This window comes from Flavobacterium sp. SH_e (genome assembly GCF_025717045.1).
In the GTDB taxonomy this organism is placed as follows: Bacteria; Bacteroidota; Bacteroidia; order Flavobacteriales; family Flavobacteriaceae; genus Flavobacterium.
In genome coordinates, this window is the sequence record NZ_JAOVZN010000001.1 from 1 (window position 1) to 230,686 (window position 230,686).

The window sequence follows — 230,686 nt, forward strand, 5'->3', positions numbered from 1 at the left end:
GACTGCGGAAACACTTCTGACACTTTCACTCAGGTGATCACTATTCAGGATACTGCTGCCCCAAGCTGGACAACCGCTGCGGGTTCATTGAACGTGACTTTGGAATGCAGCGATGCTTCAGGGCTTGCAAATGCTCAGGCAATGTTCCCATCTGCTTCTGACCTATGCGATGCCGATGTTTCAAATATTATAAAAGTAAGCGGACAGTTTACGGCTTCTGAAGGATGCTCAAATGCTGGAACCTACACCAACACATGGACTGTAAAAGACGACTGCGGAAACACTTCTGACACTTTCACTCAGGTGATCACTATTCAGGATACTGCTGCGCCAAGCTGGACAACTGCTGCGGGTTCATTGAACGTGACTTTGGAATGCAGCGATGCTTCAGGGCTTGCAAATGCTCAGGCAATGTTCCCATCTGCTTCTGACCTATGCGATGCCGATGTTTCAAATATCGTAAAAGCAAGCGGACAGTTTACCGCTTCTGAAGGATGCGCAAATGCTGGAACCTACACCAACACTTGGACTGTAAAAGACGACTGCGGAAACACTTCCGACACTTTCACTCAAATAATCACTATTCAGGATACTGCTGCCCCAACTTGGACTACTGCTGCGGGTTCATTGAACGTGACTTTAGAATGCAGCGATGCTTCAGGACTTGCAAATGCTCAGGCTTTATTCCCATCTGCTTCTGACTTGTGCGATGCCGATGTTTCAAATATTATAAAAGTAAGCGGACAGTTTACGGCTTCTGAAGGATGCGCAAATGCTGGAACCTACACCAACACATGGACTGTGAAAGATGACTGCGGAAACACTTCTGACACTTTCACTCAGGTGATCACTATTCAGGATACTGCTGCGCCAAGCTTTACTGGTGATCTACCTTTAGATATTGAGGTATCGTGTGATGCAGTTCCTCAACCAGCAGAAATGAATGCTTCTGATAATTGCAATGGAGATTTGCCAATCGTATTCTCAGAAGTAAAATCTAATGAACAAGAAGGATGCGATTCTAACTATACATTGACTCGTACATGGAGAACCAGTGATTGTGGAGGAAACACAGCTACCCATACTCAAGTTATTACAGTAAGAGATAAAACTGCTCCAACAGGAACTGCTCCTGCTGATGTAACTAATTTGGCAAGTATTGATTTGATTCCTACCGGAACTCCAGCAGATATTACAGACGCTGCTGATAATTGCAGTCCGACAGTAAATATTTCTATTACAGACACAAATAATGGAGGAAGTGGCTGCGATGGAACACCATATATCTTAACAAGAACTTACACTTTAACAGATTGTGCTGGAAATAAAACTGAATTAGTACAAACTTTTACAGTTGAAAATAAAGTTTCTGTAAGCGGAATTGCTACAAATGTAAGCTGTTTTGGAGGTACAGATGGTGCAATCATTGTAACCAATAGTCCAGGGTCAACTGTGGTAATTACAAATGAAAGAAATGAGATTGTAGGCAACACCAATTTACCTGCAGGAACTTATACACTTACTGCTACTGCACAATTAAATGGCGAAAATCAAATTTGTTCGGCTACAGCTACAGTTGTAATCTCACAGCCTACTTACACTATAAAAATTTCTGGACAAATTATTAATGTAGATACAAATACTCCAATTGCAAATGTACCTGTTACTTTAATTCCTCAAGGAACAACTACAGGACCAATACAAATGCGTATTACTGGTGCAGACGGAATGTACAATTTCGTTGGAATGCCAGCCGGAAGTTATTTGGTACAGGTTCAAGATGCTAATTTAAATAGTGCATATCAATTGTATCCTGTCGATTCTAGCTTGTTCTTTACTACTCTTGAAGATTGTGTTTTCCAAACTCATAACTTCGAATATGGAGCATCAAAACTTCCTGTTCTTGGTGATTATGTTTGGTATGATACAAATAGTAATGGAATCCAAGATGAATGGTACGATGCAAACAATGATGGTGCTGTTACCAAAAATATTCCAGACGCTAATGGAGCTGTTGATTACAGCCAATGGGAATGGATAGATCTTAACGGAGATGGAAGCTACACTGGACCTCAAAACAATGGAGAATTAAATGCAGGAGGTTTCGGAAATGCACTTAACGCCAATGTTATTATTGACGGACCAAATGGATATCACGAAGAAGTTATCGTTGGTATCGAAGGATTCTGGAGAGATCGTCCAAATACAGCAAATCCGTATGGGCAATATGCTATTAAGTTAGTAAGAGATGCTAATTTCGATAATGTGGCTGCAAACTTAGGTTTTACTGGTTTAGTAAAAGTACTTCCTTCAGTATCTGCTAAAAACATTGCTGGTAAAACAAGCAAAACACAATTGCATACAGTTTGTAAAACAACAACAGAAAGCGGTTATATTGTTAATGTAACGCCAGAGGATTTAGTTCACTTAAATGCTGACTTCGGTGTAAGCTGTAAAGAGTACAGAGACATTGTTGCTAATGATGACAACGGAGGTCCTATTGTAGGAGTAAATCATACAACAACTAATGTATTAAATGTATTAACAAACGACACCTTAGAAGGAAATCCTGTAACTGCATCAGATGTTATTATAACAACAGTAACACCAAATGAATTTTTACAATTAAATCCTGATGGATCTGTAGATGTATTACCAAATGCACCAGTAGGTACATTAACAATGGTATATCAAATTTGCGAAGCAGATCAAACAGATAATTGTGATACGGCAACCGTTACAATTACAATTGAGGCTCCTGTTATGACTGTTACAGCAACAGCAATATGTGTAAATGATGTTCCATACATTGATTATGTAGTAACACCAACAAACTTCACTCCTGTAGATGGTGTGACCATTGCTTGGGCAGACAACGATAATAATGTAATAACAACAATGACTGATCTTCCATTAAGTGGTCGTGTATTGTGGCCTGGAGCTATTGTTGATGAAAATGGAAAAGGAATTGACTGGCCAGGTTGGATTTTTGAAAACAATAAATGGATTGAAGGTGCTGATGGATTCGAGAAATTACGTCCGACAGCTAATTTGACAATATCTTTAAATCCAAGCCAGACTATCACAGTTAATTATCCACCTGCAGATCCATATTGTACTGCCAGACCAACATTCGCAATTGTTGCAAATGATGACAGCGCTGGTCCTATAAATGGAGTTCCTGGAGCCACTAACATCATAAATGTTTTAACTAATGATACATTAAACGGATCTACAGTAAACATAAATGACGTTACATTAACTATCGTAACACCTGATCCTACTGGCACATTGGTGATAAACCCTGACGGATCAATAAATATTCCGCCAAACACACCAGCTGGCACATATACATTGACTTACCAAATTTGTGAAAATGCTGATTTTGGAAACTGTGATACTGCTATCGTTACAGTAATTGTAACTGCACCAGCTACACCAGCAACGATAGTCGCAAACGATGACAGCTTCAGTAATATTGGATGTAATTCATTCGGATTAGTTGGTAATGTATTAACAAATGATCTAGTACGAACAAATCCTGCGACGTTAGAGCTAGTAAACTTCACACTTCTTGTTGAAGGCAATAATTCTAAAACAGATCCTAACATCACGATTGATGGTTCTGGAAATGTAAACGTTTCAAGCTCGACACCTGCTGGCACTTATACTTACAGTTACAGAATCTGCGATAAGCTAAACGCTGAAAACTGTGATACTGCAACAATTACAATTACTGTAGTTCCAAACGGTGTCACTGAAATTACAAGCACAGCATGTACTGATGATTCAACTCTGATCAATTTAACCAGTTTACTTCCAGAAGGAAGTCCAAATACAGGAACTTGGATTGATAAAAGTAATACTAATGCTCTTCAAGGAAATGTTCTTAATCCGTTTGGTCTAGCACTTGGAAATTATGCTTTTGAATATTTAATAGCCGATGAAAATTGTCCAAGAACAATTGCACTGAACATGGAAGTAAATGATGATTGTAGAGTTTTACCATGTGGAAAAGTATTAGTACATAATTCATTCTCTCCAAATGGCGACCAAATAAATGATGTATTCAAAATTGACAATATTGATGATTTAACTTGTTACCCAGGTAATACTGTTGAAATATATAATCGTTGGGGAATATTAGTTTTTGAAACTACAAACTATAATAATACAACGAATGCTTTCGACGGAATTTCAAGAGGAAGAACAACTGTTAAACAATCTGATGGACTACCAACAGGAACTTATTTTTACATCATAAACTATAAGTCTCTAGATGGAAACAACAATCTTCAAGATAACAAATTAGATGGATATCTATATCTATCCAAATAACAGAAACCATAACCCATTGTAAAGTAGTATTTTACAGTGGGTTATTCAAAAATTGTTAAGAATTTTAGTTAACTTTGAATAAATCAACACATTGATTTTCAATGTCTTAAAAATCAATAGTAATTATTAAAATAATAAAAATCTACTATGAGAACAAAATTATTTTTCTTCGTCATTCTGTTGGTTACATATTCAGCACGTGCGCAGCAAGATGCACAGTTCACACAATATATGTACAACACAATAAACATAAATCCTGCTTATGCTGGTTCTCGTGGTGTTTTAAGCGTTTTTGCTTTACATCGTGATCAATGGATAGGATTAGATGGTGCTCCTAAAACTAATGCTATTTCTATTAATACACCAATAAACAATAGCAATGTTGGACTTGGAGTATCTTTAGTTAATGATAAAATTGGTCCTACAACAGAAAATCAATTTTCTGTAGACCTTTCCTATACAATTCCAACTTCAGAAACATGGAAACTTTCTTTTGGAATAAAAGGTACTGCAGATATATTCAATCTGGATGTAACTAAATTAAATCCTGAAACTGCTGGAGATCCACAATTTCAAAACTTAGATAATGACTTTTCACCTAATGTTGGCGCTGGAGTTTACTGGCATTCTGATAAAGCCTATATCGGCTTATCAGTTCCTAACTTCATCCAAACCAATCGTTATGATGATAATGATGTTGCCATTTACAAAGACAAAATCAATTATTATTTAATGGGAGGTTATGTTTTCCAATTTTCGCAAGAACTAAAATTTAAACCAGCTGTTTTAACTAAAATGGTTGAAGGAGCTCCACTTCAAGTAGACGTTTCTGCAAACTTTTTATTCTTTGAAAAATTAACCTTGGGTGTTGCTTACCGATGGGATGCTGCAATAAGTGCAATGGCAGGATTTCAGATTACTGACGGACTATATATTGGTTATGGATATGACAATGAAACAACCAATTTGAAAAACTACAATTCTGGCTCGCACGAAATCTTTCTGCGCTATGAATTCTTCACAAACAATGGTAAAATGACAACTCCTCGTTTCTTCTAAAAAAAAGTATTATGAAAAACTATACACTTCTTTTCCTTTCAATAATAAGTGCTTTTTCATTTAGCAGTTATGCACAACAGTCAAAAGTAAATTCTGGAGATAAGAAATATAACAATTACGCTTATGTTGATGCCATAAAAACCTACGAAAAAGTTGCTAATAAAGGTTACAAATCTGAAGATATGTTCAAAAAGCTGGGAAACTCTTACTACTTCAATTCTGATTTTGCAGGAGCGGCAAAATGGTATGGTGAATTATTTGCAATGAACACGACAACCGTTGAACCAGAATATTATTTTCGATATGCACAATCATTAAAATCGATTGGCGAAACCAGCAAAGCCAATAAGTTTTTGGATGATTTTTATGCTAAATCAAAAAATGATAATAGAGGTAAGCTTTATAAAAATGATGTAAATTACATGAATCAGATTAAAGCAAATTCTGGAAGATATAAAATAGAAGATGCTGGCGTAAATAGCAAATATTCGGATTACGGATCATTTGTATATAACAATAAACTTTATTTTGCGTCTGCGAGGGATACAGGAAATTTTTCACAGCGCAAACACAAATGGACTGGAGAATATTTTACAAATATATACAATGCTGATCTTGATCCAGAAACAGGAAGCACCACAAAAGTGAACAAGTTTAAATCTGCTATTAATACAAAATTCCATGAAGCATCTCCTGTTTTTACGAAAGATGGAAAAACGGTTTACTTTACGAGAAACAATTTCATAAATGGTAAAAAAGGAAAAGATGATAATAAAATTACTTTAATCAAAATCTACAAAGCAGAATTAGGCAGCGATAATAAATGGACTAACATTGCAGAACTACCTTTCAACAGTGATAATTATAGTACAGCACATCCTTCATTAAGTCCAGACGAAAAAACATTATATTTTGCTTCAGATATGCCAGGATCTTTCGGACAATCTGATTTATACAAAGTAAGTATTAATTCGAATGGCGGATATGGAACACCTGAAAATCTAGGAAATACGATCAATACTGAAGGAAAAGAAACCTTTCCTTATGTAACCAGCGAAAATGAAATCTATTTTTCATCAGATGGACATCCAGGACTAGGAGGTTTAGATGTTTTTGTTGCTGGTATTGATAACGATGGTAAGTTTTCCGATATTCAAAATGTTGGAGCAGATGTAAATTCACCAAAAGATGATTTTGCTTACATCATCGATCCTGTTTCCAGAAGAGGATATTTTACCTCTAACAAAGATGGAGGTCAAGGTTCTGATGATATTTATAAATTCTTAGAAACAAGAAAACTAAGATGCATTCAAGAACTGGAAGGAATTATAACTGATGCAGAAACCGGAATAACTTTACCTGGTACAAAAGTGACTTTATACGACAGTGAAATGTCGCTTAAAAACTCAGTAATTGCAGATGCATCAGGAAAATACAGCTTCTCTGTTGAATGCGGAAAAAGCTATTATGTAAGAGCCGAAAAACCAGAATATACAACCAAAGAAGTAAGTATTACAATTCCAAAATCTAGCGGTAAGACCGATTTGCCAATTGCATTAGAAAAAGCAACCTGTAAAGTCACTGTTGGCGATGATTTAGGTGTTTGTTTCGGAATTAAAATGATTTATTTTGATTTGGATAAATCTAACATAAGACCTGAAGCTGCTTTAGATTTAGAAAAAATATTAGTGGTTTTAAACGACAATCCAACTATGAAACTAGATATTCGTTCGCATACAGATAGTAGAGCTTCACATCAATACAATGAAGCATTGTCTAACAGAAGAGCAAAATCAACTATTCAATGGCTTATTAAAAATGGTATTTCTGCCAACCGTTTAACTGGAAAAGGTTATGGCGAAACCCAATTAGTCAATAAATGTTCTGATGGAGTTCAATGTACAGAAGAAGAACATCAAGCAAATAGACGAAGCGAATTCATAATCACTGCACTGTAATTGATTTACTAACATAACCAACCTAGAAAAAGCTGTCCAACTCGGATGGCTTTTTTTCTAATTAAAAAGCCGTTGCAATTCTATGAATTGCAACGGCTTCTAAAAAACCAACCTGTTCAATATACGTTTAAATTTTAGCAAAAATATTAGTGTAATATTTTTTGCCTGTAGCAGCATCTGTAGTAACAGATATTCCGAAGTGCGTAAAATCGCCCTCGATATTTTCTTTGTGGCCTGGACTATCAAGCCAGGCTCTCAAAGCCGCTTCAGGAGTTTTATAGTTGTAGGCAACGTTCTCACCAACTTTTTTAGCTCCTAAAACATTAGTAATATTTTGAGATCTTTCGACAAAATCATTATGATTCACAACATTATTCGCAATCATATACTCATTATGTTCTTCACATTTATAAGATATATGATTGATTCTCTCCAAAGCATTTAAACCAACACTAGCTCGGTGTTCGTTTATAAGCTTCATCGTTTGGAGTTCCGTATCGTTGTACGTATAATTAGAAACGATAATTTTTGTAGTAGTATCCGCGTTTCCTTCAGCTGTATCGGCAGAACATGAGTTCATTGCGATGAGAATCGCAATGAACAACATGATGCGCTTAATCTTTTTCATAATCATCAGCATTTTAGCGAGTTTAAAGTAAATGTTGGGGCAAATCCTTTAAATTTATTGTTGAATAAATATCGTCTGTTTTTTCTATACCAAACATATTCAATTCATCGCTAAACTACAAAAATAATCGATGAAATACACTTAATTTTTATTGATAACTGTAAAAATCTTACAAAACTAAGAAGAAAGTCGCTCAATCTTCCAAGAAAAGTCAGATTGGCCTGTATAACGTATCCTGTCATGAAGCCTATTTGCTCTTCCTTGCCAGAATTCAACTTGTAACGGTGTGACAATATATCCTCCCCAGTTTTCAGGTCTCGGAATAGATTTTCCTTCATAATCCGTTTCGAGTTTTTTTAGGTTTTCTTCTAAAAAATCTCTTGATGGAATCACCTCGCTTTGATTAGAAACGATAGCGCCAAGCTTGCTTCCATCTGGACGTGAATCAAAATAATTATCTGAAATGATTTCAGAAGTTTTCTGGGCAATTCCTTTAATAATTACCTGACGTTCCATTTCCTGCCAAAAAAATGACAAACAAACATGCGGATTCACTTCTATTGCTTTTCCTTTTTCTGAATTATAATTGGTATAAAATATAAATCCCTCTTCCGAGAATTTCTTTAAGAGAACAACACGAGATTTCGGAAATCCGTCCAAACCAATCGTAGAAACAGTCATTGCGTTTACTTCACCGCTTCCGCCAAAATCTTCCACTTCATGAAACCATCGGTTAAAAAGATTAATTGGGTCTTCAGGAATAGTATTTTCTAGCAATTCACTTTTCTCGTATGATCTTCTATAATTACTTAAATCACTCATCTTTTTTTGTTTTAAGTTTATTTTGTTTCAGATTTAAAGTTTTAATTATAAAAAAACTTAGAACCTCAGCATCTCAGAACCTTTTAAATTATAATTCAAAACTTACGCCATCATCTCCTAAAAGCACATTTGGAAACACAGTTTCTGCCTCTTTCTTAAATGGCTCTATTCCATCATAACGTGTTGAATAATGTCCCAAGATTAATTGTTTCACATTCGCTTTTAAAGCAATATTTGCAGCTTCTTTTGCAGTCGAATGCAATGTTTTTTCAGCCAATCTCGCTTCCGACTCTAAAAAGGTAGATTCATGGTATAAAACATCCACATTCTGAATAATTGGAATTACTTCTTCGTTGTAAACCGTATCAGAACAGAATGCATAACTTTTTGTTGGCGGAGGATCAAAAGTAAGTTTTTGGTTTTCAACAACAGTTCCGTCGTCAAGCGTAATATCACTTCCGTTTTTTATTTTTTGGTAATAAGCCACATGAATGTTATAACGTTGGACTGCTTCAACATCAAGTTTTCTTTCGTCTGGTTTTTCCTGAAACAGAAAACCATTTGTATAAACACGATGCTTTAACGGAATCGTTTTTACAATCACCTTTTTATCTTCAAAAACAACTTCGCTTTCTTTTGATTCTAATTCGTGAAAAAACAAAGAATAAGTTGTCCAAGATTCAGTCAATTTCAATTGAAGTAAAATCAATTCCTTAATTCCTTTTGGGCCATAAACATGCAAATCGGTTGTCCTTCCTAAAAGAGAAAAAGTAGAAATCGTTCCAATTAATCCGTACAAATGATCACCATGAAGATGGGAAATAAAAATGTGATTGATTTTTGAGAATTTAATCTTATTCTTTCGAAGCTGAACTTGAGTACCTTCTCCGCAATCAATCAAAAACAGTCGATTTTTAATTTCTAGAACCTGCGAAGTCGGATTAGTAAGTGTTCTCGGAGTTGCGGCGTAACAGCCAAGTATAGTTAATTTCAATTTATTGTTTATTCGTTTATTTGGTAAATCGTTTAATCGTCTAAAATTACATCAAATCTATTAAACGGTTAAACGAATAAACAATTAAATCAATTTTAGAATCCTAAATCTCTTTCGATTTCTTCCATTTCGATAATATCATGTGCTTCCAAAAGTGAAGGAACGACTGCTAATTTATCTGAAATAGCATTAAAATCAAGGTCTGTTGCAACAATTACAAACGATTTTTTTGCTTTTTTCTGAAGCTTAGAAAGCGGTAAAAAAGCTTTTAAATCTTTTTCTGTAATCGTAGTATCTGCTGATAAATCGATTATGACATTTTGTTTTTCAAAGGTTTTAAACTGTTGCGTTACTTTTTCCAAGAAAGCGTTTACATCTCCTTGAGTATCTTTAATAGTAACGGTATGTCCTTTTTGATCTACTTTCATTTTATAATTTTATGGGGCTTATATTTGTTTATGCTAATTTACTAAGTTTTTTTTGTTGTTTCAAGTTTCAGGTTTCAGGTTCTTTACTTAAAGTTTGATTTTAACGCAAAGCACGCTAAGTTTTTTTATCAGTTACTTCTAGAACCTGCAAAGTTCGCAAAGCTAAATCTACACAAAGCTTTGCGAACTTTACATATTTATTAAGTTTCGCTTGTTATAAAACTTAGCGTGCTTTGCGGTAAAAAAATATCATGTCCAACAATAACTTGAAACATTAAACTTGAAACAAAACTATTGAATTTTAGAAGCCAATAAATAAATAACCGCCATTCTAATCGCAACCCCATTCTCCACCTGATTCAAAATAACCGAATGATCAGAATCGGCCACTTCAGAAGTAATTTCTACTCCTCTATTAATTGGTCCTGGGTGCATGATTACGATTTCTTTTCCAAGAGAATCTAATAATGGTTTATCAACTCCGTATTGCTGTGCGTACTCACGTGTCGATGGGAAGAAATTCACATCCATACGTTCGTTTTGTACACGAAGCATATTCGCAACGTCGCACCATTCTAAAGCTTTTCGCAAATTTGGTTCAACCGTAACTCCAAGCGATTCAATATATCTCGGAATCAACGTTTTTGGTCCGCAAACTTTTACTTCTGCGCCTTGCATCTGCAAAGCATATATATTTGAAAGCGCTACACGCGAGTGCAGAATATCGCCTACAATAACTACTTTTTTTCCAGCAACATCACCCAATTTTTCTCTGATAGAATAACTGTCCAATAAAGCTTGAGTTGGATGCTCATGTGCTCCGTCTCCTGCGTTTACGATGCTTGCTTTGACATTTTTAGATAAAAAATAAGCCGCTCCGGGATTAGAGTGGCGCATTACAACCATATCTACTTTCATCGAAAGGATATTGTTTACAGTATCAATCAAGGTTTCTCCTTTTTTAACCGATGACTGAGCTGCAGAAAAACTGATCACATCAGCAGATAAACGTTTCTGCGCTAATTCGAAAGAGAGTTTGGTTCTGGTACTGTTTTCGAAGAAAATATTGGCAATGGTAATATCTCGTAATGAAGGAACTTTTTTAATTGGTCTATTAATGACTTCTTTAAAATGATCTGCCGTTTCAAAAATCAGGTTAATATCATTCTCGTTGATATATTTGATTCCTAATAAATGATCTACGCTTAATTCTTTCATTGTGTGTGTTTATATGTTTAATCGTTGAATTGTTTAATCGTTTTTTTAATGTTTAACCGTTTATTTGTTTAATTGTTTAATCGTCTGCTTTGCGATTTAACGGTTCAACTAATTTTAAAATTTGTTAAATTATTTAATCGAAATAAATCGATTAAACAATTAACCGATTACACGATTAACCAAATTTAATTCGTCACTAGGTGAACAACATCTTCACCATCATTTTCTTTCCAGCTTACAATTACTTTTTCACCATTAATAGCATCTACCTGACGGCCTCTATAATCGGGTTGAATTGGTAAATGACGGCTGAAACGTCTGTCTATTAAAACTAACAATTCAATTTCTGAAGGTCTTCCAAAAGATTGAATGGCTGTTAGCGCCGAACGAATGCTTCTTCCAGTAAACAAAACGTCATCAATAAAAATGACTTTTTTGTCTTCGACTATAAAATTGATTTGGGTTTTATTGGCTTCAAGCGGTTTATCAGTACGACGGAAATCATCTCTAAAAAAAGTGATGTCCAGATATCCTAAAGAGATTTCAGGAACCTTGTATTCGTTTTCTAATATTTGTTTTAAACGTTCAGCTAAAAAAACACCTCTCGGCTGAATTCCAACTAAAATAGTTTCAGAGAAATCAAGATGTTTTTCGATTAACTGACAAGCCAAACGATGGAGTATGATAGTAACTTCTTTCGAATTAAGTAATACTTTTTGACTCATAAGTGATTGTAATGTTTGGTTGCGCAAATATACGGAATCTGATTTTATTTGTTGGGGTGTTGGGGTTGGAAATATTTTTTGAATAATTTAGAAATCAATCTAGACATTTTTTTATTTCTAAACAAAATCTTACTTTTCTTGTTTTGTTCTTTAATTTAAAGACATATTTTAGCAAAAGAAAATAACTGGAGAAATCTAAAATATAATTTAAAAGATTAATCCATCATTTTAAATTTTACATGAATAACGAAATACAATTAGAAATAGATCGTCATAACAAAATTTGCAACTCTTTCTCTGATAGCATCATTTTTTCAATTTTCAACTACCAAAGAGGTCCTCTTGATTTCAAAGATAATTTCTTTCTAAGAGTAAGTGATGAATTTATTGAAACATTATCAGCTATTGAAATTTTAATGAAAAATGGATATAGAAATCAATGTAGAAGAGAATGCCGTTTTATTATTGAGCTAGCAATAAAAGCAGCATATATCAACCAACAAAATAGCAACTTAGATTTTGAAATTCAAATCAAAAACTTTCAAGATTTACTAAAAGATCCTGGAATTACAATAATAAAAAAACTAAAATATCCCTTCTTTCAAAATGATCAAAATCTAATTGATGAATTTTCTTTAGAAGTCAGACGTATGTACGGAAATCTTTGTAAATATGTTCACACCTCACCTGATCAGTTAAAAGAAAAAATACAAATTGCACAAGACCGAACGGAATTAGGAAAATTAACTCTTGAAGAATATAAAATACTAAATGACGAACTTGGAAAAACCTTTTCATACATAACGGTTTTATTATTTAATTCTATGCCTCAATATGTTGTGGGAGATTATTTAGAACCGAGAAAAGATGATTATTATTTTAATAAATCTAAATTCGTTATGAAAATAGATGAAGAGTTTGATTACAAACACGAAAGAAAAGCCAATCTTGAAAAACTCAAAGAAAAAAGAAAAAAAGAGATTGAATTTTAAATAAAAATATTAAGAAAGAAAAAAAATGGAAACTACTAGAGCAAAGGTTATAGAAACAGCAGTAGGATTTGAAGAATCAATATCTCAATTACTTTCTTTATTATTAGAAATTGAGAAAGATAAATCTATATCATTTGGAAATAAAAACATGGCTTTAAGTTTTACTTCTAAAATAAATTTATTAGTAGATTTAAAATTCATTCCTAAGGAAATTTCTTCAGATTTTCAAATATTTGCAGAAATAAGAAACAAATTCGCCCATGTAGCTTATGTTGACAGCTTTATAAAATGTTTTGAATTAATACCAGATAAGAAAAATAACTTTTTAAAAAAAATGTCAGACGACATTTCACAGTTAGATAAAAACGATGAAGCCATTTATGAATCTTGTTTTGATCTCCTATGCTGGCAACTAAGCATCTGGCTAAGAGTTACTTTAAAAATGATATCAAACAAACAATCACAAGACTTAAAAAGAGTTGGTGCCATAGAAATGATAAGAAGCTTTTTACAATCTGACAAAGCAAAAAGAGAAAAAGAATTAGAAAGTTTTACGAAAACAATTCAGCCAATAATTGATCAAATTATACCTGATGAAGATTTTATGAATGAATACAATAAATTAGTAGAAGAAAATAAACAATCAAATGTCAAACCAGAAATTAATCAAAATCAAAAAACTAATTAAAGAATTAGACAAAGGTGAAAAGTCTGGATTTCTAAAAAATTTTGACCGCAATACCTTCATTAAAATTTTAAACGAAAAACATTCTAAATCCAAATCCTAAAACATTTCCAAAAAATTCTATAACACATTTTGCCTATTCCTGAAGTAATTTTAAGTATCAATTTAAAACATCAGAATCATGCAAAATAAAATACTAAGATTGTTAATGGTATTTGTTATACTGTTTTCATTTTCAAGCTGTGAAGTTATTGGAGACATTTTTAAAGCCGGAATGGGATTCGGAATTTTTATCGTAATCTTTATCATTGCGATTATTATCTGGATTTTCGCTAAAATGTTCGGTAGCAAATAGTAGCAAAATAAACAAATAAAAGATCCCAAATTCCAATTTAAAACTTGGAGTTTGGGATTTTTTTATCATTTAAAACAAAGTCCAATCTTTGTCGAGCTACTTGCGAAGATTTCTCCCTTCGGTCGAAATGACAAACTATGCTTGAAAGATATAGAATAGAAAATCCCAAACTCCAATTTTAATTTGGAATTTGGGATTTTAATATATTGGAATTTAAAGATTAAAGATTGTACATCTTTTTTCTTTGTTCTTGAATTTTTTCATCATCAAGATATTCGTCAAATGTCATGTAACGGTCGATAACTCCGTTTGGCGTCAACTCTACGATTCTGTTACCAACTGTTTGCGCGAACTCGTGGTCATGCGTTGTGAAAATTACAGAACCTTTAAAGTTTTTCAATGAGTTGTTGAAAGCTGTAATAGACTCCAAATCTAAGTGGTTTGTTGGCTCATCTAGCATTAAAACGTTAGCACGCTCCATCATCATTCTAGACAACATACAACGTACTTTTTCTCCTCCAGATAAAACTCTAGAAGTTTTAAGAGCTTCTTCTCCAGAGAAAATCATTTTACCAAGGAAACCTCTAATGAATACCTCATCACGCTCTTCTTCTGTTTTTGCGTACTGACGTAACCAGTCAACCAAAGTCAAATCGTTTTCAAAATATTTATGGTTTTCAGCTGGCAAATACGCTTGATTGGTTGTAATTCCCCAATCAAAAGTTCCTGCGTCTGCTTTTTGTTCTCCGTTTAAGATTTCGTAGAAAGCAGTTGTAGCACGTGAATCTTTAGAGAAAAGAACGATTTTATCGCCTTTCGCCATATTCAAGTTAATATCTTTAAATAAAACTTCTCCGTCTACAGAAGCTGCTAAGTTTTCTACATTTAAAATCTGATCTCCCGCTTCACGATCCTGATCGAAAATAATCGCTGGGTAACGACGACTAGAAGGTTTAATTTCAGAAATATTTAATTTCGAAATCATTTTTTTACGAGAAGTTGCTTGTTTCGATTTCGCCACGTTTGCACTAAAACGACGAATAAATTCTTCCAACTCTTGTTTCTTCTCTTCTGCTTTTTTGTTTTGCTGTGCACGCTGTTTTGCCGCTAATTGGCTAGACTCGTACCAGAACGTATAGTTTCCTGAGTAGTGATTGATTTTTCCGAAATCAATATCAGAAATATGCGTACAAACCGCATCCAAAAAGTGACGGTCGTGAGATACAACGATTACAGTGTTTTCGTAGTTTGCCAAGAAGTTTTCTAACCAAGCGATTGTCTCGAAATCCAAATCGTTGGTAGGCTCATCCATAATCAGCAAGTCAGGATTTCCAAAAAGTGCCTGCGCCAAAAGCACACGTACTTTCATTTTTCCTTCCATATCTGCCATTAAAGTATAATGATCTGCTTCTGTGATTCCTAAGTTAGATAACATCGCAGCTGCATCAGAATCGGCGTTCCATCCGTTCATTTCTTCAAACTGAACTTGTAATTCCCCTATTCTGTCTGCATTAGCATCATTATAATCTAAATAAAGTTCATCCATTTCTTTTTTAACAGCGTACAGAACTTTATTTCCCATTAAAACGGTTTCCAAAACAGTATGTTCGTCGAACATGTTGTGGTTCTGGTTTAAAACCGACATACGTTTTCCCGGCTCTAAATGAATGTGTCCAGAAGTTGGGTCGATATCGCCCGAAATAACTTTTAAGAAAGTAGATTTTCCTGCACCATTTGCTCCAATAACGCCGTAAATATTTCCGTGAGTAAACGTAGTATTTACTTCGTCGAATAAAATTCTTTTACCAAACTGAACTGATAAATTATTGACTGTTAACATGAATGTCTTTTTAATTAATTTGGTGCAAAAGTACGGAAAAAGGTTCAGAGTTGCAAAGGCGCAAAGGTTCAAAGTTATTTATGCTGATGATGGGTTCTCGCAGAGTCGCAAAAGCGCAGAGAAGGAACTTTACATAGAAAATAAAACCATATAAGTGATATAAGTTCATTTAAAACTAAACTTATAATTTCTGCTATAAGAAAAAAAACTTATAATCTCTTACATGAGCTTATATGGTTAAAAAAACTACATTTTACTTTCTTTCGCCAAAGCCACTTCAAGACTCTCAAAATTAGGAAGCACTTTTGCAATCATTCCTTCTTTGTTTAAAATAAAATGTGTTGGAAATGAATTCAACTGCAAAGCATTATTCATATATTCTTTCATATCTGGAATTACAGAATATGAAAGTGGTTTTCTGGCTAAGAATGTTTTTAATTGTTCTGCTGAATCTTCGGCTAAACTCATAAAAACGATATCTTTTCTGTCTTTATATTCTTCAACTAGTTTGTTGACTTGAGGAAATTCTCTGATGCACGGCGTGCAGTGAATGTACCAGCATTTTATCACGATAATTTTCCCTTTCATGGATTCGTTGGTTACCAAATTTCCGTCTAAATCTTTAAATGAAAATTGCGGAAATGCTGTTCCTTCCATTTTATAATTTTTATAAGCATCAAATCCAATTTGATTGATTGTCGCTTTTATGCTTGTATCTGTTTTTGGCAGTATTTTGAAGAGTTTATAAACGTAAATATCAGCTTCAGATTTTAATCGAATTGGTATGAAATTTCCGTTTGCTAATTGATCCAAAAAAGATTCTTTTGAGATTTCTTTTGAAGAAAAATCCAAAGCTGTAAAATCTCTGGAAAGCATAATGTTTTTACTTTGATAAGCAGACCAGTCTGTATATGATTTCTGAATTTGAACAGGATCTACTTCTGCTTTTCCGAATTTGTTTTGACTGAAAGAAGTAACAAAAATTAAAAATACGATTAAAATAGTGAATGATTTCTTCATGAAGTTTTATGCAATAATTCTGGGGTCAAAAGTACAATTTTTAACCGCAAAGAACGCAAAGGGTTTTCGCAAAGAACACAAAGTTTAAATTTTGTATTTGTCATCTCGACGAAGGAGAGATCACACAAAAAAGTCCGCAAAGAAAATTTCCAATCTTTGTCCATTCGCTAGTGTGATCTCTCCTTCGTCGAGATGACAAAATTGTGTTTACTTTAATACAAAAAAAACCCGACAATAAAATTGTCGGGTTCATAATGCGCTACCTGAGGCAAAAACCAAATAACAAATTACCTCAGTTCACAGCATTTGTTCGAAATAAAAATAGATTAAAACATAAATAACCAAACTCAATTTTAACCATCCCAATTTTCTATTTCTAAGTTTTCAATCATTTTATATTAGTTCAAAAAGTTCATTACTTTCAATGACTTTTTGTGACCTGATTTATCTGTTACTATTACAACAAAAATCTGTTTACTAGCAAAACTTGGGCTATTAAGCAATACTTCTTTATTGTTTTGAATATTTCTATGGCTTGTAACATTCTGTCCTATTGTATTGAATACATCAACCTGAGCAATCTCTTCTGTTTCGTTAGATACTGATAAAGTATTGTTTCTAAAATAAGCCACAGTTGTATTGCTTTCAGCCGTTATATCTCCTACAGCCAATGTTTTTGCTGTGCCTTGCGATGCAAAATAAGCCGCGTACGCTTTAGACAATTCAGACGAATTACCGCAAGAAGAGGCATCCCAGTTTACAGACCAAGTCATTAAACCTCTTAAAGAAGGATATGGTCCGCCTGGCTGCATAGTGTATGTTCTTCCAGAGAAATTGGTTCCGTTTCTTAAATAATCCATAGCATTAATTCCTTCTGTCGGAGTTAAATAACCACTACCTGCCGCACTCGGACAAGCTGGTAATGCAATAAGAACTTTTGAAGCTGGCAAACCATCAAAATGCATTCCTGTTGAAGCAATGTTATATCCTTTTATGATCATATCAGTCAAGGCAGTAACCATGTTTGCTTTCTTAGCTGTACCATAATACTGGCCGTCTAATCCGTTTTCTCCTCCTGTGTTATACAATTGCACTGCTAACAAATCCAATTCGTTACGCAAGTTTTGAATGATTGGCAAGAACGAACCGAAAGTATCTGTGTAAGTAGTATATCCACCTTGTACATATTGTGTTTCTGGAGCTGCAGTTAACAAGAATCCAGGGCCATAGTATGCTTTTAATTCTTTAAATGCATCAACTACGTTTTTCAATCTCGGATAAGCAGAAATACCCGCATAAGAAATATCTCTTAAACCTCCAGCGCTAAAATTCATAGATCCACCTTCAAAATCAATATCAACTCCATCAAATTGGTATTCGTCAATAATAGCTTTCAAACCATTAACGAAAATATTTTTCTGAGTTACGTTTTCTAAAACAACATGACCATTTTGACCTCCAATAGAAACAATAACTGGAACACCACTATCTCTTAAAGTTTTGATATCATTTTTCAATAATTGCTTATCAAAAACGCCATTGGTCAAATATCTAGCGTCATTTGTAGTTAGTATTGGCGTATAACCATCGCGATTAACGGTTTCTACGAAAGAATAATCCACTACATTAAATTTACTTCCTTTTATTTGAGAAAAATATAAGAATGGCGCAGAAGTATTTTCCCACGAATGCGCATACCCTAAAATAATTTTAGATGGAAGCGGTATGAATCTATTACCACTTATTGTAGCAATTTTAATAGTATTGTTTAAAGTAGTCACAGCAGCTTTATTATCCGTTGCTTTGATTACAATTGGATAATCCTGATAAGCAGTTGGCGTAAAATTATACGTATAAGTATTATTTGTACCTGCCGTCATATTAAATGTTCCGCCATTTATGGTAATAGTAACACCTGAAACCGTTCCGTCGCTATCAACCGCTGTAACTGAAATTGGCACAGCTTGAAAAGAACTTTGATATACAGTAGTATTCGATGGTGAATTCCAAGTAATTGTTGGTAATGAATTTGGACAGTTTGCACCTGAACAAGTTAATGTAAAACTATATGTTTTTGAATCTGTTGTTCCGTTTGATGCAGTAGCCGTAACCGTTAATGTATGACTTTGCGAAAACTGATTTGCCGCTGGTATCCAACTCGCTGTATAAGTTCCAGAAGAATTGGTCGCACTTATGGTTTGTCCGTCTAAACTAAATACGACAGATGATATTGTAGTGGCATCTGTAGCACTTAATCCAACACTTGCAACAAAATTAATTGCTGATCCTAAATTTATAGCAATCGCTGTAGCCGTTGGTGCTGTAATCGTAACCACTGGCTTAGTAGCAACCACCGCTTGTCTATTAAAATCATAAACCGTTGGAGTTGTTGGAACTGCGAAGTTGGCTAAGTTATTTGGATAATAAGTCACTTCACCATTTTCCCATGAATTTAATTTTAAACTTAAAATTTGGTTATAACCCGCTACAACTGAATTATCAAAAGTGTAATTTCCTGATGCGTCTGTTGTTGCTAAAACACTTTTCCAGTTATGTGTATTATCTGTCCAAGGTAAAACGATTTCTACTTTTGCACCAGAAACTGGAGTTGTTCCGTTTTTAACTGTTCCACTGATTAAGTTTGTAGCTGCTGCCAATGCTGCTTTAGCCGTTGAACTTGTATTAAAATTATAAACAGTTGGAGTTGTAGGAATTGCGAAGTTTGCTAAATTATTTGGATAATAAGCTACTTCCCCATTTTGCCATGAGTTTAGTTTTAAACTTAAAGCTTGTGTATAACCGTCTATAACTGAATTATCAAAACTGTATTTTCCTTGTGCATCTGTTGTTGCCAAAACACTTTTCCAGTTGTGATTATTATCTGTCCAAGGTAAAACCAATTCTACTTTTGCACCTGCTACTGGAGTTGTTCCGTTTTTAACTGTTCCGCTGATTTTACTTGTAGTTGTTGCGACATCTTGAGTAAAATTCAACGTTTTATTAGCATTCAAATTAGAATAAACTGTTGAAGCTGGAGTAAATGTTTGTCCTGTTAAAGCTGCAATAACAGTATAATTTCCGCCAGAAGCTAAAGTTAGCGAATAAGCTCCGCTAGAATTAGTTGTTGCAGAAACATTTCCTGCTGTAGAAGATGCTGTAACTGTTACACCAGAAACTGGAGTTGTTCCGTTAAGAACTGTTCCGCTTACAGTATAATTTGCAACTGCCGCGCCCTGCGTGAAATTCAACGTTTTATTGGCATCAATTGCATTGTAAACAGTTGAAGCTGGTGTATAAGAAAATCCAGATTTTGCAGCTGAAACTGTAAAGTTTAATCCCGCTGTTAAACCTGCAACGCTGTAAACTCCGCTTGCATTTGAAACCGCTGTTAATGTTGTGCTTCCAGAAACTGCCGAAATTGTTACACCAGAAACTCCTGTTGTTCCGTCAAGAACTGTTCCGCTTACAGTGTACGTTGGCTGAGTTCCATTGATTACAATTGCTGTCTGATTAGTTGTAACATTTGTTAACGATACTGGAACAAATGTATAACTCGCTTTTACTGCTGTAAGAGAATAGTTTTGTCCTGAAGTTAAATTATTGAAAGCAAAGTTTCCTGTAGCAGAAACTACTGTTTGAATTACGGCATTGCTTGCATTTCGCAATTCAACCGTAACATTGGTAACCAAAGCTGATCCGTTTTTTACAGAACCTGAAATACTAACTGTTCCCGGAACAACGCTTCCAAAAGAAGTATCAACTTGGTTTAATAATGAATTCGGAATTGAGCCTCTTGTATCTTGAGATAATTCCCAAATCATACCTCCAGCCAAGTTTCTAGATTTTATATATTGAACTTTTAAATCCATTGACTGTTTATCTTCATAAGAAATAAATTCTTTTGAAGTAGCATTATATAAATAAGGAACTTTTGTTGTGTTATCCCAATATCTCACCCAGCCTGCTGAAGCTGCACTTGCAGTAACCTGCATAGTATTTGGATCTAAATAAGCGTGTGAATTGGTAACTGGATTTCCAACTAAATCACAGATTTCGATACTTCCAGATTTTTCACAAGCTCCAGAACCATCCCATGTTCCTGTTGGGTTTTGCGGATTTGTACATCCAGGAACAACATATCTTGGTGCTGAAACAAATAATCCGTTTGTTGAATTTGCAGCAACGTTATCGAATTTTTTTCCGTAAAAAGGCAATCCCATAATTAATTTATTCGCAGGAAAACCAATCACATTCAAATATTGATTTGTTAATTCGTCTAATGATTCTGATTGCGTTGCGCCATACAACGGGTCATTAGGGTTTCCGCTTGCATATAAAGGTGCGTTGTAACAAGTTTTATCGTACCAGTTACCGCCAAAATCGTATCCGAAATAAGTGATATAGTCACAATAAGTCGAAATATCTTCTGTCATTCCGTATTGTGCTCTGTTGTTTGGCCCTAAATACTGTTTAGAAACATTTCTAACATTGTTTCCAGCAGCAATTGTAACCAGTTTATTTGGCATTGCCTGACGCATCGCTTTCAATAAAAGCACTAAATTTTTATTATCGTCAGGACTATATTTTTGTGGAGGAACAGGCGAACCATTTACTATTTCAGTACCGTCAGTTCCGCCCGAAAGAGGATATTCCCAATCGATGTCGAAACCGTCTATAAATGGATATGTAGTAATAAAGTTTGCCATATCTGCTGCTAAAGCCGCTCTTGCTACAGGACTTGCAGCAATTGGAGAAAGATCTTGTCCTTTTGTCCAACCTCCAACAGAAATTAAAATTTTTAAATGAGGATACTTTTCTTTTAATTTCATTAAATCATAAAAGTTTCCTTTTACTGGCGCATCCCAGGGAATGCCTCCTTCCATATGCTCAAAATCAGCATAGGTGTCCAAACATTTTAACTTTGTATTCTCTGGATGGGCAGGATCATAAGTTGTCCCATAAAAAGAATAATTCAAATGCGTTATTTTACTTCCATCAATTTTCGGAACATTGAAATCCCGAGCATAAATAGACCATTGCGCATAATACCCTACTACTTTTTTTCCGTGGGCCGGTTGTGCCAACGCAAGTAAGGGAAACAGTAACAAAAAGAGCAATCTGTAATAATGTTTCATAATTAATAAATATTAGTTAATAGAAAATAAGTAATTGGGCCACAGAAGTATAAAAACTTCTGGGTTTCGCTCAACTGCAGATTGGAAGCCCGCCGTCGATTGGAAATAAACTCAAATTAAATTCTATAGATAAATATTACTATTACCGATTCATACATAATCATTAGCCAATAGTAGTGATTGATATTTATTTATAATTTTAAAAAAAAATTAATGTCAAATACAAATGATAAATTTGGGACTACTCATCAATCTATACTCTTTTTTGTCATGTTTTATTCTATTCTCTTTATTTGGTTTTTTAAAGGTTAATACTCCGTTATTGGTTATTTTTTATCGTTATTTATTATTTATTATACTTGATATAGTACTATTTAAAAAGAGATCTCAACATTATAATTACCCCTGCCATAGAATCATGGCAGAAGTAATTAACTCTCTAAAAAAACATTAGCAGTCTTAAAAACGTACTAAATACTAATTCAAACCAAACCTTAAAGTAATTTTTTTAAACTCTCATAAACAGATAGTTCAACATCTGCATGATCTTTTGTATTACATTGATCTATCAATTTTTTTAGATCTTCTGATTTTAAAGTCGATTTATTATCTAAAACCAATAATAATTCTTGAGAAGCATCATTTAGTTTTTTAGATAATGGTAATATTGGCTGTACTAATGGTGCATTTGCACTTAGTGCAGTTAAATCTTTATGAACAGTAATCCACTTATTGAAAAATGAAGCTACTCTGGATTTATTATCTGCTGATTTATTAGCTAAATATTGAGTTACTGCAGCATCAAATGCTAAAGCGTCTTTCGCATCTGGCCCGCAAGCATCTGCAAACAATGTAAATGGAGAATACATTTGGTACTCTGTTCCTCCTTTGTTACGAGTATATCCTTTTAATGGTTCGCTTACTTTAGAAAATTCTTCTAGCGATTGAATACTTTGATTGTTTGCTATATTTCTTAAAATCACATCTTTGTTGCGAATGTGCGTAATACCTAATTCTTCTAATCTAAAAGAAACAGTCTCTAAACGTTTACGCATATTTTCAACATCAACTATATCTTCTGCTGACCATAGTCTTTCAGCAATTGCAGCTGTTCTTGGCCAAATTCTTGAATCTATTGTTGCAGGTGTAACTAATTCTGTCCACATTGTCGCTTCGCCACCCAAAATTCTTGCTTTTTCATCGCTTGTCAAGTTCGCTCCTTTTGGCATCGGATCATTTAGGTAATGACTTGCAATTGGATACATCAAATCAATATAGTAGCCGTTTGATAAAACTGTTTTGTATCCTTTTTTAACTGCATCTACTAAAGATTGTCCTGCCGCCATTCCTTCATTTGGACCTCTCCAAGAATGCACAATGGCTTCTTTAGACAAATCTTTGGTCAAAATTTCTTCCCAACCCATTAATTGTTTTCCATGTTTCTTTAACATTGGTGCCAATTGCATCGTGAAATAAGTTTGCAATTCATGATTGGTCCTTAAATTATGTTTCTTTTTGAATTCTTGAATTTTTGGATTTGCATCCCAATCTTTTCCTTCGTTTTCATCCCCTCCAATATGGAAATAGGCACCAGGAAATAATGGGCAAACCTCATCAAAAACTTCACTTAATAATTGGTATGTTTTAGGATTTGAAGGATCTAATGTTGGAGTAAAAATTCCAGCATTTCTTTCAACTCCATAGGTAGCGATTGCTGTACCTTGAATATTTTTTTCGGATGTTCCACCATTCAGTGTAATTACTTTACTTCCAATTTCTGGATAAGCTGTTAAAATTGCAGATCCGTGACCAGGAACATCTATTTCAGGAACAATTAAAATACCGCGCTCATCAGCATATTTTACGATATTTTTAATTTCCTCTTGTGTGTAATACATTCCATCCGAAGCCAATTCTGTAAACTTTGGATGTTTTTTCATTTCGATTCTCCAGCCTTGATCATCAACCAAATGCCAGTGAAAAACATTCATTTTCATTGCTGCCAATGCATCAATATTTCTTTTGATTACGTCAATTGGCTGAAAATGTCTGGAAGCATCAACCATTAAACCTCTCCAAGTGAATCTTGGAAAATCTGAAATTTTTGAAGTTGGAAAATAAAAAGAAGTTGAGTTGTTTTGAAGCATTTGCAGTAATGTCTCCAAACCATGTAAAGCACCTAAATCACTTGATGCATTTAAAGTGATTTTGCCTGAAGTAATATCTAAATGATAACTTTCATCTTCATACAAACCAATTTTACCACTTTTAGTACAATTGATTTGTAATTCTGCATTTGGAACTTCATTTAATTTGGTTATAAAACCTTGCTCAAAAAATATACCTGTTCTACCATCTAAACGGCGCAAAAAACGAGTTACTCCACCAAATATTCTTGGATTGGGATTACCTGTAATGTTTACTTTAAAATTTTTAGTTAAATTAAAATTACCTTCATTAATAACAACATTCTGAGGCCAAGGCATAAGATTCAATTGCTCTTTTTGGACTTGAGCACCTGCCGATATACCTGCAAATAATAGTACAAATAAATATTTCATTTTTCTTTTTTTTGGTTGGATAGTTTTTAATAAGTATCCCAATTTATATAAAAAAAGACAAAATTCAGAATGACTTCTGCATTACCTCACTTTTATCAGTAATCAACTGAATTTTGTCATTTGATTCATTCAAAAACAAATCATAAACACTTAGTAATCAAAACGTTTAAAGGCTTCAATTGCTTCATATTCTGCCAAACCTAATTCATCATATAAGATGGCTGTATTCTTGTTTCGATCCTCTGCTCTAACCCAAAATTCTCGAGAATCATTACCTTGAAACATTACTCTATCTTTTTGAGATTGGTGATGTAAAATGGCATGACGTTTTAATAAAACCTCTGAAGGACTCAACGGAACTGCCATATCAATTTCATGAATATCCCATTCGTGCCAAGCTCCTCTATAAAGCCATAACCAACAGTCCTTCATGTAAGGTTCTGGTTTAAGTTCTTTTAGTGCTGCAAAAATGGCATTCAAGCAAACTTCATGTGTTCCATGTGGATCTGCAAGATCTCCAGCAGCAAAAACTTGATGTGGTTTTATTTTTGCAATAATATTTTTTACAATAGCAATATCTTCTGGTCCTAACGGATTCTTTTTAACTTGTCCTGTTTCATAAAAAGGAAGATCTAAAAAGTGTGTGTTTTCATCTTTCAAACCAATATATCTAGTTGCTCCGTAAGATTCTCTTCTTCTAATCAATCCTTTTAATTTTCGAACTTCCAAAGAATCAATTTGGTTTTCTGATTTATTGTTTAAAAATTCGATAACCGATTTGAAATTGATATCAGCTTTTTCATTTCCAACAAAATCACTTGCCACTTCTGCAAATTTTAATGCTTCATCATCTGAAACAGCGATATTTCCCGAAGTCTGGTACACCACATGAACATCGTGTCCTTGTTTGATTAATTTTGAAAATGTTCCTCCCATAGAAATAACATCGTCATCTGGATGTGGACTAAAAAGAATTACTCTCTTTTTTGCCGGATTTGCCCTTTCTGGACGATGAGAATCATCTGTGTTTGGTTTTCCTCCTGGCCATCCAGTAATAGTATGCTGTAAAATATTAAACATATTGATGTTCATATCGTAAGCAGAACCTTCTTGAGCCAAAAGATCTGACATTCCGTTGTTGTTGTAATCACGGTCTGTCAATTTTAAAATTGATTGTTTTGTTTTTTGGCAGAGCCAAACAATCGCCTTACTTTTCATTTCAGGCGTCCAAAGACATTCTCCAACTAACCAAGGAGTTTTAAAACGAGTTAATTCGGTAGCAGCTGACTGATCTAAAACGAAAGTTGCATTTGGATGATTTTGTAAAAATGTAGCTGGTATTTCTGAACTGATATCACCTTGAATAGTTCTTTTAATGATATCTGCTTTATTTTGTCCCCAAGCCATCAAAACAATACGTTTTGATCTCATAATAGTTGAAACTCCCATTGTTATGGCGCGTTTCGGCACATTATCAATACCATTAAAAGCAGATGAAGCATCGACTCTTGTAATGTGATCTAATGTAATAATTCGAGTTCCAGAATTGATGTGAGAACCTGGTTCGTTAAAACCAACGTGTCCTGTACGGCCAATTCCTAATAATTGAAAATCAAGTCCTCCTGCATTTTTAATATTCATTTCATAATCGATACAGTATTGATTTATTTCATCAATTGCTATTGTACCGTCTGGAATATTAATATTTTCAGGTTTGATATCAATATGATTAAAAAGATGTTCATGCATGAAATAATGATAGCTCTGATTGTTCTCTTTAGTCATCGGATAATATTCATCCAAATTAAAAGTGATTACATTGCTAAAACTTAGTCCTTCTTCTCTGTACATTCTCACTAGTTCCTCATAAACTTTTATCGGAGAAGAACCTGTTGCCAAACCTAAAACACAAGCTTTATTTTTTTCCTGCTTAGATCTAATTAGCTGCGCAATTTCCTGTGCTACAATTACAGAGGCTTCAATAGAACTTTTGAAGATCTCATTATGAATTTTTTCAAATCGAGTTTCTTCAAATTTTCCCGCGCTTTTGTAACTGATATCAGGTTTTATTTCTAAAGCACTTTTCATTTCTTTTCTTTTTTTGTAGTAATTACCATTTTGATTTTAAGAATGGTATAGACCACTTTCGCAATCTATACCATACTACTAACCAAACTTAATATCGTTGTTTTTTCTCTTAGAAGTTTGCTTTATTAACATCCCACCAAAGTCTAGTGCCTCCGTTATCTAACCCTCCTAATGCTGCAACTCCAGACTCAACCCCACTAGGGTTATTTGCAACTTCAGATTGTGCAAATGGTAATCTTCTTACTCCAAATTCTGTAGTAATTAGGCCTCCACTTCTATTGTTTGCAATTCTGAATAATTTTGGATAACCTGTTCTTCTATACTCAGACCAAGCCTCTTGTCCATCAGGGTATGTAGCAATCCATTTCTGAGTAATAATTTTTTCAAGGTTCTCTTCATTAGTAGTTCCCCATGCAACTGTAACTTTAGAAACTGCAGGAGTATTATTTGCTGGAAATAACGGATCTACATAATCAAGAGGTTTTTTAGTATTGTCTGCCGCGTAAGCAGATGCTCCATTAACACCATTTTCTTCAAAAGATGCCGCAATACCTGCTTCATACAATTCTTTACCAGTTCCACCCATGTTCCAACCTCTTAAAGCACCTTCTGCTCTTAAGAAATAAACCTCCGCAGTAGTCATCCAAGTAACTTCACCAGTTTTAGTTCTAGGTCCTGTTTGTGAAAATTTCGCATAAGTAGTACCTGTAGGATAGGTAACTCCATTTCTAATAGACGCGTACTGACCAGGTGTAATTTCTGCCGTATTCCAATATTTAGCAATACGAGGATCTTCATAACCGCCTAAGATAGACTGCATATCTGCTCCCATAAATAAACCAACCCATGAATGGCTCATTACATCAATAACGTCAAGGTTTACGGTTGGTTTTACTTTCATGACGTCTGCATTCGTTTTGAAAACACCAATTGAATGCGAAACTGCTTTTTCTGCTTCCGTTTTAGCTAAAGCAGGATCTACTTTTACAACACGCATAGCCATTCTCAAACGAAGTGAATTTGCAAATTTAACCCACTGATCATATTTCCCATCATACACCGATTGATCTGTTCCTATGAAAGCTGATGCTTCATTTGCTTCTACTCTCTTAGTCAACTCAGCTACTGCAAAGTCCAAATCTTTAAACATTTGCGTATAAATATCTTTTTGAGAATCATAAAGAACTGCTCCTAAATCACCAAATTTAGAATAAACTGCAGGACCATACATGTCTGTGATTCTCTGCATCTGCGCCACTTTAATAATTAGAGACCATGCATAAAATTGATCAAATTTACCTTCGGTTCTTTGCTTTACTTTGTACATATTAGACACAATATCTAAGTAAGCTACATCCCATGCATAACCATTCCATCCTGGATTTAAAGCATAATCGTAATTATTCTGAGTTCCAAAAGGAACAGGAGTAATCATGTAACCTGACCAACCATCTGCTTGTAAACTTTGCTGAATTTGATATTGCCAAGTAACATCAGAAATAAAAATTCTACTAAAAGAAGGTTTAAATAAACTTTTAATATTGTTATAGTCTTGTTCGATTTGACCTGTCGTAGCCCCTTCTGGGTTTGTATTTATCTCCTCAAATTTATCTGTACAACTAAACGCTGCAAGTAAAGAGAAGCATAATGCTGTTCTTTTTAATTTATTTATTGTCATGATTGTAAGATTAGAAAGTTACGTTTAAATTAAGACCAATACTTCTTGTAGATGGTAAACCAAATACATCAACTCCTTGTAAACCTTCTCCTGTACTTAATGCTACGTTTGGATCAAATGGAGCATCTTTGTAGATAAAGAATAAGTTTCTTGCAATTAATGAGATAGTTGCAGATTGTACGAATGGTAATTTATCTTTCTTGAAAGTGTATCCTATAGATACCTCTCTAACACTAACGTTGGTAGCATCGTAAACATATTCACCACTAACCCCATTTCTACCTCCAACTTGGTTGTAGTAATCTTTAGCATCCATAGTAGTTATTGGTGCTCCTGTTACTTCATTCACTGCGTTAATTTTAACTCCACCTGCATTTCTAGCATCTCCAGAAGCTTTAGAAACTCCATTTTGATCATTAATAGCTTGAGTTAAACTTAGAACTTCTCCTCCAAAACGTCCATCTAATAATACATTAGCTGTAAATGCTCCGAGTTTAAATGTGTTAGACCATCCTAACATAAAGTCAGGATTTGAATTACCAACTTCTTCCCAATCTGTTCTTTGAATAACACCATCATTAATTAATATTCTTCCTTGTGCATCTTTCTTTAAATTAACACCTTCAATAACTCCAAAAGGTCTTCCTTCAATTAATGCATATCTGTAAGTATTTGATCCTGGATCTGTAAGTGTAATTCTTCCTCCTTCTCCTTGATCAGCAGGAATATCATTTACAGTGTTCTTATTTTGAGAGTAATTTAAGCTTGTATTCCAAGTAAATTTATCTCCTCTAATAACATCAGCAAATACAACAGCTTCAAACCCTTTGTTAGTAATACTACCAGCATTGATCACATAATTGATATAACCATTTTGATTTGTTGATGGAGCAGGAACTGTCATTAATTGATTTTTTGTCTCTGAATTGTAATAAGAAAATTCAAATCCGAATCTATTATTAGAGAATCTCCACTCCGTACCTAATTCAACCTCAGATTTTAATTCTGGTTTCAAAGTAGTTCCTGGAATTGGTCCATTTGCTCCCACAATATTTCCTGCCACAATAGTGACAGTAGGATTTGTAATGAATGCAGAGATATCGTTACCAACTTGTGCATAAGTAGCTCTAACTTTTCCAAAGCTAATAGCCTCTGGCATAGTAAACATATCACTAAGAATACCAGTAAGACCAACAGAAGGATAAAAATAACTTGGTGTATCTGTATTACTTAAAGTAGAAGACCAATCATTTCTTGCAGCAACATCTAAGAATAAATAATCTTTATAGCCAAAAGTTGTAGCAGCAAATACAGATTGTACTTCTCTTTGATATGCTGTCTGTACATTAGCGTTGTTATTAACAAAATTTCCTAAAGTAAAAATATTCGCAAAAACCAATCCTCCTCCAATTCCAGAATCAAGAGTTACACCGGCAGTTTTACCGTTATTAATACTCGCACCAATTGTTCCATTAAATGAAAAATCGTCTGAAATTTTTGTATTGATAAGACCTAATATATCAGCATAATTTTGCGTAACTATAGAAGTTGTATTAAGAAATCTACCATTTGTATGTACTAATGAAGTTGCTGAAGTAGCAAACATTTCTTTTTGGAAATTACTCTCGCTTCTATTATAGCTATATCTTCCAGTTAAATGAAACCAATCTGTTAATTTATAATCTAAAGCAATTGAACCATTGAAGAAATTATTAGCATCTACAGATTTTTGTCTGTTTATCTGCCAATATGGATTTTCATTACTTTCATTTACAGTAGCAAAACCAGGATAATTTTGTACCATCATGTTTCTTGTTGGATCATAAACCTCATAATTTTTTAAATCATTCAAGCTAAAAGCTCTTGGATGACTATAAACCCCAGCAATTGGGTTAAAATACAAACCGTTTACTGGTCTATTATCAATTTCTTGAACAACATAATTTCCAGTTACAGCTACGCTAAGTCTATCATCAAAAAATTTACCTGTCTGACGAACTCCAAAATTGTTTTTCTTTAAATGATTTCCAGGAATAATTCCAGAAGCATCTGTATTAGCGTAAGTTAAACTTGTAGAATTACCATCAGTAGCTTTAGAGAAAGACATTGATGTAATTTGAGTTACCCCTGTAGTAAAGAAATCTTTAACACCACCTTGAACTTTTTGTTTAGCTCCCCAAGATCTTGAATCTCCAGGATCTGATGTATAATCTGATTGAAATTCTGGCAAATATGCAGCAGAATCAAAATTTGTTACAGAGTTCACATTAAAAGTTTCCGAACCTGCTTTTGCTTTTTTAGAAGAAAGTAAAACTACACCATTTGCTCCTTGAGAACCATATAAAACAGAAGCTGCAGCACCTTTAAGAACTGTCATTCCATCATAATCATCAGGATTGATTAATGAAGTGATGTCTCCTCCATCACGGTTACCCCCAGCTAAATCCCCAAATGTTCCATTTGGCTGCGCAGCTCCAGAGCTAACTAATGGAATACCATCGATAACGTACAAAGGCTGATTATTTACGAAAGATGAATTTCCACGAATTACAACTTTTGTAGATCCACCAAGTCCAGATGAACTTTTTGTTACAGCTACACCAGCAATCTTACCAGCAACAGTATTAATTAAGTTAGCATCTTTAACACGAGTCAACTCTTCCCCTTTAAGTTCCTGAGCTGCATAAGTCAAAGATTTTCTTGTTTTCTTAACACCTAAAGAAGTTACAACTACCTCATTTAATGCGTTAGATACTGCCTGAACCATTTTCACATTAATTGTTGCCACATCTCCTACAACGATAGTCTGAGTTTCTAGCCCTACATATGTGAAAACTAAACTTTGACCTTTTTGAACTTCAATTGTATACAATCCGTCAAAATCGGTAGTTGTTCCCTTTTGACCTCCTTGTACAGCAACAGAAGCTCCTGGTAATGGCATACCCTCAGAATCTGTAATCACACCCTTGACACTTTTTACTTGTGCAAGCGAAACTTGCGCAGTAAAAACAATCATAAAGATTAAGAAAATTTTTTTCATGTTTATTTTATTTTGTTAGTTATGAGGTAAAATTATTCTTAAGGCATTGTTAAAAAAAATAAATTAAACCAACGACAACAAAATTTAAACGAACGACATAAATCATTCAATAATACGTTTTACGAAAACGTTCTACACGAAAAATAAAGCACCAATATCCTTTTTTTGCGAAATTTTATTCAAAAAAATTGTCACTTTGCAGTTAATTGTTTAAAGTTGCACTTTATTTACATATTGTTAAGAAAAACTAAAATTGCTAAATATCTTAAAACCAATTGAAAGAAATTAAGAAAGTTAAATTTGATATTAAACTGCGAAACCATATATGGTTTTGGGGAGTATATTTTACTTTGAATTTTTTAAGATGGGGAGCTTATTTCAATGATTATCCTTATGCATTCAAATCCAATTTAATCGAATTTTCACTTGTTATACCTTTAGTATATCTTAATTTATTCGTTTTAGTTCCAAAGTATGTATTAAAGCAAAAATATATTACCTATACATTTTTATTACTTCTGAGTTTATTTGCAATTTATTTAGCGAAGACTGCTCTCACCTATTATATTATTTCCGAAAATATCTGGCCAGAAGCCAATAGAGAATATCATCCGTTTGAAATCAATCATATTGTTGCAGTTTGTATTGGAGAGTTGTATGTTTTGGCAATGGCTTCTTCAGTTTATCTTACTTTAACTTGGTTGAGAGAACGCGAAAGAAATAGGTCTTTACGAGAAAATCAGTTTAAGATTAAATTGAAATACCTTGAAAATCAAATTCAGCCACATTTCTTTTTCAATACCTTAAACAATTTATATGCGCTGTCGTTAGAGTCTTCAAAGAAAGTTCCAGATGTAATAATTAAACTTTCCAACTTAATGGAATATGTCTTATATGATGTAAAAGGAACCAAGTTTGTTCCATTAATTAAAGAAATTGATTATATTCAAAATTATATTGAAATAGAAAAACTTCGTTTTGAAAATGTCGAAGTGACAATAAATCTAGAATCAAATATTGAAGATGTAGTTGTTCCTCCACTAATTTTTATTTCATTGGTAGAAAATGCCTTTAAACATGGGGGAGTAAATAATAAAAATTTAAAAATAAAAATCAATTGTAAAGTTATCGACAACAAAATACTCGATTTTGAAATCTTAAATAATTTTGTAATTTCACAAAATGATAGTTCAAAAAAAGGTATTGGTTTAACAAATACCAAAAAAAGGCTAAAGCTCATTTATAAAAGCAATTTTAGTCTTAAACAAAAAACCAAATTAAATTTCTACATAATTAGATTACAAATACCTACTCAGAATGAAGATTAAATGCGTGTTAATTGATGATGAGCCTTTAGCTATTAAAGTCCTGCAAAATTATTTTACCAATTTTACAGATTTTGAAGTTATAGCAACATTCAATAACTCTTTAGAGGCGCTAGATTTTATCAATAGTACCGCTGTTGATGCTGTCTTTTTAGATATCAACATGCCAATGATGACAGGTTTTGAACTTATAAGTCTAATTGAAAGCAAAACCAAAGTAATTATCACAACCGCTTTTAGAGAATTTGCTGCCGAAAGTTATGATCTCGATGTATTAGATTATTTGGTAAAACCAATTCCGCTTCCAAGATTTATAAAATGCATCAATAAAATTACAACTGAGTACAATCTCAAAAACAATATTAAAGTAGAAACCACAAAAGGAGATTCTCATATTTTTATTAAAGTCGATAAAAAAATGATGAAAATTAATATTGAAGAAATTCTATTTGTTGAAGGAATGAAGGAATATATAAAAGTCGTTACTCCTGATAAAACCTATATTACGCATAAATCTCTTACATCATTATCTGAAGAATTACCTGCAGATCGCTTCCTTAGAATTCATAAATCTTATGTAATTGCACTAAATAAGGTGAAATCTATTGAAGGAAACCGTGTGCAAATACAATCTTATAACATTCCAATAGGCCGAAACTACAGCAAAGAGGTCAAAAATAAGATACTCGAATAAAATATAATTGCGAATTACATTTTCTAAGTAGGTTAAAATTAACACTTTGTTGAAAAAACACTGTCGTTGGTTTAAATTTAACATTATTTATGCCTTTTTATTTTTTTTTGATAATCCTAACAAATATATTTACGGTCTTCAAAAAACAAATAATAAAAAATTAACCTCATTATTATGACTTCAGAAAATGTACAAACCAAATGGGGACAATTTATCTCTTTGATAATTGTTTTCTTCTTTTGGGGTTTCGTTGGATCTGCCAATGATATCCTGATTCCAGTATTCAAAAAAGTATTTACGTTATCGCAAGTACAATCACAATTAGTAGCATGGGCTTTCTATGCAGCTTACTTTGTGGGATCAATTATATTCTTCATCGTTTCATTAAAAGTAGACGTTTTACAAAAATACGGCTACAAAAGAACATTGTCTGCAGGATTAATTTTATCTGCTGTAGGTTCATTTTTATTCGTACCAGCTGCTACAATTCAAAGTTTCCCTTTCTTCTTAACAGCTTTATTTACAGTAGGACTAGGATTCTCGATTCAGCAAATTGTAGCAAATCCATTAGCAATTAAAATGGGAAGTCCAGAAACTGGAGCGCACCGTTTAACTCTTGCTGGAGGAATCAACTCTTTCGGAACAACAATCGGTGCGATTTTATTAGGTATCGCTTTGTTTGGAATGGGAGACAATAAAAAAACAGCTCTTTCTTTAGAAGATATTAAATTACCTTTTATTATTTTAGGATTGGCTTTTATTGCGGTTGCTGTATTTATGAATTTCTCAAAAATCGAAGATCCAGTAAAAGAGGAAGAAGCAGTAATTAAAGACAAACACAGTAGTTTTAACATTCTTGACTATCCACAATTATATTTGGGTATGTTAGGGATTTTTATTTATGTAGGTACTGAGGTAACTATCATTAGTAATTTACCAGCTTTATTACACACATCTGAGTTCGGAAATGTACTAGAAGACGCTGTTGCACCATTTATTGCATTGTACTGGGGAAGTTTAATGATCGGTCGTTGGAATGGTGGAGCAAACGTATTCAACACTTCAAACCTAGTAAATACTGCACTTAAATTTATCGTTCCAGCTGTAGCTTTTGGAGTAATTATTGGAGCAAATATCTTTGCTGCACACGATGTTTCTTCATTCTATATCTACCCAATCTGGATTTTATTATTTATCGCTGTAAGTTTTGTTGGTGGTAAAAACGCTGGAAAAACATTAATGCTTTTCGGAATTTCAGGATTAACAATGATGGTATTAGGATTAGCTTGGCCAAACCCAGAAATTGCTAAATTCTTCTTTATCTCAGGAGGTTTATTCTTGTCTATCATGTGGCCATCAATCTTCGATTTAGCAATTGCTGGTTTAGGAAAAAACACAGGAAAAGCATCTTCTTTCTTAATCATGATGATTCTTGGAGGTGGAGTTATTCCATTAGTTCAAGGAAGTATCTGTGATTTAGACGCAACAAATCCAAACGGAATTTTTGGTATCACTTACACTCACTTCTCTTACATTGTACCACTTATTGGTTTTGCATATTTGGGATTCTACGGCTTCTACTGCCCTAAAATCTTGAAAAAACAAGGAATCAGCCACGTACAAAGCGAAGGTGGCGGACACTAAAAATTAGAAAAATCCAATATAAAAATCCAAATTCCAATTACTCCAATAGGAATTTGGATTTTTTATTTCCAAAAAAGCAAAGACCTTTAAACCTTGCTACTCTCAACCTTTTATTTAGCATTAATTATATTGCTCAAATTCTTCTTAAAGACAGCTTTATTTTGTGCCGTTAAAGAGTAAACAACATCTTTATCAGCATGAATAATTACTTTATCAATATCTGCGTTTAAAAGCGCTTGAGGATCTTTAATCTTAAGTGTGCAAGCGCCATCAAAAAAGCCATCATCTTCAATAGTTTTTCTAGCTTCTATAACAGTTCCATCACTTAAAACTGCAGAAATAGTCATTTCACTATTTAATGTTTTCGAATAAAAACCGTCCATAACCAACAAAAGTCGATACGAGTTTTTTAATTCAGGGCCTTTAAACTCATGTCTGGTAATATTATAGCGAAGACCTTTGGCAAGAGTTTGAAATTTAACCGAACAATCTAATTCAAAAGTAGCAACATCACCCGCTTCATTTACTGAAGTAATAACTTTAGCAGCTTGGGCGTTTACAGAAAAACTCGCTACAAAAAAAGACAATATAAGCACTATAACTTTCATATCTAATGGTTTAAGATTCAATATAAAAGTAAAAAAAATCGTCTCTTCTCGTTAGAAAAAAGACGATTTTTATTTTGTAAGTATCTAAAGATTACTTGTTTCCTTTCTCGAAGTCAGCAACAAACTGAGCTAAACCGATATCTGTTAATGGGTGTTTCAACAATCCGTAAATTGCAGAAAGCGGTCCAGTCATAACATCAGCACCAATTTTAGCACAGTTAACAATGTGCATTGTGTGACGTACAGAAGCTGCTAAAATTTGAGTTTCGTAACCGTAGTTATCGTAAACCTCTCTAATTTCTTGAATCAAGTTTAATCCGTCAGTAGAAACATCATCTAAACGTCCAACGAATGGAGAAACGTAAGTAGCTCCAGCTTTAGCAGCCAATAAAGCTTGTCCTACAGAGAAAACAAGAGTTACGTTAGTTTTAATTCCTTTATCAGAAAAGTATTTTGCTGCCATAACTCCTTCTTTAGTCATAGGAAGTTTTACAACAATCTGCTCATGCAATTCAGCTAACTCCTCGCCTTCCTTAACCATACCTTCAAAGTCAAGAGCGTTAACTTCAGCACTTACGTCACCATCTACTAGGTTGCAAATGTCAACATAATGCTTAAGGATATTGTTTTTTCCGGTAATACCTTCTTTTGCCATTAATGACGGATTAGTCGTTACTCCATCCAAAACTCCTAAAGCTTGTGCTTCTTTAATTTGAGCTAAATTAGCTGTGTCTATAAAAAATTTCATAATTTGTTTAATTAAAAATGGTTTGTTCGTAATTATATCTTTGAAAAAATTTTCTTCAAATAAATTCTTTTAAAGAAATCTAGCTGCAAAATTACAAAATCAATATCAATAAAGATTTTAAAATTAAAACCATTTTAAAATTATATGTTAAAAATAAGTGTATTTTTTACATTTTTAACAAACCTTACACTATTAGAAAGTTTTTTCTTATATGTTTTTATAAAACTAAGAATCAAAAAATACAATTTGATTAAACTAAGATGATCTAAAGAAACTTAATTCTAAGATTATTTTGAATTATTTCTATTTAATTCCTTTAATTCATCTCTAATTTCTTCAAGAACTTTCAAAGTATCTTCTTTATAAGCTTCAGAATTATTGATTTTATCACTTACCGAACCCAAAATTCTTCGAATTACAAACCAAATAACAACTAAAAATAAAACTCCTAAAATAGTCGGTAAAAATTCATTAAACTTATCCATAATATTAAAGTTTATAGTGATTCATTAACATTTTCTCGTAAACTTTATCTGGAAGCGCTCGTTTCAAAACAATTGAAAACTTTTGCATAAAAGCTCCCACTTTATAATGCACATTTGGTTTTTTTGTTTGAATGATTTTATAAACCGCTTCTGCCATTTCATTTGGATTACTTCCTGCATCCACGTGATCATTCATTGTTGCTAGAACTTCGCCATAAACCTTTTCATAAGCCGAATCTTTAATCACTGGTGCGTGATAACGTCCTGCAGCAATATTGGTTGCGAAATCTCCAGGCGCCACATTCGTAATTTCGATTCCAAAAGCCTTTACCTCCATTCTTAAAGCTTCTGTAATCAATTCCAAAGCGCCTTTTGATGCAGAATAAACACTTCTATAAGGAAGTCCCATATAACCTGCAATCGAAGTAATATTGATAATAAGTCCCGAATTTTGCTTACGCATTTGCGGTAGTGAAGCTTTCATAACTTCAATTGGTCCAAAAAAGTTAGTCTCAAAATTATTTCTAATTTCTTCTGTTGGAATTTCTTCTAAAGGTCCTGTAATTCCAACTCCAGCGTTATTAATTACAATATCTAATCTTCCAGAAGTTTCGATAATTTTGTTTACCGCTGTTTTAATAGAATCAGAATTTCGAACATCTAAAGCAACCAAAGGAAAAACTGAATTTAAAACTTTCTCAGGATTTCTGCTTGTTCCGTACACAACGAAACCCTTTTGATGTAAAAATTCACCAATAGATTTTCCAATTCCTGATGATCCTCCGGTAATTAAAACGACTTTGCTCATTTTTTAAGTTATAAGTTTTTAATGGTCTAACCAGTATTTAAATTCAAGTTTAGATTCTAACTCTTTTATCAATATTGAATCTTTAATTTCCTTAGAAAAATCCACAATAATCTTATTCGGATTAATGGTGGAATAATCTACTAGATAATATTTATTTAAAGCAGATTTGCTGTTTTCTGGACATCCACCTGGGCTATTTCTATACAATTTACCATCAACACAATATTTCACAAATGCCTCAGTAGATTTTGGAAATTGTTTACAGAACGTATATTTACAAATTGTTTGCCCTCGATTTTCTTTAATTTCTTTTTTATAATTAAAACCTCTAATAAAAAGATATCCAAAGCCAACAACTAGAATAATTAAAACTATTTTTGAAAGTTTCTCGCTCATATTAAGTTTACAGATGTCCAAAAATAAAAAAATCTTCCAGAAGGAAGATTACAAATTAATTAATTCTAAAAAATAAAAAATGGCAAGCGACCTACATCGCACCGCTCAACCACGTACCCTTGCTATGTTCCCATCCTGGGGGAGTCTGCAGGAGCTGGTCGTGTAGGACTTGCCGGTGCAAATATACAACCTTTTTATATTTTTGCAAGACCTTTGTTGCTATAAAAATATCGTCGTATATTGCCTTATTCAAATTTTAAACTATGAAAAAATATAACTTCCTAGCTGTCATTTTATTAGGAATCACATTAATCGGATGTGGAGATACAAAAAAAGGTGAAAATTCTTTATTTACTATCGATGAATCAGCTTTTCCGGCTCATTTTACGCAAAAAGAAGCGCTTACAATTGGAATTTTAAACCCAAATTCGAAAGAAATCGACAGCGTTGCCTACTTCATAAACGATAAAAAAGTTGGAAGCAAAAAGGGTACTGAAGAATTTAGATTTGAATTAATAGATCAAAAATTAGGTTATCAATACCTAAAAGCTACGGTTTATTTTGGTGGAGATTCTTCTGATGCAACTAAAAGAATTGAGGTTGTTTCTGACATCGAACCTAAATTATTAAACTATAAAATTGTAAACACTTTTGCACATGATACGACAGCTTTTACAGAAGGATTAGAATTTCATGACGGAAGGCTTTTTGAAAGTACAGGACAAAAAGGTGATTCTTACTTTAGAGAAGTAGATTATAAAACAGGAAAAGTGATCAAACAAGTTGATCTTCCAAAAGAATATTTTGGTGAAGGAATCACTTTTTTTGGTGGCAAAATATACCAATTAACGTGGCAGGAAAAAACGGGCTATATTTATGATGCCAACACATTCAAATTAGAAAAAACATTTAAATACGATAAAGACATTGAAGGCTGGGGAATGACACACGATGACAAATACATCTATCATTCTGATGGGACAGAGAAAATTTGGAAAATGGATCCTGCAACTCAAAAATTAATTGATTACATCAATGTATATTCTGGAACTTCAAAAATCAAAGCTATTAATGAATTAGAATTAATTGACGGCAAATTCTACGCTAATGTTTGGCAGAAAGATGCTATTGCGGTTGTAAATCCAGAATCTGGAGCGGTTGAAAAAATCTTAAATCTTTCAGGTTTACGTAAATCTTTAAAAGCTAAAAATGCTGAAGTTTTAAACGGTATTGCTTACAATCCAGCTACAAAAACTATTTTCGTTACAGGTAAATACTGGGATAAAATATTTGAAATTACAGTTTCGGAATAATTCAAATACAAAAACAATTTTACGAATTTCACAAATTTTCACTTATTCATAAGGGAAAATTTGTGAAATTTGTGTTTTATAACAAATTCATTTAATGATCACTTTAATCACAAACATACAAGAACTGCTACAAGTTCGTGAAACTTCAATTACTAAAGTTTCGGGTTCTGAAATGGCGAAACTTCCAACAATTAAAAATGCTTTTTTAGTATTAAAAGACAATTTGATTGAAGATTTCGGATCAATGGAAAATCTTCCTGAAATCAAAGCAGATAAAACAATTGATGCCACTAGAAAAGTTGTTCTTCCGTCTTGGTGTGACAGCCACACACATATTGTTTATGCAGGAAATCGTGAACAAGAATTTGTAGACCGAATCAACGGACTTTCTTATGAAGAAATCGCTAATCGTGGTGGTGGAATTTTAAATTCGGCTAAAAAACTAAACGAAACTTCTGAAGAAGAGATTTACGAACAATCTAAAATCCGTTTAGAAGAAGTAATGCATTTGGGAACTGGAGCAGTTGAAATTAAATCTGGTTACGGATTAACGATTGAAGGCGAGCTGAAAATGCTTCGCGTCATTAAAAAACTAGCAGAAAATTATCCAATTTCAATCAAAGCTACTTTTTTGGGCGCTCATGCTTTTCCAACTCATTATAAAGAAAATAAAGCTGGTTATATTGACGAAATCATTACTAAAATGATTCCTGAAATTGCTAAAAACAGACTAGCAGATTATGTAGATGTTTTCTGCGAAAGCGGTTATTTTTCTGTAGAAGAAACAGAAAAAATCATGCAGGCAGGAATTGAATTCGGCTTAAAGCCAAAAATTCACGTTAATCAATTTAATTCTATTGGCGGAATTCAGGCTGGAGTTAAGTTTAATGCGCTTTCTGTAGATCATCTTGAAGTTATGAATCCAGAAGACATTGAAGCTTTAAAAGAAACAGAAACAATGCCTGTCGCTTTACCTTCTTGTTCTTATTTTTTAAGCATTCCGTACACGCCAGCTCGAGAAATGATAAAAGCTGGATTACCTTTAGCATTGGCAACAGATTTCAACCCTGGCTCTACTCCATCTGGAAATATGAATTTTGTCGTTGCAACGGCTTGCATCAAAATGAAAATGACTCCAGAAGAAGCAATAAATGCTGCTACAATAAATGGAGCATACGCAATGGGACTTTCAGAAACACATGGAAGTATTACAAAAGGCAAAAAAGCCAATTTAATTTTAACCAAACCTATTTCTTCATATTATCAAATTCCTTACGCTTTTGGAAGCAATTTAATCGAATCTGTTTTTGTTGAGGGAAAAATTTTAGAATAATGGCAACGATTTAAACATAACCCATGGTTTCAATAACGGGAAACATATTGTTTAGCCCGTTTCTTTATAAAAGCAACAATAAAACCATTCAGATTAGTCCATAAAAAAGGTCTGTGAAATCACAGACCTTTAATATCTTAAGTGGTATTTTTCCTTCGGCTGATTATCTTAAGCTGAAACTAGTTTTAGAAACCAATTCGTCGTTATCAAAGATATTGATGAAGTAAGTTCCTTTTGCGAAATCTTTTCCAGGAAGATCTTCACTTACATTAACGCTTTTGTTTTCGTATTTTACTGTAGTTTTAAAGCTGTAAGTTAATGAATTATCTCCAAAGCTTTCTGTTTTCTTTTCGCCTAAAACATTGTTTTTAGCATCAATTACCTGTACATAATAAGTTTTATCACCAGATTTTGCAATTTGGTTTTCAGCAATTGTAAAACTAACTTTTAAGATGTCTGCACGACTTGCTTTATCTGTTTCAACTTGTTTTCCTGAGCTTTTCAATTTGTAAGCTGAAGTTTTAGTATTTAAAACTGATAATTTAGAACCTCTTTCTACAGTTTTAGCTAACTCTTCGTTTTGACCAACTAATACTTCATTGTATTTTTTTGATTCTCCTAAAACCACAATAGTACTATCTCTTTGAGTTGTTAAAACACCATTTTGTTTTTTCAACTCGTCATTTTCAGCAACTAAAGTTTTCATTTTGCTTTGCATTGCCTGAACTTGAGATCTGTATTTAGAAACATCTCCTTTAGACTTGTTCAAATCATCCATTAAAGCAACTACTTTGTCTCTCTCTTGGATTAATTCGTCTGACATCGAAGTGTTTTCAGCGATTGCAGCGTCATAAGTCGCTTTTAACTCCTGCAAATCTTTCATCACAGATTCTTTCTCTGTCAAAGTTGTCGTAAGTTCTGTTTTAACTACCTCTGTATCAGAAGATAATTTAAAAATATACACTAAGCTACCAATAAGTAGGACTGCTAAAACCGCGATTACCGCCTTTAGACTTGAATTGTTGTTCTTTGGGTTTTCCATATTTTAAAAAATTTTCTTTAATAACAAATTTAAGAATTAATATAAGGTAATAACGTAAGTTTCTACAATTATATTATTTTTGGAAAATAAATTTTTTTCATGGAAAAATTAATCCCTTTCACTATAAATGATTTAGCAAAAATCACAAATCACAGAAGTGGTGAAATAAAGTTTGGAGAAAAAATGATTGTCATTCCTCCAGGGGCTGATAAAATCGATTTTCTTAAAGAAAGTGAAGCTAAATATGTGCTTTTAGGAATTCCTGAAGATATTGGCGTCCGCGCTAATTACGGAAGACCTGGAGCGGCTTCTGCATGGCAATGTGCGATCAAAAGTATTGCAAACATTCAGCATAACCGCTTTTGTAAAGGAAGCAATATTATTATTCTAGGACATATTGATGTTGCTGATGAAATGCGTGAGGTAGAAAACCTAGATTTTAACGACGTTGACGATCGATCAAAATTAAGCCAACTTGTCGAAAAAATAGATAAAGAAGTATCTCACATTATTTTTACAATTATTAAAGCTGGAAAAACACCAATTATTATTGGTGGAGGACATAATAATGCTTACGGAAATATTAAAGGTGCCGCTTTAGCGAAAGGAAAACCTGTAAATGCTATCAATTTTGATGCACATTCTGATTTTAGAATTTTAGAAGGCCGCCATAGCGGAAACGGATTTTCGTATGCATACGAGGAAGGTTTCCTGAAAAAATACTTCATTTTTGGTCTTCACGAAAATTATACTTCAAAAAGCGTTTTAGATATTATCAAAAAACTAGAAGACCGCGTTCGCTACAATACTTACGATAGCGTTAATATCAGAAAGGAAAAAGATTTTAATCGCGAAATGATTACTGCTTTAGATTTTATTAAGAATGATGCTTTTGGAATTGAAATTGACTTAGATGCCATTCCAAACATTGCAAGCAGCGCTATGACAATAAGCGGTTTTTCTGTAGAAGAATTGAGGCAATTTGTTTCTTTTTTCGCAGAACACAAAAACGCGGCTTATTTGCATATTTGCGAAGGAGCTCCAGATTTAGACAATTCTCCAAACAACAATTTAATTGGAAAATTAATTGGTTATTTAGTAACCGATTTTATTAAAGCAAACATAGAACAAACTCGAATTTAGAGCTTCTAACAGAATAAGTTCTAAAGCTTGTTTGCCAAATAAAAGCAAATTCAAACAAACGATTGAACGAATAAACATATCTTTGCACAGCATTTTAGTAATTAAAACTAAAATACTTAATACCAAAGATATGTTATTCGAAGATCTATCCCTTTCAAAAAGTATACAAAGAGCCGTATTTGAAGAAGGCTATTTAAATCCGACTCCGATTCAGGAAAAATCAATTCCTGTTGTTTTAGAAGGCCGTGATTTAATTGGCTGCGCGCAGACAGGAACAGGAAAAACGGCTGCATTTGCCATTCCAATTATACATCAATTACACCGCATTGTAGGTTCATCAAAAAAAGCAAAAGTAATTCGTGCACTTGTAGTAACGCCTACTCGCGAACTTGCAGTACAAATTGGCCAGAGCTTTGATACTTACGCAAAATATACCAATTTAACACAACTGACTATTTTTGGAGGTGTTTCCCAAAATCCGCAAGTTGACGCTTTAAAAAATGGCGTTGATATTTTAGTTGCGACTCCTGGACGTTTGCTTGACCTTCATAAACAAGGTTTTCTTGATTTGAATCATCTGCATACTTTAGTTCTTGACGAAGCCGATCAAATGCTGGATATGGGTTTTATAAACGATGTAAAAAAAATCGTAAAACTGACTCCTAAAAACAGACAAACTTTACTTTTTTCTGCAACAATGCCAATTGCAATCCGCGAACTTGCAGAAATGTTTCTTCAAGATCCAGAAAAAGTAGAAGTTTCTCCCGTCTCATCTACTGCCGAAAATGTAGAACAACGTGTATATTTTGTTGATAAAACCGAAAAAAGAAACTTATTATACACTTTAATTAAAGAACAAAATTTATCAAACGTACTTGTTTTTTCGAGAACAAAACATGGTGCTGATAATGTCGTAAAAGCACTTCGAAAGAAAGATATTCCTGCTGAAGCGATTCACGGAGACAAATCGCAAAACGCCAGACAGCGTGTTTTGGATGCTTTTAAAAATAAAGAAGTTGGAGTTTTGGTTGCAACTGATATTGCAGCGCGAGGAATTGATATTGAACAATTGCCTTATGTAATCAATTTTGATTTGCCGAATATTCCTGAAACTTACGTCCACCGTATTGGCCGTACAGGTCGCGCTGGAAATGGCGGTATTGCAATTTCTTTCTGCGGAAAAGATGAAGAACCATACTGGAAAGATATTAAGAAATTAATAAAAGTAGATGTAAAAATCATTTCAGATCATCCGTATCCATGGCATTCTGGAAGCCCAGAAGCTGGAGAAAAACCGAAAAATTCAAACAGAAGCGGTGGAGCTCATAAATCGAGAAAATCAACAAACGCTAAGAAAAACAAAAAACGCTGGTACTAAACAGCGTTTTTTTCGTTTATTAAAAAATTAATTATTTTAAATAATTTAACCGGTTCAAAAGGCTTAATAATAATATCATTCATACCTGATGAAATAGCTTCGTCTGTAATTTCATCTTTATCAAAAGCCGTTAAAGCTACAATTGGAGTTTCAATTCCGAGAAGGCGAATTCTTTTTGTTGTTTCAAATCCGTTTATTAATGGCATATTGATATCCATTAAAATCAAATCAAATTCTTCGTTTTCAAGGATTTTTAATGCCTCATATCCATCATCAACCACTTTACAAGTGTAATTATTCTTTTCAATAATTTTCTTTGTTACAAGCTGATTAATAAGATTATCTTCAACCACTAAAATTTTATAAATCTCACTTGAAGTTAAATCAACTTCAATTTCATCGATAATACTTTTTGTTTTGGCTAAATCATGCTCAAAAGCTATTGTAAACGAAAAAGAAGTTCCTTTTCCAAGATCACTGTCTAAGGTAATTGTACTTCCAAAAAGGCCAAGCAATCTTTTTACGATACTAAGACCTAAACCAGTTCCTTGATAATCTTCATCTTTTCTTCCAACCTGAACAAATTTTTCGAAAATTTTACTTTGATCTACAACTGCAATTCCAACGCCATTGTCTTTTATTAAGAAATCTAGATAATAAAGTTTCCCTTCTACTTTGCTCAAATTCACGATAATTTCAACTTGTCCGTCTTTGGTAAATTTCAATGCATTACTTACCAAGTTCATTAAAATTTGAGCCAGACGAAGCTTATCTCCAATCAAATATTCAGGAATTTCAGGATCAATATCGATCGAAATTCTGTTGTTATTTTTCTGAGAAAGAAATGAAAGCGAGTTTTTGATGACGGTAATTTCGTCTGAAATATTAAAAGTTAAATTTTCAAGTACTATTTTATTTTCCTCGATTTTATTAATTTGAAGAATATCATTTACAAGAGATAATAAATATCTCGCAGAGAATTTTAAAGAACTTAAATGCTGGCTTCTAGAAATTTCCTTATGTTCTTCTAAAAGCATATTGGTAATTCCAACAACTCCATAAAGCGGTGTGCGTAATTCGTGGCTTATCGTTGAAATAAACTGAGTTTTAAGAAGAGAAGCTTCTTCTGCTATTTCTTTTGCTTCAAGAAGCTCCAAATTGTGTTTTTTCTTGTATCGAATGTTCTTTACTAAAGTGATAATTAAAATCAAAAGGATTAAAGAAATCAAAACAAACAGAATTACAATAATTTTAGATTTTCTAAGACTTTGAGATTGTTCTACTTTTTCGCCTTCTACTTTATCAATTTGTCGTTTGTATTCGTCTAATTCAAGACTCACTCCTGCCAAAGATGCTTTTTTAAGTTTTCTAACATTATAAAGCTCCTCTAATAGATTGTAATGATTAACAAGAGCATCATAAGCTTCTCTATGCTTATTAATTTTATTCAAAAATTTTGAATACTCTAAATAGGCATTAGACAAATCTGTCTTTTCCTGGCATCTTTTCCCTGATTCTATAGCACTTAAAAAGTAAGCATTTGCTGCTTTATCATCATTTTGAGAACTTGCATAAATACCATTAAGCATATCCACAATAACCTCTGTAGATCCGTCGCTGTATTTTTTCTTAGTACTATTTACATATTTCAGAAAAAGGTAACCCTGTTTATAATTTTTAATATCGAAGTATGCCCAAGCAATATTTACATTGGTAAAATAAACCTCTTTCAAATCATTGATTTTTAAACTATAAGCAACTGATTTCTTATAATACCTAATCCCAATATCAAATTGTTTCTTTTCAAAACAATACATATTCCCTAAATTATTGTAGAGATTGCATTTTAAAGAATCATTATTGGTTTTATCTGCATAATACAATGCTTTCTTATAGAAGAAAATGGCTTTATCAATATCTGACAACTCATTGAAATTAGCCGCGATTATATTGTATGATCTTGAAATTAAGCAGTAATCTTTTATTGCTGTTGCTGCATTTAATGCATTTCTCGAAATTACAAGTGATTTTTCGAAATTTGCTTCTCTAAAGTTTAAAAGTGCTTTTTTAACAAGCTTATCAATTTTTGGATCCTCATTACATTTAGATGACGATATTGCTGAACTGTCATAGCAATTCAGACCAAAAAATAGAAGTAAAAAAATCCGTATTTGGGGCATTAATCGGCTAGTTTTATCAAATATACACTTTAAAATAAAAAAAAGCTGTATTTCATAAAAAAACACAGCTTGTCAATTGTTATTTAGGCGTCTAAGATAAAAAATTAAACCATCTTAGCAACTAAATCTATTCTTTATTTTCCTCCCATTGTCCGACAACAGAAGTAGCTAGAGCATTTCCTAAAACATTGGTTGCACTTCTAAACATGTCACAAAAGTGATCAATTGGTAAGATCAAAGCAATACCTTCAATTGGAATATCGAACATACCACATGTTGCGGCTACCACAACCAAACTTGCTCTTGGCACACCAGCAATACCTTTACTAGTTAACATTAAAACCAAAAGCATTGCCATTTGAGTCCCTAAATCCAAATGTACATTGTAAAACTGAGCAATAAAAATACTTGCAAAAGTCATGTACATCATACTTCCGTCAAGGTTAAACGAATAACCAAGAGGCAACATAAATGAAACGATTTTATCTTTTACTCCAAAACCTTCCAATTCTTCTGTTAATTTAGGAAATACAGCTTCACTACTTGTTGTTCCAAAAGCAATTGCTAAAGGTCCAGTAATGCGTCTTAATAATTCTGTCATTCTTCCCTTAAGGAAAATATACCCTATTGCGATCAAAATTATCCACAACGTACTGATTCCAATTAAAAATGAACCGAAAAATTTAAAGTACGTAATAACCAATTCTTCAGCATCACGTATAGCAAAAACACCTGCAATTGCACCAAATACTCCAATTGGAGCAAATTTCATTACATAGTTTACCATTTTCAAAACGATATGCGAAAGTTTATCGAAAGCACCTATGATTGGTTTTACAGTTGGTCCTAAAGAAGCTGCTGCTAATCCGAAGAAAATAGAAAAAACTACAATCTGTAGAATTTCATTAGTAGCCATTGCTTCAACAATACTTTTTGGCACAATATGCTCAACGAAATTGTCAAAAGAAAGATTTTGTGTTTTACCTGTAACTTCAGAAGCTGCCGCCATATCAACGTGATCTAATTTTAGACCAACACCTGGCTGTAAAATATTTACGTAAAATAATCCGATTAAAAGAGAAATGAATGAAGCCGTAAAAAACCACCCAATAGCTTTTCCTCCAATTCTTCCAACAGTTTTAATATCTCCTAATTTTGCAATTCCCACAACTAAAGTGGTAAAAACTAGAGGAGAAATAATCATTTGCACCAAACGAATAAAAATGGTTGCTAACATTTTTATTTTGCCACTAAATAACTGAGCCGCTTCAGGTGAAATGGTATTATGCAATATAATTCCTAAAATGGCTCCAAGAACCATTGCAATTATAATTTGCCCTGTTAATCCCGAAAGAAATGATTGTTTTTTAGTTTCTGTAACTTCTTGCATTAATTTTTGTTTTAATTATTAAAATATAAGACCCTCACTGTCTTACCTTTTATTAATATGTTTTGTTGATTAAGTAAAAATCAGCCAAAACAATTGCTGCCATCGCTTCTACGATTGGCACTGCGCGAGGCACTACACATGGATCATGACGTCCTTTTCCTGTCATTGGTGTAATGTTACCTTTATTATCTAATGAATCCTGAGTCTGCATAATTGTTGCCACAGGTTTAAAAGCTACTCTGAAATAAATATCCATTCCGTTGCTGATTCCTCCTTGAATTCCACCAGAAAGATTAGTTTTTGTAGTTCCGTCAGGATTGTATAAATCATTATGTTCACTTCCTTTCATTTCAGAACCTGAAAAACCACTTCCGTATTCAAAACCTTTTACAGCATTAATAGAAAGCATTGCTTTTCCTAACTCTGCATGAAGTTTATCGAAAACTGGTTCTCCCAAACCAACTGGAACATTTTGAATTACACAAGTTACAACACCTCCAACGGTATCACCTTGTTTACGAATATCACGAATATATTCTTCCATAATCGCCGCCGACTTTTCATCTGGACAACGAACAGGATTACTTTCTATCTTAGAAAAATCCAATTCTTGATAAGGCGTATCTAAATGAATTGGACCAACAGAAGAAACATAAGCATTGATTTTAATTTCTGGCAACATTTGCTTTGCAATTGCACCCGCTACTACTCTACTTGCAGTTTCTCTTGCAGAACTTCTTCCTCCGCCGCGGTAATCACGCAAACCGTATTTTTGATCGTAAACATAATCAGCATGGCTTGGTCTGTAATTATCTTTTATATGAGAATAATCGTCTGATTTCTGATTGGTATTTGGAATAATAAAACCAATTGGAGTTCCAGTAGTTTTTCCTTCGAAAATTCCAGACAAAAACTGAACACTGTCTGGTTCTTTTCTTTGTGTAACAATTGCTGACTGACCAGGCTTTCTACGAGCCATATCTACTTCAATTGCTTCAAAATCTAGTTGTATTCCTGGAGGACACCCATCAATAATTCCGCCTAAAGCTTCACCGTGAGATTCTCCAAATGTTGTTACTTTATATAGTGTGCCGAAGCTATTTCCTGCCATTGTATTTTGTTTTGAGCAAATGTAAGTTTTATGAATTAAATTAAAAAATTTAAAACTGGTATTATTAACGAAACATTAAATGGAATAAAAATTACAATTTGGTAAAATTATCCTCTTTTTGATAACCTTTTAATAAAATCAAACCTCTCAAATTTTCTTTCATTTGTAAAACTTCAAATCAAGAAAAATTGAAAAAAAGAAATGTCGAATTGGTCATTCTTTCTGATGTCCATTTGGGAACCTACGGAAGTCACGCAAAAGAATTAAACAACTATCTTTCAAGCATTAAACCTAAAACTTTAGTCTTAAATGGCGATATAATTGATGCTTGGCAATTTCGTAAATCTTACTTCCCAAAAGCACATTTGCGAGTTATTCAACGCATAATCGGAATGGCTTCTAAAGGAACAAAAGTCTATTATATTACTGGAAATCATGACGAAATACTTAGGAAATTCAGTGATATGAATATGGGAAATTTTGCTCTGGTTGATAAATTAGTTTTAGAATTAGACGATAAAAAAGCCTGGATTTTTCACGGAGATGTTTTTGACGCATCTGTTCAGCATTCAAAATGGATTGCAAAACTGGGCGGTTTAGGTTACGATTACTTAATTTTAATGAACCGATTTGCAAATTGGTGTTTGGCAAAATTGGGTCGAGAACCTTATTCTTTTTCTAAAAAAATCAAAGCAAGCGTAAAAAAAGCAGTAAAATTCATTTCTGATTTCGAAACTACAGCAACCGATTTGGCAATTGAAAAAAACTACGACTATGTAATCTGCGGGCATATCCATGAACCAAAAATCGTGACCAAAGAAAACAAACATGGTTCAACATTATATCTTAATTCTGGAGATTGGGTAGAAAATTTAACTGCATTGGAATACCATAAAAAACGTTGGAAGTTATTTTCTTACAAAGCCAGTAATTTTTCTGAAGAAGAAAATCTTTTTGAAATGGAGGATACTCTTAGTAATCAGCTCATTTCATCCATAATTCTGAAATAAAACAGCATTTAAAGGGCTTGTAATGACATATTTTTCTAAAAAATGTGAATTATATAACAATTTCTAATAATGTTATACGTTCTTAATTTAAGAACGATTATACATTTGAATAAAATTAATTTTAACCATTTTTATGAAAAAAATAATATTATCTGCCATTATGCTTATTGGTTTAGCATTTACGGCTCAATCACAGGAAATCTCGAAACATGCTTTAGGATTACGTCTTGGAGACAATAACGGATTTGGAGGAGAAGTATCTTACCAATTAGGATTAAATCAAAAAAACAGACTTGAATTCGATTTAGGATGGAGAAACAGCAGAGATGTCGATGCTGTAAAAGGAGTTGCTCTTTACCAATGGGTTTGGAACATCGATGGAGGTTTTAACTGGTACGCCGGTGTCGGTGGAGGTTTAGCCGCTTGGGATTACGATTACTACAATAACGGTTACAGATATAATGATAGCGGAACTTATGTGTTTGCTGCTGGAGATATCGGTATCGAATATAGATTTAAAGAAGTGCCAATTACATTATCTTTGGATGCAAGACCTGAAATTGGTTCAGGATATTATGATGATGATAATTTTGGTTTTGACGTTGGTTTAGGCGTTAAATTCAGATTCTAATAAAAATAAAAAATAATTGTAAGAAGAAACCTGTCGTTGAAAAGCGACAGGTTTTTTTTATGTCTTAATTTTTGAAAATTAAATTTTATCAGACTGAGCGAAGTCGAAATCCTAATTTATAACAATTGGTTTCTTGGAATGAATTTTCACTACAGTATAAGGATATGAAATAACCTGCATAGTCATGGCGTCTTTTGCAGGACTGTTTTCTTTTACTGTGATAATAATATTTTTATCCGTTTCTTCTACTTTTTCAACATCAATAGAATAACCGCTTGTGTTTTTTTCGCCCATATTCAAAATCACATAATTATATTCCTGAACATCTGGATCTTTCATCTTATGAGCTAAAAGCGGATCGTTTTCAAGCATTTTTATTTCGTTTGGCTCCGTTAAAATCTCAAAAAACTTAATATTTCCGCCTCCATCAGATTGTTTCGTTAGAACTTCATACAATGCGTTTGAATTTTCAACTTTCTTCACTCCACACGAAACCATAACAAAAACTGCTAAAACAGAAATTACTTTTTTCATTTATCGTTTTTTAAAAATTAGTGTTTTTCATACTTATAATCATCAACTGCTTTTTGATATAAAGCTTCATATTTAGGAAGGATATTTTTAATATCAAACTTTCTAGCCACTTCCAAAGCATTTGCTTTAAACTGACTTAAAACAACATCATCTCTTAAAATTTTAAGCGCATTTTCAGCCATTTCCTCTACATTTCCAACGTTACTCAAATAACCTGAGAAACCATCAAAATTAACTTCAGGCAAACCGCCAGAATTACTCGAAATTACTGGAACACCGCATGCCATTGCTTCCAAAGCTGCTAAACCAAAACTTTCTGTTTCAGAAGGCAACAAAAACAAATCGGTCATGCATAAGATTTTATCAATCTCATGGCTGTTTCCAAAGAAAATGACTTTGTCTAAAATTCCCAATTCCTGACACATAATTTCAGCTTTTTCTTTTTCAGGTCCATCTCCTACCATCATCAGTTTAGCTGGGATTTCTTTCTGAACATTATAAAAAATCTTAATAATATCTGGAATACGTTTTACTTTTCTAAAGTTACTAATATGAGTAATAATACGTTCATTTTCGTTTGCCATTACATAACGATGGCAAGGTGCATTGGGATCTTTTTTGACTTTATCTAATTCAATAAAATTTGGGATTACTTTAATTTTATTCTTGATTTTGAATAACTTTAAAGTATCATCTTTTAAACTCTGAGAAACTGAAGTTACATAATCCGACTTATTGATACTGAAAGTTACAGCAGGTTTATAAAACGGATGATTTCCTACAAGCGTAATATCTGTACCGTGAAGCGTTGTAATCATTGGAAGATTAATTCCTTCATTCTTCAGCATTTGTTTTGCCATATATCCCGCATAAGCGTGCGGAATAGCATAATGAACGTGCAGAAGCTCAATTTTGTACAGTTTAACCATATCGACCAATTTACTCGATAAAGCTAATTCGTAAGGCTGATAATGAAACAATGGATATTCCGGAACATTTACTTCATGGTAATGAACATTCGGGTTTAAAAGTGCCAATCTAACTGGCTGACTATATGTGATAAAATGTATTTCGTGTCCTCTTCTGGCTAATTCGAGACCTAACTCTGTGGCTACTACACCACTACCTCCAAAAGTAGGATAACAAACAATTGCTATTTTCATGGATTAAATTTAATTCTACGAAAATACTCAAAAATCACGTTTAAATAAGCTTTTAAATTGTTAGATTTTTGACAAAATTACATTAATTCCAGTTAATAAATATTTATAGAAGCAAGACAAACGAAACCCTACATGTCTTAAAAAAACTGTCGGATTTAATTTAGAAAAGTATTAAAACCACAAAAGGCATAAAATCTAAATTTCATGCCTTTTAAATAATTTATAAATCTTTTTAGAAAAATCTGCTGTGCCAACTGTCAGCAGCGGGAACTTCCCATGATTCGTTGAATTCTTCGATATTGTTTACCAAATTATTGAAAACAATAGTATTCTCAGAAACTGATTTATCTTTTACCATTTTCTTGAAATCAATTAATGGTTTGTGTGCGATATGTTCTCCAAGTTTAAAAGTAACGTTCATTTTGTCTAATAAATCGACATTGTACTTTTTCTCTAAACTTTGTATAAATTCTACCGAACTATCAATAGAACATCCTGTAGCAGCCTGAACATCTTGATTTACGGCTAATATTATAAAACGATTGTATTTAAGCAAAAATGAAGCTTCAAGACTTGTTCCATGCGCCGCCCATTGCTCTACAAAAGCTTTTAAATCTGTTTCGATTTCAGAAAACTCTTCCTCAGAAAATTTTCTGTTCGATTGGTAAATCCAGACTCTAGATTCACCTGGTAAATTTTCAAAAGGTATATACATTTTTTCTCTTTTTGTTTTTTTGTTTCAGGTTTAAAGTTTCAAGTTAATAATCTTTGAAACTTTGCATTTTTGTCTCTTTGAACCTCAAATTATAAATCTTGCGCATTCGCTATTAATTCAGCGATATCCAAAACTTTAACCTGTCCTTCTTTTTCTTGATGTTTAATTCCATCTGTTAACATCGTATTACAGAACGGACAACCAGCTGCAATAATATCTGGTTTTACTTCTAGTGCATCTTCTGTACGTAAAACGTTTACTTCTTTGTTTCCAGGTTCAGCATCTTTAAACATTTGCGCTCCACCAGCTCCACAACATAAACCATTTGCTTTAGAGCGTTTCATTTCAACTAATTCAACGTCTAATTTCTGAATTAAATCTCTTGGTGCTTCGTAAACTTTATTTGCTCTTCCTAAATAACAAGGATCATGGAAAGTAATTTTTTTACCTTTAAATTGTCCGCCTTCAACAGTTAATCTTCCATCATCAATTAATGATTTCAAAAATTCTGTATGATGAATAACTTCGTAATTACCTCCTAATTCAGGATATTCATTTTTTAAAGTATTAAAACAGTGCGGACAAGCTGTAACAATTTTTTTTGCTTCATAAGCGTTCAAAACCTCGATATTCATCATGGCTTGCATTTGAAACAAAAATTCATTTCCAGCTCTTTTTGCAGGATCTCCAGTACAACTCTCTTCTGTACCTAAAACTGCAAAAGAAACATTAGTACGATTTAAGATTCGTACAAATGCTTTAGTAATTTTTTTTGCTCTATCATCAAAACTTCCTGCGCAACCTACCCAAAACAAAACTTCTGGTTGTTTTCCTTCGGCAAGCATTTCTGCCATTGTTGGCACCACTAAACTTTCTGACATCTCTCTCCTTGTTTAAAGTTTAAAGTTCAAAGTTTCAAATTTTATTCTGAAATCTGAATTTTTAATATTTTTTTGAATTAAAATTAATTCTCGTTTTTCCAATTTAAACGGTCTTGTTGGCTATATTGCCAAGGCGCACCATTGTTTTCAATATTAGTCATCATCGCGTTTAATGACATTGGAGCAGCGCTTTGTTCCATAACCAAATAACGACGCATATCCATAATAATAGATAACGGACTAATATTTACTGGACATTCCTCAACACAAGCATTACAAGAAGTACAAGCCCATAATTCTTCAGGAGTAATATAATCGTTTAAAAGTGTTTTGTTGTCTGGAACAAAAACACCTTTATTAGCATCGATATTTTTACCAACCTCTGTTAAACGATCTCTTGTGTCCATCATAATTTTACGTGGAGACAATTTTTTACCTGTTTGATTCGCAGGACAAGAAGACGTACAACGTCCACATTCTGTACACGTATAAGCATTTAACAACTGAACCCAGTTTAAATCCTGAACATCACTTGCACCAAACTTAGAAGGATGCGCATTTTCATCAGCTGGAGCTGCCGCAAATGGATCTGCATTTGGATCCATCATTAATTTTACTTCTTTTGTTACAGAAGCCAAATTATCAAATTGCCCTTCTGGTTTTAAATTCGCAAAATAAGTATTTGGGAAAGCCAAAAGAATATGCAAATGTTTTGAGAAGTATAAATAGTTCATAAAAACTAAAATACCTGCGATATGCAACCACCAAAAAACTTCAAACAATAATCCAACAGCTTCATTAGATGTACCATTAAAAATTGGTGCTATAAATTGGCTTATTGGATAGCTTCCTGCCTTATGAAAATGAGAATATCCTCCTGGCACATTTTGCAAATGCAAATCGGATGCGTTCATTAATAAGAACAGAATCATCAAAACTGTTTCAAAATACAGAATGTAATTGGCATCATTTCTTGGAAATCCGTTTAAATCAGAATTAATAAAACGTTTCAAACGAATTACATTTCTTCTGATCCAAAAAGTAACAACAGCTATAATAACAAGTATTGCTAATATTTCGAATGAAGCAATTAAAACATCATAAACTACACCTAAATAAGGAGCAAAAACTCTATGAGTCCCAAAAAGTCCATCGATAATGATTTCAAGCAATTCAATATTGATAATTATAAAACCAACATATACAAAGATATGCAGTATTCCAGCAACAGGGCGTCTCACCATTTTTGATTGCCCCAAAGCAATCAATGCCATGTTTTTCCAACGAGCTTTAGGATTATCTTTTCGATCTACGTCAACTCCTAAATTAATATTTCGGATGATTTTTTTTACGCTCGCTGTAAAAAAACCGAAACCTACTACAAGAAGTATTGCGAATAAAATATTATCTAAATAACTCATTTATAATTATTTTTTATCAGTTGAGTTTGTTTCTTCAGTTGGTGCTACGTATGGTTTATTTTTCTTTCCAAAAAGAGAAACGTTTACGTAACGAGTTGGGTAAAGGCGAAGATCTTGCAACAACAATTCTAGCTCTTTTGAAGTTTTAGCCAAGTTATTATATAACGCATCATCATTTAACAATTTGCCAGCCGTACCTTTTCCTGAGTTTAAATTGCCCATTAAAACATCTACTTTTGCTAAAGTCTGGTTCAAGTTACGAACTGTTTTACCTAAATCAGCTTTATTTAAAGAATCAGATATTTTATTGAAATTGCTTGACATTTTATTGAAGTTTGCAACCGCTCCATTAATCTGTCCTTTATTAGTATCCAAAATACTGTTAAGGCTTCCAGAAGCTTTATGAAACTGTGCCATTGTCTGGCTTAGTTCTGCAATTGTTTTCTTTAAATTTTCTTGAGTGTTCTTATCTAAAGTATTATTTAATCCTGTAACCAAAACATCAATATTCACCAGCATTTTATCAAGCTTTTGCTGAATTGGTTCAATTTTTCCTCCTAATGATTCTGTCAATCCTAGCTCAACAGTAGAAGCCAATTTTTGTCCGTCTTCTGCTAATTCTTTATCTGCAAAATTTGGAACAATTTTAATTTGTTTTCCACCAATTAAACTTGGAGAATAAATTGCTGCTGTACTTGTTTTCGAAATTGGAAAATCTGTTTTAAGTTGAAGTTCGACTAATAATTTACCAGTTACTTCATCAATTGTTATCTTATTTACTTTACCAATCGCAAGTCCATTAAGAGTTACTGGCGCTGATGGTGATAAATCCTCAACATTATCATATTCAGCATATAATATTGTATAATTAGTAAAAAGGTCTCTTCCCTTTAAAAAACTATATCCCCAGATAAATAATAAAATAGATGCGATGACTAAAATAGCCGTTTTAATTTCTCTTGTTAGTTTCAAAATTCTAAGTGTTTGTTACAAAATTAATATAAATATTCGAACTTGCGCTTATTATTTAATTGCGTCCTGAATATTGATTTTTTCTCCATCTTTAGTTGCTACTAAAAATGCTGCTCCATATCCTTTGCTTTTAGCCTCTTGCAAAAATTTCTGGGCTGTTTCGTAACTTGAAGTTTCTTCGTAGAAATATTTATAAATGTTATTTTCATAAATCATAGTCACATTTTTAAGTCCTTTGAAATTTTTAGGCTCTAAAGGTGTTTTCTTAATACTTGCGATAAGCTGCACTTTAAAGAATGTTCCTTTTGGAGCACTTTTTGCCACTGCAACTGGAGTGGTTGTTTTTGGCTTTGCGGGAGTAGTATCTCTTACGGGCCGACTCTCAGTAGCTTCTGCTCCTGACCCAAAATATTCGCGTTTATAACTTAAGATTGCTTCTGCAATTGCTCTAGCAATATCATCCTGACCTTCTTCTGAATTTAAAATATTTCCTTCTGTTGGATTTGATACAAATCCAGTTTCAACCAAAACTCTTGGCATATATGCTTTGTGAAGCACCATAAACGGAGCTTGTTTTACACCGCCATGTCGAAGTTTTTTTCCTAATTTCTCAAAATTTTCTTCGATTTTGGTTGCAAGCGTAATACTATTATCCAAATATTCTTCCTGCATCAAAGTCATACCAATCATAGATTCTGGAGAATTTGGATCATATCCTTCATATTTACGTTTATAATCTTTCTCTAATGTAATTACCGAGTTCTCTTTTTTCGCTGCTTCAAGATTCGAAGCAACTTTACTTAAACCCATTACATAAGTTTCGGTTCCATCGGCAGCTGTATTTTTATTGGCATTACAGTGTATAGAAACAAAAATATTTGAATTGGCTCTGTTAGCAATATTAGCTCTTTCTACCAAATCTATAAAAACATCTGTTTTACGAGTGTAAATTACATTAACATTAGGATTAAGTTCCAAAATCTTCCCCACTTTCAAAACAATAGCTAAAGCAATATTCTTTTCAATTCTTCCACTATAAACCGCTCCAAAGTCATGATCTCCATGTCCAGCATCAAGAGTTACCTTAAATACATTTGACTGACTATGAGCATAAAAGGACGATATTATTAGAAATAAAGTAAAGATTACCTTAATTTTGTTAATTCTATTCATAAATCTAAAAGTTAATTTTAATAAAATGCAGCTGTTATAATTTTCAGAATTGATTATTTTTGCCAAAAAATTATATGTAAGTTTGACATGTCAAAAAACAAGCCATAATTTTACAAAAATAGCATTTAAACCTTTGCATACAAACTTATTTAATATCGTTTTAATATCATTTTTCCTAACTATAGGATGTGGTAATTTATATTCGCAAGAAATAAAAAACAAAAAAAAGCCTTTACCTGCTGTAAAACAAACAGATAAAGAAAATCCTGCAATTACAGATACTATTAAACTTGACACTGTTAGACCTAAAAAGACTTTTTTGGATGGAAAAGTAAGATACAGGGCTAAAGATTATGCTAAGATTGACCAAAAGAACAAACTGATCACTTTATATAATGAAGCTGAGTTATACTATAAAGATGTTGAATTAAAATCTGGTATAATTGTACTTAATTATGAAAAAGATGAAGTTTATGCTGGAAGAATCAAAGATTCTGCTGGTGTTTTAACGCAGTATCCAAACTTTAAACAAGGAGCAAGCGAAGTACAGCCAGATTCTATCCGATTTAATTTCAAAACTAAAAAAGCTTTAATTTATAATTCAAGAACAGAACAGGGTGAATTTAAAATTAAAGCCGCAGTTACTAAAAAAGAAAATGATTCTGTTTACTTTTTGAGAGGAGCTCGTTTCACTACTTCGACAGATGTAGATCATCCTGAATATTATTTCCAAACTAGTAAGGTGAAATTTATTCCTGGAAAAAAAGTAATTACTGGTTTAACTAATATGGTAATTGCTGATGTTCCAACTCCTCTGGCATTACCTTTCGCTTATTTCCCAATGAGTCAGGAGAAAAGCGTTTCTGGTATTATTATTCCAAGTTATAATGATTCTAACACAAGAGGTTTTTCATTACAAAATGGAGGTTACTATTTTGCTTTAAGCGATAATTACGATTTAACTGTACTTGGAGATTATTACACCAACGGAAGTTACGCGATGCGCTTCGAATCGTCGTATGCCACAAGATATAAGTATCGAGGAAATGTGAATATTCGTTTTGAAAACTTAATTAGCAGCGAACGTGGTTATCCTGATTACTCAAAGCAAGGAATTTACAATATTCAGTGGTCACATTCAAAAGATTCAAAATCAAACCCAAATTCAACCTTTTCTGCATCGGTTAACATGGGTAGCAGTAAATACTTCAAACAATCTATAAACCAAGCAAACATTGGTTCGAACTTAAATAACACATTAAGCTCTTCTATTTCATACAATAGAACTTTTAACACTATTCCAGGTTCTCGTATTTCGTTATCTGCGACACACAGTCAGAATACACAGACAGAAGACATTATTATGACCCTTCCTTCTTTACAAGGTAGTATTGACCGTGTATATCCATTTGTTGGAAAAGATGGTGTAAAAAAGGGATTAATCAAGAACATTAATTTACAATATAGTGTAAGCGGTAAAAACTATTTCAAAACAAAAGATTCTTTGTTTTTCAAACCTCAAATGTTTGATGACGCTCAGTTAGGAATGCAACATACCATTCCGCTTAGTACAAACTTTAAGTTATTTAAATATTTTAGTGCAGGAGCTTCCACAACTTACCAAGAAACATGGGTCAACAAAACAATTCAAAAAGTTTATGATCCAACTGAAGCAAAAGCAGTCAATGAAACTGTAAACGGATTCGATTCTTATAGAACATACAATTTCAGCACCAATTTAGGTACAACTATTTACGGAACTTTTAATTTTGGTGACGACAAAAAAATCCAGTCTATTAGACACGTTATGCGTCCAAGTGTAACTTATGCTTATACACCAAGTTTTGAGCGCTATTACGACACGTATTCAGTCGACGCAACAGGAAAGATCGTTTCTGAATATACAAGGTTTGAAAACGGTTTATATGGAGCGCCTGGAAAAGACAATTCAAACATTGTTGGTTTTGCATTAAGCAACACTTTTGAAGCTAAAGTTAGAGATCGTGACAGCACAAAAACAGAGCCTAAAAAGATAATGCTGTTAAACAATTTAAACTTCAGCACAAGCTACAACTTCAATGCTGACGGAAAATCGACATTTGGATGGCAACCCGTATTAGTTAGTGGTGGAACACAGTTTTTTGACAACAAAATGAATATGAATTTTGGTGCTACATTAGATCCGTATGCGATTGATAATGGTGGTAACAAAATTGATAAATTCAACATTGACAACGGTGGAAGTTTATTTAGAATGACCAGTGCTAACGTAACAGTAAACTATTCCTTCTCCAATAAAGGAACCAGCGAAAAAGACAAAAACACTCAAAGCCAGCGGAACGGTGGACGAAGCGATGATTTATTTGGTACAAATACCGATTTAAATGATAGTCGCAACAGCCAGTTTGCAAATGAACCGGAAAAAGAAGACGCTATTACAGAATTCTTCAATTCGAAAGTTCCGTGGGATATGACGCTTGCGTACTCTTTAACATACTCAAACGTAAAAAGAGAAAACACTATTTCTGGAAACTCTATTATGATTTCTGTAAATACAGATCTTACTCCTAAATGGAAAGCGGGAGTTTCTACTGGATACGATTTTGTTCAAAAAGGAGTTACTTTTACGCAATTCCGTTTTGAAAGAGACTTATTAAGCTGGAGAATGGCATTTAACTGGCAGCCTCTTGGAACGAACTCTAACTGGAATTTCTTCATCGGAATTAAATCTGGTATGCTTAGCGATATCAAATGGAACAAACGAAGCGTTTCAAATAGATAAACCATTTTCGAATCAAAATAAATTCATTATGAAAAAAATCATCTTTACCGAGAAAGCTCCAGCTCCAATCGGACCGTATAATCAAGCCGTATTATCTGGAAATACACTTTATGCTTCTGGACAAATTGCAATCAATCCTGAGTCAGGAGAATTGGTTACAGACAACATTCATGATGAAACGAATCAAGTTATGAAAAACATTGCTGCGATTCTTGAAGCAGCAGATATGACTTTTGAAAACGTAGTAAAGTCAACTATTTTCATCATGGACATGAACAACTTTGGTGCAATAAACACTGTTTACGGTTCTTATTTTAACGAAAAAACCGCTCCAGCTCGTGAAACGGTTCAAGTGGCTTGTTTGCCAAAAAATGTTAATGTAGAAATATCTATAATTGCAGTGCAATAGCATTTAATAATAATTGTGCCGTTGCTTCATTCGTGGCCAGCGGCACATTATGCACATCACAAACACGAATCAGCATATTAATATCGGCTTCATGCGGATGACTTGATAGAGGATCTTTAAAAAAGAAAACCATCTGCGTAATTCCTTCCGCTACTCTACCTGCAATTTGTGCATCGCCTCCAAGAGGTCCAGAAAGCATTCTTTGAGTTTTAAACCCTGCAGCTTCAGCTTTTCCTCCAGTAGTTCCAGTACCAATTAGCCTTATTTTTTCATTGTGCAAAATAGCTTCATTTTTGATTAAAAAATCAATTAAATCAGCTTTTTTCCCATCATGAGCAATAATGGCAATTTCCATAAAACCAGAACTATTGATTAGCGACATGGTATGCAATTAATCCATCAATAGGTCTCCTTAAAACATTCCCTAATTGAAGCTCATATTTATTGAATGTCTCTTGTAATTCATCTTTCAAATAAAATGCAATAGAACCAACAAAATGCACAGGAACTTCTTTACAGTTGTCGAATTGTTTAATGTAATTCTTAACGAAAGATTTCATTCCTTTAAAGATAATTTTTCTGCAGAACTCAGTGTCTTTGTGCTTAATTAAGAACTTTGCATAAGTAGCTAAATAAGCATTTGGATTTGGTTCTTTATATAATTTATTTTTAATAAAATCTGGATCAACGTCGTACTCTTTTTCAAGTTCAACTGCTAATTCTTTTGGCATTTTATTAAAATAGTATTTTCTAATTAATTCTTTTCCAAAAACATTTCCACTACAATCATCCATAACAATGTATCCTAATGATTGTACTTTTTGATGCAATACTTTTCCATCAAAATAACTGCAGTTAGAACCTGTTCCTAAGATAGAAACGATAGCCTCTTGTCCTTTTGGAGTTGTAGCATAAACAGCTGCATAAGTATCTTCTTGAACGTCTACAATTGCATTAGTAAAGTATCCTTGGAAAATTTGTGATAATGCCGTTTTCATTCTGTCAGTACCACATCCAGCACCGTAAAAGAATAAATGTGTAGCATTTTTTTTGTTTTGTAAGATATCAAAACGGTCATTTAATCTTTCGATAATTTCTGGTCCGTCAAGAATTTCAGGATTCAATCCTAAAGTTTGTGTTGTGAATAATACTTTTCCATTATCATCAATTGCAATCCAATCGGCTTTCGTAGATCCACTGTCAACTATTAATTTCATTGTTGTTTCGTTTTTGGGATTAGGTTTCTCTATTTTTAATTTAAAAGTGTGTTTTTTACATTAATTATAGAGCTAACAAAATAAGAAAATCCCGTTATTTTAAAGTAACGGGATTTTGCAAAAATATATATTATTATTTTAAACCTGCAATATGTACAGATAAATCAATTAATTTGCTTGAGTATCCGTACTCATTGTCATACCAAGAAACTAATTTGAAGAAAGTTGAATTTAAACCGATTCCCGCAGTAGCGTCAACGATAGAAGTTCTTTTATCTGAGATAAAATCTTGAGAAACAACTGCATCTTCAGTATATCCTAAGATACCTTTTAATTCGTTTTCTGAAGCTTTTTTCAAAACAGCCATAATTTCCTCATAAGAAGTTTCTTTAGCTAGTTTTACAGTTAAATCTACTGTAGAAACGTCAGCAGTAGGAACACGGAAAGCCATACCTGTTAATTTTCCATTCAAAGAAGGGATAACTTTTCCAACCGCTTTAGCAGCACCTGTTGAAGAAGGAATGATGTTGATTGCAGCAGCACGTCCACCTCTCCAGTCTTTTCTAGAAGGTCCGTCAGCAGTCATTTGAGTTGAAGTAGTTGCGTGAACTGTAGTCATTAAACCTTCAACAATTCCGAAGTTATCGTTGATTACTTTAGCTAAAGGAGCTAAACAGTTTGTAGTACAAGAAGCGTTAGAAACAACTAAATCAGAAGCTTTTGCAGTTTCGTGGTTAACTCCCATTACAAACATTGGAGCATCAGCAGAAGGAGCAGAAATAATTACTTTCTTAGCACCACCTTTTAAGTGCTCACTTGCTGTTTCAATAGTTGTGAAGATACCAGTACATTCTGCAACAACATCTACATCAACTTCGTTCCATTTTAAATCAGCTGGATTTCTTTCAGCAGTGATACGGATATTTCTTCCGTTTACATAAAGTTTTCCTTCTTTAACTTCTACAGTTCCGTTGAAACGACCGTGAACTGAATCATATTTTAATAAATAAGCTAAGTGGTCTACATCTAATAAGTCATTGATTGCAACAACTTCTACATTATCTCTATTGAAAGATTCTCTGAAAACGATTCTTCCAATACGTCCAAATCCGTTTATTCCTAATTTTACTTTTGACATTTTACTAAATTTTTTGCTTTTGTTTTTATTACACTAATTCAAAGTCTAATTTCCTCACAATAAACTTCTCTTCTTTTTTTAAACTTTTTATATTGATTATGTCGACATAATGTCTGACACTCTTAATAACTCTCTATCAATTTCTGATTTACCTTTTATTGCTTGTTCAAGCGGAGTTAAAATCACTTTATCTTCACGAAGACCTACCATATAGTTTGATTTTCCTTCTAATAAAGATTCTACAGCTTTTACTCCTAAACGGCTTGCCAAAACACGGTCAAAGCAAGATGGAGAACCTCCACGCTGCATGTGCCCTAATACAGAAACACGCACATCGTATTCAGGTAAATTAGCTTCAACATAATCTTTTAATTCGAATACGTTTTTACCAATTTTATCTCCTTCAGCAATTACAACAATACTTGATGATTTTCCTGAAGCTTTACTTTTTTGAAGTGAATCTAATAAACGATCTAAACCTAGATCTTCTTCAGGAATAAGAATTTCTTCTGCTCCTGCACCAATACCAGCGTTAAGAGCAATGTGACCAGCATCTCTACCCATAACCTCTACAAAGAAAAGACGATTATGCGAACTCGCTGTATCTCTAATTTTATCTATACAGTCAACAACAGTATTTAAAGCAGTATCATACCCTAAAGTAAAACTTGTACCATAAATATCATTATCAATTGTACCTGGAATTCCCATTACAGGGAAATCAAATTCTGAATTAAAAATTAATCCTCCAGTAAAACTTCCATCACCTCCAATAACAACCAAAGCATCAACACCAGCCTTCACAAGGTTCTCGTGTGCCTTTTTTCTACCTTCAGGGGTTCTAAACTCAACTGAACGAGCTGATTTTAAGATCGTTCCACCTTTGTTTACAATATTATTTACGCTACGAGGCCCCATTTCTTTGAAGTCTCCTTCAATCATTCCTTGATACCCTCTATAAATTCCGATGCATTCTATATTGTGATATGCGCAAGTTCGAACTACCGATCGTATTGCCGCATTCATTCCAGGTGAATCTCCTCCTGAGGTAAGAACACCTACTTTTTTTATTGTTTTTGGCATTATTTAAGTATTAAAGTGTAAAATTAGCAAACATTCAGCACTTTTCAGGTTATGATTATTATAAATTAATAAAATATGTTAAATTCAAACGTTTTCGTTAATAAGTTTTTTCTAGGAAAAAATTTCATTAAAAATAATAAAACGCTATTTTTTTAATTAAATCGTCAAAATTAACAATACCCTGATGAAGTGTTATAAAAATCGGATTTCTCGCTCGCATGGAAAATTTTTATTAGAGCGCCTAAATTTAGCACAAAAAAAACCATTATGAGAATAATGGTTTTATAAATGTCTTTTTTTAACAAAGTGTTAATAATCGCTGTCTGGAATTAATCCCTGATTATTGGTTGGCTCTTGATGTTGCTGTTTTTTCTTCTTTTCTTCTTCTTTTTTCTTTTCTTCTTCTTTTTTCTTTTTCTCTTCTTCCTCTTTTGCTTTCTTTTTATTTTTCTCCGAATCTTTTTTGCTCGTGAAATTCACATAATCAGGATTTAGATAAGAATCTTGCAATTCATCAGACGATGAACCTTTTACTGCTTTTTCGATCTTATGATCTTTAAAGAGCTTATTTACTAATTCGCTAAAAGTATCAAAATCTACTTCATACGAAATACCAACTCCTTGAGTGTATCCAATTCCTTGTCCTACATAATTAATATCGTTTTCTTTATTAAACAAGCGAAGGTTCATTGTGCCATCTTCATTTACCCTATATAAGATTTCTATATCTCCTACAATTGCAGATTCGTTTACTCCACCAACAGGAACTCCCAATTTACCATTGATTGTTATTCTTTCATTTACCTGCGAGGATATATTTGCTACAAACTGACCATCGACCTCCTGCCCTGTTCTTCTATCTGCAGCAATGTAATTTAAGTCAATATTTACTTTATCATTATCCGATTTGATAATTCCACCCAACAAACTTGAAGCAGTTTCTGTTAGTGTACCAGAAAAATCTCCTTGGCTAAAACCGTCCGTACTCATGAAAGAACCAGTCGATAATAAATATAGCGCTTGTGTCTGACGAATATCTTTATCGTCTAATTTATATTGTATCTCAGATTTTAAAACATTACTTACCGAAGGGAACTGAATATCAAAATTTGGCTCTGGACTTGCTAAATCTCCTCTCAACCCGATAACAACTTCTACAGGAACTTTTTTATTGAACGAAGAAGTATTATCTAAAAGAACTGCTGGATTGGCTTGGGTTTTATAAACTGCTTCTAAATTTAACTGAGCACGCATTGGGTTTCCTTCCCAAATAATAGAACCTCCCTTTTTAACAGCAAACTTTTTATCGATAAGTCCACCGTATTTAAAATTATAAGTTCCTTCGTATGCCTGGAAATCTCCCCACATATTAAATTTACCTAAAGTATTGATTTTAAATAAAAGCGATCCATATCCTTTCCCTTTCATACCGTGACCTGAATTTCGATCCAGAATAACTTCTACTTCAGCATCTGGCGTAATATCAAAATCGAATTCCAGCTCAAGTCCATTATAATCCCTTGTTTTTTCAACAATACCATTAGCAAGATTGAACTTTTCTTTTGGTGTTACAAAATGAATCCAGCTACTTTCTCCAACGCTTTGTACATTATTAATAGGAATCTTTACTTCGGTGCCTTTTTCAGACTTAGCATCTACCTTAATAAACAAACTTTCAACAGGACCTTTTATACTTGCAGAACCATTTATAAATGCGGTACCGAAATAAGCTGCATCCTCACTGTCTTTTGTATCAAGTGCAACTAATCTTTTAGATGTGATATTTAAATCCAATTTCCAATCACCAAAATTATTATGCTCAATTGTACCATTCAGCAAACCTTTTGTTCCGTATTTAGTATCTGTTAACTGATTATTCCTAAATAAGAACTTTTCGTTAGTTAAATCAATTACCGTTCGATCACTTAATTCATAATCTGTGTTTAGATACGGAATTGTCATTCCTGCTTTTTCTACATATAAACGTCCGTTGATTTCTGGCTTTTTCAAATTCCCGACAACAGCAGCGTTTCCAGAAACAGAACCACGAACATTAGACAAAACATCTCCGCCAATAGTTCCTAAAGTTGCAAGATTGAATCCTTCCAATTTCAGATTCATATCCATAATTGTTTCTTTATTCTCTACCGCAAAAGTTCCGTTTGCTCTAAATGATTCCGTAAAACCATTTTGAATCGATGAATTAACAGTAAATTTCCTAAAAGATTCGTCACCAGAAATATCAAAATTAAGCGTACCAAGTTCCGTCTTGTTCATCACAAGATGATCAATCTTTATGGATGCCGTGGGCTGATAAACGTTTTTATTCTGCTTATAATTGACATTTCCATTCAAGTTACCATTAAATACAAACTTGGAATTGACGGGAGTTATTTTATTAATATCAACATCTTCAAAAGTCAGTTCGAGATCTTTATAATCTGTTCCTTTTATAACTCCATTTAAATCCATTTTCTGATTTTCGTGTGATAAAACGATATTATCAAACGTGAAATTCTTAAAATATTGATCAATTAAGATTTGGTTATCATCATCACTTTTTTCATTTAAGTACCAGATGTAATCTTTAAACTTCATTTCGGATTTTTTGATTCCTACAATGTTATTTTTATTCTTATCTATGGTATGGTACAAATCCAGATTGAAATAATCTTCTCCTTGATTCCCTCCCTTAAACTCAGAACGGACAAACAGCGTATCATTTGCTGTAACATTAATTAAATTAAAATCACGAATCTTATAATAAGGTGTTTTAATACTATCTAATTCAACATACGCATTATAAAGCGGGTTTTTATTATCAATATTAATTCGAATGTTATCAAATGTATTTTTGTCTGCTGTAATCTGTTTTGATCTGAAACGAAATTTAAATTCCTGTAAATCCGAATCAATTTTTCCTCTTACAACGGTCGATGAATCAATGTTTATTTCAGGATAAAGCATTTCAACCACTTTATCATAAACTCGGAAATTGAAACGCAAGAACTGTCCCTTTCTAACTTTGTAAGGTTTATAATTGGTATACAAACTACCAACAGAATTCATTACCAATTTATCTAATTGATCAAATCTAAATTTCCCAACAATTTTTCCATCCACAACATCATTCGAACTAATTGTAATCGTTCTCAAACGATCGGCATCAAAACTCGAATTTAAAGTTACTTGATCAAAAACATAAGTCGATTTCGGGTTTTGATATTCTGCATCTTTTATAAAGATATTTCCTTGAAGGTTTTCAATAGAATTTCCAGTTAACTGAACAACAACATCTCCTTTAAAATTAGAAATAGAATCACTTACGAATTTAAGTTTTCGCAAATCTGAATTTTCAACATTTATATGAAAATCGTAACGATTCTCTCTTTTGCTTAAATCCAGCAATCCATCAAAACTTAAATTTAAGTTTGGATCATTAATAGCAATTTGTCCTTTATAATAAGGAAGCTTAAAATTTCCGTTTACTACTATATTATTATAGGTGTATTTATTGTAATCCAATTTTGCAATATCTCCTTTAATAACCGTATTCAAATATTTTTCAGTAAAACCAACTCCATCAACATCAAGATTTAAAGTAGTTTTACCAATATCTTTTCTGTTTAAAGCTGCACCTACATCAAAATTGGTTAAAATAATATTTCCAGAATAAGAAGCTTTATCTATAAAATCCATATTATTCATATGAAGATCAACTTGTCCATTTCCAAGATCAGTTGCCATCTTAAAGTCGGTTTCTAAGTCTGTTGTCGAAACTTTTGCTTTTCCAACAATATTAAACTTCCCGATTCTCTTCATTTCTTTTGGAAGTTTTTTACCCAAAACTTCTGGAAGTAAAATCACTAAATCATCATAACTAGAAAGCAATTTATCGAATTTTCCATCCATAGAAAACTTCTGAGTTTTGCTTCCCAAAAGATTTCTAAAATTGATAGTTCCGTTAATTTTTGATCCGTGATTATCGCTTAATCTTAATTTTGTAAGCAACATATTATTAAGCGGACCGTCTAATTTTGTCTTTAATTTAAAATGCTGATTTTTTCCTAAACCATCATAAAAATGACGAATATCGTTTGTTGCAATAGAAGACGAATCTATTACAACATTAAATCTAACTTTATCTGTAAAATCAAGAAAATCTTCAGGCTTATAATTCAAAATTGCTACACCATAAATAGAAGATCTTTTAGTTTTAATAGCCAGATTTTCAACTTTAATCTGTTTTTTGGTATAACTGAATTTCCCTGCAAAATTTGAAACATACAAACCACGATGATCCATAAATGAAAATCTGTGAATGGTAGTATTCACGTCTGGCCCATACAATTTAAACTCACTTATATAAGCGTTTAATTTTGTAAAATCTAAAAACTTAGGCGTCGTTTTATTTTCATCAATGACAGAAAATCTTCCTTTTTCTATATAAGCATTCTTGGCCGTCAGCAAAAAGTGTTTAGTTGACTTTTTCTTAGGAGTATTTTCAACTTCAAAAGCCTTAATAAATTTATTGATATTATTTTCATTTTCACCTTTATAGGTTTTTAGATTGAAAATCAAACCCGTAAGACGCAAATCTCCAAAAATCAAATCTCCGTCCAACAATCTGCTGAAACTGGCAATATCAGTTGTGATAATATCCGAATAAATCATCGTTTTTTTGTGATGATCTAAAATCGTCACGTTCTTCAATTTTACTCCACCAAAAATATTGATTGCCGTTTTTTCAACGTTAATATTAACCTTATAATCTTCATTCAAAGAATTAGTAAGATAATTGGCAATCTGTGTCTGAACGACAGGAAGAGATAGTATGATAGCCAATGCTAACAAAAGTAAAATCAACCCAATTAGGGTTCGTGATATTATTTTCTTTACTTTTTTGATAGCTTCTTTAATTTTAGTTTTTCTTTTAATTTATTTTGAACAGACAAAGAGCGACTGTTTTTGATAAAAATTCTTTAATTTTGGGGCACTGCTTAAATCAAAGAAATTTAATAATTTGATTTGTCAAATATAATTCAAAATTTGTGCCTTTATATGCAAAATCCAGAGGTTTTTATTCTAGCCATCGAAAGTTCATGCGATGATACTGCTGCCGCGGTTTTACATAACGACAAAGTATTGTCAAATGTTGTAGCCAATCAATTAATTCATAATCAATACGGAGGTGTTGTTCCTGAATTGGCTTCCCGAGCGCATCAGCAGAATATTGTACCCGTGATAGATGCTGCACTTCGTAAAGCAAATGTACAAAAAGAACAATTAAGCGCAATCGCATTTACGCAAGGTCCAGGCTTAATGGGCTCTTTATTGGTAGGAACTTCTTTTAGCAAATCATTATCATTAGCCTTAAATGTTCCATTAATTGCTGTGAATCATATGCATGCGCATATTTTAGCTCATTTTATTGATGAAGAAGGCTACGATAAACCAGAATTTCCTTTTTTAGCTTTAACGATAAGTGGCGGGCATACTCAAATTGTTAAAGTGAATAGCTTTTTTGATATGGAAATTATCGGAGAAACTACTGATGACGCTGTGGGTGAAGCATTTGATAAAAGTGCAAAAATTCTTGGACTTCCTTATCCCGGAGGACCTTTGATTGATAAATACGCAAAAGAGGGAAATCCGAAAGCATTTCCTTTTACCAAACCTAAAGTTCCAGGATTAGATTTTAGTTTCTCTGGATTGAAAACTGCTATTTTATATTTCATCCAAAAAAACAAACAGGCAAATCCTAATTTTATTGAAGAAAATCTGAATGATATTTGTGCTTCTATTCAGCATACGATTATCGAAATTCTGATGGATAAAATTAAACTGGCGGTAAAAGAAACCGGAATTACACAAATCGCAATTGGCGGCGGAGTTTCTGCAAATTCAGGAATCAGAAATACACTGAAAGAAACAGAAAGCAAATACGGCTGGAAAACTTTCATTCCGAAATTTGAATATACAACAGACAATGCTGCAATGATTGGAATTGTAGGTTATCAAAAATACTTATCTAATCGTTTTGAAACTTCTGCTGTGGTTTCTAAAGCAAGAATCGAATTTTAAATCATGCAGTTATTTTTTAATCCGAATATAGACGAAACAACTCAAAGTTTTTCTTTTGATAAAGAAGAAAGCCGTCACATTATAAAAGTTCTTCGAAAGAAAGATTCAGATATTCTGCAAGTTACCAATGGTTTTGGATTATTGTTTGAAACTCAGATAACTCTTGCTTCAGATAATAAATGTACCGTTGAAGTGCTTTCTATAAAAAATGCCGAAAAACCAAAATTTCATTTGCATTTGGCTGTTGCCCCAACCAAAATGAATGATCGTTTTGAATGGTTTCTAGAAAAAGCTACCGAAATTGGTATTCAGGAAATTACACCTATTTTCTGCGATCGTTCTGAACGAAAAGTAATTAATCGAGATCGTTTCGAAAAAATTATTCTTTCGGCAATGAAACAATGCAATGAGACTTTTTTGCCAAAATTAAATGAAGCTATTTCGTTTAAAGAATTCATTAAACAACAAAAAAAGGGTTTACAATTAATTGCACATTGCGAAGAAACCGATAAAAAATCGCTAAAAGAGGTTTTAAAACCAAATGAGGATACTATAATCTTAATTGGACCCGAAGGTGATTTTTCTGAAAAAGAAATCGCTTTGGCATTAGAAAACAATTACAAACCTGTAACTTTAGGAAACACACGTTTAAGAACAGAAACAGCCGCAGTTGTGGCTTGTCATAGTGTTGTTTTTTTTAATGAATAAATTAGTCATTAAGTTTGTCATCCTGAGGAACCAAGGATCTCACGCGTAACTCAACAACAATTGGCGACAAACTATGCGGAATTTCTGGTGTGATTTCTCCTTCGTCGAAATGACAAAAAATGTGAAAACAAGATATTTAAAACTTACATGAAAAAAATATTCTATCTATTATTACTAATTTCAATCTCTTCTTTTTCACAAGAAATTGCTTTGCTTAAATACAGCGGAGGTGGTGACTGGTACGCAAATCCAACTTCTTTACCGAATTTGATTAATTTTTGCAATGCTAATATTTATACCCGAATTAAAAACAAGCCTTCAACCGTCGAACCAAGTAATCCCGATTTGTTTTCGTATCCTTTCGTACACATGACAGGTCACGGAAATGTTGTTTTCAGTGATGCAGACGTAACAAATTTGAGAAATTATTTAACTGCTGGCGGTTTTCTTCACATTGATGACAACTACGGAATGGATCAATTTATTAGAAAAGAAATTAAAAAGATATTTCCGAATAATAATTTAGTTGAACTTCCTGCAAATCATCCAATTTTTCAGAAACCATTTCCTTTTCCAAACGGATTACCTAAAATTCACGAACACGACGGAACTCGTCCTCAAGCTTTTGGAATTTTCATAGACAATAAACTGGTTCTGCTTTATACTTACGAATGCGATTTAGGCGACGGCTGGGAAGATCCCGAAGTTCACAATGATCCTGCTAACGTACGAGACAAAGCCTTAAAAATGGGCGCAAACATTATCAATTATATTTTTACTAATTAGTGACTAGTAATTCATCATTCAAAAGCAACAACGTCACCTCTCAAAACTATTCACTTATTACTATTCACTAATCACTTTCCACTTTTCACTAACAAAAAATGCAACTGACACACGAAGAAAATCAATTTGAAAGAAAAACATTTCCCATTACTTTAGTTTGCGATCATATTTACTTTCAGCAGAATATTGGTTCTTTATTTAGAATTTCTGAAGCTTTCGGAGTCGAAAACATTATCTTTTTTGGAAAAGATATTCCGCTTACACCTCGTAAAATAAATAAAACTTCACGAAGCACGCATCTTCATGTAGCCCATTCTGTTATTGAAGATTTTAATGAACTTCAATCTTTTCTATTGAATAATGATTTTGAAATTATCTCTCTAGAAATTGCTTCTAATAGCAAACCTTTAAAAGAAGTTACTATTCCGAAAAATAAAAAAATAGCACTTTTAATTGGAAGCGAAATCAACGGAATATCTGAAGAACTTCTAAAACTTTCTCACCAAATCGTACACATTAATATGTTTGGAAAAAACAGCAGTATGAATGTTGTTCAGGCTGCGAGTATTGCGCTTTATGAGATTACTTCGTTATAAAAAATCTTTTTTTTTTAATTTTTAACTGTAAATATTTTACTCCAAAAATACGTTACTGTAATTTTGTTGTTTAATTTTTAATCATTTTAAAATGAAGTTGATTGATAATAAATTTTACGGTCTAAGAAAAAGCATTGTTTTTTATTTTTATCAGGATCCCAAGAAAGATATTATCAAAGAACTAATAAATGATTTTGTAGATTTTGTTAATCCTAGTTATTCCTCTTATAGATATTTAACTCACGATTTAAAAAATATTAATGGTAAGTGGCACGAACTTTTTAACAGCATAATAGATAAACATGATTTTGATAACGTTTGTACGTTATCTTTTACCGATTCTAACAAAAATCAATTACAAAAAAATTCTGTAAATTTTTTAATTCGAAATATTAAGAAAGAATTCCCAAATAAAACTCCTAATATAATTTACTTTGAGTTTGAAGAAAACATCTCATGGGAAGAAATTTATCATTTTATAAGCCATTCTTTCTATTCACTAACTTATTACTATGTAAGTGCTGGATACTCTTTGGCAGTAAATGATTATTTATATCCTAAAAGTACATCTTTAAGTGTAAAAGAATTACAACGTTCTAAAATTCTGAATAGTTTACATTCAACTTGGCGAAACAGTTCTTTTTTAGTTAATCTAAAAAATGGGATAGACGGTCCTAACATTATTCAAGCGCTCTGCAAAGAGTTATATCATAAACTCGGATTTAATACAATAAATGATGCTAACAAACAAAATATCCTGAATTATCATGTTGGGGAAGATTACATCATAATAAATCTTCCTGAAACATTTGATTTACAAGAAGCCTATGATGATAAACAAATTTATAATATTGAGTTTAACGGAGAATTAATTGAAAAATATAAAAATCTAAATAAATTTTTAGAACCGATTTTAGTCCAATTTTCTAAACCTCAAATGTTTTGGAAAGAAGAGGAATGGTTGCTTTGGCAGAGTAGATTTTAAATATATCTAAATCGAAAAGTCATTCTAAAAATTCTCTTCTAAAGATTTATTTCGATTTTCCCACCAATTTAATTGTCTGAATTTATCGTTAAACTACAGATAATCACGACAAAATACATTAAAAAAACAAAAACGAAAGAAAAAACTTATTAATATTTTTCATGTATTTTTTGTAGGAATCAGTGTTTGTAAGGGTTTGTAAAATTTCTGACAAAATAATCTTTGTAATATTTTTCTACAATAATTTTTTGTTATAAAATTGCTGCAATGTTTAACTAATCAACATTTTTATAACAAAAACCCAGATTATTATGAAAAAAGTTATTATTACCGCATTTACAGCATTAGTGCTATTTGCTTGTCAAAACGAACAATCTGAATCTGCTAATGCAGATGCAACTGTTGCTTCTCGTAGAGGATGTGCAACACAAGAAGTTCTTGAGGCGCAATTAAAAGCTGATCCATCATTGGCAATTAAAATGAATGAAATTGAAGCATTTACGGCAAAGCACGCTGGTTCAAATTTTACAGGACGTTTGGTTAATGGCAAAATCGAAATTCCTGTAGTAGTGAATGTTTTATACAGAACAACAGCGCAAAACATTTCGGATGCACAAATTCAATCACAAATCGATGTTTTAAACAAAGATTTTAATGCTTTAAACTCTGACTACAATAATGTACCAGCGTTATTCTCAGGAGTTAAAGCAAACATCGGAATTACATTTGTTTTAGATCAGATTATTAGAAAATCTACAACTAAAACTTCTTGGGGAACAAATGACGCGATGAAAAAAACTGCTCAAGGCGGAATCGCTCCTACTTCTCCAACAACTAAATTAAACATTTGGTCTTGCAACATTGGAGGCGGAATTTTAGGTTATGCACAATTTCCTGGAGGTGCTTCTGCAACTGATGGAGTGGTTATCGACTCACGTTATTTCGGATTGTCTGGAACTGCAAATGCTCCATTCAACTTAGGAAGAACGGCTACTCACGAAGTTGGACACTGGATGAATTTACGTCACATTTGGGGAGATGCAACTTGCGGAAGCGATCTTGTTGCTGATACTCCTACTCACAACACAGCAAACTACGGAGTTCCTGCTTACCCTCACTACAGTACTTGTTCAGGTACACCAGTAGAGATGACAATGAACTACATGGATTATGTTGATGATGCTGCAATGTATATGTTCTCAACAGGACAAAAAAGCAGAATATCAGCTATTTTTACAACTGGAGGAGCAAGAGCTTCTTTTGCACAATAGTTGAATCGAAAATGATAGACAAAGCGAGGTGTTTACATCTCGCTTTTTTTGTTTAAGCCTAAATTTTAAAATGCTTTTTCCTATATTTATGGTCTAAAACTCAATCAATGGTAACATCAAAAACTATCGCAAACGGAATTTTACGAGCGTTGGCTGTGATCTTAATTATCGGAGCAATTTTATACTTTTTATATGAAATTCAGACTGTTATTGTCTATTTATGCATCTCATTGATTTTATGTTTAATTGCAAATCCTTTAGTATTATTTCTAAAAAACAAACTTAAGTTTAGCAATTCTCTTGCCGCAACTACAACCATAATCTTTTTTATTTTCTTGATTGTTGGTTTTATTTTATTGTTTGTTCCATTAATCATTTCTCAGGCCAATAATTTATCTCTTTTAGATACGGCACATCTCCAGACACAATTCATTGAAGCAGAACAAAGTATCGAGCAATATTTTAATATTCAGCATGTTGATTTAAATAAAGTGATAAAAGATTCTAAAATTACTTCTGTACTAGATTTTGGATATTTTACTGGTTTTATTAATTCGATATTCAATTTTATGGCCGATATGGGAATGGGATTGGTTTCTGTTTTCTTCATCACCTTTTTCTTTATAAAGGATCAAGAAATATTTAAAAGTCAAGCTCGCAGAATTCTACCAGATACAAACGAAGACAAAATCTTGAATTCAATTACCAAAATAAATCATCTTTTAACACGCTATTTTATCGGATTGCTTCTTCAGCTTACAGTTGTTTTTATTTTGTATTTGATTGTTTTAATGATTTTCGGAAATAAAAATGCCTTTGTTATTGCATTCTTGTGTGCTATTTTGAATGTTATTCCGTACATCGGACCAATTATCGGAACCATTTTAGCTGCACTGTTAACAATGATTAGTTTAATTGGACAAGATTTTCAATCTGAAATTCTTCCAACTACAATTTATGTTGTAATCGGGTTTTTATTGGTTCAGGCAATTGATAATAATATTAGCCAGCCAATAATTTCTTCAAAAAGTGTAAATTCGCATCCGCTGGAAATTTTTCTTATTACTATAATTAGCGGAATTACTTTTGGAATTGTCGGAATGATTATCGCTGTCCCTTTATTCACGATGATAAAAGTTATTTTAAAAGAATTTTTTCCTGATAACAAAATTGTCTCTACATTAACCGAAAGAATTTAGCTTTGAATACTTCTATTTTGCATCATGATATACAGAAATTTATAATTCAAAATACTGGTGCAGATATAACAAAATTAGCGCTTCAAAAAAATCCGTTTCCAGAAACAGACTGGATTCTCATTTTAAATCAAATTGAAGCCCGAACTAAAGCTAAAGAAAAACTCCCGACTTGGTTTACGGCGGAAAATATTATTTACCCAAATAAAATATCGGTTGAACAAACTTCTTCAGAAAAAACAGCGACATATAAAGCTTCTTTAATTTCTGGTAAAACTTTAATTGATTTAACAGGCGGTTTTGGTGTTGATGATTATTATTTTTCGAAGAAATTCAAATCGATAACACATTGCGAAATAAATGAAGAATTATCGGCAATTGTAGCACACAATTTCAAACAATTAAAAGTTGAAAATTGTACTTTTTATGCTGGAGATTCTATTCATTTATTAGAAGAAACAAATCATAAATTTGATTGGATTTATATTGATCCATCAAGAAGAAATGACAGTAAAGGAAAAGTTTTCATGCTGAAAGACTGTTTGCCAAATGTTCCTGAACTGCTTGATTTTTATTTCGAAAAATCAGATTCTATTTTAATTAAAACGGCTCCGCTTTTAGATATTTCAGCGGGATTATCAGAATTAAAAAATGTCAAAAACATTCATATCATAGCGCTTGAAAACGAAGTAAAAGAATTGCTTTTCGAAATTCATAAAAATTATTCGGGCGAAATAACATTAAAAACAGCCAACATTCTAAAAGAAAAAACAGAAATTTTTGAGTTTGTTTTGGGTAACGAAACATCTTTTTCGTCTTACGGATTACCGCTGAAATATCTTTACGAACCAAATTCTGCCATTATGAAATCAGGTGGTTTTGACGAAGTAAGTATCGCTTTTCAAATTGATAAATTACATAAGCATTCGCATTTATATACTTCAGAAGATTTAATTGACTTTCCTGGAAGAAAATTTGAGATTCAAAAAATCATTCCATATAACAAAAACGACATGAAAAATGAGCTTGCAAATAAGCAGGCTAATATTACAACTCGCAATTTTCCAGAGACTGTAGAAAACATTAGAAAAAAATGGAAAATAAAAAATGGCGGAAATTTGTACTGTTTTTTTACAACTGATGTAAAAGATAACAAAATAGTTTTAATTTGCACCAAAATAATCTAACACAATGAAGCAACTATTTATTTTAACCATTTTTCTATTAACATTTACCGCTTTTGCACAAAAACCTTGTGAATACAGTGCAAACGTAACCGATTCTATTGGTACTTACAAAGTTACAAATGAGTACTTAATGAGTGAAAAATATTTTGGAGGAAACTTTAATTATATCTTCTTTTCACTGGCTCAAACTGACGGATTGCCTACTTTAAATATGCAAGCAATCCAGAAAAGTAAAGATTTCATCAAAGCCAATTGTTTTGATAAAAATTCAAAGATTTTTTTACAATTAGAAAATGGAAAAATTGTAACCTTAATGCACATCAATCAAGAAACTTGCGGAACATTAATTCGTGACGAAAAAGGTTTTGACAATCGCGTTAATACAGGGATTTTCATGTTCATGAAAGACAATTATGAAGAACTGAAAAAGTCCCCTATTTCGCTTATGCGTGTAAAATATCTAACTAACACAGAAGATTATATCGTAAAAAGCGAACTTACTTCTGAGTTAACAGGAAAGGTAACGCATCCAAATACTTATTTCATGGAAAATATCAGATGTGTTGAGTAATTAATCACATTTCCATTTCTGATTGGAAACTTTATCTTTTAAACCAGCTTTTAAATTATAATGCCACCATTCAGAATCAAATGAATTAAAGCCATTTTTAATCATTGTTTTTTTCAGATAAGCCCTTTTTGAAAGAATCTCTTTTGAAAGCTGTTTAAAATTATGACTGGCCATACTTCCAAAAAAATCAAAAGAAGTTCCCATATCGACTTCTTTACCTGTTATATCCACTAAAGAAATATCAACGGCTCCTCCTCTATTATGGATGGAGCCTTTTTTTGGATCTGCAACATATTCCGGATTCGACACAATCTCCCACATTTTTTTCTGAATATCCAATGGTCTGTAACAATCGAAAATTTTGATTCTATAACCTTTCTTCAAAAAATCATTATTTGCAGCAATTAAGGCTTTTACGGTCTTTAAACGAAGCATGCACTCAGCACAATCATATACTTTTGCTTTTAAGAAATTATCTTCGGTTGCATATTTCATATCATATACAAAATCGTTACTATAATCTCTAAGCTTAACAAATGTAGTATCTGAAGTTTCAGCTTCTGCGGTACTTATATAAGCTTCATTTTGAGCCTGCAAAGAGGTAAAACAAAAAATAAAAACGATTAAAATTTTTGAAAAGTGATCCATTGCCTGATAATTTTAAAAATTGAAGTTAAACAAAAAAACTGAAAACTGCTTCTTTAACTATTTTCTTTAGAGCTCAAATTTACTTTATTGAGTTTACAATTACGTCTTAATTTACTTTCAAAACAGATATTATTTTAATATCTTTATGAATATTAGATCATTACGACTTTGTAAATTAAATTATTAATTCTAAAAAATCAGTTATTATGAATTACAGAGCCAAAAACATTTCTCTAGTTATTTTGGGCAGTTTAATCTTCTTTTCATGCAAAAAAGAAATCATAAAAAGTGTGCCTACCACCGACTCTACTTCCATAAAAACAGAAGCTTTAAAAACAGATAGCACTGTCTTAAATCCAACAGATTCTTTATACAATTTGGTCGATAAAAGTGTTATTGGAACTCAGTTTTTATCTAAAAGCAGTTTAGCGCCAAGATTAAAAAAATTATTGGGAACAGATTACGATCAAATGGTGAAAGATTGGAATACAGAAACTCCTTTTGAAAAACAAGAAAATGTTCTACATGCTTGGGGCTGTAAACAACATGATTGCAGTTCTTATTCCTATGATCTTTTTATTGACGTTAAAAACAATAAAATTAATGTTTACAAGTTTGCCGAATCAAAACTGACGGTTTTTAAAGAAGATAATTTTGATATTGAAATCAAAGATAATTTCCTAAAAGACTTGAACATTAAAAAGCAAAATGCTGAAATAAAAGAATAAAATATGGTCACAAAAAAAGCGGTTTTAAAAACCGCTTTTTTATTCTATAAAAATAACTTTCAATAGCTATATCTCGCCTGTAATTAAAATATTTTCTTTTACTCCTTTGTTTTTCAGCATTCTAAAATGAGAACGAACAGCATGATAAAACGGATATGAAGTATATGGCAAATTATATTCTTCTGCATAACGTCTTATTATTGGCGTAATATAAGGATAATAGGTGTGTCCAACAGCAGGAAAAAGATGATGCGCTACATGATGCGTAAATCCTCCGTATAAGAAATTAGCAAGTTTACTTTCTGTACTAAAATCCTTAGTTACAATCATTTGATGCATTACCCAAGTATCCGAAAGATTTCCTTCTTCGTCAGTATTGGGGAAATGAGCATCTTCGTCAACGTGAGTCGAAACCAACGCCACAACTCCAATTGCACTGCCGCATAAATGCATAGACAGCCAAGCAAAAAGAACAATATGCCACGGCTGATTTAAAAGCATCATAGGTATAAAAAGCAGATAAATAAGATTAATAATCTTCGCTACAAAAAGTCTAAAAACTTCTTGTCTCGGAATCTTGTCGACAACTTTCTTTACATAATTATCCTTTGTACCAAAAAAGTCTTTAAAATCTCTAATATAAAGCCAGTTAAGACTATAAAGAGGATAAATAAACCACATATAAATGTGCTGGTACTTGTGGTAATTAAACAGCGGACTATTTGGAAATATTCGAATAATATCGCTCTGTTTGATGTCTACATCCCAATCTGGCACGTTTGGGTAAGCATGATGCAAACTTATATGACGTCGCATCCAGAGCCAATGATTACTTCCAAAGAGTTCTAAAACATATAAAAACCATTCATTGTGCTTTGGCTTTTTAAATAAGGCTCCATGTGCAGCATCATGAAAAGCATTTATAAACAAAACGATCATAGTAATTCCAGACAAAATATAAAAGAGAAAAAGTAAGGGGGTCTGGTTACCAAAAATTAAGATACAGGCGTAGAATAAAAAGAAAATTGCCAGAAGCCCTAAAGACTTCACAACATTTAATACATACAACGACGAGTTTTTTAAGACCGTTTCTTCTACTTCTAAACGCATCTTTTTAAAAAAATCATCGGCTCCAGGTTTAACATAAACCGGTCGTTTTAATTTTTCCATATGGTTATTGCTAGAAATTGTTTAACCAAATTTAGCAAAAAAAAACTTAAATAATTAGCTTACATATAATTAAAAAATAAACATCTTAAACAAAAAACCACTCTAATTAAGAGTGGTTTAATAAATACGGTTACAAGTTATAATTGTTAGATATTTTTTGGAAAATTTTTAATCTATTCCTCAAATTTTTTCTCTGCTAGCCGTAGCCGAATATTATGAATTCGATCTTCAATTTCTTCCAAATCATTCAAAATATTCTCTTTTTCGTACACCGCACTAGCTTCATTAACCATATTTTGCTCAATTTCTGGAGCAAAAAGATAATTCAAATCTACATCCGGAAAATTTTTACTCAAACTAATAATAAATTCAGAACCTATATTAGCCGTACCGTGTAAATATCTTCCAATCATTGCAGGGCTAAATCCTAAAATTGCCCCAACCTCCTTTTGCTTTAATCCTTTAGCCTTAAAGAATTTGCTCAACTTCTCGTTATACATCATTAATAAATTTTAATACAAAATATAGCGACAATATATTTTTAACATTAAAAAGAATGGTAAATATAATATTATTCCTACATTTACATAAAATATGAACACATTAAATTATAATTAGCAAATATATGTCAAAATTAATCAATAATAGCAATTTTAAAGAAGATAATTCTCACAATAAAAAAGCTTATGAGTTTATTGATAAGCATTTACCTTCAACCTATGTTGATCTTACTATTAACTGTATAATTAAAAAAGGCCAGCCTGCTCCAAGCAAAGCATTAATAAGAAATGTTAGAAATAAAACCATTTTTAGAAATGATATTTTGCTTGCATTAGTTGAAGTTGCATATGAAAACAAAAAAGCTATTGAAAAGATTAAACTTCTTATTTCTTAAACGTAAATCTTACCAAAATTCTTCAGCCAAAAACTTAATTTTATGACAAACCGGAATATCAATAAAAACGCAGAACCACAATTAGATTCAATTAACAATCAATTCGAAATTACATCTTCAAGCCAAAACGATTTACAAAACACACCTCATTTATACGGAATGACTCTTGAACAATATAAAGAAGGCGTTGAAATTCATTCCATATGTTTTGGTCAGCTTGAAAAAATAATCAATAGCTGAAAGTTTTGTATTCTTTTTTTATAAAAATCACATCAAATACACATCATTAATTTTTCAGTTTTAGCATAAACTCCTATAAAAACTAGTTTCATTATAATTCTTATAATTCTAGAATTTTAGGTCAAAAACATTTAGCTAAAGTAAATTTTCAGTTTTTTGTAATTTGCTTTCTATTAGCTAAAAAAACTAAACCATGCTAAAATTCAGAAAACAATTAAAATATGCCTTAATAGTTTTATTTCTTTCTGTTACGGCTTATAGCTCCCCAATTATTTATGTGAACCAAGTTGGTTTTGACCCGAAAAGTCCAAAGATTGCTATTATTGGATATGAAGGCAAACTTCCTAGTACAACTTTCGCTATTGTGGATTCCGAATCTGGCAAAACTGTTTTTACTTCTAAAATAGGAAACGCGGAAAGTGTTGAGGACTGGAAATTGGGAAAATTATATTATAAAGCAGACTTTTCCTCATTTCAAAAACCAGGAAATTATAAAATCAGTGTAAAAATTGAAGATCAAAATTATACTTCTGCACGCTTTTCGATTGAAGAAAATATATTAGCCAAAAGAACTATTTCTTCAATTGTTCATTATTATAATAAGCAAAGGGCAAATACCACTGAAGAACTTCAAGCTGACAAAAATATGCTATTGTTTGGAAGCTCTAAAAAAGTAGACGTGCATGGAGGATGGTGTGATGCGTCTGGAGATGTAAGCAAATATTTTTCGCATTTAGCTTACGCCAATTTCGTCTCTCCGCAACAAACACCTTTAGTAACTTGGTCACTAATAAATACCTCTGAAACGATCCCGAAACAGCTAACACAATGGAAAATAAAAGATTCTTTAGATAACGAAGCCATTTGGGGAGCCGATTATATGATGCGCTGTCTTTCTGATGAAGACTATTTTTATATGATTGTTTTCAGTTATTTCGATAAAAATCCAGCCGCAAGAAGAATTGTTGGACTTCATGCCAATAGCGTTACCACAGATGAATATCAAAGTGCTTTTCGCGAAGGCGCTGGAATGGCAATAGCTTCGCTTGCAAGAATTTCTCAGTGGAATAAGAACGGAGATTTTACTTCAAAACAATATTTAGACGGTGCAAAACGAGCTTATGCCCATCTTTTAATCAATAATACAAAATATGACGATGACGGAAAAGAAAACATCATTGATGATTATTGCGCTTTAATGGCATCGACAGAATTATGGATTGTGACCAATGATAATTTCTATAAAGAAGAAGCCAGAAAATGGGCTCATAAACTTGAAAACCGAATGACGGATAAAGGTTGGTTTAGAAGCAACGGTGGAAATCGTCCGTTTTGGCATGCTGCAGATGCTGGTTTGCCTATTGTAGCATTAACAAGATATCTAAAGAAAGAAACGGATAGTAAAGAAATAGCTTTGGCTAAAAATGTGATCGAAAAGGCTTTGGAGTATAATTTGGCTGTTACAAATAATGTCCCTAATCCGTTTGGTTATGCAAGGCAAAGTTTTTTATTTAAAGATAAAATTCAGGATGGCTTTTTTATTCCACACGAAAATGAAACTGGCTGGTGGTGGCAAGGCGAAAACGCTAGATTAGCTTCTTTGGCAACAGCAGCAATTGAAGGCGGAAAAAGTATTTCGCTTCAAAAAAATAGCAAAATAAAAAAATCAATTGATTTGTACGCTTCCCAGCAATTATCTTGGATTTTAGGATGCAATCCGTATTCGATGTGCTTTTTATATCAATTTGGAGAATATAATGTTCCATACATGCATTCTAATTATGGACACGGTTCTGAAAAAGGCGGAATTTCTAACGGAATTACAGGTAAAGATGAAAATGGAGATGGTTCTGGAATTGACTTTAAAATAGAAGACAAAGGAAACGAATGGCGCTGGACAGAACAATGGATTCCGCATTCAGCATGGTTTCTACAAGCTATAACGGCAATGGTTAAACCATAATTTTGGTACTTCAAACAAATCGCTTTCATGAAAAATTCAATAGTATATATTTTATTTATTTTAAGCTGTTTTATTCAGCCAAATTGTCTAGCTCAAAAACAAAAAAAATCACGTTTTAAAGCGTTGGTTTTGTATGAAAATGGCGGGCATCATCTTGATTTTACAAAAGCAGCAAAACCTTGGCTGAACAAATTGGCAATCGATAGCAGTTTTACAATTGATTATATCGAAAATACCAAAACTATTAACGAAGCATTTTTAAAACAATATCAAGTTTTTATTCAATTAGATTATCCTCCTTACACTTGGAGTGAAGAATCCATGAAGGCGTTTCAGAAATATATGGACAATGGAAAAGGCGGATGGGTAGGTTTACATCATGCAACTTTGTTAGGAGAATTTGACGGATATCCAATGTGGAAATGGTTCTCAGATTTTATGGGCGGAATTCAGTTTGTCAATTATATTCCAGATTTTGCAAGTGCGAAAGTAAATATGGAAGATAAATCTCATCCCGTAACCAAAGGAATTTCAACCGGTTTCTTGATCAAAAAAGAAGAATGGTATATTTATGATAAAAGCCCGAGGCCAAATGTTCATGTTCTGGCTTCAGTTGATGAATCTACATACGAACCAGATTCAAAAATAAAAATGGGAGATCATCCTGTAGTTTGGACAAATGATCATTTCAAATCAAGAAATGTGTACATTTTTATGGGACATGCTCCAGAATTATTTGAAAATGAAGCTTACACTACTCTACTCCGAAATTCTATTTTTTGGGCAGCTGGAAGAAACTAAAGATGTTTCTTTATCTAAAGCATAATAAAAGAGCCGCTCAAATGAGCGGCTCTTTTATTATTTTTTCCAGTTACTTACAAACAAGTCATATAATCTATTTGCATCAATATCAATTTCTGACGCTGAGTACATAATATTCAATTTAGAATTTTGTTCATCATAAGCCATTTTCCAAAGAAACTTAGAAACACGACCGTCATATTTATCTAAATTGTCAATTGTAACAGCAACCAAAGTATCTCCACCAACTTTTTGCAATTGCACATTGGTAACATCTTGCCACTCTATTCTTCCAAAAGCTTTAGCTACTGGGGTTGTTCTTCCGGAAAAACCATTTGCATCAATATGGATTAATGGAGATTTATCTTTTATACTTGCAAAAACTTTAAATTTTAAAACAAGCATCATTACAAGAATAGCGCCTGAAATAATAGATAGTTTTATTTTAAACACTCCATCAAAAGTTCCTATTCCGTATAAAACTGCAATTGCTAATAAAATACTAATTGCAATAGCGTATAAAAGTAAGTTTCTGGTTTTCTTTGTGTTTCGGTATAAATTTATTTCTTCATTCATGGGGCGTAGTAAAATTTTTATTTGTTATTAGAATTAAAAACGAAGAAGCAATTTACTACAAAATATTTAAGAACCCTAGAAACGCCCATAAACATTGGCCTTGTTTAAAGTAATCTCAAAATATTATAAAAGAATTAAATTTTTAAGCTGTTATAAATCAATTTTTTAACGGCTGGGAATTGTATAACTTCTACCTGAAATTAAATACTTCTATAGGCCATCCTCATTTGTACCTTTATTTAAAATTAAATATTTATAATAAAAATATAAGGTTATGGCAGAAATTAAAATTGAGAAAAAAAAGCCAATCTGGCCGTGGATTGTAGCAGTCCTATTGATCTCAGCACTTGTATACTATGTTTTTTTGAGAGATGATCAAGTGCAAAACGAAAACAGAATGGAAATCGAAAACAATTCAAGTGCAGACAGCACAGCAAATTACTGAGAAATTATGGAAAATAAAGATAGAAACTTATACAGACTAGACGAACTTTCTGATTATAAAGTTGCTTCCAACTATTCTGATGTAAGAGGTTGGAAAATTGTAGATGCAGACAACCGTACAATAGGAAAAATTGATAACCTCTGGGTTAACAAAGACATGCAACGTGTTGTTTATCTTGATGTTAATCTAGACAAAGGATTAATTGACGATAGTCGTAATGAAGTGCACGATGCAATATTGAATGACAACGGAAAAGAGTTTGTTTACAAGGATGGAGACAGCCACATTATCATTCCAATTGGTTCTGTAAGCATAAATAAAGACACTAAAATTGTCATGGCCAACAGCATAGGGTATGATACCTTTAGAAAAACAAGCAGATACAACTGGCAAAATAATTTTGATAGGGAATACGAAAGAAGAGTATTGAATTCTTATTACCCTACTGAAGAATCTCGTCTTGCGTCTGAAAGCAATGATGATACTTTTTACCAAAGAAGAGAATTTGATAATTATTAATTTAAAAAGAACTTCATCAATAAATAAAGATCAAATGTTTTAAGAATGTTTGATCTTTTTTTGTTTAAGCAATTTTTTAAGAAAGATACACAAAATAAAAAAGCCACTCGATTTGAGTGGCTTTTTGTGACCCCAGAAGGATTGCAACTATAGGCTACAAACCCGCATCAATTCTATGTTTTCATTATTTCAAAAACCGTTTGCCACGGTTTTGCCACGCTTTTTTCATCGATTTTAAAAACTGCAAAATTGTAGAAAACAAAAAGACCCACTCGGTATGAGTGGGTCTTCTGTGAACGCAGAAGGATTCGAACCTTCGACCGCCTGCTTAGAAGGCAGGTGCTCTATCCAGCTGAGCTATGCGTCCATTATTTCAATTGTAGTCGGGGTGGCAGGATTCGAACCTGCGGCCTCCTGCTCCCAAAGCAGGCGCGATAACCGGGCTACGCTACACCCCGAGGCAAAATTTAAGCGGAGAGACAGGGACTCGAACCCTGGCGACGGTTACCCGTCGACAGATTAGCAATCTGCTCCATTACCGCTCTGGCACCTCTCCTTGCTAGTGGAATTGCTTCCGTTTTGCGAGTGCAAATGTATAACAACATTCCTTTTCTCACAAGCTTTTTTTTGAGTTTTTTTAGTTTTTTTTTATCTTTTTTCAAAAACACTTCACAATCAAACAAATAGAATTAACAAAAATTTCACCTTAAATTTAAAATTAGCCCTATTCAATACAAAATTTGAATTTATTCAAATAAACAGTAAATTTGCTTACTAACTATTATTAAACAGAAAATGAACAAAAGAGTTGTTATCGTTTCTGCCGTTAGAACACCTATCGGAAGTTTCATGGGCGGGTTATCTACTGTACCTGCACCAAAATTAGGCGCTACTGCCATAAAAGGAGCGCTTTCAAAAATTAACCTTGACCCAAAATTAGTCGATGAAGTTTTCATGGGGAATGTAATTCAAGCGGGTGTTGGACAAGCGCCAGCTCGCCAGGCTGCATTATTTGCTGGATTATCAGAAGAAGTTGCTGCTACAACAGTAAACAAAGTATGCGCCTCTGGAATGAAAGCCGTAATGTTTGCTGCTCAAGCAATCGCATGTGGTGACGCTGAAATCGTAGTAGCGGGCGGAATGGAAAGTATGAGCTTGATTCCTCACTATGTACAAATGCGTGCTGGAAACAAATTTGGTCCTGCAACTATGCTTGACGGAATGCAGAAAGATGGTTTGACAGATGCTTACGACAACAACGCAATGGGAGTTTGCGCTGATTTGTGTGCTTCTGAATATAAAATCACTCGTGAAGAACAAGACGCTTTCGCAATTCAGTCTTATGAAAGAAGTGCAAAAGCTTGGGACGCTGGAAAATTCGACAATGAAGTTGTTCCTGTTGAAGTTCCTCAAAGACGTGGTGAGCCAATTATCTTTTCAAAAGATGAAGAATATACTAATGTGAAATTAGATAAAATTCCATCTTTAGCACCCGTTTTTACAAAAGACGGAACTGTAACTGCTGCAAATGCTTCAACAATCAACGACGGAGCAGCAGCTTTAGTTTTAATGTCTGAAGAAAAAGCAAACGAATTAGGAATTAAACCTCTTGCTTACGTAAAAGGATATGCAGATGCTGCGCAAGAACCAAAATGGTTTACCACAAGTCCAGCAAAAGCACTTCCAAAAGCTTTAAATAAAGCTAGAATTTCAATCTCAGATGTAGATTATTTCGAATTCAACGAAGCATTTTCTGTGGTCGGATTAGCCAATTCAAAAATATTAAACCTTGATAACAATAAAGTTAACATAAATGGTGGAGCTGTTTCACTTGGACATCCGCTGGGTTGTTCAGGAGCTAGAATTATTGTAACTTTACTAAATGTCTTAGAACAAAACAATGCTAAAACTGGAGCTGCTGCAATTTGCAATGGCGGTGGTGGTGCATCTGCAATTGTTATCGAGAGAGCTTAAAAACAATATCATAAAAAATCAGGAGTTTATAAATTGTAACTCCTGATTTTCAACTTATAATTTGCCTTAAATGTTCGGAATTTGCAATCTTGCCATAGTACCCGTTCGATCTGAACCAAGTGACAGAAGTGAAATTGTTACACAACTTTTGTTTGGAGAGCATATCGAAATTTTAGAACGCCATAATCAATGGGCTAAAATCAGAATTCAATTTGATGATTACGAAGGCTGGGTAGATTCTAAACAATATCAGGTTATCACCGAACAGCAATTTAATCAATTAAGCAAAGAAGCAATTATCTTAAATGCCGATTTAATTGATTATATCACTGCTCCAGATAATTTGTTACTTCCCATTCCGCTTGGTGCTTCATTATCCTTTTTAAATAACAACGAAATCAATATTTCCAACTTTGATTTTGAAGGAACTAAAACCAGTGGCATAAAACCCAAAAGTGCTTTAATAAAAACTGCTTTTATGTATTTGAATGCACCGTATTTATGGGGCGGAAAAACACCTTTTGGAATTGATTGTTCAGGTTTTACTCAAATGGTATACAAATTAAACGGTTATAAAATTCATCGTGATGCTTCGCAGCAAGCGCTTGAAGGAGATCCATTAAGTTTTATTGAAGAAAGTGAAGCGGGCGATTTAGCTTTCTTTGATAATGACGAAGGAAACATTACGCACGTTGGTATTATAATGGAAAACAATTACATTATTCACGCAAGTGGAAAAGTTCGTATTGATCGTTTAGACCACACTGGAATTTATAATCCTGAATTAAAAAAACATACACATAAACTTCGTGTAATCAAGAAGATTATCTAGTTTCTCTTTTCCTTTAAACCCCATAAAAAAGCAAATGACTAAACTCGAATTATCCAAAACAGGCTTTCAGATTAATAATGTAAACATCGAATTCCCAATTGATATAACAGTTTTAAAACAAGCTTTAGGAGACTGCAGATACATCAAAAAACAATACAATCATGTTTACACTTGGGACAAACTTGGTATTATGGCCTTTTCTAAAGAAGGAAATAAAGCTGAAAGTTTGGCTATTGAATTTGAAGTTAGAGAATATGATTATTGCGCAAAAAGCATCTTTACCGGAGAATTTATTTTTGATGGAGAAGAATTATTTCAATACTACGAAAGCAATAAAAGTCAACTTGTAAAACTTTTTAAAGGTGACAGAAGCGGTGCTTTTATTTTAAATGGAACAAGTGTTTGGTTTGATAAAGAAAATGGTAAAATCACAAGTTTAAGCATTTCATCTTCTGAAGAAAAAGAAAAGAAAATCACAGCGCCTCTTGATCCTGAATACAAATCGTTTGAGCCTTTATGGCAGGAATGGATTTTAGAAATCAATAAAATCGTTTCAACAAACAATGATTACTACAATCTTGCAGATGGAATTTCCGAAGGCGATATTCAAGAACATCTTGAACTTGAAGACGATATTACAATTCCGCCAGCATTAATTAACTTTTACAAAGTTCAAAATGTAGATTACGACCCTGTAACAGCTGTTTTTCAATTTGGAGTTAACAATTGGAGCTATGATTTAATTCCGTTTGAAGATATCGCAGAAGAATGGAATTCGATACAAGATTTACAATTTGACGAAGAAGATCTGCCAGAACAAGAAATTGATTTCGAAAAAATCCAAACCAATAACTACGCTAACCCAAAATGGATTCCGTTTGCGACAGGACGAAACGGTGATTATTTACTTTATGACACTGATCCTGCTTCAAAAGGAAAATTTGGACAGATTATCGAGCTTCAAAATGAATCTTGGGACAGAAACATTGTTGCCGATTCATTAGAAGAACTAATCAAAAATGAAATAAAAAATTTAAAAGCTGGTAAAACTGATCATTTTGATTTTATAATTGGAAAAGAAAATTAAAGTACGCTGATAAAACAGATTCTCTTTGCAAAAACGGGGATTTACAGGGATTTTTTTTCTCTCGCAGATTTAATAAGCCAAAGAAAAACCTTTTTAATCCTCTTAATCTGTGGCTAAAAATAAATTAGCAGAAATTTGTGAAATTTGTAGCCCAAAAAAACTCACGCACTTAATCGAATCGTTTTTCTAAACTCAGAAGGACTATATCCTTTCTGTTTTCTGAAAAACTTATTAAAGTGGCTTTCATCCGTAAAACCAAATTCATACGCAATTTCATTAATACGCTTATCACTAAACTGCAAACGGTGCTCAATCAATTTCGTTTTATAATTACTGATATACTGTTGCATCGTTTCGCTCGCATGTTTCTTAAAATAACGTCCTAAATACGTATTCGAAATTCCGAAATAATCACTAATTGATTCTGCTTTAATTTTTTCAGGATAGTAAATATTATTCTGAATGTATTGCAGAATATCCATTGCTTTAGCTTCAGTATTTATAGTTACTTGTTCAGGAAGATATTTTGCAATATTTCTCGCCACGATAATAATCAAGGTATTCACCAATTGCTGAATCAATTCCTGATTGTAAACATCTTTATCCTGATGTTCACGGCAGATTGCTTCAATCATTACTTTGACCAAACATTTATCGGGATCATTTTTAAGAATACAGCCTGGCTGATGATTCGCATTTTGAAGAATATATTCTAATCGCTGAATATTCTCATTCTGCAAACTCGAATTTTTCAAATAAATATCATTAAATCTCAAAAAGAAAAATTTCGTTTTGGTTTCAATAGTAAAATTGTGACAATCCTCAGGCGTCAATAAAAACAAATGCCCTGGATCATATTCAAAAATATTCTTATTAATACACTGTCTTCCTGTTCCTTCCAGAATGTAAACCAGTTCGAAAAAATTATGACGATCTCCAACATCTGGATATTCATTAAGCGTTTCAAAAGAGACTGTAAAAGGTTCGTATAAGTTTTCTTTTTTCATAATTCCATTTATTTGGAGATGCAAATATACCTAAAAAAGACAAATATATACCAAATAAGAATCATAAAAACAGTATAATTTTGCCTCATCAATTTTAAACATAAAAAATCACAATCATGGAATATAGAAAACTAGGCAACTCAGAACTTGAATTATCAGCTATTACATACGGTGCATTTGCCATTGGTGGAACCATGTGGGGCGGTACAGAAAAGAAAGATTCAATCGAATCTGTTCAAGCTTCTATTGACCACGGAGTTACCACAATTGACACTGCTCCTTTTTACGGATTTGGTCTAAGCGAAGAAATGATCGGAGAAGCAATAAAACCTTACGATCGTTCTAAAGTTCAGCTACTTACAAAATTTGGTTTGGTTTGGGACGGAAGCAATAACGGAAAAGGCGATTTCTTTTTCGACGCTGATGACAACGGTAAAAAAGTTCCGATTTACAAATATTCATCAAAAGCAAACATAATTAAAGAAGTCGAAGAAAGCTTAAAACGTCTTCAGACTGATTATATCGATTTACTGCAAATTCACTGGCCAGATTCAACAACTCCAATTTCCGAAACAATGGAAGCTGCTGAAAGCTTAATTCAACAAGGAAAAATCAGAGCTTTTGGAGTAAGCAATTATAATGTAGCACAAATTCAAGAAGCACAGAAAACAATTCAAGTGGCTTCAAATCAAGTGGCATACAGCATGCTGAATCGCAAAATTGAGGAAGAACTAATTCCTTTCACAGTTGCAGAAAACATCGGAATCATCGCTTACAGCCCAATGGAAAGAGGTTTATTGACTGGGAAATATTTCACTGACAGCAAACTAAAAGAAAACGACCATAGAAATGGTTATTTCAGCCAATTTGATCTTCAAAAAGTAAAAACTTTAGTTGAAGAATTAACTTCTTTAGCACTCGCAAAAGAAGCAAGTTTATCACAATTAGTTTTACGCTGGACCTCTTTACAAAAAGGAATTTCAATTGTATTAGCTGGAGCTAGAAATGCAGAACAAGCCATTTCAAACGCCAAAACAATGGATTTCGATTTATCAGCTTCAGAATTGGAATTTATCAATCAGGCAATTGCTAAAATTAAATAATTCACTTTTTTAAACACATAGAAACAATATTCTTTAGTTGTGATCAAAGGCGTTTCACTCATGTAAATGCACATAGTCAACGCAATCTTGTCATTTCGACTGAAAGGAGAAATCACACTAGAAACTCTGCAAACTAAGTCGCCAATCTTTGGCGAGTAACGTGTGTGATTTATCGTTCCTCGAAATGACAAGCTTTGAGAGCTATGTATCAAAAAAATCTCAAACAATTAAATAATTAAAATGAAAAAGATATTTATAATTAACGGCGGACAAAAATTCGCACATTCAGGAGGACAATTCAATAAAACCGTTCAGGATTGGACAGTTGAATATCTTTCTAAAAACAATGATTACGAAATAAAAACAACCCACATTGAAGACGAAATAGATCTTCAAAAAGAAGTAGAAAAATTTGTTTGGGCAGATTTAATTATCTATCATACACCAGTTTGGTGGTTTCAAATTCCGAATCTTTTCAAAAAATATATCGATGACGTTTTCACGCAAGGACACAACAACGGAATCTATAAAAGTGATGGAAGAAGTCGTGTAAATCCAGACATAAACTACGGAACTGGCGGACTTCTACACGGACGTAAATACATGCTTACTACAAGCTGGAACGCACCTGCAACAGCATTCACAATTCCGGGCGAATTCTTCGAAGAAACTTCTGTTGATGATGGCGTAATGTTTGGTTTTCACAAAATGAACAAATTCACAGGAATGGAACGCCTAGACGGATTTCATTTCCATGATGTAGAAAAAGGTGCTACACCAGAAAATATCATTATCTTTAAAGAGAATTACACGAAACATTTAGAGCAAACTTTTAAAAACTTATAATTATGATTTCTATTACAGCAATTTTAAAAAGTAAACCAGAACATTTAATTGAAGTTCAAAGCCTGCTAACACATCTAGTAACCGAGACTAGAAAAGAAGCTGCTTGTATTCGTTACGATTTACACACTTCAGAAAATGTTTTTATTCTTTGGGAAGAATGGAAAGATCAACCTGGTTTAGATTTACATAACAACCAATCTTACTTAAAAGATTTTATCAAAAAAACCGAGACTCTAGTTTCAAGTCCAATTCAAGTTTACAAAACTGCTCAGATTTTATAAGTTGTTTGCCACGAATTACACAAATCTTAGCGAATTCTTTTTTATTTAGAATATAAAATTAGTGCAATTCGTGTAATTTGTGGCGAAAAAATAATCCTACATATTATTCAGAAACATAAACCTTTATGAGTCATTATCATCTTGCCGAAATTAATATTGCCAAAATGAAAGGCGTCGATATCAACGACCCAATAATGAAAGAATTTGTAGATAATTTAGATGCTGTAAACACTTTAGCCGAAGAAAGCGAAGGTTTTGTTTGGAGATTAAAAGACGAAACTGACAGTTACAATGCCAAAAGTCTGAATCCGTACAATGATGAGCAAATTATAATTAATGTATCGGTTTGGGAAAGCATTGAAACTTTAGAGCATTATATGTACAAAACTTTTCACAGCGAATTTTTAAGACGCCGAAAAGAATGGTTTCAAAAATTCGGAAAAGCGCATACAGCCATGTGGTGGATTCCAAAAGGAGAAATTCCAACTATGGAAGAAGCCGTAGAAAAGTTAGATTATCTACAGAGAAACGGCCCTTCAGAATTAGTTTTCGATCTTAGAAACAAATATCAAGCACCAAATAAAAACAAAACAACAGCGAAATAAAGAATTTTATTTCGCTGTTGTTTTGTTTACAAATAATCTTTGACAGATTAAGATCTTTTCGTCGCAATATCAAATATTCGACAATAATTTCCACCGCCGATTTTAGCAATCTCTTCTTCTTTAAAACCTGCCTTCAGTAAAGATTCAACAACGGTATAATAAAATCCCTGCTTCTCAATTCCCCAAGACTGATTAGTTCCTTGAGGCCCTTGCTTTTTGTTATCATTTTGCCCTTTTTGATCGTTTTGCTTTTTAGGTTCTTCCTTTTTATCTTCTGGCTTTTTATTATCTCCTTGTCCCCATCCTTTATCATTTGGAGAACGATAAGCTGGAGTCAATTTAGTATCAGTTCCAATGCAAACATGATCGACGCCAACTACGTCAACCATAGCTTTAATATTATCTGCAAATTCAGCTGGTGAATCAGCAAGATGTGTCCAAACCCCAATTACACTACCATGATCTGCTACAATTTTAGCCTGCTCTTTGCTTATAAGTCTTGGCATCATCATCTTTGCCATTCCTTCATTTGCACCAAGACGGGTATTTAAACCTGTGTGCGAAACTAAAACAGGTTTTTTAGCAATTTTTAAAGCTCCGTTTACCGTATTATCATCGCAATGCGATAAATCGACTAAAATACCTAGTCTTTCACATTCCTTAATTGTTTCAACGCCAAAAGAAGTAAGTCCGCCCCATTGAGGCGTTTTTGTAAAAATATCACCTAACGGAACAGAAGCATCATTGTCATGAAGCAATCCTAGATGTCTTAAACCTCTATCATAAGCAATCTGCAAACGCTCAATTTTGCCTTCTAGAAAATGTCCTCCCTCTACAGATTGAATTACTATAGGCTTTTTATTCTTATGAGCCCATTCTAAATCAGTATAATCAAGAGCACGTTTCATATCATTTGCAATCAATATTTCGTCCATAGCGGTTAATCCGTTTAGAAATCTTTCGTAAGCATCTCCAGGATTAATTAATTTCTGATAATCAACGGCAAAAGTCATGCAAATTGCAGATAAACCAGATTTCTTTATTTCACCAAACAAATCAACTTTTGGACCCGGCAGTTCTGATTTTATCAAAGGAACATCAATGTGATTGTGTGTATCGATTCCGAATGTTCTTGCAACAATAGCAGCAATCCTTGGATCTTGCTCAATTGCAGCCCAAGACAAAAGCGGATTTAACATTAAAGCTGCTCCCGCTCCACCCATTGTAAACAGAAAACCTCTGCGATTCCATTGTTGATTATTGCTCATTTTAAATATTTAAGTTGTGAAATAAAAATAAAACTTGATTACACAAAAAAACACTTTTTTTCAATTCGCCAATCAATTATTATACAGACAGAAACATAGAACCGACCAAAAACAAAAATCAAACGATTAAACTTTTATTTAATTCCTCCAAAAGCTCCAAAGCACATATTTTTATGTAAAATTTCAACTTTTGAAAAGCCTACTTTTTTCATCAAATCCAATTGATAATTCATAGATCTTGGCGAATCTTCTTTTTCGATATAATCTAAAACTTTCTGGCGGTACTCTGTCCCTCCGATTCCTTCCAAATATTCTCCGTAACGTTGCCAAGTATATTTATTCAACAATTCTGTATCTTGCGTGATTAAATCTGAAATCATCAAACATCCGCCTGGTTTCAATAATTTAAATAATTTAGCGAAAGTCGTTTCCCAATCGTTATCATCTCTCAAATGATGCAAAACCGCACCCGCCAAAATAATATCAAAACTATTTTCTTCTAAATCTACTTCACGAATATCGCCTTGTTTTATCTTAACATTTCCTTTCGTTTCTGCCGAAACTCTTTCAAAAGCACGATCTAACATTGGCAAACTCAAATCTACCAAAGTGCAATTTAAATTTGGCACTTTAGATAACATCATTAAAGTATAATTTCCGGCTCCACAACCAACATCTAAAATGTTTTTAGCATTCGGAACAATTCGTTTTGAAGCTTCGGTTATTAATTCTAAAGAAATAGTAGCGTCAATTGTTGCCACTTGTCCTGTTTCTAAGTTTGAAAATCGTTCCACATCATTGTCAAATCGTTCTTTGATTTCTGCAATAGTTGATTTTTTCATGGTTTTTGTTTTTTAATCTCTCGCAGATGAAGCAGATTGAGCTAATCTTTTTTGCTATTATATGATTGGGATATTATTATGATTAAGATGATCTATCTAAAATTAATAATCTGCTTTATCTGCTAAATCTGCGAGAGACTTATTTTGTTTTAAAAAGTTATAAGTTTTTTGTTATTGGTTATTCGTTACAACTCTCACTTTTAACGTTTCACTTCTAACATTTAACTTAAAATCAAAACTATTCCTTTCGTAAATACTTTAAAAATACTATTTTTATCAATTAATAATACTTTTAAAGTATCATGGAATTACGTCACTTAAAATATTTTTTGGCTGTAGCCGAAGAACTGAACTTTACCAAAGCTTCAGAGAAACTCTTTATTTCACAACCGCCATTAAGTCGGCAAATAGCTGAATTGGAAGAAGAACTTCAAGCAAAACTTTTCATCAGAAACAATAAAAAAGTAGAATTGACCGAAGCCGGAAAATACTTTAAAGAAGAAGTAATAACAGTTTTTCAGAATCTGGAACGTATTTCTGTGAAAACCAAAAAGATTGCAGAGAACGTTTCGGGTGAATTCAGAATCGCGTATATCAGTTCAATATATTCTGCTGTAATTTCAGATTTGATAAAACATCTGAAAGCACAATTTCCATACGTAAATTTCAAATTATTTGAGGTTTCTACCACCAAGCAAATCGATGCTTTAGAACAAGGAAAAATCGAAATGGGAATTATCAGATCACCCATTCATTCTCCTAAAATAAAATCACATTTATGGTTTAAAGATGGATTTTCATTGGTTTACAACAAAAAAACAGTTCAGATAAAATCAGAAAATGAAATCACAAATTTGAAAGACGAAACATTTGTGTTTTTCAATAAAGATTACGCACCGCATTATCATGAAGTTTTACTAGAACTTTGCGCTTTTTATGGCTTTACGCCGAAGATTATTCATGAAGCGAATAACATCAACTCGATTGTGCAATTAGTCAAAAACGGATTGGGAATTTCGATTGTTCCTTCGAATATTGCAAAAAACAATCAGGATTCAGAGATTGGTTTTATTGAATTGAAAAAAGTGAATCTTTTCACAAATGTCTCCATAATAATTTCAAAAGATGATCTTTCTGAAATTACGCAATCTGCTGTTGAGTTTTTGTTGAAGAAAATTGGTTCACGCTGAAAATAATTTTAAGTTTATTCATGCATTTTGTCATTTCGACTGAAAGGAGAAATCACACTCGGGATTCGACAAAGATTGGCGACATTCTGTGTGGAGTTTCCAGTGTGATTTCTCCTTTCAGTCGAAATGACAAAAATTAGAAAAATCCTTTTTAATCATTATAATCTGTGGCAAAAAAACTTTGCGTCTTAGCGCCTTCGTGGCCATAATAAAAATTCGTTACAATTTAGTACAGAAATCCATATTATAAAAAGAGAACTTTTAAATATCTTAGCAAATTCAAATTCTACAATAAAATTTCAATATAAAATGGCCGAGCAATCTTCAATTCAGTGTCCAAACTGCGGAACTCCTATCGACGTAAATGATGTTTTAAAACATCAATTGGAAGACAGCATCCGTAAAGAATTTCAACAAAAGGCTACTATTCAAAATAAAGAATTAGAGCTTAAAAATGAACAATTGGATAAAGCCAAAGCCGAATTTGAAGCGAAGAAAAAACAGGAAAATGAACTTTTTGCTGAACGTTTAGAACGCGAGAAAAAAACAGCCGAAAAAGAAATTTCAGAAAAACTAAAAGCAAAACTTGAAGAGGAAAACAAAGATCGTTTGTTATTGATGGAAAAAGAACTCTCTGAAAAATCTGAAAAAATCAGAGAATTAAATAAAATGGAAGGTGAAATCGCCAAATTACAGCGCGAAAAACTGGAAATGAAAGATGCCATTCAAGCAGAAGCCGAAAAGCAGTTAAACGCGCAATTGGCTTTGGAACGAGAAAAAATCAGAAAACAGGAAGACGATAAAAACGAGCTGAAATTCAAAGAACTTCAGAAACAGCTGGAAGAACAAAAAAAGCTGACGGAAGAAATGAAACGTAAGCAAGAACAAGGTTCGATGCAATTGCAAGGCGAAGTAATGGAATTAGCGATTGAAGAATGGCTGGCCAATAACTTCCCTCTTGACAGTATTGACGAAGTTAAAAAAGGTGCCAATGGCGCTGATTGTCTTCAAGTTGTAAATACAAGAGAACATCAAAACTGCGGTTCGATTTATTACGAAAGTAAAAGAACTAAAGCATTTCAACCTTCTTGGATTGAGAAATTCAAAAACGATATTCGTACCAAAAGAGCGAATATTGGAGTTTTGGTTACCGAAGTAATGCCAAATGGAATGGACCGTATGGGAATGCGCGATGGAATCTGGATTTGTACTTATGAAGAATTTAAAGGTTTAAGCGCTGTGTTGCGTCAATCTCTAATTCAAATTAATCAAGCGGTTCAGGCTCAGGAAAACAAAGGCGATAAAATGTCTATGTTATATGATTTCCTAACAAGCAATGAGTTCCGTTTACAGATTGAAGGAATTGTAGAAGGTTTCACGCAAATGCAAAGCGATCTTGATTCTGAAAAAAGAGCGATGCAGAGAATCTGGAAACAGCGCGAAAAACAAATCGAAAAAGTAGTTCATAATACTTTAGGAATGTACGGTTCAATTCGTGGAATTGCTGGAAATGCGGTTCAAAGTGTTAAAGCCCTAGAATTAGATTTTATTGAAGAAGAACCAGAGGATGAAGAACCTAAGGAATTGTTTGAATAAAACTAAAAAAACTCTCGCAGATTTTACAGATTAGGTAGAAAAAAATCCATCTAATCTGTAGAATATTTGGCCGTAAAAAATATCAGCTCAATCTGCAAAATTTGCGGGAAAACAATAATAATCAATCCACTTTCTTAAAAACAGCCAATTTATTCGAAGGATTCGACAAAGTCAATTGATTATTTCCAATAGAATATGTTGTTGTGCTTTGCAAAGCTTTCAAAAATTCTCCTTCTTTATTTCCTTGTGGGCAAGCCATTAATGTTGAAATTACCTTTGTGAAACGTAAAACATCTTTTTCAAAAAAGATTTGTCCCGTTATCGAATTACAGCCACCAAAACCAGAGAATCTATTTTCTGTTGAATTAATTTCGAGTCTCGGAAATTCCTTTTGAAAATCGGTTGCAAAAACTTTATATCCATTTAATTCTTCTAAAACCCAAATATCATGAAGTCGATAATCGGTAAGATATTTTCCGCATCCGCTTAATTTCTTCGCTTCTAATTCTGAATTATTTCTAATTTCGACTTTTACACTATAAGGAGAAATCGCACCAGACATAGAATCTTGACAATCCAATTGCTGAATGGTAATTGTTGCCGAAGTATTTTCATTAGTTACTTGATACATTTTCACATTGGCATCCATTGCTCTAATTGCATCAACAGCTGGAAAAGTGATTTTTTCCTTTCCAGGAATTAATGATGTAAAAACGATTTCTTCATTTCCTATTTTGATTCCCCAAAACGGTTCGTTTCCTGTTGCTTTAAAATAATATTTTAAATCTTCCTCTGTAGAACTAGTCGAAATATTTCCATCAGCTGTTTTATTTGCCACTGTCTTACAGCTTATCATTAAAATTGATAACAATAATATTGAAAGTATTTTTTTCATGAGATTTTGGTTTAAGAAAGCGCTTCTTTTTCAAAACACCTATAAAATTCTTACGAATTTACGACATTTTTTTGAAACGCTTATTTAGAATGCTTTCAAATTTAAAAAAACTAAATAGGCAAAAAATCATTCAAAATCCGCACTACGTAAAAGATTAAGACAAAATACGTAGTCATCAAAACCTACTTACTACTTAAAAAATAATTTATTTACGTATTTTTATAAGTATAAATACTTATATTTGCGTAGTAATACTTAATTAAAGAAATCATGATTAGAGTAATAGTAGTTGGAAACGGCATGGTTGGTTATAAATTTTGCGAAAAGTTTGTTGCAAAATCAGGACAAGAAAAGTATCAAATCACAGTATTTGGAGAAGAACCAAGACGCGCCTACGATCGCGTTCACTTAAGCGAGTACTTTGGAGGAAAAACAGCTGATGACCTATCATTGTCAACAACTGATTGGTACGCAGAAAACAATATTATTCTAAACACATCTGAACTGATTACAGATATCAATCGTGATTCAAAAACAATTCATACGCATTTAGGCAAAACACATACTTACGACTACTTAGTTTTAGCAACAGGTTCATCTGCTTTTGTTCCTCCAATAGAAGGTGTCGAAAAAGAAGGTGTTTTTGTTTACAGAACAATAGAAGATCTTGACGCGATTATGGCTTACGCCAGAAAAATAAAACAAAAAGGCGCGACAGAAGCAGCAGTTTTAGGCGGAGGATTATTAGGTCTTGAAGCTGCAAAAGCCGTTAGAGATTTAGGATTGAATCCGCATGTGGTGGAATTTGCTCCGCGTTTGATGCCGAGACAATTAGATCAAGGCGCAAGTGATATGCTTCAATCTAAAATTGAAGAACTAAATATAGGAATTCATCTCAACAAAGCAACACAATATATTGACGGAAAAGAAAGCATAACGGGAATGATGTTTGCCAACGAGGAATTACTAAAAGTCGATATGCTGGTTATTTCTGCCGGAATTAAACCGCGAGACGAACTGGCAAGAGTTTCGGGACTTGAAGTTGGCGTAAGAGGCGGAATTGTGGTAAACAATCAAATGCGAACATCAGATCCTTCTATTTATGCGATTGGTGAAGCAGCACTTTATAACCAAAACATTTACGGATTGGTTGCGCCAGGCTACGAAATGGCCGATGTTGCCGCTGAGCAAATCTTAAATGGTGATAAAACCATGAGAGAAACCATCGATATGTCAACACAATTGAAATTAATTGGTGTTGAAGTTGCGAGTTTTGGTGATCCTTTTATTGAAAACGAAAATGTGACTGCCATTATTTATGAGAATAAATTAAGTGGTGTTTACAAAAGAATCAACGTTACCAAAGATTCTAAAACGCTTTTAGGCGGAATTTTAGTCGGAGATTCCAGCGATTACAATTCTCTTTTCCAGATTTATATCAACGAAATGGCATTGCCTAAAAATCCTGAAGATTTGATATTAGGTTCTCGCGATGGTTCTGAAGGTTCTTCTTTAGGAAGCGTAATGGATTTGCCAGATACAGCTGTAATCTGTTCTTGCGAAAATGTGACAAAAGGTTCTATTTGCTGTAAAATTTTAGATGAAAGCTGTCCTTCACTTTCAGATGTTGTCAAAGCAACTAAAGCAACTTCAGGTTGTGGAGGCTGTAAACCAATGGTTTCTGATTTGGTTAAAGCAACTCAAAAATCTTTAGGAAAAGAAGTAAAAGAAGTTATTTGCGAGCATTTCAGCTACACACGTCAGGAATTATTCGATTTGGTAAAAATCAATAAATATGAGAATTTCTATGATGTTTTAGATCATCATGGAAAAGGCGACGGATGCGAAATTTGCAAACCAGTTGTCGCTTCTATTTTCTCAAGTATTTATAATGACACCGCAAACAAACACGTAACTGCTCAAGATACAAACGATAGATTTTTAGCGAATATTCAAAGAAACGGAACTTATTCTGTCGTTCCAAGGGTTGCTGGAGGAGAAATTACTGCCGAGAAATTAATTGTAATTGGCGAAGTGGCAAAACAATTCGATTTATATACTAAAATCACTGGAGCACAAAGAGTCGATTTATTCGGAGCACATTTGAGCGATTTGCCTAAAATCTGGAAAATCTTAATCGACAATGGTTTTGAAAGCGGTCACGCTTACGGAAAATCACTTCGCGCCGTAAAAAGCTGTGTTGGAAATGCTTGGTGCCGTTACGGAATGGACGACAGTGCAGGATTTGCAATCGAACTTGAAAACAGATACAAAGGAATCCGTTCTCCTCATAAACTAAAAGGCGGTGTTTCGGCCTGCATTCGTGAATGTGCTGAAGCCCGTGGAAAAGATTTCGGATTAATTGCTGTTGAAGGTGGATGGAATTTATACATCGCAGGAAATGGTGGTGCAAATCCGAAACATGCGGTTTTATTAGCGGAGAAAATCGACAAAGAAACCGTTATCAAATACATGGACAGATTCCTAATGTATTACATCCGAACAGCTGGCCCACTGATTAGAACTTCAACTTGGTTAGAAAAACTAGATGGTGGTTTGGAATACTTAAAACAAGTAATTATCGAAGACAGCTTAGGAATCTGTGAAACGCTTGAAGCTGAAATGCAAACTCTTGTAAACACTTTTGAATGCGAATGGAAACAAGTGTTAGAAAAACCAAGATTATTGAAACGCTTCAATCATTTTGTAAACTCAGACGAGAAAGACGAAAATGCGGTTTTTGTTCCGTTAAGAGATCAAAAAGCGCCGAAAGCTTGGTCGTAAATAAATTTATTTAAACACATAGAGACATAGAATTACTAAACCTTAAAAGGCGTTTCACTTGCATAAATACACATAGCTATGTGTTAGAAACTAGTTTCTTTTAATTTTCTATTTCTCAAACAAAAAACAAAAAAATCTATATTTCTATGTGTTTCAAAAAATAATAAGCTCCAAAAAAAAGAAAAAAATCATTAAACGTTTGCTGTCCTTCTTACCCTCTTTTTTACTGCGCCATCAAAACTCTCTTGATTGTAAAAAGAGGGCTAAGAAACAGGAAATCAAAACTTAATCAAAATGGAAGAAATCTTAAATCAATACGAAACGGTTCACGCAAGCGATGCTACAATTTGGTTCAAAGCAGGTAAAGTTGAAGATTTCCCAACCAACCGAGGCGGATGCATTAAATACAAAAACAAACAAATTGCGATTTTCAATTTTACTCGCCGTAATGAATGGTACGCTTGCCAAAATGCCTGTCCGCACAAAATGGAAATGGTACTTTCAAGAGGAATGACAGGATCTGCCGACGATATTCCGAAAATCGCATGCCCGATGCATAAAAAGACTTTTTCGCTTATAGACGGTTCAAACTTAAATGGAGACGATTATAAAATTGCAACGTATCCGATTAAAGTAGTTGAAAACGAAGTTTTTGTTGGATTTGTAGATTAATTCAACTCAATCTTGTCATTTCGAGGAACGAGAAATCACACTCGGGAGTCGACAAAGATTGGCGATTTTCTATACGGAGCTTCGAGTGTGATTTCTCGTTCCTCGAAATGACAAAACTGACGTCATATTTTTCACACTGCAACAAAATCCAAAAAAACCTTTAATCTGTGGCAAAAAACAAAACAATAATTCGTGGACATTCGTGAATTCGTGGCGAAAAAAAAAACTTAATTCCGTATCTTTGAAATTCTATTATCAAACCAAAAAATGACTACACCTTTTCAAAAAGCAAGCGAATGGATTGATGCTGAAAACGCACAAGATCCAAATATCGAGTTAGACCAAAACAAAGAGTATCCAAAAGAATTATTGTATTCTGACAGGATGTATAAAAAACTAATGCAGTTTGAACCGAATGCATCAGAAGAAATTCAGATTGCTTCAAAGGCACAACATATTTGCCGATGGAAAGTCGCTCGTGAATCTTATCCAATGGATCGTGTAGGTTATTTGAAATGGAGAGAAGAATTGAAAAAATTCCATGCAAAAACTACCGCTGAAATTCTGGTAAAAGCAGGTTATGATCAAACTTTTATTGATCGTGTTTCGTTTTTAATCGAAAAAAAACTACTTAAAAAAGATACTGAAACTCAATTACTAGAAGATGTAATTTGTTTGGTGTTTTTAGATTATTACTTAGAACCTTTCGTTCATAAACATGACGAAGAAAAGCTGAAAAACATCATTAAAAAAACCTGGGATAAAATGTCGGACAAAGGTCATCAGGAAGCTTTAAAAATTAATTATTCTGAAGAAAACTTAAACCTAATAAAAGCTTCTTTAGGATTATAATTTCATATGAAAAAAAGCAATCAGGAAGCAGCAGAAAAAATCACTTTCAAAAATTTACGACGACTGTATTTTTTTGCGCTTCTTACTATTGCCTTAACCATAATCGTTAGTCAGTTTTTAGTACAATATAATCTGAATCAACAATTAAGCGATTCTAAAATCATTAACTTTTCTGGTAAACAAAGAATGTTGAGCCAGAAAATTGTCAAAGAAGTGCTGATTTTACATTACGTTTCTGATTCGGCTACAGCCAAAAAAACTTCACATCTAAATGAGGTTTTAGCACTTTGGAAGAAAAACCAAGAAGCTTTAGAAAGTGGAAATGACAGCCTAGCTTTTCCAAAAGAAAAATCAGAAACACTTTCTAAATTATATCTTGAAATCAATCCGATTTTCAATAAAATTGCACAAACTACAGATGCCTTTTTGTTGAATTTACAACAGAAAAAACAACCGACTGAAAACCAAAAACTAGTTCAGATTATTCTTGAAAACGAAGGTATTTTCCTTTCGAAAATGAATCAAATTGTAACACAGTACGATCTTGAAGCGCATGAAAAAGTAACTGAACAACGCAAAATTGAATATTGGATTTTTGGTTTTACGCTTCTGGTTCTGCTTTTGGAATTCTTCTTCATTTTCAAACCAACAAACAAAAAAATCGAAAAGTTAATTGCCCAGCTTTTATCTTCTGAAAAGAAAGCATTGAAACTGGCATACGACACCGAAATCATCAGTGAAATAAAAGAAAACTCCGTAAAAGAATTGAAATCGCTTAATTATGCGATGGAAAACACTTTGCTTTATTGCCGAATTTCACCTGATGGTTCCATCATCCACATCGGAGAAAAATTCGCCAAACTTCTCAATTACACTAAATTTTCATCTAACAAAAAATTCTCTGAAGTACTTACTGAAGATGAAAAAGAACAGGTAAATTTTGATCGCTTGATTTTCGAAAAACAACGCAGCGGCTGGCAAGGCGAAATCAAAATTATAAATAAAGACGAAAAAGAAATCTGGCTCGATTTGTCAATGGTTCCCGTGATGATCAAAAAAGATGAACTTGAACTTTTAATTGTTTGTTTCAACATCACCGAACGCAAAAAAGCGCAACGTGAAGTCGAACGTTTGAATCTTGAAAACACAACAGAAAAAATCAATCAGCAAAAGATTATTTCGAGTAAAATCGTTGAAAATCAAGAAAACGAGCAAAACCGAATTGCCAAAGAAATTCACGACGGAATTGGTCAAATGCTAACAGGCTTAAAGTTCAGTCTGGAAAGCATTAATCTTGACGACAGAGAAAAATCAGAGCAAAAAATTGAGTATTTAAAGAAACTTTCTTTGGATATTATAAAAGGTGTCCGCACGGCAACATTCAACTTAATGCCACCAGAATTAAGCGATCACGGAATCGTTTCGTCATTGTCAAAACTCACGCAGGAACTTTCAAAATTAACTGGTAAAGAAATCCTGTTTTACAACAAAACCGATTTTGACCAGCGTTTAGATTCCTTAATCGAAATCAACATTTATCGTCTTACGCAAGAAGCAATCAACAACGCCATTAAATATGCTGAATCGTCACATATTATTGTACAGCTTTCGCACAGCGAAACACTTCTAAGCATTATCGTTGACGATAACGGAAAAGGTTTCGACGTGAATTCAGTCGACAAAAAGCGCAACAGCGAATCCGGAATGGGACTTTTATTCATGAAAGAAAGAATCCAATACATCAACGGTCGCGTTTTCATGAACTCCATACCAGGCGAAGGAACGAGAATTACTTTTAACATTCCTATTCTTAAATGAGATAATGTGTCAATTTGATAATTAGATAATTTTTCCATTGCAAAATAAAATTTTCTAATTGCCACATTAACTAATTATCTAATTAATTTGGGCGAGCCACCATCCCGATAAGAGGGCAAATATACTTTGTCTTTATTCGCCCTCTTATCGGGATGCTGTCGGGCTATCCGCGCTACTTCGGTAGCCTGCTCCTATCCCTCTCGCGGGCAATCGTTTTCAAAAGATAATTTATTTTCTTAACTTTTGTCATCTCGACGAAGGAGAGATCACACGAGAAACTCCACAATCTAAATCGCCAATCTTTGTCGAATCCCGCGTGAGATTTCTCGTTCCTCGAAATGACAAACTTGATGTAAAACTTTCTCAGAGTTTACAATTTTGTCCTTAAAATTCTAAATTCCCAACATTAGAAATTTTAATGTTAGAATTTAAAATCTAAAAAATTACGTATATTAGCATCTTCTTTATAGATGAATATACGTAAAAATTCAGAATCAAAATTAAGTAAACTATGAGCAATATCATTCGTGTAGTATTGGCAGATGACCATGTTTTTGTTAGAGACGGAATCAAATCATTACTAGAAAACGAAGCAAACATCGAGGTTGTAGGAGAAGCAATTGATGGTGCAGATGCGCTTGAAGTTGTTGCGTCAACAAAACCAGACTTACTTATAGTAGATATTCGTATGCCTAACTTAACTGGTATCGAGGTAGTAGAAAAACTTAGAAGCGAGAATAACAACGTGAAAATTATTATGCTTTCGATGCACGAATCGGAAGAATATGTATTGAAATCTATAAAAGCTGGAGCCGATGGTTATTTACTAAAAGGTTCAAGCAAAGAAGAATTCTTAAAAGCATTACATAGTGTCTCTTCTGGAGGAAAATATTTCAGCGGTGATATTTCTTCTATTTTAATTAGTCAATTAACAAATTCTTCAGCATCATTAGAACCTAAACAAACTTTAGGCGAAGAAATGATGATTACCAAAAGAGAAAAAGAAATACTTACTCTTCTTTTATCTGGCAAAGGAAACAAAGAAATCGCTGAAGCTTTAGATATTAGCAAAAGAACTGCCGAAGTGCACCGTTTCAACTTAATGAAAAAGCTGAAAGTAAAAAACCTTATGGAACTTTCTAATAAAGCGGCCGAGTATTCTTTAATCTAAAAAAATACGTATAAATACGTAATTATTTTTCAAAAACTGCGTTTTAGCAGGTTTTAACTAAGTTATAGTACTTACTTTTACATAAAAATAATAAGTACTATGAAAAATACAAACTCACTATCGCAATCTCACAAAATTTTATTTTTGAACACATTGGCATTTACAGTGTGTTTTGCCTGCTGGACATTAAACGGGGTTTTAGTAACCTTTTTAGTTGATAATGGAATTTTCCATTGGGACGTTATTCAAGTAGGATGGCTTTTAGGTATTCCAATCTTAACTGGATCAATCATGCGTCTGCCAATCGGAATCTTGACGGATAAATTTGGCGGAAAATATGTTTTTTCCCTTTTATTATTACTCTGTTCAATTCCACTATTCCTCCTTCCTTATGCTGACAGTTTCGCTATGTTTGCTTTATTAAGCTTTTTATTTGGAATGGTTGGAACTAGCTTTGCCGTCGGAATTGGCTACACCTCAATCTGGTACCCAAAAGAATGGCAAGGTCGCGCTTTAGGAATCTTCGGAATGGGAAATGCCGGCGCAGCTATCACTACCTTTTTAGCTCCTTCATTATTAAACCATTTTTCAATTGACGATCCACAAAACGGATGGAAAGTTCTTCCTGTTATTTATGCTATTTCATTAGTAGTGATTGGCGTTGCCTTTTTAATTTTCGCTCAAAACAAAAAATTAGAAAGCAATAGTAAAACCATTTCACAAATGCTTACTCCTTTAAAATCAGAAAGAGTTTGGCGTTTTGGAGCATATTACTTCTTAGTTTTTGGATGTTTTGTAGCTTATTCTCAATGGTTATTGCCAAACTTCATGAACGTGTACCAAACAAGTTTAGTTATGGGTGGTTTATTTGCCACGATGTTCAGTTTACCTTCTGGTGTCATTAGAGCTTTCGGAGGATATTTATCTGATAAATTCGGAGCGAGAAAAGTAATGTATTGGGTTTTAAGTTCTTCAGTAATTTTAAGTGCTTTATTATCCATTCCAAAAATGGAAATCACGACTTCTGGCCCAGGAATCTTAGCTGCTAAAAAAGGTGTCGTAAACGAAATCAATGACAAAACCGTGAAAATTGGAGATAAAGAATATCCTATTACACAAAAAACTGCCAATACAAATGAAAACGCTATTTTTCCAACTTCTACAAGCTGGCAAGATGTTGTTGTTGCCCACAATCAAAGCGTTGCTAAAAAAGAATTGATTGCTAAAGGTGTTACGGTTATTAAATTTGATGCCAATATGTGGGTGTTTCTGGTTTTAGTAATTCTAATCGGAATTTCTTGGGGAATCGGAAAAGCTGCCGTTTACAAACATATTCCTGAATACTTCCCAAATGAAGTTGGAGTTGTCGGCGGAATGGTCGGAATGATTGGCGGTCTAGGCGGATTCTTTGGTCCAATTATCTTTGGATATTTATTAACTGCAACGGGAATCTGGTCAAGTTCATGGATTTTCATTTTAATCTTTTCAACTGTTTGCTTAGTTTGGATGCATTACACTATTACACAACTATCTAAGAAAAAAGAAGTTAAAGTAAGTAAAGCAAAATTAGAGCCTGCATATTAGACTTAGATTAAAAAAAAATTAGAAATATGACCGTGATCATATTATACGACGGCATTTTCTTATAAATTTACCTCCGATAAAAACACAAGAATTTTATGAAAAAACTTAAACTAATTTTAATACTTATCGTAGGATTAAGCTTCGAAATCCAAGCACAGGAATTAGATGTTAATCTACAAATTAGACCACGTTTTGAATATCGTAACGGTTACAAAACCCTTCTTCCAGAAGGACAAAAAGGAACTTCACAAATTTCACAGCGTTCTCGTCTAAATATTAATTTCAAACAGGAAGATTTAATCGTAAAATTGACTTTTCAAAATACCAGAACTTGGGGAGATGTTCCAAGCACAGCTGCTGCAGATAAAAATGGAGTTGCTGTTTTTGAGGCTTGGGCACAATATAATTTCACTGAAAAATGGAGCGCAAGAATGGGACGTCAAGTACTTTCTTATGATAATCAGCGTATTTTAGGAGAGCAAGATTGGGGGCAGCAAGCACAAAGTCATGATGCGTTAACGGTTTCTTTTCATGACGAAACTCAAAAATTAGATTTTGGAGGCGCTTACAATTCAACTGCCGAAAATGTAATCCAGACTCCTTACACGGTTGCAAATTATAAAGCTTTACAATATGCTTGGTATCACAATCAATTCAACGAAAATTTAGGCGCAAGCTTTTTATTACTAAATACAGGTTATGAATACGCTAACGCAGACGCGAAATTATTAGTTGATTACAAACAGACTTTTGGACCATATTTAACTTATAAAACAAGCAAAATAGACAGTAATTTTTGGGTTTACGGACAAACAGGAAAAAGCACAGACTTAAAAGTAAGTGCTTGGAATGCCGCAGCAAATTTCGGATATCAAATAACAGAAGCTTTTAAAGCTGGTTTAGGTTATGAATTTTTATCAGGAAAAGCTTCAGATGATGGAAGTACAGTAATCAAATCGTTCAACCCCATTTTTGGAACCAACCACGGATTCAACGGTTACATGGATTACTTTTATGTTGGAAATCACTTAAACAATGTTGGTTTACAAGATGCTTTCTTAAAATTGAATTACAATGTAAACAAATGGCAATTTGCTTTGATTCCGCACGTATTCTTATCTGCTGCTGATGTAGTGAATGTTCCTCTTAACGAAAAAATGGATTCTTATTTAGGAACTGAGGTCGATGCAACTTTTGGATACAATTTCAAAAAAGACATTACAGTTACAGGAGGTTACTCTCAAATGTTTGGTTCTAGTACTTTAGAATTTATTAAAAACGGAGACGCAAATCATACCAACAATTGGGCTTGGTTAATGATTTCTGTGAATCCTAGAATTTTTAGCTGGAAAAAATAATTTTTATTTAAAATTAACTTATAATTTTTACCCTTTTCTTATTTTGGAAAAGGGTATTTTTTTTGTTCTATAAAAATGTATTATATGAATTAATTATCTATATTTGAATCGATTAAGAACCCCAAATTCTATCCTAATGAAACCATTTCTAAAATTATCTATGTTAACCTTTTTGGTTACCCAAACTGGTATTGCCCAAAAATTTAATGATGCCTTGATTTCAAAAGGCTCAGAAATAAATTTTGCTAAAACGCAAAAAAGAGGCATTAAGAAAAACAACATTGTTTACTATGTTGAAAATGATTTACAAACCATTTCTGCCTACAAAAGGAAGAAATTGAAATGGCAAACCAATGTCATTTCTGTTTGTGGAAAACCTAAAAATGGAAATCCTGAAATAAGATATATTGGATATAATACAGACAAACTTCTTATTGTAATGGGAAAACATCATTTTGCAGAAATTGATGTTGATAGTGGCTTAACAAGACTTGTTGGTTAATCTCATAAAACAATATTTAAAATATATTATAACTTACCCTTTTTCAGTTTTGGAAAAGGGTATTTTTTTGAGTTTTATTTGGGTATATTTGGATTAAATTTTAAATCTAATTACATTTAAAATGAAACTAATCGCTTGGAATTGCAATATGGCGTTCAGAAAAAAAGCTCAATATATTCAAGCTTTCAATCCTGATATTGCTGTAATTTCTGAGTGTGAAAATCCTGAAAAATTACAATTTACAGACGGAACAAAACTACCTACGGATATTCTTTGGTATGGCACAAATCCACATAAAGGAATTGGTGTTTTTTCGTTTGGAAATTATAAATTTCAGTTATTAGAATGTCATAACCCAGCTTTCAAAAATATCCTTCCAATTGCCGTTACAGGCGGAAAAATTGACTTTACTTTGTTTGCCATTTGGGCAAATAATCCAGCGGATAAAGATGGCGCTTATGTAACTCAGATTTGGAAAGCGATTCATTTTTATGAAGATTTGATCAAAGAAACCAAAACCATTTTAATTGGAGATTTTAACAGCAATACGATTTGGGATAAACCGCGTCGAGAAGGAAATCATACAACGGTTGTAAATAAATTAGCCAAAAAGAATATTTTCAGTACTTATCATAAATACTTCAATCAGATTCAAGGCAAAGAAGAACATGCGACTTGGTATTTGTATCGTCATGAAAACAAACCTTATCATCTTGATTATTGTTTTGCTTCAAATGATTTTATAGAAGTTTTAGAAAACGTCGAAGTCGGAAGTTATAAAGATTGGACTTTGTACAGCGATCACAAACCTTTAATCATTAAATTCAATATATAAACCATGAACAACTGGACTCAACGTTGGGACGATCGTTACAAAAGCGAAGAATTTGCATACGGCGAAAAACCCAACAATTACCTTAAAGAACAAATTGAAAAACTAGAACCTGGCAAAATTCTTTTTCCTGCTGAGGGCGAAGGACGAAATGCCATTTTCGCAGCAAAATTAGACTGGGAAGTTTCCGCTTTTGATATTAGTGAAGAAGGCAGAAATAAAGCTTTAAAACTTGCAGAAGCAAGTGATGTTTCAATTGATTATCAAGTTGGTGAATTAGAAACTTTAGATTTTCAGGAACAACGCTTTGATGCGATTGCTTTGATTTATGCACATTTTCCAGCTACGATAAAATTTGAAATTCACAAACAGTTGAATCAACTTTTACGAAAAGATGGTATTATAATTTTTGAAGCTTTCAGTAAAAAGCATTTGGAATATGTAACCAAAAATGAAAAAGTTGGCGGACCAAAAGACATCGAATCTTTATTTTCAATAGAAGAAATCAAAACCGATTTTCCTAACTTCGAAATCATCGAATTAGAAGAAAAAGAAATCGAACTAAACGAAGGTTTATTTCATAACGGAACTGGTTCGGTAATTAGATTTGTGGGAAGAAAAAAATAAAACACGGCGTGGAGACGCACTGAAGTGCGTCTCCACAAAAAAATCTTAAAAAAATATTCCCTTGGAAGATAATTCGTAAATTTGAAAAAATATTCAATGTCATGGATTTACAAACTAGAAAAATAGAATTTGTACAAGAATTTTTAAAAATTCAAAGCGAAGAATTAATTTCTCAGCTGGAAAATTTATTAAAAAACAAAAGCAATGTAGATGATAATGATTATTTCAATCCAATGTCTATTGAAGAATTTAATAGTAGAATAGACCAATCTGAAGATGATTTTAAAAATGGAAGATATAAAACAACTTCTCAGCTTTTAGAAAAATACAAATAATGAAATTAAAAATTGTCTGGTCGCAGTTCGCAGAAAATGAAATTGCTAAAATCTACGACTATTATCTTCAAAAGGCAGGAATCAGGGTCGCTAAAAAAATCATCCAAGAAATAATTTCTGAACCAAATAAACTCATTTCCAACAATCTTTCAACTCAAATCGAAGAACTTTTGCTTGACAGGGAAAGAGAGTATCATTACTTAGTTTGTAAAAATTACAAAATTATTTATAGTATAAATAAGGAAAATAAGCAAATTCAAATTGCTGATGTTTTTGATACAAGACAAAACCCTGTAAAACTGAAACGCACAAAATAGACCCTGCAATAAGTCATTAACGCACTGTTCAAAAGATCAAAATTTTTCCAAACACAACAAAACCTTAACATCTTAGAATCTTAGCAACTTAGAACCTCAAACTAAAAATACTTATGCTCCATAATTTCAGCTCGCAAGGTTGAAACTTCCAAAATCCCAACACGCTTTCCTTCCGTTTTAATTAATGATTCTTTTTTAAGACTTGACAAAATTCGAATTGCTTGTTCTTCTGTAGTTCCTGCAAAATCTGCGATTTCCTTTCGCGAAAGATCAATATCAATCAAACCATTCGTTTGTCCGAATTTGCGATGAATATAAAGCAACAAATCAATAACACGCTCGCGAACATTCATGTGCGCAATCTTACGGATGTTATTTTCACTTTTGTTTAATTCTTCGGCATAAAACAACATTAAAGCATACGTAAATTCAGGAACGTGCTGTAAAATTTCCTGCATGGTTTCGTTGCTAAAATTACACAAAACAGTATCTTCCAATGCATAAGCTCCAATTAAATAACGTTTGCTAGTTCCAAACCCACGGAAACCGATAATATCTCCGTTTGTGGTTAAACGAACGATTTGTTCTCGACCGTTAATTCCCGTTTTTACCGTTTTGGCTTTTCCTTTACAAATAAAATAAAGTCCTTGCAAAGGCGCACCTTCCGTAATAAACTGATCCGATTTTTTACAGATTATATTCTGTTTTTTAGAAATATAATCCGCCATCTGCTCTAAATGCAAGTGTTTCTTGATAAAACAATTCTCATTCGTACAGTAATAACATACAGCTTGCTCTTCTTTCATGAGTTCTAATTTTTAGCAGATTAAAAACTAATTTGTTGTTCCTCATTTATTTTCATCAAAAATAAAAAAATAAATTCAAAAATTAAGTATTAATACGTAAAAAGTACTTATTTTTGCATAAGTACTTATCTAAAGTCAGAACATTCAATAAAAGTAGTATCTCTAAATAGAACTCCAATGCAAACTACGAAGATCAAAACTACCTGTTCCTACTGCGGCGTTGGCTGTGGCATAATCGTGACCAACGATGCTAAAAATGGTGTAATGGTCGAAGGCGATAAAGATCATCCTGTAAACAAAGGAATGTTGTGTTCTAAAGGAATGAACCTACATTACGTAGTAAATGATACTTCAGACAGAATTTTGTATCCAGAAATGCGCGGAAGCAAAAATTATCCATTAGAACGCGTTAGCTGGGATAAGGCTCTTGACCGAGCCGCTGCTGTTTTTTCTTCTATCATAAAAAAACATGGACCAGATAGCGTTGGATTTTATATTTCTGGACAATGTTTAACAGAAGAATATTACTTAGTCAATAAATTGGTAAAAGGGTTTCTGAAAACCAACAATATAGATACCAATTCCAGACTTTGCATGAGTTCGGCGGTTGTGGGTTATAAAAAGACTTTCGGAGAAGATTCTGTTCCAATTGCTTATGACGATATTGAACTAGCGGACACGTTTTTAATTACAGGAGCAAATCCTGCTTGGTGCCACCCTATTCTTTTCAGAAGATTGGAAAAACACAAAGAGAAAAATCCGAAAACAAAAATAATCTGTATCGATCCAAGACGAACAGATACGGCAGCTTTCGCCGATTTACATTTGCAGATTATTCCAGGATCAGATATTATTTTATATCATGCCATTGCAAGACGTATTATCGAGAAAGGCTACGTCGATCATGATTTCGTTAAAAATCACGCGGAAAATTTCAAACAATATAAAGACTTAGTTTTAGGAACTTCTCTTGAAAAAGCTTCTAAACTTTGCGGAATTTCGGTAAACGACATAAAACTTGCTGCCGATATTATCGGGAAAGCAAAAGGATTTATTTCGCTTTGGGCGATGGGATTAAATCAAAGTGCTGTTGGCGTTGATAAAAATACCGCATTATTGAATTTATCTTTATTAACAGGACAAGTTGGAAAACCAGGTTCCGGTCCATTTTCATTAACAGGTCAGCCGAATGCGATGGGCGGACGAGAAGTTGGTGGAATGGCAACGCTTTTGGCAGCACATAAAGACATTGCAAATCCAACACATCGAAAAGAAGTTGCTGATTTTTGGGGCGTTGACGAAATTTCAGACAAACCAGGTTTAACGGCAACAGAAATGTTTGAAGCTTTAGAATCTGGAAAAATGAAAGCGGTTTGGATTATTTGTACGAATCCATTGGTGAGTTTGCCCGATTCTAGAAGAGCCGAAAAAGCGCTTCAAAATGCCAAATTTGTAGTCGTTCAGGACATTTCGCATAATGCTGATACAGCTAAATTTGCCGATTTATTATTGCCTGCCGCTGGTTGGCTTGAAAAAGAAGGAACTATGACCAATTCTGAGCGTCGTATTTCTTATTTGCCAAAAGGAATAAATGCACCTGGCGAAGCACTTCCAGATATTGAAATCTTAATTCGTTTTGCTAAAAAAATGAATTTCAACGGATTCAATTTCAACAGCGCCGAAGAAATCTACAAAGAACATTGTGCACTTACCAAAAACACCAATATTGATATTTCGTTCTTAAATTATAATCGTTTAAAAAACGAAGGGACTTTTCAGTGGCCGGTTCCTGATTATAATCACCCTGGAACTCCGAGATTATTTACGGATAAAAAATTCTATACGCCTTCTGGAAAAGCGATTTTTAATTTACCAGTTTCGATCGAAAATACATCGGTTCAGCCAAATGATGAATTTCCATTTATTTTGACAACCGGAAGAATTCGCGATCAATGGCATACGATGACCAAAACAGGAAAAGTTTCAAGATTATTGACTCATATTCCGAGTCCAGTTTTAGAAATAAATCCAATTGATGCCTTTAAAAATGATATTAAAAATGGAGATATTGTCGTCGTTTCAAGCAAAAACGGAGAAGTTCGTGTAAAAGCTAAAGTCACTGATTCTATCAAGGAAAAAGTGGTTTTCCTTCCAATGCATTGGGGAAAACAACTTGAAAATGATTTAAACAGAACGAATAATTTAACGAATACTGTTGTAGATCCAATTTCAAAAGAACCCGATTTTAAGTTCACAACCGTTTCGATTAAAAAATATGTAAAACCATTTCAGAAAATTGCAATCGTTGGCGCTGGAGCTGCTTCATTCCGATTCATTCAAAATTATCGTGAATTCAATTCAACTGATGAAATTATTGTTTTTTCTAATGAAGTAAATCCGTTTTACAATCGTGTTTTACTTCCCGAATATATGACGGGAGAATTTACTTGGGAACAGCTTTTAAAAGTTAAAGACGGTGAAGCTTTCAATAAGTTGAAAATCACAATGAAAGCTGGAGTGGCAATTGAAAAATTAGATCCAAAACAAAAAACAATTATTGACAGTCAAGGCGAAATTCACACTTTCGATTCGTTGATTATGGCAACTGGAAGCCGTCCTTTCGTTCCTGAAAATGCACAGCTTCATCTTTCTGGACGTTTCACCGTTAGAAGAAAAGAAGATGCCGATCGTTTGAAAAAACATTTGGATAGCACTAATCTTCCGCCAGAAGAACAACACGTTGTCATTATCGGTGGTGGTTTATTAGGGTTAGAATTGGCCGCGGCTTTAAAGCATAAAAAAGTAAAAACTACTATTATTCAGCGTGCTTCGCGTTTAATGGAGCGCCAGTTAGACCGAATTTCAAGCAAATTATTGGCCGAAGAAGTACAGCTTCGTGATATTCAAATTTATTTTGATAATGAAGTCAGCACTGTTTTCGAAACCGATAATCCGAATGAAATTGAGATTGCTTTAAAAAGCGGCAAAATCATAACGGCAAATGCCATTGTATATACAATTGGAACTATTCCGAATATTGAAATTGCTCGCGAGAGCGGTTTAGCCTGCGGACGAGGTGTAAAAGTAAATCAGTATTTACAGACTTCAAATCCTGATATTTTTGCGATAGGAGAAATAGCAGAATTCGATAATAAGTTGTTCGGAATTACTTCTGCCGCTGAAGAACAAGCTGATATTCTGGCTAATTTCCTTGCAGGAGATATTAGCAGTTATTACAAAGGCTCGATTTTAATGAATATTTTAAAATTAGAAGATATTAACCTTTGCAGTATTGGCGATCTTACAATTCCAGAGAATGATGATTCATACGAAGAAATTGTTTTCACCGATTTGAAAAAACGCTATTACAAAAAGTGCATCGTCAAAGATGATCTTTTGGTTGGTGCAATTTTAATGGGAGATAAAAACGAGTTTGCCGAATTCAAAACGATGATCGAAAGCAAAATCGAATTATCCGATAAACGAAATACGCTTTTGAGAGGAAGTTCAAACGCAAAACCTGTGTTAGGAAAATTAGTTTGCTCGTGCAGTCAAGTTGGAGCTGGAAACATCGAAGAAACCATTAAAAGTGGCGTAAATGACTTTACGGAATTATGCAAAAATACAGGAGCTGGTTTAGGTTGCGGAAGCTGTAAAACGGAGGTTAAAGAGATTCTTGCGAAATATAAAGTTTAGTTTCTTTTGTTTCAGTTTTCACGTTTCAAGTTATTGGAACCTAAAACCTGAAACTTGAAACAACGCAATGTCACCCTGAGCAGAGTCGAAGGGCACTCCAATTGGAATCGGGCTTAGACTCTGCTCAGCCTGACAAACTTGAAACCTGAAACAAAGAAAACCTGAAACAACAACAAAAATGGAACTAACAAGATTAATAGTAAAAGGAGGCGTTATTTCGCCAGGAGAATTACGAGAAGTAGTAAATATTGCTTTGGACGAAGGTTTAGATTCCATTTCGTTTGGTTCAAGGCAGGATATTATTTTCCCGAAAGGATTTAAATCTTTGGACAAAACTACTTTGGGAAAACATCATTTTGTTTATCCTGATCAAAAAAGCGGTAACAATATTGTTTCTTCTTATGTTTCGACTGATATTTTTAGAAACACAAATTGGCTTACAGGAAACCGTTTTTTATATATTTTGGAAGAATTTAAAGAACAGCCAAAACTTAAAGTCAATATAACCGATCCGAAACAGCAATTGGTTCCTTTGTTTACAGGACATTTGAATTTCATTGCTTCAGAACATGAAGATTATTGGTATTTATATATTCGTCTTCCAAAATGGGAAAAAATAGAAGTTTATCCTGTTTTGATTTACAGTTGGGATTTGGCTAAAATTTATTATGAAATCGAAAAAATTGTAGAGGAAGATTCAGTTGATATTGAAACACTTTTCGCTTTGGTAAGTGAAGCTTTAGACACTAATAATCGAACAATCGACAAACCATTAAATATTCCATTTTATCCATTTCCTTATTATGAAGGAATGAACCGAATGGGAATTGATCAATATTGGCTGGGTTTATATTGGAGAAATAATTTATACGATTTGGATTTCCTAAAAGAAATGTGCGATTTGTGTTTTGAATGCAAAATCGGAAAAATCTGTATTACGCCTTGGAAATCTTTCATTATAAAAGGAATTCCGAAAGACCGAAAACTGGAATGGGAAAAATTCCTAGGAAAACGTGGCATAAACGTTCGCCATTCGCTATTAGAACTAAACTGGCATTTACCCGTTGCAATGGAATGGGCTTTAAATCTTAAAACTTTTCTAGTTAGAACATTAGATCAATTCGATATCAGTACTTACGGATTGAATTTTGGAATTTCAGAATACAATCGCGACGGACATTATTTTACTTCGATTGTAATCGAAAAAAATGAACTTCCTATAGCTTTAGAATCCATCAAAATCAGAGATACTTATAATGTATTATTTGCAAAGAATTTTGACCCAAATACGCGCGAATATATCGTGCATTCACAAGATATTGATAAACTTGAACTTCCGACAATTTTAATTGAGTTAAGCCGAAAATATTTCGATGAACTCGGAAATTCGACTTCAGAGACAACTGAAAATCCTCAGAAAAAAGAAAAACCACAATTAGACATTTATCAATGTCAGGAATGTTTAACGCTTTACAATTCGGAATACGGAGATGAAACCCAAGGAGTTCCAAAAGGTATTTTATTTGAAAATCTACCTGAAAATTATTGCTGTTCTCTTTGTGAAGCACCAAAAAGCAATTTCAAAATATTGGAAGCAGTTGAAAATTAATGAGTTCTAAAAAAAGTGGCCTATTTTGTATTCAAAAATTGTGTATATTTAACTTAACTAAGAATTTACATTAAAGCACTATACTTCAAAAGCTTTAATCTGCTTAGTTAGAATCTATTTTACTCAATAAAAAATACAGTTATGATAAAAAGAACACCACCACCTTCTGCTGAAAAAACCACAGATGTTCCAGCAGAAACAACTGTAGAAAGTACTACAGAAAAACAACCTGAAACAAAGACAACAATTAGAAGAACTACTACGAGAACTGCTACAAAATCACCCGCTACAAAAACAGCAGCGACAAGAACAGCGACCACAAAAGCGCCTGCTGCCACTGTCAAACCTGCAGCAAAAACCCCAGTAAGAGCTGCTTCTAAAACAGCACCAAGAGCTACGGTGAAAAAACCTGCAGCAACATCTGCAAAAACAGAACCTATCGTTTCTGAGATTGTAGAAATTAAAACCAATGAAGCTGCAGAAACCAAACCTGTTGTAACTGTTGAAAAAATTGGTAAAGACAAAAACGATATAAAATCAAAGCTAAAAGCTAAACTTAAAGCAAAAAAAGAAAAAGAAAAGAAAAGAGAAAAAGCTATTAAAGCTGTTATCAAAAAATTAGAAAAAGCTAAAAAAGCAAAATTAAAAGCAGCTGAAAAGAAAAAAGAAAAGGCTAAAAAAGCGAAAGAAAAAGCTAAAGCTAAAAAAATTGCTGATAAAAAAGCGAAAGCTCAGAAAAAGGCAAAGGCTAAAAAGAAAAAATAGTTTTGAGAAGGGTTTGACTTTGAAAAAGTTGAACCTTTTTATATTTCCATTAGCAATGTAAATAAAGTTTGTCATTCTGAGGAGCGAAGAATCACACTAGAAACTCCGCACAGTAATTTGTCAATCTTTGTCGATTTGCGAGTGTGATTCTTCGTTCCTCAGAATGACAAAACTCTGTAGCTAAGACTTCAACTTCGCTCAGCCTGACAATTTACAATTAACCATTCACAATTAATATTACCCCCCAATCGCAATCATACTACGATTATCAAAATGTTTTTTCGGATCGTCCATTTCATCCATCGTAACCATTCCTGCTCTCACTTTCTTTTTACTCAGGATCGATTCTGAAATTAAATCAGTAATTGATTCACCGTTTCTAAAAACAGTTAATAAGTCAGTTTCTGAATTGGAGAAAAGGCAGTTTTTTATTTTTCCGTCAGCCGTCAAGCGAATGCGGTTGCAGCTGTCACAAAACGGATTTGTAATCGAACTTATAATTCCGAAATCGCCTTGAAAACCTTTAATTTTATAGTTTCTAGAAGTAAAGTTTTTTTCGTCTTCTAATTTCAGAATTTCTTCTGACGAAAATCGAGTTCCAACTAAAGCTAAAATTTCTTGTTGCGAAACCATTTTGCTTCTGTCCCACTCATTTCCTGCAAACGGCATAAATTCAATAAAACGGACAGAAATTGGCAGAAACTGTGTTAGTTTTACAAAATCAACTATTTCATTGTCATTGAAACCTTTCATTAAAACGACATTTACTTTTACTTGAAAATCATTATTCAAAAGCAAATGCAAATTATCGATTACTTTCTCAAACTGATTTCTAAGCGTTATCGTATGAAATTTAGATGCAACTAAGGTATCTAAACTCAAATTGATTTTTTTGACATTAAATTGCTTTAAAACCTCAATATGGCGATCAATTAAAATTCCGTTTGTTGTTATGGAAAGTGAGACATTTAAATCCGCTAATTTTGAAACTATTTCAGGAAAATCTTTTCTAAGTAAAGGTTCTCCGCCTGTAAGCCTTATTTTATCAACACCATTTTTTACGAAAGTCTGAGCAATTGCAAAAATCTCTTCGGCAGTCATTAAACTAGCTTTTGGAGAGAGCGTAATTCCGTCGGCTGGCATGCAATACGTACAACGCAGATTGCATTTTTCCAGCAACGAAATGCGCAGATAATTGTGTTTGCGCCCAAAACCATCCGTCAAAATAGTGTTAGAGGCTGTCATGATTTTTTCCTTTTAAAATATGAAAAACGTGCAGCAAATGCGGAAAAACAGCATCCATCGATTCTCTTACTCCATTTGTTGAACCTGGCAAAGCCAAAACCAGACTTTTGCCTAAAGTTCCTGCAACGCTCCTAGAAAGCATGGCATACGGCATTCTTTGCTGACCATAACTGCGAATTGCTTCTTCGATTCCAGGAATTCTGCTTTCTAATAATGGCTCTAAAGCTTCTGGCGTAACATCTCTTGGAGATAATCCAGTTCCTCCTGTAAAAATTACCAGCTGATTTTCTTTGGCGAAAGCCTTAGTTTTTTCCTGAATAATATCCAATTCGTCTGGAATGATTTCATAATGTGAAGTTTCAACTCCATACGAATCCAGTTTTTCTACAATCGTTTTACCAGAGCGATCTTCTTTATCGCCCGCAAAAATCGAATCGGAACAAACGAAAACTGCCGCTTTAATTACATTTGGGAATTTATTTTTGAAAGACGATTTTCCGCCTTCTTTATTGATTAATTTGATAGTCGAAATTTCGATTTCTTTATCAATCGGTTTCAACATATCATACATTGTCAGCGCTACGATTGATGCGCCGTGCATGGCTTCAACCTCAACTCCCGTTTTGTAAACGGTTTTTACTTTGAAAATAATATGAATATCTAAACCTTCTATATTGTATTCTACAGAAGTAAATTCAATTGGAAGCGGATGACAATCAGGAATGGATAAATGTGTGTTTTTTACCGCAAACAGTCCAGCCGTTTTTGCCATTTCAAACACGTTTCCTTTTGGCACTAAATTATTGACAACAGCATCAATTGTTTCTTGCTTGCTGACTTTTACAATTGCGGTTGCTGTTGCGACTCTTAAAGTGCTTATTTTATGCGTAATATCTACCATTATAATTTCTTAGGTATTTTGTTTCCAAGTGAATGTATCGTTTTCAAACATTTCTTTTCCAAAAATGGGAACATCAGTTTTAATCCAATTTACGATGGCTTCTGTGGCTTCATAAACTTGTTTACGTCGTGTTGCCGAAACAAACACAAACAAACAAATTTCGCCCGCTTTTACAACGCCTAAACTGTGGTAAATGTGCATGCAGGTTAAATCGAATTTGGCGAAAGCTTTTTCTCGAATTGCGTACAAAGCTTCATTTGCCATGTCTTTATATGCCGAATAATCGATTGCTACGACGGTATTGTCATGAATAACATCGGCACGGACTTGTCCTAGAAAAATATTGTGTGCGCCAATTGTATGCTTTGATTGGTGTTTGGCGATAGATTCTGCTATAAATTCAGGAGCAATTGGCCCTTCTACAAATACATTTTTACTCATTTTTATGTTTTTTAATAAGGACTTTAAAAGCCATTCATCAAACTTTTCAATTCCTTCGTTCTGCTAATGGTAAGCTGCATTCTACAATCTGCGTACATTTTGTTTGCTATAACACCACCGTAACCTTCTGGATAGCTTTTAAATTTACAATTTGAATCTCTAAACTTTATCCAGTCTTTTTGAGAAACGACTAAAGCTGCCTGATCTTTTGTTTCTAATTTCTTTTTCAGCTGATTATAAACTTTATTCAATTCTTTATCAGCTTTATCATAAGCTTCATAAAGCTCTGTTTCACCAGTAGCATCAACATGAGTTTGTGAAAACCCAAATTGAGAAAAACAAAAGAACAAAAACAATCCGAAAATGACTTTTTTCATAGTAGCCGTTATTAATTAGTTTTACTGGATTTTTTCATGCAATGATTGTTTCATTGCTAAAGCACCACCAGAAATACTTTTTATATTTTTAAATTGATGTTCTTGAAGCAATTCAGCTGCAATTTTACTTCTTATTCCAGATTGGCAAAAAACGTAAATAGTTTGTTTTGCATTCAGTTTTTTAATTTCATTTTCTAAATTCATCAACGGAATTTGAATGCTGTTTTTCAATTTGATTTTTGGCGCTTCATCTTCATTTCGAACATCTAAAAAAAGAACCTCATCGTTTTCTATTTCATCCAAAAGCAATTCAAATTTTATTTCTTCAATTTGATTTTCAGTAGAATTGTATTTTCGTTCAAAATCTTCTTTAGTCATTTCTAAAGTCGAAGCTTTTTCGAAATCATATTTCTGCTGTTCATTCTTCAAAATATTGTAAACCAATATTTTTCCGCTTAAAACTTCTCCGATTCCGAGAATCATTTTTATGACTTCATTCGCTTGCAACATTCCAATAATTCCAACCGAAATTCCAATTACGCCTGCATCTTCACAATTTAAAGTATTCGAATTTTCGTCAGGATACAAACATCTGTAAGTTGGTCCATTTTGATAGTTGAAAACCGAAACTTGTCCTTGGAATCTAAAAATAGATCCGTAAACCATTGGCTTATTGGTTGTCAAACAAGCATCGTTTATTAAATATTTAATCGAAATATTATCTGTTGCGTCAACAATAATATCATATTTTTCGAATAACGAAATAGCATTTTTACCTGATAATTTTTCAGAAAAAGCATGAACTTCAATTTCAGGATTCAACTCTGAAATCATTACTTTTGCTTCTTCACCTTTCGATTTTCCAACAGCTAAAGTTTTGTAAATTACCTGCCTATGAAGATTCGAAATTTCAATAAGATCATCATCTACAATTCCGATTTCGCCAACTCCCACCGCAGCCAAATAAGGCAGAATTGCTGCGCCTAAACCTCCCGCTCCAATTACCAAAACTTTTGATTTGGATAATTTTTGCTGGCCTTCCGATCCTATTTCAGGAAGAATGGTTTGTCGGTTATATCGGTTTGATGCACTCATAAATTAATTTTTATCCTCCAGCAAACGGCGGCAATAAAGCAACAATATCGCTAGTTTGCAAAGTATAATCTGTTGATTTTGAAACTATTTTTTGATTTACTGCAACGCTGAAAGTCAGTGATTCAAACTCATATTTTTCGTTTAAATCCTGCAACAGTTTTTGCAATGACAGTTCTTCCGAAAAAGACAATTTTTCGAATTCACATTTTGTTTTTTCAGCAACAGCTCCAAAATATTTAACCTCGATCATTTTTATAAATTTAAATTTTGGAAAATGAATTCATCATCAAAATGCTCTTGAAAATATTCTGTCAGTTTTGATGTGTTTTTCACCACTTCACCAATCACGATAATCGCTGGTGATGAAATATTTTTTTCGGATACCAATTTAGTAATTGTACTTATAGTTCCTATCACTTTTTGTTCTGAATTTTTCGTACCGTTTTGAATAATTGCAATTGGGAGATCATCTGTTCTATTTTGTTGATAAATAGCAATGATTTCTTCTAACTTATGCATTCCCATCAAAATTACCACCGTAGCAGCCGATTGTGAAGCCAAATGAACATCTTTAGACAATTTATGATCTGAAGTCGTTCCTGTAATTACCCAAAAACTTTCTGCGATTTTACGTTGCGTCAAACTAATTCCTGCCGAAGCTGGAACGCCTAAAGCAGATGAAATTCCTGGAACAACAGCCGTTTCCAATCCAAATTTTACAGCATAATCAATCTCTTCGCTTCCTCTTCCAAAAACAAAAGAATCGCCACCTTTTAAACGAACCACATGGCCGTAACGATTTGCCATTGAAACAATCAATTCGTTAATCTGATCTTGTGTATAAGCGTGACAGCCCAAACGTTTCCCAACAAAAACAATTTCTGCATTTGATGCATAATCTAGCAATTCTTCGTTTACCAAAGCATCGTACAAAACCACATCGGCACTTTCTAAAGCTTTAATTGCTTTTAGCGTAATCAATTCAACGTCGCCTGGACCTGCGCCTACAATCGTCAATTTTGGTGTTTTTAAATTTCGCATAGCCTTTTATGTTAAATTGATATTCAGGTCGTTTAATTCATCGGCTGAATTAATATTAGTCAAGTGATAATTTTCGCTTTCTTCTATATTGATAATCTGATGCGGAAGTTTGGCCAGCAAATCCATCATTTTTAACTCATTCGAATCAATTGCTTCTTTAATAACAGGAACAATATTTTTGGAATAAATCCCAATCAACGGATGTGTTTTACTTTCTGATGCAAAAACTGTAATTCCTGCTTCTTGAGTATGTTTTGAAATTAATTCCTGCAATAATTCGGTTGAAATTAACGGAATATCACAGCTTAAAATCAGATTGAATTCAGTTTCAGAATGCGATAATGCCGTGTAAATTCCGCCCAATGGGCCTTTATCTACAATTAAATCGGGAATTTTTTCATATTCCAAATAGTCGTATTCTTTTGATGCTGTAATCAGTTTAATTCGATCTGTTATTGGTAAAATTGCCTGAATGATGTGCTCAATAAATGGCCTATCTTGAAACAAAACCAATCCTTTTTCTGACTGCATTCTGGTGCTTTTTCCTCCGCAAAGAATAAATACTGTTAGTGTTTCCATGATATTTTTGTTTCAAGTTTTCTTTGTTTCAGGTTGCGATGAGTTTTTTACCGCAAAGTGCGCTAAGTTTTTTGCTCATTGCTACCTTTAAAATTAAGTTCGCAAAGCTCAATCTGCACAAAGCTTTGCGTGCTTTACTATTTCTACAACCGCTTTTATAAAAGTTTGCGTGCTTTGCGTAAATCTTTGCGTGCTTTGCGGTTAAATTCACTTTATTTTCAAGGAAAAATCAATTTAACGCTTGCCATTAAAATTACTATTCCTAATACCATTTTTAATGTTCTGTTCGAAAAAGAACCGCTTCCGTAAAATCCTCCTAGTATCCCGCCAATAACTGCAATTGGAACTAAGTAAAAGCTTTCCATTGGGATTGTTTTTCCTCCCAAAAAGAATCCTAACATTCCAGCGAAAGAATTCACAAAAATGAATAAACTCGAAATTGCTGCTGATTCTTTCACCGAAGCCCATCCTAAAAACAATAGAATCGGACTTAAAATAATTCCGCCGCCAATTCCTAACATTCCAGATAATAATCCGATGGCAAAACCAATTGTTAGTGCAAACGGAAGATTAATTTTTACTTCTTCTTTTTCTTTAAAATTAAATACTCCAAACAGCCTCAACGCTGCAAAGACTAATACAATTCCTAAAACAATTTTATAAATCGCATTATCCAAAGTGATAAAACCTCCAATAAACGCTGCCGGAATTGATGCAATTGCAAACGGATAAAAGAGCTTTGGCTTGAAATAATTATTCTTATAATAAAACAAAAATGAAATGCTCGAAACGAACAAATTCAATAGCAAAGCCGATGGTTTCATAATCGAAACCGGAAAAGCAAAAATGCTCATCAAAGCTAAATATCCCGAAGCTCCGCCGTGCCCAACGCTTGAATATAAAAATGCAATTACAATTAAGGCAAAACTGAATAATAATATATTTTCGGAACTTAGAAGACTCATTTTTTGTTTAATTGGTTAACTTTTTAATCGTTTTTTATTTGCTGTGTGTTTTTATTTATACAGCGCTTTTTGCTTTTTTCCGTAAAATCTACTTTCTAAAAAACTCTAATCAATGGGCAGAATCGTTACTGACTCTCCTTTTTTTATATTTTCGACATCCTGTGGTACGATCACTAATCCATTTGCTATAGCAAAAGAATTCAGCATTGAAGAGGCTTGTCCGTCTAAAATCTCAACACTGGTTTCATTATATAACGCTTTTAAGAAAAGTGTTTTTCCAGTTGTATTAGTTATTTGATTGTCTAATTTTCGGACAATCTTTGGCAGATGCGTAGTAGAAAATCCCATTCTATTTTTGACTGCAGGATATACGTAAATATAAAAATTAGTCAATGACGAAGCTGGATTTCCAGGAAGCGCAAATACCAATGTATCTTTTTTAGCACCAAAAAACATTGGTTTTCCAGGTTTCTGATTGATCTTGTAAAAAAGTTCTTGCATTCCATTTTTCAATAATGCTTCTTTTACAAAATCATAATCTCCAACTGAAATTCCGCCAGAAATCAATACAATATCATTCTTTTTAAGTATTGACTGCAATGCTTTTTTAGTCGCTTTTAAATTATCTTTAACCGTATGAACTTTACTTTTACTAATTCCGATAGTCTGCAATGCAGCTTGAAGCATTACTGAATTACTTTCGTAAATCTTTCCTTTAGAAAGTTTTTTACCGGGTTTTACCAATTCATTTCCTGTCACTAAAATGGCAACTTTCGGTTTTTTGTAAACTGTTATTTCAGTAATTCCTAAACACGTTAAAAAACCAATAGCAGCAGGCGTAATCAAAGTATTGGCATCAAAAACAACATCTTCTTCGTTAATTTGTTCCCCTTTAGCTCTCACATTAGCAAAAGGTTCAGGCTTTGTAGCGATTAAAATCGAATTTCCATTTACCATTACATGTTCCTGCATAACTACAGTATCTGCACTATTAGGAACATACGCTCCCGTAAAAATTCGTATTGCTTCATTTTCTTTTAGTTTTATATTGGCATAATCTCCAGCTTGCGAAATTCCTACCACATCAAACTGATGTCTTTCTGAATGAATAAATGCATAACCATCCATTGCTGATTGTCTAAAAGGAGGCATTGAAATTGGCGAATAGATCGTTTCTGCTAAAACATATCCCAAAGCTTTATTTACAGAAATTTTCTGAGTTGATAAACTTGAGCTATTTGCTGCAACAATTTCTAAGGCTTCTTTTACTTCTATCATTTTGTTTTTGTTATAAAACTAAGTAAAAATACTTAATACAAATATAAGTATTTATCATTAGGTTGGTTAAAAAAATTCTATTTTCTTTTTACTATTTATAAAATTACTCTAATTTATTCAAAATCAACTTTAAATTCTTGTTTAGATTTTGCAAAATAAATTACTCAAGACCACTTTTTGACGTTTTTTTAGCTCTTTAAATAGTTTAAAGGCTTTTTATAATCTATTTTTTAATTAAAATTTAAGTATAAAATACTACAATTCTAATTAGCAAATAAAATTTATTTTAACATTTGTTCGAATTAAAAATACTTTGCGAAGTCTTTTAAAATAAGGAACTAGCAAAATAAATCTTTCTCAAAACACAGATTTAAATGTAGAATTTTCAAAAAAAAGTCAACAAATTTTTGGTTTTTATTATATAAAATTTAACTTTGTCTATAGGATTAGTAGAGTTTAAGATAATATTTCAAACCATAAAAAACTATTATTGTGAAAACAACAGAAAGCATATCACATTACATTCTTCCTAAAAAGTACACTTATAACACTTTTTGTTATATGTGTTTCTGTTGTTAATACCTACTTATTTTGTTTGCCTCTAGAATTCATATTGAAGCAAATCTTTTAAAAAAACACCATCAAAAATATTTACTGAATTTAACCAAAAATCTCTCCAATGCATTTATTTGTATGGGTCAGATTCTTGAAACAATACCTATTATTCAATAAATTAAATAACTAACAATTAAAAAAAACTAAAATGAAAACAATGCAAACCTGTTGCTGTAAATAAAAAAAGCCATTTCTGCGGCAACAGAAATGGCGAGGCTTAAAGAACATTTATCACTAAATCAAGAACACTTTTAGAGTGCTGTATAAACAGTGCTCAGGGCGTCTTGTTAATTACTTAAAACCAATACAAAGAAATGAAAAAAAAGTTAAACATATATATACTGCTGTTTCTACTCTTCATAACGGCAGGAATACAAGCCCAGAATACTACACCGCTTATTCAATCAAAATTAGATGGAACTGTCGTAGATGACATTACAAATCAACCCATTATAGGTGCGTCGGTTACAATTAAAGGAACAACTCACGGTGTTGTTACAGATGCAGAAGGAAAATTTTATTTTCAAACAGGACAGAAATTTCCTTACACTTTGATCGTAAGCTACATCGGATATAAAAAACTGGAAGTAGTTGTAGAGAAAAATCCAGTAATTATTAATCTTAAGGAAGAACGCCAAGAACTAGACGAATTGGTAGTTGTGGGTTATGGAACTCAAAAGAGAAAAGATATTACAGGATCTGTAGCTTCGGTTCCAAAAGCCAATTTATCTCAAGTAACTTCTTCTGCCGATAACTTATTAAGAGGCGCAGTTGCGGGAGTTGTAGTTACGCAAAGTTCAGGACGTCCTGGCGCTTCTTCAAGTGTTCGTATTCGTGGAGGAAACTCTATTACCGCAGGTAATGAACCACTTTATGTTGTTGACGGAATTTTAATTTATAATGACAATGCAAATAGCTCTGCAGGAGTTACTTATGCAGGAGCAAGCGTAAACGTTTTATCAACAATAAATCCAGCTGATATTGAATCTATTGAAGTTCTTAAAGATGCTTCTGCGACGGCAATTTATGGCTCGCGTGGTGCTAATGGGGTTGTTATTATTACAACTAAAAAAGGAACAAAAGGACAAGATAATATTTCGTACCAAGGTTATTTCGGATTTCAGAATATCTCAAAGAAATTGAAGTTAATGAATGCAAGCGAATGGGCAAGTTTACGAAACGACGTTCAGGCAAGTATTGGTCAAGCTCCTTCTTTTTCTGCTGAACAAATCGAAGCTTTAAAAACTTCTGGAAATTACGATTGGCAGTCGGCCGCATTTGTAACTGCGGCTCCTATTCAAAATCATAATTTATCTTTTTCTGGTGGTGACGAAAGATCTAGATATGCTGTTTCTGCAGGATATTTTGATCAAGACGGTATCGTTTTAGGATCTGATTTTAAACGTATTTCTCTTCGTGCAAACTATGAAAGAAATTATTCTCAGAAATTCAAATTTGGTGTGAATGCAAATTACACTTATTCTCTTGCTAATGGCGTAGGAACTTCTGGAAGCGGTAGAACTCCAAACCCTTTAGTAGCTGCTGTATTAACTGCACCGGTGGTTCCAATTAAAAATGAAGATGGAAGTTATAATGTGACTAATAATCCATACGCAACTTCTGTAAATGGTTATGTTCCAAACCCGATTAACGATTTGGAAAACACAACAAACCAAACTAATCTAAATAGAATTCTAACCAGTTTATTTGGTGAATATAAATTCAACAAAGAATTAACTGCAAAAGTTGCTGTAAGCGGTGATGTTTTAAATACAAAACAAAATTATTATGCTCCGTCAAACACAACTACAGGTGCTGGAACAAAAGGATTGGCTTCTGTTGGAGAAAGATTAGTAAGTTCTGTTTTAAATGAAAACACACTTACTTATAACACTAATTTCGGTGAAAATAATAAATTCTCAGCCTTAGGAGGTTATACACTTCAATATACAAAAGGTGAAGTTGTAAATGCTGGAGCTCAAACTTTTGTAAATGATGCCAATACTTACAATGCACTTCAAGATGGTGTTGCAGTAAAACCATACAGTGAAGCATACGAAAGTGTTTTAAAATCTTGGCTGGCGAGAGTTAATTATTCTTATAAAGGAAAATACAACTTTACAGTTTCTGGACGCGCAGATGGTTCTTCTAGATTTGGCGCTGAATCACTTTGGGGCTACTTCCCTTCTGCTGGTTTTTCTTGGAATATTACTGACGAAGAATTTGCAAACAACATTAAAGGAGTAACCGAAGCTAAACTTAGAATTACAGCAGGAACAACAGGAAATCAAGAAATTGGAAATTACCTTTCTCTTGCTTCAATGGGGTCTGTTAATTATTCTTTTGGCGGAACTTTATACACAGGAATAGCTCCTACTCGATTAGCAAATCCTGATTTGAGATGGGAAAAAACGAATCAATATAATGTTGGATTGGATTTATCCTTATTAGATCGAAAAATCAACTTTGTTTTTGATGTGTATTACAAAAAAACAAAAGATCTTTTAATTAGTGTTCCAGTTCCGTTGAGTTCTGGTTATGCGACAGTGCTTCAAAATATTGGAGGAGTTGAAAATAAAGGTTTTGAAGTTGGTTTAACAACCGAAAATGTAAAAACAGAAAACTTCGCTTGGAACTCAAACGTCGTATTTTCTTTAAACAGAAATAAAGTTACAGAGATTGGAAACGGTGTTGATCAGTTTTTCCCTGTAGTGCCAAATGGTTCTTTATTACAACAGCAGCCAGTTACTGTAAAAGTGGGTCTGCCATTAGGAACTTTCTGGGGATATAAAACCAACGGAATTTTTCAAACCCAAGAAGAAGTTAATACTCAGCCAAAAATCAACAGTTTAGCGAATACAAAAGTTGGAGACAGAAAATATGTTGACACAAACGGAGATGGAGTTATTACAGCACTTGACAAAGGAAATTTAGGTACCTCTCAACCAAAATTTGTTGGAAGTTTCAGTAATACGATTTCATACAATGATTTTGATTTGAATTTCTCTTTCCAAGGAGCATACGGCGGAAAAATCTTCAATGCTTTAAATCAGCAGTTAGAAATTTCTACACTTGGAACTAATGCTGCGTCAACTTTAAATGACCGTTGGACAACAACAAACCCAAGTAATGAAATTCCAAGAGCTTCTAGTTCACCGTTAGGCATTGTTTCTGAGCGCTATGTTGAAGATGCATCTTTCTTAAGATTGAAATTAATCACTTTAGGATATACTTTACCTAAAAGCATTTCAAAAAAATTGGGAACGAAAAGCGTAAAAGTTTACATCTCTGCAGAAAACTTAATTACATGGACGAAATACACTGGCTACGATCCAGAGGTAAGTTCATACGAACAAAACAACTTATATCCGGGAATTGATTTTGGTTCTTATCCAAACTCAAAAACATTCATCTCGGGCTTGAACGTAACATTCTAAGTAAAAAAACATCAAAATGAAAAAAATCATTATAACATTCCTTTTAAGTGCCGGTCTATTTGTATCGTGCACGGAGCTTGAGGTAACGCCAAACTCTTTTGTAACCGAAGACAATTATTTTAATACCCAAGATGATGCTGTTGCAAGTGTAACTGCAGTTTACGCTTCGTTAAGCCTTGATCCAGGTGAGCAAAGTTTGTTTGGAAGAAATCTTTATTTCCTGACCGATATGGGTTCAGATTACGCAGCTGCAGGAGTTTCTGCAACGAACCCTCAAGTTAGAGCAATGAGCAGTTTAACGCACGATGCTACTAATGACCGCGTCCAAGTGGCATGGAGACAAATTTATAACGGAATCAATAGAGCCAATGTTTCTATTGACAATATTCCGAAAGTTTCTGGTTCTGAGGTAATCAAAACACGATTGATCAACGAAGCAAAATTCATCAGAGCCCTGCTTTATTTTCAAGCGGTTCGTCTTTGGGGTGGAGTTCCAATTGTTTTGCACGAAGCAACTTCTATCAATTTAGGAGATTTAAAAACAAATCGCTCTACAGTTGACGAAGTTTACGCTCAAATCGTTAAAGATTTAACTGATGCTGAAGCTTTACCCAAAACGTATACCGCAGCAGATGCTGGTCGCGCAACTTCTGGCGCTGCAAAAGCAATTTTAGCTAAAGTTTATTTGACTAGAAAAGACTGGCCAAATGCTATTTCAAAAGCAAGAGAAGTTATTGACGGTGGTTACGGATATGCTTTGTTTGAAGATTTTCAAGATATTTTCACTAAAACAAAAAAGAACGGAAAAGAGCATATTTTCTCTGTTCAATTTGAACCAAATCAGGCAGGAAATGGTTCTAGCGGAAGTACTTTTCAGGCCACTTCTTTTACAGGATTTACAGCAACTGAACCAGCAGATATTATCTCAGATGTTACATTGTTTTATGACATCTATGCACCTGGCGATAAAAGAAGAGATGTGAGTTATGCGAAACAATTGCTTAATCCGTCAACGGGAACGCTTTATACTTTTCCTAAGCCAATTTTCAAAAAATATCTGGATTTAACCAATCTGGCAACTCCTTCAAATGTCGCTATCAACTTTCCGGTTATTCGTTACGCAGACATCCTTTTGTCTCTAGCGGAAGCGATAAATGAACAAGGCGGACCAACTGCTGAATCTTACGAATTGATTAATCAAGTTAGAAGAAGAGCCTTCGGAAAAGCGATTACAACGCCTGATGCAGAAGTAGATTTAGTTGGATTAGATCAAACTTCTTTTAGAGCTGCAATTCAAGAAGAACGTAAAAAAGAATTTGTTCAAGAAGGACAACGCTGGTACGATTTGGTAAGATGGGGAACATTGGTTACTGAAGTGAAAAAAGTAACGGCTAAAAACTCAGTTTCGGAAAGAAATAATCTTTATCCAATTCCGCAAAGCGAAAGAAATATCAACCCAGATGGTTTACCTCAAAATCCTGGGTATTAATTAGAACCACAAACCAAAAAACTATTAAAAGATGAAAAAAATTAAAAATACCACAATAATCAAGAGCTCTGGAAAAGGGCTTTTGATTACGGCATTGCTGGTTGCTCAATTTGGCTTTGCACAAGAACAACAAGAGTTTAAAGGAACAATTGGTAAGACTTTGGCTGATTCTAAAGAATATTGGCCAGAACCTGTAACGGCTCCAAAAGGTGCTCCAAATATTGTTTGGATTTTATTGGATGATGTTGGATTTGGAGCTTCAAGTACTTTTGGAGGCTTAATCAATACGCCAACTTTTGATAATCTGGCAAACAACGGACTTCGTTATACCAACTTTCACACCACGGCGATTTGTGCTCCTACCCGCGCTGCTTTATTAACTGGAAGAAATTCTGGAAGAGTTCATGTTAGCGGATTTTCGCATACAGTTTTATCAGCTGGTTTCCCAGGTTGGGACGGAAGAATTCCTTCTGATAAAGGAACAATTGCAGAAATTTTACGTGAAAACGGCTACAACACTTTTGCAGTTGGAAAATATGGTGTTACACCAGATGAAGATGCTACAGATGCTGGTCCGTTTGACAGATGGCCAACTGGAAAAGGTTTCGATCATTTCTACGGATTCTTAGGTTCGCAAACAGATCAATACAATCCTGATTTAGTGGAAGATCAAGTTCATATTAAACCAGACGGACGTCACTTAAATGAATTGATTACAGACAAAGCAATCAGTTATATTCAGAAACAACAAAAAGCAGCGCCTGGAAAACCATTCTTCTTGTACTATGCGCCAGGAGCTGTTCACGCACCTCATCAAGTGGCTGAAAAATGGGTTGAACCATACAAAGGAAAATTTGACGAAGGCTGGGATGTTTACCGTGAAAAAGTATTGGCTAACCAAAAGAAATTAGGAATCTTTCCTCAAAATGTTGGACTGCCAGATCGTAACGCTTTAATCACAGAATGGAAAAAATTAACTCCAGACCAAAAGAAAGTCTATGCAAGATTCATGGAAGTTTACGCTGGGTTCCTAACTTATACAGATTATGAAATTGGAAGAGTTGTGGATTACTTAAAACAAAGCGGACAGCTTGATAATACTTTAATCTTTGTTGCTATTGGTGACAACGGAGCTAGTAAAGAAGGAACTTTACAAGGAACAATCAATCAAAGTTTGTTTTCTCAAGGAAAATCGGATGAAGAAAATCTTCAAAGCAACTTAAATAACATTGGTGAAATCGGAACTGCAAAAGGTTTAAACACGAATTATCCTTTAGGATGGGCGCAGGCAACAAATGCTCCTTTTAAAAACTGGAAACAAGATGCACATTCAGAAGGTGGAACTCGTAATCCGTTGATTGTTTTTTATCCAAACGGAATTAAAGACAAAGGCGGAATTAGAAATCAATACAGCCATGTAACAGATCTTTTGCCAACGACTTTAGATATTGCTGGAATTAAAGCGCCAGAATACATCAAAAATATCAAACAAGATATTATTCAGGGTTCAACTTTCAAAGCTTCTTTAGACAATCCAAAAGCAGAATCATTGCACAAAGTACAGTATTACTACATTTTTGGAAACAGAGCAATCTATAAAGACGGATGGAAAGCTTCGGCTGCACATTTACCAGATTCATTTGCTGTAAAACAGTCTTTAGGAAAAAGCGAAAAACCAGCGGCAAGTAACTTCGATACCGATGTTTGGGAATTATATAACCTAAATGAAGATTTCAACGAACGCAATAATTTGGCTAAAAAATATCCTGAAAAACTAGCTGAACTTCAAAAATTATTTGACGAACAAGCAAAAGAAAACAATGTTTATCCGTTGATTGACTGGCAAGATGTTTACAATAGAAGAATTCATAACACTGCAGCTGATAAAGGAAAAACACTGCAAGATTTAGTAAAACAAGTAACTAAACCCGCAGATACAGAAACTACAAAATAATGATTACGCAACCTGCAAGGTTTTTAAAAACTTTGCAGGTTTTAAATCGTATCAAAAAGTGAAGTGGAAAGATATTTTATAACAAAAAACTAAAAATTACAGCAATTTAATTCTACTAAATCCATAGAATTAAAAGATATTTTATTTAGTTTTACATTAACTATTAAAAATCAGAGAGATGAAACGAGTAGATTATGAAATTATAGGGAAAAAGATTGTCGTTGGGATAATCTTGTTTTTAGTTCCGCTGGCAATTTTAGCTGGAGGATTAACCATTATTAATCAATTTTTAAAATAAGAAATCATGGCAATAGTTCAAAAAGAAAAATTAGTAAGAGACTTAACAATAAGCTTCTTTATTTATTCATTGCCGGTACTGGCAATTTACCTTTACTTTAAATTAAGCGGTGGAGCTGTAAGTGAATCTCATCTTACATTGCCTTCATTTTTAGAATTTGCAAAACCAGCTTTTGAAAACATCCGCACTTGGGGATTAACAGTTTTCATGCTTGTTTTGGGAGTTATAGAATTTGCAGCAGGTCTTTATGATGATGAATGGACAGGTGAAGAACGTAAAATTGACATTGTTTGTTTCTTAGCACCAAAATTACTTTTACCGCCAATCATTGCATTTTTCAGTTTAAATGCTTTGCCTTATTTATTACCAAATTCGGCAAACGTTTTATCGTGGGTTCCGTTTTGGGGAGGTTTTTTCCTGATCGCAATTGCTGATGATTTAACGCAATATTGGTACCACAGATTACACCATCAAGTTCCGTTTTTATGGCGTTTTCATAGAACGCACCACTCCGCTCCTTACATGGGAATGGCGATGGCATCTAGACAAAACTTTATTTATACGGTTTTCTTTTCTCAAATTTATTTGACAGCAACTTTAACTTATTTAGGTCTAGGATTACCTGCTTTATTTGTTTTAGTAATTAAAAGTATTATCACTCTAGGTGCTCATTCAAGTATTCCTTGGGACAAACCGTTTTACAAATACAAAGTGTTGCACCCAATTGCATGGGTTTTAGAAAGGTTGATTTCTACTCCAGCAACGCATCACGCGCACCACGCAGACACAAGCGGAGACGGTGTTGGACATTTTAAAGGAAACTTCGGAAATATGTTTTTTATCTGGGATGTTATTTTTGGTACAGGATTAATTACTCGAAAATACCCAAAATCATTTGGTACAAAATCATACAAACAAGAAGAATGGTACGCGCAGTTTCTTTGGCCAATTTTTAAATCTAAAAAAGAAGGAAGTTCTCTTGCCGAAGGCGTATTAGCATTTCCTTTAAAAGCCAAACCTGTAGAAAACACAATACAAACGGAAGAACCAACTCCAGTTCTGGAGCAGGTTTAATTTTAAATCAAAAATAGAAATTAAGCCAACTTACATTTAATCTAACTTAAATTGAATGTAAGCTGGCTTTTTAAATAAAATTATATGAAAAATAAAATACTTAAAAAGACTTTTACAGCTGTATTTCTGCTTTTTACGATTGTAAATTTTTCACAGGGAAATAGTGCAAATGTATTACTGGATGCTTTTTATTCTAAAATTAAAGACCAAAAAAATCCGCAGATAATTGATGCCAGAGGTGCAGATGAATTTGCGTTAAACCATATTGAAGGCGCTCTAAATTTTAACCTGAAATCTGAAGATTACGAAAAACACGTTGCTGCTTTAAATCCTTCAAAACCTGTATTTATTTACTCCATTGCAGCTTACCGAAGCGGGCTTTTATCAACCGATTTAGCCAAAAGAGGATTCTCTGAAGTATATATTCTAGAAGGCGGAATTGCAAGCTGGATTGGCGGTGGAAAACCTTTTTACAGCAATTTAAAAAGTAAATTATCATTGCCTGAATACAAAAAAATATTGGCTAATAATAATTATGTATTAGTAGATATTGGTTCAAAATACTGCGCTACTTGCAAAACAGTAAAACCTATTTTAGAATCGATCAGATCTCAATATGGAGAAAAATTAAAAATCATTGAAATAGAATTAGAAGAAAGTCCGCAGGTAATTGCCGATCTAAAAACAGTAAAAGTCTTCCCTACCCTAATTCTTTATGAAAATGGTAAAATCGTTTTCAAAAAAGATGGATTAGGAGATCTCAAAAATGATGTTGATTTGGCCTTGGCTTCTAAGTGATTAATTATAAATAACGAAAAATCCACTCGATTTGTCATTTCGACGAAGGAAAAATCACACTCGTAATTCGACATGCAAAATCACCAATCTTTGTAGAGTTTCTCATGTGATTTTTCCTTCGTCGAAATGACAAAACTTACCAAAATTTCAATATAAATTAAACTAATCCATAATGGCAACCTATAAAAAAATAACCAAAATTGTTACCCCCATTTTAATTGCGTTTTTCATTCTCGCAGCCTTTTTATTCTGGCCTATTAATACCTATGGAACCTTAATCAAAGAAGATCCTAAATTAGCCGAAGGAAAAAAAGAATTTTTAGCTTCAAAACCTAAAGATTCTATTTCTGGAAAAAAGACCAATATCATTATACTTCTGGCAGATGATTTAGGAAAATATGATATTTCGCTCTACGGCGGAAAATCGACTCCAACTCCACAAATCGATTCGTTAGCGGCTTCAGGCGCAACTTTTACAGACGGCTACGCTTCGGCATCAATTTGTTCACCATCAAGAGCGGGATTAATTACAGGAAGATATCAGGAGCGCTTTGGACATGAATATCAGCCAGGCGATCGCTATCCTAAAAACAATCTAGAATATTATGCTTTTAATTATTTAATTGAAACAGATAATTGGAAATTGAACGACAAAATCGATTATCCAAATGATGCTTCTATAGCAACGCAAGGACTTCCAAAATCGGAAATCACTTTTGCAGATTTGGCAAAAAGACAAGGTTACAGCACAGGAATAATCGGAAAATGGCATTTGGGTCACAACAAAGGTTTTTTCCCTTTAGATCGCGGTTTCGATTACCATTACGGATTTTATCAGGCTTTCTCGCTGTATACTCCAGAAGATGATAATCCAGATATTATTAATCACCATCACAAAGATTTTACCGATAAAACCATTTGGGGAAAAGGTCGAGTTGGAATTGGACAAATTCGTCGAGATACCACAATTATTGATGAAAAAGCTTATTTAACCGAAAAATTTGCTGAAGAAGCAGAGGCATTTATTGATAAAAATAAGAACAAGCCTTTTTTACTTTATATCCCGTTTAATGCGCCTCACACGCCATTTCAGGTTCGCAAAAAATATTACGATCGTTTCCCAAATGTTAAAGACGAAAACAAACGCGTTTATTTTGCTATGATTAGTGCTTTGGATGATGCTATTGGAAGAATTCGCGAAAAAGTTAAAAAAGAAGGATTAGAAGATAATACTTTAATCATTTTTGCAAGTGACAATGGCGGTGCCGATTATACTTTTGCGACAACAAATGCTCCTCTTAAAGGCGGGAAATTTTCTCATTTCGAAGGCGGAATCAATGTTCCTTTTGCACTTTCGTGGAAAGGAAAAATTAAACCTCATACTGTTTACAAAACTCCTGTGAGTACTTTGGATATTTTTACAACAATTGCGGCGGCGATTGGTTCTGATTTGCCAAAAGATAGAATTTATGATGGTGTTGATTTGGTTAAAACATTAAATGAAAATAAAGTTGCTCATAACGATTTGTATTGGCGTTCTGGCGATGCAAAAGCGGTTCGAAGTGGTGACTGGAAATTAATCATTAGCGGAAAAACGCATGAAAAATGGCTTTATAATCTTGCCAAAGACAGATCTGAAACTACAGATCTGGCGTCTAAAAATCCTGAAAAAGTAAAAGAATTAGAAACTGCTTTACAAACTTGGGAAAAAGGCTTAATCAAACCGCTTTGGCCTAATTTAACGTATTATGAATTCGACTTTGGAAAACAAAAGTACTTTGTTGATTTGTAATTATAAAAAACAGATTATAATCCGATTTAACAAATTTAGATATCCTAACAGGTTTTAAAAACCTGTTAGGTATTTATTCATAAAGTATTCCCTAGCATAACAAAAAGTTCTCTTGATCTAAAATCAATTACATACTGGTTGTGATTTTAGCAACCTAAAACCATACCCAAAAGGTTTTAAAAACCTGTTAGGATAAGAACATTAATTAAACAAAAATGCCAACTCAACTCAAACAATTTAATATTCACGAAGATTGGACCGTCGTAATTCTCGGTTTTTTAATCATCGGAATTTCGCTTTTTATATTTCTTCCTGAAGTGCCCGTTTTCAATTGGTCAAACACTTCTGATTTATTAAAAAATATATTTGCTTTCACTAATCTAAAAATCCTTTTCATCCAATTTTTATATCTGATTGCTATCGGAACTTTTGGTATTTTTCTAATTGGAAAATCAATCAAATATTTTCTGTTTACTTTTCCAATTGTTTATCTATTAACATTAATTGCTCTCATTCTGGCTGGAAATTCGGCAATAAAATCCATCAATTTAGAAGCCGTAATTTTTAGTTTGATAATTGGTTTAGGAATTGGAAACTTTTTCAAACTTCCCGACTGGTTTCGATCGGCGCTTTCTACAGAAGTTTTTGTCAAAATCGGATTGGTTTTATTGGGAACCAATGTTATTTTCTCTGACATTTTAAAAGCAGGTTCATTGGGTTTAATTCAGGCTTTAATCGTAGTTTTATCAGTTTGGTATTTTGCCTTCTGGCTTTGCAAGAAATTAAAAGTCGACGATGAATTAACTATGATGATTTCAAGTGCCGTTTCTATCTGTGGCGTTTCGGCTGCGATTGCAACTTCTGGTGCGATTAAAGGCGACTCAAAAAAATTATCTTATGTAATTTCGATCGTTTTGGTGACCGCCATTCCAATGATGATTTTCATGCCCATCATTGCTAAATATTTCAATTTTCCAGAAGAAGTTACAGGAGCTTGGCTTGGAGGAAGCATTGATACTTCTGGCGCTGTGGTTGCTTCTGGAACTTTGGTTGGAGAAACGGCATTAAAAATTAGTACGATTGTAAAATTTTCACAAAATGTATTATTAGGAATTGCTGCTTTTGCCATTTCTGTTTATTGGACATACACGCACAACAAATCTGAAGAAGCTTTAGAATCAAAAACAACACTTAGCGTCATTTGGGAACGTTTTCCAAAATTTGTAATAGGTTTTATAGCAGCTTCGATTGTTTTTTCTTTTTTCATTGCGCCAGAAACTCGCGACTCAGTAAAAGAAAGTTTTAAAAATCTGCAGGGGCTTTGGTTTGCATTAGCTTTTACAAGTATTGGTTTAGAAACCAATTTTAAAGATCTGCTTCAAAACAACAGTAAAAAACCTTTGATCGCTTTTTTAATTGCACAATTATTCAATATCATCATTACCCTTATTATCGCTTTTTTACTTTTCAGTAAATAATTCAAAGTGATTCGAATTAAAAACAAAAATATAATACCATGAATACCAAAATTAAAAACATTCTACTTGCCTTTCTTTTATTTGGAACGGCGAATATTTATGAATCGAATGCACAGACTAATTCATCAAAACCAAATATCATTTTGATTATGGTAGACGATATGGGATATTCCGATTTAGGAAATTACGGCTCCGAAATTAGTACTCCAAATCTAGATCGATTGGCAAAAGAAGGAACGCGCCTTCGCGAATTTTATAATAATTCTATCTGTGCGCCAACAAGAGCCTCTTTATTAACTGGACAATATCAACATAAAGCTGGTGTTGGCTTTTTTGATGTCAATCTCGGATTACCAGCTTATCAAGGTTATTTAAACAAAGAATCTCTGACTTTAGGTGAAGTTTTTCGTTCAGGCGGATACAGCACACTTTTATCAGGAAAATGGCATGTTGGTTCTGAAGATCAGTCGCAGTGGCCTAATCAAAGAGGTTTTGATAAATTTTATGGCATTTTAAAAGGTGCTTCTAATTATTTCGACACCAAACCTTTGCCTTTCGGAAAAACACCTTATCCTGTAAAATTAATTCGCAATAACGAAGAACTGCATCCAAAAGATGATTCTTATTATTTTACAGATGAAATTGGCAATAATGCTGTTACTTTCTTAGATGAACAAAATAAAGAAAACAAACCTTTCTTTTTGTATTTAGCTTTTACAGCTCCACATTGGCCATTACAAGCAAAACCTGTTGATATTGCAAAATATAGAGGCAAATTTGATGAAGGCTGGGATGTTTTAAGAGAAAAACGAATTGAGAAATTAAAAGCTAGTGGTATCTTGCCAGCAAATCAAACTGTTTCGGCAAGAGATCCCGAAGTCCCAGAATGGAGTAAATTGACTTACGATGAGAAACAATTCTGGAAAGCAAAAATGGAAGTTTATGCTGCAATGGTAGATAATATGGATCAGAATGTAGGCAAAGTATTGAATAAGCTAAAAGAACTGAAAAAAGACAAAAACACACTAATTATTTTTATTTCTGATAATGGCGCTCAAGGCGGATTTAACACTTACAATCCGTTAGGGAGAGGTTTAGTTCGAAATGACGGACCTGTGGGTTCTTCTGGCTCTTTTGATTATCAGGAACAAAACTGGGCATATTTATCAAATACTCCTTTGCAGCAATACAAAAACAATATGCACGAAGGCGGTTTCAGCTCGCCGTTTATTGCTTGGTTTCCATCCAAAATTAAAGCGGGAAGAATCGATAAAGGAACTGGACATATTATTGACCTTGCCCCTACTTTTTACGAATTGGCCGGAATTGAATATCCTAAAAATTTGAATGGTGTAAATTCTAATCCGCTTCCTGGTAAAAGTTTGTTGCCTGTTTTATTCGACAATGCTTCAGAAGTAAACCGTGGCACACCTTTATTTTGGGAAAGAGCTGGAAACAGAGCTGTTCGTGAAGGAAAATGGAAACTGGTTTCTATTTATCCATCTTATGAATGGGAACTTTACAATCTTGAAACAGACCGAGGGGAAACTATAAATGTGGCAGCTCAAAATCCTGGAATTGTAAATGAGCTTTCGGCGAAATATTTTGACTGGGCAGATAAAACAGGAGTTGTAGAATACAGTAAATTCAAATTAAAACCTGAAACTATGCCTGGCGGAGCAGCTTTAAAAAAGTAATATAAATTTCCTAAAATTCGAATTTTTAAAGACTGAAAAACAAGTGTCACGCTTATAATCACACTTGTTTTTCGGTCTTTTTCAATTTAAACAAAAAGCTAGTAATCAAACAATTAAAACACATCAAACAAAAAATATCGTTTCTGTTTTAAATAAAAATATCATTTCGTTTGGTTTTTAATATAATAAATATAACTTTGTCTATAGAATTAGTAGAATTTAAATAATTAAAGAACTACATTTTGAAAACAGCAGAAAAAATATCGTCTTACATTTTTCCTAAAAACTATACATATAACACACTTTGTTGTATGTGTTTCTGTTGTTAATTCTTCCAAAAACCTTCGTGTAGCCGATTTTCCATTTCATAAAATCGGATTGCAAAACGAATTTCTTTCATTCAAACATTTTCTTACTGAACATTATAGATTGCTTTGAGGCATTTCTGCGTCAAAATGATATCTCTTGTCAGAAAGATTTTAAGTTGATCTCCATAAGATTTAATTACCAACCAACAACATTCTGACATGAATTTATTTTACCAGAAAATAGCAAAGCAGCATCAAGAATTGGCGATTCTTCCTGAGAAAAAATTAATACATGAGTTTATAGATAATCTGTTTGCCATATTGTTTTCAAATACATCAAAATCATTTGAATTTGAAGAAACAATAAAGTTTAAATTCAATGAACTCGAAAAACAGTTTGATGGATTGGTTTCGAATTTCTCATCCAAAAAAGATCAAAAACAGCAGACAAAAATATTTTTTAACGCAATTCCGCATTTACATCATACAGCATTAAGTGACGCACAAACCATTTTTGCCAAAGATCCTGCTGCAAAATCAATAGAAGAAGTATTGTATTCTTATCCAGGATTTTTTGCTATTTCGATGTACCGATTTTCAAATCAGCTATGGAAACAAAACTTAAGAATATTAGCAAGAACACTTTCAGAATACGCTCATATTAAAACAAGCATTGATATTCATCCTGGAGCTCAAATAGGAAATGACTTTGCAATTGACCACGGAACAGGAGTTGTAATTGGAGAAACTACAATTATTGGCAATAATGTACAAATTTATCATGGTGTTACACTCGGCGCATTAACCGTGAAAAAAGAAGATGCATTTACCAAAAGGCATCCTTCAATTGAGGACAACGTAATAATTTATGCCAATAGCACCATTCTTGGCGGTCAGACAATAGTTGGAAAAGATTCCATTATTGGCGGAAACGTCTGGCTGACGTACAGCATTCCTCCTAATTCTGTTGTTTATAATAAAAACGAAATTAAAATTAAACCTTTATCAAAAAAGCTAAAAGAAATACCTAAAAACACCGCAATTCTAACTCTTAATTATGGAACAACAGAAAGATATTTATCTGTAAACGAGTCATTTGATTAAAATTTATGAATAACTTTAAGGTATCAAAAAAATAAATTATTAAAATCAATTTAAAAACCAAAAAAATGGCAGAAACAAAACCACAACAGACCGCATTAGGCGATGTTGCCGCAAGACAACTCGCAATAGCAACTCGTACCGTTCCTCAAATTGGAACTGTAACCCCAAGATGGCTAACACATCTATTGCATTGGACACCGGTAGAATCGGGTGTTTTTCGTTTAAATAAAGTAAAAAACGCCAACCATATCGAAGTAGATTGTTCTGCTCGTGACGAAAGAGTTTTACCTAACACTTTTGTCGATTATATTGATAATCCAAGAGAATATAATCTTGCTGCCGTACAAACTATTGTTGATGTTCATACTCGTGTTTCTGACTTATATAGCAAACCTTACAATCAAATTTCGGAACAGTTGCGATTGGCTATCGAAACGATTAAAGAACGTCAGGAAAGCGAATTAATTAACAACAAAGATTATGGTTTATTAAGCAATGTTGTGCCTTCACAAATTATAAAAACACGAACAGGTGCTCCAACTCCAGACGATTTAGATGAATTATTGACTAAAGTTTGGAAAGAACCTGGATTCTTTTTACTGCATCCTTTAGCAATTGCTGCTTTTGGACGCGAGTGTACACGTCGCGGCGTTCCTCCTCCTACTACCTCTTTATTTGGATCTCAATTTTTAACTTGGAGAGGAATTCCACTTATTCCTTCAGATAAACTGCCAATTAAAAACGGAAAATCAAAAATCATCTTGCTACGTACAGGCGAAAGCCGTCAAGGTGTAATTGGATTAATTCAGCCGGGATTACAAGGCGAACAATCACCAGGATTATCTGTTCGTTTTATGGGAATTAACGAAAAAGCAATTGCCTCTTATTTAGTTTCACTTTATTGCTCGTTGGCTATTTTAGTTGATGATGCTATAGCAGTTTTAGAAGACGTTGAAATAGGAAAGTATCATGAGTATAAATACTAACATAAACGGTTTACCAAACATTGACGATTTGCAAAATTTAGCAAATGAACTGTTCAGTGCCTTACCCAACGAATTTCCAAAAGAAATTTCGCTGAGTCCAGACAAAAGCGAACATCCTCGTGCAACTAAAATTGCAGAAACGCTGCTGAATGCCGGAAATGGAGAACCTTTATCTTCATTTTCCGAGCAAAGTCCGTTACAGGTATTATCAGTTCCGCAATCTTCTTTTAGTGGTTTTGGAGCATCTCCAACTGTTGCTAATTATGGAAATACAGCTTCATCTTCAGCTTTGTATCCAAATGCTGGTGCAGGATTTTCTCCACAAAATGAAAAGCTTTCATACGAAGTTCCAAAAGAAGAGACACTCAACATTGATGATCCGCATACAGGTTTTCATGATATTAATTTAAACAAGAACAGCGTACCACAGCTTAATGAAGAATCTTTCTTTTCACAATTCTTTTTAAACAATAATTATCTTCCTTTTCAAGGTGGAAATTCTTCTTTTGAAGCAGAACTCAAAGCTGCATTAGAAAGTGTTGATACTCATTTTAAAAAACGAATTGACTTTCCGTCAAGCGGAAGTGATCTTCAAAACTCTTATTATTTTTTAGAACAGAATCCGTTTGCTTTTGATCAAAAAAATAGTAGTCCAATTGTTGGAAACTCTTTTAATCCTAAAGGAATTTACGGCACTTCAGGACCACATTTTAATGCGGATTTAGTGAAAAGAGATTTTCCGATTTTAAGAGAAACTGTAAACGGAAAACCTTTAGTTTGGTTTGATAATGCTGCAACAACTCAAAAGCCTCAATCGGTAATTGACAGAATTGCTTATTTCTACGAACATGAAAATTCGAACATTCACCGTGCCGCACATGAATTGGCTGCAAGAGCATCAGATGCTTACGAAGCGGCCCGCGAAAAAGTAAAAGCATTTTTGAATGCCAAATCGGTAAACGAAATTGTTTTTGTTCGAGGAGCTACTGAAGGAATCAATCTCGTTGCACAAAGCTGGGGAGAAAATAATTTAGTTGCTGGCGATGAAATCATTGTGAGTAATCTCGAGCATCATGCGAATATTGTGCCTTGGAAACGTCTGGCAGATCGAAAAGGTTTAAAACTTCGTGTTATTCCTGTTGATGACGACGGTCAAATTTTGTTAGATGAATATGCAAAACTGCTAAATCCAAAAACACGTTTGGTTGCTTTTACACAAGTTTCAAATGCTCTTGGAACAATTACACCTGCTAAAAAAATAGTAGAACTAGCACACTCAGCCGGAGCCAAAGTTTTGATTGATGGCGCACAATCTGTTTCGCATATGAAAGTAGATGTTCAGCATTTAAATCCAGACTGGCTTGTTTTTTCTGGGCATAAACTTTTTGGACCTACAGGAATTGGCGCTTTATACGGTAAAGAAGATTTACTGAATGAAATGGAGCCTTATCAATCTGGCGGAAATATGATTCAGGATGTGACTTTTGAAGAAATAAAATACCACAAAGCTCCGAATCGCTTCGAAGCTGGAACGGGAAACATTGCAGACGCTATCGGACTTGGAGCAGCAATTGATTATGTAACCAAACTAGGAATCGAAGCTATTGGACAATATGAGCATTATCTATTAGAATATGCTACAAGTCTTTTAAAGGAAATTCCGGGCGTTCGTTTGATTGGGACTGCAAAAGATAAAGCCAGCGTTTTATCGTTTACCTTACAAGGTTATACTAACGATCAAGTTGGGCAAGCTTTAAATAAAGAAGGCATTGCAGTACGAACAGGCCATCATTGCGCGCAACCCATTTTACGAAGAATGGGAGTTGAAACAACAGTTCGTCCCTCTTTAGCTTTTTACAACACTACGCAAGACGTTGATACTTTTATCAAAACATTGTGGGAATTGAAAAAAGTTAGATTCTAAAATAAAATGAGTCAATGCTTAGAAAAACATTGACTCAAAGAAATAGTTACTTTTTTTGATATTTTAAGTAATTATAACCAGAAGGCGGTTGTGTTTATACAATCGCCTTTTTATATGATTAAAGTTACGCAGAAATAATTAATTTTTAAACTCATTCAGCGATTTCTCGATAATCTCAAGACATTCCTGAATTTGCTCTTCTGTCATTACTAAAGGCGGTGCCAATCTGATTTTATTTCCGTGAGTTGGTTTTGCCAATAATCCGTTGTCTCTAAATTTCAAGCAGATTTCCCAAGCTAAATCAGACTCTTCATCTGTATTGATTACAATTGCGTTCAATAAACCTTTTCCGCGAACTAAAGTAATTAGAGAATTTTTAGCCGCAATTTCATTTAATCCTTTTCTTAAAATTACTCCCAGACGTTCTGCGTTTTCAGCCAGTTTTTCGTCTTTAATAACCTCAAGAGCTGCAATCGCAACAGCTGCCGCAACAGGATTTCCGCCAAAAGTAGATCCGTGTTGTCCTGGTTTAATTACGTTCATGATCTCATCATTACATAAAACCGCAGAAACTGGATAAACGCCACCCGAAATTGCTTTTCCTAAAATCAGAACATCTGGCTGTACATTTTCGTGATGAACGGCTAATAATTTTCCTGTACGTGCAATTCCTGTTTGAACCTCATCGGCAATAAAAAGTACATTATGCTTTTCACAAAGTGCTTTAGCTTTCGCTAAATAACCTTCAGACGGAACATATACTCCCGCTTCACCTTGAATTGGTTCAACCAAAAATCCAGCGATATTTTTCGATGAATTTAAAGCATTTTCTAAAGCCTCTAAATTGTCGTATTCAATTTTGATAAAACCATCTGTAAAAGGTCCGAAGTTTTTGCGCGCCGTTTCATCATTTGAAAATGAGATAATTGTAGTGGTTCTTCCATGAAAATTATTTTCGCAAACAATAATCTGTGCCTGATTTTCTGGAATTCCTTTTACTTCATAAGCCCATTTTCTAGAAATTTTTAAAGCAGTTTCTACAGCTTCAGCACCAGTATTCATTGGAAGAACTTTATCAAAACCAAAATATTTAGTTACGTATTCTTCGTAGTTTCCTAATTTATCATTGTAAAAAGCGCGAGAAGTCAAAGTCAGTTTTTGAGCCTGTTCTACCATTGCATTTACAATTTTCGGGTGACAGTGCCCTTGATTTACTGCAGAATAAGCAGATAAAAAATCGTAATATTTCTTTCCATCAACATCCCAAACATATACTCCTTCTCCTCGTTCTAAAACAACAGGAAGCGGATGATAATTATGAGCTCCATATTTATTCTCTTTTTCAATCAAAACTTCTGATTTTGACGAAAGTGTTTTTTCTGTACTTATCATAATATGCTTTTTATTTCCACAAAAATATTAAAATTAAACAAATAACAATTTAAAAAATAAAGTTTTGACTTAAAAATAACAAAATAAAAGTCAAAATTTATATTTTAAATCTTTAAAAAAGGTATTTTTATTTTTTTGAGAATTTTAAATTCATGTCTGTTTTTTAAAAAAAAGAAGTACTTTTATGAATCGCAAAAAACTGAATTTTAAACGATTTTTACTGAATGGAATTATTAGACGAATTTGATATTAGCATCCTTAAAGAATTAGAAAAAGATGGAAGAATGGCTTTTTCTGCAATTGCCACTAATCTGAAAATATCAAATACGATGGTGCATCAGCGTATTAACAGAATGATTGAACAAGGTGTAATTGGCGGAATAAAACCTATTATTCAAGAAAAGAATATTGGTTATGATTGGGCTTCTTTTACCGGAATTACATTAAACAAAGATTCTGATTCTGACCGTATTATTGAAGCGCTTAAAGAAATTCCTGAAATTACAGAATGTTATTATGTAACGGGTTCTTTTACGCTTTACATCAAAATAATAGCTAAAAACCACGAACATATGCGCCGTATTCTTTATGAAAAAATTGATGGAATACCAGGAATTGCAAAGACCGATTCGATTGTAGAATTAGGCTGCGCTTTTAAAAGAAACATATCTTTATAAAAAATATATTTTACGTATAAATATTCGTTACAAACCTCACAACAATTTACTTGTGAGGTTTTTTTGTAACATAATATTTCTGATATTTGTTAAAAATTGAAGAAATCATGAAAAACTCCATAATCATTTTATTCAGTGCAATCTTATTTTCTAACCTTATGAGCGCGCAATTAAAACCTGTAAAATACACTGAAGGAAGCCAGCAACTAAATGGCTTATTTATAAAATCTGCTAAAAAAAGCAGCAACAATCCTGGAATCTTACTTTTACCTGCATGGCTAGGAATTGACAATGCATCAAAAGGAATTGCAGAAGAATTATCTAAACTTGGCTATAACGTGTTTATTGCTGATATCTATGGCGAAGGAAATTATCCGAAAAATACTGGAGAAGCTGGAAAACAAGCCGGTTTTTATAAAACAAATTATGAAGCTTACCAAAAACGCATTGACGCTGCTTTGAAAGAATTAGTAAAGGCAGGAGGTAATGCGGATAACATTGTCGCTATCGGATATTGTTTTGGAGGAACTGGAGTTTTGGAAGCGGCACGCGGACATTTGAATGTAAAAGGTGTAGCTTCATTTCATGGTGGTTTAGGAAAAGATGCCAGCAGAAAAACAGAAACGATCAATACAAAAGTTCTAATCTGTCATGGTGCTGATGATCCGTTTGTGCCAAAAGATGAAATTGCATCATTTCAACAAGAAATGCGTGATTCTAAAGCCGATTGGCAAATGATTTATTATGCAAATTCTGTTCACTCTTTTACAAATCCTGAAGCAGGAAACGATAATTCTAAAGGTGCTGCATATAATCCTGTTGCTGCAAAAAGATCTTTTGACCATTTACAGCTTTTCTTAAATGAAGTTCTGAAGAAATAATACCACATAACTCAACCCTACCAAAAACAAATTAATTAAACCAGCTCAATGTCACATAATAAAATTAGAGAGGATAAAACTTGTTTAAACTGCAGACATGTTGTAGAACAAAAATTCTGTCCAAATTGCGGACAGGAAAACAGCGACAGCCGAAAGACTTTTCATCATTTATTTATTCATTTCTTTGAAGATTTAACACATTATGAAAATGCGTTTTGGAAAACAATAAAAAATCTGCTGTTCAAACCTTCAACGCTTACAAAAGAATATCTTTCAGGAAAACGTTTGTCTTATCTTGCGCCAGTTCGTTTATATATTTTCATCAGTTTTATTACTTTTTTATTGATTGCAATGTTTCCAAACAATATAAACGAACAAATTGATAAAAGTGAAGAAGCGCTGAACAAAGAAATTTCTAAAGCTACAGATAGCATAAGTAAAAAGGAAGACAAAAGATACTTTCATTTTAAAACGATAAAAGAACTTGATTCGATTCAAAAATATGGAAAAGAAAGTGAGAAGTTAAATGCTTCTTCTTATTGGATTTCTGAAAAAGCAATACACGTAACGGAAAAATACACCAAAAAAGAGATTTACGAAAAATTCGTTGAATCGTTTTTTCACAATCTCCCTAAAATTCTCTTTATAATCATGCCGTTTTTTGCTTTTTTCTTATGGATTTTTCATAATAAAAAAAGATGGTATTATTTTGATCACGGAATTTTCACACTCCACTATTTCTCTTTCCTCTTACTGATTTTCCTCATTATGTTTATCATTGAAAGGGTTATAGGGCTTTTTGGAGAAGATAGCCCACTATCTTTTATATCATCAATTACAACGTTTGTTGGAACAATTTGGATGTGTTATTATTTTTATCCTGCACACCACCGTTTCTATGGCGAGTCAAGAATAGTTTCTTTTATAAAAAGTTTTTTACTGTTTATAATTAACTCTCTTTTTATTCTATTTTTACTGACCTTTTACGTTCTTTACACATTTATTAATTTACACTAACTATAGGAATGAAAAAATTACTCCTTTTATTATTAGTTGTCTCTGCGTATTCTTGTAAAACTGCGCAATCAACTGCATCCAAAGACAATTCTGATCCGTCAAAATATGTTAAAGCTATCAGCGAAAAAGATCTTAAGAAAATGCTTTACACTGTTGCTTCTGACGAAATGGAAGGCCGCGAAACAGGTTCAGCAGGACAAAAAAAAGCAGGTCTTTACATGATTGAGCAATACAAAAAAAACGGAATTTCTTTTCCAAAAGGAGCTTCAGACTTCTACCAGCCAGTTCCAGCTGCATTTATGAATGCAAGACGCAATCAAAACCTTCCAGATTCTGAAAACATCTGGGCTTATATTGAAGGTTCAGAAAAACCAAATGAAATATTAGTAATTTCTGCTCATTACGATCACGTTGGAATTAAAGATGGTGAAGTTTACAACGGTGCTGATGATGATGGTTCTGGAACTGTAGCAGTTATAGAAATGGCTAAAGCTTTTGCTAAAGCTAAAAAAGAGGGACACGGACCAAAACGTTCTATTTTGTTTCTTCACGTAACTGGTGAAGAGCATGGCTTACACGGATCACGATATTATTCTGAAAATCCATTATTCCCAATTGCGAATACAATTGCTGATATCAACATCGACATGATCGGACGTCGCGATGTTGAGCATTCAAACACAAACAACTACGTTTATGTAATTGGTGCTGACAGATTATCTTCTGATTTACACAACGCGGTTGTAGCTCAAAACGAAAAATACATCAAAATGGATTTAGATTTTAAATTTAATGATCCAAAAGATCCAAACCATTTCTACGAGCGTTCTGACCACTATAACTTCGCAAAAAACGGTATTCCAGCTGTTTTCTTCTTCAACGGTGTTCATGAAGATTACCACGGAAAAGGCGACGAACCTCAAAAAATTGAATATGACGCTTTAACTAAAAGAACAAAATTGGCTTTTGTTGTAGCATGGGATTTAGCAAATAGAGAGAATAGACCGGTAGTTGATAAAAAATAATTCTTTTTAAGATGCTAAGGTTCTGAGATGCTAAGACACTAAGGTTCTAAGGTTTTAAGGTTTCTTTTAAAACGGCATAAAAAAAGGATGAGTAAAACTCATCCTTTTTTGTTATATCTTGATTTACTAATTTACTCAAAGCTAAAAACCTTAGAATCTTAGCATCTCAGAACCTTAGCAACTTTTATTAGTCATTCATCGAAATCAAAAACTCCTCATTATTCTTCGTTTTCTTGAAACGATCGTTTACGAAATCCATTGATTCTACTGGGTTCATATCTGATAGATATTTACGCATGATCCACATTCTTTGTAATGTTTTTTCATCTAATAACAAGTCATCACGACGTGTACTAGATGAAGTAAGATCGATTGCTGGGAAAATACGTTTATTAGCTATCTTACGATCTAATTGTAATTCCATATTACCTGTTCCTTTAAATTCTTCGAAGATAACTTCGTCCATTTTAGAACCAGTTTCTGTTAATGCCGTTGCGATAATACTTAAAGAACCACCATTTTCTACATTTCTAGCCGCTCCGAAGAAACGTTTTGGCTTTTGTAATGCATTTGCATCAACACCTCCACTTAATACTTTTCCAGATGCTGGCTGAACTGTGTTATAAGCTCTTGCTAAACGCGTAATAGAGTCTAATAAAATCACAACATCATGACCGCATTCTACTAAACGTTTTGCTTTTTCCAGTACAATATTAGCGATTTTTACGTGTTCTTGCGGTTCTCTATCAAAAGTAGAAGCGATAACTTCACCACGAACACTTCTTTGCATATCTGTAACCTCCTCAGGACGTTCGTCAATAAGAAGAACAATCAAATAAACTTCTGGATGGTTAGCAGCAATTGCATTTGCAATATCTTTAAGAAGCATTGTTTTACCAGTTTTAGGCTGTGCAACGATCATACCACGCTGACCTTTACCTATTGGTGAAAACAAATCTATAATTCTTGTTGAAATAGAACTGCCTTTTTCGGCTAGTTTGAATTTTTCTGAAGGAAAAACTGGTGTCAAGTGTTCGAAAGAAACTCTGTCGCGAACAACTTGCGGATCATGTCCATTGATTTTTAATACTCGAACCAAAGGAAAAAACTTCTCTCCTTCTTTTGGAGGACGAACCACTCCTTTTACAGTATCTCCGGTTTTTAAACCAAATAATCTAATTTGTGAAGTTGATAAATAAATATCATCTGGAGAAGCTAAATAATTATAATCTGATGAACGTAAAAATCCATAACCATCTGGCATCATTTCTAAAACACCTTCACTTTCAATAATTCCGTCAAATTCAAAATCTGAATCTCTAAAGTTATTGTTATTCTTTTTATTCTTGTGATTAGGGTTTTGGTTGTTGTGATTTCCGTTTCCATTGCCATTCCCGTTTTGATTTTGGTTCTGATTCGGGTTTTGGTTTTGATTTTTATTCTGATTCGGATTGATCTTTTTTGCAGGAGCAGATTGTGGAGTTTTTTCAGCTGTTTCGGCTGTTACTTCAGAAACAATTGATTCTGACGGAGTTGACTCTATAGCTTCTTCAGCAGTAATTTCTTTTACAGCTTCTTTTTCCTTTTTAAGAGCTACTTTCTTCTCGTATGCCGATTTATTAAATTTTACAACTTTAGGCTCTTTTTTTGCTGCTGGTCCATTGTTTTCCTGTGCTTCTACAGTCGCCACTTCTGCAATTGGCTGTGCTGTTTCAGCAGTATCGTTTTTCTGAACAGTTTCCTCTACTTTATCAAATTCTAAAACGGGTGTATTTTTGGTATTTGCTGCTTTTGTTTTTGCCGGTGCAATTCTAGCGCGTTTCGGTTTTTCATCTTTAACTTCAGAAACTGCTTCTGTTTGAGGAGCTTCAGCAGGCGCAAGAGTACTTTCTTGATGTGCTAAAATCTGACTAATTAAAGTCTCTTTTTTGACACCATTAATCTTTATTGTTTTAGCTAACTTAGCTATTTCTTGAAGCTCAGCAAGCTTCATTTCTTTTAATGCAGAAATATCAAACATGAATGTTCTATGAATTTAATTATTTTAAGGAATACTGTAAAAAGAATAGGTAGATAATTAATTTGAATTGACCGCAGTATGAAGTGCTTACGGTATTATGATGCAATAATACGAATAAAATTTTATCATACAATAGTATTTTAAAAAAAGAAAATATATTTTTGTAAAACATTTTTAGACCATGATACAAAGAATTCAGACTGTATATTTATTTCTAGCTTTTGCTGCAACTGGCATTTTAATGCTTTTTGTTCCGCTTTGGACAACTAGTGCAGGAAAGCCGTTCTTTTTTATGCAGGATCAGCTTTATACTGTTTTATTAGGCTTAACAACTATGCTTAGTATTATCAGTATAATTTCATTTAAAAAAAGACAAAATCAGTTTGTGTTAAACAGACTGAACATAATATTAAATTTAATTTTATTAGGATTATTTGTATATCGCTCACTAAATTTATCTGGAGGGACTGAGGTCTCTGAGAAAGGTATTGGGATGTTCATGCCAATTGTTGCTATCGTGTTATTAGTTTTAGCTAATAAGGCCATCAAAAAGGACGAAGATCTTGTAAAATCTGTTGATCGTTTGAGGTAAACCTATAAACTTAGTTTATTTGTGCGAAGAAGAACCCGAATTTTGATTCGGGTTTTTTTTTGCCCTATTATAGCATAAATCAGACCTAAAGAGCCTAATAAAATTTGATTTGCGTGATAAATTTGTATTTTTCAAATTCAAATAATCATGATACCAAAAATAAGGATTCATCTTGCAGATGATCATCAGGTTTTAATTGATGGCCTCTCCAACTTATTAAAAACAGTTCCAAATTTTGAAGTCGTAGGCTGCTCACTTGATGGCACCAATGTATATAACGATGTTTTAATGGATAATGCTGATGTTTTAATTCTTGACATTAGTATGCCTAAAAAAGATGGAATTGAGACTTTAAAAGAATTCAATACAAATCAATCTTCTTGCAAAGTCATTATTTTATCTAGTTACGATGATTTGAAGATTATTAAAGAAGTTATGAAATTGGGCGCAAAAGGCTACTTGACAAAAAACTGCGCAGGAGAAAATATTATCGAAGCTGTTGAAGCCGTTCATCAAGGACAGGAGTATTTTAGTGATGCGGTGCGAGAAAAAATATTTAACACCTTTAAAGACAATCCGAAATTAAACCAAAATGCTGTTATAGAAAATCCGATTTTAAGCCCGCGCGAAATTGAAATCATAACTTTAATTGCTTTAGAATACAGCGGAAAAGAAATCAGTGAAAAACTTTTTATTAGTTCGCATACTGTTGAAACCCATCGTAAAAACATTATGAAAAAACTAAATATTAAAAGTACTATTGGTTTGGTAAAATACTCCCTTAAAAACAATTTGATTAATTCCTAAAAATTGCTTTTATGTTTGGTTTTAAATTCTTCACCTCTCTGCTGTTACTTTTTGCCATTGAAGGAACTGTCATTACTAACTCAAAAAACAACATAAATGCTAAAGCGCTTCAAACACAAATTGATAGTAAAACGGCACTTAATCAAGTAAGTAAATCAGATCAGTTACGAAATAAAAAAATCGTCAGTTTATCTATTATACTTGTCGTAATCATTTTTCTTTTATTTTACTTTTTGTACCAAAACAATAAACTAAAACAGAAAATAAAACGAAAAGATACCAAGCAGAAAATTCTTCTCAATATTATTAATTCCAGTATAGATTCTCAAGAAGTCGAACGTAAAAAAATTGCCTCTTTCCTGCACGACAATATCAATTCACTGCTGTCATCTGCTGGATTACATCTAAATACTTTTACAGCACAGCATGACATCAAATCCAACGAGATCCAGAAGGCAAAAAGCATTTTATCAGAAGTTCACGAGCTCTTACGAGATATGTCTCACGATCTTGTTCCGTCACTTTTGGTTCGTTTTGGATTGATTTATGCCTTAGAAGATTTATGCGAGAAAAACTCTAATTCTGCGATTGAATTTGAATTTTCAAGTTCGATTCCAGCAAATAGAAGATATGTTGAAAAATTTGAAATGAAAATCTATTTCATTGTCAGTGAATTATTCAGCAATATCATAAAACACAGTAATTCTAAAAAAGCAAAACTCGCTGTCTCTGAAAAAAACAACCAACTGATTTTGCAAATTCAAGATGACGGAATTGGCTTTAAAACCAGAAAACTAAAAGACGTAGAAGGTTTTGGTTTAAATCGAATTCGAGCCCAAATAAAAAAATACAAAGGATCTTTATCTATTGTTTCAAAAGAAAATGAGGGAACTAAAATAAAAATTCAGATTCCTTTGCCACATTAATTACTTCGCTCCTATTTCGACGATTTCCAAATCTTTGATTTTGTCATTATCAATTACAAATCGAAGCATAGTTCTTACTTTATGAAAACCACTTTTTCCTGCCGCGCCGGGATTCATGTGCAGTAAATTATTCTTTTTATCAAACATGACTTTCAAAATGTGAGAATGTCCACAAATAAATAATTTTGGCGGATTCAGAGCCAATTCTTCTCTAACATTTTGATTGTACTTTCCAGGATAACCTCCAATATGCGTAATCCAAACCGATACATTTTCACATGAAAAACGGTTGTTTAACGGAAATTCTAATCTTGCTTTTGCATCATCGATATTTCCGTAAACCGCTCTTAAAGGCTTTAGTTTTTTAATGGTATCGGTAACCGTCAAATCTCCAATATCTCCCGCATGCCAAACTTCATCTGCCTGAGCAACGTATTTTAAAATTGTATCATCAATATGGCTGTGAGTATCTGAGAGAAGGAGAATTTTAGTCAATTTTTTTGAGGTTCAAAGGTTCATAGCAGCAAAGGTACAAAGGTTTTTTTAAAAGACGCTAAGATTCTGAGTTGCTAAGATTCTGAGTTTTTCTAGCTAAATGATATATTTCCTCAAACAAAAAAATCCGATCTACTTTCGCAAATCGGATTTCTATTATAGTATAAAATGATTATTGTTTTTTAGGATTTTTAGTTTCTTTTAAATCTTTGGTATCCATCATTTCCATTAATTTCAATCCTAACAAACCACTGATTGAACCGTCAGAACCGCCGTTTCCTGAAATTAATACATCTGGAATTACTTTGATATTTCCTTTACCAATTTCTTCTGTTACTTTATAACGGGTAAAGTTATCTCCGCCCATCGCACTAACTTGTAATTGATAAGCTTCAGCGGTCGATTTACCAATTGCCATAATTTTCTCTGCTTCAGCCAAACCTGTTTTTGAGATTTTTTCAGCTTCTGCGCTCGCATTCAGTCTTGTTGCTTCAGCCTGTGCTCCTGCTCTAGCTTTTGTCGCTTCTGCTTCAGCATTTGCACGCATTTTTGTTGCTTCTGCTTCGGCATTTACATTCAATTTCAAACTTGTCGCATCTCCTTCAGCTTTCTTTACTGTTGCATCTGCGGTTCTTTGTGCGATTTCAACACTTTGAGAAGCGCGAACAATTTCTTTCTGCATATCTGCAATTGCGGTCTCTTTTTCCATCCCCTGACGCTGTTCTTGAGCCATTCTTTGCGTTTGATACGTTTTTTGCTCTTCTTCCGCCAATTTTCTGTCTGTCAAGGTTTTCATTAGCGAATCTGGTGGCACAATATCTCCAATCAAAGTATCAACTGCATTTACGTTATACTCATCAAGAACTAATTTAATATGATTTTTAGCCGATTCTTGACGTTCTTTCCTTGTTGTTAAGAACGAAATCACATCGCTGTCCTGAGCTGAGTTTCTGAAATAGTTACCAATTGTCGGCTCTAAAACTTGAGAAACCAAATTATTCATGCTTCCAAAACGAGCAATTACTTTTGGCGCTTCGGCAGCTGGAACGTGAATGATTTGCGCCACATCTAAATTAAATGGGAAACCGTCTTTTGAACGCACTGTTATTGTAGATAAATTTTTATCCAAATCATGCGATTCGCTTCTTGCATTAGCCCAGTTTAAAACCAAATTTGTCGTCGGAACAGGTTCTAACTTAGTTGTATATTTATTTAAAGCATATTTTCCAGGTCCAAAAGGCTCCATCCAAACACCTCGCTGTCCTTTTGAAACAATATTTCCGTGTTTGAAAGTATCACCTGTAACATCCTGACCATCTTCTCCAATATACGAAATCACAACTCCAACATAACCAATTGGCACATCTGTCATTGGATTTTGTTCGATTAAGATTCCCCACGTATTAATATAATAAGAACCTGCCAGCATAACTTGTGGCTGTAAACCACGATTTCCGCCGTGCTCTAAAAACTTATCGAAGTCCTGAAAATTATTATGATCATCAACAAATTTTCCTGCTATCTGACCTTGCGGAATCGGTTCTCCATCAAGCGCAGTTACGATGCCAATCATATTTTCATAAATCTTGATTTGATCTGCAATAACAATTTCAAACAAGAACGTATTAATACGATATGATCCCGTCGTAATAAATGCAGTCTGACGACCTTTTTGCCCACCATTGTTTAAGAAAGAGGTAGCATCTTGAAAATTGTCACATTCTACTTTTCTTGCTAAGATTCGTCCAGTTGGAATTTCTTTTCCGTCTTTACTTAAAACCAACCCAATTTTACCTTCAGGAATAATTGTAAATCCAGTCATATCGATTGAATATTGCCAAATCCACATTCCCCAATATAAACCTGGAGCAAGCGTTTGTGCTTGAAAACCAGCTTCGCCTTTTGTCGCTATAATACGCCCATCAGGCAATGACCTGTCTGTGCCAAACAGAACGAATTTTTTGGTAACTAAACCAATTTTATCCTCAGGAACCATGACCATTCCGAAGAAAACGCGTAAAATAAATTTGTAAAAAAGAATGGCAAATACAATTAAAATTATCCACCAATAAGAAGTAATTTCATTCATAGTTTTTGTTTTTAGTGATACAAACATAGGAGAAATATGAAATGTTAAAATGAAAAATTTAAAAAATTAACATTTTGAATTTTCTGACTAAAAATGTTAAAAATTTATTTTAATTAAATCGTTGGAATTGTCAATTTCTGACACGATTTTTAGTTGAACAAACTATGATTTGCATTTTGGGTTTTAAAGGGTTTTAACAAAGTTTCTGAGATTCTGAGATACAAAAGGACTAAGTTTTTGTTTTTAGATTTTATTGAAATAGACATTTATTGATTTTAAAATATACCTATATATTATGTACAATTTTTCCGTTCTGGCGTTAGACGCATTGCAGTGCGTCTCTACAGATATACAGAACAAAAAAAACTTTGCAACTCTGAACCTTTGTAACTTTGCTCCTAAAAAGAAAAAACTTAGAACCTTAGCATCTCAGAACCTTAGCATCTTCAAAAAAACCTTTGTACCTTTGCCCCTCAGAACCTCTGTCCCTTAAAATGAGATATTTTATTCAATTCGCTTATAACGGAACACATTATCATGGCTGGCAAATACAGCCAAATGCTTCTTCAGTTCAAGAAACTTTAAATAAAGCTTTTTCGGTTTTATTAAATGAAACCATTAGCATTATGGGTGCTGGGCGAACAGATACTGGTGTTCATGCAAGCGAAATGTACGGTCATTTTGACACAGAAAAGAGCTTAGATATTCCAGTTTTAGTTCATAAACTGAATTCTTATTTACCAAAAGACATCGCGATTTTTGAGATCATTTTAGTTCATGATGATGCGCATTGTAGATTTGATGCAACAAAACGAACTTACGAATATCATATCAATACAGTAAAAAATCCGTTTTTACAGGAATTGAGCTGGTATGTTACGCAAAAATTGGATGTGAATTTAATGAATGAAGCCGCGCAATTATTATTGAAACATACCGATTTTCAATGTTTTTCAAAAGTTAATACCGACGTAAACACATTTGATTGCACGATTTTTGAAGCATATTGGAAACAAGAAAACGGAAAACTGATTTTTACCATTTCGGCAAATCGTTTTTTAAGGAATATGGTTCGCGCAATTGTAGGTACTTTGATAAATATTGGTTTAAAGAAAATTTCTTTAATTGATTTTGAAAACATCATTGCCAGCAAAAGCAGAGAAAAAGCAGGATTTTCGGTTCCTGCACATGGTTTATATTTAACCAAAATAGATTACGATTATTTATAGCTATAAGCGATAAGCTGTAGGCTTTAAGCCTATTGCCTAGAGCCTAAAGCTTAAAGCTTGAAAAAACAAATGAAAGCAAAAGCATTCGATACAGGATTATTCAAAAGAATATTAAAATATACGCGTCCTTATAAATGGCGTTATTATGGCGTAATCATATTTGCCATTTCGCTATCTATTTTCGCAGCACTTCGCCCTTACTTACTTAAAGAAACGGTCGATGGCTACATCAAAACTCATGATAAAATGGGATTGCTGATGTACATCATCTTAATGGGAGTAGTTTTATTGATGGAGGTTTTTTCTCAATTTTACTTTGTTTATTGGGCAAACTGGCTCGGACAAGATATTGTAAAAGATATTAGAACCAAACTTTTTCAGCACATTTTGAGTTTCAGAATGAAGTATTTTGATTTGGTTCCTGTTGGTCAATTGGTTACGAGAGCCGTTTCAGATATTGAATCGATTGCTCGTATTTTCAGTCAAGGTTTATTTATGATTATAAGCGATTTGATGAAAATGGTTGTGGTCTTAATTTTTATGTTTTACATGAACTGGAAACTGACTTGGATTGTCGTGATTGCAATGCCGATTCTGGTTTACATTACAAGAATTTTTCAGCGTAAAATGCAGGTTGCTTTTGAAGAAGTAAGAACTCAAATTGCCAATATGAACTCGTTTGTTCAGGAACGTGTGACGGGTATGAAAATCGTACAGCTTTTTAACCGTGAAAAAATCGAAGCAGAAAACTTTAAAGAAATCAATAATAAACACAGAGTTGCTTGGATTAAGACGATTTTGTACAACTCGATCTTTTTCCCGATTGCAGATATTATTTCATCCATAACTTTAGGTTTGGTTGTTGTTTATGGTGGTTTCAGAATTTTAAACGGAGATCATTTTACAACTTTTGGAGATTTATTTTCATATACCATGTTTATTGGAATGCTTTTTAATCCATTGCGTCAAATTGCGGATAAATTTAACGAGATGCAATTAGGAATGATCGCAGCCAATCGTGTTTTTGATATTATTGATACACAAGATCATATTCAAGATACCGGAACAATTAAAGCGCCAGTTTTTGATGGAAGAATTGATTTTAAAGACGTCCGTTTCAGCTACATTCCAGAGGAAGAAGTTATAAAAGGAATTGATTTATCGGTTTCAGCTGGACAAACTATTGCAATTGTAGGTTCGACAGGTGCTGGAAAATCTACCATTATTAATTTATTGAATCGTTTTTACGAAATCAACAGCGGAACAATCTGTATTGATGGAGAAAATATCGAAAACTATACTTTGGCTTCTTTAAGAAAACAAATTGCCGTTGTTTTGCAAGATGTGTTTTTGTTTGCCGATACGATTTATAATAATATCACTTTGCATAATCCAGAAATTACTCGAGATAAAGTAATTGATGCTGCGAAGAAAATTGGTGTTCATGATTTTATTATGAATCTGCCAGATAATTATGATTTTGATGTAAAAGAGCGAGGTGTCATGCTTTCTTCGGGACAGCGTCAGCTTATTGCTTTTTTACGTTCTTATGTGAGTAATCCAAGTATTTTGATTTTGGACGAAGCTACTTCTTCGATCGATACATATTCTGAAGAAATGATTCAGCGTGCGACCGAAACGATTACAAAAGGAAGAACTTCGATTATTATTGCACATAGATTAGCAACAATTGTAAATGCAGATAAGATTGTGGTGATGGATAAAGGATTGATTGTTGAACAGGGAACGCATCAGGAATTACTGCTTAAAACTGATGGTTACTATAAAAATTTATATGACTCACAATTCGCCGTAGCGAACTAAGTCATAATGGTACTTCTTGAAATTTAGATTAAAAAAAATAAAATCTCAACGCGCTTTCGTAATTTACGTTATCGTCTCTATTCTTATTACGGTTTCTTCTGTATATATATTAAGTAATTTAATTACTGATCTTACAGAAAAAGCAAATGAAGATCTAGCACAACGTAATTTTATTAAAAAGCACGAATTCTTGTCGCAAGAATTTTTGAAACTTCTCGAACAGGAAAACAGAATTAAACATGTTTTAAAAATTAGTAAGCCAGAGAATCTAGCTTCTAACTTACAAGTCTTGTCTTCAGTTCAAGGCATCAATTTATTAGTCGATAACAATTGGTTTCAGATTAATGATGGTGAAATTCAGTTTGGAATTGACTCTATTTCGCATGTCATGAAAAAAGAAGCGAAAGATTTTATTCTTAAAAATAAAAATAAAGACCATATCAAAACGGTTATTTCGCTGGGAAAAGAACAGATTTGGAGAATTTATTTCAAAATCGCTTCAAAAAATTTAACCGTGCGTTATGGTTACGACATCAATTTAAAGAAACTTCACGATTATATATCTACCGCCGACAAAACAACTGGTAATTATGCTTTTGTTTTTGATCAATCTGGAAGATGTGTTTATCATCCAGAATCTGATCTTATTGGAAAAAACGTTTATGAATTTTCTTCTACTCAACCTTTTGATACTATATTCAGCAAAAAGAAGGATTATGTAAAAACAGTTACAATGTCTGAATATTTGAAAATGGATGTTATTCGTTTTACAAAAAAAATAGACATACAAAATCTGTCGTGGTATATATGTGTAGATTTTCCAAAAATATTTGTTGATGAAAATGCGACGTTAATCAAAAAATATTCAACTTGGATTTATTCGATTACAACTGTAATGTTGTTGTTGATTTTCTATTTATTCTCTTATGCAAACAGACGTGCCTATCGAGAAAAAGGAATTGCGATTAAAGAAAAAAACCGACTTTTAGTTGAGAATGAAAAAATTGTAAAAGAAAAAGCACTTATTCAGCTTCAGCATTTAAAAGAGCAGATAAATCCGCACTTTTTATTTAATTCGTTGAACTCGCTTTATATGTTAGTTGGAAGCGATGTGAAAACGGCGCAGAAATTCACACTAAACTTATCTCGTATTTATCGTTATTTAATTGATCCGCCAGAAAAGAACATAGTTCCTTTAAAGGATGAACTTTTATTTATCGAAAAATATATCTTTTTACAGCAGACTCGTTTTAAAGAAGAATTATTCTTTTCTATAGAAATCGAAAACCAAACTGCTTTAAACAAACACATCCCCTATCTAGCCTTTCAGATTGCGGTAGAAAATGCTATTAAGCATAATGCAGCCACTCAAGAAAGTCCTTTAACTACAAAAATCCTAATTAGAGAAGATCAGGTCATCATTAGCAACAATCTTCAAAAGAAATTGACTGCTGAACCAAGTACTAAATTTGGGTTAAATTACCTGAAAAGTATTTACAATTATTATTTAAAAACCGATTTTAAAACATCAGAAAAAGACGGCGTTTTTATCTGTATTCTTCCATTAATATCCATTCACTCCTAAAAAAAAGCCACTCACTCCTTTTTGTTTTTTTGCTGACCTAAATTCGAATAGTTTCGGCCAAAAATTAACCTAAACTTAACATCTGATGAAGGAAAAGGCATTCCTGCATAATTTGATAACATTTTGCATATTCCTATTATTATTAGCACCTCTTAGTGTTCATTCTCAAAAGAAAAAGAAAGACAAAAAAGAGACTACTGAAATTAAAAAAGATTCTACCGATTCTAAAAAAGGTAAAAAATATGATGACCTTGTAAAAAAAGGTTCTGTAAAAAAAGGACTGTTCAATGTAATTCAAGTTAAAACTGATGTTTATTTCGAAATTCAAGACAGTTTATTTAAAAGAGAATTTCTGGTTGTAAACAAATTATCTCAAGTTCCTTTTCAGGTAAACGAATATGGTTTAAACAAAGGAATAAATTATGAAAACAAGGTTATTAGTTTTTATAAAGACACAATCGCAAAGAAAGTCTGGGTAAAATCATACGTTCCTCAGGTTTCTTCACCAAAAGAAGATGCGATTACCGAATCTGTTCAAAATAATTTTGCCGAATCTATTATTGAAGTTTTTGATATTGAAACTAAAAACAACGATTCGACAGCAGTTGTAATTAAAGTAAATAAGATTTTTGACGGAAAACAAAAAAGCTTCAACGATGTTTTGAGTAACACTGGTATAGGCGGTTCTGTTAAATCTGAGCTTTCTTATATTGAAGGCTTAAAATCTTTCCCAAAAAATATTGTTGTCAAATCTCAACTGACAACTTCTGTAAGCGAAGGCGGTCCAGCGTTGTCTGTGACTCTTGGCGTAACAAGTAATATTATTTTATTGGATAAAACTCCAATGAAACCTCGTTTTTCTGACAAACGAATTGGCTTTTTTACTGAAAAACATTGGTATTTTGCCGATGCACAGCAGGCAATGCTTGAAAAAGAATTGATTACTCGCTGGCGTTTAGAACCAAAGAAAGAAGATGAAGAACGATATTTGAAAGGTGAATTAGTAGAGCCGAAAAAACCAATCGTTTATTACATTGATCCCTCTACTCCAAAACAGTGGAGAAAGTATATTATTGATGGCGTACACGATTGGCAGGCAGCTTTTGAAAAGGCAGGTTTTAAAAATGCCATTATTGCAAAAGAACCTACTGAACAAGATTTAGATTTTGATATTGATGACGTTCGTTATTCTGTAATTACGTATGCAGCCTCTGCAAAATCGAATGCTATGGGACCATCTGTGGTTGACCCAAGAAGTGGTGAAATTATTGAAGCCGATATTATCTGGTGGCATAATGTAATGACTTCGCTTCAAAGCTGGATGCGTATTCAGACTGGACCAATCGATCCTAAAGCTAGAGGAAACAAATTTAGTGACGAACATATGGGACAAGCAATTCGCTTTGTTTCTTCTCATGAAGTGGGCCATACTTTTGGTTTGAAACATAATATGGGTTCTTCTTTTGCTTATGATGTGGAGTCTTTACGTTCTAAAGAATTCACAGCAAAAATGGGCGGAACTGCTCCGTCAATTATGGATTATGCAAGATATAATTATGTAGCACAGCCAGAAGATAATGTAACTGTAATTACTCCAAAAATTGGAGAATATGACAAATATGCTATCGAATGGGGTTACAGATGGTACGGTCCAAATGACAATGAAACTTTAAAGCTAAATACTTTAATCACACAGCATCAGAATGATCCAATTTATTTCTATGGAGAGCAACAAGCTACTATTATAGATCCTCGTTCACAATCAGAAGACTTAGGAAATGATGCAGTTAAAGCAAGTGAATACGGTTTAAAAAACCTAAAACGTGTTGTTGATAATATCATAAACTGGACTTACGATAAAGATCAGTCTTATTACGAAACTGGAAAATTATACATCGGAACTATTGGCCAATGGCAAATGTATAACCGTCATGTAATGAATAATATTGGTGGTGTTTATTTGAATGAAACGGTTCACGGAGACAACAAGCAAAGTTACATTCCAGTTCCCGCTGCAATGCAGAAAAGAGCTGCTGATTATTTAGCTAAAAATGTACTTACGATTCCGCAATGGCTGTTTTTCAATGACATTTTAGACAAAACAAATCCGTTGAAAGATTCGCCTGTTGGCCCTTACGAATATACTCCATATACACTTTCAAGAGAATTACAATGCGGTATTCTGTATGATTTATTAAGTGATGAGCGTTTACTTCGAATGACTGAAAACGAATTATACCAGCGAAATAAAACCAAAGATCCTGTTTTTACCGTAAATGACTTGTTTAAAAAAATACATCAAAGTGTTTTTGCAGGAACGATTGCTAATAAATCATTATCAATCTTGGAGCGTATGGCGCAAAAGAACTATGTAGATGTTTTGATCGTTTCGACCAATAAAATATTTGAAAAAACAGATCCAAAAAAAATACTAGATATTCAGCAAACTTTAAATATGCCTCATTTGTGCACTTATTTAGACGATGCTCACATGGTAAAAAACATTAATCAATCTTCTTTAAAAAGAGTTACAGAAGTGACTTCAGATAAAAAAGGAGAGTTATATAAAATTCTTCAATTATTAAAAACAAAAAAGAGTACAGGAGATCAATCTACCCAAAACCATTACCGCGATTTGATACAACGAATCGATAAAGCCCTAAATAATACAACCTTTTAATACACAACCCAAAACATGAAGAAAATTTTACATGCCTTACTGCTGTTCCTGGCCATCGCAGGATACTCGCAGGAATCCCGAACTATTACGGGTATCATTCAAGATGAAGCAGACTTGGCGCCAATTCCTGGTGCGTCAATCTTCGTTGAGAATAATTCTATTTCAAACAAAACTGCTATGGCAGGTATTATTCATAGTGAAGCTATTGGAACTACATCAGATTTCGATGGTAAATTCACTTTGAAAATCGGAAAAAACGTTACTTCTTTGAGAGTTACTTTCATGGGATACAAATCGTACACTCTTGAATTAGATGCTCAAAAAAATTATACTGTTAACTTAACATCTGAAACAGCAAAACTTCAAGAGGTTGTTGTAACGGGTTACCAAAAAATTGAGAAAAGAAAACTTACTGCAGCCGTTTCTAAAATAGATATGTCCGCTATTCAGCAAACTGGGGTTTCTAGTATTGACCAATTATTGGTAGGACAAATTGCAGGGGTTGCTGTTTCTACTCCATCTGGAGCACCTGGAGCACCAGCTAAAATTAGAATTAGAGGTACAGCTTCTTTAAGTGGAACTCAAGATCCTTTATGGGTATTAGATGGTTTACCATTAGAAGGAAATGACGTTCCTAAAAACTACGACAAAGACAATATCGACCAATTGAACAACTTTTCTATTGCAGGTTTAAATCCAGATGATATTAAAGATATTACAATCTTAAAAGATGCTGCTGCAACTGCTATTTACGGTGCTCGTGCTGCAAATGGTGTAATTGTGGTAACTACTAAAAAAGGTAAAGCTGGTAAAATGGTGATTAATTTCAACACCAATACTTTTATCACTCAAAGACCAGATTTCGACAAATTAAACTTAATGAATGCAAGTCAAAAAGTTGATTTCGAACTTGACCTTGCAAGCCGCGCTGATTTAACATACAGAGACAATGTTGGAGAAATTTCTCGTATCCTAAACGGATCAAATGAGTTGGCAGCTTATAGAGCGGGAGGATTTTCTGCGTTAAGCCCTGCTACACAACAATCAATTAATGATTTAAGAAAAAACAATACAAACTGGGGTAATTTAATTTACCAAACTGCAATCAACACGCAACACGGTTTAAGTTTATCTGGCGGTGGAGAAAAATCTGACTACTATTTCTCTTTAGGATATTATGATGAAAAAGGAACTACTATTGGAACTGGTTTCAAACGTTACAATTTAACTTTGAAAAACAATTTCGAAATTACAGATAAATTCAAAGTTGGAGTTGGAATCTTTGGTTCTGAAAACAAAACTACTTCTTACTTATCAGATACAGATGCTTATACAAGCCCAAGTAACTATTCAAGAAACGTAAATCCATATTTGACTCCTTATAATGCAGACGGAAGTTACAAATATGATCAAGATATTGTGGGTTACTCAGAACGTTATGTTCCATTTAATATTTTAGAAGAAAGAGCAAACACGTCTTACGATTTAAAAACAAGAGCCGTAAAAGCTTTATTAGATGCTGAATATAAAATCACTAGAGATTTAAAAGTAACCTCTCAATTAGGTTTACAATTGGACAATACTTCTAGCGAAAAATTTGCTGATAAAGACACTTATTATACTAGAAAAGAAAAAGAAAGATCTCGTTACTTTACAAACGGAGCTTATAATTATTTCTTACCTGAAGGCGGTATTATCCAAAACGCAAACACTGACTTTTTCCAATACAATCTAAAAACAATGGTGAATTACTCTAAAACTTTTGGAGAAAAACACGAAGTTGAAGCGATGGTTGGTAATGAGTTAAGAAGAAATTATACAACTACTGTTGCTACAAAAGGTTTTGGATTTGATAAAAACACTTTGACTACTAAGCCAATTATGTTCCCAAATAGCTCTTTTGCTAATGATGCGATATACAGAACATATCAGAAATCTGAAAACGAAAATGCTTTTGCTTCATTTTTTGCTACAGCTTCTTATACTTACAATAGAAAATACAGTGTATTTGGAAGTGTGAGATATGATGGTTCAGATTTATTTGGTGTAGATCCAAAATACAAATACTTGCCACTTTGGTCAACTTCTGCTTCATGGGCAGTTTCTGAAGAAGATTTCTTAAAAGACAACTTAACACTTTCTAACTTAAGATTACGTGCTTCTTACGGTTTACAAGGTAATATTGATAAAAACACTTCTCCTTTTGTAATGGGAAGATACAGCAATACAACCATTTTACCTGGACAGACAGAACAAACTATTTCTGTTGAAACTCCACCAAACGACAAATTACGTTGGGAAAAAACTACCAATACTAACTTAGGTATGGATCTTGGCTTATTCAACAACCGTATCAGCATTGTTACTGATTTATACGGAAGAAAAAGTACTGACTTAATTGGTTTGAGAGCAGTTCCATTCGAAAATGGTTTTGAGTACAGCAACATGAACTGGGCACAAGTAAGCAATAAAGGTTATGAAATTACTTTGTCTACAAGAAACATTGACCGTCCAAACTTCAAATGGAATACAAGCATTAACTTTTCTCATAACAAAAGTAATGTAGATAGAATTGAAGTGCGTGATACTGATTTACTTCCAAGCAGAGAAGGTCGTCCTGTAAATGCAGTTTTTGGATTAAAAACAAACGGTATAGATGAAAATGGTTATCCTTTATTTGTTAATAAAAACGGTGAAACAGTAAATGCTCAGACTTTCTTCAAATTGTACGATCCTTATGCTGATTTCTTCCCTGGAGAACTTACAGAATCTTCTTTAACGCCAGCAGAGTATAGAGATTTATTTGTTTACTTAGGTGATAGAGATCCTAAATTCACTGGAGGTATTACTAATACAATTCAAGTACATAATTTTGATTTTACAGTTGCTGCCGCATTCAATTTGAAACAAACTGTTGTAAAAACACCTCCATACAGCGGAACTGAAGTAGACAGAGGACAGAATTACTCTACTGATATTTTGAATGCATGGTCACCAACCAATACTTCTTCTAATTTACCAGGAATTACAGGTAAAGATTCTGGAACAGGAGATTCTTGGATGGCTTATCAATGGTTCTCATCAGCTACTCCATTAAACTGGAACAATTACTTAGATACATGGGTTAGCGAAATGAGTTATATGAGATTGAGCAGTATGCGTTTAGGCTATACATTCCCTAAAGCATTTACAGATCACATCAACATTCAAAGCATCAGACTTAATGTTGAAGCAAGAAACTTATTTGTAATCAGTTCTGACTTTAAAGGATATTTTGATCCTGAAACTTACGGAAACATTTATGCACAGCCAGTTCCTAAATCATTCACTATTGGATGTAATGTAACTTTCTAATACAATTAAAGATGAAAAAAATCTCAAAATATATATTACTTTTTACTGCAGCAATTGCAGTAACAAGCTGCGATGATTATCTGGACATAACACCTGTTGGGCGTGTTATACCAGAAACACAAGAACAATTTCGTGCGGTATTAACAACTGGATATTCAAAATATCCAGAACACAAAACATTGACAACACTTCGTACAGATGAACTGAAATTGGATGACTTTAGTGAAGATCTCAATATTTACAAAGATATTTTTATATGGAAAGATGCCAATCCTGACCGTATTACAAGAGATTTCCAATATCAGGATTTATACAATGTAATTTTCTATACAAATGTAGTAATCAATGAAGCATCAAAAAAAGTAGCAGCTTCTGAAGAAAGAAATCAATTAATTGGAGAAGCTTACGCTTTAAGAGCAATGGCTTATTTTGATTTGGTTAACCTTTTCGGAAAACCATACAACGCTTCAACAGCTGCTTCAGACAAAGGAGTTCCATTGGCATTAGAAATTGACTTAGAGCAGGTTTACGTTCCTCAAAGTGTTGAAGTAATTTACAATCAAATTATTTCTGATACTCAGGAAGCTGAAAAACTAATCAATTTAGATTCACAGACAAAAGGTTTAAATTATCGTTTCTCAAAAGTTGCATTGTACACTTTAGAAAGCCGTGTTTACTTACACCAACAGCAATGGCAGAAATCTTTAGATGCTGCAAATAAAGCATTGGCAATCAACAACAATTTGGTTGATTTAAAAGCTACTTCTGTATTTGCAACAAAATACGATTCAAAAGAATCTATTTTAGCTTTAGAAGATGGATACATTAACAGAATGAAGGCAGCTTCATATGCTTCGCCTGAGTTAATTGCTGCTTACAATACAACAACAGATTTACGTTTTCCTCTTTACTTCCTAGCAAGCGGAAGCCGTTTCAGAATTCAAAAAGGTGGTAACGATGACCAAAAATGTACGTTTAGAACTTCTGAATTGTATTTGACAAAAGCAGAAACACAAGTTAAGTCAAATAATATCGCTGATGCAAAAACTACTGTTTTAGCTTTCGTTAAAAACAGATATACGCAAGCAGGATATATAGAGCTTGAGATTGCAGTTAATGCTATGAACGCAACAGATCTAACAAACTTCATTTTGGCAGAAAGACAACGTGAATTTGCAGTTGAAGGACACCGTTGGTTCGATTTAAGAAGAACAACTCAAAAACAAATCGTACACACTATCAATGGTACCGATTATACTTTGATACAAAATGATCCGCGTTATACAATCATTTACCCTGCAAATGCGAGATTGAACAATCCCAATCTATAATTTTTACCTAAATTGTTTTTTTTTAAAAGGTCCAGTTTTTTTTAAGCTGGGCCTTTTTTTATATAAATCCCAATAACAAAATGCTCACTTTATTGCGAATAATAATTACTGAATTATCTTTGCCGCATAATTGAATACCAAAATGTTTATAAAATGAGAATTGCTATTGTCGAAGACGAACACTTAGCTTCTAGCTATCTAAAATCTATTTTAGAACAGCAAGATATTTTAAAGATTGCAGAAATCAGCGTTTTAAAATCTGTAAAAGAAGCGGTTGTTTTTTTTAGCGAAAACAAAGTTGACTTAGCATTTATGGATATTCATTTAGGTGACGGGAAAAGTCTCGACATTTTCGAAAAAACCATTATCGCCTGCCCTGTTATTTTCATCACGGCTTATGATTCTTACGCCATTTCTGTTTTCAAACATTTTACGATCGATTATCTTTTAAAACCATTTGAAGAAGAAGAATTATTAGAAGCGCTTCAGAAATTCAGAAATATAAAAGAAAGTTTTAATAACGATTCTACGCTTCAATCTTTAGTCGCAATAGAAAATCCAGAATCAAATAAAATACAACGTCATTTCTTGGTAAATCACGGCTATAAATTGATTTCTATTAACGAAAGTGAAATCACTTATTTTTCGGCCACAGGAAAGCATCTTTTTATCCATGTAAAATCTGGAAATAGCTATTTATACAATAACACCTTAACAGAAATTATAAACAGTTTAGATGCTTTTAATTTCTTTAAAATAAATCGAAAATATATCGTTCATCGAAATACGATTAAAGAAGTTGTAAAACATTCCAATCAGAAAGTAGAATTAATTTTAACGGTTCCTGCAGCCGAATCTGACGCTATTTTTATCAGTAAAAAAGAAATAAATAATTTCAAAAATTGGCTTGACCAATAAATTAATAATTATTTAGCTATAAATTCATGCAGTTTTCAAAAATTAAAAAACTGCATTTTTGATAAATTGTGATTTAAAATCCGACTAAAAACTGTCAAAAACACGTTAAAACGTTAAAATAGCGTTATAGAAATCATAAAATTGCCCGTTCACTATCAATAAGATAGCAGAAATTTTTGGTTTATTATTTATCTTTGAGAGTATAGAAATCAAATGTAAAAGAAAATGCCACAAAATAGATTTTATCCAAATGAACAGTTTAAAGAAATAGAAATAAATGCCTCATTACAATTACGATACGCCATTTCAAACAGAGGTCGACTAATAAGTTTTACAGACGAAATTGAAAACGGACGCATCTTAAAAGGCGGATTAAGCGATGGTTACCCAACTTTCCGTTTTAAGGTTAAAAAAGACGATAAAATCGTAAACAAATATCTCTTCTTATATAAATTAGTTGCCCAATATTTTATTCCAAAAGATTCCGAAGATCAAACTTATGTTCTGCATTTAGATTACAACAGAGCTAACGATGATGTGAGTAATTTGCGCTGGGCAACCAAACAAGAAATGATGGCGCACAGCCGAAAAAGTCCTCGCGTTATTCAAGCAAAAAAGAATCTGATCGAACACAATCTTAAAGCCGACGGACGAAAATTGACCACTACAAAAGTGATGTTAATCAAAAAAATCCTTGCAAGACCTGAACAAAAAACACGTCTTAAAATGATTGCAAAACAATTCGGCGTAAGCGAAATGCAAATTAGAAGAATTGCCAGCGGAGAAAACTGGGGACATGTGAAAATTTAATGGTGGTTGTAAAATGTTAAAGGTAAAATGTGAGATGTATGATATTGAAATCAACATTTCACATTTTACTTTTTTACAACTAACCTTTTTTTAAAATAAATCCTTAAATTCGCAATCACAAATAACAAAAGAATAAATCGAAAGATGAGTTTCGGAATTTTAAAATTCATTTTTCGATAGTTAATACTAAAAACAAAAAAAATGAAATACGACGTTATTGTTTTAGGAAGTGGTCCTGGAGGATATGTAACAGCAATTAGAGCTTCACAATTAGGCTTTAAAACTGCTGTAGTAGAAAAAGAAAATCTTGGTGGAGTTTGCCTTAACTGGGGATGTATCCCAACAAAAGCGCTTCTAAAATCTGCTCAAGTTTTTGATTACCTTAAACATGCTTCTGACTACGGATTGAAAGTTTCTGAATTCGATAAAGATTTCCCAGCAGTTATTCAACGCAGCCGTGGTGTTGCTGAAGGAATGAGCAAAGGGGTTCAATTCTTAATGAAAAAAAACAAAATTGACGTTATTGAAGGTTTTGGAAAACTAAAACCTGGAAAAAAACTTGACGTTACTGATAAAGACAATAAAGTTACAGAATATAGCGCTGACCACATTATCATCGCAACTGGTGCTCGTTCTCGTGAGTTACCAAACTTACCTCAAGATGGTGTAAAAGTAATTGGATACCGTCAGGCAATGACTTTGCCAACACAGCCAAAATCTATGATTATTGTTGGTTCTGGAGCAATTGGAGTTGAGTTCGCTCACTTCTACAACTCAATGGGAACTGATGTTACTATCGTAGAATTTATGCCAAACGTAGTTCCTGTAGAAGACGAAGATATCTCAAAACAATTTGAGCGTTCTTTGAAAAAATCAGGAATTAAAGTAATGACTAACTCTTCTGTTGAGCGTATCGACACAACAGGTGCAGGAGTTAAAGCTTTCGTTAAAACTGCTAAAGGAGAAGAAGTTCTTGAAGCTGACATCGTACTTTCTGCGGTTGGAATTAAAACAAACATTGAAAATATCGGATTAGAAGAAGTTGGAATCGCTGTTGACAGAGATAAAATCTTAGTAAACGCTTACAACGAAACTAATATTCCAGGATATTACGCAATTGGAGACGTTACTCCAGGCCAAGCTTTAGCGCACGTAGCTTCTGCTGAAGGAATTAACTGCGTTGAAAAAATTAAAGGTCTTCACGTAGACCCAATCGATTACGGAAACGTTCCTGGTTGTACTTATGCAACTCCAGAAATCGCTTCTGTAGGTTTAACTGAAAAACAAGCAAAAGAAAAAGGTTACGAATTAAAAATTGGTAAATTCCCATTCTCAGCTTCTGGAAAAGCAAAAGCTGCTGGAAATGCTGACGGATTCGTAAAAGTAATTTTCGATGCTAAATACGGAGAATGGTTAGGATGCCACATGATTGGTGCTGGTGTTACAGATATGATTGCTGAAGCAGTTGTAGCTCGTAAACTAGAAACTACAGGTCACGAAATCCTTAAATCTATCCACCCTCACCCAACAATGAGCGAGGCTGTTATGGAAGCTGTTGCTGATGCTTACGGCGAAGTAATTCACTTGTAAAAATACACCGTTTTACGGTTATATATAATTCTCAATTTATAAAATCCGATTTGTGAAAACAGATCGGATTTTTTTATTAAATAAATATTGATTTTTCATAACAAATTGAGCATTAATTTTTAATAATAAAGACTTACTTTTGCCGTGCCCAAAACTATAAGCCATGAAAAAATCATTGTTCCTATTAACAATTGTTCTTCTAATATCTAGTTCTCTTTCTGCGCAAACAAAACCAGAAACAAAAACTATTTTTGCACCTTCTTACGATTATGTAAATGATTTTGAAAAAATCATGACTCCAAGTCAGGTAAAAACTTTAAGCGATTTTTTAAAAACTAGTGAAGCTAAAACAAAAAGTAAAATTCTTATTGTAACTACTTCTTCAATAAGTCCACATACAGATCTAACCGATTATTCTTTAGAACTGGACAAATACTTATTGACTAAATTAAAAATCGACACTTCAATTCTTATTGTAATAAGCAAGCAATTAAGACAAATTCAAGTTCAAGGCGTTGATAAAATACGTGTCAAAATGAGCGATCAGGAAATGAAAGATATCATTTCAACTTATGTAGTTCCAGAACTTAAAAAAGGCGATTATTACAAAGGTCTACTTGTAGGCTCACAGCAATTAGTAAAAAAAATAGAATAAAACGACAACATCCGATTTGTACAAACAGGTCGGATGTTTTGGTATTCAAAATAAATTCTTTGCGATAAAAACAATAATCTTGACTTCTTAACCAGTAGTAAAATGATCAATTACAATAACAAAATATTCAAACCTGTAAGCAACAGCGAAAACGGAGAAACTTCTAATGAAACCGCTTTTCTTTATAAACAAGAAGGAAATATTCTAAGTGCAGAATATTCAGGCGGAAAAATCATAAAAGGTCATTTAATAGGCATAGTAGACAACGAAGGAAATATCGAAATGAGATACCATCAAGTAAATGAAAAAGGTGAATTAATGACTGGAATCTGTCATTCTAAACCTGAAATTTTAGAAAATGGAAAAATCAGACTTCATGAAATCTGGCAATGGACATCAGGCGACCAATCAAAAGGAAAATCTGTAATTGAAGAACAATAAAAATAATCCTAAGATCTTTTATAACTTTATCAAAAATCAGTAACTCATTAAAAATCAATTATTATGAAATCAGAAATTCAGAATTATAATAATTCACAGACAGCTGAAGATAAAGAAATCTGCGATCTTCTTTATAATATAATAGATCAAAACTTAACTGAAGCCGAAAACAAAATCTGGCATGCGCATCCTGTTTGGTTTCTAGACGGAAATCCGATCGTAGGTTACAGTAAATTAAAAGATTCTGTCAGATTGCTTTTCTGGAGCGGACAATCTTTTGAAGAAAAACTACAAAACGAAGGTTCGTTTAAAGCAGCCGAAATTCGTTATACAAACATTGATCAAATTAACGAAGAAGACTTGAAACGCTGGCTTGAAAAAAGTATTGAAATTCAATGGGATTATAAAAATATTGTCAAAAGAAAAGGAGTTCTGCTTCGACTAAAATAACCAATTAACCAAAAAACAAATACAACCCAAAAATGAAATTTTTTCCCTTAATCGCCTTTATTTTTTTAACCGCTACAACCTTTTCACAAACAAAAATGAGACCAGTAAACGAACTCATCGATCAAACAGATTCTGGATGGAAATTAGTAAAAGAATGGACAAATACTGCTAAAAACAAAGTAGAAATTCTTCCTGCAGATCCTCAAAAAGCCAAAGACGCTTTGTATCACACCCAAGTTACAACCAGCTCGCCAATGGGTGCTATTGTATATAAAACTGGCGGAATTTTAATCGACAATGGCTGGATTAGAATCCTAGGTTCTGGAAGTGCCAAACTTAACCGAAGTCTTCCTGATTGGAACAAAGGAAAATCTTTTAAAGAATTTGGAGAAGCTCCTTCTTTCTTTTTAATTGCCGACGATGCTTTGGGCGGTTTTTATATTTTGAATGGTGGCGCTCTGGGAACCGATCTTGGAAAAGTATATTATTTTGCACCAGATAATTTAGAATACGAACAGCTGGATATTACCTATTCTGAGTTTTTAGAATTTTGTTTTAATAACGATTTAGATAAATATTATTCTGGCAGCCGTTGGGAAAGCTGGAAAAAAGATCTTGCTGCATTACATGGAGATCAGGTTTTCAATTTTTATCCGTTTCTATGGACCGAAGAAGGAAGCGATATCAACAAAGTTCAAAGAAAAATGATTTCTGTTGAAGAACAATACAGCCTTAATTTAGATTTAAGAAAACAGCTTGGGCATTAATTCCAAACACATAATGGTTTAATTTATATGGCGTGTTCTTTCGGGTCAGGCTGTCCGCTAAATTCCCGATTTAGAAAAACTAAGACTAAAAAGCTTTTTTTTCTAATTGGGAGATGCCGCTCCTAATCCTTAACGCACCTGTTTCATAAGAACAGTTTTGTTGTAATATAATTTGTATTTTAGTAAGATCAAAACTACAACCAAAACACTCTAAATCATGCTAAAACAAATTTTTATCCTTTTCATTTTTTGTCTCGGAATTCAATTGCATTCACAAGAAATTGGCTTTACAACTCCAGATTACAAAGCCATCGAAAAAGAAATCAACGACAAAAATTCAAAGTTTTTCTATCCAAAATTAATGGAAAGGCTCATGAAAAATGATACCCTTTTATCACATGACGAATACCGTCATTTGTATTTAGGCTACGTTTTTCAACCTAAATACAATGCATTTTGGATTTCGCCCGACGAAGAGAAACTTCGTAAATATTACGATAAAGAAAAACTCGAAACTTCAGATTATGATGAAATCATTAAATTGTCTAATCATTCCTTAATCGATTTTCCGTTTGACTTAAAACAGCTTAATTTCCTTGCTTACATTTATCATTTAAAAGGTGACGAAACAGCAGCAAAAATTACTTCTTTCAAATTCCATAGTATTATGAATGTTATTCTTTCTTCTGGAGACGGAAAGAAATGTGAAACTGGTTTTCATGTCTTAATGGTAGATCATGAATATATTTTACTCAGTCTTTTCGAAATCGATTCTAAAGAACAATCTCTTGTAGGAAACTGTGATTATCTAAGTTTTGAAAAAGGCGCTTATAATGTAGATGGCATTTATTTTAATATTGAAAAAATGCTAGAAAACGAAAGGAAAGCTCTCAAATAATCTAATTTTCAAACATAAAACAGCAACTCCAACAAATTTAATGTTGGAGTTTTTTTTTTGATAAAAACTATTTATTTATTGTTTATCAATAAATTTTTATTATTTTAGCAGCATAACTTTTAATCTTAATTACAATGGAAATTAAAATTGGAACACCGCAGATCCTAAAAATTTTGAATATTTTATCAAGGATTATTTTTATTGGCTTATGCGTAGAAGCTGGTATGTATCTTTTCAACGGAATTTATACAATGACTATAAATTCATACAATGCACGTTTTCTTGATTTACTTGATTTGTACAATTATAGTCCCACTTATTACATTCAAGAAATTTGTTTTATCAGTATTGTAGCAATACTAAAAGCAATTATGTTTTATTTTATTGTAAAAATGCTGCATTACAAAAAATTAGACATTGCTCAGCCTTTCACTGCCGAAATGGGACGTTTTATTTCTAATCTTTCTTACTTGGCTTTCGGAATCGGATTGTTTTCTTTTTGGGCTTTCAAATTCAATAATTGGCTAGCTTCAAATGGCGTAAAACTCCCGACTTTAGAATCTCTAAATCTTGAAGGTCACAGCATCTGGATTTTTATGGCAATTATAATGTTTGTAATTGGACAGATTTTTAAAAGAGGAATCGAAATTCAATCTGAAATTGACTTAACTATTTAAACGAAACATTATGCCTATTATAGTAAACTTAGACGTCATGATGGCAAAAAGAAAAATGTCATTAAATGAACTTTCAGAAAAAGTAGATTTAACTTTATCAAATCTTTCCATTCTAAAAACCGGAAAAGCAAAAGCCATTCGTTTCAGCACGCTCGAAGCAATTTGCAAAGTTTTGGATTGCCAGCCTGGTGATATTTTAGAATTTTCGGAAGAATAATTTCATTTCGATTTAATTTGTATTTTCGTACAGAACTGATTTAAACTTTGAAACGATTAGAAATCTAAAAAGTCTAAAAATGAATATTTTAATTGTTTACTCGCATCCCAGTAAAAAGTCATACACTTTTCAAGTTTTGGAAAGATTAAAATCTGTTTTGGCTAATGAAAATTGGAATATCGAAATCTCAGATTTGTATGCTTCCAATTTCGAAAGTGATATGTCTGAAGCAGAATATGAACGTGAAGGTTTTGCAAAAACTCAACTTCCGATTCTGCAAGATGTTTTGAGCGAACAAGAAAAAATAGAAAAAGCAGACTGCATTATTTTCCTTTATCCCGTTTGGTGGAGCGATTGTCCTGCAAAATTAAAAGGCTGGTTCGATCGTGTTTATTCTGTTGGATATGCTTACGGGCAAAATGAAAATTCAAGAAAAATGAAAACCATTCCACTAGGACTTGTAATTTGTACAGCTGGCCATCCGAATGATTTTCTTAACGAAATTGAAATTGCCCAAAGCATGGAAAAAATAATGCTCGAAGACCGACTTGGAAAACGTTTCATTCAAAAGGAAATGATTATTCTAGGCGGAACTTTGGAACTCGAAAACGTAATGGCAAAACATTTTCAACTGATTAATCAAATTCCTGAAAAAATTAAAGCAATAAAATAATCCCTAAATATAAACTAACTTCAAATGATACAAGACGATACAACAGAAAAATCAGTTTTTGAAGAAATTCCAACCGAGAAAATTTATTCTAAAAAAGCAATAAGCACCGCAACTTTTTTTGGAGGTCCGCTGGTTGCTGGATATTGCATCGCAGAAAATTTCAAAGCATTTAACGAATCTGAAAAAGCTAGAAATACTTGGCTTATTACTGGAGCTTTTACGATCGTTATTATCGCTATTGCTTTCAATCTTCCTGAAAACTTCCCAACAATTATTTTCCCTGTAATTTATTCAGGTGTAGCTTCTTATCTAATTCATACCTACCAAGAAAAAGAAATTCAAAAGCACATGGATAATGGCGGAAGCACTTTTGGCGGATGGAGAGTTTTTTTTATTTCTATATTAAGTGTCATAATCTTACTTGGCTTAATTTTAAGTTCCGCTTATCTTTTTTTAGGAGAATAACTTAGCACATTAATTCTGTCCGAAAAGTACCTTAAAATTGTCTTTAAAATACCTTAACTAATTAATTTTTAGATTGTAAATTTACTTTACTAATTTAAAAATCAATTAATTATGAAAAGTCAAGATTTTACCACAACAATAATTGTCAATCAATCGCCAGAAGAAGTTTTCAAAGCCATACAAAATGTTCGTGGCTGGTGGTCTGAAGAAATTGAAGGAAAAACAGCAAACGAAAGAGACGAATTTAAATACCATTATGAAGACGTTCACCGCTGTAAAATAAAATTGATTGAAGTCATTCCAAATCAGAAAATCGTCTGGCTGATTGAAGAAAATTATTTCAGTTTTACCAAAGACGATACGGAATGGACTAATACAACTGCGATTTTTGATATTTCGAATGAAGACAACAAAACCAAGCTCACTTTTACACACGTTGGTTTAGTGCCAGAATACGAATGTTTTGAAGTTTGCAAAGCGGGCTGGACCAATTATATCGAGAACAGTTTGAAAAAACTAATTGAAACTGGAAAAGGACTGCCTAATGCAACTGGAAAACCTCAAATAGAAACAGAAAGAGCATTATCATCAAAAGAATAATTTTCTTACTTTCGTTATAGTAATTAAAACGAAAGCTATGAATCCATTTTTAAGAAATACTTTGGCCGTAATTGCAGGTCTTGTTATCGGAAGCGTTGTCAATATGAGCATCATTTTAATTAGTGGTTCTATAATTCCAGCGCCAAATGGTGCAGACGTTACTACTACTGAAGGCTTAAAAGCATCAATGCATTTATTTGAGCCAAAGCATTTTCTTTTTCCATTTTTAGCCCACGCATTAGGAACTTTTGCTGGCGCATTAACGACAGCTTTAACCGCAATTCATCATAAAACAAAATTAGCTTTTGGTATTGGAGCTTTCTTTTTATTTGGCGGTATTGTGACCATGTTTACACTGCCATCGCCAATTTGGTTTGGTTTTGTCGATTTAATTTTCGCTTATATTCCAATGGCTTATTTAGCTTCTAGAATTGCTGTAAAAAAGAAAACAAATGGGCGATAAAACAACAATAAAACCAGCAAAAAAATGCTACGAGCATATCGGTGGCAAATTGGGCGAACTTCTTTTGGAAACATTTGCCGATAAAAAATGGATTGCCAAAAATAGTCCTGAAGAAAAGCATTTTTATATAACTGAATTAGGCGAAAAAGAGTTTACCAAATTAGGTTTAGATCTTTCAAAAATTAAATCGGAAGCCATTTAATTTTATAAAATTCCAAGCCTTTTCTACAAAATTTTTAGCACTTAATTTCATAACTTAGTTTGTTTTTAAATCTGGAATTATGACTAAGAAAGAAATCGCTAAAAACTTCCTGAAATTGGCAGCAAAAGGACATCCTCATGAAGGTTTTCGATTATATGTCGGAAAGAATTTCAAACATCACAATGCCTATTTCAAAGGTGATGCAGACACTTTAATGCTTGCTATGGAAGAATCTGCCAGAACAAATCCGAATAAGATTTTTAAAATCCATCATATTTTAGAAGACGGGAATTTAGTTGCGGTGCATTCGCATCTCAAACAAACTCCTGTAGACGTAGGTTTTGCAGTTGTGCATATTCTCAAATTCGAATCGGATAAAATCATAGAACTTTGGGATTTAGGCCAGCCAGTTCCTAAAGATTCTATTAATGAAAATGGAATGTTTTAGTTAATTGTGAATTGTTAATGGTAAATTATTAATTCAAAAACTAAATCTATAAACAACAGATAAACGCATTCGCAACATTTTACAATTCATAATTAACAATTCACCATTAAAAACCAATGAACTTCATCGCCAAAATCTCTTTACTCTTAGTTTTAATTTTTGCTTCTTGCAATTCATCAGCTCAGAAAAAAGAGGATTATAAAAAAAGTATTGATAGTATAATTCAAAACTCAAACCCAAAATTTACTGGTGTAGTTTTAATTTCTAAAAATGGGAAAGCGCTGTATTCAAAAGTTGAAGGTCTTTCGAATTTCGAAACCAAAATACCTTTAAAAATGGATACCCAATTTGAAATCATGTCCAACAGTAAATTAATTGCTGCCGTTTTAATTTTATTGGAAGTCGAAAAAGGAAAAGTCGATTTGAATGCGCCAATCAAAAAATATCTGCCAGAACTAAATCAAACTTGGGCTGATTCAGTAACGGTTCATCAACTTTTAAATCATTCTCACGGAATTATCGATTTACAAAAACCATTGGCTTTTAAACCTGGAACCGATTTTAAATACGGAAATCTCAGTTTTAATCTAGTTGCAAAAATTGTCGAATTCAGCTCTAAAAAAAGTTATAGAGATGTTGCTGAATCGCTTTTTAAGAAATTAAAAATGAATCACACTTTTTGTTATTCTAAAGATAAAGAGCAAAATCTGGCAACGGGTTATTATAATGTAAAAAATCAGTTGGAACCTGATACTTCAAGACAAATCACAGATGAAAGTTTAGGTGCAGACGGCATTATTTCAACCGTTTCTGATCTAGCTATTTGGAACAATAATCTTCATAAAGGAAAAATATTAAACCCCGAATCATATCAGTTATTAACTAAAAACACCATTTTATCTCAGCATAATTTCTTTGGAAAAGAAAAACAACCTTATGGATACGGAATTCGAATTGTAGAAGAAGAATCAGTTAAATATCTTGGACATACAGGTTTAGGTGACGGATTTTCTGCCGTAAATTTGTATTTCCCAGAAAGTGATGTGAGCCTGATTGTTTCAGAAAATCAAATGCCGGAAGATTCTAATTTGTTTTATGCTTCTGAATTCAAAATCAAAAACATCCTTTTAAAAAGTGATTTATTAAGTAAAAAATAAACAAAATGGCAAAAAATAAAACTACAGAAACTCAAGGCAGTGTTACTGATTTTATTAACGCTGTCGAAAATGAAGTTAAAAGAAACGATGCTTTTGAACTTCTAAAAATAATACAGGAAACATCAGGTTTTGAACCCAAAATGTGGGGACCAAGCATTATTGGATTTGGAAGTTATCATTATAAATATGACAGCGGACATGAAGGTGATGCACCATTAGCCGGATTTTCACCAAGAAAAGCCGCATTGACCGTTTATTTCTATTTGCCAGAAGAAAAAAGAGAAGAACTTTTATCGAAATTAGGAAAACATACTTCGTCGAAAGCCTGCATTTACATCAAAAAATTAGCTGATGTTGATATCGAAATCTTAAAAAAGATAATTTTGCTTTCTATTCAATACACTCAAAATTTATATCCCTCAAAATAAAATGATTACATTCTTAATTCTAGTATTTTTAATATTATTTGCCATTTACAGATTTCTTCAGCATCCAAAATTCGGAAAAGCTCCTTCTGGCGAAAGACTAACTTTGATTCAAAATTCGCCTCAATATAAAAACGGAAAATTCGAAAATCAATCTTTTACACCCGACCTTGCAGAAGGAGAAAGTATGGCGGGAGTTTTGTTTGAATTTTTCTTCAAAAAAGTAGAAAGAAAAACGCCAACCGATTTGATTCCGTCAATAAAAACCAATTTACACGAACTTCCTCTCGATCAAGATATTTTAGTTTGGTTTGGACATTCGTCTTATTTTATTCAGTTGGAAGGAAAACGATTTTTAATCGATCCTGTTTTCAGCGGAAACGCCTCTCCTATTCCTGGCACAACAAAATCATTTAAAGGCTCTGATATTTATTCAGTTGAAGATCTTCCAGAAATTGATTATTTATTGATCACGCACGATCATTATGATCATTTAGATTATGATACGATTTTAAAATTAAAACCCAAAACTAAAAAAATCATCACGGCTCTCGGAGTTGGTTCGCATTTTGAGTTTTGGGGATTTCCATCAGAAAATATTATCGAAAAAGATTGGTACAGCAGGATCCAATTAGATGAAAATCTGACGATTCACACAACGCCTTCAAGACATTTTTCTGGCAGAAGTTTTAAAAGATGTAACACACTTTGGACTTCTTTTGTTTTGGAAACTAAAGATTTTAAAATGTATTTGGGTGGCGACAGCGGTTACGATTCTCATTTTACTGAAATCGGAGAAAAATATGGTCCATTTGACATCGCTTTACTTGATAACGGCCAATACAATGAGAAATGGAAATACATTCATAATATGCCCGAAGATGTGATAAAAGCCATGAAAGATTTGAAAGCAAAAAGAGTATTCCCTGTGCACTCTTCTAAGTTTTCATTGTCTCTTCATTCTTGGGACGAACCTTTGAAAAAAGTAACAGAATTGAATAGTTTGTCTGAAAATCCGATTTCTTTAATTACTCCAATGATTGGTGAAGCTGTTGAATTGAAAAATGATAAACAAGAGTTTAAACAATGGTGGGAAGGAGTTCTTTAATTGTAAATTATTAATGGTTAATAATGAAACCTGAGACTGAGACTGAAAACTTGAAACAAACTCAAAACCGTGAAAAACAAAATATCCTTTCTAGCGCTTTTATTGCTCGTAACATCTAACATTTTTTCTCAGAATACTTACGTCTTTTTAGGATCTTACAATCGAGATAAAACGGCAGAAGCCATTCAGGTTTATCAATTGGATACTTTGAGCGGAAAATTGACCAAATTTACTTCGGTTAAAAATGTTGTCAATCCCTCCTATTTAACGGTTTCTCCAAATGGAAAATATGTTTACGCATGCACGGATACCAAAACTCCAAATGCGGGAAGCGTGAGCAGTTTTGAATTTAATACATCGTCAAAAACATTGACTTTTTTGAATAGTCAGCGAAGTGGCGGTGAAAACCCAGTTTATGTTTCTGTTCATAAAAATGGAAAATGGCTTGCCAATGCCAATTATACTGAAGGAAGCGTTTCGGTTTTTCCAATTTTAGAAAATGGAAAAATCGATTCGATTGCACAGAATTTTCAATACATGGATGGAAGTGTAAATAAAGAAAGACAAACCAGATCTCACGTACACTCTGCAGTATTTTCTCCACAATGCGATTATTTGTTTTTACCCGATTTAGGCGCCGATAAAATTCGCTGTTATGCATTTGATGAAAATGTGAAAAAGCCTTTAGTAGAAACTAAAAATCCATTTACAAAAACCGATTTAGAAGCTGGACCGAGACATTTTACTTTTCATCCAAATCAAAAATGGGGATATTGTATAGAAGAAATGGCAGGACAAATAAGCGTTTACAATTTTGAAAATGGTGTTTTGAATAAAATTCAGCGCATTGCAACGCATCCGGATAAAATAAAAGAAGGCTTTGAAAGCTCGGATATTCATATTTCTCCTGACGGAAAATTTCTTTACGCCACCAATCGCGGCAAGGAAAATAATATTGCTATTTTCTCTATTGATGAAAATGGATTTCTTAAAAACATTGGTTATCAATCTACTTTAGGAAAACATCCACGAATTTTTGCCATTGACGAAAGCGGGAAATTTTTAGTTGCATCAAATGTACAAACTGGGAATGTTGTGGTTTTTAAAAGAGATTTTAAAACTGGATTACTTAAAAAAGTAGGAAAACAGATTAAAATGGAAAATGTCTCTTGTGTACATATTAAGTGTATTTGATATTTGTCTAAGAATTTTTTAGGCCAACATACTATTAAATAACAATACTATTCTTACTTTTGCAACATAGACAGAATTAACCATCCTAAAAAAAGCAAACCATAAAATGCAAATATCAAACTTCAATTTACAGCCCGATTTCTTAGAAAACGAAATTACAAAGTTAATTCCGCTAGAAGAAAATCATTTTGAAGCATTATTTGAAGTCGCTTCCGATCCTTTGATTTGGGAACAAAATCCAGCTAAGGATCGATACACAAAAGAAGGTTTTAAAACTTTTTTTAATATTATAATTACAAAAAGTCCGTTCTTAATTCTCGATAAACAAACTGGCGAAATTATGGGAACAACGAGTTTTTACGATCACAATCCCGAAAAATCGAATGTGGGAATTGGTTACACTTTTATTACAAGAAAATATTGGGGAGGCCCATACAATAAATCAAACAAAAAATTAATGATCGATTATGCATTTCAGTATGTTGATTCGGTACTTTTTCACATCGGAGCAGAAAATTTCCGTTCTCAAAAAGCCGTTTTAAAACTTGGAGCAGAAAAAATCAATGAGCTGACATTTACTATTAATGGTGCTGATGTGCCTTATTTTGAATATGAGTTGAAGAAAAAAGAATAAATGAAAGAAGAAAGAGGCAAGAGAAAAGATATTGAATTTAATACATCGTCTTGCTTCTTTCATCTTTCCCTTCTTAAAAAAATAAAACAATGAAAAGAATAACAGTATTCTGTGCTTCAAGTTTTGGTACAGAAAAAATTTACGAAGAACAAGCGGGTCTAGTTGGAAAAACTTTAGCTGAGCAAAATATAGAATTAGTTTACGGCGGTGCAAATGTAGGTTTAATGGGCGCTGTTGCAGACGGAGCTTTAAATGCTGGAGGAAAAGTAATTGGCGTTCTTCCAAACTTTCTGAGATCAAAAGAAATTGCGCATTTAGGTTTAACCGAATTGATTTTGGTAGAAAGTATGCACGAAAGAAAAACTAAAATGAATGAATTATGTGATGGCGTAATTGCGTTACCAGGAAGTTTTGGAACTTTAGAAGAACTTTTTGAAATGCTGACTTGGGAACAATTGGGTCTACATAAGAAACCTATTGCAATTCTTAACATAAACGGCTTTTACGATTCTTTAATCCAACTAACTAAAATTATGGTTGAAAAAGGTTTCTTAAAAAGTGAATACCAACAAATGTTAATCGTTGGTGAAACTATTGAAGATCTTCTGTATAAAATGAAAAACTATATCGCGCCAACTGTTGTAAAATGGATTAATAAAGAAGAGTTGTAAATTCTGAATTATAAATTCAAAATCATTCGTTATGAATTGAAAATGAAGAGTTAGAAGTAAAAAATTTAGAGTTATATTTACATTTCCTTCTAACTTTAACAAACAACTTCTAACCTCAAAAAAAATGAAAACAGAAAACAACAAATTTGCAAAGGCCGAAATGCTGATTAGAAAACCTGTTTCAGAAGTTTTCAAGGCTTTTATTGATCCGCAGATAACTAGTAATTTCTGGTTTACAAAAGGATCAGGAAAATTAGAAGAAAATCAGAAAACGGAATGGACTTGGGAAATGTATGGTTTTTCGCTTTCTGTTAAAACGGTTGTTTTGCAGGAAAATAAAAAGATTGTGATCGAATGGGGAAATCCAGACGAAATTACTCTTGTCGAATGGATTTTTAGTCCATTAAACGAAAATGAAACTTTTGTGAGTATTACTAATTCTGGTTTTCATGGTGATACAGATAAAATAATCGATCAGGTTCGAAATTCAACCGAAGGTTTTACTTTGGTTCTGGCCGGAGCAAAAGCTTATTTAGAACATAATTTACGATTGAATTTAGTTTTAGATCGCTTTCCTAAAGGACTTGCTTAGTGGTGATTTTAACTGCGGAAAAAGCGTATTATTTTGTAGCGAAGAGCTCGCAAAGATTTTACGCAAAGATCACAAAGTTTTTTGAAAATCATTAAAAATGGAACGTTCACAAAGCTTTGCTTATAATTAAAATATCTCATCGAACTCTGCGTAAAATCTTTGCGAGCTCTGCGTTTCAAAACATTAACCGCAAAGAAAGACAACCTGAAACTTTAAACGAAAAACTAAAAGTTATGGAAGTAAAAAAAACCGAAAATATAGACGAATACATTGGCGGATTTCCGAATGATGTTCAGGAGATTTTAGAGAAAGTTCGAATGACAATTCAGAAAGCGGCGCCAGATTCTAAGGAAAAAATCAGTTATTCGATGCCGGCTTTTGAACAAAATGGAATTGTAGTTTATTTTGCTGCTTTTAAAAACCATATCGGACTTTATGCTCTGCCTTCTGGACATGAAGCTTTTGCTGAAAGACTTTCAAAATACAAATCCGGAAAAGGTTCTGTTCAATTTCCTTTAAAAGACCCAATGCCTTACGATTTGATTGCTGAAATTGTCAAATTTAGAGTTAAAGAAAATCTGGAAAAAGCAAAAAAGAAATAAATATACAAATGAATTTAACCGAACATTACAACCAACTTTATAAAACTTCTTCTGAAGCGATTTCGACAGGAAAATATGCTATAGATACTGAACTTAAAAACGAATCTGATTCTCGTTTTGGAATTACGCTTCTTATTCGTCCAAATGATGAAATTAAAGCTAATATTCAAACTTTCATTAACGAATTAAAAAAAGCAGAACCAGAGCAATATTTTTATCCAGATTCAGATATTCATATTACGGTAATATCGATTATTTCTTGTTCGGAAAATTTCACATTAAATCAAATTTCGCCAAATGAATATATCGAAATAATCTGCAGAAGTTTGGTTGATGTAGATAAAATAAAAATTCATTTTAAAGGAATAACTGCTTCTCCTTCAGCTTTAATGATTCAAGGATTTCCGAGCGATGAAACTTTAAATAATTTACGAAACAGACTTCGTGAGAATTTCAAAAATTCAGGATTACAGCAAAGTATAGATAGCCGATATACAATTTCTGCAGCACATTCTACTATCATGCGCTTTCAGGAAAAACTTCAAAATCCGAAGAAATTAATTGAAATTGCAGAAAAATTCCGTGATTATGATTTCGGTGAATTCGACGTCAAAAATTTAGAATTAGTTTACAATGATTGGTATCAGCGTAAAAATACAACGAAAGTTTTGGGAGATTTTGGTTTGAGATGATTTTTTTGCTTGCCACTAATTTCACAAATTTCCACTAATTTTATTGAAGTGAATAAAAAAATAATTCGTGAAAATTCGTTGCGAAAAGAGAATCTAAGCTTTATTTGAATTTCCCAAAATGCCATAAAACTCCTGACGGATCGTGCAGAAAACATTCGCTTCCCCAATCCAAATATTTTATCGGAGTTAATTTTACTCCTTCATATTTTTGAGGAAGATTTAAAGCTAAAAGTTCGCTGTAATAAAGTTCAACATTTTCAACTTCGACAAAAATCATGGTATTTTCGATCCAGTTTTTATCGTAATAATCTTGAAGATAAAAAGCGATTTCTTCTGTTTTAAATACAGACATTTTTGCTTCCAAAACGGTTTCTTCAAATCCTAAATCTCTGTAAAAACTTCTCGAAACTTCGAAATTTTTAGAACCAATAAAAGGTCTAATTGATTTTATATTCTTTTCCATTTTACTATAAATTGATGTCGTTATAATAAATTAAAAACCATTTGTTGTTTATCAGTTTAAATTGTCTTTCTACTTCAAAACCACTGTTCGGAATCCAAAATTTTTCTGTGACCAAAGTATCTGTTTTTACTAAAGAATGCTCATATTCTCCTATTTCAGTTTTCTCAGCAACTGAAACAGCCTGAAACTGCCAATTCTTCCTCGTCCAATTGTATTGTTCAAAACCAGAAACGTGTTTTCCTTCAATAGGAAAATCAACTCTCGAAACTTGAAAAAGAGAATCAGAATGAAACTTTTTATTGAATTCATCAAAGTTTTCGGCTATTTCTTTTTTCTTCGATGCAATACTGTTTTTCGTTTGAGAATCTGGCTTTGATTCTTCTATTTTATTTTTATTACAACTTAGAAAAAAGATGCAAAAAGCAGAAAATAAAAACGTTTTATAGCTTTTCATAAAACTAAACATTTATCCTTTCTTCAAAATACTTCCCAAACCACGTCCAATTTGTTCTATAGCTTCAATACCTTTTGCTAAAGGCGATGATGTAAAATCTTCGTAAGCGTCCATTGAACTTTCTTTACGATCATCATGCGGATAAACCAAAATCACATTGTTCTCACTAAAAGTTTTTTCGAACTTCTGTGGCAATTTATCAAAGATAGATTGATAAGAAACAGAGCCTTTTCGAGACAAATTAAAGACCACTAAATCAGTTGGTTTTATTTCTTCTGTAATAAGTTCAAAATCTTCCCAATCGGAAACATTTTTAAATCCAAATTTGCTGTTTAATTTTAAATATGAAGCTATCTGCTGAATTGCATGAAAGGTTTTTTCCTCAGCATGAATTACAACAGGCACACTTAATTCCTGAGACAAACGGCTTACTTTCTGCATTAATAAATGAAAACCAATTCCTCTTTCTGAAAATGGCGGACAGATAAATACCAGTCTTTTTTCTTCAATAAAATTCTTTTGAAACCTGCAGATAAACAAACTCTTATCGACATTATTAATAATCGAATCAACATTTTCTCCAAAGATTTTATCAATAAATCCAGTCTTTCTAGGCCAGCCCACAATCACAATATCTGACATGATTTCTTTTGAAGTTCTGGCAATTCCACTTGCAGGATTATGGTCGATTCTCGCAATAGTATTAATTTTCACTTCAGAAGCCGAACCTTGAATTACAAATTTATCAACTGCTTTTCTGTACTTCAAAATGTTCTTTTCAGCCTGATTGTTATTCGGAACAATCGTTAGTAAAGTAACCGGATTAGACGACTTTTTATCTTTTATCAAAAGTGCAAAATCCAACAAACTTGCTGCAGCAGAAGATTTTGCCAGGGGAATTAAAATATGTTCATCTAAAATCTGATCTTTTTCTGTGTCTTCATGTGAAATTTCTTCTTCGCAAATGGCAATTTTCTTTGCCGCTTTTTCTGTTGCAAATGAAGCTACAATACACGTAATCAGAATCAGGATAATAGTTCCGTTTAAGATATTTTCATCTAAAATTTTAGCTTTGTATCCAACCAAAATTACAGCCAAAGTTGCCGCGGCGTGCGCACTGCTCAATCCAAAAATAAGTTGCCTTTCGGTTCTGGTGTATTTAAAAACAATTTGAGTAAAAAATGCAGCAATCCATTTTCCAAATATGGCCACGACACTTAAAGTTCCTGCCACAATTAAAGCCGTTGGTCCGCTTAAAATAACGCTTACATCAACTAACATTCCCACAGAAATCAAGAAAAACGGAATAAATAACGAATTTCCGATAAACTCAATTCTATTCATCAAAGCAGAAGAATGCGGAATCAATGGATTTAATGCCAAACCTGCAACGAAAGCTCCAATAATAGGCTCCACTCCTGCCACTTCTGCCAAAAAGGCTGCAAAGAAAACTACAGAAAGTACAAAAATATAATGGGCGTGTTTTTCACTTTCTAGTTTCTTGAAAAACCATTTTGCTACGCGCGGAATAATCATAAACATTATGGCAGAAAAAATTGCCAATGAGATAAACAATTTAATCCAAAAAGCTTGATTTAAATTTCCTTGACTGCTTCCCATAATGACAGCTAGAATAATTAAAACGGCTGTATCGGTCAAAATAGTTCCACCGACAGTAATTGCAACGGCTTGATTTTTAGCAATTCCCAATTTACTTACAATCGGATATGCTACAAGCGTGTGCGTCGCAAACATACTTGCGGTTAAGAAACTGGCATTAAAATCATATTTCAATAAATAAAAACAAACTGGAAATCCGATTGAAAGCGGTAGAATAAACGTGAAAAAGCCAAATAATAAACTTTTATTTCTGTTGGCCTTAAACTCATTCATATCCAATTCTAAACCTGCAATAAACATGATATACAAAAGTCCAATTGTTGAAAACAAATCTACAGCAGAGTTTTTTGCCAGAATATTTAATCCGTGTGGACCAATGATAACTCCAGAAATAATAAGTCCGATAATTCCAGGAATATTAATCTTTTTAAGTAAAATTGGCGAAAGCAGAATTATAAAAAGTATTAAAGAAAAAATCAATACTGGATTGCTTAGTGGTAATTCGAATTCTTGTAATAGATGTCTGAAAAATTCTATCATAGGGTAATTTTATCTTCTTGTGGTATTAATATTTGTAAAAAGACATTTCAGAATTAAAACAAAAATCCAAGAGTATTAATATAAAGATTGCGTTTTTTTGCGCTAATCATTCTTTACAAAAATACCTAAAAAACGCGAACTTTTTACGTAAACCGCATATTAAGGATTTAAATTTATTTCGTTGCCGAATTATTAAAATTTAATATTTTTTTTAACAAATACGCAAGATTAACATTCAAATATGAATCATGATTGCATTATTCAATTATCTTTGTCTTAACAAAAAACGAACAATGGAAGAATGTATCTCAGTTTTTGATATGCTTAAAATTGGCGTTGGTCCCTCTAGCTCACATACTTTAGGACCTTGGCGCGCTGCCGAACGCTTTCTGGAAGAGTTGAAAGATGAAGCAATTTTAGATGACATTACGAGAGTAAAAGTCGATTTATACGGTTCGCTTTCTTTGACTGGAAAGGGTCACGCAACAGATCTTGCCGTAATGCTTGGATTGAGCGGACAAGATCCTGAATATATCCCAGTTGAGGATATTGCAGGAATTATTAAAAAAATCGAAACTACTAGCGAAATCAATTTGGGTAACCAAAAAGTGATTCCGTTCTTTTTTCTTCAAGACATTGTTTTCAATAAAGATTTTCTTCCTTTCCATGCAAATGGATTGAAATTTACTGCTTATAAATCTGATGATTCTGAATATGAATCTACTTTTTATTCTATCGGAGGCGGATTTGTGGTAAAAGAAGAACGCACAAATGCTAAACTGAAAGAAGTTATAAAATGTGCATTTCCTTATCCAATTCAAAATGCAGCTGAACTATTGAATTATACAGTTACGGAGAACAAATCGATTTCAGAAATTGTGTATGAAAATGAAATTTCGATGCGTCCTGAAGCAGAAGTGCATTCAGAATTAATGCGTATTTGGCACACGATGCTGGAATGCATGTACATTGGCTGTCATTCTGAAGGAATTCTTCCTGGCGGACTTCATGTTCGAAGAAGAGCTTTTGATATGCATCAAAACTTAATAGGATTATCTAATTATACCGATCCGCAAAGCTGGCTGGAAGAAATTAGAAAAACCGAAGTTAAATTTCGCCAAATCTTAAAGTGGGTTAGCTGTTTTGCACTTGCCGTGAACGAAGTAAATGCATCTTTAGGCCGTGTTGTTACTGCTCCAACCAATGGAAGTTCTGGTGTAATTCCTGCCGTTTTAATGTATTATATGGTGATTGAAAACCACAATGCAGGCGAAAAAGAAATCAAGCAATTTTTGATGGTTGCGGGCGAAATTGGAAGTATCTTCAAAAAAGGTTCTACTATTTCTGCAGCAATGGGCGGATGTCAGGCAGAAATTGGCGTTTCGTCTTCAATGGCCGCTGCAGCTTTATGCGAATTAATGGGCGGAACTCCTGCTCAAGTTTTAATGGCTGCCGAAATTGCGATGGAACATCATTTAGGTTTAACTTGCGATCCAATTGGTGGTTTGGTTCAGATTCCGTGTATCGAAAGAAATACTATGGGAGCCATTAAAGCAATAAACGCGGCTGAATTGGCTTTAGAAACAGATTCTAAAAATGCTAAAGTTCCGTTAGACAAAGTGATCAACACTATGTGGGAAACAGCAAAAGATATGAACTCAAAATACAAAGAAACCTCAGAAGGCGGACTTGCAATTGCTGTAAATATGGCAGATTGTTAAATATTTGTTTGCCACAGATTAAAAAGAATTAAAATGATTTTTTTACACAGATTTGGCAGATTAAAATAAAAAATCTGTATAAATCCTTTTAATCTGTGGCTAAAAAAACAACATCACTTTCATGAAAAAACTTTCCTTTTTACTTTTTTTCTGCTCAGTTCTACTACATTCTCAAGAACGTTATTTTCTAAATTCAGACACAAGGCTTTATATTTCACCAAATTCATCTGCTGATTTCTTAGGCTATTTTAAATATGGCGCAGAAGTTCGATTATTGTCTGAAAATCAAAACGGCTGGTACAAAATACAAGCTGATAATTTGAACGAAGGATATGTTCAAGAGAAATTTGTAGCCAAAAGTTTGAATGCAAAAGATGTGAAAACTAAAGATTCTAAAAATCCAATTATTGAAGGCGGTGATGCTTATTATGGCGGAAATCATCTTTTTATTCTCGCAGCCGGATTGAAAGCGAGAGCTTTACCTGATAAAAATTCAAAAATTAGAGAAATCCAATTTACTGGAGATCCTGTTGCTGTAAATTATATTCCTTTAAATCCAAATGAATGGGTAAATATCAACGGTAGTTTTACAGAAGAATATGCAAAATATACACTAAGAAAATTTCTTGGTCCAAGACCTAACTTTGATGCTTTACTAAAAGATTTTGATAAACTAGACACAAACAATCTAACTGAACGAAAAACAGTAAGTGAGCGAATTGTAGAATTAGCCTGGAACAGCGATTATTCTTCGTTAATTCCTGCTTATCAGCGATATTATGAAGTTGTCAAACAAATCAACGACCCAAAATTAATTACTGAAACCGAATTGAATATGGCTATAGCTAAAGGCTTAGCCAATCATAAATTACCAGAACAGATTATTGCATTTTCACAGAAATCATATTATTCTTTAAAAGATTTTAAAACAAAATCAGTTACTATTTCACAGACTGATCTGATTAAGATAATGGGAAATCCAACCAAGAAAAATCAAATTTCAGACGAATGCGGAATATATTTAAGTGATTTATTTTACTACTATCCAGACTTGGAAGTTTCTGTGGATGAAAAACAAAATAAAGGCGAAATCATTAAAGTCTTTATTAATGAAAACAATAAATTCATTCTAAACTCAAACGCAATTTTAGATCATACGCTGTCTGAAAAAGCTTTCATAGAAAAATATGGAACGTATATCGAAGCTTCTCTAAAATCACCTCATAATTACACTATAGTAATGGAAGACAGTCAGTTTCATTTAGAATTTAAGAACGGAAAAATATATTCTGTCGAAATATTCTATTATTGCTGATTCCCATTTTACAATTATTCAATACTTTTACAATATCAAAAAAACAATAAAATGTCAGTAGCAAAAAAAGATTATAAAAGAATCACAACAAAGTCATTAATTGAAATGAAAAGCAACGGAGAAAAAATCTCTATGCTTACTGCGTATGATTATACAATGGCGAAAATTGTCGACACTGCGGGTGTTGATGTAATTTTAGTTGGTGATTCGGCATCAAACGTAATGGCTGGTCACGAAACGACTCTTCCAATTACTTTAGATCAAATGATCTATCATGCTTCGTCTGTAGTTCGTGCTGTCGAAAGAGCTTTGGTTGTGGTTGACTTGCCTTTTGGAAGTTACCAATCTGACCCTAAAGAAGCTTTGCGTTCTTCTATCAGAATCATGAAAGAAAGCGGTGGACACGCAGTAAAACTAGAAGGCGGAAAAGAAATTAAAGAATCAATCAAAAAAATATTACATGCTGGAATTCCAGTTATGGGACATTTAGGTTTAACGCCTCAATCTATCTACAAATTTGGAACTTACAGTGTTCGTGCAAAAGAAGAAGAAGAAGCTGAAAAATTGATCGAAGATGCTCAAATGCTTGAAAAAGTAGGATGTTTTGCAGTGGTTTTAGAAAAAATTCCTGCAGCTCTTGCTAAAAAAGTAGCAGATAGCATTTCTATTCCAGTAATCGGAATTGGTGCTGGCGGAGGTGTTGACGGTCAAGTTTTAGTAATTCACGATATGTTAGGAATGAATAACGAATTTAGTCCGCGTTTCTTACGTCGTTACTTAAATCTTTACGAAGAAATGACAAAAGCTATTGGACAATATGCTGCAGATGTTAAGTCTAGTGATTTCCCTAACGAAAAAGAACAATATTAATTTTTGAGGTTCTAAGTTGCTAAGACTCTAAGGCACTAAGTTTTCTTTTAGTTTCAAAGTGGCAAAGCGACAGAGGTTCAAAGGTTTTACAATTCAATTGCCTCCAGCTTTAGCTGGAGGTTTATTTTTAAGACATATTATAGGCTTTAGCCAAATTTCATCAAACTAATTGATTGACTTTGAAAATACTATCTGATAAAAATAATTTGCAAATTCTTCACGAAGACAATCACATTATTGTGGTTAACAAACGTGTGGGCGATATTGTACAAGGAGATAAAACAGGTGACAAACCTCTTTCTGATATTGTGAAAGAATACATTAAAGAAAAGTACAATAAACCTGGAGATGTTTTTTTAGGCGTAATTCATCGTTTGGATCGACCTACAACTGGAATTGTGGTTTTTGCCCGAACTAGCAAAGCTTTATCTCGAATGAATGAGTTGTTTAGTAATCGTGAAACTAAAAAAACGTATTGGGCTGTTGTAAAAAATAAACCAAAAGAAGCAAAAGCTAAATTGGTTCATTACTTAAAAAGAAACGAAAAAAATAATACTTCAAAAGCAAATTTAAAAGAAGTTCCAGATAGCAAATTAGCGAGTTTGGATTATACTATAATTAAAGAACTTCAAAATTATACGGCGTTGGAAATCAATTTACATACAGGGCGTCATCATCAAATTCGTGCTCAGCTAACTGCAATTGGATCACCAATTAAAGGTGATTTAAAATACGGCGCAGACCGAAGCAATCCAGATGGCGGAATTCATCTTCATGCTAGAAAACTAACTTTTGTACATCCTGTTTCAAAAGAAAACATTACAATTATTGCCCCTACTCCAGACGATCCTATTTGGAATGCTGTATGATTTTTATGATTTAATTGTTAATTTTTTAAATTTTATCGATTAACTTGCATGGAGTAAAAAACAAGCTAATCGAAAAATGGACTTTAAAAGCGACATCGGATATCGAAAAGAAACTCTAAAAAAGTTATTGTATAATATTCAGAAAAGCGAAGATTTGATTGTAAAAGCTTTGTACGATGACTTTAAAAAACCAGAGTTTGAAGCTGTTTTAACCGAAACAAATTACGTTATTTCGGAACTTAAAGATGTTATTAAAAACATCAATAAATGGACGAAGCCAAAACGTGTTTTCCCATCGATTCTTAATTTTCCTTCTTCCGATTATATTCATAAAGAGCCTTACGGCGATGTCTTAATTATTGCTCCTTGGAACTATCCTTTTCAACTTGCTTTATGTCCGCTTGTTGCTGCCGTTGCTGCTGGAAACCGAGTGGTTTTAAAACCGTCTGAACTTACTCCGCACACATCGGCGATAATTGCTAAAATCATAGAAAAAACTTTTCACATCAATCATGTAGAAGTATTTGAAGGTGGTGTAGAAGTCTCTAATAAATTATTGGAAAAACGCTGGGATTACATCTTTTTCACCGGAAGTGTCGCTGTCGGCAAAATCGTTGCTAAAGCCGCAGCCGAAAATTTAACTCCCGTAACTTTAGAATTAGGCGGAAAAAATCCATGCATTGTTGATGAAACCGCCAATTTAAAACTGGCTGCTAAACGTATTGTCTGGGGAAAGTTTATCAACGCAGGCCAAACTTGCATTGCACCAGATTATATTCTGATTCAGAAAAACATGAAGGTTAATTTTATTTCTTATTTAATAGAAGAAATCATAAAAGCCTACGGAAAAAAGATAGACAAATCGCCTGATTTTGCGAGAATTATAAATACAAAAAATTGGTATCGATTAACCAATATGATTCAAAATGAGCATATTATATTTGGAGGAGAAAGTGATGCCAATAAACTTTATATTGCTCCAACTCTTCTTGAAGAGCCTGATTTGGATAGCGCTGTTATGAAAGAAGAAATTTTTGGACCGATCCTGCCAATTCTAGTTTATGAAAACGAAAATGACATAGAAAAGGTCGTAAGCCGTTATGAGAAACCTCTTTCATTTTACATTTTTAGCGAAAATAATTCATTTGCCAAGAAATTAATTTCAAAATACTCTTTTGGAGGTGGGTGTATCAACGATACAGTTGTTCATTTTTCTAATAATAGACTGCCTTTTGGCGGTGTTGGACACAGCGGAATCGGCGCTTATCACGGTAAACGCAGCTTCGATACTTTTTCTCATCACAAACCAATTGTAAAAAAAGGAAATTGGCTTGATTTACCTATGCGTTATGCGCCATACAAAGACAAATTAGCTTCGATAAAACGAATTTTAGACTGGCTTTAAATCAGTTAAAAACATTTCGCAATGTTTTATAGATTTTGATACGGAATTGATTAAAAATATTATATTTACGTCAAGATACTTATCAAATATTACAAGTCTATAAAACAACTTTACGCAAAAATGAAATCGACACTTAACCAAATTGAGGAGATCAAAAAAAATGGCTATTCCCTTGATTTTGCTACTGTTTTTAATCATGCCTTCGAAAACTATAAAAAAATAGCGCTTTATTCTGGACTCATTATCTTAGTCTTTTCTATTATTGCTTGTATCGCTATTATTGGAGTAGCGGTCGCTTTTTATGGTGTTCAGGTTATGACTAAAGATTTTATTGAGAACTTCGAAAATCAACAATTTACTGCAATTGAACTTGTAATTCAAACCGTTTCTGTTTCTGTACTTGCAGGAATCACGGCTCCATTTGGCGCAGGTTTTTTGAAAATGGCAGATTCTGCAGATAAAGATGTTGAATTTAATGTTTCAACTATTTTTACTTATTATACATCTCCTTATTTTGGACAGATTTTCGTTGCGGCTTTTATTCCTGCCCTTTTAGGAACAGCGCTTGCCAATTTGATTGAGAGTTTAAACATTGTATTTGTAGGGAATGTAATTTCTTTTATGGTTTCTTATTTCATGTTTTTATCAATTCCTTTGATCGTTTTCGGAAACCTGAGAGCTATCGATGCTATAAAATCAAGTATTATTATTGTTACTAAAAATCCGCTTAACATATTTGCATTTTTTATCATAGGTTTTATTGGCTCTATGGTAGGTTTTATTGCCTGCTGTGTAGGAGTTATTTTTACTGTTGTATTCAATAGTTCTATGATTTATGCAACTTATTTTGCGATTTTTGGAACAGAATCAGAAGATGAAGATTCAATTGATTCAATTGGAAAATACAATGTAGATTAAAATAGAAAATTCTTAATTTCAGAGAACCTAACCACTTCTTTTAAGAATTTTCAAAAAGCTATTTACTAAACCAACATACCCCAAATTCTATGGCCGCAGACTATAGTTTTTTCAAATCGGTTATTTCGGGAATTTCCTATTCTGGAAACGCCTTTGAATCAATCATGACTGGTTGGTATGTGTTTAATTCGGACATTATTTTTTATAATAATTCTAAACTTATTGTATTAGGATTATCGCTCTTTGCATTTCTTTCGCTGTTAGTTTATCAGTTTTTTAGAATTAAAGCTAAAATTGGTTATTTCATCGAAAAAAAGAAAGAACAAGATACCATAAGCAGAGAATATCAGCTGTATATTTTATTTTTTGGAATTGCAGTAATTCTGATTGAAATCATCAACGAAATCTTCAAAATTAGGCCTAAAAGTCTTTTAGTTCTAAATGTTTCTATTGGTATATCTGTACTTATTATTTATGCAATTACCGATAAAGTAAAGTGGCTCCGAGATCATATTCAGCAGATTTTTATTTTCTGTTTTTTCATTTACATGAGCTATGTCGCCTACAATATTGTAGCCCTAGCCAGTGATGTTGTCCCGATTATTGTTTTTCTAATTTCTTTTTTCTTTTCGTACAGCATACTTAAACCAATCAAAATATATTGGTTCTTTGTTGCTCTAACTTTTACTTTTTTAATTGTTACGGTAGCTTTTCAGCTCATTCCCATAAAATCTTCGATTTTACTAATAAATTTCTGTATTCTTATTTTCATTATAAATCAGGTAAAATATGCCGTTTTATTAAATAATCGTGACAATTTTAGGTTTGCAAGCGAAATTGTTCATAAAGGAAATTCATTAACAATTGCATCCAATCAAAAAGGAGAAATACTGTTTTGCAGCGAAACCATAATTCCTATCTTAGGTTATCAGCCCGAACAAGTTATGGGATTAAAATTCTGGGAATTAACTCAAGATTCTGAATTTGCAAAAAAATTAAATCCTGTCAAAAATCATGAAAACAAACTTTACATTAGAAAATTAAAAACTGTAAATGGTGATTACAAATACATTCAATGGAAAGACAAAAAATTTTCAGAGGATTTAATTATTAGCATCGGGCAAGATGTTACAGAGCAAATTCTTGTTCAGGATCAATACAAAAATCTAATTCAAACGGCAACCGATATTATTTTCGAAATTGATGCTGAAGGCCATTTTACTTTCATAAACGAATTTGGAATTGCAATTCTTGGTTACGAAGAAAATGAAATTATCAAAAAACATTACTCCAATTTTATTCACGAACATCACATCAAAAGTGCTAGAGATTTTTACAAAAATCTTGTGGTGAATGAGAACAATTATCCAGTAATTGAAATTCCTATTTTAAAGAAAAACGGAGAAGAAATATGGATTTCACAAAAGACTATTGTTCGTAAAAACGATTCAGGCTTAACGGCTGGATTCTCTGGAATTGCAAGGGACATTACTGAAAAAAAGAATATTGAAAACGAGAAAAAAAGACGTCTCAAAAAAATCGAAGCTTATAATAATTCGACAAAAAAATTATCAACTACCGATTTCAGCAGATACGACAAGCTTAATACTGTAATTGATTTAATTCTTAAAGAAGCATCTACAATTAGTCATGCCAATCGCGTAAGTTTCTGGAAATATCACAGAGATTTAATTACCTGTAAAAATCTTTTTAGCCTTGATAATCAAAGCTTAAGCGATAAAAACATTTTAAACAAAGAATCTTATCCTATTTATTTTGAAACGTTAAGCAACAAAGCCATTATCAATGCTCCAGACGTATTCAATAAATTAGAAACATCTGAATTTCAAAGACTTTACTTTACAAAAAACAATATTAAGTCAATGCTAGATGTTCCTATTTTCTTGAGCGGGCAATTGGCTGGAGTAGTTTGTTTTGAAAGTACCGAGCAAAAACGCGAATGGGACAATGAAGACATCAATTATGCGAGAACTATTTCTGATGTGATTTCACTTGCAATTTCATCTCAAATGCGTTTGGAAGCAGAAAGAAAATTAGAATTTAAAAGTCAGCTTTTATCTGCACTTTCTTCTTGTACCGAAAAATTCCTGTTGAGCAAAACGACGCATCAAATGTTTCAAGAAACGTACAATATCATCGGAAAAGCTGCAAAAGTGGATCATATGTATTATTATGAAAAAGACCCAATTTATAATACGGTCAGTCAAAAATACAAATGGTCTCGTGAAGGTGTTGTTCATCAAATCACGCCGCTGAGACATATGACCGAAGAAAATTTAAAGGAAATTTACGAAGCGGCATCACAGAAAAAAATCTTAAATACATTAACTAAAAATTTAAAAGAAGGCTTTTTTAAAACACTTTTGATTGACAATGAAATAAAATCAATTCTAATTTTACCGCTTTACATCAACGATATTTTTACTGGTTTTATTGGTTTTGATGATTGTACGAAAGAGAAAAAATGGTCTGAAGATGAAATCAATATTTTTCAGGTATTAGCTAATAACATTTCTTCTGCCTTAGAAAGAAATCGAAATGAGAGCAAAATATTAGAAAGTGAAGAAAAATTCAAATTAATCGCAAACAATATTCCTGGAACGGTTTATTTGTCCAAATTTGATGCTTTTTCAACTAAAATCTTCTTAAATGACGAAGTTTTAAATCTAACTGGATATTCGAAATCTGAATTTATCGAAAATAATCTCTCTTTTCTTTCGTTAATTCATCCTGATGACAAAGAAGAAGTCATCAATAACCAGATTGATAATTTACAAAAAGGAATGCCTTTGCATAATGTATATCGCATTAGACGCAAATCCGGCGAGTTCATTTGGATAGAAGAATTTGGAGACGTAATTAAGAGAGATGATGAAATCGAATTTGTCGGCGGAATTTACTTTGATATCACAAACAAAAAAGAAATTGAAGACGCCATAAAAGCTAAGCAATTGGCCGAAGCTGCCAACAAATCAAAATCTGATTTCTTGGCAAATATGTCTCACGAAATCAGAACTCCACTCAACGGAATTATAGGCTTCACGCATTTGCTTATGAAAACCGATTTAGAAGAGATTCAGGAAAAATATATGACGACTATTAATCAATCGGCCCATTCGCTGCTTGAAATTATAAATGACATCTTGGATTTCTCTAAAATTGAAGCTGGAAAACTAGAACTCTTTATTGATCTTTATGATATTAAAAAAATTCTTGCACAGGTCTTCGACTTAATTGTTTACGAATCCAATCAAAAGAAATTAAGTCTCGAACTAAATATTGATCCTGACGTACCTAAATATATTTGGACAGATATTGTGCGACTTAAACAAATTTTGATCAATCTGCTTTCAAATGCAGTCAAATTTACAAGCGAAGGTTCAATTAAATTAAATGTTTCAGTTTTAGAAAAGAAGAAAAATAATAATTGCTTAATTCGATTTGCAGTAATAGATACTGGAATTGGTATTTTAGAAAAAAATCAAAAGAAAATTTTCAAAGCGTTTTCTCAGGAAGATAGTTCAACAACAAGAAAATTTGGAGGTACAGGTTTAGGTTTAACTATTTCAAATCAGCTACTCGCTTTAATGGAAAGCCGTTTGCAACTTGAAAGTAAAATCGACGAAGGAAGTACTTTTTTCTTTGATTTAAATTTAAAAACCAGTCACCAAAGCATTAACGACAAATACAATGCTGAACTTAAAAGTTTAAATATCGAACTGGATTCTGAAGACTTAGAACCAAATGAAAACAATATTACATTTTTGATTGTGGAAGACAACAAAGTAAATATGCTTCTTCTTAAAACAATTATTAAAAACCTTTATAATAATGCTTTCATATACGAGTGCGAAAACGGATATGAAGCGATCCAACAATTCGAACAAATCAATCCAACGATTGTTTTCATGGACATTCAAATGCCTATTATGAATGGTTACGAAACCGCAAAAGCAATTAGAAACACTAGAAAAGGTCGAGATATTCCAATTATTGCTGTTACCGCTGGCGCAGAAAAAGATGAAAGAAACAAATGTATTTCTGCTGGAATGGATGATTATATTTCGAAACCAATCATGAAAGGAACAGTAGAAGAAGCTTTAATTAAATGGCTTGGATGATTTTTTTATTAGTTTTCAGTCACAGTCTCAGTTAGCAGTTTGAACTAAACTTCACTGGTATTGCGACTGAGACTGAAAACTGCGACTATATCACAATCTTTTTAAAAACTTAAATGTTCCAATTGCAAAATTTATCATAAAAAATCTATAAATTCGTATATCATTTTAGATAATAAGTTTAAAAACAATTCAATATGAAATGGCAAGGCAGAAGACAAAGTGATAATGTCGAAGATCGCAGATCAATTTCTGGCGGTGGTAAAGCACTCGTTGGCGGTGGTGTTATTGGTATTATTATCTTACTGCTTAATGTTTTTGGTGGAGAAACTGGTCAGCAAATCGCCCCAATTCTAGAACAAATGCAAGGCGGACAAGGTCAGCAAACCGAAGCTGCGGCTCCATTAAGCAAGGAAGACGAAGAAATGGGAAATTTTGTGAGAGTTGTCTTGGCTGATAATGAAGACATCTGGAGTAAAATTTTTGCCGAAAATGGCATGACATATGAAAAACCTAAATTAGTTCTTTTTAAAGGTGCTGTGCAAACTGCCTGCGGAGGCGCATCATCTGCTTCTGGTCCGTTTTATTGTCCAGGCGATCGAAAAGTCTATATGGATTTAGATTTCTTTGAAGAACTGAAAACTAAATTTGGTGCAAAAGGAGGCGATTTTGCCATTGCGTATGTAATTGCACATGAAATTGGACATCATATTCAGACTTTGTTAGGAACCTCTTCTAAAATGCGTCAAATGCAGCAAGGAAAAAGTGATGCCGAAGCGAATAAATTATCTGTAGCATTAGAGCTACAAGCCGATTTTTATGCTGGGGTTTGGGCACATTACAATCAAACTAATTTAGATACTGGAGACATCGAAGAAGCGTTAAGCGCTGCAAATGCAGTTGGAGACGATGCCATTCAAAGTAAAATGCAAGGCCATGTTGTTCCAGATTCTTTCACTCACGGAACATCAGAACAAAGAATGTATTGGTTTAATAAAGGTTTTAAAACCGGCGATATTAAGCAAGGCACTACATTTGAAGAAATTCGATAATACACAAACCAAATATAATAACCATTAGAAAAGCCCGACTTTGCAGTTGGGCTTTTTTTTATGAAATTCAATTAAAAAAAATTCCAAATTCCAAGTTGATATACTTTGGAATTTGGAATTTCAAAAAATTGGAATTTTACTTTTTTGTTTTCCTCAGAAAACAAAAAAAGCCTTGAATTTCTTCAAGGCTTTCTATCTGGGTGGCTGACCGGGTTCGAACCGGCGACCCGCGGCACCACAAACCGCTACTCTAACCAGCTGAGCTACAACCACCATTTTTCTGCTTAGCGAGTGCAAATATAGAACAAAGGTTGAGTTCTACAAAGAAAAAAATGAAAAATTTTCATAAAAATTAAATCAAATTTTCTAAGCTATTGACTGCCAAACATCTTTCAACTGTAAAACCTTCAGCAAAATCTTTCCCAACTAGTCTTCCTAAGTCTTTTGCACGATAATTTAAGCTTTCAAAGAAGTTTTTACTTGTAATTGGCGTTGCAGGTTCATTTGAATTCGGGTCATAAAATTGAGTTTTATAGGCCATAATTGCTTCTACTTTCTTTTCTTCAAATCCTGTGATATCCACAACGAAGTCTGGAGTAATATTTTTCCATTGAATATAATGGTAAACTACTTTTGGTCTCCAAGCTTCTTGCTTCTCTCCATCAACAATAGTTTCGATTCTCATTAGACCAGATAAAAAACAAGCATCAGAAACTAATTTACTTCCTTTTCCGTGATCAATATGACGATCGTCAATTGCATTACACAATACAATTTCTGGTTTGTATTTACGAATCATTTTAATCACTTCTAATTGATGTTTTTCATCATTAACAAAAAATCCGTCACGCATTGCTAAATTTTCACGAACAAGAACCCCTAAAATCTTCGCCGCATCTTTTGCTTCCTGATCTCTAATTTCTGCTGTCCCGCGCGTTCCTAATTCACCACGTGTTAAATCTACAATCCCTACTTTTTTTCCAAGGGAAACTTCTTTTAAAATTGTTCCAGCACAACCTAATTCTACGTCGTCTGGATGTGCGCCAAAGGCTAATATGTCTAGTTTCATTTCTTTTTTTGTTTGTTTCATGTTTCATGTTTCAAGTTACGTACAGAACGTGAAACCTGAAACTCTAAACTTGAAACTATTTTTAAGCTATTTTCAAAACTCTCTTCATTGTCATTGATTTATTAACGCTTTCTTCCCATTCTCTTTCAGGAACGCTTTCTTTTGTAATACCACAGCCCATGTATAAAATCGCTTTTTCGTCCTGAATCTGCATACATCGTAAATTTACAAATAAATCAGAACTTGCATTATTTCCTGCAAAAGTGCTGTTTAATTCACCTAAAAAACCTGTATAAAATGTTCTATCGTAGTTTTCATTTTCGATAATAAATGCTTTTGATTTCTTTTTTGGAAGCCCACATACAGCTGGTGTAGGATGCAAAGTATCAATTACTTCTTCTAAAGTCGAATTTTCTTTTAAAACTCCAGAAATATCCGTTTTAATATGCCAAATCGATCCTGCTTTTAAACTATAAGGTTCAGAAACGACAACCGAAGCCGTAAACTCTCGAAGTCTTTTTACGATAAAATCGGTTACAAATTGCTGTTCGTCTTTTTCTTTTTGCTGCCAAACAATTTCTGCTTCCTGATTATCTTTTTGCGTTCCCGCCAAAGCCATGGTTTCAAAAACATTTGCGTTTGCTTTCAATAATTTTTCTGGAGTTGCTCCCATCCAAAGTCCAATTTTAGGATGAAAGAAACAATAACAGAATGTTGCAGGATACAATTGAACCAAATGCTGAAAAGTTTCGATAAAATCAAATTCAGCCAAAGGAACTTCTTCACTTCTTGACAAAACTACTTTTTTAAACTCTTCATTTTTTATTGCTTGAATTCCTTGTCCAACCAAATATTCATATTGAAATTTAGCTTCAGGATCAAAACTCAAATCGTCAATTTCAATTGGTTCGAAAGAAGTTTTTTCTTTTTCAGCAGTAATAATTTCAGATTCGTTTTCTGGAATTAGAATTAATTGATTTTCATCAAAAGAAGCAAAAACAAATCCTTTTTCGCTGTAATCCGAAACTTTGTGCAATGTATTATTTTGTTGTAAAATCCCAATAAGATCTGTTGTGTTGGGTTTAGAATAAAGCACAAAAGGTAAATTTTGTGCTTTATGATTTTTAATTTTCAAGAAAAATGCATTCATAATTTATTCACTTTTCTTTCTTTCCAAAACCATATTCGTCAATTTACAAAGTGAAACCAAATTCCCTTCTTCATCAGTAATTTTGATTTCCCAAAGATGAAGGCTTCTTCCTTTGTGAATAATCCTGGCTGTTCCAAAAACATAACCTTCGCGAATACTTTTTAGATGATTTGCCGAGATTTCAATACCTCTTACCTCCTGCTCTTTCGGATTGATAAAAAAGAAAGAAGCCGCACTCCCAACACTTTCTGCTAAAGCTACAGAAGCGCCTCCGTGCAATAACCCCATTGGTTGGTGAACACTCGGATTTACTGGCATTTTTGCAGTTAAAAAATCTTCTCCGGCATCGATATATTCAATTTTTAGCGTTTCCATTAATGTGTTTTTAGAAAACTCATTACAGCGCGCCAAAATCTGCTCTTTTGTATAATTCATTAAAATAAACTTTAAAAACGTAAAATTAAAGAAAGATAAGACATAAATCTAAAATCAGATTCTAAAATTTAAAAATCAACTTCAAACCTGTAGGTTTTTTGTTATTTTTACAAAAACAATCAAAATCAATCTTTGGCTTTTTTTGCCACAGATTACACAGATTAACACAGATTTTATTTTTTTAACGCATTGCGGAAAATCTTTTTAATCCTTTTAATCTGTGGCAAAAAAAAAGAAAAACAACAATGCGTCAATACTTTGCACTTTCCATTATTGCTCTAATTTTAACTTTCAGTTCTTGCCGAACTGATTTTGATACTGTTGCCAGTTCTGGAGATTTAAAGTTCTCAAAAGACACTGTTTATTTAGACACTGTTTTTAAAAATATAGGCTCAAGCACTTATCAATTGAAAGTTTATAACCGAAGTAAAAATGATATTTCGATTCCGACTGTACAATTAAAAAAAGGCTTAAACTCCAAATACAGAATGACTGTTGACGGAATGAGTGGCAATGAAGGAAAGATTTTTAACGACGTTACGCTTTTAGCAAAAGACAGTCTGTACATTTTCATAGAAACCACGGCAGATATTACAGATGCAAATCCTGATGATTTTTTATATACCGATGAAATTCAGTTTGATAGTGGAGCTAATTTACAGGAAGTAGCTTTGGTAACCTTAATTCAAGATGCTGTTTTCTTATATCCGAACCAAAATCCTGACGGAACAAAAGAAAAAATCGAAATTGACGGTAAAGAAGTCGACGGATTTTATTTAAGCGAAAATGATCCAACAAACGGAAACGAACTTCTTTTTACAAACGAAAAGCCATATGTAATTTATGGCTACGCGGGAGTTCCCGAAAATAAAACAGTAACTTTTGAAGCTGGTGCAAGAGTTCATTTTCATGCCAATTCTGGATTGTATATTGGCAATAAAGCTTCTCTAGAAATTAACGGAACAGCTTCTACAACTGATAAACTCGAAAACGAAGTTATTTTTGAAGGCGATCGCTTGGAGTCACTTTATTCTGATATTCCTGGACAATGGAATTCGGTTATTTTTGAGAAAGGAAGCACGAACCATTCTATTAATCATCTAACTTTAAAAAATGCCGTAACTGGTTTAGAATTCAGAAGTCCGTTAAATACAATTGAAATTAAAAATACTCAAGTTTACAATTGTGTTGAGTACGGAATTTTAGCTCAAAATGCACAAATTAACGCTGAAAACATTGTGATCAATTATGCCGGAATGGCAAGTTTATCATGCGTTTACGGCGGAAGTTATAGTTTTGTACACAGCACTTTCAACAATAATTGGTCAGGCGGTTCTCAGCTTGCGGTAAATTTAAGTAATTCTTTGGCTGGAGCAACTCCAGAAACAAATCCACTTACTCAAGCAACTTTTAATAATTGCATTATTTACGGTTCGGCTACAAACGAGTTTAATTTAGATAAGAATGCAAGCGCACCGTTTGTATATCAATTAAATAATTGTTTGTTGAAATTTGGAAGTACATCAAATTCAGATTATCAATTTAAAACCGATACTGAACATTATAATAATATCATTTTGAATGAAAATCCGAAGTTTTATAATGTTTCGCAGAATAAGTTGAATATCGACAATACTTCTTCCGCTTTCGCGAAAGGGAATCAGGCATATATAATTCCAACAGACATTTTAGGAATTACGAGAACTTCTCCTCCAGATTTGGGTGCTTATCAGAGTCAGGATTTCCCTAAATAATGATTTTGCCACGAAGACGCTAAGGCGCAAAGTTTTCTTTTTGCACAAAGTATATTTGTAGACGCACTGCAGTACGTCTAACGAATATTGGAACGAAAATCTTATCTGCCGAAATAAGCTTGCACCTTAGCGCCTTCGTGGCAAACAAAAAAAAAACATCGTAAGAAAATATATCCAAAATTAAACATCACTTAACGTATTGCTTTCATAAAAATAGTAGATTTGTTATAACACATTTTTAAAAACTTAATAATCAAGTTTTTAAAATAGTTTTCTCAACCAAATCTTAAAAACTATTACTTATGAAAAAAAACTACTTTTTACTGTTATTGTTTCTTACTACAATTGGTTTTGCCCAAATTCCTTCTGGATACTACAGCACGGCAACTGGAACGGGTTACACCTTAAAAACACAATTGTATAACATTATTAAAGGTCATACAGATAATGGATATGCTGGATTGTACACTACTTATCAAACTTCTGACGTTGACAATTTCTACGAGAACGACGGAACTATTTTAGATATGTATTCTGAAAATCCATCTGGAACAGATCCGTACACTTATACAACTGGAACCACTCAAAGATGTGGCAATTATTCTGTTGAAGGCGATTGTTACAATAGAGAACATATTATTCCGCAATCTGTTTTTAATGAACAATCACCAATGGTTGCCGATGCGCATTTTATTACGCCAACTGATGGAAAAGTAAACGGAATACGTTCAAACTATCCTCACGGGAATGTAAGCTCTGCAACGTACACTTCTCAAAACGGAAGCAAATTAGGATCAAGTGCTGTTTCTGGATATTCTGGAACTGTTTTCGAACCAATAAATGAATTTAAAGGCGATATTGCCAGAATGTATTTCTATTTTGCAACACGATACGAAAATACAGTTGCAGGTTATTCTTATGCTATGTTTAACGGTTCAAGCAACCAAGTTTTTACAACAGCTTTCTTAAATATGCTTTTGGCTTGGCACGCGCAAGATCCTGTAAGTGCAAGAGAAATTGCTAGAAACAATGCAATTTATACACGTCAAAACAATAGAAATCCATTTATTGATCATCCTGAATATGTAAATCAAATTTGGGGAGGAACATCTTCTGGAGATACTCAAGCACCAACAGCGCCAACAAGTTTGGCTTCGACTGCAAAAACTGCAACTTCGATTACGCTTAGCTGGACAGCTTCAACCGATAATGTGGCCGTAACTGGATATGATATTTATGCGAATAGTGTTTTAAAAACAACTGTCACTGGACTAACTGGAACGATTACAGGTTTAACTGCTTCGACAAGTTATTCTATTTATGTAAAAGCAAAAGATGCTGCAGGAAATGCTTCTGCGTCAAGCAATACAATAAGCGTTACAACAGACAGCAGCGGAACTGGAACTGCAACTGATCTTCTTTTCTCTGAATACATTGAAGGTTCTGGAAACAATAAAGCTTTAGAAATTGCCAATAACACAGGAGCTTCTATTAATTTATCGGCTTATACGATTAAAAAACAAACAAACGGCGCTGGTTCTTGGAGCACAGGCTTAGCTTTAAGCGGAACCTTAACAACAGGCAGTAAATTTGTAATTGTAAACAGTTCAATGCCATCGAGCTGTTTTTCTACAAGTGCTGCCAACATTTCGACCACAGCAACCGAACTGACTTTTAACGGAAATGACGCCGTAGGTTTATTCAAAAATGGTGTTCTAATTGATATTATTGGAACTTTCAACGGCGGAACAGCTAATTTTGCCATCGATGTTACTTTAAGAAGAAAATCGACTGTAACTTCTCCGAGCACCACTTTCAATCTAAGTGCACAATGGGATTCGTATTCACAAGATACCTGCAATAACTTAGCAAGCAAAATGGTTCAAACCGCAGAAATAGAAGAAGAGAAAATTATTGATAATTCTAACGAAATTGTAATTTACCCAAATCCTTCCGATGGAAATTTCGGAATTAAATCAGCCAATTCAGATCTTCCTTATTCAGTTGAAGTTTTCTCATACTCTGGACAGAAAGTTTTCGAAAAACAAAATACAACTTCTCCTGAAATTTCAATCCAAAATCTATCATCGGGAGTCTATATTATTAAAGTTATAAAAGGCGAAAAAATAGCTTTCAAAAAGGTCATTATTAATTAAAAATCAGATTTTCATCAATTAAAAAGCGGCAATTTGCCGCTTTTTTTATTGCAGTTGAGAGAATTTTCTTTAATCACAAACTTTTGACTTATTTTGAAGTTTCGTAAATTTTGCAAGTCTGTTCTTGTAAAAATGGCAAAATTTGATGTTTGAAATTTTGATTTCTTTTCTTCTAAAAGTTTAATATAGCAGAAAATATCAAAGAAGACTTTTTACTAAATCTTTAAATTTTGCAAAAGGTTAAAACCTCTTGATTCTGCGTCTTTTTGGTAGAAAAAATGCAAGAAAAAAGCAATTTCATTTTTTTTGAAAAGAGATGGTTTCCAAATTTGCGCTTACTATTTATTTACATTAAATTTGCAGCTCAATACAACAAACTACACAAATGATCCATTTCTTTGAAAACCAAAGCAAAACTGTTTTTGCGGTACAAACGCAAAACGAAATTTCAGCTCAAGACATTTCAAAATTAAATTGGCTTTTTGCCGACGCGAACAAGATCGAAAAATCTGCATTAGCAGGATTTTTTGTTGGTCCACGCGCTACTATGATTACACCTTGGAGTACAAATGCTGTAGAAATTACTCAAAATATGGGTATTTCAGGTATTATCAGAATCGAAGAATTTCATCCAGCAACGGAAGATTTTACTGATTTTGACCCAATGCTTTCTCAAAAATTCAACGAATTAGATCAAGAAATCTTCACTATCAACATTCAGCCAGAACCAATTCTGGAAATTGATGATATTGCTGCTTATAACAAAGTTGAAGGTTTAGCTTTAAGCGAAGAAGAAGTTGAATACTTAAACAATCTTTCGACTAAACTTGGAAGAAAATTAACTGACTCAGAGATTTTTGCTTTCTCACAAGCAAACTCAGAGCACTGCCGTCACAAAATTTTCAACGGAACTTTTGTGATCGACGGAGAAGAAAAAGAAACTTCTCTTTTCAAATTAATCAAAAAAACATCTCAAGAAAATCCTAACGATATTGTTTCTGCTTACAAAGACAATGTTGCTTTTGTAAAAGGACCAAAAGTGCAGCAATTTGCACCAAAATCGGCTGATAAACCCGATTTTTACGAAATAAAAGAATTCGATTCTGTAATCTCATTAAAAGCAGAAACACACAATTTCCCAACAACGGTTGAACCTTTCAACGGAGCTGCAACTGGTTCTGGGGGAGAAATTCGTGACCGTTTAGCGGGAGGACAAGGATCTTTACCATTAGCTGGAACTGCAGTTTATATGACTTCTTACTCTCGTTTGAAAGAAGACAGAAAATGGGAAAATGCTGTTGAAGAAAGAAAATGGTTGTACCAAACACCAATGGATATTTTGATCAAAGCTTCAAACGGAGCTTCTGATTTTGGAAATAAATTTGGCCAGCCGCTTATTACAGGTTCTGTTTTAACTTTCGAACACGAAGAAGAAAACCGTAAAATTGGTTACGATAAAGTAATCATGCAAGCAGGTGGAATTGGTTACGGAAAATTAGATCAATCTATCAAACACAAACCAAAAGAAGGCGATAAAATCGTAATTCTTGGAGGTGAAAACTATAGAATCGGAATGGGTGGTGCTGCGGTTTCTTCTGCAGACACAGGAGCTTTCGGTTCAGGAATTGAGTTGAATGCAATTCAACGTTCAAATCCGGAAATGCAAAAACGTGCGGCTAATGCGATTCGTGGTTTAGTAGAAAGCGACAATAACCCAATTGTTTCTATTCACGATCACGGAGCTGGAGGACACTTAAACTGTCTTTCTGAATTGGTTGAAGAAACTGGAGGTTTGATTGATTTAGATAAATTGCCTGTTGGTGACCCTACTCTTTCTGCAAAAGAAATTATCGGTAACGAATCTCAAGAAAGAATGGGATTGGTTATTGGTCAAAAAGATATTGATACGTTGCAAAGAATTGCTGACAGAGAGCGTTCGCCAATGTATGAAGTTGGAGATGTAACGGGAGATCACCGTTTTACTTTCCAATCACAAACTAACGGCTCAAAACCGATGGATTATGCTTTAGAAGATTTCTTCGGAAGTTCTCCAAAAACGGTTATGACTGATACTACAGTGGACAGAAAATATGCTGATGTTGCATACAACGCTGCAGATTTTGAAAGCTATTTAAAAGATGTTTTACGTTTAGAAGCTGTTGCTTCAAAAGACTGGTTAACAAACAAAGTTGACCGTTGCGTTGGAGGAAAAGTAGCAAAACAGCAAAATGCAGGTCCGTTACAATTGCCTTTAAACAATGTTGGAGTTATGGCTCTAGATTATTTAGGAAAAGAAGGTATTGCAACTTCTATCGGACACGCTCCTATTGCAGCTTTGATTGATCCTGCCGCTGGTTCTAGAAATGCAATTGCAGAATCTCTATCAAACTTAATTTGGGCTCCAATTATCAACGGAATCAAAGGCGTTTCTCTTTCTGCAAACTGGATGTGGGCTTGTAAAAACGAAGGTGAAGATGCGCGTTTATACGAAGCAGTTCAGGCTTGTTCAGATTTTGCAATCGAATTGGGAATCAATATTCCTACAGGAAAAGATTCGCTTTCAATGAAACAAAAATATCCAAACGACGAAGTAATTGCTCCTGGAACGGTTATTATTTCGGCTGCCGGAAACTGTACAGATATTAGAAGAGTTGTTGAACCAGTTTTACAGAAAAACGGAGATTCAATCTATTATATCAATTTGTCTCAAGATGATTTCAAATTAGGAGGTTCATCTTTTGCACAAATCAGAAACACTATCGGAAACGAAACGTCTACTATTAAAGACGCTTCTTTCTTCAAAAATGCTTTTAATACTATCCAAGAATTAATCGGCGAAAGCCAAATCTTAGCGGGACACGATATTGGAAGCGGTGGTTTAATTACTACTTTATTAGAATTGTGTTTTGCTGATGTGAATTTGGGAGCTAAAATTGATTTCTCTGCATTTGCTGAAAAAGACTTATTGAAAATCCTTTTCGCAGAAAATATCGGAATCGTATTCCAAGCTAAATCTGATGCAGCTGTTGAAGCTAAATTAAAAGCTAATAATATTGAATTTTTCAAAATTGGTTCTGTAACTTCTACAGCTTCTTTAGAAGTTGGAAACTGGAAATTGGATATTCCAACTTACAGAGATACTTGGTTTGAAACTTCGTATTTATTAGATCAAAAACAATCTAAAAACGGAAGAGCTAAGGCACGTTTTGAAAACTATAAAAATCAGGTTTTAAATTATACTTTCCCTGCACACTTTACAGGAAAAAAACCAGAAATCGACAATTCTAAGCCAAGACCAAAAGCAGCGATTATCCGTGAAAAAGGAAGTAATTCTGAGCGTGAAATGGCAAATGCGATGTACTTAGCTGGATTTGACGTAAAAGACGTTCACATGACAGACTTAATTTCTGGTCGTGAAACACTTGAAGATATTCAGTTTATTGGAGCTGTTGGAGGATTCTCTAACTCAGACGTTTTAGGTTCTGCTAAAGGTTGGGCTGGAGCTTTCTTATACAACGAAAAAGCAAAAACTGCTTTAGATAATTTCTTCAAAAGAGAAGATACTTTATCTGTCGGAATCTGTAACGGATGTCAATTGTTTATGGAATTGGAAGTTATTAATCCAGAGCATGAAGTTCACGGAAAAATGCACCATAACGAAAGCCAGAAACACGAAAGTATCTTTACTTCTGTAACAGTTCAAGAAAATAATTCTGTAATGTTATCGACTTTGGCAGGAAGCACTTTAGGAGTTTGGGTTTCTCACGGAGAAGGTAAATTTAAATTGCCTTTAGCTGAAGAAAACTATAACATTGTTTCTAAATATGCTTACGAAGGTTATCCTGCAAACCCTAACGGTTCTGATTACAACACGGCTATGATGTGCGATAAAACTGGAAGACATTTGGTTATGATGCCTCACATTGAGCGTTCGACTTTCCAATGGAACTGGGCGCATTATCCAAAAGATAGAAATGACGAGGTTACACCTTGGCACGAAGCTTTTGTTAATGCAAGAAAATGGATTGAGAAAAACTAATTTTTAGTTTTCATTAAATAAAGAACGCCCGAATTTGTCGGGCGTTTTTTTTGCCATGAAATAATTAATTAATTCATGGCAGGAAAACATCTCGACGCTATCCCCAAATGGCCGAGATATTCTTTATTTTCAGCCTCTAAAAGAGGACGCAATTCCAGTTACAATATTTGCGGTTCCAAAAGCAAACAGTCCGGAAGCGATTGCGGCTTGTCCAGCAAAGAACGGACTGCTACGAACAGCAATACTAAAGATTGTTCCTCCGGCTAATCCGGCAATTAATCCCAGACCAATTGTTGCAATAATCCACCAGGGTTCTGGTTCTGGAAAGGGCGGTTGTTTGAAGAATTTTTTCCACCAGCCTGGATATTTTGTGCCGCACCAGCCCATCGCTAAGAAAAAAGCAGTTTCCATAATTATTTCAATTTAAAACATGCCTACTCGTTTGCTTTTCGGCTTCCGCATTTTGACGGACTAAAAATAGAAATCGTGTTTTGCAAACTGTCTATGAAATTTCCTGTTTTTAAAGGGGAAAAACACCCTTTTTTATTTTCATCTTCCTATTTTCTTAAGTCAATTAATATACCCTAAGTTTAATTTAATAGTATCTTAAGGTAGAATATTATTCCTTTTTTCATTGGATAAATAACTTTGTCTCATGAAAAAATGGAAACAAAATCTAGTCACTGCAATTATCTTATTTACTATAAGCCAATACTCTTTTAGTCAAAAAACAAATTCTATTAACGGAATTGTGTCTGATGGAAAAACTCCAATCGAATTTGTCGATGTGGTTTTAAAACCAGTTACCGATACTACCAAAATATATGCTTATGCGGTTACAGATTCTTCTGGAAAATTCATTCTTGAAAATGTAACGCCAGCAGAATACATTCTAAAATTTCGTCTGATTGGTTTTAAATCTCAGAATCAGAAAATAAAATATACAGGTTCTCCTATTTCGATTAGTGATATTGTTTTGCAGGAAGATGCAAATTTGCTTAATACAGTTGTTGTAAAATCTGAGAAAAAACAAATTCAGAAAACTACTGAAGGTTTTGTTTTTAATGCCGTTTCTAACATTTCACAATCTGGAGGAACAGCAATCGATATGCTGAAAAACATTCCAACTGTCGCTGTAGATGCCGATGATGCTATTTCGTTAAGAGGAAAAACGCCCTTGATTTTGATTAATGGAAAAAATTCTGCTATTACCAATATGAATCAGATTCCTGCGAGCAGTATTGAAAGTATTGAAGTTATTACAAGTCCGACGGCAAAATACGATGCGAATGCAGAAAGCGGTATCATTAATATTAAACTTAAAAAGAATAATCTAAACGGAATAAATGGTGCGGCAGTTCTCGGCGGCGGATTTGGTGCAAAAGGAAGAATAAGCAGTTCTGCGCTTTTAAACTACAAAAATGATAAATGGAATGTTGGAGTTGCTTACGACAATCGATTTGCGGGAAGAACAAAAAGCATTGAAGGCGAAAGAACCAATTATTTTATTGAAGATGAGCATTATATTCGCCAAAATAGACATGACGAACGCACGGAAGGTTTACAGAATTTAAAATTCAATGTTGACTTTTCACCTAACGAAAGAAACACTTTCTCTTTTGAAGCCCTTGGAAACATCGAAAATTTAAAAAATGACGAAACCTTAAGAACAAATGTTTCAAATAGCTCTGATGAATTTTTCTCTAGCAACAAACGTCATTCATTAGAACTGCAAGGTTCAAAAGTAGCAGAATTGGCTTTCAATTATGACCGCAAATTTTCTGATGATCGAAAAAGCTTAAATGCAAGTATTACTTCTTCTTTCAATTTTGATAAAGAAAACACCGATATTGACACTGATAATTATGATGAAAACGGAATGCTAATTGGCGATACTTTTTGGCAAAAAACGCATAATTATGAAAAAGAAAATATCTCAAATGCCATTTTAAATTATGCTTTTCCAATTTCGGAAAAATCAATAATTGAAACTGGATATAAAGGAACTTTCAGGTTCTTCAATTCTGATTTTCAAAGCGCTGATTTAGTAAATGGAGATTATGTAATTAATCCGCTGGCAAGTAATATTTTTGATTTTAACGAACAGATAAATGCCTTTTACGGACTTTTAAATTCTCATTCAGGTACAAAAGACAATCAGAAATGGAAATATAATTTAGGGCTTCGCGCTGAACAAGTTTCAAATAGCGGAAAAACTGAAACTGGAACTGATAATTTTTCTAATAATTATTTAAAACTTTTCCCTTCAGCATCTCTTCAATTAAATTTGAAATCAGATGAATTTCTAAAATTAGGTTATAGCAAACGTATCAATCGCCCAGATTTAGATGATTTGAATCCTTTTATTGATATTACAGATGCGTTGAATCCGCATGGAGGGAATCCTTATTTAAAGCCTGAAATCATTCATATTGTAGAATTAAATTATAATAAAGAATGGGATAATTATTCGTTTTCAGGAAATGCTTTCTATCGAAATGCCAATAATACAATCAGGCAATATGGTACGCTTCAAGACAATGGAGTTGTTTTATTACAGCCTCAAAACATTGGAAACATGATTACTTACGGACTTGAATCTATTTTTAGTTTAAAACCATTTTCATTTTATGATGCCAATATTAGTTTAACAGCTTTTCAGCAGAATATTAGCGCTGGCAATTTAGAACAAGCCGAAGATGTTGTAAAAAGTGCTTTCAGTTGGTACGGAAAAGTGATTAACAACTTTATTCCCTGGAAAGGTGGGAAACTTCAGATTATCGGAAATTATAATTCGGCTGTAGCAACTCCGCAAGGAAAAAGAATTCCAATCTATAATGTTGATATGGGATTTCAGCAAAAATTAGGAAAAGGAAATGCTCGATTAGGATTGGTTGTAACCGATATGTTCAACACTTTAGAAAGCGGTTATAAAAACAATACAGTTTTGTTTAAAAACCAAAGAACATCTAAATCTGATACACGCGCATTGATGATTACATTTGCTTATACTTTTAGATCTGATTTTAAAGAAAAATTACTGGAAAATCAGTTTTCAACAGAGTAAAAACTGATCTGAAATCATTAAAAAATAAAAATTTCATTCTTGTATTTTTAAGTCTCAATTCTATTAAAAAATTGAGTTATATTCGCCAAAAGAAATCTGTTCATCAGATACTTTCAGCCCAAAAACACTTTAATCTACATAAGAATGAAATTTTTACATTTATTAGTGGTAACACTATTTTTTACAGCCTTTCAATCGCATTCGCAAGTTCATGTTGATCAAATTATTCATAATTCAAAAGAACGTTATATTACCACGACAATTGGTTATCCAGTTCCTGGGACTTATGCTCCATTAAACCAAAAAGAACCCATTACTGTTCTAAATCCAGATGGAACAGGTTTTATCCAAGCAGAAGATTTAAGCAAACAAAAAATCAATTGGGGAATTGAATGTACAGACGAAGGTACTCCTATTTTTAAAGAAGGATTTAATAGTGCATCATACACTTTTTGGTACAGACCTAACGATAGTGAAGAATGGTATTATTCTCAATTCTCTATTCATTTTGCCAAGAAAAAAATGTTTTTAATGGGGGAAAGAGTAAAAGTATACGAGGATTATAACGTACAATAATCAATAAAAAAACGTCTTACTTTTAAATTTTTCTTCATTTTTGAGGAAATTTTCTACCAAAAAGAAAACGTTTTCGTAGAATTTTAAAAGTACCCGTAAATTTTCCCATTAAATTTTATAAAATTAAAAATCATACCCAAATTTTATTTAATTTGCAATAAAATTCAATATATTAAACATGGTTTCAATCACACGCCTTTTTGATTTTCCCTATTATCAACAAGAAACTTATAACCTTCCGGTTGCTCTAGCAACAAAAAAAAACGGAGTCTGGGAAAAAACATCTAGCCAAGAATATATTGCAAAAGCAAATGCTATTTCAAGAGCATTATTGCGCATGGGCGTTCAGAAAGATGATAAAATTGCATTAATTACTTCGAATAACAGAACGGAGTGGAATATAATGGATATTGGTATTTTGCAGACTGGTGCTCAAAATGTTCCAATTTATCCAACCATTGCAGAAGAAGATTACGAATATATTTTAAATCATAGTGGCAGTATTTACTGTTTTGTTTCTGATGAAGAAGTTTTACAGAAAGTAAATGCTATTAAAGCCAACGTACCAACTTTAAAAGAGGTTTATTCATTTAATGAAATTCCAGAATGTAAACACTGGTCAGATCTTCTTTTAGTGGGCGAAGACGAAAGTAATCAAAGCGAAGTTGAAGCAAGAAAAGATAGCATCAAAACAGATGATTTGGCAACCATCATTTATACTTCTGGAACAACTGGAAGACCTAAGGGTGTTATGCTTTCGCATAAAAACATTGTGTCGAACGTTTTAGACAGTGCGCCAAGAATTCCGTTTGATCCAGGAAAAAGTACAGCATTAAGCTTCTTGCCTATTTGCCATATTTTCGAAAGAATGATTTTGTACATCTATCAATATTATGGTGTTTCGGTTTATTTTGGAGAATCTATTGATAAAATCAGTGATAACTTAAAAGAAGTTCGTCCCACTGTAATTACAGCTGTACCAAGACTTTTAGAAAAAGTTTACGATAAAATTTATGCTAAAGGCGCAGAATTGACTGGAATTAAGAAAAAACTGTTTTTCTGGGCAATTGATTTAGGTTTAAAATATGAACCTTATGGAGCAAATGGTGCTTGGTATGAATTCCAATTAAAAATTGCCCGCAAATTGATTTTCAGCAAATGGAAAGAAGGTTTGGGCGGAAATTTAGATTTAATGGTTTCTGGAAGTGCAGCATTGCAACCACGTTTAACGAGAGTTTTTGCTGCGGCAGAAATTCCGGTTATGGAAGGTTACGGTTTATCTGAAACTTCTCCAGTAATTGCGGTTAACGATCAAAGAAATAGAGGTTTCAAAATTGGAACTGTTGGAAAACCAATTCGCAATCTTGAAGTTAAAATCGCTGAAGATGGTGAAATCTTATTGAAAGGTCCAAACGTAATGTTAGGTTACTATAAAGATCCTGAAAAAACTGCTGAAGCAATTCAAGACGGTTATTTCCATACAGGAGATATCGGAGAAATTGATAGCGAAGGTTTCTTAAAAATTACAGACCGTAAAAAAGAAATGTTCAAAACTTCAGGAGGTAAATATATTGCACCGCAAATGATCGAAAATGCAATGAAACAATCTCGTTTTATTGAGCAGATTATGGTTATTGGTGAGGGAGAAAAAATGCCTGGAGCTTTTATTCAGCCAAACTTCGAATTTGTAAAAGAATGGGCTAAAATCCATAAAATTACTTTAGGAAGCACTGATGCTGAAATTGCTTCAAATCCAGATGTTATTAAGCGAATTGATGAAGAAGTAGAAGGAATCAACAAAAAATTTGGCCACTGGGAACAAGTGAAACGTTTTGAACTTACGCCAGATGTTTGGTCAATTGATGGCGGACAACTTACTCCTACTTTAAAATTGAAACGTAAAATTATTAAAGAGATTTACAAAGATCTTTATGCTAAAATCTACGGAAACAATTAATAAATCAAGATAATATAACCAAAACGAAAAGGCTGTCTCATTTAAGTCAGCCTTTTTTTATTATTAAAAACAGGTGTTTTTGCTTTAAACAAGAAACCATAAATCGTGTATTTTTAGGTTTTATTTCAACTAAAACTGAAAACTATGTCTTGGACAGTTCTCGAACAATTATGGAAACGTGCTGTAAATCCTGAAAATACAAATCCAGACCTTTATAACTGGGACAGTGAAGTTAAATCGTTGTACCAATTAGGCATTGGCATGGAAGATACTTTACGTTTTTTATATTCTGAAAAACCAAATTTTGAAACTTTCAAAATATGGGTTAATAGCAGAAAACGAGATATTACTCCCGAAATCGAAGATCTAACTGAAAATATATTATCTGCTCAAGATCTTGAATTTTGGAATCAAAATGGTTATGTAGTAGTTAAAAATGCGATTTCAAAAGAAGATTGCGAAGCCACACAAAAAGCCATTTGGGAATATTTAAAAATGGATCCAAATGAAAAAGAAAGTTGGTACAAACGCCATGAAGAACAAAAAGGGCTTATGCTTAATTTTTCGGATCATGAAACTTTAAATCGCAACCGTTTTTCGCCAAGAGTAAAAAAAGCTTATGAACAGCTTTATGGAACTACGAATATTTACAAAACAATAGACAAAGTAAGTTTTAGTCCGCCTGAAACAGAAAATTTCACTTTTCTGGGAAGTCCGCTTCATTGGGATATGAGTTTAAAAAAACCGCTTGTTTTCGATCTTCAAGGATTGCTTTATTTGACAGATTGCGAAGAAAATGATGGAGCTTTTCATTGCGTTCCAGGTTTTCATAATCAAATTAATCAGTGGTTGGACGAACTTGAACCCCATGAAAATCCAAGAGAAAAAGCATTGCAAACGCTGCAACCAAAACCAATTATTGGCAATGCTGGCGATTTTATAATCTGGCATAACGCACTGCCGCACTGTGCAACGCCAAACAAAGGAAAAACCCCACGAATGGTTCAATATCTTACTTATCTTCCAAACGATTATAATGCAGCAGGAGAATGGATTTAGCTTATTTATGGTAATGGCAGAAACGCGAAAAGCTGTAAATAATTCTATTTACAGCTTTCTACAGTTATCAGCTATCCTTTTGATAACTGCGATTAACAATTAAATTCTAATTTTTAATGCACCAATTCAAAATCTTAGCGATGTTTTTGGCATCGTCAATTCCGCGGTGATGTGTTCCTTCTAACGGAATATTTAGCAATGCAAGCGCGCCGTTCATTCCTGTTGGTTTAACCAAGCCAAACTTTTCGGCAAAATGCGCTTTTACATTGATATGCTCCTCTCCCATTGGATAGGAAACACCAAACGATTTACATTGTTTTTTCAGCATATTCAAATCGTACTGACCGTAACTTGCCCAAGTGTACAAATCGGGATTATATTCGTCAATAAGCTGATTAATGGCCTCCTCGAAACTAACTCCGTTCTTATCAAGTAAATCCTGAGTAATGGTCGTTAATTCTGTACAAAACGGACTAACGCTTGAGCGTTGCGGCTTTATCAAGATTCCTTTATTCTTGGAAATTTCACCTGTTGCAGTATCTAAGACCGCTAATCCGATTTCAATAATTTCATTTTGCTGTCCGCTCGGGACAGCGCCTTGCCAACATGTGGCTTCTAAATCGATAATAATAATTTTATCTGTAGTTTTCATTTTTTTTAATTTTTTAATAAGTGTTTTATTTAACCGCAAGAGTCGCTAAGATTAGTTTCACGCAGATTTTGCCAGATTTGAGCAGATTTTTAATCCTTTTAATCTTTATAATCTGTGGCTAAAAAAACTTTGTGTCTTAGCGCCTTAGTGGCAACTCCCTAGAAAAACATGCTTTTAAAATCTAGAAAGAAACTTCTTTTCTTAGACTTTTTTTCAGGCTTTTCTCTTTTTGTAGCGCTCTTTTTTTCAAAAACAGTTTTAGTTTTTTCAAGCTTTTTAGCTGGTTTTATTTCTCCAGTTTTAGACATTTCATAAAACTTTTTGAAAGGACGTGGCTCAAAATCAACCAAAATAGCTGCCATATTGATAGCGTCAATGTTTGATGGATCTGTTTCTCCTTTTAAGAACGTTTCGATAGGTCTGAACTTATCTTTCTTTTCCTTAAACTTATTCTTTTTCGAATGATCGAAATCTAAGCCCAAAAGATTGCTGAAGACATTCAAATCCTCTTTCGTTGGGTTATTTTCGAAAATCAACCAGCACAAATCACGAAGTTTTCCACGAGAAGGTTTGTACAAATAATCAAAGTATTTCCCTCCTTTTTCGGTCTCGTATTTTTTTCTAATTGCGGTTTTATATTGTTGTAATGTATTGTTTTGCATGGTATTTTGATTTTGTAATTCTTGGGAATCTCAGGAAATCGAAGGCTTTTCTAAGAAATCCAATATCACATAAGTTCAAAAGCACCATTGCTTTACCAGAGAAATATCTCTAAATGATATATAATTTCCTTAAAATTCACCTTTCGATTCCATAGGTTAGTAAGTTCCAAATCCTCTTTTTTACTGGAGGCAAATGGCGGCTCACTAAATTCCACTTTATCTGTTTGACTACTATAGTCTGACCTAAGTCCTATTTTTTGATTCATCCTTAAATTTTTATTGTTTTTATTAAGCTTCTGAGGTGCTAAGATGCTAAGACACTAAGTTTTTTTTACCTCTGTTCCTTTGCTCCTTTGAACCTTTGTCCCTAAGACAAAAAAAAGCACCCGATTAAAGGTGCTTCACAACAAATAGATATAACTATCCTATTGCTTATATTGATGCACCGACATGTAAAAGCATTCACGACCCAAAGTCGAGGCTGCTAATCCTGCGCTGTATATGTATAATTTAAAACTCATTTTATTTATTTTTTATATTGTAATTGCAATTGTCATTGCGATTGTTATTGTAATTGTTTCAATTTTGTTTGGCAAAGATATGATGGAAAAAATCATATTTCCAAATATTTTTTAAGAATAATTTTCTGATTATCAATTAGTTAAGTCAAAAATAAAGACAAAGAAATTCCTGTCCGCAAACTGGTGCAGATCTCAATTTTGTATCAAATGACTGTTACTCATCAGATTACTTTCCAAGACTATATCTTTCTATTTTTATTAATCATTAAACATTTTGGTCAATTATTTTTTTATTTTTTTTTTGTTTATGGTTCGTTTTCAATCATTTTTTGTCCTTTTCTTGTCACACTGAACGATCCCGAGGCTTCGGGAGAAGTGGTTTTAAAACAAAAAAAGCGTCCCGAAATCAGGACGCTTTTATACTTTATGTTGAGTTAAACTCTAAAATCTACATTTCAATTTCATAAAAATACATATTGCATCCAAACACCTCAACTGGAAAATCTCCGGCTAATTGTTCAAAATTTTTGCTTACTGAAAGTATCATATGTATTTTTTCTGTTTATTAATTACAGATACAAATGTAGTATATTTTGTGATAATTTAACAAATTATACTGAAAATATATTTTTTATAACAAATTAGCTTTTATTGAGACAAGCTTTTTTTATCTGCTTCTCTGAAAATGGCGATAACGTTTCTGCCAGATTTCGGCTGGTTCTTAAACAGCTTAGGATTTTTTGCCTTAAATTGATATCGTCGCCAAACTCTGTATGCATTAAGAGCTCGAAGATTTCCTGCAAATACAGGGGCTGTTCTTTGTAATCTCCCTCAAACAATTCGTCTGAAAGGAAATTAATTACGGATGGCACTACATCACGATGTGTTGGTTTTTGATTTTCTTTTGACATTTTCGAAAATATTTAAACGCACGAAGCCCTCATCTTCGGTTGTGTCAAAACACTACAAGGAGTGGAATTAGGGCTATCACTAGCTCCAGCAACGTGAATGAGGGCTCGTTATGTTAACTTAAAATTTTAAGTTTCGGATTTCTCCTTGTATAGTATTTTGACTTTACAAAGATATGCTTTTATTTTAAAAAGAAAGAAAAGACTTACTTTTGTGATTTTAGATTTTTAATCCCGAATTTAGACCGAAAACAAAGATAGAGATTAATCTCATCAACGAAGTTGATTTCTTTAGGGTCGTTTTAGCTTTAAAAGTATTCTTTTTAAGCTTCAATTAAAAACATGACTAATTTTTCTTTACTAATTTCTGTATTCCAAATTCTCTCTTCATTCAAATAAAAACAAAATAACTCTTCCTCATAATGTTCAAAAAAAATCTTTCTAAAAGAGAAAATTGGATCATCAGATTCGCAACTAAAATCGAGAGACGTTGTGCTTATTTTTAATCTTACATTAAACTCTTTAAATCTATCTTTTTCAAATTGCAGGTTATATACAACATCGCATGATATAATTTCATCTGCCTGTTTTATATTGTAAAATGAAATATTATAACCATAATATAATAATTCTGGCAATTTTAGATTAACTTCAGATCTATCTTTTAAAAAGCTCCATTTTTTATATCCATCAAATACATATTTGAGTTTATTATTAGAATTATATAAGCATTTTATTTCTTCAGGCTCAAAAGAATTTTCTTGCTTTTTGAGTTTTAATTTAAAAATAAAAGGTTCATAAATTTTTGCTTCTATTTCAGGAACAAACGGAAAAATTGATTTAAAAAAAGAATTATTAGTTTTATTCAGACTGCTAAACTGTTCTTTTTCAAACTCATCTACTGTATAGGTTGTTTCATTACAATAATAATTTAAAACTTTATTCGGATCTTCAAAATTTACAATTACAGTATCGAAATCATAGCCTAATTCACTTTTAAAATTATCGTAAGAAATCTTTCGGGCATATTTTAAATCCATTTCATCATTCTTAAAAACAACTCGTGTAATTTCTCTACCAAAAAAATCCTGAACCAAAATTCCTTTGTAATGTCCGATTTCTAATGTCTCAACAGCACTTTCAAAAATATCATACACAAAATATCCATTTTGATGCTTCTTATTATGATAAACAATATAATTTCTTGTAGAATAAAATTCGAAATCTTCTGGTTTTTCCTGATCAGAACAATAGTATTCTACAAAAGAACAAGAATTATCTTTATAAGTTTTGATTTCTTTTGTGAGCTGGTTTATTTTTACTTCTTTCTGATATTCATATACTTTTTTAATTTCATTTTCTGAAATAACTTGACCAAGATGATTTTTATAAATGATCTCTATTTCTTCTTTTGAGCTTTCTGGAACCTCTGAAAAAAAAGATTTAAAAAAAGGATCTTCTATCCTTTTAATATAAGTTTCAAATTTTAGGTTTGGCATTTCCCAAACAGTATCCTCCCACATAGAATCAGAACCAAAACCACAATCGTCTATATAAGAGATTGCACCAGAATCATCATACATGTAAATACTTAGTAGCTGAGATTCATAATTGTTTTTGTAACAATACTTAATTAAAGAATGGGATCTAAATTTATTGCTTAGAAGGTAATTAACACTGATCAATTGATCTTGATAATTGTATACCTCATTTCTTTTTTCAATTACCATTCCATTTTCGTCATACTGTACAACTCCCCAATATGTACAATTATTTTTTATTATAGGTTTATGATAATAACAATACTCAATTCCATTTTGCATTTCTCCCAAAAAGTCTTGAATGGTTTCGTCAATACTTAGAAAGTAAGTTTTCGATACAATTTTTCCATACTCAAATTTTTCTATAAAACGTTTCTTTTTATCTAAATACAAAGTTTTATGAAAAAATCGTTCTGTAAAAATTTCTTTAAATTCTATTTTGTTTTTGTAATAATCTGAATATTCAATTAAAATTTCAGGAATGCTAAAATCTGAATTAGGAATTACAGGAAAAAATGATTTAAAAAAATCTTTATCAATATTTAGCTTATATCTTTCTAAAAAAACATTTTTAAATAAAAATTCCTGAAGATTCATTTCTAAATTTTCATTAGAAAAATATGCTGACTTAAAATCTCCGTTTTCAAAATAGTTAACGCTTACAGTCGAATCTTCTTCAACCTTTCTACTCAAAATTGAATATTTAGCATCACTTTTTATTGTTTTGGAAAAATTAAAAAAACTGGAATCCTCATAAGTTTTCAAGCTATTACCAGTTTTTACAACTAAGTTTTCCTCTTTATCTTTTATTATAATCGATTGTTGTTCAAGATTTCTAAAATCATAACTTTGAAACAAATAGACTGTAAAACCAGATTTATCAAATAATTTATAATGGAAACTTCTATTTAAAAATTGATTATTTTCAAGCAATATTTCTTCTATTGACTGATTGCTATTCAAATAGTAAATCGTAAAATTACTATTACTATTAGATGAGATATATTCGGTTCTTATAAGTTCTTCATCAATATAAAAATTCTTGAAAAAGTTTTTCACTGTATGAAGTTCTTCCTTTGAAATAACTTTTTCATTTCTACCTGATTTATATATAATTTTTTCTTCCATTTAAATTTTTCTTCATTGTTTATTCACAAGAAATTAGAGTTTCTTTTGCATTCATTTGCGACAGAGTGTATTTCATCAAATTGAAATTAGCTGAAACATTATCCAAAATCCATGCATCAGAAGTCACAGCAATCCAATTACTTTCTGCTATGACTTTGTCTGGATTATAAACTAGTTCTACTTTCCAATCGTACTGATTTTCTAAAGCTATTTCTTCAATCATTTTTTTTAATCTACCACTATTTGAAACAGGTTTATCGAAAAACCAAAAGATTGTTTTAATCTTTTCTTTTTTGTAGAAATCAGCAATTATTTCTATTGCCTGCGATGTCTGTTTCACTCTCTTATAAGTTCCGTGTACACTTGACAAATCACGAATGAATCCATCTTGTCCTTTAAAAACATAAGCGTTTGACAAAATACTTTCTAATAAAATCAAAGCATTAAAACCATCTACAGCAATTTCTTTTCCTTTTAAATTGGAGCTTTGAATTTCTTTAGATTGTCGGTCTTCAATCTGACTTTGAGAAGCGCTCATTCCCCGAACTGCCTGTTGCTGGCGGGAGTTTAAACGATATCGGTTTCCAACTAAAGCTAATGTTGCTTTTTCGCCATAACCTCTACTCAGAAAATAAGACAAATCTGTATTTTCTCCGTTCCGAATAAAATATCGTCACTTGCTTCTTTTCCTCTATTTTTTAAATCTGCCATATTGCTAATTTATAAAACATATTACGTTTTTGAACAAAATTATACCTAACAGGTTTCCAAAACCTGTTAGGAACAAACCTAAATCCCAAAAAAGCTTTTAGAATTCCTAGTCGTTTCCTCCGCCACTTTATCCAAAGTAATTCCTTTAAACTGTGCAATGGTTCCGGCAACATACGGCAGAAAAGCAGGTTCGCAACGGCGTTCGTGGTATTTCTTCAAAAGGCTGTTCGGGACATTTTTAGGAAGCATAAACGGCGCATCGGTTTCAATCATCATTCGGTCGAGCGGTACGTACTGAATGACTTCTTTTAAATGACTGAAACGCTTGGCATCTGAAATCGCTCCCGTAAAACCCAGATAAAATCCGTTATCGAGATAGGTTTTGGCTTCTTGTAAAGTTCCTGTAAAACAATGCACAACGGCTTTTGGCAATTGCGGCAAATAGTCTTTGGTAATATTCATAAACGAAGTAAAAGCGCTTCTTTCGTGCAAAAACAAAGGTTTCTGTACCTCAATTGCCAATTCTAATTGGGCTTTATAACATTCTTCCTGTTTGTTTCGGGGCGAAAAGTCACGATCAAAATCGAGTCCGCATTCGCCAACGGAAACTACATGTTTCAGTTCTAATAATTTCCTGAGTTTCGAAATACTCTGCGCATCGAAACTCTTCGCATCATGCGGATGTATGCCCGCCGTAGCGTACAACACGCCCGGATATTGTCGCGCAATCTTTGCAGATTCTTCACTATTTCGTACGCTGGTGCCCGTGAGTATCATTTGCGATACATCGGCGTCGAGCGCATCTTGTACGACATCGTCTATGTCGTTTTGGAATTGTTTGTTGGTTAGGTTGATTCCTATGTCTATATAATTCATATTTTTTAAGTTACAAAGGCTCAAAGGGACAGAGGTTTCTTCTCTTTGAGTCTTTTTGTTTGTTTTTTTTAGTTGCAAAGGTTCAAAGGGACAGAGGAACAAAGTTTGTCATTTCGACCGAAGGTAGAAATCACATTAGTAATTCCGCATTGAATATCGCCAATCTTTGTCGAATCCCGCGTGTGATTTCTCGTTCCTCGAAATGACATACAGTACGGAAAAACCTTTGCCCCTTTGTTACTTTGTCCCTTTGAACCTAAAGAAGATTAATCTTCATTACTCCCATCATCTGCCATTCTCACCAATTTCGGTGTAAACTTCGCTACTACATCAACTAAATCCTGTTGCGCTTCCATGACCTGATTGATATCTTTATACGCCATTGGGGCTTCGTCAAGACCTGCACCGATAAGCGTAACGCCATGATCTCTCAGGATCGATTTCATTTCGGTTTGTGTGATGTTTTTTATGGCTTGGGTTCTGCTCATTTGTCTTCCTGCTCCATGCGAAGCCGAATTAATAGCGTTCTCCTCGCCTTTTCCTCTCACCAAAAAACCCGGTGCGGTCATACTTCCCGGAATGATTCCCATAACGCCTTTTCCGGCTGGAGTTGCGCCTTTTCTATGCACGATCACTTCTTCGCCGTTCCAGATTTCTTTCCAAGCAAAATTATGATGGTTTTCAACTTTGGCTAAAATCGTTGCTCCCAAAGCGCGTTCCATTTTGTTATGGATAATCTCGTGACAAGCCGAAGCGTAATCTCCAGCCAAATTCATCGCAAGCCAGTATTCCTGACCCAATTGCGAATTCATATCTAAATACGCCAAGTTTTTGGCTACTTCTGGAAGTCTGCATTCGTCTTTGGCAATTTTAGTATAATGTCCGGCAATGGTTGCTCCCATTCCGCGTGAACCAGAATGCGTTAACAAAGCGACGTATTTTCCTTTTGGGATATTCAAAACCGCATCGTCTTTGGCAAATTCCATGATTCCGAATTCCACAAAGTGATTCCCACCACCCGAAGATCCTAATTGCGACCAGGCTTTATCTTTCAAATTCTTCACAAACGGATTCATATTAAAAGTCTCGTTCTCCAAAACCGCATGATCAGATTTGTACTGACCGTGAAATCCGTGACCTGCTCCAAAAATAGAATTCGCGATTAATTCTCTTTTGAATTTGGCTTCGTTTTCAAAATAAAAAGCTGCAGGAATATCATAAACCGACAACGCCATTCTACACCCAATATCAACTCCAACACCATACGGAATAATGGCATTTTTTGTGGCAAGAACTCCGCCAATCGGTAATCCGTAACCTTGGTGCGCATCTGGCATTAAAGCTCCAGCAACCGTAACAGGCAGTTTCATGGCAACTTCCATTTGTTTTCTGGCTCCGTCTTCGATATGATCTAATCCGTAAGCTGAATACGCATTCGGAGTTTCATTTAAAGCAATAAAATCTTCTGGTTTTTCATTCGATTTTTCGATTAAAGCAACAGCCAATTTGCTGAAGATTTTATCGTCTATATAATTCTCTGGAGTTTCTAAGACGTTTTTGAAATTAGCTATCATTTCGTCTCTTGTGAATCCGTTTCTTTTGCTGTTTATTTTTAAGGCAATTCCAATTATTTTTCCTTCTGGAAATCCTAATTCTAATATATCTGTACCGTTTATTTGTGTTTTCATTTTTTTCTTTTTAAGGGGCAAAGTGCCAGAGGTTCATAGGTGCAAAGGTTTTTCACTGCTACGCAGTTATTTTGCGTAGGTTTTTTCTATTTTTTTTTTGCTCAGCGAAGACATATTTCTCGCAAAGTCGCTAAGACGCAAAGTTTTATTAAAATTGATTAACATACATTTTTTAATTATAAAAGAGGTAACAATTAGGAATGGTTTAATTTTCTTGGAACGAAGTAACCATTTCCTGACGACACTCTTTTTTTTAAGAGCAATATTCTATAAGCGACTTTTAGGATTCGAACCTAATATTATCATGCCGCGAAGTAGCGCTTTATAGACGGCATCTTATTTTTTGAAAAAGTAATAATTTATAAGAGTTGATATTCAACCTAAACGAAGTAGCTCTTATACACGACATTTTTCAGTTTTTAAAAAGAAGTAAAAAGCAATAAGAGAAACGGGGCTTGTCTTGCCAGAGTCGAACTGGATAACCTTGCTGATTTTACAGCTTCGCTATTCCTCCCCTAAATGGTGACGAAGTAACTCTTATTTACGACATTCTATTTTATTTTAAAACAAGGCAATAAACGATAAGTGACATATCCTGCTCTAACCACTGAGCTACATTTCTGTAATTAAACAGAATTGGTGGGGATCGAACCCACGTCCCGGGCGTTATCAATGCGAAGTAACACTTATCTACGACACTTGTTTTTTTATTTTCAATGAACTTATTTCTTTTACAAATATTCAAATCATACTGCGCAGTTATTTTGCGCAGTAGATTCTTTTTTTACAATTCTATTCGGTTAATGTAATTCAAAGCGCTGTTTTTATTTTCTAAAGCATTCAAAACATCAAACACTTTATCTGACCAACCGGCTATTAAATATACATCGTTTTTTTCGATGTTTATTGGCGACTGACCGTAACCTGCCAAATCAAACAAATACAATTTTGCATTTGGAGCGATAGTTTTGTATCTGTTCCAAGAATTTGCAAATGAGTCTTTTGTGTAAGCATTATTCCACATTTGAACATCTGTAAACAACATTACTTTGTCTACAATTTCTTTTCGGCTTATTAAATCTTCTAAAACTAAATGACCGTTTGTAGCGTAACCTACCTCACCTTCACGTTTGTAATATTCGTTAACATTGGCTAATATGCTTCGTTTTGGCATATTGATTATTTTCCAACGATCACCAAACATACCGCTTACCACATTTTTACAACGGCTTTGCATTAACATACCCAACATCAAACCAATATCATAAAGCAATACTTTACTTTTTGGCGAAATTGGCTGTTGCATTGAACCTGAAACGTCACAAGCAATTACAACCGATGTATTTACATCAAAACCTTTTATGTTTTGCGAACTCGCCATAACAGCATCTTCCAAAGCATCTAAAACCATTGAAGTGTATTTGAAATTCAAAGTTTTCACTTCTCGGTACGCAGCTAAAAATCGGAAAGGCAATTGTTTTGAATTGGCAACAGCTTTTTCATTAGCCAAATAATCACACACTTTTTGCATATGAAAACCTGAAACATTTGCCTCTAAGATATTTCGTAAATTACGTAACAAAGCCATGTAACCTACTTTACCGCTATCAATCAATTCTTCCCATTTTTGAGTGAATGCTTTTTGTTTTACATTCTCATCAAAGAATTTCACCTGACCTAATTGCGATAACTCAGTTTCCCAAGTATATGGCGTTTGCAAAGTATTAGTCGCAACTTTATTAAAAATTATTTGTTGCGCTTCGTCTTTTGCTTTTGGATGAACCAAAAACAAAGCATCTTTTAATTTTACAGCACCATCACGATTGTATTTGGCAAATTGATACTCGTCGAATTTGTTGAAAGAAACCGCCAAACCTTTTTGGATTTGTTTTGATAAACGGTTTAATTTCTTAACGTCGTTTCGTTCGTTTGCCATTTGATAGTAAGCCAACAATTCTGTTATTTCGTCTGCACGCTGAATTACGTGAGTAATCATTTTACTGATTAATGAATCTCCAGAATATATTTTGGCCAATTCAACAACCAAAACCAATGGTACAGAACGCATATGCATTTCGTTACGTGCATAAACCGCCAACTTTGCCACAAATACTGGATTGCATTTTTTAATCAAGTTTTTGATTCGCTCTAAACGAGTAGTATCTTTTTCATAAAATGAAGCACTTAAGCTTGTTGTTACAACTGCTGCGTACAATTCGTATTCTGATGTTAAAGAAAAAGCTGGTGCATTTTCGTGATTAACTATATTGTTTTTCTCTTTTGCTAAAAAATTGAATTTCATAATTTC

Annotated in this window: 193 protein-coding genes, 4 tRNA genes and 1 other RNA gene; 121 read left to right on the forward strand and 77 right to left on the reverse strand. The window is 33.2% G+C overall.

What is annotated here, in order from left to right:
• The 3 genes from OD917_RS00005 to OD917_RS00015 all read left to right on the forward strand — a co-directional run.
• Positions 1–4,338: gliding motility-associated C-terminal domain-containing protein (locus OD917_RS00005; RefSeq protein WP_263521505.1), on the forward strand; the 4,338-nt coding region annotated here is incomplete at its 5' end.
• Between the two features lie 147 nt (positions 4,339–4,485).
• Positions 4,486–5,397, forward strand: a complete 912-nt coding sequence (locus tag OD917_RS00010; protein ID WP_263521506.1) for a type IX secretion system membrane protein PorP/SprF — start codon at positions 4,486–4,488, stop codon at positions 5,395–5,397.
• Between the two features lie 11 nt (positions 5,398–5,408).
• Positions 5,409–7,355, forward strand: a complete 1,947-nt coding sequence (locus OD917_RS00015) for an OmpA family protein (RefSeq protein WP_263521507.1) — start codon at positions 5,409–5,411, stop codon at positions 7,353–7,355.
• Positions 7,356–7,482: 127 nt separating this feature from the next.
• Here the strand turns inward: OD917_RS00015 and OD917_RS00020 are convergent, their stop codons facing one another.
• The 6 genes from OD917_RS00020 to pyrR all read right to left on the reverse strand — a co-directional run bounded on the left by OD917_RS00020 (position 7,483) and on the right by pyrR (position 12,170).
• Complete coding sequence (locus OD917_RS00020; RefSeq protein WP_263521508.1) at positions 7,483–7,983, reverse strand: CAP domain-containing protein; 501 nt, start codon at positions 7,981–7,983, stop codon at positions 7,483–7,485.
• A gap of 177 nt (positions 7,984–8,160) precedes the next feature.
• A complete protein-coding gene (gene pdxH / locus OD917_RS00025) occupies positions 8,161–8,805 on the reverse strand; it encodes a pyridoxamine 5'-phosphate oxidase (RefSeq protein ID WP_263521509.1) in 645 nt (214 codons plus the stop codon).
• A gap of 88 nt (positions 8,806–8,893) precedes the next feature.
• Complete coding sequence (locus OD917_RS00030) at positions 8,894–9,799, reverse strand: ribonuclease Z (RefSeq protein ID WP_263521511.1); 906 nt, start codon at positions 9,797–9,799, stop codon at positions 8,894–8,896.
• Between the two features lie 95 nt (positions 9,800–9,894).
• Positions 9,895–10,227 (reverse strand): ribonuclease Z, encoded by a 333-nt coding sequence (locus OD917_RS00035; protein WP_263521512.1) that lies wholly within the window; start codon positions 10,225–10,227, stop codon positions 9,895–9,897.
• Between the two features lie 291 nt (positions 10,228–10,518).
• The gene (locus OD917_RS00040) at positions 10,519–11,445 is read right to left on the reverse strand and encodes an aspartate carbamoyltransferase catalytic subunit (RefSeq protein WP_057120673.1); all 927 of its coding nucleotides are present in this window, start codon (positions 11,443–11,445) and stop codon (positions 10,519–10,521) included.
• Between the two features lie 185 nt (positions 11,446–11,630).
• Complete coding sequence (gene pyrR / locus OD917_RS00045) at positions 11,631–12,170, reverse strand: bifunctional pyr operon transcriptional regulator/uracil phosphoribosyltransferase PyrR (protein WP_008468864.1); 540 nt, start codon at positions 12,168–12,170, stop codon at positions 11,631–11,633.
• Positions 12,171–12,409: 239 nt separating this feature from the next.
• Here pyrR and OD917_RS00050 point away from each other — a divergent pair, with 239 nt between their 5' ends.
• The 3 genes from OD917_RS00050 to OD917_RS00060 all read left to right on the forward strand — a co-directional run bounded on the left by OD917_RS00050 (position 12,410) and on the right by OD917_RS00060 (position 14,202).
• A complete protein-coding gene (locus OD917_RS00050) occupies positions 12,410–13,162 on the forward strand; it encodes a hypothetical protein (protein ID WP_263521513.1) in 753 nt (250 codons plus the stop codon).
• 25 nt (positions 13,163–13,187) lie between these two features.
• Positions 13,188–13,850 carry a hypothetical protein gene (locus OD917_RS00055; RefSeq protein ID WP_263521514.1) on the forward strand — a complete coding sequence of 221 codons (663 nt, stop codon included), beginning with the start codon at positions 13,188–13,190 and terminating at the stop codon, positions 13,848–13,850.
• Positions 13,851–14,028: 178 nt separating this feature from the next.
• On the forward strand, positions 14,029–14,202 hold the full coding sequence (locus tag OD917_RS00060) for a hypothetical protein (protein WP_165352393.1): 174 nt from the start codon (positions 14,029–14,031) through the stop codon (positions 14,200–14,202).
• A 220-nt stretch (positions 14,203–14,422) separates the two neighbouring features.
• On the opposite strand, the gene OD917_RS00065 is transcribed toward OD917_RS00060, so the two are convergent.
• The 7 genes from OD917_RS00065 to OD917_RS00095 all read right to left on the reverse strand — a co-directional run bounded on the left by OD917_RS00065 (position 14,423) and on the right by OD917_RS00095 (position 31,564).
• Positions 14,423–16,042, reverse strand: coding sequence for an ABC-F family ATP-binding cassette domain-containing protein (locus tag OD917_RS00065; RefSeq protein ID WP_263521515.1), 1,620 nt, complete (start codon positions 16,040–16,042; stop codon positions 14,423–14,425).
• A gap of 246 nt (positions 16,043–16,288) precedes the next feature.
• Positions 16,289–17,062: a TlpA family protein disulfide reductase gene (locus tag OD917_RS00070; RefSeq protein WP_263521516.1), complete on the reverse strand. Its 774-nt coding sequence runs from the start codon at positions 17,060–17,062 to the stop codon at positions 16,289–16,291.
• 398 nt (positions 17,063–17,460) lie between these two features.
• On the reverse strand, positions 17,461–22,197 hold the full coding sequence (gene chiA / locus OD917_RS00075) for a T9SS-translocated chitinase ChiA (RefSeq protein WP_263521517.1): 4,737 nt from the start codon (positions 22,195–22,197) through the stop codon (positions 17,461–17,463).
• A 494-nt stretch (positions 22,198–22,691) separates the two neighbouring features.
• The gene (locus tag OD917_RS00080) at positions 22,692–24,758 is read right to left on the reverse strand and encodes a beta-N-acetylhexosaminidase (RefSeq protein ID WP_263521518.1); all 2,067 of its coding nucleotides are present in this window, start codon (positions 24,756–24,758) and stop codon (positions 22,692–22,694) included.
• A 150-nt stretch (positions 24,759–24,908) separates the two neighbouring features.
• On the reverse strand, positions 24,909–26,846 hold the full coding sequence (gene nagB, locus OD917_RS00085; RefSeq protein ID WP_263521519.1) for a glucosamine-6-phosphate deaminase: 1,938 nt from the start codon (positions 26,844–26,846) through the stop codon (positions 24,909–24,911).
• Positions 26,847–26,955: 109 nt separating this feature from the next.
• Complete coding sequence (locus tag OD917_RS00090; RefSeq protein ID WP_263521520.1) at positions 26,956–28,524, reverse strand: RagB/SusD family nutrient uptake outer membrane protein; 1,569 nt, start codon at positions 28,522–28,524, stop codon at positions 26,956–26,958.
• A gap of 10 nt (positions 28,525–28,534) precedes the next feature.
• Positions 28,535–31,564 (reverse strand): SusC/RagA family TonB-linked outer membrane protein, encoded by a 3,030-nt coding sequence (locus OD917_RS00095; protein WP_263521521.1) that lies wholly within the window; start codon positions 31,562–31,564, stop codon positions 28,535–28,537.
• Positions 31,565–31,839: 275 nt separating this feature from the next.
• Here OD917_RS00095 and OD917_RS00100 point away from each other — a divergent pair, with 275 nt between their 5' ends.
• The 3 genes from OD917_RS00100 to OD917_RS00110 all read left to right on the forward strand — a co-directional run bounded on the left by OD917_RS00100 (position 31,840) and on the right by OD917_RS00110 (position 35,227).
• Complete coding sequence (locus OD917_RS00100; protein ID WP_263521522.1) at positions 31,840–32,892, forward strand: sensor histidine kinase; 1,053 nt, start codon at positions 31,840–31,842, stop codon at positions 32,890–32,892.
• Complete coding sequence (locus tag OD917_RS00105) at positions 32,882–33,583, forward strand: LytR/AlgR family response regulator transcription factor (protein ID WP_057116473.1); 702 nt, start codon at positions 32,882–32,884, stop codon at positions 33,581–33,583. The genes OD917_RS00100 and OD917_RS00105 overlap by 11 nt, the downstream gene beginning before the upstream one ends.
• A gap of 174 nt (positions 33,584–33,757) precedes the next feature.
• Complete coding sequence (locus tag OD917_RS00110; RefSeq protein WP_263521523.1) at positions 33,758–35,227, forward strand: MFS transporter; 1,470 nt, start codon at positions 33,758–33,760, stop codon at positions 35,225–35,227.
• A 110-nt stretch (positions 35,228–35,337) separates the two neighbouring features.
• On the opposite strand, the gene OD917_RS00115 is transcribed toward OD917_RS00110, so the two are convergent.
• The 6 genes from OD917_RS00115 to ffs all read right to left on the reverse strand — a co-directional run bounded on the left by OD917_RS00115 (position 35,338) and on the right by ffs (position 38,447).
• Positions 35,338–35,835 (reverse strand): hypothetical protein, encoded by a 498-nt coding sequence (locus OD917_RS00115; RefSeq protein ID WP_263521524.1) that lies wholly within the window; start codon positions 35,833–35,835, stop codon positions 35,338–35,340.
• Positions 35,836–35,926: 91 nt separating this feature from the next.
• Complete coding sequence (gene fsa, locus OD917_RS00120) at positions 35,927–36,583, reverse strand: fructose-6-phosphate aldolase (RefSeq protein ID WP_111285224.1); 657 nt, start codon at positions 36,581–36,583, stop codon at positions 35,927–35,929.
• 287 nt (positions 36,584–36,870) lie between these two features.
• Positions 36,871–37,068 (reverse strand): hypothetical protein, encoded by a 198-nt coding sequence (locus OD917_RS00125; RefSeq protein ID WP_263521525.1) that lies wholly within the window; start codon positions 37,066–37,068, stop codon positions 36,871–36,873.
• 4 nt (positions 37,069–37,072) lie between these two features.
• Positions 37,073–37,876 (reverse strand): SDR family oxidoreductase, encoded by an 804-nt coding sequence (locus OD917_RS00130; protein ID WP_263521526.1) that lies wholly within the window; start codon positions 37,874–37,876, stop codon positions 37,073–37,075.
• A gap of 18 nt (positions 37,877–37,894) precedes the next feature.
• Positions 37,895–38,272, reverse strand: a complete 378-nt coding sequence (locus tag OD917_RS00135) for a hypothetical protein (RefSeq protein WP_263521527.1) — start codon at positions 38,270–38,272, stop codon at positions 37,895–37,897.
• 77 nt (positions 38,273–38,349) lie between these two features.
• Positions 38,350–38,447: signal recognition particle sRNA small type (gene ffs / locus OD917_RS00140), an RNA gene on the reverse strand.
• 88 nt (positions 38,448–38,535) lie between these two features.
• Here ffs and OD917_RS00145 point away from each other — a divergent pair.
• Positions 38,536–39,585, forward strand: a complete 1,050-nt coding sequence (locus OD917_RS00145) for a glutaminyl-peptide cyclotransferase (RefSeq protein WP_263521528.1) — start codon at positions 38,536–38,538, stop codon at positions 39,583–39,585.
• Between the two features lie 94 nt (positions 39,586–39,679).
• Positions 39,680–40,918: an imidazolonepropionase gene (hutI, locus tag OD917_RS00150; protein ID WP_263521529.1), complete on the forward strand. Its 1,239-nt coding sequence runs from the start codon at positions 39,680–39,682 to the stop codon at positions 40,916–40,918.
• Positions 40,919–41,081: 163 nt separating this feature from the next.
• On the opposite strand, the gene OD917_RS00155 is transcribed toward hutI, so the two are convergent.
• Positions 41,082–41,960, reverse strand: coding sequence for a hypothetical protein (locus OD917_RS00155; protein ID WP_263521530.1), 879 nt, complete (start codon positions 41,958–41,960; stop codon positions 41,082–41,084).
• 99 nt (positions 41,961–42,059) lie between these two features.
• Here OD917_RS00155 and OD917_RS00160 point away from each other — a divergent pair, with 99 nt between their 5' ends.
• Positions 42,060–43,103: a formimidoylglutamase gene (locus tag OD917_RS00160; protein WP_263521531.1), complete on the forward strand. Its 1,044-nt coding sequence runs from the start codon at positions 42,060–42,062 to the stop codon at positions 43,101–43,103.
• A 130-nt stretch (positions 43,104–43,233) separates the two neighbouring features.
• On the forward strand, positions 43,234–44,481 hold the full coding sequence (locus tag OD917_RS00165) for a DEAD/DEAH box helicase (protein WP_263521532.1): 1,248 nt from the start codon (positions 43,234–43,236) through the stop codon (positions 44,479–44,481).
• Here the strand turns inward: OD917_RS00165 and OD917_RS00170 are convergent.
• From OD917_RS00170 to aroC, 3 genes are all read right to left on the reverse strand, one after another.
• Positions 44,478–46,661, reverse strand: a complete 2,184-nt coding sequence (locus OD917_RS00170; RefSeq protein ID WP_263521533.1) for a response regulator — start codon at positions 46,659–46,661, stop codon at positions 44,478–44,480. The two genes, OD917_RS00165 and OD917_RS00170, sit on opposite strands and share 4 nt — an antisense overlap.
• Positions 46,662–46,788: 127 nt before the next feature.
• A complete protein-coding gene (locus OD917_RS00175) occupies positions 46,789–48,051 on the reverse strand; it encodes a dicarboxylate/amino acid:cation symporter (RefSeq protein ID WP_263521534.1) in 1,263 nt (420 codons plus the stop codon).
• 52 nt (positions 48,052–48,103) lie between these two features.
• Positions 48,104–49,162 (reverse strand): chorismate synthase, encoded by a 1,059-nt coding sequence (aroC, locus tag OD917_RS00180; protein WP_111285244.1) that lies wholly within the window; start codon positions 49,160–49,162, stop codon positions 48,104–48,106.
• 188 nt (positions 49,163–49,350) lie between these two features.
• Here aroC and OD917_RS00185 point away from each other — a divergent pair, with 188 nt between their 5' ends.
• Positions 49,351–50,172 carry a UDP-2,3-diacylglucosamine diphosphatase gene (locus OD917_RS00185; RefSeq protein ID WP_111285246.1) on the forward strand — a complete coding sequence of 274 codons (822 nt, stop codon included), beginning with the start codon at positions 49,351–49,353 and terminating at the stop codon, positions 50,170–50,172.
• Positions 50,173–50,305: 133 nt separating this feature from the next.
• Entirely contained in the window at positions 50,306–50,803 is a 498-nt protein-coding gene (locus tag OD917_RS00190) for a hypothetical protein (RefSeq protein ID WP_111285248.1), read from the forward strand.
• Between the two features lie 111 nt (positions 50,804–50,914).
• Here OD917_RS00190 and OD917_RS00195 read toward each other — a convergent pair whose 3' ends face one another.
• The 7 genes from OD917_RS00195 to OD917_RS00225 all read right to left on the reverse strand — a co-directional run bounded on the left by OD917_RS00195 (position 50,915) and on the right by OD917_RS00225 (position 57,662).
• Positions 50,915–51,337, reverse strand: coding sequence for a protease complex subunit PrcB family protein (locus OD917_RS00195; protein WP_263521535.1), 423 nt, complete (start codon positions 51,335–51,337; stop codon positions 50,915–50,917).
• 17 nt (positions 51,338–51,354) lie between these two features.
• Positions 51,355–52,500 carry an N-acetyl-alpha-D-glucosaminyl L-malate synthase BshA gene (gene bshA / locus OD917_RS00200; RefSeq protein ID WP_263521536.1) on the reverse strand — a complete coding sequence of 382 codons (1,146 nt, stop codon included), beginning with the start codon at positions 52,498–52,500 and terminating at the stop codon, positions 51,355–51,357.
• Positions 52,501–52,732: 232 nt separating this feature from the next.
• The gene (locus OD917_RS00205) at positions 52,733–53,215 is read right to left on the reverse strand and encodes a hypothetical protein (protein ID WP_057116491.1); all 483 of its coding nucleotides are present in this window, start codon (positions 53,213–53,215) and stop codon (positions 52,733–52,735) included.
• A gap of 89 nt (positions 53,216–53,304) precedes the next feature.
• On the reverse strand, positions 53,305–54,096 hold the full coding sequence (locus OD917_RS00210; RefSeq protein ID WP_111285254.1) for a (Fe-S)-binding protein: 792 nt from the start codon (positions 54,094–54,096) through the stop codon (positions 53,305–53,307).
• An 83-nt stretch (positions 54,097–54,179) separates the two neighbouring features.
• Entirely contained in the window at positions 54,180–55,517 is a 1,338-nt protein-coding gene (locus OD917_RS00215; RefSeq protein WP_263521537.1) for a (Fe-S)-binding protein, read from the reverse strand.
• A gap of 6 nt (positions 55,518–55,523) precedes the next feature.
• Positions 55,524–56,489: an MlaD family protein gene (locus OD917_RS00220; RefSeq protein WP_263521538.1), complete on the reverse strand. Its 966-nt coding sequence runs from the start codon at positions 56,487–56,489 to the stop codon at positions 55,524–55,526.
• Between the two features lie 51 nt (positions 56,490–56,540).
• Complete coding sequence (locus tag OD917_RS00225) at positions 56,541–57,662, reverse strand: N-acetylmuramoyl-L-alanine amidase (protein ID WP_263521539.1); 1,122 nt, start codon at positions 57,660–57,662, stop codon at positions 56,541–56,543.
• Between the two features lie 49 nt (positions 57,663–57,711).
• Here OD917_RS00225 and OD917_RS00230 point away from each other — a divergent pair, with 49 nt between their 5' ends.
• Complete coding sequence (locus tag OD917_RS00230; RefSeq protein ID WP_411970295.1) at positions 57,712–60,444, forward strand: putative LPS assembly protein LptD; 2,733 nt, start codon at positions 57,712–57,714, stop codon at positions 60,442–60,444.
• Positions 60,445–60,472: 28 nt separating this feature from the next.
• Positions 60,473–60,853, forward strand: coding sequence for a RidA family protein (locus tag OD917_RS00235; protein ID WP_263521541.1), 381 nt, complete (start codon positions 60,473–60,475; stop codon positions 60,851–60,853).
• Here the strand turns inward: OD917_RS00235 and OD917_RS00240 are convergent.
• The 5 genes from OD917_RS00240 to OD917_RS00260 all read right to left on the reverse strand — a co-directional run bounded on the left by OD917_RS00240 (position 60,834) and on the right by OD917_RS00260 (position 69,145).
• The gene (locus OD917_RS00240) at positions 60,834–61,208 is read right to left on the reverse strand and encodes a methylglyoxal synthase (protein ID WP_263522041.1); all 375 of its coding nucleotides are present in this window, start codon (positions 61,206–61,208) and stop codon (positions 60,834–60,836) included. The genes OD917_RS00235 and OD917_RS00240 overlap by 20 nt on opposite strands.
• A gap of 10 nt (positions 61,209–61,218) precedes the next feature.
• A complete protein-coding gene (locus OD917_RS00245) occupies positions 61,219–62,070 on the reverse strand; it encodes an N-acetylglucosamine kinase (RefSeq protein ID WP_111285264.1) in 852 nt (283 codons plus the stop codon).
• 133 nt (positions 62,071–62,203) lie between these two features.
• Positions 62,204–63,208 carry a type I glyceraldehyde-3-phosphate dehydrogenase gene (gene gap / locus OD917_RS00250; RefSeq protein WP_026730156.1) on the reverse strand — a complete coding sequence of 335 codons (1,005 nt, stop codon included), beginning with the start codon at positions 63,206–63,208 and terminating at the stop codon, positions 62,204–62,206.
• 96 nt (positions 63,209–63,304) lie between these two features.
• Positions 63,305–64,291 carry a 6-phosphofructokinase gene (gene pfkA, locus OD917_RS00255; RefSeq protein WP_111285266.1) on the reverse strand — a complete coding sequence of 329 codons (987 nt, stop codon included), beginning with the start codon at positions 64,289–64,291 and terminating at the stop codon, positions 63,305–63,307.
• Between the two features lie 309 nt (positions 64,292–64,600).
• Positions 64,601–69,145, reverse strand: a complete 4,545-nt coding sequence (locus OD917_RS00260; protein ID WP_263522042.1) for a translocation/assembly module TamB domain-containing protein — start codon at positions 69,143–69,145, stop codon at positions 64,601–64,603.
• A gap of 207 nt (positions 69,146–69,352) precedes the next feature.
• Between OD917_RS00260 and tsaD the strand changes: the two genes are divergently transcribed.
• The 9 genes from tsaD (at position 69,353) to OD917_RS00305 (ending at position 77,675) form a co-directional block, all read left to right on the forward strand.
• Complete coding sequence (gene tsaD, locus OD917_RS00265) at positions 69,353–70,375, forward strand: tRNA (adenosine(37)-N6)-threonylcarbamoyltransferase complex transferase subunit TsaD (protein WP_111285270.1); 1,023 nt, start codon at positions 69,353–69,355, stop codon at positions 70,373–70,375.
• Between the two features lie 3 nt (positions 70,376–70,378).
• Positions 70,379–71,083, forward strand: coding sequence for a 16S rRNA (uracil(1498)-N(3))-methyltransferase (locus OD917_RS00270; protein WP_263521542.1), 705 nt, complete (start codon positions 70,379–70,381; stop codon positions 71,081–71,083).
• Positions 71,084–71,230: 147 nt separating this feature from the next.
• A complete protein-coding gene (locus OD917_RS00275; protein WP_111285274.1) occupies positions 71,231–71,869 on the forward strand; it encodes a DUF4159 domain-containing protein in 639 nt (212 codons plus the stop codon).
• 98 nt (positions 71,870–71,967) lie between these two features.
• On the forward strand, positions 71,968–72,465 hold the full coding sequence (locus OD917_RS00280; protein WP_263521544.1) for a TrmH family RNA methyltransferase: 498 nt from the start codon (positions 71,968–71,970) through the stop codon (positions 72,463–72,465).
• Positions 72,466–72,556: 91 nt separating this feature from the next.
• On the forward strand, positions 72,557–73,450 hold the full coding sequence (locus OD917_RS00285; RefSeq protein ID WP_263521545.1) for a hypothetical protein: 894 nt from the start codon (positions 72,557–72,559) through the stop codon (positions 73,448–73,450).
• Between the two features lie 311 nt (positions 73,451–73,761).
• A complete protein-coding gene (locus tag OD917_RS00290; protein WP_263521546.1) occupies positions 73,762–74,721 on the forward strand; it encodes a zinc metalloprotease in 960 nt (319 codons plus the stop codon).
• 107 nt (positions 74,722–74,828) lie between these two features.
• Complete coding sequence (locus OD917_RS00295; protein ID WP_263521547.1) at positions 74,829–75,920, forward strand: AI-2E family transporter; 1,092 nt, start codon at positions 74,829–74,831, stop codon at positions 75,918–75,920.
• A 2-nt stretch (positions 75,921–75,922) separates the two neighbouring features.
• Positions 75,923–77,104, forward strand: coding sequence for a class I SAM-dependent methyltransferase (locus OD917_RS00300; protein WP_263521548.1), 1,182 nt, complete (start codon positions 75,923–75,925; stop codon positions 77,102–77,104).
• A gap of 4 nt (positions 77,105–77,108) precedes the next feature.
• Positions 77,109–77,675 carry a hypothetical protein gene (locus OD917_RS00305; protein ID WP_263521549.1) on the forward strand — a complete coding sequence of 189 codons (567 nt, stop codon included), beginning with the start codon at positions 77,109–77,111 and terminating at the stop codon, positions 77,673–77,675.
• Here the strand turns inward: OD917_RS00305 and OD917_RS00310 are convergent, their stop codons facing one another.
• A complete protein-coding gene (locus OD917_RS00310; RefSeq protein WP_263521550.1) occupies positions 77,676–78,323 on the reverse strand; it encodes a M15 family metallopeptidase in 648 nt (215 codons plus the stop codon).
• 206 nt (positions 78,324–78,529) lie between these two features.
• On the opposite strand from OD917_RS00310, the gene OD917_RS00315 reads away from it, so the two are divergent.
• Positions 78,530–79,051, forward strand: coding sequence for a hypothetical protein (locus tag OD917_RS00315; RefSeq protein ID WP_263521552.1), 522 nt, complete (start codon positions 78,530–78,532; stop codon positions 79,049–79,051).
• A gap of 66 nt (positions 79,052–79,117) precedes the next feature.
• Here OD917_RS00315 and OD917_RS00320 read toward each other — a convergent pair whose 3' ends face one another.
• The gene (locus tag OD917_RS00320) at positions 79,118–80,221 is read right to left on the reverse strand and encodes a fatty acid desaturase family protein (RefSeq protein ID WP_263521553.1); all 1,104 of its coding nucleotides are present in this window, start codon (positions 80,219–80,221) and stop codon (positions 79,118–79,120) included.
• Positions 80,222–80,394: 173 nt separating this feature from the next.
• Positions 80,395–80,721, reverse strand: coding sequence for a helix-turn-helix domain-containing protein (locus tag OD917_RS00325; RefSeq protein ID WP_263521554.1), 327 nt, complete (start codon positions 80,719–80,721; stop codon positions 80,395–80,397).
• Positions 80,722–80,846: 125 nt separating this feature from the next.
• Here OD917_RS00325 and OD917_RS00330 point away from each other — a divergent pair, with 125 nt between their 5' ends.
• The 4 genes from OD917_RS00330 to OD917_RS00345 all read left to right on the forward strand — a co-directional run bounded on the left by OD917_RS00330 (position 80,847) and on the right by OD917_RS00345 (position 84,120).
• Positions 80,847–81,116, forward strand: coding sequence for a hypothetical protein (locus tag OD917_RS00330; RefSeq protein ID WP_263521555.1), 270 nt, complete (start codon positions 80,847–80,849; stop codon positions 81,114–81,116).
• 42 nt (positions 81,117–81,158) lie between these two features.
• Positions 81,159–81,356 carry a hypothetical protein gene (locus OD917_RS00335; RefSeq protein WP_263521556.1) on the forward strand — a complete coding sequence of 66 codons (198 nt, stop codon included), beginning with the start codon at positions 81,159–81,161 and terminating at the stop codon, positions 81,354–81,356.
• A gap of 193 nt (positions 81,357–81,549) precedes the next feature.
• Positions 81,550–83,319: a glycoside hydrolase family 9 protein gene (locus tag OD917_RS00340; protein ID WP_263521557.1), complete on the forward strand. Its 1,770-nt coding sequence runs from the start codon at positions 81,550–81,552 to the stop codon at positions 83,317–83,319.
• Between the two features lie 27 nt (positions 83,320–83,346).
• On the forward strand, positions 83,347–84,120 hold the full coding sequence (locus tag OD917_RS00345; protein WP_263521558.1) for a ThuA domain-containing protein: 774 nt from the start codon (positions 83,347–83,349) through the stop codon (positions 84,118–84,120).
• A 57-nt stretch (positions 84,121–84,177) separates the two neighbouring features.
• Here OD917_RS00345 and OD917_RS00350 read toward each other — a convergent pair whose 3' ends face one another.
• Positions 84,178–84,696, reverse strand: coding sequence for an STM3941 family protein (locus tag OD917_RS00350; protein ID WP_263521559.1), 519 nt, complete (start codon positions 84,694–84,696; stop codon positions 84,178–84,180).
• A gap of 274 nt (positions 84,697–84,970) precedes the next feature.
• On the opposite strand from OD917_RS00350, the gene OD917_RS00355 reads away from it, so the two are divergent.
• A complete protein-coding gene (locus OD917_RS00355; RefSeq protein ID WP_165352391.1) occupies positions 84,971–85,141 on the forward strand; it encodes a hypothetical protein in 171 nt (56 codons plus the stop codon).
• A 6-nt stretch (positions 85,142–85,147) separates the two neighbouring features.
• Positions 85,148–85,660: a PRC-barrel domain-containing protein gene (locus tag OD917_RS00360; protein WP_263521560.1), complete on the forward strand. Its 513-nt coding sequence runs from the start codon at positions 85,148–85,150 to the stop codon at positions 85,658–85,660.
• A 293-nt stretch (positions 85,661–85,953) separates the two neighbouring features.
• Here OD917_RS00360 and OD917_RS00365 read toward each other — a convergent pair.
• From OD917_RS00365 to OD917_RS00375, 3 genes are all read right to left on the reverse strand, one after another.
• Positions 85,954–86,027: transfer RNA gene (locus OD917_RS00365), tRNA-Arg, on the reverse strand.
• 16 nt (positions 86,028–86,043) lie between these two features.
• Positions 86,044–86,118: transfer RNA gene (locus OD917_RS00370), tRNA-Pro, on the reverse strand.
• Between the two features lie 14 nt (positions 86,119–86,132).
• A tRNA-Ser gene (locus OD917_RS00375) sits at positions 86,133–86,216 on the reverse strand.
• A 239-nt stretch (positions 86,217–86,455) separates the two neighbouring features.
• Here OD917_RS00375 and OD917_RS00380 point away from each other — a divergent pair.
• The 3 genes from OD917_RS00380 (at position 86,456) to OD917_RS00390 (ending at position 89,553) form a co-directional block, all read left to right on the forward strand.
• Positions 86,456–87,634 carry an acetyl-CoA C-acyltransferase gene (locus tag OD917_RS00380; protein WP_263521561.1) on the forward strand — a complete coding sequence of 393 codons (1,179 nt, stop codon included), beginning with the start codon at positions 86,456–86,458 and terminating at the stop codon, positions 87,632–87,634.
• A gap of 70 nt (positions 87,635–87,704) precedes the next feature.
• Positions 87,705–88,466, forward strand: coding sequence for a C40 family peptidase (locus tag OD917_RS00385; protein WP_263521562.1), 762 nt, complete (start codon positions 87,705–87,707; stop codon positions 88,464–88,466).
• A gap of 34 nt (positions 88,467–88,500) precedes the next feature.
• Positions 88,501–89,553, forward strand: coding sequence for an SMI1/KNR4 family protein (locus tag OD917_RS00390; protein WP_263521563.1), 1,053 nt, complete (start codon positions 88,501–88,503; stop codon positions 89,551–89,553).
• 161 nt (positions 89,554–89,714) lie between these two features.
• On the opposite strand, the gene OD917_RS00395 is transcribed toward OD917_RS00390, so the two are convergent.
• Positions 89,715–90,560: an AraC family transcriptional regulator gene (locus tag OD917_RS00395; protein WP_263521564.1), complete on the reverse strand. Its 846-nt coding sequence runs from the start codon at positions 90,558–90,560 to the stop codon at positions 89,715–89,717.
• A gap of 116 nt (positions 90,561–90,676) precedes the next feature.
• Between OD917_RS00395 and OD917_RS00400 the strand changes: the two genes are divergently transcribed.
• The 4 genes from OD917_RS00400 (at position 90,677) to OD917_RS00415 (ending at position 93,395) form a co-directional block, all read left to right on the forward strand.
• Positions 90,677–91,663, forward strand: a complete 987-nt coding sequence (locus tag OD917_RS00400) for an aldo/keto reductase (RefSeq protein ID WP_263521565.1) — start codon at positions 90,677–90,679, stop codon at positions 91,661–91,663.
• Positions 91,664–91,903: 240 nt separating this feature from the next.
• Complete coding sequence (locus OD917_RS00405) at positions 91,904–92,509, forward strand: NAD(P)H-dependent oxidoreductase (protein ID WP_263521566.1); 606 nt, start codon at positions 91,904–91,906, stop codon at positions 92,507–92,509.
• Between the two features lie 2 nt (positions 92,510–92,511).
• The gene (locus tag OD917_RS00410; RefSeq protein WP_263521567.1) at positions 92,512–92,790 is read left to right on the forward strand and encodes a putative quinol monooxygenase; all 279 of its coding nucleotides are present in this window, start codon (positions 92,512–92,514) and stop codon (positions 92,788–92,790) included.
• A 125-nt stretch (positions 92,791–92,915) separates the two neighbouring features.
• On the forward strand, positions 92,916–93,395 hold the full coding sequence (locus tag OD917_RS00415; protein WP_263521568.1) for a DUF3291 domain-containing protein: 480 nt from the start codon (positions 92,916–92,918) through the stop codon (positions 93,393–93,395).
• Positions 93,396–93,442: 47 nt separating this feature from the next.
• Here the strand turns inward: OD917_RS00415 and OD917_RS00420 are convergent, their stop codons facing one another.
• Positions 93,443–94,663: a dipeptidase gene (locus OD917_RS00420; protein WP_263521569.1), complete on the reverse strand. Its 1,221-nt coding sequence runs from the start codon at positions 94,661–94,663 to the stop codon at positions 93,443–93,445.
• Positions 94,664–94,797: 134 nt separating this feature from the next.
• Positions 94,798–95,505 carry a class I SAM-dependent methyltransferase gene (locus OD917_RS00425; RefSeq protein ID WP_263521570.1) on the reverse strand — a complete coding sequence of 236 codons (708 nt, stop codon included), beginning with the start codon at positions 95,503–95,505 and terminating at the stop codon, positions 94,798–94,800.
• Positions 95,506–95,807: 302 nt separating this feature from the next.
• On the opposite strand from OD917_RS00425, the gene OD917_RS00430 reads away from it, so the two are divergent.
• Together OD917_RS00430 and OD917_RS00435 are read left to right on the forward strand one after the other, a co-directional pair.
• Positions 95,808–96,695, forward strand: a complete 888-nt coding sequence (locus OD917_RS00430) for a LysR family transcriptional regulator (protein ID WP_263521571.1) — start codon at positions 95,808–95,810, stop codon at positions 96,693–96,695.
• A 309-nt stretch (positions 96,696–97,004) separates the two neighbouring features.
• Positions 97,005–98,291 (forward strand): DUF2130 domain-containing protein, encoded by a 1,287-nt coding sequence (locus OD917_RS00435; protein ID WP_263521572.1) that lies wholly within the window; start codon positions 97,005–97,007, stop codon positions 98,289–98,291.
• Positions 98,292–98,412: 121 nt separating this feature from the next.
• Here OD917_RS00435 and OD917_RS00440 read toward each other — a convergent pair whose 3' ends face one another.
• Positions 98,413–99,186 (reverse strand): META domain-containing protein, encoded by a 774-nt coding sequence (locus OD917_RS00440; RefSeq protein ID WP_263521574.1) that lies wholly within the window; start codon positions 99,184–99,186, stop codon positions 98,413–98,415.
• Between the two features lie 270 nt (positions 99,187–99,456).
• Between OD917_RS00440 and nirB the strand changes: the two genes are divergently transcribed.
• The 12 genes from nirB (at position 99,457) to OD917_RS00500 (ending at position 112,038) form a co-directional block, all read left to right on the forward strand.
• A complete protein-coding gene (nirB, locus tag OD917_RS00445) occupies positions 99,457–101,970 on the forward strand; it encodes a nitrite reductase large subunit NirB (RefSeq protein ID WP_263521575.1) in 2,514 nt (837 codons plus the stop codon).
• Positions 101,971–102,264: 294 nt separating this feature from the next.
• On the forward strand, positions 102,265–102,642 hold the full coding sequence (gene nirD, locus OD917_RS00450; RefSeq protein ID WP_263521577.1) for a nitrite reductase small subunit NirD: 378 nt from the start codon (positions 102,265–102,267) through the stop codon (positions 102,640–102,642).
• A gap of 267 nt (positions 102,643–102,909) precedes the next feature.
• Positions 102,910–103,494, forward strand: coding sequence for a DUF4202 domain-containing protein (locus OD917_RS00455; RefSeq protein WP_263521578.1), 585 nt, complete (start codon positions 102,910–102,912; stop codon positions 103,492–103,494).
• Positions 103,495–103,500: 6 nt separating this feature from the next.
• A complete protein-coding gene (locus tag OD917_RS00460) occupies positions 103,501–105,312 on the forward strand; it encodes an ATP-binding protein (protein WP_263521579.1) in 1,812 nt (603 codons plus the stop codon).
• A 511-nt stretch (positions 105,313–105,823) separates the two neighbouring features.
• Positions 105,824–106,483 (forward strand): response regulator transcription factor, encoded by a 660-nt coding sequence (locus OD917_RS00465; protein ID WP_263521582.1) that lies wholly within the window; start codon positions 105,824–105,826, stop codon positions 106,481–106,483.
• 99 nt (positions 106,484–106,582) lie between these two features.
• Entirely contained in the window at positions 106,583–108,067 is a 1,485-nt protein-coding gene (locus OD917_RS00470) for an MFS transporter (RefSeq protein ID WP_263521583.1), read from the forward strand.
• A 95-nt stretch (positions 108,068–108,162) separates the two neighbouring features.
• Positions 108,163–109,425: an alginate export family protein gene (locus tag OD917_RS00475; RefSeq protein ID WP_263521584.1), complete on the forward strand. Its 1,263-nt coding sequence runs from the start codon at positions 108,163–108,165 to the stop codon at positions 109,423–109,425.
• A gap of 136 nt (positions 109,426–109,561) precedes the next feature.
• A complete protein-coding gene (locus tag OD917_RS00480) occupies positions 109,562–109,927 on the forward strand; it encodes a hypothetical protein (RefSeq protein WP_111285368.1) in 366 nt (121 codons plus the stop codon).
• Positions 109,928–110,048: 121 nt separating this feature from the next.
• Entirely contained in the window at positions 110,049–110,762 is a 714-nt protein-coding gene (locus OD917_RS00485) for an endonuclease/exonuclease/phosphatase family protein (RefSeq protein ID WP_263521585.1), read from the forward strand.
• 3 nt (positions 110,763–110,765) lie between these two features.
• Positions 110,766–111,386, forward strand: a complete 621-nt coding sequence (locus OD917_RS00490; RefSeq protein WP_263521586.1) for a class I SAM-dependent methyltransferase — start codon at positions 110,766–110,768, stop codon at positions 111,384–111,386.
• Between the two features lie 101 nt (positions 111,387–111,487).
• Positions 111,488–111,721, forward strand: coding sequence for a hypothetical protein (locus OD917_RS00495; RefSeq protein WP_263521587.1), 234 nt, complete (start codon positions 111,488–111,490; stop codon positions 111,719–111,721).
• Complete coding sequence (locus tag OD917_RS00500; protein WP_263521588.1) at positions 111,721–112,038, forward strand: type II toxin-antitoxin system RelE/ParE family toxin; 318 nt, start codon at positions 111,721–111,723, stop codon at positions 112,036–112,038. Before OD917_RS00495 ends, OD917_RS00500 begins: the two co-directional genes overlap by 1 nt.
• A 101-nt stretch (positions 112,039–112,139) precedes the next feature.
• Here OD917_RS00500 and OD917_RS00505 read toward each other — a convergent pair whose 3' ends face one another.
• Positions 112,140–112,844, reverse strand: a complete 705-nt coding sequence (locus OD917_RS00505) for a Crp/Fnr family transcriptional regulator (protein WP_263521589.1) — start codon at positions 112,842–112,844, stop codon at positions 112,140–112,142.
• A gap of 177 nt (positions 112,845–113,021) precedes the next feature.
• Here OD917_RS00505 and OD917_RS00510 point away from each other — a divergent pair, with 177 nt between their 5' ends.
• From OD917_RS00510 to OD917_RS00520, 3 genes are all read left to right on the forward strand, one after another.
• A complete protein-coding gene (locus OD917_RS00510; protein ID WP_263521590.1) occupies positions 113,022–116,540 on the forward strand; it encodes a nitrate reductase in 3,519 nt (1,172 codons plus the stop codon).
• A gap of 178 nt (positions 116,541–116,718) precedes the next feature.
• The gene (locus OD917_RS00515) at positions 116,719–118,149 is read left to right on the forward strand and encodes a rubredoxin (protein WP_263521591.1); all 1,431 of its coding nucleotides are present in this window, start codon (positions 116,719–116,721) and stop codon (positions 118,147–118,149) included.
• A 141-nt stretch (positions 118,150–118,290) separates the two neighbouring features.
• The gene (locus OD917_RS00520; protein WP_263521592.1) at positions 118,291–118,914 is read left to right on the forward strand and encodes a hypothetical protein; all 624 of its coding nucleotides are present in this window, start codon (positions 118,291–118,293) and stop codon (positions 118,912–118,914) included.
• Between the two features lie 237 nt (positions 118,915–119,151).
• Here OD917_RS00520 and moaA read toward each other — a convergent pair whose 3' ends face one another.
• The 10 genes from moaA to glp all read right to left on the reverse strand — a co-directional run bounded on the left by moaA (position 119,152) and on the right by glp (position 126,836).
• Positions 119,152–120,159, reverse strand: a complete 1,008-nt coding sequence (gene moaA, locus OD917_RS00525; protein ID WP_263521593.1) for a GTP 3',8-cyclase MoaA — start codon at positions 120,157–120,159, stop codon at positions 119,152–119,154.
• The gene (gene moaCB / locus OD917_RS00530) at positions 120,146–121,060 is read right to left on the reverse strand and encodes a bifunctional molybdenum cofactor biosynthesis protein MoaC/MoaB (protein WP_263521594.1); all 915 of its coding nucleotides are present in this window, start codon (positions 121,058–121,060) and stop codon (positions 120,146–120,148) included. The genes moaA and moaCB overlap by 14 nt, the downstream gene beginning before the upstream one ends.
• Before the next feature lie 9 nt (positions 121,061–121,069).
• Complete coding sequence (locus tag OD917_RS00535; RefSeq protein ID WP_263521595.1) at positions 121,070–121,501, reverse strand: molybdenum cofactor biosynthesis protein MoaE; 432 nt, start codon at positions 121,499–121,501, stop codon at positions 121,070–121,072.
• Positions 121,502–121,524: 23 nt separating this feature from the next.
• A complete protein-coding gene (locus OD917_RS00540) occupies positions 121,525–121,878 on the reverse strand; it encodes a lysozyme inhibitor LprI family protein (protein ID WP_263521596.1) in 354 nt (117 codons plus the stop codon).
• A 21-nt stretch (positions 121,879–121,899) separates the two neighbouring features.
• Positions 121,900–122,973: a HesA/MoeB/ThiF family protein gene (gene moeB, locus OD917_RS00545; RefSeq protein WP_263521597.1), complete on the reverse strand. Its 1,074-nt coding sequence runs from the start codon at positions 122,971–122,973 to the stop codon at positions 121,900–121,902.
• A gap of 10 nt (positions 122,974–122,983) precedes the next feature.
• On the reverse strand, positions 122,984–123,223 hold the full coding sequence (locus OD917_RS00550; RefSeq protein ID WP_263521598.1) for a MoaD/ThiS family protein: 240 nt from the start codon (positions 123,221–123,223) through the stop codon (positions 122,984–122,986).
• A gap of 2 nt (positions 123,224–123,225) precedes the next feature.
• On the reverse strand, positions 123,226–124,014 hold the full coding sequence (cobA, locus tag OD917_RS00555) for a uroporphyrinogen-III C-methyltransferase (protein ID WP_263521599.1): 789 nt from the start codon (positions 124,012–124,014) through the stop codon (positions 123,226–123,228).
• A 6-nt stretch (positions 124,015–124,020) separates the two neighbouring features.
• The gene (locus tag OD917_RS00560) at positions 124,021–124,593 is read right to left on the reverse strand and encodes a molybdenum cofactor guanylyltransferase (protein WP_263521600.1); all 573 of its coding nucleotides are present in this window, start codon (positions 124,591–124,593) and stop codon (positions 124,021–124,023) included.
• A 218-nt stretch (positions 124,594–124,811) separates the two neighbouring features.
• Positions 124,812–125,558, reverse strand: coding sequence for a sulfite exporter TauE/SafE family protein (locus tag OD917_RS00565; protein ID WP_263521601.1), 747 nt, complete (start codon positions 125,556–125,558; stop codon positions 124,812–124,814).
• Between the two features lie 105 nt (positions 125,559–125,663).
• Positions 125,664–126,836 carry a gephyrin-like molybdotransferase Glp gene (gene glp, locus OD917_RS00570; protein ID WP_263521602.1) on the reverse strand — a complete coding sequence of 391 codons (1,173 nt, stop codon included), beginning with the start codon at positions 126,834–126,836 and terminating at the stop codon, positions 125,664–125,666.
• A gap of 929 nt (positions 126,837–127,765) precedes the next feature.
• On the opposite strand from glp, the gene OD917_RS00575 reads away from it, so the two are divergent.
• The 11 genes from OD917_RS00575 (at position 127,766) to OD917_RS00625 (ending at position 145,790) form a co-directional block, all read left to right on the forward strand.
• Positions 127,766–130,888, forward strand: a complete 3,123-nt coding sequence (locus OD917_RS00575; protein ID WP_263521603.1) for a SusC/RagA family TonB-linked outer membrane protein — start codon at positions 127,766–127,768, stop codon at positions 130,886–130,888.
• Positions 130,889–130,904: 16 nt separating this feature from the next.
• Positions 130,905–132,377, forward strand: coding sequence for a RagB/SusD family nutrient uptake outer membrane protein (locus OD917_RS00580; protein WP_263521604.1), 1,473 nt, complete (start codon positions 130,905–130,907; stop codon positions 132,375–132,377).
• A 31-nt stretch (positions 132,378–132,408) separates the two neighbouring features.
• Positions 132,409–134,331, forward strand: a complete 1,923-nt coding sequence (locus OD917_RS00585) for an arylsulfatase (protein ID WP_263521605.1) — start codon at positions 132,409–132,411, stop codon at positions 134,329–134,331.
• A 304-nt stretch (positions 134,332–134,635) separates the two neighbouring features.
• The gene (locus OD917_RS00590) at positions 134,636–135,703 is read left to right on the forward strand and encodes a sterol desaturase family protein (RefSeq protein WP_263521606.1); all 1,068 of its coding nucleotides are present in this window, start codon (positions 134,636–134,638) and stop codon (positions 135,701–135,703) included.
• Between the two features lie 84 nt (positions 135,704–135,787).
• Positions 135,788–136,501 carry a rhodanese-like domain-containing protein gene (locus OD917_RS00595; RefSeq protein WP_263521607.1) on the forward strand — a complete coding sequence of 238 codons (714 nt, stop codon included), beginning with the start codon at positions 135,788–135,790 and terminating at the stop codon, positions 136,499–136,501.
• Between the two features lie 172 nt (positions 136,502–136,673).
• Positions 136,674–138,293 carry a sulfatase-like hydrolase/transferase gene (locus tag OD917_RS00600; protein ID WP_263521608.1) on the forward strand — a complete coding sequence of 540 codons (1,620 nt, stop codon included), beginning with the start codon at positions 136,674–136,676 and terminating at the stop codon, positions 138,291–138,293.
• 215 nt (positions 138,294–138,508) lie between these two features.
• Positions 138,509–139,771 (forward strand): YeiH family protein, encoded by a 1,263-nt coding sequence (locus OD917_RS00605; RefSeq protein WP_263521609.1) that lies wholly within the window; start codon positions 138,509–138,511, stop codon positions 139,769–139,771.
• A 38-nt stretch (positions 139,772–139,809) separates the two neighbouring features.
• Positions 139,810–141,468 carry an arylsulfatase gene (locus OD917_RS00610; RefSeq protein WP_263521610.1) on the forward strand — a complete coding sequence of 553 codons (1,659 nt, stop codon included), beginning with the start codon at positions 139,810–139,812 and terminating at the stop codon, positions 141,466–141,468.
• A 527-nt stretch (positions 141,469–141,995) separates the two neighbouring features.
• Positions 141,996–142,880, forward strand: a complete 885-nt coding sequence (locus tag OD917_RS00615) for a serine O-acetyltransferase (RefSeq protein ID WP_263521612.1) — start codon at positions 141,996–141,998, stop codon at positions 142,878–142,880.
• Between the two features lie 65 nt (positions 142,881–142,945).
• Entirely contained in the window at positions 142,946–143,866 is a 921-nt protein-coding gene (locus OD917_RS00620; RefSeq protein WP_111285461.1) for a family 2A encapsulin nanocompartment shell protein, read from the forward strand.
• Complete coding sequence (locus OD917_RS00625; protein ID WP_263521613.1) at positions 143,850–145,790, forward strand: family 2A encapsulin nanocompartment cargo protein cysteine desulfurase; 1,941 nt, start codon at positions 143,850–143,852, stop codon at positions 145,788–145,790. The genes OD917_RS00620 and OD917_RS00625 overlap by 17 nt, the downstream gene beginning before the upstream one ends.
• Positions 145,791–145,928: 138 nt before the next feature.
• Here OD917_RS00625 and rocD read toward each other — a convergent pair whose 3' ends face one another.
• Positions 145,929–147,182 (reverse strand): ornithine--oxo-acid transaminase, encoded by a 1,254-nt coding sequence (gene rocD, locus OD917_RS00630; RefSeq protein ID WP_263521614.1) that lies wholly within the window; start codon positions 147,180–147,182, stop codon positions 145,929–145,931.
• Between the two features lie 224 nt (positions 147,183–147,406).
• Between rocD and OD917_RS00635 the strand changes: the two genes are divergently transcribed.
• The 4 genes from OD917_RS00635 (at position 147,407) to OD917_RS00650 (ending at position 150,782) form a co-directional block, all read left to right on the forward strand.
• Positions 147,407–147,859: an Lrp/AsnC family transcriptional regulator gene (locus OD917_RS00635; protein ID WP_263521616.1), complete on the forward strand. Its 453-nt coding sequence runs from the start codon at positions 147,407–147,409 to the stop codon at positions 147,857–147,859.
• Between the two features lie 107 nt (positions 147,860–147,966).
• The gene (locus tag OD917_RS00640; RefSeq protein WP_263521617.1) at positions 147,967–148,740 is read left to right on the forward strand and encodes a dienelactone hydrolase family protein; all 774 of its coding nucleotides are present in this window, start codon (positions 147,967–147,969) and stop codon (positions 148,738–148,740) included.
• 48 nt (positions 148,741–148,788) lie between these two features.
• Positions 148,789–149,757, forward strand: a complete 969-nt coding sequence (locus OD917_RS00645; protein ID WP_263521619.1) for a DUF3667 domain-containing protein — start codon at positions 148,789–148,791, stop codon at positions 149,755–149,757.
• Positions 149,758–149,765: 8 nt separating this feature from the next.
• Complete coding sequence (locus OD917_RS00650; RefSeq protein ID WP_263521620.1) at positions 149,766–150,782, forward strand: M28 family peptidase; 1,017 nt, start codon at positions 149,766–149,768, stop codon at positions 150,780–150,782.
• A gap of 187 nt (positions 150,783–150,969) precedes the next feature.
• Here the strand turns inward: OD917_RS00650 and rho are convergent, their stop codons facing one another.
• Positions 150,970–152,802 (reverse strand): transcription termination factor Rho, encoded by a 1,833-nt coding sequence (rho, locus tag OD917_RS00655; RefSeq protein ID WP_263521621.1) that lies wholly within the window; start codon positions 152,800–152,802, stop codon positions 150,970–150,972.
• Between the two features lie 181 nt (positions 152,803–152,983).
• Here rho and OD917_RS00660 point away from each other — a divergent pair, with 181 nt between their 5' ends.
• From OD917_RS00660 to OD917_RS00670, 3 genes are all read left to right on the forward strand, one after another.
• Positions 152,984–153,394, forward strand: coding sequence for a DUF4293 domain-containing protein (locus tag OD917_RS00660; RefSeq protein WP_008468670.1), 411 nt, complete (start codon positions 152,984–152,986; stop codon positions 153,392–153,394).
• Between the two features lie 147 nt (positions 153,395–153,541).
• On the forward strand, positions 153,542–154,201 hold the full coding sequence (locus OD917_RS00665; RefSeq protein ID WP_263521623.1) for a response regulator: 660 nt from the start codon (positions 153,542–153,544) through the stop codon (positions 154,199–154,201).
• 11 nt (positions 154,202–154,212) lie between these two features.
• Entirely contained in the window at positions 154,213–155,127 is a 915-nt protein-coding gene (locus OD917_RS00670) for a sensor histidine kinase (protein WP_263521624.1), read from the forward strand.
• Here the strand turns inward: OD917_RS00670 and OD917_RS00675 are convergent, their stop codons facing one another.
• Positions 155,128–155,622 carry a metallophosphoesterase family protein gene (locus OD917_RS00675; RefSeq protein ID WP_263521626.1) on the reverse strand — a complete coding sequence of 165 codons (495 nt, stop codon included), beginning with the start codon at positions 155,620–155,622 and terminating at the stop codon, positions 155,128–155,130.
• Positions 155,623–155,794: 172 nt separating this feature from the next.
• Complete coding sequence (locus OD917_RS00680) at positions 155,795–157,711, reverse strand: SPFH domain-containing protein (RefSeq protein ID WP_263521628.1); 1,917 nt, start codon at positions 157,709–157,711, stop codon at positions 155,795–155,797.
• Between the two features lie 494 nt (positions 157,712–158,205).
• Here OD917_RS00680 and truA point away from each other — a divergent pair, with 494 nt between their 5' ends.
• The 31 genes from truA (at position 158,206) to OD917_RS00835 (ending at position 187,063) form a co-directional block, all read left to right on the forward strand.
• On the forward strand, positions 158,206–158,940 hold the full coding sequence (gene truA, locus OD917_RS00685) for a tRNA pseudouridine(38-40) synthase TruA (RefSeq protein ID WP_263521629.1): 735 nt from the start codon (positions 158,206–158,208) through the stop codon (positions 158,938–158,940).
• A 69-nt stretch (positions 158,941–159,009) separates the two neighbouring features.
• Positions 159,010–160,764 (forward strand): ABC transporter ATP-binding protein, encoded by a 1,755-nt coding sequence (locus tag OD917_RS00690; RefSeq protein WP_263521630.1) that lies wholly within the window; start codon positions 159,010–159,012, stop codon positions 160,762–160,764.
• 16 nt (positions 160,765–160,780) lie between these two features.
• Positions 160,781–162,349 carry a histidine kinase gene (locus OD917_RS00695; RefSeq protein WP_263521631.1) on the forward strand — a complete coding sequence of 523 codons (1,569 nt, stop codon included), beginning with the start codon at positions 160,781–160,783 and terminating at the stop codon, positions 162,347–162,349.
• A gap of 85 nt (positions 162,350–162,434) precedes the next feature.
• The gene (locus OD917_RS00700; RefSeq protein ID WP_263521632.1) at positions 162,435–165,029 is read left to right on the forward strand and encodes a zinc-dependent metalloprotease; all 2,595 of its coding nucleotides are present in this window, start codon (positions 162,435–162,437) and stop codon (positions 165,027–165,029) included.
• A 15-nt stretch (positions 165,030–165,044) separates the two neighbouring features.
• Positions 165,045–168,383, forward strand: a complete 3,339-nt coding sequence (locus tag OD917_RS00705) for a SusC/RagA family TonB-linked outer membrane protein (RefSeq protein ID WP_263521633.1) — start codon at positions 165,045–165,047, stop codon at positions 168,381–168,383.
• Between the two features lie 11 nt (positions 168,384–168,394).
• A complete protein-coding gene (locus OD917_RS00710) occupies positions 168,395–169,714 on the forward strand; it encodes a RagB/SusD family nutrient uptake outer membrane protein (protein WP_263521634.1) in 1,320 nt (439 codons plus the stop codon).
• Positions 169,715–169,867: 153 nt separating this feature from the next.
• The gene (locus OD917_RS00715) at positions 169,868–170,632 is read left to right on the forward strand and encodes a LytR/AlgR family response regulator transcription factor (protein ID WP_263521635.1); all 765 of its coding nucleotides are present in this window, start codon (positions 169,868–169,870) and stop codon (positions 170,630–170,632) included.
• Positions 170,633–170,857: 225 nt separating this feature from the next.
• On the forward strand, positions 170,858–171,442 hold the full coding sequence (locus tag OD917_RS00720) for an NUMOD4 domain-containing protein (protein ID WP_111285499.1): 585 nt from the start codon (positions 170,858–170,860) through the stop codon (positions 171,440–171,442).
• A gap of 201 nt (positions 171,443–171,643) precedes the next feature.
• Positions 171,644–173,032, forward strand: a complete 1,389-nt coding sequence (gene lpdA, locus OD917_RS00725) for a dihydrolipoyl dehydrogenase (protein ID WP_073416603.1) — start codon at positions 171,644–171,646, stop codon at positions 173,030–173,032.
• 163 nt (positions 173,033–173,195) lie between these two features.
• Positions 173,196–173,687 carry a TPM domain-containing protein gene (locus tag OD917_RS00730; RefSeq protein ID WP_263521636.1) on the forward strand — a complete coding sequence of 164 codons (492 nt, stop codon included), beginning with the start codon at positions 173,196–173,198 and terminating at the stop codon, positions 173,685–173,687.
• Between the two features lie 102 nt (positions 173,688–173,789).
• Positions 173,790–174,128, forward strand: a complete 339-nt coding sequence (locus OD917_RS00735) for a n-acetylglutamate synthase (protein WP_263521637.1) — start codon at positions 173,790–173,792, stop codon at positions 174,126–174,128.
• A gap of 63 nt (positions 174,129–174,191) precedes the next feature.
• On the forward strand, positions 174,192–174,578 hold the full coding sequence (locus tag OD917_RS00740) for a DUF1801 domain-containing protein (protein WP_263521638.1): 387 nt from the start codon (positions 174,192–174,194) through the stop codon (positions 174,576–174,578).
• A 95-nt stretch (positions 174,579–174,673) separates the two neighbouring features.
• Entirely contained in the window at positions 174,674–175,345 is a 672-nt protein-coding gene (locus OD917_RS00745; RefSeq protein WP_318013836.1) for a DUF2625 domain-containing protein, read from the forward strand.
• Positions 175,346–175,562: 217 nt separating this feature from the next.
• Entirely contained in the window at positions 175,563–176,243 is a 681-nt protein-coding gene (locus OD917_RS00750) for a DUF4919 domain-containing protein (RefSeq protein WP_263521640.1), read from the forward strand.
• A 134-nt stretch (positions 176,244–176,377) separates the two neighbouring features.
• Complete coding sequence (locus OD917_RS00755; RefSeq protein WP_263521641.1) at positions 176,378–176,920, forward strand: DUF2975 domain-containing protein; 543 nt, start codon at positions 176,378–176,380, stop codon at positions 176,918–176,920.
• A 10-nt stretch (positions 176,921–176,930) separates the two neighbouring features.
• Positions 176,931–177,137: a helix-turn-helix domain-containing protein gene (locus OD917_RS00760; protein WP_057116634.1), complete on the forward strand. Its 207-nt coding sequence runs from the start codon at positions 176,931–176,933 to the stop codon at positions 177,135–177,137.
• 79 nt (positions 177,138–177,216) lie between these two features.
• The gene (locus tag OD917_RS00765) at positions 177,217–177,810 is read left to right on the forward strand and encodes an NAD(P)H-dependent oxidoreductase (protein WP_263521642.1); all 594 of its coding nucleotides are present in this window, start codon (positions 177,217–177,219) and stop codon (positions 177,808–177,810) included.
• Positions 177,811–177,834: 24 nt separating this feature from the next.
• Positions 177,835–178,275 (forward strand): hypothetical protein, encoded by a 441-nt coding sequence (locus tag OD917_RS00770; RefSeq protein WP_263521643.1) that lies wholly within the window; start codon positions 177,835–177,837, stop codon positions 178,273–178,275.
• A 111-nt stretch (positions 178,276–178,386) separates the two neighbouring features.
• Positions 178,387–178,875, forward strand: a complete 489-nt coding sequence (locus tag OD917_RS00775) for an SRPBCC family protein (protein WP_263521644.1) — start codon at positions 178,387–178,389, stop codon at positions 178,873–178,875.
• A 37-nt stretch (positions 178,876–178,912) separates the two neighbouring features.
• Positions 178,913–179,338 carry a hypothetical protein gene (locus OD917_RS00780; RefSeq protein ID WP_263521645.1) on the forward strand — a complete coding sequence of 142 codons (426 nt, stop codon included), beginning with the start codon at positions 178,913–178,915 and terminating at the stop codon, positions 179,336–179,338.
• Entirely contained in the window at positions 179,328–179,540 is a 213-nt protein-coding gene (locus OD917_RS00785; protein WP_263521647.1) for an ArsR family transcriptional regulator, read from the forward strand. The genes OD917_RS00780 and OD917_RS00785 overlap by 11 nt, the downstream gene beginning before the upstream one ends.
• A 79-nt stretch (positions 179,541–179,619) precedes the next feature.
• Complete coding sequence (locus tag OD917_RS00790) at positions 179,620–179,988, forward strand: nuclear transport factor 2 family protein (RefSeq protein WP_263521648.1); 369 nt, start codon at positions 179,620–179,622, stop codon at positions 179,986–179,988.
• Positions 179,989–180,104: 116 nt separating this feature from the next.
• Entirely contained in the window at positions 180,105–181,145 is a 1,041-nt protein-coding gene (locus OD917_RS00795; protein WP_263521649.1) for a serine hydrolase domain-containing protein, read from the forward strand.
• A gap of 5 nt (positions 181,146–181,150) precedes the next feature.
• The gene (locus tag OD917_RS00800) at positions 181,151–181,573 is read left to right on the forward strand and encodes a DUF1801 domain-containing protein (protein WP_263521650.1); all 423 of its coding nucleotides are present in this window, start codon (positions 181,151–181,153) and stop codon (positions 181,571–181,573) included.
• 1 nt (position 181,574) lies between these two features.
• On the forward strand, positions 181,575–182,678 hold the full coding sequence (locus OD917_RS00805) for an MBL fold metallo-hydrolase (protein ID WP_263521651.1): 1,104 nt from the start codon (positions 181,575–181,577) through the stop codon (positions 182,676–182,678).
• A gap of 69 nt (positions 182,679–182,747) precedes the next feature.
• A complete protein-coding gene (locus OD917_RS00810) occupies positions 182,748–183,872 on the forward strand; it encodes a lactonase family protein (protein ID WP_263521652.1) in 1,125 nt (374 codons plus the stop codon).
• 106 nt (positions 183,873–183,978) lie between these two features.
• Positions 183,979–184,506, forward strand: coding sequence for a GNAT family N-acetyltransferase (locus OD917_RS00815; RefSeq protein WP_263521653.1), 528 nt, complete (start codon positions 183,979–183,981; stop codon positions 184,504–184,506).
• A gap of 89 nt (positions 184,507–184,595) precedes the next feature.
• Positions 184,596–185,177, forward strand: a complete 582-nt coding sequence (locus tag OD917_RS00820; RefSeq protein WP_129745617.1) for a TIGR00730 family Rossman fold protein — start codon at positions 184,596–184,598, stop codon at positions 185,175–185,177.
• A 124-nt stretch (positions 185,178–185,301) separates the two neighbouring features.
• The gene (locus OD917_RS00825; protein WP_263521654.1) at positions 185,302–185,769 is read left to right on the forward strand and encodes an SRPBCC family protein; all 468 of its coding nucleotides are present in this window, start codon (positions 185,302–185,304) and stop codon (positions 185,767–185,769) included.
• Positions 185,770–186,002: 233 nt separating this feature from the next.
• A complete protein-coding gene (locus OD917_RS00830) occupies positions 186,003–186,371 on the forward strand; it encodes an iron chaperone (protein ID WP_263521655.1) in 369 nt (122 codons plus the stop codon).
• An 8-nt stretch (positions 186,372–186,379) separates the two neighbouring features.
• Complete coding sequence (locus OD917_RS00835) at positions 186,380–187,063, forward strand: 2'-5' RNA ligase family protein (protein WP_263521656.1); 684 nt, start codon at positions 186,380–186,382, stop codon at positions 187,061–187,063.
• A 100-nt stretch (positions 187,064–187,163) separates the two neighbouring features.
• Here OD917_RS00835 and OD917_RS00840 read toward each other — a convergent pair whose 3' ends face one another.
• From OD917_RS00840 to OD917_RS00850, 3 genes are read right to left on the reverse strand one after another with little or no spacing between them, the layout of a single operon-like run.
• Positions 187,164–187,526: a glyoxalase gene (locus OD917_RS00840; RefSeq protein WP_263521657.1), complete on the reverse strand. Its 363-nt coding sequence runs from the start codon at positions 187,524–187,526 to the stop codon at positions 187,164–187,166.
• 4 nt (positions 187,527–187,530) lie between these two features.
• Complete coding sequence (locus tag OD917_RS00845; protein ID WP_263521658.1) at positions 187,531–187,980, reverse strand: hypothetical protein; 450 nt, start codon at positions 187,978–187,980, stop codon at positions 187,531–187,533.
• A 12-nt stretch (positions 187,981–187,992) separates the two neighbouring features.
• The gene (locus OD917_RS00850) at positions 187,993–190,140 is read right to left on the reverse strand and encodes a cation:proton antiporter (RefSeq protein WP_263521659.1); all 2,148 of its coding nucleotides are present in this window, start codon (positions 190,138–190,140) and stop codon (positions 187,993–187,995) included.
• A gap of 293 nt (positions 190,141–190,433) precedes the next feature.
• Between OD917_RS00850 and OD917_RS00855 the strand changes: the two genes are divergently transcribed.
• From OD917_RS00855 to OD917_RS00890, 8 genes are all read left to right on the forward strand, one after another.
• The gene (locus tag OD917_RS00855) at positions 190,434–191,861 is read left to right on the forward strand and encodes an L-serine ammonia-lyase (protein WP_263521660.1); all 1,428 of its coding nucleotides are present in this window, start codon (positions 190,434–190,436) and stop codon (positions 191,859–191,861) included.
• A gap of 121 nt (positions 191,862–191,982) precedes the next feature.
• Positions 191,983–193,176 (forward strand): SH3 domain-containing protein, encoded by a 1,194-nt coding sequence (locus OD917_RS00860; protein WP_263521661.1) that lies wholly within the window; start codon positions 191,983–191,985, stop codon positions 193,174–193,176.
• 51 nt (positions 193,177–193,227) lie between these two features.
• Positions 193,228–194,046, forward strand: a complete 819-nt coding sequence (panB, locus tag OD917_RS00865) for a 3-methyl-2-oxobutanoate hydroxymethyltransferase (RefSeq protein WP_263521662.1) — start codon at positions 193,228–193,230, stop codon at positions 194,044–194,046.
• Between the two features lie 179 nt (positions 194,047–194,225).
• Entirely contained in the window at positions 194,226–194,915 is a 690-nt protein-coding gene (locus OD917_RS00870; RefSeq protein WP_263521663.1) for an RluA family pseudouridine synthase, read from the forward strand.
• Between the two features lie 76 nt (positions 194,916–194,991).
• A complete protein-coding gene (locus OD917_RS00875) occupies positions 194,992–196,320 on the forward strand; it encodes an aldehyde dehydrogenase (protein WP_263521664.1) in 1,329 nt (442 codons plus the stop codon).
• Between the two features lie 120 nt (positions 196,321–196,440).
• Positions 196,441–197,238: a hypothetical protein gene (locus tag OD917_RS00880; RefSeq protein WP_263521666.1), complete on the forward strand. Its 798-nt coding sequence runs from the start codon at positions 196,441–196,443 to the stop codon at positions 197,236–197,238.
• A gap of 89 nt (positions 197,239–197,327) precedes the next feature.
• Positions 197,328–201,380, forward strand: coding sequence for a PAS domain S-box protein (locus OD917_RS00885; protein ID WP_263521667.1), 4,053 nt, complete (start codon positions 197,328–197,330; stop codon positions 201,378–201,380).
• Between the two features lie 194 nt (positions 201,381–201,574).
• Complete coding sequence (locus OD917_RS00890) at positions 201,575–202,429, forward strand: neutral zinc metallopeptidase (RefSeq protein ID WP_263521668.1); 855 nt, start codon at positions 201,575–201,577, stop codon at positions 202,427–202,429.
• 199 nt (positions 202,430–202,628) lie between these two features.
• On the opposite strand, the gene OD917_RS00895 is transcribed toward OD917_RS00890, so the two are convergent.
• The 4 genes from OD917_RS00895 to OD917_RS00910 all read right to left on the reverse strand — a co-directional run bounded on the left by OD917_RS00895 (position 202,629) and on the right by OD917_RS00910 (position 205,083).
• Positions 202,629–202,702: transfer RNA gene (locus OD917_RS00895), tRNA-His, on the reverse strand.
• Positions 202,703–202,781: 79 nt separating this feature from the next.
• A complete protein-coding gene (gene bshB1, locus OD917_RS00900; protein ID WP_263522043.1) occupies positions 202,782–203,498 on the reverse strand; it encodes a bacillithiol biosynthesis deacetylase BshB1 in 717 nt (238 codons plus the stop codon).
• A gap of 82 nt (positions 203,499–203,580) precedes the next feature.
• A complete protein-coding gene (locus OD917_RS00905) occupies positions 203,581–204,648 on the reverse strand; it encodes a chorismate-binding protein (protein WP_263521669.1) in 1,068 nt (355 codons plus the stop codon).
• 3 nt (positions 204,649–204,651) lie between these two features.
• On the reverse strand, positions 204,652–205,083 hold the full coding sequence (locus OD917_RS00910) for a PaaI family thioesterase (protein ID WP_008468565.1): 432 nt from the start codon (positions 205,081–205,083) through the stop codon (positions 204,652–204,654).
• A 245-nt stretch (positions 205,084–205,328) separates the two neighbouring features.
• Here OD917_RS00910 and OD917_RS00915 point away from each other — a divergent pair, with 245 nt between their 5' ends.
• The 3 genes from OD917_RS00915 to purL all read left to right on the forward strand — a co-directional run bounded on the left by OD917_RS00915 (position 205,329) and on the right by purL (position 213,032).
• Positions 205,329–206,837 (forward strand): hypothetical protein, encoded by a 1,509-nt coding sequence (locus OD917_RS00915; protein ID WP_263521670.1) that lies wholly within the window; start codon positions 205,329–205,331, stop codon positions 206,835–206,837.
• A 302-nt stretch (positions 206,838–207,139) separates the two neighbouring features.
• Entirely contained in the window at positions 207,140–208,993 is a 1,854-nt protein-coding gene (locus OD917_RS00920; protein ID WP_263521671.1) for an endonuclease, read from the forward strand.
• 385 nt (positions 208,994–209,378) lie between these two features.
• On the forward strand, positions 209,379–213,032 hold the full coding sequence (gene purL / locus OD917_RS00925; RefSeq protein WP_263521672.1) for a phosphoribosylformylglycinamidine synthase: 3,654 nt from the start codon (positions 209,379–209,381) through the stop codon (positions 213,030–213,032).
• A gap of 129 nt (positions 213,033–213,161) precedes the next feature.
• On the opposite strand, the gene OD917_RS00930 is transcribed toward purL, so the two are convergent.
• A complete protein-coding gene (locus tag OD917_RS00930; RefSeq protein ID WP_263521673.1) occupies positions 213,162–213,443 on the reverse strand; it encodes a hypothetical protein in 282 nt (93 codons plus the stop codon).
• A gap of 244 nt (positions 213,444–213,687) precedes the next feature.
• Here OD917_RS00930 and OD917_RS00935 point away from each other — a divergent pair, with 244 nt between their 5' ends.
• From OD917_RS00935 to OD917_RS00950, 4 genes are all read left to right on the forward strand, one after another.
• Positions 213,688–216,099 (forward strand): TonB-dependent receptor domain-containing protein, encoded by a 2,412-nt coding sequence (locus OD917_RS00935; RefSeq protein ID WP_263521674.1) that lies wholly within the window; start codon positions 213,688–213,690, stop codon positions 216,097–216,099.
• Positions 216,100–216,243: 144 nt separating this feature from the next.
• Complete coding sequence (locus tag OD917_RS00940) at positions 216,244–216,675, forward strand: hypothetical protein (RefSeq protein WP_263521675.1); 432 nt, start codon at positions 216,244–216,246, stop codon at positions 216,673–216,675.
• Between the two features lie 178 nt (positions 216,676–216,853).
• Positions 216,854–218,632, forward strand: coding sequence for an AMP-dependent synthetase/ligase (locus OD917_RS00945; RefSeq protein ID WP_263521676.1), 1,779 nt, complete (start codon positions 216,854–216,856; stop codon positions 218,630–218,632).
• Positions 218,633–218,776: 144 nt separating this feature from the next.
• Positions 218,777–219,691: a phytanoyl-CoA dioxygenase family protein gene (locus tag OD917_RS00950; protein WP_263521677.1), complete on the forward strand. Its 915-nt coding sequence runs from the start codon at positions 218,777–218,779 to the stop codon at positions 219,689–219,691.
• A gap of 106 nt (positions 219,692–219,797) precedes the next feature.
• On the opposite strand, the gene OD917_RS00955 is transcribed toward OD917_RS00950, so the two are convergent.
• The 8 genes from OD917_RS00955 to OD917_RS00990 all read right to left on the reverse strand — a co-directional run bounded on the left by OD917_RS00955 (position 219,798) and on the right by OD917_RS00990 (position 230,680).
• The gene (locus OD917_RS00955; protein ID WP_263521678.1) at positions 219,798–220,343 is read right to left on the reverse strand and encodes a 3'-5' exonuclease; all 546 of its coding nucleotides are present in this window, start codon (positions 220,341–220,343) and stop codon (positions 219,798–219,800) included.
• Between the two features lie 158 nt (positions 220,344–220,501).
• Positions 220,502–221,005 (reverse strand): hypothetical protein, encoded by a 504-nt coding sequence (locus OD917_RS00960; protein WP_263521679.1) that lies wholly within the window; start codon positions 221,003–221,005, stop codon positions 220,502–220,504.
• A gap of 1,162 nt (positions 221,006–222,167) precedes the next feature.
• A complete protein-coding gene (locus OD917_RS00965; RefSeq protein ID WP_263521680.1) occupies positions 222,168–222,437 on the reverse strand; it encodes a hypothetical protein in 270 nt (89 codons plus the stop codon).
• 320 nt (positions 222,438–222,757) lie between these two features.
• On the reverse strand, positions 222,758–225,103 hold the full coding sequence (locus OD917_RS00970; RefSeq protein WP_263521681.1) for a hypothetical protein: 2,346 nt from the start codon (positions 225,101–225,103) through the stop codon (positions 222,758–222,760).
• A 19-nt stretch (positions 225,104–225,122) separates the two neighbouring features.
• A complete protein-coding gene (locus OD917_RS00975; RefSeq protein WP_263521682.1) occupies positions 225,123–225,743 on the reverse strand; it encodes a DUF434 domain-containing protein in 621 nt (206 codons plus the stop codon).
• Between the two features lie 149 nt (positions 225,744–225,892).
• Complete coding sequence (locus OD917_RS00980; RefSeq protein ID WP_263522044.1) at positions 225,893–226,690, reverse strand: TatD family hydrolase; 798 nt, start codon at positions 226,688–226,690, stop codon at positions 225,893–225,895.
• A gap of 266 nt (positions 226,691–226,956) precedes the next feature.
• Complete coding sequence (locus tag OD917_RS00985) at positions 226,957–228,378, reverse strand: RtcB family protein (RefSeq protein ID WP_263521683.1); 1,422 nt, start codon at positions 228,376–228,378, stop codon at positions 226,957–226,959.
• A 784-nt stretch (positions 228,379–229,162) separates the two neighbouring features.
• Positions 229,163–230,680 carry a TROVE domain-containing protein gene (locus tag OD917_RS00990; protein WP_263521684.1) on the reverse strand — a complete coding sequence of 506 codons (1,518 nt, stop codon included), beginning with the start codon at positions 230,678–230,680 and terminating at the stop codon, positions 229,163–229,165.
• Between the last annotated feature and the right edge of the window lie 6 nt (positions 230,681–230,686).

Bases quoted from the DNA above. Each gene is read 5' to 3' on its own strand.
- OD917_RS00360 (WP_263521560.1), top strand. From the start codon at position 85,148: ATGGAAAATAAAGATAGAAACTTATACAGACTAGACGAACTTTCTGAT.
- OD917_RS00170 (WP_263521533.1), bottom strand. From the start codon at position 46,661: ATGCCCCAAATACGGATTTTTTTACTTCTATTTTTTGGTCTGAATTGC.
- OD917_RS00680 (WP_263521628.1), bottom strand. From the start codon at position 157,711: ATGAATGAAATTACTTCTTATTGGTGGATAATTTTAATTGTATTTGCC.
- OD917_RS00815 (WP_263521653.1), top strand. From the start codon at position 183,979: ATGCAAATATCAAACTTCAATTTACAGCCCGATTTCTTAGAAAACGAA.
- OD917_RS00190 (WP_111285248.1), top strand. From the start codon at position 50,306: ATGAAAAAAATAATATTATCTGCCATTATGCTTATTGGTTTAGCATTT.
- OD917_RS00215 (WP_263521537.1), bottom strand. From the start codon at position 55,517: ATGAGTTATTTAGATAATATTTTATTCGCAATACTTCTTGTAGTAGGT.
- OD917_RS00665 (WP_263521623.1), top strand. From the start codon at position 153,542: ATGATACCAAAAATAAGGATTCATCTTGCAGATGATCATCAGGTTTTA.
- OD917_RS00410 (WP_263521567.1), top strand. From the start codon at position 92,512: ATGATTTCTATTACAGCAATTTTAAAAAGTAAACCAGAACATTTAATT.
- OD917_RS00105 (WP_057116473.1), top strand. From the start codon at position 32,882: ATGAAGATTAAATGCGTGTTAATTGATGATGAGCCTTTAGCTATTAAA.
- OD917_RS00955 (WP_263521678.1), bottom strand. From the start codon at position 220,343: ATGAAAACTACAGATAAAATTATTATTATCGATTTAGAAGCCACATGT.
- OD917_RS00830 (WP_263521655.1), top strand. From the start codon at position 186,003: ATGGAAGTAAAAAAAACCGAAAATATAGACGAATACATTGGCGGATTT.
- OD917_RS00550 (WP_263521598.1), bottom strand. From the start codon at position 123,223: ATGATCGAGGTTAAATATTTTGGAGCTGTTGCTGAAAAAACAAAATGT.
- OD917_RS00485 (WP_263521585.1), top strand. From the start codon at position 110,049: ATGAAACTAATCGCTTGGAATTGCAATATGGCGTTCAGAAAAAAAGCT.
- OD917_RS00580 (WP_263521604.1), top strand. From the start codon at position 130,905: ATGAAAAAAATCATTATAACATTCCTTTTAAGTGCCGGTCTATTTGTA.
- bshA (WP_263521536.1), bottom strand. From the start codon at position 52,500: ATGAAAATAGCAATTGTTTGTTATCCTACTTTTGGAGGTAGTGGTGTA.
- OD917_RS00740 (WP_263521638.1), top strand. From the start codon at position 174,192: ATGAAATCAGAAATTCAGAATTATAATAATTCACAGACAGCTGAAGAT.
- OD917_RS00875 (WP_263521664.1), top strand. From the start codon at position 194,992: ATGGACTTTAAAAGCGACATCGGATATCGAAAAGAAACTCTAAAAAAG.
- OD917_RS00780 (WP_263521645.1), top strand. From the start codon at position 178,913: ATGAATCCATTTTTAAGAAATACTTTGGCCGTAATTGCAGGTCTTGTT.
- pyrR (WP_008468864.1), bottom strand. From the start codon at position 12,170: ATGAGTCAAAAAGTATTACTTAATTCGAAAGAAGTTACTATCATACTC.
- OD917_RS00660 (WP_008468670.1), top strand. From the start codon at position 152,984: ATGATACAAAGAATTCAGACTGTATATTTATTTCTAGCTTTTGCTGCA.
- OD917_RS00905 (WP_263521669.1), bottom strand. From the start codon at position 204,648: ATGAATGCATTTTTCTTGAAAATTAAAAATCATAAAGCACAAAATTTA.
- OD917_RS00845 (WP_263521658.1), bottom strand. From the start codon at position 187,980: ATGAAAAGCTATAAAACGTTTTTATTTTCTGCTTTTTGCATCTTTTTT.
- OD917_RS00350 (WP_263521559.1), bottom strand. From the start codon at position 84,696: ATGAATGAAGAAATAAATTTATACCGAAACACAAAGAAAACCAGAAAC.
- OD917_RS00245 (WP_111285264.1), bottom strand. From the start codon at position 62,070: ATGAAATTAATAGTTGACAGTGGATCTACGAAAGCCGATTGGATTGCA.
- OD917_RS00935 (WP_263521674.1), top strand. From the start codon at position 213,688: ATGAAAAAATGGAAACAAAATCTAGTCACTGCAATTATCTTATTTACT.
- OD917_RS00125 (WP_263521525.1), bottom strand. From the start codon at position 37,068: ATGGATAAGTTTAATGAATTTTTACCGACTATTTTAGGAGTTTTATTT.
- OD917_RS00710 (WP_263521634.1), top strand. From the start codon at position 168,395: ATGAAAAAAATCTCAAAATATATATTACTTTTTACTGCAGCAATTGCA.
- OD917_RS00420 (WP_263521569.1), bottom strand. From the start codon at position 94,663: ATGAGCAATAATCAACAATGGAATCGCAGAGGTTTTCTGTTTACAATG.
- OD917_RS00985 (WP_263521683.1), bottom strand. From the start codon at position 228,378: ATGAAAACACAAATAAACGGTACAGATATATTAGAATTAGGATTTCCA.
- OD917_RS00805 (WP_263521651.1), top strand. From the start codon at position 181,575: ATGATTACATTCTTAATTCTAGTATTTTTAATATTATTTGCCATTTAC.
- OD917_RS00355 (WP_165352391.1), top strand. From the start codon at position 84,971: ATGGCAGAAATTAAAATTGAGAAAAAAAAGCCAATCTGGCCGTGGATT.
- OD917_RS00715 (WP_263521635.1), top strand. From the start codon at position 169,868: ATGAGAATTGCTATTGTCGAAGACGAACACTTAGCTTCTAGCTATCTA.
- chiA (WP_263521517.1), bottom strand. From the start codon at position 22,197: ATGAAACATTATTACAGATTGCTCTTTTTGTTACTGTTTCCCTTACTT.
- OD917_RS00275 (WP_111285274.1), top strand. From the start codon at position 71,231: ATGAAAAAAATATTCTATCTATTATTACTAATTTCAATCTCTTCTTTT.
- OD917_RS00980 (WP_263522044.1), bottom strand. From the start codon at position 226,690: ATGAATTATATAGACATAGGAATCAACCTAACCAACAAACAATTCCAA.
- OD917_RS00490 (WP_263521586.1), top strand. From the start codon at position 110,766: ATGAACAACTGGACTCAACGTTGGGACGATCGTTACAAAAGCGAAGAA.
- fsa (WP_111285224.1), bottom strand. From the start codon at position 36,583: ATGAAATTTTTTATAGACACAGCTAATTTAGCTCAAATTAAAGAAGCA.
- OD917_RS00465 (WP_263521582.1), top strand. From the start codon at position 105,824: ATGAGCAATATCATTCGTGTAGTATTGGCAGATGACCATGTTTTTGTT.
- OD917_RS00950 (WP_263521677.1), top strand. From the start codon at position 218,777: ATGTCTTGGACAGTTCTCGAACAATTATGGAAACGTGCTGTAAATCCT.
- OD917_RS00705 (WP_263521633.1), top strand. From the start codon at position 165,045: ATGAAGAAAATTTTACATGCCTTACTGCTGTTCCTGGCCATCGCAGGA.
- pdxH (WP_263521509.1), bottom strand. From the start codon at position 8,805: ATGAGTGATTTAAGTAATTATAGAAGATCATACGAGAAAAGTGAATTG.
- OD917_RS00435 (WP_263521572.1), top strand. From the start codon at position 97,005: ATGGCCGAGCAATCTTCAATTCAGTGTCCAAACTGCGGAACTCCTATC.
- nirB (WP_263521575.1), top strand. From the start codon at position 99,457: ATGATTAGAGTAATAGTAGTTGGAAACGGCATGGTTGGTTATAAATTT.
- OD917_RS00380 (WP_263521561.1), top strand. From the start codon at position 86,456: ATGAACAAAAGAGTTGTTATCGTTTCTGCCGTTAGAACACCTATCGGA.
- OD917_RS00240 (WP_263522041.1), bottom strand. From the start codon at position 61,208: ATGGAAATTGCCATTATTGCTCATGATGGGAAAAAAGCTGATTTAATT.
- rocD (WP_263521614.1), bottom strand. From the start codon at position 147,182: ATGATAAGTACAGAAAAAACACTTTCGTCAAAATCAGAAGTTTTGATT.
- truA (WP_263521629.1), top strand. From the start codon at position 158,206: ATGAGATATTTTATTCAATTCGCTTATAACGGAACACATTATCATGGC.
- OD917_RS00595 (WP_263521607.1), top strand. From the start codon at position 135,788: ATGAAAAATAAAATACTTAAAAAGACTTTTACAGCTGTATTTCTGCTT.
- OD917_RS00455 (WP_263521578.1), top strand. From the start codon at position 102,910: ATGACTACACCTTTTCAAAAAGCAAGCGAATGGATTGATGCTGAAAAC.
- OD917_RS00090 (WP_263521520.1), bottom strand. From the start codon at position 28,524: ATGACAATAAATAAATTAAAAAGAACAGCATTATGCTTCTCTTTACTT.
- moaA (WP_263521593.1), bottom strand. From the start codon at position 120,159: ATGACAGCCTCTAACACTATTTTGACGGATGGTTTTGGGCGCAAACAC.
- OD917_RS00315 (WP_263521552.1), top strand. From the start codon at position 78,530: ATGAATTACAGAGCCAAAAACATTTCTCTAGTTATTTTGGGCAGTTTA.
- OD917_RS00295 (WP_263521547.1), top strand. From the start codon at position 74,829: ATGGTAACATCAAAAACTATCGCAAACGGAATTTTACGAGCGTTGGCT.
- OD917_RS00920 (WP_263521671.1), top strand. From the start codon at position 207,140: ATGAAAAAAAACTACTTTTTACTGTTATTGTTTCTTACTACAATTGGT.
- OD917_RS00480 (WP_111285368.1), top strand. From the start codon at position 109,562: ATGAAACCATTTCTAAAATTATCTATGTTAACCTTTTTGGTTACCCAA.
- OD917_RS00560 (WP_263521600.1), bottom strand. From the start codon at position 124,593: ATGGAAACACTAACAGTATTTATTCTTTGCGGAGGAAAAAGCACCAGA.
- nirD (WP_263521577.1), top strand. From the start codon at position 102,265: ATGGAAGAAATCTTAAATCAATACGAAACGGTTCACGCAAGCGATGCT.
- OD917_RS00060 (WP_165352393.1), top strand. From the start codon at position 14,029: ATGCAAAATAAAATACTAAGATTGTTAATGGTATTTGTTATACTGTTT.
- OD917_RS00590 (WP_263521606.1), top strand. From the start codon at position 134,636: ATGGCAATAGTTCAAAAAGAAAAATTAGTAAGAGACTTAACAATAAGC.
- purL (WP_263521672.1), top strand. From the start codon at position 209,379: ATGATCCATTTCTTTGAAAACCAAAGCAAAACTGTTTTTGCGGTACAA.
- OD917_RS00840 (WP_263521657.1), bottom strand. From the start codon at position 187,526: ATGGAAAAGAATATAAAATCAATTAGACCTTTTATTGGTTCTAAAAAT.
- OD917_RS00535 (WP_263521595.1), bottom strand. From the start codon at position 121,501: ATGAGTAAAAATGTATTTGTAGAAGGGCCAATTGCTCCTGAATTTATA.
- OD917_RS00770 (WP_263521643.1), top strand. From the start codon at position 177,835: ATGATACAAGACGATACAACAGAAAAATCAGTTTTTGAAGAAATTCCA.
- OD917_RS00050 (WP_263521513.1), top strand. From the start codon at position 12,410: ATGAATAACGAAATACAATTAGAAATAGATCGTCATAACAAAATTTGC.
- OD917_RS00650 (WP_263521620.1), top strand. From the start codon at position 149,766: ATGAAAAAATTACTCCTTTTATTATTAGTTGTCTCTGCGTATTCTTGT.
- OD917_RS00020 (WP_263521508.1), bottom strand. From the start codon at position 7,983: ATGAAAAAGATTAAGCGCATCATGTTGTTCATTGCGATTCTCATCGCA.
- moaCB (WP_263521594.1), bottom strand. From the start codon at position 121,060: ATGGTAGATATTACGCATAAAATAAGCACTTTAAGAGTCGCAACAGCA.
- moeB (WP_263521597.1), bottom strand. From the start codon at position 122,973: ATGAGTGCATCAAACCGATATAACCGACAAACCATTCTTCCTGAAATA.
- OD917_RS00210 (WP_111285254.1), bottom strand. From the start codon at position 54,096: ATGTCAGAAAGTTTAGTGGTGCCAACAATGGCAGAAATGCTTGCCGAA.
- OD917_RS00330 (WP_263521555.1), top strand. From the start codon at position 80,847: ATGTCAAAATTAATCAATAATAGCAATTTTAAAGAAGATAATTCTCAC.
- OD917_RS00235 (WP_263521541.1), top strand. From the start codon at position 60,473: ATGAAAAAAATCATCTTTACCGAGAAAGCTCCAGCTCCAATCGGACCG.
- OD917_RS00970 (WP_263521681.1), bottom strand. From the start codon at position 225,103: ATGGAAGAAAAAATTATATATAAATCAGGTAGAAATGAAAAAGTTATT.
- OD917_RS00500 (WP_263521588.1), top strand. From the start codon at position 111,721: ATGAAATTAAAAATTGTCTGGTCGCAGTTCGCAGAAAATGAAATTGCT.
- OD917_RS00425 (WP_263521570.1), bottom strand. From the start codon at position 95,505: ATGAAAAAATCAACTATTGCAGAAATCAAAGAACGATTTGACAATGAT.
- OD917_RS00195 (WP_263521535.1), bottom strand. From the start codon at position 51,337: ATGAAAAAAGTAATTTCTGTTTTAGCAGTTTTTGTTATGGTTTCGTGT.
- OD917_RS00065 (WP_263521515.1), bottom strand. From the start codon at position 16,042: ATGTTAACAGTCAATAATTTATCAGTTCAGTTTGGTAAAAGAATTTTA.
- glp (WP_263521602.1), bottom strand. From the start codon at position 126,836: ATGATAGAAGTAAAAGAAGCCTTAGAAATTGTTGCAGCAAATAGCTCA.
- OD917_RS00540 (WP_263521596.1), bottom strand. From the start codon at position 121,878: ATGAAAAAAGTCATTTTCGGATTGTTTTTGTTCTTTTGTTTTTCTCAA.
- OD917_RS00880 (WP_263521666.1), top strand. From the start codon at position 196,441: ATGAAATCGACACTTAACCAAATTGAGGAGATCAAAAAAAATGGCTAT.
- OD917_RS00515 (WP_263521591.1), top strand. From the start codon at position 116,719: ATGGAACTAACAAGATTAATAGTAAAAGGAGGCGTTATTTCGCCAGGA.
- OD917_RS00165 (WP_263521532.1), top strand. From the start codon at position 43,234: ATGTTATTCGAAGATCTATCCCTTTCAAAAAGTATACAAAGAGCCGTA.
- OD917_RS00390 (WP_263521563.1), top strand. From the start codon at position 88,501: ATGACTAAACTCGAATTATCCAAAACAGGCTTTCAGATTAATAATGTA.
- OD917_RS00965 (WP_263521680.1), bottom strand. From the start codon at position 222,437: ATGTCAAAAGAAAATCAAAAACCAACACATCGTGATGTAGTGCCATCC.
- OD917_RS00175 (WP_263521534.1), bottom strand. From the start codon at position 48,051: ATGCAAGAAGTTACAGAAACTAAAAAACAATCATTTCTTTCGGGATTA.
- OD917_RS00575 (WP_263521603.1), top strand. From the start codon at position 127,766: ATGAAAAAAAAGTTAAACATATATATACTGCTGTTTCTACTCTTCATA.
- OD917_RS00385 (WP_263521562.1), top strand. From the start codon at position 87,705: ATGTTCGGAATTTGCAATCTTGCCATAGTACCCGTTCGATCTGAACCA.
- OD917_RS00835 (WP_263521656.1), top strand. From the start codon at position 186,380: ATGAATTTAACCGAACATTACAACCAACTTTATAAAACTTCTTCTGAA.
- OD917_RS00825 (WP_263521654.1), top strand. From the start codon at position 185,302: ATGAAAACAGAAAACAACAAATTTGCAAAGGCCGAAATGCTGATTAGA.
- OD917_RS00440 (WP_263521574.1), bottom strand. From the start codon at position 99,186: ATGAAAAAAATACTTTCAATATTATTGTTATCAATTTTAATGATAAGC.
- OD917_RS00990 (WP_263521684.1), bottom strand. From the start codon at position 230,680: ATGAAATTCAATTTTTTAGCAAAAGAGAAAAACAATATAGTTAATCAC.
- OD917_RS00960 (WP_263521679.1), bottom strand. From the start codon at position 221,005: ATGCAAAACAATACATTACAACAATATAAAACCGCAATTAGAAAAAAA.
- OD917_RS00620 (WP_111285461.1), top strand. From the start codon at position 142,946: ATGGCAGAAACAAAACCACAACAGACCGCATTAGGCGATGTTGCCGCA.
- OD917_RS00610 (WP_263521610.1), top strand. From the start codon at position 139,810: ATGAATACCAAAATTAAAAACATTCTACTTGCCTTTCTTTTATTTGGA.
- OD917_RS00625 (WP_263521613.1), top strand. From the start codon at position 143,850: ATGAGTATAAATACTAACATAAACGGTTTACCAAACATTGACGATTTG.
- OD917_RS00615 (WP_263521612.1), top strand. From the start codon at position 141,996: ATGAATTTATTTTACCAGAAAATAGCAAAGCAGCATCAAGAATTGGCG.
- OD917_RS00395 (WP_263521564.1), bottom strand. From the start codon at position 90,560: ATGAAAAAAGAAAACTTATACGAACCTTTTACAGTCTCTTTTGAAACG.
- OD917_RS00430 (WP_263521571.1), top strand. From the start codon at position 95,808: ATGGAATTACGTCACTTAAAATATTTTTTGGCTGTAGCCGAAGAACTG.
- OD917_RS00305 (WP_263521549.1), top strand. From the start codon at position 77,109: ATGAAGCAACTATTTATTTTAACCATTTTTCTATTAACATTTACCGCT.
- OD917_RS00325 (WP_263521554.1), bottom strand. From the start codon at position 80,721: ATGTATAACGAGAAGTTGAGCAAATTCTTTAAGGCTAAAGGATTAAAG.
- OD917_RS00785 (WP_263521647.1), top strand. From the start codon at position 179,328: ATGGGCGATAAAACAACAATAAAACCAGCAAAAAAATGCTACGAGCAT.
- OD917_RS00405 (WP_263521566.1), top strand. From the start codon at position 91,904: ATGAAAAAGATATTTATAATTAACGGCGGACAAAAATTCGCACATTCA.
- bshB1 (WP_263522043.1), bottom strand. From the start codon at position 203,498: ATGAAACTAGACATATTAGCCTTTGGCGCACATCCAGACGACGTAGAA.
- OD917_RS00345 (WP_263521558.1), top strand. From the start codon at position 83,347: ATGAAAAATTCAATAGTATATATTTTATTTATTTTAAGCTGTTTTATT.
- OD917_RS00015 (WP_263521507.1), top strand. From the start codon at position 5,409: ATGAAAAACTATACACTTCTTTTCCTTTCAATAATAAGTGCTTTTTCA.
- OD917_RS00310 (WP_263521550.1), bottom strand. From the start codon at position 78,323: ATGGATCACTTTTCAAAAATTTTAATCGTTTTTATTTTTTGTTTTACC.
- OD917_RS00670 (WP_263521624.1), top strand. From the start codon at position 154,213: ATGTTTGGTTTTAAATTCTTCACCTCTCTGCTGTTACTTTTTGCCATT.
- OD917_RS00915 (WP_263521670.1), top strand. From the start codon at position 205,329: ATGCGTCAATACTTTGCACTTTCCATTATTGCTCTAATTTTAACTTTC.
- OD917_RS00760 (WP_057116634.1), top strand. From the start codon at position 176,931: ATGCCTATTATAGTAAACTTAGACGTCATGATGGCAAAAAGAAAAATG.
- hutI (WP_263521529.1), top strand. From the start codon at position 39,680: ATGATCACTTTAATCACAAACATACAAGAACTGCTACAAGTTCGTGAA.
- OD917_RS00910 (WP_008468565.1), bottom strand. From the start codon at position 205,083: ATGAATTATACAAAAGAGCAGATTTTGGCGCGCTGTAATGAGTTTTCT.
- pfkA (WP_111285266.1), bottom strand. From the start codon at position 64,291: ATGCCAAAAACAATAAAAAAAGTAGGTGTTCTTACCTCAGGAGGAGAT.
- OD917_RS00290 (WP_263521546.1), top strand. From the start codon at position 73,762: ATGAAAAAAGTTATTATTACCGCATTTACAGCATTAGTGCTATTTGCT.
- OD917_RS00475 (WP_263521584.1), top strand. From the start codon at position 108,163: ATGAAAAAACTTAAACTAATTTTAATACTTATCGTAGGATTAAGCTTC.
- OD917_RS00730 (WP_263521636.1), top strand. From the start codon at position 173,196: ATGAAAAAATCATTGTTCCTATTAACAATTGTTCTTCTAATATCTAGT.
- OD917_RS00690 (WP_263521630.1), top strand. From the start codon at position 159,010: ATGAAAGCAAAAGCATTCGATACAGGATTATTCAAAAGAATATTAAAA.
- lpdA (WP_073416603.1), top strand. From the start codon at position 171,644: ATGAAATACGACGTTATTGTTTTAGGAAGTGGTCCTGGAGGATATGTA.
- OD917_RS00280 (WP_263521544.1), top strand. From the start codon at position 71,968: ATGCAACTGACACACGAAGAAAATCAATTTGAAAGAAAAACATTTCCC.
- OD917_RS00945 (WP_263521676.1), top strand. From the start codon at position 216,854: ATGGTTTCAATCACACGCCTTTTTGATTTTCCCTATTATCAACAAGAA.
- OD917_RS00010 (WP_263521506.1), top strand. From the start codon at position 4,486: ATGAGAACAAAATTATTTTTCTTCGTCATTCTGTTGGTTACATATTCA.
- OD917_RS00340 (WP_263521557.1), top strand. From the start codon at position 81,550: ATGCTAAAATTCAGAAAACAATTAAAATATGCCTTAATAGTTTTATTT.
- OD917_RS00270 (WP_263521542.1), top strand. From the start codon at position 70,379: ATGCAGTTATTTTTTAATCCGAATATAGACGAAACAACTCAAAGTTTT.
- OD917_RS00930 (WP_263521673.1), bottom strand. From the start codon at position 213,443: ATGGAAACTGCTTTTTTCTTAGCGATGGGCTGGTGCGGCACAAAATAT.
- OD917_RS00130 (WP_263521526.1), bottom strand. From the start codon at position 37,876: ATGAGCAAAGTCGTTTTAATTACCGGAGGATCATCAGGAATTGGAAAA.
- OD917_RS00035 (WP_263521512.1), bottom strand. From the start codon at position 10,227: ATGAAAGTAGATCAAAAAGGACATACCGTTACTATTAAAGATACTCAA.
- OD917_RS00470 (WP_263521583.1), top strand. From the start codon at position 106,583: ATGAAAAATACAAACTCACTATCGCAATCTCACAAAATTTTATTTTTG.
- OD917_RS00860 (WP_263521661.1), top strand. From the start codon at position 191,983: ATGAAAAAACTTTCCTTTTTACTTTTTTTCTGCTCAGTTCTACTACAT.
- OD917_RS00145 (WP_263521528.1), top strand. From the start codon at position 38,536: ATGAAAAAATATAACTTCCTAGCTGTCATTTTATTAGGAATCACATTA.
- OD917_RS00735 (WP_263521637.1), top strand. From the start codon at position 173,790: ATGATCAATTACAATAACAAAATATTCAAACCTGTAAGCAACAGCGAA.
- OD917_RS00070 (WP_263521516.1), bottom strand. From the start codon at position 17,062: ATGAAGAAATCATTCACTATTTTAATCGTATTTTTAATTTTTGTTACT.
- OD917_RS00605 (WP_263521609.1), top strand. From the start codon at position 138,509: ATGCCAACTCAACTCAAACAATTTAATATTCACGAAGATTGGACCGTC.
- OD917_RS00775 (WP_263521644.1), top strand. From the start codon at position 178,387: ATGAAAAGTCAAGATTTTACCACAACAATAATTGTCAATCAATCGCCA.
- OD917_RS00205 (WP_057116491.1), bottom strand. From the start codon at position 53,215: ATGTATATACCTTTTGAAAATTTACCAGGTGAATCTAGAGTCTGGATT.
- OD917_RS00585 (WP_263521605.1), top strand. From the start codon at position 132,409: ATGAAAAAAATTAAAAATACCACAATAATCAAGAGCTCTGGAAAAGGG.
- OD917_RS00755 (WP_263521641.1), top strand. From the start codon at position 176,378: ATGGAAATTAAAATTGGAACACCGCAGATCCTAAAAATTTTGAATATT.
- OD917_RS00055 (WP_263521514.1), top strand. From the start codon at position 13,188: ATGGAAACTACTAGAGCAAAGGTTATAGAAACAGCAGTAGGATTTGAA.
- cobA (WP_263521599.1), bottom strand. From the start codon at position 124,014: ATGCGAAATTTAAAAACACCAAAATTGACGATTGTAGGCGCAGGTCCA.
- OD917_RS00855 (WP_263521660.1), top strand. From the start codon at position 190,434: ATGGAAGAATGTATCTCAGTTTTTGATATGCTTAAAATTGGCGTTGGT.
- OD917_RS00795 (WP_263521649.1), top strand. From the start codon at position 180,105: ATGAACTTCATCGCCAAAATCTCTTTACTCTTAGTTTTAATTTTTGCT.
- OD917_RS00110 (WP_263521523.1), top strand. From the start codon at position 33,758: ATGACTTCAGAAAATGTACAAACCAAATGGGGACAATTTATCTCTTTG.
- OD917_RS00095 (WP_263521521.1), bottom strand. From the start codon at position 31,564: ATGAAAAAAATTTTCTTAATCTTTATGATTGTTTTTACTGCGCAAGTT.
- OD917_RS00850 (WP_263521659.1), bottom strand. From the start codon at position 190,140: ATGATAGAATTTTTCAGACATCTATTACAAGAATTCGAATTACCACTA.
- OD917_RS00940 (WP_263521675.1), top strand. From the start codon at position 216,244: ATGAAATTTTTACATTTATTAGTGGTAACACTATTTTTTACAGCCTTT.
- OD917_RS00040 (WP_057120673.1), bottom strand. From the start codon at position 11,445: ATGAAAGAATTAAGCGTAGATCATTTATTAGGAATCAAATATATCAAC.
- OD917_RS00800 (WP_263521650.1), top strand. From the start codon at position 181,151: ATGGCAAAAAATAAAACTACAGAAACTCAAGGCAGTGTTACTGATTTT.
- nagB (WP_263521519.1), bottom strand. From the start codon at position 26,846: ATGAAAAGTGCTTTAGAAATAAAACCTGATATCAGTTACAAAAGCGCG.
- OD917_RS00400 (WP_263521565.1), top strand. From the start codon at position 90,677: ATGGAATATAGAAAACTAGGCAACTCAGAACTTGAATTATCAGCTATT.
- OD917_RS00565 (WP_263521601.1), bottom strand. From the start codon at position 125,558: ATGAGTCTTCTAAGTTCCGAAAATATATTATTATTCAGTTTTGCCTTA.
- panB (WP_263521662.1), top strand. From the start codon at position 193,228: ATGTCAGTAGCAAAAAAAGATTATAAAAGAATCACAACAAAGTCATTA.
- gap (WP_026730156.1), bottom strand. From the start codon at position 63,208: ATGTCAAAAGTAAAATTAGGAATAAACGGATTTGGACGTATTGGAAGA.
- OD917_RS00640 (WP_263521617.1), top strand. From the start codon at position 147,967: ATGAAAAACTCCATAATCATTTTATTCAGTGCAATCTTATTTTCTAAC.
- OD917_RS00155 (WP_263521530.1), bottom strand. From the start codon at position 41,960: ATGGAAAACCCAAAGAACAACAATTCAAGTCTAAAGGCGGTAATCGCG.
- OD917_RS00820 (WP_129745617.1), top strand. From the start codon at position 184,596: ATGAAAAGAATAACAGTATTCTGTGCTTCAAGTTTTGGTACAGAAAAA.
- rho (WP_263521621.1), bottom strand. From the start codon at position 152,802: ATGTTTGATATTTCTGCATTAAAAGAAATGAAGCTTGCTGAGCTTCAA.
- OD917_RS00745 (WP_318013836.1), top strand. From the start codon at position 174,674: ATGAGACCAGTAAACGAACTCATCGATCAAACAGATTCTGGATGGAAA.
- OD917_RS00510 (WP_263521590.1), top strand. From the start codon at position 113,022: ATGCAAACTACGAAGATCAAAACTACCTGTTCCTACTGCGGCGTTGGC.
- OD917_RS00750 (WP_263521640.1), top strand. From the start codon at position 175,563: ATGCTAAAACAAATTTTTATCCTTTTCATTTTTTGTCTCGGAATTCAA.
- OD917_RS00645 (WP_263521619.1), top strand. From the start codon at position 148,789: ATGTCACATAATAAAATTAGAGAGGATAAAACTTGTTTAAACTGCAGA.
- OD917_RS00520 (WP_263521592.1), top strand. From the start codon at position 118,291: ATGATAAAAAGAACACCACCACCTTCTGCTGAAAAAACCACAGATGTT.
- OD917_RS00285 (WP_263521545.1), top strand. From the start codon at position 72,557: ATGAAGTTGATTGATAATAAATTTTACGGTCTAAGAAAAAGCATTGTT.
- OD917_RS00160 (WP_263521531.1), top strand. From the start codon at position 42,060: ATGGAAAAATTAATCCCTTTCACTATAAATGATTTAGCAAAAATCACA.
- OD917_RS00115 (WP_263521524.1), bottom strand. From the start codon at position 35,835: ATGAAAGTTATAGTGCTTATATTGTCTTTTTTTGTAGCGAGTTTTTCT.
- OD917_RS00635 (WP_263521616.1), top strand. From the start codon at position 147,407: ATGGAATTATTAGACGAATTTGATATTAGCATCCTTAAAGAATTAGAA.
- OD917_RS00890 (WP_263521668.1), top strand. From the start codon at position 201,575: ATGAAATGGCAAGGCAGAAGACAAAGTGATAATGTCGAAGATCGCAGA.
- OD917_RS00080 (WP_263521518.1), bottom strand. From the start codon at position 24,758: ATGAAATATTTATTTGTACTATTATTTGCAGGTATATCGGCAGGTGCT.
- tsaD (WP_111285270.1), top strand. From the start codon at position 69,353: ATGCAAAATCCAGAGGTTTTTATTCTAGCCATCGAAAGTTCATGCGAT.
- OD917_RS00320 (WP_263521553.1), bottom strand. From the start codon at position 80,221: ATGGAAAAATTAAAACGACCGGTTTATGTTAAACCTGGAGCCGATGAT.
- OD917_RS00415 (WP_263521568.1), top strand. From the start codon at position 92,916: ATGAGTCATTATCATCTTGCCGAAATTAATATTGCCAAAATGAAAGGC.
- OD917_RS00885 (WP_263521667.1), top strand. From the start codon at position 197,328: ATGGCCGCAGACTATAGTTTTTTCAAATCGGTTATTTCGGGAATTTCC.
- OD917_RS00600 (WP_263521608.1), top strand. From the start codon at position 136,674: ATGGCAACCTATAAAAAAATAACCAAAATTGTTACCCCCATTTTAATT.
- OD917_RS00765 (WP_263521642.1), top strand. From the start codon at position 177,217: ATGAATATTTTAATTGTTTACTCGCATCCCAGTAAAAAGTCATACACT.
- OD917_RS00225 (WP_263521539.1), bottom strand. From the start codon at position 57,662: ATGAATAGAATTAACAAAATTAAGGTAATCTTTACTTTATTTCTAATA.
- OD917_RS00790 (WP_263521648.1), top strand. From the start codon at position 179,620: ATGACTAAGAAAGAAATCGCTAAAAACTTCCTGAAATTGGCAGCAAAA.
- OD917_RS00135 (WP_263521527.1), bottom strand. From the start codon at position 38,272: ATGAGCGAGAAACTTTCAAAAATAGTTTTAATTATTCTAGTTGTTGGC.
- OD917_RS00495 (WP_263521587.1), top strand. From the start codon at position 111,488: ATGGATTTACAAACTAGAAAAATAGAATTTGTACAAGAATTTTTAAAA.
- OD917_RS00720 (WP_111285499.1), top strand. From the start codon at position 170,858: ATGCCACAAAATAGATTTTATCCAAATGAACAGTTTAAAGAAATAGAA.
- OD917_RS00335 (WP_263521556.1), top strand. From the start codon at position 81,159: ATGACAAACCGGAATATCAATAAAAACGCAGAACCACAATTAGATTCA.
- OD917_RS00505 (WP_263521589.1), bottom strand. From the start codon at position 112,844: ATGAAAGAAGAGCAAGCTGTATGTTATTACTGTACGAATGAGAATTGT.
- OD917_RS00460 (WP_263521579.1), top strand. From the start codon at position 103,501: ATGAAAAAAAGCAATCAGGAAGCAGCAGAAAAAATCACTTTCAAAAAT.
- OD917_RS00700 (WP_263521632.1), top strand. From the start codon at position 162,435: ATGAAGGAAAAGGCATTCCTGCATAATTTGATAACATTTTGCATATTC.
- aroC (WP_111285244.1), bottom strand. From the start codon at position 49,162: ATGGCAGGAAATAGCTTCGGCACACTATATAAAGTAACAACATTTGGA.